184 protein-coding genes, 1 tRNA gene and 1 riboswitch are annotated in these 214,797 nt (G+C 69.3%); of the genes, 61 read left to right on the plus strand and 124 right to left on the minus strand.

Annotation, left to right across the window (positions count from 1 at the left end; genetic code table 11):
• Window positions 1-137: 137 nt before the first annotated feature.
• The 3 genes from ACWDOP_RS14530 to ACWDOP_RS14540 form a co-directional block, all read right to left on the minus strand.
• Window positions 138-209, minus strand: a tRNA-Gln gene (locus ACWDOP_RS14530).
• A 137-nt stretch (window positions 210-346) separates the two neighbouring features.
• Window positions 347-1,819 (minus strand): glutamate--tRNA ligase, encoded by a 1,473-nt coding sequence (gltX, locus tag ACWDOP_RS14535; RefSeq protein ID WP_456345460.1) that lies wholly within the window; start codon window positions 1,817-1,819, stop codon window positions 347-349.
• A gap of 13 nt (window positions 1,820-1,832) precedes the next feature.
• Entirely contained in the window at window positions 1,833-2,606 is a 774-nt protein-coding gene (locus ACWDOP_RS14540; RefSeq protein WP_454206082.1) for a fumarylacetoacetate hydrolase family protein, read from the minus strand.
• Window positions 2,607-2,933: 327 nt separating this feature from the next.
• On the opposite strand from ACWDOP_RS14540, the gene ACWDOP_RS14545 reads away from it, so the two are divergent.
• On the plus strand, window positions 2,934-4,112 hold the full coding sequence (locus tag ACWDOP_RS14545; protein WP_456345461.1) for an MFS transporter: 1,179 nt from the start codon (window positions 2,934-2,936) through the stop codon (window positions 4,110-4,112).
• 388 nt (window positions 4,113-4,500) lie between these two features.
• Here the strand turns inward: ACWDOP_RS14545 and ACWDOP_RS14550 are convergent, their stop codons facing one another.
• Window positions 4,501-5,508, minus strand: a complete 1,008-nt coding sequence (locus ACWDOP_RS14550) for a 3-isopropylmalate dehydrogenase (protein WP_454206085.1) — start codon at window positions 5,506-5,508, stop codon at window positions 4,501-4,503.
• 288 nt (window positions 5,509-5,796) lie between these two features.
• A complete protein-coding gene (serA, locus tag ACWDOP_RS14555) occupies window positions 5,797-7,395 on the minus strand; it encodes a phosphoglycerate dehydrogenase (protein ID WP_454206087.1) in 1,599 nt (532 codons plus the stop codon).
• 197 nt (window positions 7,396-7,592) lie between these two features.
• On the opposite strand from serA, the gene ACWDOP_RS14560 reads away from it, so the two are divergent.
• Entirely contained in the window at window positions 7,593-8,681 is a 1,089-nt protein-coding gene (locus ACWDOP_RS14560; RefSeq protein ID WP_456345462.1) for an alkaline phosphatase family protein, read from the plus strand.
• 116 nt (window positions 8,682-8,797) lie between these two features.
• On the opposite strand, the gene ACWDOP_RS14565 is transcribed toward ACWDOP_RS14560, so the two are convergent.
• The 3 genes from ACWDOP_RS14565 to ACWDOP_RS14575 form a co-directional block, all read right to left on the minus strand.
• A complete protein-coding gene (locus ACWDOP_RS14565) occupies window positions 8,798-9,202 on the minus strand; it encodes a globin domain-containing protein (RefSeq protein WP_456345463.1) in 405 nt (134 codons plus the stop codon).
• Between the two features lie 123 nt (window positions 9,203-9,325).
• Window positions 9,326-10,060, minus strand: a complete 735-nt coding sequence (locus ACWDOP_RS14570) for a DivIVA domain-containing protein (protein WP_456345464.1) — start codon at window positions 10,058-10,060, stop codon at window positions 9,326-9,328.
• Window positions 10,051-11,232, minus strand: a complete 1,182-nt coding sequence (locus ACWDOP_RS14575) for a globin domain-containing protein (RefSeq protein ID WP_454206094.1) — start codon at window positions 11,230-11,232, stop codon at window positions 10,051-10,053. Before ACWDOP_RS14575 ends, ACWDOP_RS14570 begins: the two co-directional genes overlap by 10 nt.
• Window positions 11,233-11,851: 619 nt before the next feature.
• Between ACWDOP_RS14575 and ACWDOP_RS14580 the strand changes: the two genes are divergently transcribed.
• Window positions 11,852-12,655 (plus strand): nucleotidyltransferase domain-containing protein, encoded by an 804-nt coding sequence (locus tag ACWDOP_RS14580; protein ID WP_456345465.1) that lies wholly within the window; start codon window positions 11,852-11,854, stop codon window positions 12,653-12,655.
• On the opposite strand, the gene ACWDOP_RS14585 is transcribed toward ACWDOP_RS14580, so the two are convergent.
• Window positions 12,633-12,851: a cold-shock protein gene (locus tag ACWDOP_RS14585; protein WP_454206098.1), complete on the minus strand. Its 219-nt coding sequence runs from the start codon at window positions 12,849-12,851 to the stop codon at window positions 12,633-12,635. The two genes, ACWDOP_RS14580 and ACWDOP_RS14585, sit on opposite strands and share 23 nt — an antisense overlap.
• 107 nt (window positions 12,852-12,958) lie before the next feature.
• A complete protein-coding gene (locus ACWDOP_RS14590) occupies window positions 12,959-14,995 on the minus strand; it encodes an ATP-binding protein (protein WP_456345466.1) in 2,037 nt (678 codons plus the stop codon).
• A gap of 322 nt (window positions 14,996-15,317) precedes the next feature.
• Here ACWDOP_RS14590 and ACWDOP_RS14595 point away from each other — a divergent pair, with 322 nt between their 5' ends.
• On the plus strand, window positions 15,318-16,385 hold the full coding sequence (locus ACWDOP_RS14595) for an MBL fold metallo-hydrolase (RefSeq protein ID WP_456345467.1): 1,068 nt from the start codon (window positions 15,318-15,320) through the stop codon (window positions 16,383-16,385).
• Window positions 16,386-16,400: 15 nt separating this feature from the next.
• Here ACWDOP_RS14595 and ACWDOP_RS14600 read toward each other — a convergent pair whose 3' ends face one another.
• Together ACWDOP_RS14600 and ACWDOP_RS14605 are read right to left on the minus strand one after the other, a co-directional pair.
• Window positions 16,401-16,904, minus strand: coding sequence for an N-acetyltransferase family protein (locus ACWDOP_RS14600; protein ID WP_456345468.1), 504 nt, complete (start codon window positions 16,902-16,904; stop codon window positions 16,401-16,403).
• Window positions 16,905-17,137: 233 nt separating this feature from the next.
• Window positions 17,138-17,587: a winged helix-turn-helix transcriptional regulator gene (locus tag ACWDOP_RS14605; RefSeq protein ID WP_456345469.1), complete on the minus strand. Its 450-nt coding sequence runs from the start codon at window positions 17,585-17,587 to the stop codon at window positions 17,138-17,140.
• 82 nt (window positions 17,588-17,669) lie between these two features.
• Between ACWDOP_RS14605 and ACWDOP_RS14610 the strand changes: the two genes are divergently transcribed.
• The 3 genes from ACWDOP_RS14610 to ACWDOP_RS14620 all read left to right on the plus strand — a co-directional run bounded on the left by ACWDOP_RS14610 (window position 17,670) and on the right by ACWDOP_RS14620 (window position 20,802).
• Window positions 17,670-18,497 (plus strand): nitroreductase, encoded by an 828-nt coding sequence (locus tag ACWDOP_RS14610; RefSeq protein WP_456345470.1) that lies wholly within the window; start codon window positions 17,670-17,672, stop codon window positions 18,495-18,497.
• 242 nt (window positions 18,498-18,739) lie between these two features.
• Entirely contained in the window at window positions 18,740-19,570 is an 831-nt protein-coding gene (locus ACWDOP_RS14615) for a DUF559 domain-containing protein (protein ID WP_456345471.1), read from the plus strand.
• 194 nt (window positions 19,571-19,764) lie between these two features.
• The gene (locus ACWDOP_RS14620) at window positions 19,765-20,802 is read left to right on the plus strand and encodes a NaeI family type II restriction endonuclease (RefSeq protein ID WP_456345472.1); all 1,038 of its coding nucleotides are present in this window, start codon (window positions 19,765-19,767) and stop codon (window positions 20,800-20,802) included.
• Between the two features lie 3 nt (window positions 20,803-20,805).
• Here ACWDOP_RS14620 and ACWDOP_RS14625 read toward each other — a convergent pair whose 3' ends face one another.
• The 3 genes from ACWDOP_RS14625 to ACWDOP_RS14635 all read right to left on the minus strand — a co-directional run bounded on the left by ACWDOP_RS14625 (window position 20,806) and on the right by ACWDOP_RS14635 (window position 24,814).
• Complete coding sequence (locus ACWDOP_RS14625; RefSeq protein ID WP_456345473.1) at window positions 20,806-22,476, minus strand: DEAD/DEAH box helicase; 1,671 nt, start codon at window positions 22,474-22,476, stop codon at window positions 20,806-20,808.
• A 152-nt stretch (window positions 22,477-22,628) separates the two neighbouring features.
• Entirely contained in the window at window positions 22,629-24,107 is a 1,479-nt protein-coding gene (locus ACWDOP_RS14630; RefSeq protein ID WP_456345474.1) for a transcriptional regulator, read from the minus strand.
• A 38-nt stretch (window positions 24,108-24,145) separates the two neighbouring features.
• The gene (locus ACWDOP_RS14635) at window positions 24,146-24,814 is read right to left on the minus strand and encodes a hypothetical protein (RefSeq protein WP_456345475.1); all 669 of its coding nucleotides are present in this window, start codon (window positions 24,812-24,814) and stop codon (window positions 24,146-24,148) included.
• 864 nt (window positions 24,815-25,678) lie between these two features.
• Between ACWDOP_RS14635 and ACWDOP_RS14640 the strand changes: the two genes are divergently transcribed.
• Both ACWDOP_RS14640 and ACWDOP_RS14645 read left to right on the plus strand, forming a co-directional pair.
• The gene (locus ACWDOP_RS14640; RefSeq protein WP_456345476.1) at window positions 25,679-25,969 is read left to right on the plus strand and encodes a hypothetical protein; all 291 of its coding nucleotides are present in this window, start codon (window positions 25,679-25,681) and stop codon (window positions 25,967-25,969) included.
• A 150-nt stretch (window positions 25,970-26,119) separates the two neighbouring features.
• On the plus strand, window positions 26,120-26,362 hold the full coding sequence (locus tag ACWDOP_RS14645) for a hypothetical protein (protein WP_456345477.1): 243 nt from the start codon (window positions 26,120-26,122) through the stop codon (window positions 26,360-26,362).
• 226 nt (window positions 26,363-26,588) lie between these two features.
• Here the strand turns inward: ACWDOP_RS14645 and ACWDOP_RS14650 are convergent, their stop codons facing one another.
• Window positions 26,589-27,080, minus strand: coding sequence for a very short patch repair endonuclease (locus tag ACWDOP_RS14650; protein ID WP_456345478.1), 492 nt, complete (start codon window positions 27,078-27,080; stop codon window positions 26,589-26,591).
• Between the two features lie 166 nt (window positions 27,081-27,246).
• Here ACWDOP_RS14650 and ACWDOP_RS14655 point away from each other — a divergent pair, with 166 nt between their 5' ends.
• On the plus strand, window positions 27,247-28,464 hold the full coding sequence (locus ACWDOP_RS14655) for a DNA cytosine methyltransferase (protein ID WP_456345479.1): 1,218 nt from the start codon (window positions 27,247-27,249) through the stop codon (window positions 28,462-28,464).
• 112 nt (window positions 28,465-28,576) lie between these two features.
• Here ACWDOP_RS14655 and ACWDOP_RS14660 read toward each other — a convergent pair whose 3' ends face one another.
• Both ACWDOP_RS14660 and ACWDOP_RS14665 read right to left on the minus strand, forming a co-directional pair.
• Complete coding sequence (locus tag ACWDOP_RS14660) at window positions 28,577-29,545, minus strand: lipase family alpha/beta hydrolase (RefSeq protein WP_456345480.1); 969 nt, start codon at window positions 29,543-29,545, stop codon at window positions 28,577-28,579.
• A gap of 75 nt (window positions 29,546-29,620) precedes the next feature.
• Complete coding sequence (locus ACWDOP_RS14665; RefSeq protein WP_456345481.1) at window positions 29,621-30,229, minus strand: TetR/AcrR family transcriptional regulator; 609 nt, start codon at window positions 30,227-30,229, stop codon at window positions 29,621-29,623.
• 129 nt (window positions 30,230-30,358) lie between these two features.
• Here ACWDOP_RS14665 and ACWDOP_RS14670 point away from each other — a divergent pair, with 129 nt between their 5' ends.
• Both ACWDOP_RS14670 and ACWDOP_RS14675 read left to right on the plus strand, forming a co-directional pair.
• A complete protein-coding gene (locus ACWDOP_RS14670; protein WP_456345482.1) occupies window positions 30,359-31,129 on the plus strand; it encodes an SDR family NAD(P)-dependent oxidoreductase in 771 nt (256 codons plus the stop codon).
• Between the two features lie 216 nt (window positions 31,130-31,345).
• Entirely contained in the window at window positions 31,346-31,624 is a 279-nt protein-coding gene (locus ACWDOP_RS14675) for a hypothetical protein (RefSeq protein WP_454203388.1), read from the plus strand.
• Between the two features lie 69 nt (window positions 31,625-31,693).
• Here the strand turns inward: ACWDOP_RS14675 and ACWDOP_RS14680 are convergent, their stop codons facing one another.
• On the minus strand, window positions 31,694-32,464 hold the full coding sequence (locus ACWDOP_RS14680; RefSeq protein ID WP_456345483.1) for a TetR/AcrR family transcriptional regulator: 771 nt from the start codon (window positions 32,462-32,464) through the stop codon (window positions 31,694-31,696).
• A 78-nt stretch (window positions 32,465-32,542) separates the two neighbouring features.
• On the opposite strand from ACWDOP_RS14680, the gene ACWDOP_RS14685 reads away from it, so the two are divergent.
• On the plus strand, window positions 32,543-33,214 hold the full coding sequence (locus ACWDOP_RS14685) for a hypothetical protein (RefSeq protein ID WP_456345484.1): 672 nt from the start codon (window positions 32,543-32,545) through the stop codon (window positions 33,212-33,214).
• Between the two features lie 92 nt (window positions 33,215-33,306).
• Here ACWDOP_RS14685 and ilvC read toward each other — a convergent pair whose 3' ends face one another.
• From ilvC to ACWDOP_RS14700, 3 genes are all read right to left on the minus strand, one after another.
• The gene (ilvC, locus tag ACWDOP_RS14690; RefSeq protein WP_454203415.1) at window positions 33,307-34,308 is read right to left on the minus strand and encodes a ketol-acid reductoisomerase; all 1,002 of its coding nucleotides are present in this window, start codon (window positions 34,306-34,308) and stop codon (window positions 33,307-33,309) included.
• 108 nt (window positions 34,309-34,416) lie between these two features.
• Window positions 34,417-34,920 (minus strand): acetolactate synthase small subunit, encoded by a 504-nt coding sequence (gene ilvN, locus ACWDOP_RS14695; protein ID WP_454203385.1) that lies wholly within the window; start codon window positions 34,918-34,920, stop codon window positions 34,417-34,419.
• The gene (locus ACWDOP_RS14700) at window positions 34,917-36,866 is read right to left on the minus strand and encodes an acetolactate synthase large subunit (protein WP_456345485.1); all 1,950 of its coding nucleotides are present in this window, start codon (window positions 36,864-36,866) and stop codon (window positions 34,917-34,919) included. The genes ilvN and ACWDOP_RS14700 overlap by 4 nt, the downstream gene beginning before the upstream one ends.
• 372 nt (window positions 36,867-37,238) lie before the next feature.
• Here ACWDOP_RS14700 and ACWDOP_RS14705 point away from each other — a divergent pair, with 372 nt between their 5' ends.
• The 3 genes from ACWDOP_RS14705 to ACWDOP_RS14715 all read left to right on the plus strand — a co-directional run bounded on the left by ACWDOP_RS14705 (window position 37,239) and on the right by ACWDOP_RS14715 (window position 40,030).
• Entirely contained in the window at window positions 37,239-37,727 is a 489-nt protein-coding gene (locus ACWDOP_RS14705) for a PH domain-containing protein (RefSeq protein ID WP_456345486.1), read from the plus strand.
• Window positions 37,728-37,877: 150 nt separating this feature from the next.
• Window positions 37,878-39,719, plus strand: a complete 1,842-nt coding sequence (ilvD, locus tag ACWDOP_RS14710; protein ID WP_454203382.1) for a dihydroxy-acid dehydratase — start codon at window positions 37,878-37,880, stop codon at window positions 39,717-39,719.
• A gap of 11 nt (window positions 39,720-39,730) precedes the next feature.
• Window positions 39,731-40,030 carry a hypothetical protein gene (locus ACWDOP_RS14715; protein WP_456345487.1) on the plus strand — a complete coding sequence of 100 codons (300 nt, stop codon included), beginning with the start codon at window positions 39,731-39,733 and terminating at the stop codon, window positions 40,028-40,030.
• Between the two features lie 250 nt (window positions 40,031-40,280).
• Here ACWDOP_RS14715 and ACWDOP_RS14720 read toward each other — a convergent pair whose 3' ends face one another.
• Window positions 40,281-41,207, minus strand: a complete 927-nt coding sequence (locus ACWDOP_RS14720; RefSeq protein WP_454203380.1) for a DoxX family membrane protein — start codon at window positions 41,205-41,207, stop codon at window positions 40,281-40,283.
• Between the two features lie 136 nt (window positions 41,208-41,343).
• Here ACWDOP_RS14720 and ACWDOP_RS14725 point away from each other — a divergent pair, with 136 nt between their 5' ends.
• Window positions 41,344-42,492 carry a PQQ-dependent sugar dehydrogenase gene (locus ACWDOP_RS14725; protein WP_456345488.1) on the plus strand — a complete coding sequence of 383 codons (1,149 nt, stop codon included), beginning with the start codon at window positions 41,344-41,346 and terminating at the stop codon, window positions 42,490-42,492.
• Between the two features lie 303 nt (window positions 42,493-42,795).
• On the opposite strand, the gene gatB is transcribed toward ACWDOP_RS14725, so the two are convergent.
• The 5 genes from gatB to ACWDOP_RS14750 all read right to left on the minus strand — a co-directional run bounded on the left by gatB (window position 42,796) and on the right by ACWDOP_RS14750 (window position 49,712).
• Window positions 42,796-44,307, minus strand: coding sequence for an Asp-tRNA(Asn)/Glu-tRNA(Gln) amidotransferase subunit GatB (gatB, locus tag ACWDOP_RS14730; RefSeq protein ID WP_454203378.1), 1,512 nt, complete (start codon window positions 44,305-44,307; stop codon window positions 42,796-42,798).
• A 173-nt stretch (window positions 44,308-44,480) separates the two neighbouring features.
• Window positions 44,481-45,857 (minus strand): alpha/beta hydrolase family protein, encoded by a 1,377-nt coding sequence (locus tag ACWDOP_RS14735; protein ID WP_456345489.1) that lies wholly within the window; start codon window positions 45,855-45,857, stop codon window positions 44,481-44,483.
• A 247-nt stretch (window positions 45,858-46,104) separates the two neighbouring features.
• The gene (locus ACWDOP_RS14740; protein ID WP_456345490.1) at window positions 46,105-48,600 is read right to left on the minus strand and encodes an FtsX-like permease family protein; all 2,496 of its coding nucleotides are present in this window, start codon (window positions 48,598-48,600) and stop codon (window positions 46,105-46,107) included.
• Complete coding sequence (locus tag ACWDOP_RS14745) at window positions 48,597-49,352, minus strand: ABC transporter ATP-binding protein (protein WP_454203375.1); 756 nt, start codon at window positions 49,350-49,352, stop codon at window positions 48,597-48,599. The genes ACWDOP_RS14740 and ACWDOP_RS14745 overlap by 4 nt, the downstream gene beginning before the upstream one ends.
• Window positions 49,353-49,382: 30 nt before the next feature.
• Window positions 49,383-49,712 (minus strand): hypothetical protein, encoded by a 330-nt coding sequence (locus tag ACWDOP_RS14750; protein ID WP_456345491.1) that lies wholly within the window; start codon window positions 49,710-49,712, stop codon window positions 49,383-49,385.
• A 189-nt stretch (window positions 49,713-49,901) separates the two neighbouring features.
• Between ACWDOP_RS14750 and ACWDOP_RS14755 the strand changes: the two genes are divergently transcribed.
• The 6 genes from ACWDOP_RS14755 (at window position 49,902) to ACWDOP_RS14780 (ending at window position 56,989) form a co-directional block, all read left to right on the plus strand.
• Window positions 49,902-51,374, plus strand: a complete 1,473-nt coding sequence (locus ACWDOP_RS14755; protein WP_456345492.1) for a sensor histidine kinase — start codon at window positions 49,902-49,904, stop codon at window positions 51,372-51,374.
• Window positions 51,371-52,057 (plus strand): response regulator, encoded by a 687-nt coding sequence (locus ACWDOP_RS14760; protein WP_454203372.1) that lies wholly within the window; start codon window positions 51,371-51,373, stop codon window positions 52,055-52,057. Before ACWDOP_RS14755 ends, ACWDOP_RS14760 begins: the two co-directional genes overlap by 4 nt.
• Before the next feature lie 56 nt (window positions 52,058-52,113).
• Complete coding sequence (locus ACWDOP_RS14765) at window positions 52,114-53,862, plus strand: serine/threonine-protein kinase (RefSeq protein WP_456345493.1); 1,749 nt, start codon at window positions 52,114-52,116, stop codon at window positions 53,860-53,862.
• Window positions 53,852-54,802 (plus strand): hypothetical protein, encoded by a 951-nt coding sequence (locus ACWDOP_RS14770; protein WP_454203370.1) that lies wholly within the window; start codon window positions 53,852-53,854, stop codon window positions 54,800-54,802. Before ACWDOP_RS14765 ends, ACWDOP_RS14770 begins: the two co-directional genes overlap by 11 nt.
• 134 nt (window positions 54,803-54,936) lie before the next feature.
• Window positions 54,937-55,857 (plus strand): hypothetical protein, encoded by a 921-nt coding sequence (locus tag ACWDOP_RS14775; RefSeq protein ID WP_456345494.1) that lies wholly within the window; start codon window positions 54,937-54,939, stop codon window positions 55,855-55,857.
• Window positions 55,858-55,957: 100 nt separating this feature from the next.
• The gene (locus ACWDOP_RS14780; protein WP_354985157.1) at window positions 55,958-56,989 is read left to right on the plus strand and encodes an ATP-dependent 6-phosphofructokinase; all 1,032 of its coding nucleotides are present in this window, start codon (window positions 55,958-55,960) and stop codon (window positions 56,987-56,989) included.
• Between the two features lie 85 nt (window positions 56,990-57,074).
• On the opposite strand, the gene ACWDOP_RS14785 is transcribed toward ACWDOP_RS14780, so the two are convergent.
• Together ACWDOP_RS14785 and ACWDOP_RS14790 are read right to left on the minus strand one after the other, a co-directional pair.
• Window positions 57,075-57,287, minus strand: coding sequence for a DUF397 domain-containing protein (locus tag ACWDOP_RS14785; RefSeq protein ID WP_456345495.1), 213 nt, complete (start codon window positions 57,285-57,287; stop codon window positions 57,075-57,077).
• On the minus strand, window positions 57,284-58,165 hold the full coding sequence (locus tag ACWDOP_RS14790) for a helix-turn-helix domain-containing protein (RefSeq protein WP_454203367.1): 882 nt from the start codon (window positions 58,163-58,165) through the stop codon (window positions 57,284-57,286). Before ACWDOP_RS14790 ends, ACWDOP_RS14785 begins: the two co-directional genes overlap by 4 nt.
• A gap of 250 nt (window positions 58,166-58,415) precedes the next feature.
• On the opposite strand from ACWDOP_RS14790, the gene ACWDOP_RS14795 reads away from it, so the two are divergent.
• Complete coding sequence (locus ACWDOP_RS14795; RefSeq protein WP_456345496.1) at window positions 58,416-58,592, plus strand: hypothetical protein; 177 nt, start codon at window positions 58,416-58,418, stop codon at window positions 58,590-58,592.
• A 23-nt stretch (window positions 58,593-58,615) separates the two neighbouring features.
• On the opposite strand, the gene ACWDOP_RS14800 is transcribed toward ACWDOP_RS14795, so the two are convergent.
• The 3 genes from ACWDOP_RS14800 to ACWDOP_RS14810 all read right to left on the minus strand — a co-directional run bounded on the left by ACWDOP_RS14800 (window position 58,616) and on the right by ACWDOP_RS14810 (window position 62,965).
• Window positions 58,616-60,835: a protein kinase domain-containing protein gene (locus tag ACWDOP_RS14800; protein ID WP_456345497.1), complete on the minus strand. Its 2,220-nt coding sequence runs from the start codon at window positions 60,833-60,835 to the stop codon at window positions 58,616-58,618.
• 72 nt (window positions 60,836-60,907) lie between these two features.
• Window positions 60,908-61,567, minus strand: coding sequence for a response regulator transcription factor (locus tag ACWDOP_RS14805; protein WP_354985152.1), 660 nt, complete (start codon window positions 61,565-61,567; stop codon window positions 60,908-60,910).
• A gap of 177 nt (window positions 61,568-61,744) precedes the next feature.
• A complete protein-coding gene (locus tag ACWDOP_RS14810; protein WP_456345498.1) occupies window positions 61,745-62,965 on the minus strand; it encodes a sensor histidine kinase in 1,221 nt (406 codons plus the stop codon).
• A gap of 167 nt (window positions 62,966-63,132) precedes the next feature.
• Between ACWDOP_RS14810 and ACWDOP_RS14815 the strand changes: the two genes are divergently transcribed.
• Both ACWDOP_RS14815 and ACWDOP_RS14820 read left to right on the plus strand, forming a co-directional pair.
• Window positions 63,133-64,029, plus strand: coding sequence for a hypothetical protein (locus tag ACWDOP_RS14815; RefSeq protein ID WP_456345499.1), 897 nt, complete (start codon window positions 63,133-63,135; stop codon window positions 64,027-64,029).
• A gap of 182 nt (window positions 64,030-64,211) precedes the next feature.
• Window positions 64,212-65,492 carry an alpha/beta-hydrolase family protein gene (locus ACWDOP_RS14820; RefSeq protein ID WP_456345500.1) on the plus strand — a complete coding sequence of 427 codons (1,281 nt, stop codon included), beginning with the start codon at window positions 64,212-64,214 and terminating at the stop codon, window positions 65,490-65,492.
• Between the two features lie 147 nt (window positions 65,493-65,639).
• Here ACWDOP_RS14820 and ACWDOP_RS14825 read toward each other — a convergent pair whose 3' ends face one another.
• From ACWDOP_RS14825 to gatC, 3 genes are all read right to left on the minus strand, one after another.
• A complete protein-coding gene (locus ACWDOP_RS14825; protein WP_456345501.1) occupies window positions 65,640-67,604 on the minus strand; it encodes an ADP-ribosylglycohydrolase family protein in 1,965 nt (654 codons plus the stop codon).
• 133 nt (window positions 67,605-67,737) lie between these two features.
• Entirely contained in the window at window positions 67,738-69,207 is a 1,470-nt protein-coding gene (gene gatA, locus ACWDOP_RS14830; protein WP_456345502.1) for an Asp-tRNA(Asn)/Glu-tRNA(Gln) amidotransferase subunit GatA, read from the minus strand.
• Entirely contained in the window at window positions 69,204-69,503 is a 300-nt protein-coding gene (gene gatC / locus ACWDOP_RS14835; protein ID WP_354985145.1) for an Asp-tRNA(Asn)/Glu-tRNA(Gln) amidotransferase subunit GatC, read from the minus strand. Before gatC ends, gatA begins: the two co-directional genes overlap by 4 nt.
• A 243-nt stretch (window positions 69,504-69,746) precedes the next feature.
• On the opposite strand from gatC, the gene ACWDOP_RS14840 reads away from it, so the two are divergent.
• From ACWDOP_RS14840 to ACWDOP_RS14850, 3 genes are all read left to right on the plus strand, one after another.
• Complete coding sequence (locus ACWDOP_RS14840) at window positions 69,747-70,397, plus strand: ACT domain-containing protein (RefSeq protein ID WP_354985144.1); 651 nt, start codon at window positions 69,747-69,749, stop codon at window positions 70,395-70,397.
• A gap of 200 nt (window positions 70,398-70,597) precedes the next feature.
• Window positions 70,598-71,026 (plus strand): hypothetical protein, encoded by a 429-nt coding sequence (locus ACWDOP_RS14845; RefSeq protein WP_456345503.1) that lies wholly within the window; start codon window positions 70,598-70,600, stop codon window positions 71,024-71,026.
• Window positions 70,999-71,544 carry a hypothetical protein gene (locus ACWDOP_RS14850; protein WP_456345504.1) on the plus strand — a complete coding sequence of 182 codons (546 nt, stop codon included), beginning with the start codon at window positions 70,999-71,001 and terminating at the stop codon, window positions 71,542-71,544. The genes ACWDOP_RS14845 and ACWDOP_RS14850 overlap by 28 nt, the downstream gene beginning before the upstream one ends.
• Window positions 71,545-71,633: 89 nt before the next feature.
• On the opposite strand, the gene ACWDOP_RS14855 is transcribed toward ACWDOP_RS14850, so the two are convergent.
• Both ACWDOP_RS14855 and ligA read right to left on the minus strand, forming a co-directional pair.
• Window positions 71,634-72,164, minus strand: a complete 531-nt coding sequence (locus ACWDOP_RS14855; RefSeq protein ID WP_454203357.1) for a GNAT family N-acetyltransferase — start codon at window positions 72,162-72,164, stop codon at window positions 71,634-71,636.
• Between the two features lie 217 nt (window positions 72,165-72,381).
• Window positions 72,382-74,460: an NAD-dependent DNA ligase LigA gene (gene ligA / locus ACWDOP_RS14860; protein ID WP_456345505.1), complete on the minus strand. Its 2,079-nt coding sequence runs from the start codon at window positions 74,458-74,460 to the stop codon at window positions 72,382-72,384.
• A gap of 275 nt (window positions 74,461-74,735) precedes the next feature.
• Between ligA and ACWDOP_RS14865 the strand changes: the two genes are divergently transcribed.
• The 3 genes from ACWDOP_RS14865 (at window position 74,736) to ACWDOP_RS14875 (ending at window position 77,623) form a co-directional block, all read left to right on the plus strand.
• The gene (locus tag ACWDOP_RS14865; RefSeq protein WP_456345506.1) at window positions 74,736-75,698 is read left to right on the plus strand and encodes an endonuclease/exonuclease/phosphatase family protein; all 963 of its coding nucleotides are present in this window, start codon (window positions 74,736-74,738) and stop codon (window positions 75,696-75,698) included.
• A gap of 120 nt (window positions 75,699-75,818) precedes the next feature.
• Window positions 75,819-77,045, plus strand: a complete 1,227-nt coding sequence (locus ACWDOP_RS14870) for an AAA family ATPase (protein ID WP_454203354.1) — start codon at window positions 75,819-75,821, stop codon at window positions 77,043-77,045.
• Window positions 77,046-77,110: 65 nt separating this feature from the next.
• Window positions 77,111-77,623, plus strand: coding sequence for a hypothetical protein (locus ACWDOP_RS14875; RefSeq protein WP_456345507.1), 513 nt, complete (start codon window positions 77,111-77,113; stop codon window positions 77,621-77,623).
• Window positions 77,624-77,746: 123 nt separating this feature from the next.
• Here ACWDOP_RS14875 and ACWDOP_RS14880 read toward each other — a convergent pair whose 3' ends face one another.
• The 3 genes from ACWDOP_RS14880 to ACWDOP_RS14890 all read right to left on the minus strand — a co-directional run bounded on the left by ACWDOP_RS14880 (window position 77,747) and on the right by ACWDOP_RS14890 (window position 81,514).
• The gene (locus tag ACWDOP_RS14880) at window positions 77,747-78,811 is read right to left on the minus strand and encodes a methionine synthase (RefSeq protein WP_456345508.1); all 1,065 of its coding nucleotides are present in this window, start codon (window positions 78,809-78,811) and stop codon (window positions 77,747-77,749) included.
• Window positions 78,812-79,175: 364 nt separating this feature from the next.
• Window positions 79,176-80,294, minus strand: a complete 1,119-nt coding sequence (gene mnmA / locus ACWDOP_RS14885; protein ID WP_456345509.1) for a tRNA 2-thiouridine(34) synthase MnmA — start codon at window positions 80,292-80,294, stop codon at window positions 79,176-79,178.
• Window positions 80,294-81,514 carry a cysteine desulfurase family protein gene (locus ACWDOP_RS14890; protein ID WP_456345510.1) on the minus strand — a complete coding sequence of 407 codons (1,221 nt, stop codon included), beginning with the start codon at window positions 81,512-81,514 and terminating at the stop codon, window positions 80,294-80,296. Before ACWDOP_RS14890 ends, mnmA begins: the two co-directional genes overlap by 1 nt.
• 280 nt (window positions 81,515-81,794) lie before the next feature.
• Between ACWDOP_RS14890 and ACWDOP_RS14895 the strand changes: the two genes are divergently transcribed.
• Entirely contained in the window at window positions 81,795-82,922 is a 1,128-nt protein-coding gene (locus ACWDOP_RS14895; RefSeq protein WP_456345511.1) for a TerD family protein, read from the plus strand.
• A gap of 112 nt (window positions 82,923-83,034) precedes the next feature.
• Here the strand turns inward: ACWDOP_RS14895 and ACWDOP_RS14900 are convergent, their stop codons facing one another.
• The 22 genes from ACWDOP_RS14900 to ACWDOP_RS15005 all read right to left on the minus strand — a co-directional run bounded on the left by ACWDOP_RS14900 (window position 83,035) and on the right by ACWDOP_RS15005 (window position 111,127).
• Window positions 83,035-83,259 carry a hypothetical protein gene (locus ACWDOP_RS14900; RefSeq protein ID WP_456345512.1) on the minus strand — a complete coding sequence of 75 codons (225 nt, stop codon included), beginning with the start codon at window positions 83,257-83,259 and terminating at the stop codon, window positions 83,035-83,037.
• 683 nt (window positions 83,260-83,942) lie between these two features.
• Window positions 83,943-84,317, minus strand: a complete 375-nt coding sequence (locus ACWDOP_RS14905) for a hypothetical protein (RefSeq protein WP_456345513.1) — start codon at window positions 84,315-84,317, stop codon at window positions 83,943-83,945.
• Between the two features lie 239 nt (window positions 84,318-84,556).
• The gene (locus tag ACWDOP_RS14910) at window positions 84,557-85,651 is read right to left on the minus strand and encodes a phage tail tip lysozyme (protein ID WP_456345514.1); all 1,095 of its coding nucleotides are present in this window, start codon (window positions 85,649-85,651) and stop codon (window positions 84,557-84,559) included.
• 181 nt (window positions 85,652-85,832) lie between these two features.
• Window positions 85,833-86,561, minus strand: coding sequence for a MerR family transcriptional regulator (locus tag ACWDOP_RS14915; protein WP_456345515.1), 729 nt, complete (start codon window positions 86,559-86,561; stop codon window positions 85,833-85,835).
• Between the two features lie 132 nt (window positions 86,562-86,693).
• Window positions 86,694-89,033, minus strand: a complete 2,340-nt coding sequence (locus ACWDOP_RS14920) for a tetratricopeptide repeat protein (protein ID WP_456345516.1) — start codon at window positions 89,031-89,033, stop codon at window positions 86,694-86,696.
• A 131-nt stretch (window positions 89,034-89,164) separates the two neighbouring features.
• A complete protein-coding gene (locus tag ACWDOP_RS14925) occupies window positions 89,165-90,751 on the minus strand; it encodes an amino acid permease (protein ID WP_456345517.1) in 1,587 nt (528 codons plus the stop codon).
• A gap of 311 nt (window positions 90,752-91,062) precedes the next feature.
• Window positions 91,063-91,638, minus strand: a complete 576-nt coding sequence (locus ACWDOP_RS14930; protein ID WP_456345518.1) for a hypothetical protein — start codon at window positions 91,636-91,638, stop codon at window positions 91,063-91,065.
• 86 nt (window positions 91,639-91,724) lie between these two features.
• Window positions 91,725-92,759, minus strand: coding sequence for a discoidin domain-containing protein (locus tag ACWDOP_RS14935; protein ID WP_456345519.1), 1,035 nt, complete (start codon window positions 92,757-92,759; stop codon window positions 91,725-91,727).
• 65 nt (window positions 92,760-92,824) lie between these two features.
• On the minus strand, window positions 92,825-93,127 hold the full coding sequence (locus tag ACWDOP_RS14940) for a helix-turn-helix domain-containing protein (protein WP_456345520.1): 303 nt from the start codon (window positions 93,125-93,127) through the stop codon (window positions 92,825-92,827).
• A gap of 100 nt (window positions 93,128-93,227) precedes the next feature.
• Window positions 93,228-94,892, minus strand: coding sequence for a type VII secretion protein EccE (gene eccE / locus ACWDOP_RS14945; protein WP_456345521.1), 1,665 nt, complete (start codon window positions 94,890-94,892; stop codon window positions 93,228-93,230).
• Window positions 94,889-96,247 carry a type VII secretion-associated serine protease mycosin gene (gene mycP / locus ACWDOP_RS14950; protein ID WP_456345522.1) on the minus strand — a complete coding sequence of 453 codons (1,359 nt, stop codon included), beginning with the start codon at window positions 96,245-96,247 and terminating at the stop codon, window positions 94,889-94,891. The genes eccE and mycP overlap by 4 nt, the downstream gene beginning before the upstream one ends.
• Window positions 96,247-97,794 (minus strand): type VII secretion integral membrane protein EccD, encoded by a 1,548-nt coding sequence (gene eccD / locus ACWDOP_RS14955; RefSeq protein WP_456345523.1) that lies wholly within the window; start codon window positions 97,792-97,794, stop codon window positions 96,247-96,249. Before eccD ends, mycP begins: the two co-directional genes overlap by 1 nt.
• Complete coding sequence (locus ACWDOP_RS14960; RefSeq protein ID WP_456345524.1) at window positions 97,785-98,657, minus strand: MinD/ParA family ATP-binding protein; 873 nt, start codon at window positions 98,655-98,657, stop codon at window positions 97,785-97,787. The genes eccD and ACWDOP_RS14960 overlap by 10 nt, the downstream gene beginning before the upstream one ends.
• A gap of 730 nt (window positions 98,658-99,387) precedes the next feature.
• Window positions 99,388-100,215 carry an ESX secretion-associated protein EspG gene (locus ACWDOP_RS14965; RefSeq protein ID WP_456345525.1) on the minus strand — a complete coding sequence of 276 codons (828 nt, stop codon included), beginning with the start codon at window positions 100,213-100,215 and terminating at the stop codon, window positions 99,388-99,390.
• Window positions 100,216-100,296: 81 nt separating this feature from the next.
• Window positions 100,297-100,527 carry a hypothetical protein gene (locus ACWDOP_RS14970; RefSeq protein ID WP_456345526.1) on the minus strand — a complete coding sequence of 77 codons (231 nt, stop codon included), beginning with the start codon at window positions 100,525-100,527 and terminating at the stop codon, window positions 100,297-100,299.
• A gap of 100 nt (window positions 100,528-100,627) precedes the next feature.
• A complete protein-coding gene (locus ACWDOP_RS14975; RefSeq protein WP_456345527.1) occupies window positions 100,628-100,996 on the minus strand; it encodes a hypothetical protein in 369 nt (122 codons plus the stop codon).
• Between the two features lie 71 nt (window positions 100,997-101,067).
• Window positions 101,068-102,426, minus strand: coding sequence for a PPE domain-containing protein (locus ACWDOP_RS14980; RefSeq protein WP_456345528.1), 1,359 nt, complete (start codon window positions 102,424-102,426; stop codon window positions 101,068-101,070).
• Between the two features lie 36 nt (window positions 102,427-102,462).
• Complete coding sequence (locus ACWDOP_RS14985) at window positions 102,463-102,774, minus strand: PE domain-containing protein (protein ID WP_456345529.1); 312 nt, start codon at window positions 102,772-102,774, stop codon at window positions 102,463-102,465.
• 116 nt (window positions 102,775-102,890) lie between these two features.
• A complete protein-coding gene (gene eccCa, locus ACWDOP_RS14990; protein ID WP_456345530.1) occupies window positions 102,891-106,901 on the minus strand; it encodes a type VII secretion protein EccCa in 4,011 nt (1,336 codons plus the stop codon).
• Window positions 106,898-108,448 carry a type VII secretion protein EccB gene (eccB, locus tag ACWDOP_RS14995; RefSeq protein WP_456345531.1) on the minus strand — a complete coding sequence of 517 codons (1,551 nt, stop codon included), beginning with the start codon at window positions 108,446-108,448 and terminating at the stop codon, window positions 106,898-106,900. The genes eccCa and eccB overlap by 4 nt, the downstream gene beginning before the upstream one ends.
• 43 nt (window positions 108,449-108,491) lie before the next feature.
• Window positions 108,492-110,204 (minus strand): type VII secretion AAA-ATPase EccA, encoded by a 1,713-nt coding sequence (gene eccA, locus ACWDOP_RS15000; RefSeq protein WP_456345532.1) that lies wholly within the window; start codon window positions 110,202-110,204, stop codon window positions 108,492-108,494.
• Between the two features lie 389 nt (window positions 110,205-110,593).
• Complete coding sequence (locus tag ACWDOP_RS15005) at window positions 110,594-111,127, minus strand: hypothetical protein (RefSeq protein ID WP_456345533.1); 534 nt, start codon at window positions 111,125-111,127, stop codon at window positions 110,594-110,596.
• 94 nt (window positions 111,128-111,221) lie between these two features.
• Here ACWDOP_RS15005 and ACWDOP_RS15010 point away from each other — a divergent pair, with 94 nt between their 5' ends.
• From ACWDOP_RS15010 to ACWDOP_RS15020, 3 genes are all read left to right on the plus strand, one after another.
• A complete protein-coding gene (locus tag ACWDOP_RS15010) occupies window positions 111,222-112,208 on the plus strand; it encodes a GlxA family transcriptional regulator (protein ID WP_456345534.1) in 987 nt (328 codons plus the stop codon).
• A 158-nt stretch (window positions 112,209-112,366) separates the two neighbouring features.
• On the plus strand, window positions 112,367-112,651 hold the full coding sequence (locus ACWDOP_RS15015) for a hypothetical protein (RefSeq protein ID WP_456345535.1): 285 nt from the start codon (window positions 112,367-112,369) through the stop codon (window positions 112,649-112,651).
• Complete coding sequence (locus ACWDOP_RS15020) at window positions 112,648-113,625, plus strand: hypothetical protein (protein WP_456345536.1); 978 nt, start codon at window positions 112,648-112,650, stop codon at window positions 113,623-113,625. Before ACWDOP_RS15015 ends, ACWDOP_RS15020 begins: the two co-directional genes overlap by 4 nt.
• Before the next feature lie 41 nt (window positions 113,626-113,666).
• Here ACWDOP_RS15020 and ACWDOP_RS15025 read toward each other — a convergent pair whose 3' ends face one another.
• Both ACWDOP_RS15025 and ACWDOP_RS15030 read right to left on the minus strand, forming a co-directional pair.
• Window positions 113,667-115,466, minus strand: coding sequence for a WXG100-like domain-containing protein (locus ACWDOP_RS15025; RefSeq protein WP_456345537.1), 1,800 nt, complete (start codon window positions 115,464-115,466; stop codon window positions 113,667-113,669).
• A gap of 27 nt (window positions 115,467-115,493) precedes the next feature.
• Window positions 115,494-116,435, minus strand: coding sequence for a C40 family peptidase (locus ACWDOP_RS15030; protein WP_456345538.1), 942 nt, complete (start codon window positions 116,433-116,435; stop codon window positions 115,494-115,496).
• 171 nt (window positions 116,436-116,606) lie between these two features.
• Here ACWDOP_RS15030 and ACWDOP_RS15035 point away from each other — a divergent pair, with 171 nt between their 5' ends.
• On the plus strand, window positions 116,607-117,662 hold the full coding sequence (locus ACWDOP_RS15035; RefSeq protein ID WP_456345539.1) for a hypothetical protein: 1,056 nt from the start codon (window positions 116,607-116,609) through the stop codon (window positions 117,660-117,662).
• Window positions 117,663-117,742: 80 nt separating this feature from the next.
• On the opposite strand, the gene ACWDOP_RS15040 is transcribed toward ACWDOP_RS15035, so the two are convergent.
• The 11 genes from ACWDOP_RS15040 to ACWDOP_RS15090 form a co-directional block, all read right to left on the minus strand.
• A complete protein-coding gene (locus tag ACWDOP_RS15040) occupies window positions 117,743-120,076 on the minus strand; it encodes a hypothetical protein (RefSeq protein WP_456345540.1) in 2,334 nt (777 codons plus the stop codon).
• Window positions 120,077-120,146: 70 nt separating this feature from the next.
• A complete protein-coding gene (locus ACWDOP_RS15045) occupies window positions 120,147-122,105 on the minus strand; it encodes a type VII secretion target (protein ID WP_456345541.1) in 1,959 nt (652 codons plus the stop codon).
• A gap of 107 nt (window positions 122,106-122,212) precedes the next feature.
• Window positions 122,213-124,879: a hypothetical protein gene (locus ACWDOP_RS15050; RefSeq protein ID WP_456345542.1), complete on the minus strand. Its 2,667-nt coding sequence runs from the start codon at window positions 124,877-124,879 to the stop codon at window positions 122,213-122,215.
• A gap of 15 nt (window positions 124,880-124,894) precedes the next feature.
• Window positions 124,895-125,239: a hypothetical protein gene (locus ACWDOP_RS15055; protein ID WP_456345543.1), complete on the minus strand. Its 345-nt coding sequence runs from the start codon at window positions 125,237-125,239 to the stop codon at window positions 124,895-124,897.
• A complete protein-coding gene (locus ACWDOP_RS15060) occupies window positions 125,236-125,580 on the minus strand; it encodes a hypothetical protein (protein ID WP_456345544.1) in 345 nt (114 codons plus the stop codon). The genes ACWDOP_RS15055 and ACWDOP_RS15060 overlap by 4 nt, the downstream gene beginning before the upstream one ends.
• On the minus strand, window positions 125,577-126,293 hold the full coding sequence (locus ACWDOP_RS15065) for a hypothetical protein (RefSeq protein WP_456345545.1): 717 nt from the start codon (window positions 126,291-126,293) through the stop codon (window positions 125,577-125,579). The genes ACWDOP_RS15060 and ACWDOP_RS15065 overlap by 4 nt, the downstream gene beginning before the upstream one ends.
• Window positions 126,290-126,631, minus strand: coding sequence for a hypothetical protein (locus tag ACWDOP_RS15070; RefSeq protein ID WP_456345546.1), 342 nt, complete (start codon window positions 126,629-126,631; stop codon window positions 126,290-126,292). The genes ACWDOP_RS15065 and ACWDOP_RS15070 overlap by 4 nt, the downstream gene beginning before the upstream one ends.
• On the minus strand, window positions 126,628-128,172 hold the full coding sequence (locus ACWDOP_RS15075; protein WP_456345547.1) for a PPE domain-containing protein: 1,545 nt from the start codon (window positions 128,170-128,172) through the stop codon (window positions 126,628-126,630). Before ACWDOP_RS15075 ends, ACWDOP_RS15070 begins: the two co-directional genes overlap by 4 nt.
• 26 nt (window positions 128,173-128,198) lie before the next feature.
• Window positions 128,199-129,971, minus strand: coding sequence for a hypothetical protein (locus ACWDOP_RS15080; RefSeq protein WP_456345548.1), 1,773 nt, complete (start codon window positions 129,969-129,971; stop codon window positions 128,199-128,201).
• Complete coding sequence (locus ACWDOP_RS15085) at window positions 129,971-130,486, minus strand: hypothetical protein (protein ID WP_456345549.1); 516 nt, start codon at window positions 130,484-130,486, stop codon at window positions 129,971-129,973. Before ACWDOP_RS15085 ends, ACWDOP_RS15080 begins: the two co-directional genes overlap by 1 nt.
• 137 nt (window positions 130,487-130,623) lie before the next feature.
• Window positions 130,624-131,577: an aKG-HExxH-type peptide beta-hydroxylase gene (locus tag ACWDOP_RS15090; protein WP_456345550.1), complete on the minus strand. Its 954-nt coding sequence runs from the start codon at window positions 131,575-131,577 to the stop codon at window positions 130,624-130,626.
• A 281-nt stretch (window positions 131,578-131,858) separates the two neighbouring features.
• On the opposite strand from ACWDOP_RS15090, the gene ACWDOP_RS15095 reads away from it, so the two are divergent.
• Entirely contained in the window at window positions 131,859-134,132 is a 2,274-nt protein-coding gene (locus ACWDOP_RS15095) for a hypothetical protein (protein ID WP_456345551.1), read from the plus strand.
• Between the two features lie 22 nt (window positions 134,133-134,154).
• On the opposite strand, the gene ACWDOP_RS15100 is transcribed toward ACWDOP_RS15095, so the two are convergent.
• The 9 genes from ACWDOP_RS15100 to ACWDOP_RS15140 form a co-directional block, all read right to left on the minus strand.
• Entirely contained in the window at window positions 134,155-135,441 is a 1,287-nt protein-coding gene (locus ACWDOP_RS15100; protein ID WP_456345552.1) for an NlpC/P60 family protein, read from the minus strand.
• Window positions 135,438-136,313 (minus strand): hypothetical protein, encoded by an 876-nt coding sequence (locus ACWDOP_RS15105; protein WP_456345553.1) that lies wholly within the window; start codon window positions 136,311-136,313, stop codon window positions 135,438-135,440. The genes ACWDOP_RS15100 and ACWDOP_RS15105 overlap by 4 nt, the downstream gene beginning before the upstream one ends.
• A 21-nt stretch (window positions 136,314-136,334) precedes the next feature.
• Complete coding sequence (locus ACWDOP_RS15110) at window positions 136,335-138,848, minus strand: ATP-binding protein (protein ID WP_456345554.1); 2,514 nt, start codon at window positions 138,846-138,848, stop codon at window positions 136,335-136,337.
• On the minus strand, window positions 138,848-139,264 hold the full coding sequence (locus tag ACWDOP_RS15115; RefSeq protein ID WP_456345555.1) for a hypothetical protein: 417 nt from the start codon (window positions 139,262-139,264) through the stop codon (window positions 138,848-138,850). The genes ACWDOP_RS15110 and ACWDOP_RS15115 overlap by 1 nt, the downstream gene beginning before the upstream one ends.
• Complete coding sequence (locus ACWDOP_RS15120) at window positions 139,261-139,524, minus strand: hypothetical protein (protein WP_456345556.1); 264 nt, start codon at window positions 139,522-139,524, stop codon at window positions 139,261-139,263. Before ACWDOP_RS15120 ends, ACWDOP_RS15115 begins: the two co-directional genes overlap by 4 nt.
• A gap of 17 nt (window positions 139,525-139,541) precedes the next feature.
• A complete protein-coding gene (locus tag ACWDOP_RS15125; protein ID WP_456345557.1) occupies window positions 139,542-140,549 on the minus strand; it encodes a conjugal transfer protein in 1,008 nt (335 codons plus the stop codon).
• A 75-nt stretch (window positions 140,550-140,624) separates the two neighbouring features.
• Window positions 140,625-141,764 carry a GAF domain-containing protein gene (locus tag ACWDOP_RS15130; RefSeq protein WP_456345558.1) on the minus strand — a complete coding sequence of 380 codons (1,140 nt, stop codon included), beginning with the start codon at window positions 141,762-141,764 and terminating at the stop codon, window positions 140,625-140,627.
• 178 nt (window positions 141,765-141,942) lie between these two features.
• A complete protein-coding gene (locus ACWDOP_RS15135) occupies window positions 141,943-142,833 on the minus strand; it encodes an ROK family protein (RefSeq protein WP_456345559.1) in 891 nt (296 codons plus the stop codon).
• A gap of 61 nt (window positions 142,834-142,894) precedes the next feature.
• Window positions 142,895-143,323, minus strand: coding sequence for a hypothetical protein (locus tag ACWDOP_RS15140; RefSeq protein WP_456345560.1), 429 nt, complete (start codon window positions 143,321-143,323; stop codon window positions 142,895-142,897).
• Between the two features lie 263 nt (window positions 143,324-143,586).
• Here ACWDOP_RS15140 and ACWDOP_RS15145 point away from each other — a divergent pair, with 263 nt between their 5' ends.
• Complete coding sequence (locus tag ACWDOP_RS15145) at window positions 143,587-144,255, plus strand: MerR family transcriptional regulator (RefSeq protein ID WP_456345561.1); 669 nt, start codon at window positions 143,587-143,589, stop codon at window positions 144,253-144,255.
• Between the two features lie 213 nt (window positions 144,256-144,468).
• Window positions 144,469-144,795 carry a hypothetical protein gene (locus ACWDOP_RS15150; RefSeq protein WP_456345562.1) on the plus strand — a complete coding sequence of 109 codons (327 nt, stop codon included), beginning with the start codon at window positions 144,469-144,471 and terminating at the stop codon, window positions 144,793-144,795.
• A gap of 458 nt (window positions 144,796-145,253) precedes the next feature.
• Here the strand turns inward: ACWDOP_RS15150 and ACWDOP_RS15155 are convergent, their stop codons facing one another.
• Both ACWDOP_RS15155 and ACWDOP_RS15160 read right to left on the minus strand, forming a co-directional pair.
• Complete coding sequence (locus tag ACWDOP_RS15155) at window positions 145,254-145,790, minus strand: hypothetical protein (protein ID WP_456345563.1); 537 nt, start codon at window positions 145,788-145,790, stop codon at window positions 145,254-145,256.
• 128 nt (window positions 145,791-145,918) lie between these two features.
• Window positions 145,919-146,779, minus strand: a complete 861-nt coding sequence (locus tag ACWDOP_RS15160; RefSeq protein ID WP_456345564.1) for a MerR family transcriptional regulator — start codon at window positions 146,777-146,779, stop codon at window positions 145,919-145,921.
• An 88-nt stretch (window positions 146,780-146,867) separates the two neighbouring features.
• Between ACWDOP_RS15160 and ACWDOP_RS15165 the strand changes: the two genes are divergently transcribed.
• Both ACWDOP_RS15165 and ACWDOP_RS15170 read left to right on the plus strand, forming a co-directional pair.
• The gene (locus ACWDOP_RS15165; protein WP_456345565.1) at window positions 146,868-147,251 is read left to right on the plus strand and encodes a DUF1707 SHOCT-like domain-containing protein; all 384 of its coding nucleotides are present in this window, start codon (window positions 146,868-146,870) and stop codon (window positions 147,249-147,251) included.
• A gap of 52 nt (window positions 147,252-147,303) precedes the next feature.
• The gene (locus ACWDOP_RS15170; protein ID WP_456345566.1) at window positions 147,304-148,341 is read left to right on the plus strand and encodes an SPFH domain-containing protein; all 1,038 of its coding nucleotides are present in this window, start codon (window positions 147,304-147,306) and stop codon (window positions 148,339-148,341) included.
• A gap of 23 nt (window positions 148,342-148,364) precedes the next feature.
• Here the strand turns inward: ACWDOP_RS15170 and ACWDOP_RS15175 are convergent, their stop codons facing one another.
• Window positions 148,365-153,212 (minus strand): NAD-glutamate dehydrogenase, encoded by a 4,848-nt coding sequence (locus tag ACWDOP_RS15175; protein WP_456345567.1) that lies wholly within the window; start codon window positions 153,210-153,212, stop codon window positions 148,365-148,367.
• Between the two features lie 379 nt (window positions 153,213-153,591).
• Entirely contained in the window at window positions 153,592-153,747 is a 156-nt protein-coding gene (locus ACWDOP_RS15180; protein WP_456345568.1) for a hypothetical protein, read from the minus strand.
• Between the two features lie 115 nt (window positions 153,748-153,862).
• Here ACWDOP_RS15180 and ACWDOP_RS15185 point away from each other — a divergent pair, with 115 nt between their 5' ends.
• Window positions 153,863-154,540, plus strand: coding sequence for a response regulator transcription factor (locus tag ACWDOP_RS15185; protein WP_454203347.1), 678 nt, complete (start codon window positions 153,863-153,865; stop codon window positions 154,538-154,540).
• Window positions 154,533-156,074 (plus strand): ATP-binding protein, encoded by a 1,542-nt coding sequence (locus ACWDOP_RS15190; RefSeq protein ID WP_456345569.1) that lies wholly within the window; start codon window positions 154,533-154,535, stop codon window positions 156,072-156,074. The genes ACWDOP_RS15185 and ACWDOP_RS15190 overlap by 8 nt, the downstream gene beginning before the upstream one ends.
• Before the next feature lie 253 nt (window positions 156,075-156,327).
• On the opposite strand, the gene ACWDOP_RS15195 is transcribed toward ACWDOP_RS15190, so the two are convergent.
• On the minus strand, window positions 156,328-157,296 hold the full coding sequence (locus tag ACWDOP_RS15195) for an SMP-30/gluconolactonase/LRE family protein (protein WP_456345570.1): 969 nt from the start codon (window positions 157,294-157,296) through the stop codon (window positions 156,328-156,330).
• A 54-nt stretch (window positions 157,297-157,350) separates the two neighbouring features.
• On the opposite strand from ACWDOP_RS15195, the gene ACWDOP_RS15200 reads away from it, so the two are divergent.
• Window positions 157,351-157,947 carry a TetR/AcrR family transcriptional regulator gene (locus ACWDOP_RS15200; RefSeq protein WP_456345571.1) on the plus strand — a complete coding sequence of 199 codons (597 nt, stop codon included), beginning with the start codon at window positions 157,351-157,353 and terminating at the stop codon, window positions 157,945-157,947.
• Here ACWDOP_RS15200 and ACWDOP_RS15205 read toward each other — a convergent pair.
• From ACWDOP_RS15205 to ACWDOP_RS15250, 10 genes are all read right to left on the minus strand, one after another.
• A complete protein-coding gene (locus ACWDOP_RS15205; protein WP_456345572.1) occupies window positions 157,937-160,411 on the minus strand; it encodes an ABC transporter ATP-binding protein/permease in 2,475 nt (824 codons plus the stop codon). The genes ACWDOP_RS15200 and ACWDOP_RS15205 overlap by 11 nt on opposite strands.
• Complete coding sequence (locus ACWDOP_RS15210) at window positions 160,408-161,382, minus strand: ABC transporter permease (protein WP_456345573.1); 975 nt, start codon at window positions 161,380-161,382, stop codon at window positions 160,408-160,410. Before ACWDOP_RS15210 ends, ACWDOP_RS15205 begins: the two co-directional genes overlap by 4 nt.
• A 10-nt stretch (window positions 161,383-161,392) precedes the next feature.
• Complete coding sequence (locus ACWDOP_RS15215; protein ID WP_456345574.1) at window positions 161,393-162,991, minus strand: ABC transporter substrate-binding protein; 1,599 nt, start codon at window positions 162,989-162,991, stop codon at window positions 161,393-161,395.
• Window positions 162,992-163,025: 34 nt separating this feature from the next.
• A riboswitch (cobalamin riboswitch) is annotated at window positions 163,026-163,184 on the minus strand.
• 62 nt (window positions 163,185-163,246) lie between these two features.
• Window positions 163,247-164,503, minus strand: coding sequence for a family 1 glycosylhydrolase (locus tag ACWDOP_RS15220; RefSeq protein WP_456345607.1), 1,257 nt, complete (start codon window positions 164,501-164,503; stop codon window positions 163,247-163,249).
• A gap of 206 nt (window positions 164,504-164,709) precedes the next feature.
• The gene (locus tag ACWDOP_RS15225; RefSeq protein WP_456345575.1) at window positions 164,710-165,669 is read right to left on the minus strand and encodes a lysophospholipid acyltransferase family protein; all 960 of its coding nucleotides are present in this window, start codon (window positions 165,667-165,669) and stop codon (window positions 164,710-164,712) included.
• Between the two features lie 9 nt (window positions 165,670-165,678).
• The gene (locus ACWDOP_RS15230) at window positions 165,679-166,533 is read right to left on the minus strand and encodes a GNAT family N-acetyltransferase (RefSeq protein WP_456345576.1); all 855 of its coding nucleotides are present in this window, start codon (window positions 166,531-166,533) and stop codon (window positions 165,679-165,681) included.
• Between the two features lie 253 nt (window positions 166,534-166,786).
• Complete coding sequence (locus tag ACWDOP_RS15235) at window positions 166,787-167,854, minus strand: S-adenosylmethionine:tRNA ribosyltransferase-isomerase (RefSeq protein WP_456345577.1); 1,068 nt, start codon at window positions 167,852-167,854, stop codon at window positions 166,787-166,789.
• Window positions 167,851-168,537, minus strand: coding sequence for an SDR family NAD(P)-dependent oxidoreductase (locus ACWDOP_RS15240; protein ID WP_456345578.1), 687 nt, complete (start codon window positions 168,535-168,537; stop codon window positions 167,851-167,853). The genes ACWDOP_RS15235 and ACWDOP_RS15240 overlap by 4 nt, the downstream gene beginning before the upstream one ends.
• Before the next feature lie 437 nt (window positions 168,538-168,974).
• Window positions 168,975-170,102, minus strand: a complete 1,128-nt coding sequence (locus ACWDOP_RS15245; RefSeq protein ID WP_456345579.1) for an oxidoreductase — start codon at window positions 170,100-170,102, stop codon at window positions 168,975-168,977.
• Between the two features lie 114 nt (window positions 170,103-170,216).
• The gene (locus ACWDOP_RS15250) at window positions 170,217-171,086 is read right to left on the minus strand and encodes a helix-turn-helix domain-containing protein (RefSeq protein WP_456345580.1); all 870 of its coding nucleotides are present in this window, start codon (window positions 171,084-171,086) and stop codon (window positions 170,217-170,219) included.
• A 138-nt stretch (window positions 171,087-171,224) separates the two neighbouring features.
• Here ACWDOP_RS15250 and ACWDOP_RS15255 point away from each other — a divergent pair, with 138 nt between their 5' ends.
• Window positions 171,225-171,626 carry a RidA family protein gene (locus ACWDOP_RS15255; RefSeq protein WP_456345581.1) on the plus strand — a complete coding sequence of 134 codons (402 nt, stop codon included), beginning with the start codon at window positions 171,225-171,227 and terminating at the stop codon, window positions 171,624-171,626.
• A 99-nt stretch (window positions 171,627-171,725) separates the two neighbouring features.
• Here ACWDOP_RS15255 and ACWDOP_RS15260 read toward each other — a convergent pair whose 3' ends face one another.
• Window positions 171,726-172,415, minus strand: a complete 690-nt coding sequence (locus tag ACWDOP_RS15260) for a TetR/AcrR family transcriptional regulator (protein WP_456345582.1) — start codon at window positions 172,413-172,415, stop codon at window positions 171,726-171,728.
• 112 nt (window positions 172,416-172,527) lie between these two features.
• On the opposite strand from ACWDOP_RS15260, the gene ACWDOP_RS15265 reads away from it, so the two are divergent.
• Window positions 172,528-173,232 carry an SDR family NAD(P)-dependent oxidoreductase gene (locus tag ACWDOP_RS15265; RefSeq protein ID WP_456345583.1) on the plus strand — a complete coding sequence of 235 codons (705 nt, stop codon included), beginning with the start codon at window positions 172,528-172,530 and terminating at the stop codon, window positions 173,230-173,232.
• Between the two features lie 77 nt (window positions 173,233-173,309).
• On the opposite strand, the gene ACWDOP_RS15270 is transcribed toward ACWDOP_RS15265, so the two are convergent.
• Window positions 173,310-174,602 carry an NAD(P)/FAD-dependent oxidoreductase gene (locus ACWDOP_RS15270; protein WP_456345584.1) on the minus strand — a complete coding sequence of 431 codons (1,293 nt, stop codon included), beginning with the start codon at window positions 174,600-174,602 and terminating at the stop codon, window positions 173,310-173,312.
• Between the two features lie 113 nt (window positions 174,603-174,715).
• On the opposite strand from ACWDOP_RS15270, the gene ACWDOP_RS15275 reads away from it, so the two are divergent.
• Both ACWDOP_RS15275 and ACWDOP_RS15280 read left to right on the plus strand, forming a co-directional pair.
• On the plus strand, window positions 174,716-175,573 hold the full coding sequence (locus ACWDOP_RS15275; RefSeq protein ID WP_454203330.1) for a LysR family transcriptional regulator: 858 nt from the start codon (window positions 174,716-174,718) through the stop codon (window positions 175,571-175,573).
• A gap of 68 nt (window positions 175,574-175,641) precedes the next feature.
• Window positions 175,642-176,061 carry a DUF1707 SHOCT-like domain-containing protein gene (locus tag ACWDOP_RS15280; protein ID WP_456345585.1) on the plus strand — a complete coding sequence of 140 codons (420 nt, stop codon included), beginning with the start codon at window positions 175,642-175,644 and terminating at the stop codon, window positions 176,059-176,061.
• Window positions 176,062-176,089: 28 nt separating this feature from the next.
• On the opposite strand, the gene ACWDOP_RS15285 is transcribed toward ACWDOP_RS15280, so the two are convergent.
• Window positions 176,090-177,034, minus strand: a complete 945-nt coding sequence (locus ACWDOP_RS15285) for an aminoglycoside phosphotransferase family protein (protein WP_456345586.1) — start codon at window positions 177,032-177,034, stop codon at window positions 176,090-176,092.
• Window positions 177,035-177,155: 121 nt separating this feature from the next.
• On the opposite strand from ACWDOP_RS15285, the gene ACWDOP_RS15290 reads away from it, so the two are divergent.
• Window positions 177,156-178,199 (plus strand): hypothetical protein, encoded by a 1,044-nt coding sequence (locus ACWDOP_RS15290; RefSeq protein WP_456345587.1) that lies wholly within the window; start codon window positions 177,156-177,158, stop codon window positions 178,197-178,199.
• Here the strand turns inward: ACWDOP_RS15290 and ACWDOP_RS15295 are convergent, their stop codons facing one another.
• From ACWDOP_RS15295 to ACWDOP_RS15310, 4 genes are all read right to left on the minus strand, one after another.
• The gene (locus ACWDOP_RS15295) at window positions 178,200-178,613 is read right to left on the minus strand and encodes a hypothetical protein (protein ID WP_456345588.1); all 414 of its coding nucleotides are present in this window, start codon (window positions 178,611-178,613) and stop codon (window positions 178,200-178,202) included.
• A gap of 223 nt (window positions 178,614-178,836) precedes the next feature.
• The gene (locus ACWDOP_RS15300; RefSeq protein ID WP_454203325.1) at window positions 178,837-179,070 is read right to left on the minus strand and encodes a hypothetical protein; all 234 of its coding nucleotides are present in this window, start codon (window positions 179,068-179,070) and stop codon (window positions 178,837-178,839) included.
• Between the two features lie 210 nt (window positions 179,071-179,280).
• Entirely contained in the window at window positions 179,281-180,240 is a 960-nt protein-coding gene (locus ACWDOP_RS15305; protein WP_456345589.1) for an electron transfer flavoprotein subunit alpha/FixB family protein, read from the minus strand.
• 36 nt (window positions 180,241-180,276) lie between these two features.
• Window positions 180,277-181,062, minus strand: coding sequence for an electron transfer flavoprotein subunit beta/FixA family protein (locus tag ACWDOP_RS15310; RefSeq protein ID WP_454203323.1), 786 nt, complete (start codon window positions 181,060-181,062; stop codon window positions 180,277-180,279).
• A 194-nt stretch (window positions 181,063-181,256) separates the two neighbouring features.
• On the opposite strand from ACWDOP_RS15310, the gene ACWDOP_RS15315 reads away from it, so the two are divergent.
• The 4 genes from ACWDOP_RS15315 to ACWDOP_RS15330 all read left to right on the plus strand — a co-directional run bounded on the left by ACWDOP_RS15315 (window position 181,257) and on the right by ACWDOP_RS15330 (window position 186,114).
• Entirely contained in the window at window positions 181,257-182,039 is a 783-nt protein-coding gene (locus tag ACWDOP_RS15315; RefSeq protein WP_456345590.1) for a class I SAM-dependent methyltransferase, read from the plus strand.
• Window positions 182,040-182,086: 47 nt separating this feature from the next.
• Entirely contained in the window at window positions 182,087-183,634 is a 1,548-nt protein-coding gene (locus ACWDOP_RS15320) for a 1,4-alpha-glucan branching protein domain-containing protein (RefSeq protein ID WP_456345591.1), read from the plus strand.
• Window positions 183,631-184,893 (plus strand): glycosyltransferase family 4 protein, encoded by a 1,263-nt coding sequence (locus tag ACWDOP_RS15325; protein ID WP_454203320.1) that lies wholly within the window; start codon window positions 183,631-183,633, stop codon window positions 184,891-184,893. Before ACWDOP_RS15320 ends, ACWDOP_RS15325 begins: the two co-directional genes overlap by 4 nt.
• Before the next feature lie 69 nt (window positions 184,894-184,962).
• A complete protein-coding gene (locus tag ACWDOP_RS15330; RefSeq protein WP_456345592.1) occupies window positions 184,963-186,114 on the plus strand; it encodes a serine hydrolase domain-containing protein in 1,152 nt (383 codons plus the stop codon).
• Between the two features lie 149 nt (window positions 186,115-186,263).
• Here ACWDOP_RS15330 and ACWDOP_RS15335 read toward each other — a convergent pair whose 3' ends face one another.
• From ACWDOP_RS15335 to ACWDOP_RS15350, 4 genes are all read right to left on the minus strand, one after another.
• Complete coding sequence (locus ACWDOP_RS15335) at window positions 186,264-188,828, minus strand: NACHT domain-containing protein (RefSeq protein ID WP_456345593.1); 2,565 nt, start codon at window positions 188,826-188,828, stop codon at window positions 186,264-186,266.
• A gap of 95 nt (window positions 188,829-188,923) precedes the next feature.
• Window positions 188,924-189,469 carry a DUF1697 domain-containing protein gene (locus ACWDOP_RS15340; protein WP_456345594.1) on the minus strand — a complete coding sequence of 182 codons (546 nt, stop codon included), beginning with the start codon at window positions 189,467-189,469 and terminating at the stop codon, window positions 188,924-188,926.
• 80 nt (window positions 189,470-189,549) lie between these two features.
• Window positions 189,550-190,296 carry an acyltransferase gene (locus ACWDOP_RS15345; protein WP_454203316.1) on the minus strand — a complete coding sequence of 249 codons (747 nt, stop codon included), beginning with the start codon at window positions 190,294-190,296 and terminating at the stop codon, window positions 189,550-189,552.
• Window positions 190,297-190,396: 100 nt separating this feature from the next.
• The gene (locus ACWDOP_RS15350) at window positions 190,397-191,890 is read right to left on the minus strand and encodes a multicopper oxidase family protein (protein WP_456345608.1); all 1,494 of its coding nucleotides are present in this window, start codon (window positions 191,888-191,890) and stop codon (window positions 190,397-190,399) included.
• Window positions 191,891-192,170: 280 nt separating this feature from the next.
• On the opposite strand from ACWDOP_RS15350, the gene ACWDOP_RS15355 reads away from it, so the two are divergent.
• Genes ACWDOP_RS15355 through ACWDOP_RS15365 form a run of 3 tightly spaced genes read left to right on the plus strand, consistent with a single transcriptional unit; the run spans window position 192,171 to window position 195,668 of the window.
• Window positions 192,171-193,529, plus strand: coding sequence for a sensor histidine kinase (locus ACWDOP_RS15355; protein WP_456345609.1), 1,359 nt, complete (start codon window positions 192,171-192,173; stop codon window positions 193,527-193,529).
• Window positions 193,526-194,176 carry a response regulator gene (locus ACWDOP_RS15360; RefSeq protein WP_456345595.1) on the plus strand — a complete coding sequence of 217 codons (651 nt, stop codon included), beginning with the start codon at window positions 193,526-193,528 and terminating at the stop codon, window positions 194,174-194,176. The genes ACWDOP_RS15355 and ACWDOP_RS15360 overlap by 4 nt, the downstream gene beginning before the upstream one ends.
• A 58-nt stretch (window positions 194,177-194,234) precedes the next feature.
• Window positions 194,235-195,668 carry an outer membrane protein assembly factor BamB family protein gene (locus ACWDOP_RS15365; protein WP_456345596.1) on the plus strand — a complete coding sequence of 478 codons (1,434 nt, stop codon included), beginning with the start codon at window positions 194,235-194,237 and terminating at the stop codon, window positions 195,666-195,668.
• 149 nt (window positions 195,669-195,817) lie between these two features.
• Here ACWDOP_RS15365 and ACWDOP_RS15370 read toward each other — a convergent pair whose 3' ends face one another.
• On the minus strand, window positions 195,818-196,270 hold the full coding sequence (locus ACWDOP_RS15370) for a MarR family winged helix-turn-helix transcriptional regulator (RefSeq protein WP_456345597.1): 453 nt from the start codon (window positions 196,268-196,270) through the stop codon (window positions 195,818-195,820).
• Window positions 196,271-196,367: 97 nt separating this feature from the next.
• Between ACWDOP_RS15370 and ACWDOP_RS15375 the strand changes: the two genes are divergently transcribed.
• On the plus strand, window positions 196,368-197,372 hold the full coding sequence (locus tag ACWDOP_RS15375; protein ID WP_456345598.1) for an SMP-30/gluconolactonase/LRE family protein: 1,005 nt from the start codon (window positions 196,368-196,370) through the stop codon (window positions 197,370-197,372).
• 52 nt (window positions 197,373-197,424) lie between these two features.
• Here the strand turns inward: ACWDOP_RS15375 and ACWDOP_RS15380 are convergent, their stop codons facing one another.
• The 10 genes from ACWDOP_RS15380 to ctaD all read right to left on the minus strand — a co-directional run bounded on the left by ACWDOP_RS15380 (window position 197,425) and on the right by ctaD (window position 208,049).
• On the minus strand, window positions 197,425-198,729 hold the full coding sequence (locus ACWDOP_RS15380) for a THUMP-like domain-containing protein (RefSeq protein WP_456345599.1): 1,305 nt from the start codon (window positions 198,727-198,729) through the stop codon (window positions 197,425-197,427).
• A gap of 13 nt (window positions 198,730-198,742) precedes the next feature.
• Window positions 198,743-199,720 carry a class I SAM-dependent methyltransferase gene (locus ACWDOP_RS15385; RefSeq protein WP_454203310.1) on the minus strand — a complete coding sequence of 326 codons (978 nt, stop codon included), beginning with the start codon at window positions 199,718-199,720 and terminating at the stop codon, window positions 198,743-198,745.
• 36 nt (window positions 199,721-199,756) lie between these two features.
• Window positions 199,757-200,524, minus strand: coding sequence for an enoyl-CoA hydratase-related protein (locus tag ACWDOP_RS15390; RefSeq protein ID WP_454203309.1), 768 nt, complete (start codon window positions 200,522-200,524; stop codon window positions 199,757-199,759).
• Window positions 200,525-200,649: 125 nt separating this feature from the next.
• Complete coding sequence (locus tag ACWDOP_RS15395) at window positions 200,650-201,492, minus strand: NUDIX hydrolase (protein ID WP_456345610.1); 843 nt, start codon at window positions 201,490-201,492, stop codon at window positions 200,650-200,652.
• 90 nt (window positions 201,493-201,582) lie between these two features.
• Window positions 201,583-202,014: a MoaF-related domain-containing protein gene (locus ACWDOP_RS15400; protein WP_456345600.1), complete on the minus strand. Its 432-nt coding sequence runs from the start codon at window positions 202,012-202,014 to the stop codon at window positions 201,583-201,585.
• 245 nt (window positions 202,015-202,259) lie between these two features.
• Window positions 202,260-203,093: an ABC transporter ATP-binding protein gene (locus ACWDOP_RS15405; RefSeq protein ID WP_454203307.1), complete on the minus strand. Its 834-nt coding sequence runs from the start codon at window positions 203,091-203,093 to the stop codon at window positions 202,260-202,262.
• A gap of 277 nt (window positions 203,094-203,370) precedes the next feature.
• A complete protein-coding gene (locus ACWDOP_RS15410; protein WP_456345601.1) occupies window positions 203,371-204,123 on the minus strand; it encodes a peptidyl-tRNA hydrolase in 753 nt (250 codons plus the stop codon).
• A 66-nt stretch (window positions 204,124-204,189) separates the two neighbouring features.
• Window positions 204,190-204,708 carry a protease inhibitor I42 family protein gene (locus ACWDOP_RS15415; protein WP_456345602.1) on the minus strand — a complete coding sequence of 173 codons (519 nt, stop codon included), beginning with the start codon at window positions 204,706-204,708 and terminating at the stop codon, window positions 204,190-204,192.
• A 162-nt stretch (window positions 204,709-204,870) separates the two neighbouring features.
• Window positions 204,871-206,097, minus strand: coding sequence for a phosphoserine phosphatase SerB (gene serB / locus ACWDOP_RS15420; protein WP_354985078.1), 1,227 nt, complete (start codon window positions 206,095-206,097; stop codon window positions 204,871-204,873).
• 215 nt (window positions 206,098-206,312) lie between these two features.
• Window positions 206,313-208,049, minus strand: coding sequence for an aa3-type cytochrome oxidase subunit I (ctaD, locus tag ACWDOP_RS15425; RefSeq protein ID WP_454203303.1), 1,737 nt, complete (start codon window positions 208,047-208,049; stop codon window positions 206,313-206,315).
• 187 nt (window positions 208,050-208,236) lie between these two features.
• Here ctaD and ACWDOP_RS15430 point away from each other — a divergent pair, with 187 nt between their 5' ends.
• Complete coding sequence (locus tag ACWDOP_RS15430) at window positions 208,237-209,349, plus strand: ABC transporter substrate-binding protein (protein ID WP_456345603.1); 1,113 nt, start codon at window positions 208,237-208,239, stop codon at window positions 209,347-209,349.
• A gap of 91 nt (window positions 209,350-209,440) precedes the next feature.
• On the opposite strand, the gene nrdF is transcribed toward ACWDOP_RS15430, so the two are convergent.
• Both nrdF and mgtE read right to left on the minus strand, forming a co-directional pair.
• Window positions 209,441-210,403 (minus strand): class 1b ribonucleoside-diphosphate reductase subunit beta, encoded by a 963-nt coding sequence (nrdF, locus tag ACWDOP_RS15435; protein WP_354985075.1) that lies wholly within the window; start codon window positions 210,401-210,403, stop codon window positions 209,441-209,443.
• 235 nt (window positions 210,404-210,638) lie between these two features.
• On the minus strand, window positions 210,639-212,162 hold the full coding sequence (gene mgtE, locus ACWDOP_RS15440) for a magnesium transporter (protein WP_456345604.1): 1,524 nt from the start codon (window positions 212,160-212,162) through the stop codon (window positions 210,639-210,641).
• 478 nt (window positions 212,163-212,640) lie between these two features.
• Here mgtE and ACWDOP_RS15445 point away from each other — a divergent pair, with 478 nt between their 5' ends.
• Both ACWDOP_RS15445 and ACWDOP_RS15450 read left to right on the plus strand, forming a co-directional pair.
• A complete protein-coding gene (locus ACWDOP_RS15445) occupies window positions 212,641-213,297 on the plus strand; it encodes a histidine phosphatase family protein (protein ID WP_456345605.1) in 657 nt (218 codons plus the stop codon).
• Window positions 213,298-213,435: 138 nt separating this feature from the next.
• The gene (locus tag ACWDOP_RS15450) at window positions 213,436-214,710 is read left to right on the plus strand and encodes a PucR family transcriptional regulator (protein WP_456345606.1); all 1,275 of its coding nucleotides are present in this window, start codon (window positions 213,436-213,438) and stop codon (window positions 214,708-214,710) included.
• Window positions 214,711-214,797 lie beyond the last annotated feature (87 nt).

The raw sequence follows: 214,797 nt of genomic DNA on the forward strand, positions 1-214,797 counted from the left end.
GGATTTGAACCCGCGCTACCGCCTTGAGAGGGCGGCGTCCTAGGCCGCTAGACGACGGGACCAGGATTGTTGGCGATTTCCCTGGTGGCTGAACCACCGAATCTCCAACTGTTTCGAGAGCCCGAGGGCTCTCTCAGCTGGGGTACCAGGACTCGAACCTAGAATGGCTGAACCAGAATCAGCTGTGTTGCCAATTACACCATACCCCATTGACCTGGGCATTCGGCCTGTCCCTTGTGGGGACTTCCCAGCCGCTTTCCGAGCCGAGAAGAGATTAGCAGGCCGATGCCGGTGTTATACAAATCGGCTGGTCAGAGGCCGGTTTTGTACGCTTTCGGACGAGGCGTCAGCGCGCGGACGCCGCCGTCAGGGCCGCCCGGAGGCGATCCATGGCGGTGTCGCGGGCGAGCAGTTCGAGGGACTCGTACAGCGGCGGGCTGATGTGCGAACCGGTGACGGCCACGCGCACCGGACCGAACGCCTTGCGCGGCTTGAGACCCAGATCGTCGATGAGCGCGACTTTGAGCGCCTCCTCGATCTCGGCCGCGCTCCAGGCCGCGACTCCGTCGAGCGCGGTAATGGTGGCCTCCAATACCGGAACCGCGTCCGCACCCAGATTCTTTTGCGCCGCCGCCTCGTCCACGGCGAACTCCTCGGCGGGCACGAACAGGAACTTCAATAGATCCCATGCATCACCGAGAACGGCGATGCGCGTCTGCACCAAATCGGCCGCGATGGCGAACAGCTTCTCGTCGATCTCCGCGCCGATATGCCCGTGCAGGGTGAGGTACTCCCGCAGCCGGTGAGCGAAATCACCGGACTCCAGCAACCGAATATGTGCGGCGTTCAGGGCGTCGGCCTTCTTCTGGTCGAAACGCGCCGGATTCGAATTCACGGACGAAATATCGAACGCCGCGACCATCTCCGCCATGGAGAACAGGTCATGATCATCGGCGATGCTCCAGCCGAGCAGCGCCAGATAATTCAGCAAACCCTCGGGAATGAAGCCCCGGTCCCGATGCAGGAAGAGATTGGACTCCGGATCCCGCTTGGACAACTTCTTGTTGCCCTGGCCCATGACGAACGGCAGATGCCCGAACTCCGGGGTGTGCTCCGCTACGCCGATTCGGCGCATGGCCGCGTAAAGGGCGAGCTGGCGCGGAGTGGAGGAGAGCAGATCCTCGCCGCGCAATACGTGGGTGATCTTCATCAGCGCGTCGTCGACGGGATTGACCAGCGTATAGAGCGGATCGCCATTACCGCGGGTGAGCGCGAAGTCCGGTACGACGCCCGCACGGAAGGTGGTCTCCCCGCGCACCAGATCGACCCAGGACAGATCCTCGTCGGGCATCCGGAGGCGGATGACCGCCGGGCGCCCCTCGGCCTTGTAGGCGGCGATCTGCTCGGGCGTCAGGTCGCGATCGAAGTTGTCGTAGCCCAGTTTGGGGTCGCGGCCGGCGGCCTTGTGCCTGGCTTCGACTTCCTCAGGGGTGGAGAAGGATTCATAGGCCTCCCCCGCCGCCAATAGCTTGGCCACCACGTCGAGATGAAGGTCACGGCGCTGGGACTGCCGGTAGGGGCCGTAGGGGCCGCCGACCTCCGGGCCCTCGTCCCAGGTCAACCCGAGCCAGCGCAGCGCGTCCAGAATCGCCCGGTACGACTCCTCGGAATCGCGTGCGGCGTCGGTGTCTTCGATGCGGAAGACGAATTTCCCGCCGTGGTGGCGCGCGTAGGCCCAGTTGAACAGGGCGGTCCGCACCAGCCCGACATGCGGTGTGCCGGTGGGTGAGGGGCAGAATCGGACCCGGACGTCTGTCATGTCTCTCTCTCGATCAGCGCTTGGCGGCAACGGGATTGGTGAGGGTGCCGATGCCCTGGACGGTCACCGACACGTTCTGACCGGCCCGGACCGGGCCGACGCCCTCGGGGGTGCCGGTGAGGATGACGTCGCCGGGCAGCAGCGTCATCACGGTGGTGACCCATTCGATCAGTTTCGGAATATCGTGCAGCAGAAGTGAAGTGCGACTGCGCTGCTTGACCTCGCCGTCGAGCTCGGTGCTGATCTCCAGATCCGAAGGGTCCAGGGCGGTCTCGATCCACGGCCCGAGCGGGCAGAACGTGTCGTACCCCTTGGCACGGGTCCACTGGCCGTCGATCTTCTGCTGGTCCCGGGCGGTGACGTCGTTGGCGACGGTGTAGCCCAGGATGACCTCGTGCGCCCGGGCGGCGGGCACGTCCTTGCAGGGCCGGCCGATGACGATGGCGAGCTCGCCCTCGTAGTCCACCTGAGAGGAGCTGGGCGGCAACACAATCGGCACGTTGGGGCCGATGATGGAGGTGTTGGGCTTCATGAAGATGACCGGCTCGGCGGGGGCCGGGCCGCCCATTTCCGCGGCGTGAGCGGCGTAGTTCTTACCGATGCAGATCACTTTGCTGGCGAGGATCGGCGCGAGCAGCCGCACATCCGCCAGCGGCCAGCTGCGGCCGGTGAACGTCGGCGTGCCGAACGGGTGTTCGGCGATCTCACGGACGACGGCGTCACCGCCGTCTCCTTCCACGCTGACGAAAGCGACACCATCTGGGCTGGCAACTCGACCTAGGCGCATGAACCGCATCCTATCGACCGGTCGCCACCTGCCCGAACGCGCCCGACCACGGGGCGCGGCGGAGCCCGGCGGCCGCGGCGCGCGGGCGGTCCGGACCGGCCGGTGACGCGCGCGGCATCCACCGGATGCCGGGGTCGCCCGAAATGTGGAAATGACTTGCACGCAAGACAACTCACCCCCGGGAGCGGGTCCACATCGGGCCTCCCGAAGGTGTGAGCAAACAGACAGCGTGCCCCGGAAGCACTCGGGTGCATCAGGTGTACCGTGAGGCACAATGTTCAAGGAATAAGATACCAGTTCCACATAGTGAGATTGAAGGTGAGGGTCATGGCCACCGTGACACAGCTGAGTTCGGCCAAACGGTGGAGCATGCTGGCCCTCGGCGTCTTCGCGCAGAGCTCCAGCGCGGTGTTCGTACACGGCACGCCGTTCCTGCTGCCCGCGCTGACCGGGCGCGGGATGTCCCTGGCGACCGCGGGCCTGCTGGTGTCCATGCCGACGGTGGGCCTGGTCTGCACGCTGATTGCCTGGGGCTACGTGGTGGACCGCATCGGCGAGCACAAGGTGCTGGTCGCCGGTCCCGCGCTGATGCTGGTCGCGGGCGTGGCCGCGGCGACCGTGACCAACTATGTGGCACTGGGTATTCTGCTGTTCCTGGGTGGAATGGGCGCGGCCAGCACGAACGGCGCGAGCGGACGGGTCATCGTGGGCTGGTTCCCTCCGGACAAACGCGGCTTGGCCATGGGTATCCGGCAGACAGCGCAGCCCCTGGGCGTGGGCATCGGCGCGCTGAGCATTCCCGCCGTCGCTGCGGCGCACGGGTTCTCGACCGCGATCCTGGTGCCCGCGGTCATGGCCGGGCTGGCGGCGGTGGCCTGCCTGTTCGGCATCATCGACCCGCCGCGCCCCGAATCCACCAGCGAGACAGGCCGTCCCGCCAACCCCTACCGGGGCGACTCCACCCTGTGGCGCATCCACCTGGTCTCGATCCTGCTGGCCATTCCGCAGGGCACGCTGTGGACTTTCGCACTGTTGTGGCTGCATCGTGACGTGGGCTGGTCGCTGGCGGCGGCGGGCGTGCTGGTGACGGTCACCCAGGTGCTGGGCGCGGGCGGGCGCATCGGCGCGGGTATGTGGTCCGACCGGGTCGCCAGCCGGCTGGGGCCGCTGCGCACCATCGCCGTCGCGGCCGCAATCTCCATGGCCGCCTTGGCCTTCGCGGCCTGGCTGCACTGGTGGTGGCTGGCGATTCCGGTGCTGATCGTGGCCTCGGTCATCACCGTGACCGACAACGGCCTGGCCTTCACCGCGGTGGCCGAGATCGCCGGCCCGTACTGGTCGGGTCGCGGGCTGGGCATCCAGAACACCGGGCAGAATCTGGTCATGGCGGCGCTGGCGCCCGCCTTCGGCGCGCTGATCACCGTCGCCGGATTCCCCGTCACCTATGCGCTGACGGCCGTGATCGCCGTGGCCGCAGTCCCATTGGTGCCGCGCGTGGCGCGCTGAGCGAGGGGTTTCCGGACCCCGAACGACAGCTTTCGGGCCGTCTCCGCTCCCCCGGCGGGGCGGCCCGAAGCCGTTGTCGCCGGGGCCGGATCGGCGCGGTTCGTACCGTTCGCGGATTTCCCGCAAATCCGGAATGTCTGCGCCCGTTACGTTTTCGCATCCGAATGCATGAATGCGATATAGCTCACTGGCGCAGAAGGTTTGGAAATTCTGAGCCTTTTGCCGCCTTTGTCACGCTGTGCGGCAGCCGATTCGGCCACTTCCCGAGCGTCCGAATCGATCTCGGCGCGCCCCGCACCCGTCCATCATGCGCCCCGGACGCCTCCGGCGCAGACTTCGGCCCCGCCCCCGCGGCGCGGGAACGGGGCCGAAACGGCGAAAACCGGTGTCAGAGAGCGGCGGCGATGCGATCGCCGACCGCGACGGTCGAGGCGGGCGCGGTGCGCGAGGCCAGATCCTTGGCGACCGCGGTCTCGATGCGCGCGGCGGCCTCGGCGTTGCCGAGGTGGTTCAGCAGCAGCGACACCGACAGGATGGCGGCGGTCGGGTCGGCCTTGGACTGACCCGCGATATCGGGGGCGCTGCCGTGCACGGGCTCGAACATGGACGGGTTGGTGCCCGAGGCATCGATGTTGCCCGAGGCGGCCAGGCCGATGCCGCCGGAGACCGCGGCGGCCAGGTCGGTGATGATGTCGCCGAACAGGTTGTCGGTGACGATCACGTCGAAACGGCCCGGGTCGGTGACCATGTGGATGGTCGCGGCATCGATGTGCTGGTAGGCGGTTTCGATGTCGGGGTACTCGGTCGCGACCTCGGCCACGGTGCGGGTCCACAGCGAACCGGCGAAGGCGAGCACGTTGTTCTTGTGCACCAGGGTCAGGTGCTTGCGCCGCTGACGCGCCTTCTCGAAGGCGTAGCGCACCACGCGCTCGACGCCGAAGCGGGTGTTGGTGGAGACCTCGGTGGCCACCTCGTGCGGGGTGTTCACGCGGATCGCGCCGCCGGTGCCGGTGTACGGGCCCTCGGTGCCCTCGCGCACCACGACGAAGTCGATGTCCGGGTTGCCCGCGAGCGGGCTGGTGACGCCGGAGTACAGCCGCGACGGGCGCAGGTTCACGTGGTGGTCGAGCTCGAAGCGGGTGCGCAGCAGCAGGCCGCGCTCGAGCACGCCGCTCTGCACGGACGGGTCGCCGATGGCGCCGAGCAGGATGGCGTCGTGCTGCTTGAGCTCGGGAATGACGTTGTCCGGCAGGATCTCACCGGTGGCATGGAACCGCTTGGCCCCCAGGTCGTATTCGGTCTTCTCCACACCGGGGACCACGACGTCGAGGACTTTGAGCGCCTCGGCGATGACCTCGGGACCGATTCCGTCGCCCGGGATGACAGCGAGTTTCATGAACAATGCTCCGTTCGGATAAGAGGCCCTGAACACTCTCGGCGCTCACGCGAGGCGTCGGCGGAGAGTCCGCCCGCCACGATAGCGGGTGCCCCGAGCACCCCTGTCACCAGGGCGAACCGCTCCCAACCACTGGGACGGCGGCCGTGCGAGCCCCGGGAATCGGCGTGCGGCCGATCCGCTCGTCGCGCGATACGGTCCGCTCGGCCCCGGCCCGACGCACCGCGCCCCTCGCGTCAAGTGACGCGAGGGGCGCGGTGTCAGAAGGTCCGGCCGGACCGGTACTTCCTAGTCCAGGTTGACCTGGGCGACCTTGGCAGCGCCGACGGCCTCGGCGATGGCGGACTGCACGTCGGCCGGGACATCGGCGTTGACGCGCAGGACGACGGTGGCGCCGTCCTGGTCCAGGTCCTGGGTCAGCTGGGCGGCGAGGATGTCGATGCCCGCGTCGCCGAGCTTGGTGGCCAGGCGGCCGAGCTGGCCCGGCTTGTCCTCGTAGGCGATGACGGCCAGGTTCAGGCCCTCGGCGCGCATGTCGTAGTTGCGGCCGTTGATGTTGACGATCTTCTGCACCTGGGCGGGCTCGGTCAGGGTGCCGGCCACGTTCAGGGTGCGGCCGTCGCCGAACACCGCGCGCAGGTCGACCAGGCTGCGGTGCGAGGGGCTCTCGGTCACGGTGGTGACGGTGGCCTCGATGCCGCGATCCTTGGCCAGCGACGGGGCGTTGACGAAGGTGACCGAATCCTCGATCAGGGCGGAGAACACGCCGCGCAGGGCCGAAAGCTCCAGCACCGCAACATCACTGGCGGCGAGCTCGCCGCGGACCTGCACCTCGAGGCTGACCGGCAGCTCGGAGGCGAGGGCGCCCAGCAGCGCGCCCTGCTTGCGGACGATGTCCAGCCACGGGGCGACGTCCTCGGAGACGGTGCCGCCGGTGACGTTGACCGCACCGGGCACGAACTCACCGGCGAGGGCGAGCTTGACGGACTTGGCGACATCGGTGCCGGCGCGGTCCTGGGCCTCGGAGGTGGAGGCGCCCAGGTGCGGGGTCACCACGACCTGCGGCAGCTCGAAAAGCGGGCTGTCGGTGCAGGGTTCGGTCTCGAACACGTCGAGGCCGGCGGCGCGCACGTGGCCGGACTTGATGGCGTCGGCCAGGGCCTGCTCGTCGATCAGGCCACCGCGGGCGGCGTTGACGATGATCACGCCCGGCTTGGTCTTGGCGATGGAGGCGGCGTTGAGAATGCCCTTGGTCTCCGGGGTCTTGGGCAGGTGCACCGAGATGAAGTCGGCGCGCTCGAGCACCTCGTCCAGGGTCAGCAGTTCGATGCCGAGCTGGGCGGCGCGCGCCGGGGAGGTGTAGGGGTCGTACGCGACGATCTTGGTCTCGAAGGCGGCGAGGCGCTGCGCGAACAGCTGGCCGATGCGGCCGAGGCCGATGACGCCGACGGTCTTGCCGAGGATCTCGACACCGTTGAACTTGCTGCGCTGCCAGGTGTGCTCGCGCAGGGTGGCGTCGGCGGCCGGGATCTGGCGCGCGGCCGAGAGCAGCAGCGTGACAGCGTGCTCGGCGGCGGTGTGGATGTTCGAGGTGGGCGCGTTGACGACCATGACGCCACGCTCGGTCGCGGCGGGCACGTCGACGTTGTCGAGGCCGACGCCGGCGCGGGCGACGATCTTCAGGTTCTTACCGGCCTCGAGGACCTCGGCGTCGACGGTGGTGGCCGAGCGCACGAGCAGCGCGTCGGCATCGACGACGGCCTCGAGTAGTGCGGGGCGGTTCGGGCCGTCGACCCAGCGAACCTCGACACCGTCACCGAGTGCGTCGACGGTCGACTGGGCGAGCTTGTCGGCGATCAGAACTACGGGGCGGCCTGCTTGGCTCACTGTGGGGTACTCCTGCGGGAAAGGGGTCCGGGATTTACGGGCGCAATCTTAATGGTCGAAGATTTGGCTTGCCTTACCGCCCGGTAGGCGGGTGCCGTCAGACCGGTGACATGCCGGTTTTCCCGCTCACCGAAACTATTGTGGTCAATTGTCCAAATACGCTGCGAACTCGCTCGCGCCCGGCTAGGTTGCCCGGCATGTCTCGGACTTCTCGGATTCTCGCGGCCGCCGCCCTGTGCGCCGTCCCCCTCGCCGCCGCGGCCCCCGCGCCCGCCGCGCCCGTGGTGAACAAGGTCGTGGTTATCGGCCTGGACGGCACGCTGTACAGCGAGATCGCCGCCGCCAACGCCCCGAACCTGGACCGGCTGGTCGCCGAGGGCACGCTGGCGCGCACCTCGATCGCGGGCCACACCACCATGTCGTGCGTCTCGTGGGCAACGGCGCTGACCGGGGTCTGGGACACCAAGCACGGCATCGTGGACAACGACGCCTCCTGCAACGCGGCGGCTTTCGCGCCGTATCCGACCGTCTTCACCCGGGTCGAGGCCGCGCAGCCGAGCCTGTCGACCGTCTCGCTCGGCACCTGGGACACGATCGGCATGATCGCCCGCACCGGAAATCCCAAGGCGGACAAGGTCGGCGTGACCCAGATCGACCCGACCGGCGCGGGCATCTGCGAGACGATCGCCGATTCCAATGCCGCCACCCAGGTCGCGGCCGCGATCACCGCGGACGGCCCGGACCTGACCTTCACGCACCTGGACCAGGTCGACATCGTCGGGCACACCCTGCGCGGGTTCTGGCCGCAGTCCTACCGCGACGCCATCGCCCGCGCGGACGCCCTGGTCGGCAAGATCACCCAGGCCGTCGACGCCCGCATGGCCGCGCACTCGAACGAGCGCTGGACCATCCTGGTCACCACCGACCACGGCCACAAGCCCGAAGGCGGCCACGGCGGCCAGAGCGCCTACGAGACAGCGAGTTTCGTGATCGCCCGCGGCCCCGGCTTCGCCCCCGGCGCCGAGAACAACGGCTTCACCCTGGCCGATGTCACCCCCACCGTCCTGGACCTGCTCGGCGTCCCGGAGCCCGCCGACCTCGACGGCGTCTCGATGCTCGCGGGCGGCTCCGGCGACCCCGCGGCTCCCGCCCCCAACACCCCGCCCGTCGATTCCGGCGTGACCGGCTCCTCCTCCGGCTCCGCCCAGGCAGCGATGGTCAACAACCCGCTCTGCGTCCTGGGCAGCGGCTCGGCCGGCGGGTCCTCCGGCAGCGGGCACAAGTAGACAGCCGCACAACCGTTTTCGACTCGCGCCGCCGGGCTGTTCGTCCGGCGGCGTTGTGGTGCGCTGTGACGGGTGCACCGGTTCCCGGCCGGAACCGGTGCACATCGGCCGTCGGATCAGACGGTGACCTCGTCGGCGGAAAGCATGATCTCCACCACCGCGCCGTAGGCGGCGGCCCACGTCCCGGCGAGTTCCTCGGTCCACTGCTCACCGAGGAAGTGTTCGAGGGTCGCCAGCAGGGACGCGCCGGCTACCGGGTAGTGCGCGGCCACGACGCCGAGCGAGGCGTGGTGGCGGCCCAGCTGCTGCACGAAAGACGGTTCCTCCGCCAGTATTTGGACATTGGTGACGATCCGGCCGAGGCCCGACAGGAAGCGCTCGCGCTGCACCGTCATGTCGTCCGCGAACATGCCGCGCACCTCGGGGTGCGCCGCGAACAGATGATCGTAGAAGTACTCCACGGCTTCGGGGCCGACCGCGCCGACCTGCTGCCAACTCGACTGCAATGCTTCGATATTCATGTGGATTTCCCCCACTTCCCTTTCCTGCGTGTCTGATTCCTTACACGCCACGAACTCGGCAGGGCTGCTACCGAATTCGGGACCTCTGTGTCCGCAGGCGATGCCGGGGCGGGAACGCCCCGATCACTCGCGCGGAGGGTGCCCGGTTCCGCCGATCGGCAGGTCGCGCGGATACGCGGACGCCGGAACGATGTCCGGCAGCGCTTCGGACGTGCCCGACAGCGGCAGCAGCGCCAGCTTGTCGACCTCGACCGACAACGTCATGATCATGGCCTGCAACTGGTTTCGCAGCAGTCCGGAATAGGACTGCAGCTGCGCCAGGCGCTGATCCTCCTGCTCGGGATCGGTGTAGGCGCCGCGCTGCGGTCCGGCCTGCATCACCTGCTGCAGCATCTCGCGCTGCTGCGCGCGGGTGACGCGCATCAGCTCGCGCGCGTGCTCCTCGGCCTGGGCGACGATCGAATCCGCGGAAGCCTGTGCGCGCTTGAGGGTTTCGACGGCCTGATTGCTGATGCCCAGGGCATCCTTGGCGGTCTCCTCCTGCAGCCGCGCGATCTCCCAGTTCGCGTTCGCCAGTTGCCGCTGCAGCTCGGCCACCTCACCGGCGGAGGCCATGGTCTGCATCTGCAGCTGCAGCGCCTCGCTCTTGCCCGCCAACTGCATGTTCTCCCGTTGCAGCCGAGCCAGTTCCGGGGAATTGCTGGTGAGGGTGAGCTGGCGGTTCTCCCGGGCGACCCGGGCCACCGCGATGTGCACGCGCTCGAGGAAGCGATCGACCTCCTCGGCGTCGTAGCCGCGCCGTCCCAGTCGCGCGCCCTTGAACGTGGCGGATCGAATCTCGTCGGGTGTCACATCCATTGATCAACCTTGTCGAAGCTGCGCTCGGCGGCCGGGGCGGCGGTACCTGCCGCCGGCGCCTGGCCGAATGTCTCGTATCTGATGGCGTGCCTGGGCATTCCGGCGGCGGACAGCGCCGCGACGGTCGCGGCCACCATGGCCGGCGAGCCGCACACCAGCGCGGTACACCCGGTCAGATCGCGGCCGCGCGCGGCCACCGCGCCGACCATCCCCTGCACACCGTGGAATCCGGGGTCCTCGGACACCACCGGGGTGTAGGTGAACCAGGGATGCTCGGTGAGCGCGGTCAGCGCCTCGTGGTCGTACAGGTCCCAGGTGGTGCGCACGCCGTGGAACAGGTGCACGCGCGGGGTGTATCCGGTGTGCTCGGATTCCTGGTCGATGCGCTCGATGATGGCGCGCATGGGCGCGAGCCCGGAGCCACCGGCGATCAGCAGCAGATTGTCCACCGCCTGCGGCGGGAACACGAAGGCGGTGCCGACCGGTGCGCCGAGCCGCACCTGATCCCCCGGCCGGATCGTGCGGGCGAAGGTCGCGCTGACCTCACCGCCGTCGACGACCTGCACATGCAGGTCGAAGGTGCCGTCCGCGCGCGGGGCGTTGGCGGGGGTGAAGTACCGCCACAACCGCGGCCGCTGCGGAATCTCCACCGCCAGTGACTGACCCGCCTCGTAGGGATACTCGTGCAGCGGCCGCACCGTGATGACGGTGACGTCGATGCTGCGGCGTTCGGTGGCCACGATCTCCGCGTCCCACCACGCGGGCGTCCCCGCGGCGCGCTCGGCAGCGTCGACCATGATCCCCGCGACGGCCTGATAGGCCTCGGTCCAGGTCTGGGCCAGTTCGGCGGTCCAGCGCGGGCCCAGGAAATGCGCGAGGGTGGCCAGCAGCGAGGCGCCCGCCGCCGGGTAGTGCGCGGCGACCGCGCCGAAGCGGCGATGGTCGCGGCCCAGCTGGGCGACGAATTCCGAATCGGCGGCGAGGGTTTCGACGTTGCTGACGATGCGGCCCAGGGCCGCGAAGAACTTGGCGCGCTGCGCGGTCATCCGGGTGGGGAACATCTCCCGGACTTCGGGGTGCGCGAGGAACAGGTGTGCGTAGAAGTACTGGGTGGCCTCGTCGCCGGCACGTTCGACGTACCGCCAACTCGCCTGCAGGGCATCGGTGTTCATCCGCGGCGCGAATCCTCGTTCGACAACACACTCCCTTTCGCCTGGACGACCGTCCGATTTGCAGACAACCTAAGGCATGGGATTGGAGCTGTCGAAGCGAGAATTTTGGCAAATCATTCGCAAATCACAGATATGCGACGAAGGCCACAGTTGAGGCGGAATTTCGCACCATCGGTGAAAATTCCGCCAAAGAAAGAGAAAGGCCGACCTCAGGGCTACGAAACCCGAGGTCGGCCTTTTCTGCTCTGGTCGGCTATTACCCGCCGAAGGAGCCGGTCCACAGGGTGTTCAGAATGCCGTGCAGCGCGGCGGAGCCGGTGCTGAGCAGGCCGTTCAGAGCAGCGGAACCGGTCTCGATGATAACGGGGATCATTTAGTAAAGCCTCTCGAATGGAAAACCAATTGAACTTCCGACGCCCAGCATATCGACGCCGGATTCGCGGCCGTTACGGGGGATTAACGGAGTGTGACATGCGTCCCAGATATTCGACGGCGTGCGCCGGGTCATGTACACGATTCGCCGGCAGCGAATTGCGCGCACATCACGGACAGATAACCCCTGCTCGAGCGGTGAAATCGAATGGACCGCGGCGAGCGCCGCCAACTAGCCTCACCGAGCATGACCCTGCGCAACATCCCCGACTCCATGGACCCGGCGGTGGTCGCGACGATCGACGCCGAACTGGCCCGGATCGCGCGCGAACACCGGGTCGACGTGCTGCTCGCCATCGAGAGTGGCAGCCGGGCCTGGGGTTTCCCCTCCCCGGACTCCGACTACGACTGCCGCTTCGTCTACGTCCGCCCGCTCGCGGACTACCTAACCCCGTGGCCGGGACGCGACGTCATCGAGACGCCGCTGATCGGCCTGCTCGATGTGAACGGCTGGGATCTGGTCAAGGCGCTGCAACTGCTCGTACGCGGCAACGCCGTGCTGATCGAATGGCTGATGTCGCCGATCGTGTATTCGGCCGACATCGCGTTCCGCGACGAATTGCGCGAACTGGCCGACGCGGTGGCCGACCGCGATCAAGTGGCCCGGCACTATCTGCACCTGGGCGCCCGGCAATGGCGGCTGTTCGACACCAACCGCTCGCTGAAGAAGGTGTTCTATTCGCTGCGGCCGGCCATGGCATTGCGCTGGTTGCACGAACACCCGGACCGGACCGTCGCGCCGATGCATCTGCCGACGCTGCTCGCCCAGTGCGAACTGCCGGCCGATCTGGTCGATTCGATCGAGACGCTCACGGAGTTGAAGTCCCGGACCCGCGAGATGGGTGCGGGTGCGGTGCCCGTGCCCATCGCGGATTTCATCACCCGGGAATTCGACCGGGCGGAGGCGGAATTCACCGGCAACGAACCCGCACACCGGGAACGGGCGCGGGCGCTGGCCACCGAGTTCTTCAGGCGCCGCCTCGGCCGATGACCCGGACGACCACGGCCTCGGGGCCGGGCTTGGTGGCGCGCACCTCGAACTCCACCCGCTGTCCCTCGGCCAGCGACCGGAAGCCCCGGCCCTCGACGGCGGTGTACTCGACGAACACGTCGGGTCCACCCTCGTCGGAGGTGAGGAAGCCGAAGCCCTTCTCACTGTCGAACCACTTCACAGTGCCGTGCACCATTACCCCATACCTCTTCGAATGCCCTGGAAAAACCGTGGAATCGGCCACGTCCCCACGCGCGCCTCGACCCCATGGTGTCACGGGCCGGTGTTGTCCCGGAATTCGCCTCAACCCGCCCGGGCCGCCCCCGGCTCGTCCTCCGATCCGCGCATGGCGTACACCCGGTCCAGGAAGTCGCGGTGCGCGCGCAACGTGGAATCCAGCAGCTCCCGCCACGTCCGCCGATCCACGCGATGGTCGCTGCAGAGCGAGGACAGCGAGGCCGGCCCCAGCCGATCGATGTGATCGACGATGAACGTCAAACGGCGGCGCGGGAATTGGGCTCCGATGCGCGGATTCTCCTCCAGGAAGCGATCGAGTTCGTAGAGGTAGTTGACCGCGCGGTTGTACTCGGTGTCGGTGAGGTGGTAGTCCATCCGCTTGATCTCCACGATCCAGAGCTCACCGGAGTCGTGCAGCAGCACGAAATCCGGTTCGCGCTTGGGGCTGCCGACCGCGCTGGTCTGCAGCGAGGCGCCGAATTTGTGTGCGTACCAGCGTTCGAAGCTCGCGCGCACCCGCTGCAGCGATTCGTTCATCCCCAGCGGCGTCCACTCCGGGGCGAGCAGCCACGGCGCGGTCTCGATGAGTTCCTGGAAGGGGCGTTCGAGCGAGCGGCGATCGTCGATGAGCGCGCGCAGCCGGTCCACCACCGCGACCCGCTCACTGGCGATCTGGCCGAGGGAGTAGATCTCGGCGACCCGGGCGCGCTCGAAAAGCGCCACGACCACGTCGAGTTCGGGCTCGGCGTCCTCGGCGATCTCCTTGAGCGTTTCGAGCAGACTGCGCTGCGGGCCGAGCGAGAGCGCCAGGCGCACCATGTTCTCGATGTGCGCAGGATCGTCGAGCGAGGCCCGGTCCTTGTGCGCCACCAGAATTCGCGCCGCCTCCAGCACCGAGTCGCGGAACACGCGGTCGCCCGGGGCGATCCCGTCCAGCATCTCGCGAATCCGGGAGCGTTCGGCGAACTCCTCCCAGACCCGGCGGCGAATGGATTTCTCGCCGAGCCTGCCGATTTCCTTGATGAGTGCCTGTCCCCACTGCGCCAGCGCCTCCCCGCGCGGGGAGTTCCACATGATGTCCTGGCGGTCGGAGCGGACCAGGTCCTCCTCGTCGTCGAGCCAGTCCACGTGGACGGCTCCGACCAGGTAGGAGCGGAGTTTGAACTCGCCGGTGAAGCCGGCGGGTATGCCGAAATCCCGGGTCTGCGCGACGATCTTGCCGCGCGCGTAGATCCGCACGCCCGCCATCGCCTCGTCGCGGTAGGGCTGTTTGGAGTAGGCGATCCAGCCCGAGACCGGCAGGAACTTGTGCCCGAAGCGCACCGGCACCCGGCCGACGTCGACACGGGTGTCCTCCATGACGTCGATCGGCAGATCGCTGAGCGTGAAGGACTCCGTGCCCGCGCTGTTGCGCACCTGCACGCGCCAGTCCGAGCGTTCGATGCCGAAGCGCGAGGCCAGCTGCCTGCTCAGTTCCGTGCCGCTGTTCACCCGCTTGCGGAAGAAGTTGCGCAGGATGACGGTGGTGCCGCGGGTGCCGGTGAAGGTGCCGTCCAGCGGGCCCGGCTTCGGGTAGTAGTCGCGCTCGGTGTCCGAGAGCATGTCGTCCAGATCCAGGATCAGGTGCGCGACCGGCCAGCCCTGCGGCGTGCGGTCGGTCGGGGTCGACCCCGCGCTGATGACCTCGATGGTGCGGCAGATGCCGAACGCGGCGAGCTTGCCGATTCCCTTGCGCCCCATGACCGGTCGCTGCTGCTCGCGCGAGAGGTCGGAGCCGGTGCGCTTGCGCCGGTCCGAGCCGACCATCAGGTAGTGGGCGTTGATCTCCGACGCGGTCATGCCGTGTCCGTTGTCCGACACCACGATCCGGTACGCGGGTTCGTCCGCGGCGCGGATGGTCCCCGCCAGCGTGACGCCCCACGGCAGCGCGACATCCACCTCGGTGGCGTCGGCGTCGTAGGAGTTGGCGATGAGTTCGGCCAGCACCGCCGACACCCGGTCGTAGAGCCGGATGCCGAGTTTGTCGATCGCCAGCCGGCTGATCCGCATGGTGTACCGGTGGTCTTCGCGATCCAGCGCGGCCGCATGCACCTCGTTGTACATGGTGGGCCCCCAATTGCCCTCACGGCAGCCTTCGTTCGGCTACCCCTGGTATCGATGCAACGCTTCGCGATTAACGAAAGGCTGAACGGTTGCGTACCGGTTCGTCACGGTCGGGTTCCGGATTCACCACGGGGTAGCCGGATGCAACGGCTAGGTCTCGGCTACCGGGATCGGGCGGAGCGAGGGCGTCCGTGCGGTCGCGATCGGGGTGTCGGGCGGTCCATCGCACCTCGGGAGATCCGGTGACAGGACTGTCCGAGACGGGAAGAATGCGTGGGGCGCGGCACAGTGCCCGCGAGCGGTCGAGGTGAGAGGTGCACGGGTGAATCCGATTTCGCGGGGTCTGGCGGCATTGTCCGAACGTCTGACCACTCCGGAACCGGCCGCGCCAACCCTGGCCGAGACCATCGCGGCCCGGCGGCGGTTCTTCGGAAACGCGGCGGTGGATCCGGAAACCGGTGCGGTGAGCCCGGATCGGGTGCTGGTGTCCTGGTTCGGCTGCGCGAGTTTCGCCATCTCGCTGGGCGGCACGGTCTTTCTGCTCGACGCCTGGGTGCCGCGCGGCGCGACCTCGGGCTACGTGCCGACGAGCGTCGCCGAGGTGGCGGCCCTGCGCCCGGCCGCGATCTTCATCGGCCACGGGCACTTCGACCACGCCGCCGACGCCGGGCCCATCGCGCAGGCGAGCGGGGCCGTGGTGCACGGGACCGCGGAACACTGCGCGACCGTGCGCGGGCAGGTCGCCGATCCCCGATTCGACTGTGTGGAACTGGGTTCCGCCGATTCCTCGTACGGTGATCGCTACGATTTCGAGCTCGCGCCGGGCATCGCGGTGACCGCGGTCCGGCACGTGCACTCCACGCGGACCGCACGCGACGAGAGCCCCGCGGGCTCGGATCCGGTGCGCCCCAAGCCGTGTCCGTGCGATATCCGCGAGTACCCGCCGGCCCTGGCCGATGCCGCCCACCTGGCGCGCAATATCGCCGCGCCCGAGGGCGGGGTGCTGCTCTACCAGTTCCGGACCGATCGCTTCACCCTGACCTGGCATGATTCGTCGGGGCCGCTGCTGGACAAGGCCCCCGAGGTCCTGGATGTGCTGCGCGCGCTGCCGACTTCGGACGTGCACATCGGCGCGGTCCAGGGGTTCAACCAGTTCACCAATGGGCTGCGAGATCCGCGCAGCTATATCGAGGCGCTGCGGCCGAAGGTGTTCGTGCCCAACCATCATGACAACTGGCTACCGGTGTTCACCGCGCGCGGCGAGGCTTTCCGGGGGCCGCTGGAGACGGAGTTGGCGCGGATCCCCGAGCCGGTGCGGCCGCGGGTGCGGATGCTGCTGGATCGGGACGACTACCTCGCACCGGGCGTGCTGGAGTTCCCGCTGGAGTGAGCGGGCGGCCGCGAATCAGAAGCGGAGCAGCATGGTGACGCTGGTGCTCCCGCCCGGATTCGGATGCGTGAGCCCCGGCAGCTCGACGAAGCCCAGTCGCTCGTAGAGTCGCTTGGCCGGATTCTCTTCCCGCACACTGAGACTCACCTGCTTGAACGCGACCCGCGCGTCGGCCAGCAGCCGCTCCATGAGCAGGGTGCCCACGCCGGTGCCGCGCGCGCCCGGCGCGACTCCGATGGCCAGCTCCGGCGTGTCGTCGTCGATGTATCCGTAGGCGGCGTTGTCCCCGGTGAACAGCCGCAGCCACGCGGCGCCGAGCAGCTCCCCGTCCCGCTCGGCGATGACGCCGAGATCCCCCGGCACACCCCAGTTCTCGACGTAGTGCGCGAGCGCCGGGATGGCGCGCAGCTCGTCCGGCGACGTTCGCCCCTGGTCCGCCGAGTAGGAGGCTTCGAAGAGCATGGACCACAGGTGGTTCTCGTCGGCGGGCAGGGCCGGACGAACGATGACGCTGGACACGGGTGGGAACTATACGGTTCGCGGGGATTTTGGCGCGCGGGCATTTCCCGGGTGCATCCGGTCGCGCCGACGCACCCGGAGATGGGGCGCCCGCTTCCGGCGCGTGCCTTCGGAGCGTTGGGCCGCGGCGAATCAGGCGGGTTCCAGGCGGGTCGACCGGACTCCGGGGGATCGTCAGCGAATCGTCCGAACCCGAGGCGCAGAGTCCGGAGGCAGCGTGAACCGGCAAGACCTCAGGCCAGCAAACCGGGCCCCGGAGCAGGCACGACGTCCCGCGCGGTGAGTTCGGCCCGGCAGTGGTCGCATTCGAGCCGGACGTGCGCCTGCCCCTCGCAGTCCCGGTGCCCGTACCGCACCGGCGGCCCGTCCGGCGCGGCGTGCTCGTCGCCCCAGTCCTTGAACGCCAACAGGATCGGGTACACGTCGAACCCCTTGGCCGTGAGCCGATATTCCTCGTGCGCACCGGTTTCCGCCGGCTGCTTACTCAGGATCCCGTGCTCGACCAGCCGGTCCAGCCGGTCCAGCAACCGCCCCTTGGAGATCCCCAGGTACCCCTGGAACCCGTTGAACCGCCGCACCCCCGCGAACGCCGCCTTGAGGATGAGCAGCGTCCACCGGTCCCCGAACACCACGAGCGTCCGGGTGATCGAACACGGCTCCTCGGCCAGCTCCTCGTACCGCATCTTCCCAATCCTAGCCGAGTGGTCTTAATATGAGACCACATCTCACCGGTCTCGAAATGAGACCACAGCCGGAGGGGGACGCATGCCCAACCACCAAGCCACCGCCGAGGCCGACCTGCTCGCCGAAGAACCGGCGCCCCAGCTACCCGGCACTCCGCCCACCGCACCCGATCGCCCCGAGACCGTTTCCGCCGCCGAGGCGACGAACAATCTCCACACGAGCACCCGCGCGCAGCCGTCTGATCTGTACCTGGTTCTGCGCTCCCTGCTGGACGACCGCCACACCTGCCGGGCCTTCCGCCCCGACCCGGTGCCCCGCGAGACGATCACCCAGATCCTGACCACGGCCCAACGGTCCCCCTCCGGCTGCAACGCCCAGCCCTGGCAGGTGATCGTGACCGAGCCGCCCGCGACGGCCCGCCTCCGCGAGTCCCTGCTCGCCCACATCAACGGCGCGACCCCGGCCACCGACATCCCCTTCCCGACGTATCACGGCGTCTACCGCGACCGCCGCCGCGAGTGCGCCGCCGCCCTCTACGAGTCCGTGGACGTCCCCCGCGGCGACCACGCCGGCACGATGCGCCAGTTGGTCCGCAATTTCGAGTTCTTCGACGCACCCCACGTGGCGTTGATTACGACCGATGCGGCCCAAGGCTCCTACGGCGTCTTAGACTGCGGCCTCTACCTGACCTCCTTCCTCTTGGCGGCCCAAAGCCTGGGCGTATCAACAGCTCCCCAAGCGGCGCTGGCGACCTACTCCCCGTTCCTCCACGAGTACTTCGCGATCCCCGAGGAGCGGCAGATAGTCGCCGGGGTCTCGTTCGGGTACGGCGATCCAGATCATCCGGCGAACGGGTTTCGCACGACCCGTGCGGATTTGGGGGACGTGGTGGAGTGGCACTCGAATTAGCCACCACGCCAACGCCGTACCGCTGAGCAGTGGGCGGGTACGGCATGCTGGGTGGTCGGCGACCGCGTCATATCCCAGTCGCTCTTCGGGTCGGCGCACAAGGCCGCGTTTACGGCCGGCCACGGTGCTTCGCGGAGGCATCCTCCGACCCGAGTGTGCACAGCGACGGTCTGTCCACAGCCGACCCGTTGTCCCAGGTCACGTATCCGCGACACCACCGCCGATCTGTCACCGTCAATCCCGTGATCACGACTCGCGCCGAACTCCGCGCCGAAGGCGTTTCCGCCGACGCGATAGCAACCCGCTGCCGCCGCGGCACGTACACCCGCCTGCTCCCGGGCGTCTACCGCCGCGGCCCCGCCACTCCCCTGGACCGCTGCCGCGCGGTATCCGCGTGGCTCCCACCCGCCGTCCTCAGCCACCGCACCGCCGCCTGGCTCCGAGGAATGCTCCCCGAGCCCCCATACCTCGAAGCGACGGTCCCGAAGTCGGTCTACCGAAAGCCCCCACCCTGGCTGCGCCTCCACCGCCGTGATATCCCCATCGACCAGGTGTCCACGACGTTCGACCTCCCCACGACGTCCCCCGCCCTCACCCTCCTCGACTGCGCGGCAACCCTCCCACCCCTCGAGGCCGCCGCCTTGGTAGACACCCAATTGGGCCGCACGGTCTCCCCCGCCGATGCCCTCGCCCTCAGCCGATCAACTTTGACCGGCACGAGGGCGCTCCGGAAACAGCTCCGCGACGCGGCGATCCACCACGCCTCCGAACCGGAACGCCTCTTCGCCCGGTCCCTGAAGGCCAGGGGCCTCCGCCTCCTGGCGAATCACCCAGTGGGCCCGTACATCTGCGACTTCGTAGACGAACGCTCCCGGACGATCATCGAGATAGACGGCCGCGAGTTCCACAGCGCGCCGCCGGTGTTCCGCCAGGATCGCCGCCGCCAGAACTGGTTGGTGCTCGAGGGGTGGATGGTGTTGCGGTACGCCGCGGTTGACGTGTTCACGGCGTTGGATGAGTGCGCAGATCAAGCGGCGGCGGTCGTTCGCCGACGAAGGCGTGCCCGCCGGTAGCCGAATTTTCGTGCACGATCGTCTCCTATCAGGCAGTTTCCGGCCTTTCGAAGCCTGCTCGTGCACGGTTTTTCGTTTCGCCAACCAGCCCAGCACTCCCTGCTACCGCGCACCAACCACGTGAACTCACCGGAATCCAAAGAATTTGGCACACTTCACTTGTGGCGAACCGACCCGAGGAGCACCTCCGAGAAGTGCTGATCGAGCACCTCGACGGAACAGCGGAGAAGCAAGCAACACTGTTCAAAGTTGGACAACTATCAACAGCAGAGGCGCGCAGCGGCGATCCCGATAGCGAGCTCGAGGAAGTCCGGTTGGAGCTGCATCGCCGCGACCCCGACGGGCTTCGGACAGCGCAGGTTCTTCGGGATACGATCGACCAGCTGCTCAACGGTGAGGTGACCGGTCGATACGACTGGAAGACCCTCATGAAGACTGAGAAAACACATGCCGGAACTGTTGTAGAGATCAACTTGCAGCGCGCATTTCAGTTCGATGACGGCGACGCCATGGACTACAAGATCGCCGGTCACGACGTCGACTGCAAGTTCTCCCAGACGTTCGGCGGATGGATGATTCCCCCGGAGGCGCTCGGACACCTCTGCCTCCTGCTCTGGGCCGACGACTACCTGAGCAAGTGGAGTGCCGGCCTTGTGCGCATCACTCCGGATATTCTCAACGTCGGCACCAACCGTGACCGTAAGCTGACTATCCGGGCAGACTCTCGCAGCAGCATCGTATGGCTCTGGTACGCAAGCGATCTCCCCGAAAACATCCTTCTCCATCTCGACCCTCAGGTGCGGAAGAAGATCATGATCGAGGGCGAGATGAAGGGTCAAGCACGGGTCGTAGAGCTCTTCAGGCAAGTCCTCGGCCGACGCATAGGCCGCGGAGTAGTGCGGACGCTCGGCCAGCAAGTCGACTACATGGCGCGGGTACGCGAAGGAAGCAAGACTCGTGCCCGGCCGAAGCTGAGGGAAGAGGGGATCATCATCCTCGGTGACTACCCCCTCCACCAGGCCATTGCCAAGGATCTAGGTGGCCCTGTTCCGAGGCCCGGCGAATTTGTCTCCCATCGTGTTGCACGTGCGCAGCCGAAGCACGCGGATCGGCCACGAGCAATGATCAGCGGCGAGCAGTGGGTCGTCGTCACACGCGACGAACCCTGTGACAAACCTGCCCCTAAACTCCCGCACCCTCAGAGTCCGAGATCTGCTCCCGACAATCGGTAACAGTCAGACCTCCACATGCCTGAGCAGAGCGCGCATGTCCGCCGCGTCCATCCCCGCGCCGACTGCCGGCTCTTCCTGGAGATCAGCGAGCTGTTGCACACCTGGATCGTCGAGGATTCGCCCCATGAACTCCAGCTTCGTCTTGAGTCTGTCCGCGACGATGACATCGACTGTCTTGCTGGAGGCGAGAATTGTCACCCGCGTCTCCGTATCGGGGGCGAGACCGAGCCGGTGAATTCGATCCAAGCTCTGCAGGAACCGTCCCGCCATGAAGTCTCGATCGACATAGACGGCATCGTGACAAACCTGATGCAAGCTGATGCCTTCACCGAGCGTTGCCGGATTGGACAGCAGGACATGGCAATCGGGATCTTCCCGGAACCGGCGCAGCTGCTCCTCCCGGTCGGTCGTGCCGCCGAAGATCACCGCGGGACCGTACGACTCGAGCAGGCTCTCCAGCGTCGTCAAGCTGCGTACGAAGGTCGCCCAAACCAGGGTCTTCCGTCCAGCGGCGGCGTTTGAGGAAACGATCTTCGCGGTCTCCTGATACTTCGGGGAGAGCTCGTACTGCGGAAGCCTCCGCAGCAACTCGTACAGCGAATCGCCAGGTGCTGGCTGGAGCGGTGGAACCTGATACTCCAGCGGCTCGTATCGGCTCGCACCCTCCAGCAGCAGTGCGGGACTGGTGGCCGCCATCAGCAGCCGCAGCATTGCCTTCCCCAGCGCCTCCAGACTCGCACGCGAACCTTCCGCACGGGCGCTGAAAGTACCTTTCAGCGCCTCGTATATTTCGGCATGAATCGGTGGCATGTCGAGGTAGCGGATCTTGGGCTCGAACGGGGGCAACCCGAGCTCATGCTTTGTGGTCCGGGTGAACAGGGGACGCAGCACCGAACTGGCGTGCGCCAGGTCACCCCCACCGACAGCCTCGGTGACCACCCGCTTACCGTGCCCCGGCCATACGAACGACAGCAGGTTCTCCAGGTCTCTGGCACTGTTCGGTGCAGGGGTACCGGTGAGGATCAGCCGCCTGTCCGCGAGCGGCCCGAGCGCGAGACAGGCAGAGCCATACGTACCGCTCGCGCCGAGCTTCATCCGGTGCGCTTCATCCAGCACGATCATCGATGGTCCCGAACGCAACCAGGTGGCCAGCGCTCCCAGCGACCGATCCAGCCGTTCATAGTTCACCATGCGCACTTCGGCGAGCGGATCATCGGAACGACCGGGCACGGCAATGCGCAACGGTTCCTTGAAACAGTGAGAACTCTCGAACTCCCACGATTCGAACGCCGACTTCGGACCGACAACCAAGAGCCGCTTGGCTTCTCCGCGCTCACGCATCGCGGAGTACAGGGCGAGGGCGACTCGAGTCTTGCCTGCGCCCGGCACACTGAAGTTGGCACCGTGACGCAGGGCCATCAGCCGGGAGATATCGCGTTGCTGGAACGCTGTAAGGTCCGCGGTCCAAGTCGTGCCCAACAGGCCCATGACATCTGCCGGATCGACGGCACCGGAAACACTTTCGGCAGGTCCGGCCTCGAGGTTGCGCTCGACTGTTTCGGAGTCGTCGAGAACACCACCAACGAGGGTCACCAGGTCGTCGTCCCACTCGACTCCCGAATGAGTCCAGGTAGCCAGCTCGCTCAGGTTGACCAGGAAATCATCCAAATCCACTTCGGCGGATAGTGAGTTCCGCTGCCCACCCGTGCTCATCCGGGCGGTCAGTTGGGCAAAGTCACGCTGAAAGGCCGGCGTGGTCCGCAATTCGACTCGTGTGCGTGTCACATCGAAACTTAGCCGGAGCGAGGGCGTATCCGGACCGGCGCTCATGGTTGCCGGGGCTTCGTGTCCGCCGCGGCGATCAACCAGTTCAAGCCGTCTCCAGGCAGCTCGATGCTGCGTTGCGCCTCGACCACCAGTTTGCCCAAGACCTCGCGCAGCTGGCAGAGTGCATCATCGAACGCTCCTTCGTCGAGACTGGAACTTCCACGGGACATCACCAGGTCGGTGATCGATTGTTCGAGATCCTTACAGGCGTCGGTAATCCGGTCCGGGGCAGCCAATCGTTTCTTCCGCAACCGGGAGTCCCGGCCGGCCGTCTCGAGCGCCTCGTTGAAAGCTCCCTGGATAGAGCTGAAAACTCCCGCGGCAGCAACCTGTTCGACAGGTGCGACGGCATCGCCGGCTGCCCGAATAGCTGCCGCTTTCAGCACCACGTCTGTAAGTCCGCGTGCTGCAGCAACACTCGCCGGAGGAGCCTTGACACTGCGGTTCAAACCGGGAATCGCAACGACCGCGGGGGCTGCAACCCCGGGCACTTTGAACTCTTCCGGTATGATCTTGTCCAAGTATCGAGCGTGGAAATCGGCCTCTATGAAGCGCAGGTCGGTCTTGGGCAGCTCGAGGACAATAGCGGCCAAACGTGCCTCCTTCAGCAAATCAGCCCTCTCCCTGCTCTTATCCAGTTCCTTGCCGTAGGCTCGATACAGCTCTTCGAGCCGCCCCTGCGCTCCTTCCAGGTCCATAAGCCGCAAGGCCGGCCCCGCAGTAGTCACACTGCGCTCGGTGAGTTCCCGCAACTGTGCAAGCACCCACAGGTCACGCTCGACCGACTTGGTGGTGGTGCGAAACCCCTTGGCAATTACCGATAGTTCGCGACTGAGCGCATCACGCTGCTCCTCGATCGCAAGCAGCCGATTGATATATGAATAGTCGCGCCGCTTGTCCTGTCGCAGCTGCAGGGAGAGCTCGACATCGTTGATATCTTCCCAGGTGCAGGAAGGTGGCAGCACTCCCACACGGATGTGCGTGACGATATTGAGCTCACGCAGCGCCGCGCATCGCGTGTTGCCGTTCACGAGGATTCCCTCGCACGTGATCAACCCCGGCTCGTTCTGCTTGAACTCCGCCAGACTGGCTTTCAGGTCGTCGAATGCCTTGTCGCGGTGTTCGGGTTCCGCGGGTCTGACGGTCAGCAGGTGATGGAGGTAATCCTGGCTCTCCGGCCGCCACGGATCCTGCTCGAGCAGTACATCCCGTTGAGGGTCGAGACTCCGTTGCGCACGAATACGATGCGTCCCGGGGTTGTAATACAATGCGGTCAGCGGCATGTCGATAACCTCGATATGGACGGGCGAACCGCGCCACTCCACTGTCAGAGTCTCTGCGACCCCGGCTTTTTCGCGCCCCTCCTGCAACCGCTCTCCAACTAGAGCCCTGGTGGTGGCCGCGTTCGGAGGAAGACCGAAGTCCGTGAACATGTCTGGATTCTCCTCGAGGGAAGGATTTGAGGGCAGGATGCGCATGCGGGTGCAGGATGCCCAGGGCGGAGCATGGATCCAAGTTAGCCCAGCGCCGCTCGAACGCGATCCCGGGAGTCGGCCGGCAGCGTCCGATAGGCCGCCCAAAGGTCTTCTGCCTCGCTGAAGCTGCGCGCATCCCGCTCGATCCACTCGGCAAGCATCTTCCGCTCGTATACCGGAAGCCGGTCGATGCGTGCCAGCACCGCACCGAGATCGGCGGTCAGATCGCGGCCACCGATGCGGCAGCGATTGCACTCGATGACCAACTGCACCCTGACATCACCGTCGGCAGAGCGCACCGATCGGCGCGCGATATCGAGCTGAGACGAAATATACGTACCGGGGTATTGCTCGCCTGGGCCGATCCCGCAAGAGCGGCACTTGTGCCCGTCCCGCATCATCAGCGCGTGCCGCTCAGCTGCGGTGACGGTGGCCTGCCGCGACGACCTGCCGGGCTCCCACACCGCGACCCCCTGGCTGACGAACCGGTGCTCATGTGATCCGAGCGCAGGGTCTTCGCGATTGGTGTCGATCCGCCATTCGAAATCGCGCAGATCACGCATCCGCCGATCGATCTGCTGCGTCTCCGGGAAAGCTTCCCGGAGCTGGGTCTTGGTAAACAGCCCGCCGGCCCCGATCTCCTGCACCAGCCAGAGTGCGACGCGCTTCATCGCGCCCAGGTTCGGGTCACCCCAGGAGGGCATGGTCATCCGTTTCCACCTTTCGTATACATCGCGCCCGGCAGCGCGCCGCCGGGGTCACCGAGCCCGGGAGCGCTTCTCGGCAACTACCGATCCCACTGAACACCAGAAAGGGCGCAAAGCATAGAACTTCGTGTCCCATTTTTCGCTAGAGAATTCAGGACAGGTGACACTCGGTGCCAAATATGCACATTCGTTAGCGAGTCTTTCATTTCGAATCTCTCATCGCGTGTCCCATTTTAAATCCGGGACATACAGGATTGCCGTGCTGTAGATTCTCTCGACACCCATGGCGTATAACAGAGTGGTTAAATTGCTAGATCTGAAAAGAGAGGGCGCACATTGCCGACGCGAGGTGAGTTCGGGAACCTGAGCTCCGATCTGTCGCTTGACCAGCGAGAATTCGCCGAAGCGATACGCGGCCTGATCCGGCGGATCGGCCGGTCATATCGCGCCATCGATGATGGATTGCGACGCAGGTCAGGAGGTGAAAAACACCTAACCAGGTCCGTTTTGTCCGATTTGGCAAACGGCAGGCGCGTTCGCCTCCCGAAAGAGGCGCCACTCCGGGCCCTCTATGAGTTCGCGCGGGAATTCGAGACCAAGAGATCGGCATTCCCTATCGTCAGCTGGGAGGAGCTCAACCGGCTTCGGAAGTGCACTACAGCCGCGGCTCGGACGCCGACCACATGCTCCTCATGCGGTGAATCATGCGCGTCGTGCCGCCCCGGCACCGGCACGGAGGTGACCGCGACACCGACAGGGCCGGCGGAGATTCCGGGCGGCCCTGCACCGTCCGTGGTGCCGGTCCCCCACACCGTGGGGGACCGGCACCACGACGCAGACACCGTGACATGGCTACCGGCCAGAGATTTGGCCGATTATCTCGACGTCGGCGACCTCGCACGGGTCAATAGCATCAGTCGTCACATGGGCATGGAAGGAAAGCCGCCCGAACTGGCAGATGCCGTTGCGTCGTGCCGCAGCCTGGAGCTCCACAGTATCGCCGACGCGATCCTCAGCCATGCAGGAAAGCGCGGCGGTGCGGAAGTGCTCGAGATCCTCCACGTCCTCAGCAGCCGGGGGATGCGAAAAGACTCCGATGCCCTGCTGAAACACGCCCTGGCCGGTGGCGGCAGCCCGCTCGCCGCCCCGGCGCCCTGACACACGATTCGCATCACAGCCCCCAACTCCATCCAGGGCCGTCCCGATTCCGGCAGCCCTGCGCGAACGCCGATCGCACACGATCTTCAACCGCACTGGCGCTCCCTCGACCACCGTGGACGCGCCATCCAACAGGATTGGAAGCCCATCATGACCAGCACTCCGGAACCCCTGCCCGCCGCCGCCGCGGGACCCGCGCCCAAACCGATCATCATCAAGGTACTGCTCGTCGTAATCTGCACCCTGGTCAGCATGCTGGCCGCGTTCATCGGCGCGGCATTGGTCAGGCACACCGGAAGTTCTTGGGCGGCCACCTTTTACGCCGGCGGGGGCGTGTTCGCCGGGGCTCTCACCCTGACATTGTTCTTGCTGAACACACTGTGGCATGACTGACCTCACCTCCGTCTCCGTGGCACGGTTCTCCGCGAGCGGTCATCTCCATTGCTCGTATCGCATGATCAACCAAGAGATTTGAGGTATCCCTGAGTCAAACGCGGGCAAACCGGGCGTGATGCCCACAGCCGCACCCAGCCCCAGTAACTGGCACATGACGCGCCTCTGAATTGCCGCCGCACATCGTTCCTAGCGTGTCATGGGAGTCGGGTGATCTTCCGGCGATCTATCCAATATGATCGCTCACATGTTCGGTTCCGCCACCCAAGACTCTGACGACAGCGGTCACAGCGCTGTCCAGGCTCTCGTGTTCCCAGAGGCGAACCACCCGCCAGCCGGCTGCGGTCAGGGCCGCATTCGCCGCACGGTCACGCTCCATCGTGCGGCGAAGCTTTGGGGCCCAATACCATTCGTTCGTCGTCGGCTGTCGCCCATGCACCGGGCAGACATGCCAGAAACAGCCGTCGACGAAAATTGCGACCTTCCGGGCCGTGAAAACGATGTCAGGGCGAACCTTCGCCGCCCCGAGGTCGAGCCGGAGGTCTTTGCGGTAGCGATAGCCCAGCCGGTGCAGTTCGCGACGCAGCGCCATCTCCGGCTTTGTGTCCGATCTGCGATTGGCTCGCATGTTGCGGGAGCGTCCCGGATTGAGGGGCGCCGGGTAGAGCCCGCGTTCGTGGGCTCGCTTTCGGGCGTCTTCGGATCGACCGTCGGTCATGCCTGTCCCAGTTCGGAGCAAATGAATACCATCCGGAAAGATACCCCCGCCTACTACGACATGACCTCGCCCCCGCAGTGAAAGGCATCAGCATGACCGACGTTCGAGTCATCGAAGCCCACGCCGGCACCGGCGCACAGGCACTCGGCATCCCTGGCGGGCAAGAATGACCCGCGACGCGGAACCCGAAGATCCTGCGGCACAGGGCCGGACCAGGTATACCTCGATAGAAATCTGCGCTGGCGCGGGCGGACAGGCCGTCGGCCTGCATCAGGCAGACTTCGGGCACTTGGCCCTGGTCGAGATCGACACGCACGCGGTCGAGACGCTCGACCTCAACATCCGGCGTGACCCGGAGTGGGAGTGGGAGCACGAAAACTGCGACGTGCTGTCGATGGATGTCAACGAGTTCGACCCATTCAAACACTTGCAAAAGGGCGGAAAGGACCTACAGCCGAGGGAACTCGATCTCCTGGCCGGCGGCGTTCCGTGCCCACCCTTCTCGCATGCGGGCAAGCAATTGGGCAAAGAGGACGAACGAGACCTCTTTCCTCGGATGCTCGAGCTGGTCGGGCTCCTCGAGCCGCGGGCAGTGATGATCGAGAACGTCAGGGGCATCAAGGACCCGAAGTTCGCGCTCTACCGAGAGTGGATCACGGTGAAGCTGGAGGGTGGGCAGTACCTCAGCGACGATGGTGAATACGTCGAGGAACCGGGCCTCGGATACAAGGTATGCGAGTGGGAAGTCCTGGAGGCCAGCGACTTCGGGGTACCACAACTGCGCCCGCGGGCCATCCTGGTGGCGTTCCGGAACGATGTGATCGCGGACCTGAAATACGAGTGGCCCACCGCTACCCACGAAGACCCTGTCAGCGTTGCCGACAGCCTCGAAGCAACGATGCGTGAGCGCTTCGCGCCCTACCTCAAGGGCGCGGACAAGAAGCGGGCAGCGGAGTCGTTCAACCGATGGCTGACCACCGCCCGTCATCGCGACAGCGAGCTCAAAGGCAAAGGCGGAGGTATCGCGCCCACACTGGTCGGCGGTTCGAAGAAGCACGGCGGTGCCGATCTCGGACCCAGCCGGGCGAAAGCAGCGTGGAAACTGCTCGGAATCTCGGGCATGGGTGTCGCCAACGACATCGACACCTGCACGGCGAAACAGACCGAGGAGCGGGATCTGTTCGGCCCCGACGGTCCGATGCTGACCGTTCAGCAGGCGGCCATCATTCAAGGGTTTCCGTCGGAATGGAAGTTCTCTGGTGGAAAGACAGCGCAATACCGGCAAGTCGGAAATGCATTCCCGCCGCCGGTCGCGGCGGCAGTCGGGCGCTCCATCATGGAGGTCCTGAAGGCCGCGGATGAGCGCGATTCGGGCCACGCCTAGCGCGGAACCGGCGCAGGCCCGCGGACGACGGCGGTCGATGTCGTTCCGCGGGCATACAGGGTCAGGGAAGCGATGCGGCGGAGCTTCCATCGGCCGTCGCAGCCGAGAAGCACTAGATATACGGACTCGGACTTGGCGCGCACGGGATTTCGGCCACCGACCCCGGGGTGAAGGTGTTCAGCATCAGCGCCGCCACCGTCGGATCCACCGACACGCTGTTGTGGCCCGCGAAGTTCACCGGGCAGACGTCCTGCAACACGATGTTCGTCGCGTTCGGGGCCTCGCGCACGCCGCTGGTGTACGGCACGACCTCGGTGTCGGCGCGGGTCACCAGGTTCGTGTACTGCACGCCGGGGGCGTAAACGCCTGCGGCCTGCAGATTCTTGATGAAGTCCGAGACCGGGAGCATGTCCACGCAGCCCTGGCAGATCGGGCGCAGGGCGTCGAAGACGGCCTGGTCGACGCCCAGGCCGGCCGCCGCGTTCACCACCGGGTCCGCGACGTGGGTGCCCGCCCAGATCGGAACGAGGTTGAAGGACTTGGACACCACCTGATCGCCGCCGTTGAACAGCAGGTAGTGCGCGCCCACCAGGGTGCCCTCGGACCAGGTCAGCAGGTTGACTTTCGAGGCGCCGGTCGAGGCCAGGACGCGGTCGACGAAGTCGCGTAACTCGTTGCTGGACTGCGGGATCGGCTCCATACCGCCCATGCCCGCGATCGCGCCGCCCTGGCTCGGATAGATGCCGTAGGTGACCGAGTAGACGCAGTAGCCGTTGTTGTGCAGCAGCGGGGCCATGGCGGGCCAGCCCGCGCCGTTGCCCAGGACGCCATGCACCAGGACCACCGGTTCGGGGTGGGCGGCGTCGGGGACACAGGACCAGTCGTTGGCCCCCGGCGGGTCGAACGGGGCCTTCGCGGTGTTCGCGTCGATGAACCATTGCGCGACGGAGTAATTGACCGGGAGTTGCTCGGGCTCGGCGGCCGCGGTGCCCGAGGCCAGGAACAGGCCCGTCACCGCCGCCAGGGAAAGGGTTATGCGACTACAGATTCGATGCAACTCGATGCCTCCGCTGGTCGACACGGACAGTGGGTAGCCAGAAGATCGCTCGGCGTACCTTATCGGTCGAAAACCAGCGGAACGGGGACGAAACGCCGATCAGATACCGGCGCCGAGCGCCCGCATGCAGCGCACGACGAGCGCGGCGGGGTCGACCGGATCGGACGGGGAGGCGACCGCCCATTCCTCGAGCGCGATGCGAATCGCGCCCGCGGCCGCGGCGGCGAGCAGGCGCAGGCGGACCGGATCCGCGCCCGGACCGGCCAATTCGGCCAGGACCGTACGCAATTCGCGTTCGCCGTCGAGATTGATGCGATGCCACACGTCCCGTAGCGCGGGGTCGTTCTCCATGGCGCGCAGCAGTCCCCGGGTGAGCTCGAAGTCCTCGCCGTCGGCGATGCTCAGCGCGCGCACCGCGGCGGCCTCGAGTTCGCCGAGGGTCGGCAGCCGGCGCGGGCCGGCGGCGATCGTCTCGAACCAGCGCTGCGCGCCGGTGGTGAGCATCGGCTCGACGGCGTCCTGTTTGGTGCGCGCGTAGCGGTAGAAGGTGCGCAGGCCCACCCCCGACGCCGCGGCGATCTGCTCCGCGGTGACCTCGGCGGTGCCATGTTCGGCGAACAGGCGCGCGGCGGTGCGCGCGATGTCCAGGCGCGTCTCGGCGCGACGACGTTCGGCCAGCGAGGGACGGCCGGGCTCCGAGGCGGGCATGCGGATCCTTTGCTCGGTGAGTGGTCGAGCTCATCCTAGTCTTCGGATGCCAGCATGGCACGACGTGCCACTCAGGCGTAGCGTGTCAATCAGTGGGGCGGGGCGAGACAGACAGAGGAGAAGTTCGCAATGGAGCGTTTCACCGATCGCCGAGTACTGATCACCGGCGCGGGTTCGGGCATCGGCCGGGCCACCGTGCACCGGGTCCTGTCCGAGGGCGGGCAGGTCGTCGCGGCCGACATCAACGAAGCCGGGCTCGCCGAGACCGCGAAGCAGGCCGCCGACCAGGGACACGCCGATCGACTGCGGACCGTCGCGATCGACATCGGCGACGAGGAGTCGGTGCGAGCGGGCGTGGCCACCGCCGTCGAGACGCTCGGCGGCATCGACGCGCTGATCAACGCCGCGGGCATCCTGCGCTCGGCACACACCCACGAGATGTCCCTCGATGACTTCAACAAGATCATCACCGTGAATCTCACCGGCACCTTCCTCATGATTCGCGAGGCGCTGCCCGCGCTGCTCGCCTCGGACAAGGGCGTGATCGTCAACTTCACCTCCACCTCCGCGTTCTTCGCGCACCCGTACATGAGCGCCTACGCCGCGTCCAAGGGCGGCATCATGTCCATGACGCACGCGCTGGCCGCCGAATACAGCAAGCAGGGACTGCGCGTGGTCGCCGTCGCGCCCGGTTCGATCTCCAGCGACATGACCGACGGCCGCGGGCCCGGCCTGCCCGCGGACGCCGACCTGAGCCTGTTCATGAAGCTCGCGCCCGGCATCGGCCAGGGCTTCGCCTCCCCGGACACCGTGGCCGGCGTGGTCGCCATGCTCGCCTCGGACGACGGCGCGTTCATCACCGGCACCGAGATCCGCATCGACGGCGGCACGCACTACTGATCGCTTCGAATGTCCGAATTGTCCAGTGGGGTTGGCGCGCCGTGAAATTCAGGGAAACCCCCGGAGAAGACTCATCCCGAAGGTGTACACCAGCCCTGAACTATCTGTGAATCTCCTTCGGACTGTTCTGCCCGCCGGTTCGATGAGGCACAGTGTGTGTCCATGAGCACTACGAAATTTGTTTCCGCACAAAAGATTATTGCTCGGATAGCCATCGTGGGCGCGGTCGCTGCGGTACCCCTCGCCGCAGCGGCAGCGCCGGCCCTGGCCGATGTTCCGCTCGATACCCAGGTCACCGAGGTGTCCCGGCCGCACGGGCCCGACCGCAACGATCGCAACCCCTGGCCCGGCTGGAACGCCGACAATCCGTGGGCCAACAACGGCAATCACCATCACCACGGCCGCTGGCACGACGACGGCGATCGCAAGCCGGGCTGGCGTGACGACAACAACTGGCGGCAGTTCGTGCCGCGCGGAGCGTTCGGCAGCAGCTGAACCTACGAGGAAGGCCCGGCGCCTGTTGGGGGCGCCGGGCCTTTTCGTTGCCGCTGATCGTGTGGCCGATCAGGCCGTGACGGCCGCGGCGACACCGTCGAGGATCAATTCCAGTCCGAAGTGGAAGTCCTCGCTCATCGAATCCCCGGAATCGGGCGGGCCGGAATCGGCTTCAGCCGGAATCGAATCGAACAGTCCGGATCCGAAAAGCGCCGCGACATCGGGAAACCGATCGGCGTCGATGAGCCCGGTCAGATCCCGGCTGTAGTTCCGCAGCGCCTGCGACTCGTCCACCGCGGCGGCGGTCCAACTGTCCCGGAGTTGGCGGTCCAATTCGGAAGCCTGGCGGACATACCCGCCGAGCACGGTGATCACGCCGATCTTCGCGCCCCAACCCAGGCCGGCCGGGCGCAGCGCGCGCAGACCCGCGTCCATCCAGGCGATGGCGTGCGGGCCGCGCGGCGGGCCGGTGATGGGCCACTGCGCGAGCCACGGGTGGGCGCGGAACACCGCGCACTGCGCCAGCGCCCACGCGCGTGTGTCGGTTCGCCACTCCCCCTGAGCCACGAGCGAATCCGGCACCGGGCCGAAGGCGGCATCACCCATCAGTGCCACGAGTTCGTCCTTGGACCCGACGTGCCGGTACAGCGACATCGGCGTGACGCTCAGCGCCGCCGCTATTTTCGGGAGCGTCGCCCCGGCGGGCCCGTCCCGGTCGGCCAGCGCGACGGCCGTCGCGACGATCCTGTCCGCGTCCAGTTCCGCGCGCCGGCCCAGCCGGGAGCCGGTGTTCAGCCGCCACAGCCGCGCCAGGTCATCGGGTATCCCACGGTCCGCCAACGACGCCTCCGATCACAGACTTTGCGACCGCGCACTTTAGCATAGACCTTATAGTATAAGTCTTATACTATCGCTGACATGGCTACTTCTCCTGATCTCCGCTGCTTGACCGGGGCCGCCGCCCTGCTCGGCGCCGGACTCACCTTCGTCCAGCTCCCCCTCTACTTCGTCTACGCCGGACCCCCGCCCGACTGGAACATCCTGACCCGCGCCCTGTTCGGCCTCGCGGGCATGATGGCCCTGCTGGTGTTCTTCACCGGCCTCGGACAGCTCGTCAAACACGCACGACCCGAACTGGATTGGCTCGGCGCGATCATCACCAACGCCGGATTGCTCTGGCTCGCCATGGTTCTCGTGTCCACCGGCCTCGAGGTCGGCGCGACGATCCAGGCCCCCGACCCCATCGACCCGACCATCACCGTCAGCGGCACCTACATCCTCTACGGCACCATCTCCCGCTTCCTGGAAGCGCTGATGTTCGCCGCCACCGCGTACGCCATCCACCGCACCGCCCTGCTCCCCCGCTGGGCCGCCCGCACCGCCTACCTCCTGGCGGCGGTCAACCTCGCCTTCACGCCGTCGCTGTTCTTCGGGAACACCCCCGCGAACTTCTACGCCGCCAACGGCTGGGGCACCACCGCCACGATGGGCGCGCTGACCATGACATGGCTCGTCGCCACGGGCGTCGCGCTGGTCCGCGGACGGTCCGGGGTCGAACCCGGCACTCCGGAGCGGGCGGTCGCGCACTGAGATGAGCCGCGCGGCAACGCACTCCCCGCCCCGGACACGCGAAAGGCCCGGCACTCACCAGGAGTGCCGGGCCTTTCAGCGATCAGAAAACCTTACGCGGTTTCGGTGATCGGGCGGTCGACCCAGCTCATCAGGCCGCGCAGCTTCGCGCCGGTGACCTCGATCGGGTGCTCGGCGTTGGCCTTGCGCAGGCCCTCGAGCTCGGTGTTGCCGTTCTCGACGTTGGCGACCAGGCGCTTGACGAAGGTGCCGTCCTGGATGTCGGTCAGGATCGCCTTCATGCGCTCCTTGGTGCCGGCGTCGATGACGCGCGGGCCCGACAGGTAGCCGCCGAACTCGGCGGTGTCGGACACCGAGTAGTTCATGCGGGCGATGCCGCCCTCGTACATGAGGTCGACGATCAGCTTGAGCTCGTGCAGGACCTCGAAGTACGCCATCTCGGGCGCGTAGCCGGCCTCGACCATGACCTCGAAGCCGGTCTTGACGAGCTCCTCGGTGCCACCGCAGAGCACGGCCTGCTCACCGAACAGGTCGGTCTCGGTCTCTTCCTTGAAGGTGGTCTTGATGACGCCGGCGCGCGCGCCGCCGATGGCCTTCGCGTAGGACAGCGCCAGGGCCTGGCCCTCGCCCTTCGGGTCCTGATCGACGGCGATCAGGGCCGGAACGCCCTTGCCGTCGACGTACTGACGACGCACCAGGTGGCCGGGGCCCTTCGGGGCGACCATCGCGACGGTGACGTTGGCCGGAGCCTTGATCAGACCAAAGTGGATGTTCAGGCCGTGGCCGAAGAACAGCGCGTCGCCGTCCTTCAGGTTGGGCTCGATGTCGTTGGTGAAGATCGACGCCTGCGCGGTGTCGGGCGCGAGGACCATGATCACGTCGGCCCAGGCGGCAACCTCGGCGGGGGTGCCGACGGTCAGACCGGCCTCTTCGGCCTTCGGACGGGACTTGGAGCCCTCGGTCAGGCCGACGCGGACCTCGACGCCGGAATCGCGCAGGCTCAGCGAGTGCGCGTGGCCCTGGCTGCCGTAGCCGATCACGGCGACCTTGCGGCCCTGGATGATCGACAGGTCGGCGTCGTCGTCGTAGAACATCTCGACTGCCACTTTGGGTTCTCCTTCTTGGATTCTGTGTCTGAGCTATGTGTATCCCGGCACAGCTTGCCGGGATGACGATCGATTGGCCGCCGGGGCGGCCGGTTACTAGCGAGTTGCGGTGATGGACTTGGGTCCGCGACCCACCGCGACGACTCCGGACTGCACGATCTCACGGATGCCGTACGGCTCCATCATGCGCAGCAGTGCGTCGAGCTTGGAACGGGTACCGGTCGCCTCGATGGTGAGCGCGTCGGGCGAGACATCGATCACCTTGGCGCGGAACAGGTTCACGGCCTCGATGACCTGGGTGCGCACACTGGCGTCCGCGCGCACCTTCACCAGGATCAGTTCGCGGGCAACCGAACTCTCGTTGTCCTGCTCGACGATCTTGATGACGTTGACCAGCTTGTTGAGCTGCTTGGTCACCTGCTCGAGCGGCAGATCCTCGACCGTGACGACGATGGTCATGCGCGAGATCTCGGGGATCTCGGTACCGCCCACGGCGAGCGACTCGATATTGAAGCCGCGGCGGGAGAACAGCGACGCGACGCGCGCGAGCACGCCGGGCTTGTCCTCCACCAGCACGGAGAGGGTGTGGGTCGTGCTCATTCCTCGGTCCCCTTCTGGGCGGCCTTCTCGTGGGCGGTGAGCGTGGCCTTCTCGTGCGACATGGCCTCGTGGATCACCGCGGGCTCGTCGATCGCCTCGTCGTCGTCGAACAGCGGGCGGATGCCGCGCGCGGCCATGATCTCGTCGTTGGAGGTGCCGGCGGCGACCATCGGCCACACCTGCGCGTCCTTGCCGACGATGAAATCGATCACCACGGGCCGGTCGTTGATCGACTGCGCCTCGCGGATCGCGGCCTCGACATCCTCTTCCTTCTCCACGCGAATGCCGTGGCAGCCCAGGGCTTCCGCGAGCTTCACGAAGTCCGGGATGCGCAGGGTGTGCGTGCCCAGATCGGTGTTGGAGTACCGCTGCTCGTAGAACAGGGTCTGCCACTGGCGGACCATGCCCAGGTTGCCGTTGTTGATCAGCGCGACCTTGATCGGCACGCCCTCGACGGCACAGGTGGCCAGTTCCTGATTGGTCATCTGGAAGCAGCCGTCGCCGTCGATGGCCCAGACCTCGCGGTCCGGCATGCCCATCTTGGCGCCCATGGCGGCCGGGACCGAGTAGCCCATGGTGCCCAGGCCACCGGAGTTCAGCCAGGTGCGCGGCTTCTCGTACTTGATGAACTGGGCGGCCCACATCTGGTGCTGGCCCACGCCCGCGCAGTAGATCGCGTCGGGACCGGCGAGCCGGCCCAGGGTCTCGATCACGTACTCGGGCGAGAGCGAACCGTCGGACGGGGTCTTCCAGCCCAGCGGGTACTGATCGCGCACGCCGGACAGGTAGGTCCACCACTCGGTGAGGTTCAGCAGCGGCGCGTCACCGGCGGCCGGATCGGACTTGAGGGTCTCGATCAGCTCGGCGATGACCTCGCGGCAGTCGCCCACGATCGGGACGTCCGCGTGCCGGTTCTTGCCGATCTCGGCCGGGTCGATGTCGGCGTGGATGACCTTGGCGTGCGGCGCGAAGGAATTCAGCTGACCGGTGACGCGGTCGTCGAAACGCGCGCCGAGGGTGATCAGCAGGTCCGACTTCTGCAGGGCCGCGACGGCGCCGACGGTGCCGTGCATGCCGGGCATGCCCATGTTCAGGGTGTGCGTGTCGGGGAACGAGCCGCGGGCCATGAGGGTGGTCACGACCGGGATGCCGGTCAGTTCCGCCAGCTCGAGCAGCTCCGCGTGCGCGTCGGCCTTGATGACGCCGCCGCCGACGTAGAGCACGGGCGCCTTGGCTTCCATGATCATGCGGGCGGCCTCGCGCACCTGCTTGCCGTGCGGCTTGGTGACCGGACGGTAGCCGGGCAGGCGCATCTCCGGCGGCCAGCTGAAGGTCGTCTGGGCCTGCAGCACGTCCTTGGGGATGTCGACCAGGACCGCGCCCGGGCGGCCGGAAGCGGCCAGGTAGAACGCCTCGGCGAGCATGCGCGGGATGTCGATCGGGTCGGTCACCAGGAAGTTGTGCTTGGTACACGCCATGGTGATGCCGGAGATGTCGGCTTCCTGGAACGCGTCGGTGCCGATGAGGCTGCGGCCGACCTGACCGGTGATCGCCACCAGCGGGACCGAGTCCATCTGCGCGTCGGCGATCGGGGTCACCAGGTTGGTCGCGCCCGGACCGGACGTGGCCATACACACACCGACCTTGCCGGTGGCCTGGGCGTAGCCGGTGGCCGCGTGGCCGCCGCCCTGCTCGTGGCGAACCAGCACGTGGCGGACCTTGACCGAGTCGAACAGCGGGTCGTAGACCGGAAGAATCGCACCGCCCGGAATACCGAATACCGTGTCGACGCCGAGCTCCTCGAGGGAGCGGACAACAGACTGCGCGCCGGTGACCCGCTCGGGCGGGACCTGGCGACGATTCGGGGTGGCCGGAGCCGGGGCCGCGGGGGCCGCGGGCGCGGGCCGTCGGGCCGAGGGCCCGGGTCGGGCGGTAGGTGCGCTCACCGTCTGTTCCTTACTGCTCTGTCGTTCGGAGTTCATGGGCTTGCCTGAACACAAAAAAGCCCTCGACAGCCATGGCTGTTCGAGGGTGGCGCGTCGCAGCTGCGAGCTGACGTAATAGACCTATAGTCGTCGGCTCAGCGCTGGACGCGCCGGCCGATTACGAGCAACTCGAATCGATTCACGCGCACGACGGTATGTGTGCATGAGCCGCTGAGTCAAACATCTGACCATGTGTGTCTCATTATGTGAGACAGAGCGGTTGTTCGGGTTCGTTCAACACAATGCGAGGATGGGGGTGTGTCATCACCGCATCAGTCCGTGCCACCGGCTCGATCGTCCCACACGCCCGACTCAGGATCGGACACGGGTCGCGTGATCCGGCTCCCGAGACTCGCGCATCTCGGGGTCTTCCTCCTGCTGTTCTCCGTGGCTTTCCCGTTCTTCGGGGCGCCGAAGGTGCTGTGGGTGTTGTTCGCCATACCGATCGCGCTGGCGGTGTGGATCGAACGATCCCGGACGAAGGTCTCCGAATCGGGCATCGACACCCGGAGCATGTTCTCGAGCCGGCACATCGACTGGGCGGACGTGCGCGGGCTGCGCATCCCCAAACGTGGCTGGCTGCAACTGCATCTGGCCGACGACTCGGACGCGAGCCTGCCGGGCGTGAGCTACGACCGGCTCTCGGCGCTGGTCGAGGCGTCCAACGGGCGCATCCCGGATCCGTTCGTGGAACCGCTGGACGCGGACGCGGCGGAGGATGCCGAAGACATCGAGGCGGTGGCGGACGAGGACGCCACGCCGGGCGAGCAGACCCCGAAAGCCGAGGGCGGCAACGGCGTCGAGGGCGACAAGAACGCCTAGCCATCCGCACCCGCCGCGCGCCGGGGGTGCGAGGTTTCGGCCGCTGACGGGGATTACCGGGCGCGGGAGTAACGTTGTGCACCCCGCCGACCTATGCGGCGCAGTCGCCGAACAGCCCCCTGCGACGAGAAATCCGAGGACCCGAAACTCATGCCACCGCTTCGCTCACGAACCACCACCGTCGGACGCAACGCCGCGGGCGCTCGCTCGCTATGGCGCGCGACGGGCCTGACCGACTCCGACTTCGGTAAGCCGATCGTCGCCATCGCGAACTCGTACACCCAGTTCGTCCCCGGCCACGTGCATCTGAAGGACGTCGGCGAGATCGTGGCCGAGGCGGTCCGGGCGGCGGGCGGCGTACCGCGCGAGTTCCACACCATCGCGGTCGACGACGGCATCGCGATGGGTCACGGCGGCATGCTGTACTCGCTGCCCTCGCGCGAGATCATCGCCGACTCGGTCGAGTACATGGCCAACGCGCACACCGCCGACGCCCTGGTCTGCATCTCCAACTGCGACAAGATCACTCCCGGCATGCTGAACGCCGCGATGCGGCTGAACATCCCGGCCGTGTTCGTCTCGGGCGGTCCGATGGAGGCCGGCAAGGCCGTCGTGGTGGACGGTGTGGCGCACGCCCCGACCGACCTCATCACCGCCATCTCCGCCAGCGCCTCGCAGGCCGTGTCCGAGGAGGGCCTGAGCGAGGTCGAGCGCAGCGCGTGCCCGACCTGTGGCTCGTGCTCGGGCATGTTCACCGCCAACTCCATGAACTGCCTCACCGAGGCCCTGGGCCTGGCGCTGCCGGGCAACGGCTCCACCCTCGCCACGCACTCCGCGCGCCGGGCGCTGTTCGAGCGGGCCGGCCGGGTCATCGTGGAGGCGGCCAATCGCTGGTACCGCGACGACGACGCCTCGGTGCTGCCGCGAAACATCGCCAACGTCAAGGCTTTCCGCAACGCGATGGCCCTGGACGTGGCGATGGGCGGCTCCACCAACACGGTGCTGCACACCCTGGCCGCGGCGCAGGAGGGCGAGATCGCCTTCGATCTGTCCGACATCGACGCGATCTCGCGCCGGGTGCCGTGCCTGTCCAAGGTCTCGCCCAACTCCGATTACCACATGGAGGATGTGCACCGCGCCGGCGGAATCCCGGCCCTGCTCGGCGAATTGCGCCGCGGCGGCCTGCTCGAGACCGACGTCAGCACCGTGCACACCGCCTCGTTCGACGAGTGGCTGGACGAGTGGGATATCCGCTCCGGCAAGGCTTCCGACGAGGCCATCGAGCTCTTCCACGCCGCGCCGGGCGGCGTGCGCACCACCGAGCCGTTCTCCACCGACAACCGCTGGTCCTCGCTGGACACCGACGCGGTCGGCGGCTGCATCCGCGATATCGCCAACGCCTACACGGTCGAGGGCGGGCTGTGCGTGCTGCGCGGCAACATCGCGCTCGACGGCGCGATCCTCAAGACCGCGGGCATCGACGAGGAACTGTTCACCTTCGAGGGTCCGGCCGTGGTGGTCGAATCCCAGGAGGAGGCCGTTTCGCTGATCCTGGGCAAGAAGATTCAGCCCGGCGACGTGGTCGTGGTCCGCTACGAGGGCCCCAAGGGCGGTCCGGGTATGCAGGAGATGCTGCACCCCACCTCGTTCCTCAAGGGCATGGGTCTGGGCAAGGTCTGCGCGCTCATCACCGACGGCCGGTTCTCCGGCGGCACCTCGGGTCTGTCGATCGGGCACATGTCGCCCGAGGCGGCGGGCGGCGGCGCGATCGGCCTGATCGAGAACGGCGACCGCATCCGGATCGACGTGCACACCCGCGCGCTGGAACTGCTGGTCGACGACGCCGTGCTGGCCGAGCGCCGCGCGAAGATGGAAGCCTCCGAGCGTCCGTGGCAGCCGGTGAACCGGGAGCGCCCGGTGACCACCGCCCTGCGCGCCTACGCCGCGCTCGCCACCTCCGCCGACAAGGGCGCCGTGCGGCACGTGCCGTAGAAAGAGCTGAGATGACAATCGAATACGTCGGCAAGGCCGACACGATGCTGGCCGAGTACTCGGCCATGTTGGAGCGCTCCGATCTGCGCAACACCCGCGCGCGCGAGTTGCTCGCCGAGGCGGAGGAACTCGCCGCCGAGGCGCGCGAGCTCGACAACGCCGAGCTGTTCGCCGCCCCCGCCGACGCGGCGCGGATCAATCAGCATCGCGCGATGCTGAACGCGGAGATCGACTCGAAGTCGGGTGAGGTGCTGCGGTTGCACCAGGAGACGTTCCAGGAATGGGAGCGGTTCAACGCCACTCAGTGGTGAGGAGGTTTCGCGGGGGCAAGCCCTGACCCCCATGGGATGAGAGAAGGTACGCGGGGGCTTCCCCGCGTACCCCCTCGGGACCTGGCACCCGACGAAGCGGGAGTAGGACGCTCGCGGGATTTTCCCACGAACCCTGTGAACCCTCGCTCGAGCGCGATACCCGCGCCGACAATCAGCCACGCGGAGCCGTCGCAGGACATGAAACGGCCCGGGGATCCGGCAGATCCCCGGGCCGTTTCGATGTTTCGGGTCAGTTGAAGGGGCCGATGCCGGTCAGTGGATTGCCGCCGTGGAGGTAGATGTAGGTCGCGACCGCGGCGGCGATCGCGGCCACCAGGGCCGCCAGGGAACCGAGGAAGGGGCGGGTCGCCCAGCCGCGGTTGCGGTCGAGGGAGAGGCGGCCGGGTCCGGTCAGGATCAGGGCGGCGGCCGCGCCGGCCAGGATCGAGTCGATCTCCACGCCGGACTGGGTGCCCGCGTTGTACTGGAAGCCGGGGATCATGCCCTGTTTCCACATCCAGGCGTCGAGGATCACCGCCAGCACCGCGCCGGCGGCCAGGGGGGTGGCCAGGCCCAGCACGATCAGGATGCCGCCGCCGAGCTCGCCGACCATCAGCAGGCTCGCGGCGATGTCCGGGTGCTTCCAGCCGCCGCTCTCCATCATGTCGCGGGTGCCTTCGAGGCCGGGGCCGTTGAACCAGCCGGTCAGCTTCTGCAGGCCGTGGTAGATGAAGGTGCCGCCGATCATCAAGCGCAGCAGCAGGAGTCCGAGGTCGAGGGTACCGCGCCGATCGTCGCCGCGCCGGCGCAGCCTGCCGTTCGACTCGCCCGGTCCGGGCGGGGCGGGCGGGATGCTGGCGAACGCGTAGGTGGGAGCGGTGGCATCGGGCGTCGCGGTGGCGTCGCCCGCGCCCGACACGCCCGAACCGGCGGTGCTCTCCTCCTTGACCGCGGAGTAGATCGGCACCTCCGGATCCAGGCCCAGATCCTCGTCGGTGCGCGGGAGGTCCTTGGCGGGCTGGTCCTTGGTGAAGGCGGGTAGCGAACCGGAGGTGGTGAACTGCTCGGTCGGCGAATCGTAGGGACTGCTGACCGGTGCACCTACCGGCCGAGGTGCGGCCGCGGGCGTTTCGCCGCCCGGCGCACCGGTGGACGGCTCGTTAGGCTTCTCTGTCACGCGGGTCAGAGTATGCGTCCGAAGCGCTCCGCACACGACAGTCGCGGGCGTGTCCACCGTCCAGTTCGTCGGGCCTGCGAAGAATGGCCCACCCCCGTCCGCGCATCCGCGCCGGGTTTTCCGTAACGTCTGGAGCATGAGTTTGGTTGCTGGCGGCCGTGTCGGGGTGGGCGCGCGGAAAGTCGCGCTCGTCGTGACCCTCGGTGCCGTACTGCTGTCCGGCTGCGCCCGCTTCGACGATAGCGCCTCGAGCCCCTTCACGACCGAGCCCGCCTGGCAGGACGCGGATCTGGGCACCAAGGATCCCAAGGCGCCCTCCTCCTCGGCCAAGCGCCCCGATCTGCCGTGTGTGGATCCCGATCCGGCCGTGGTGGTTTCGTGCCTGGACACCACCGGCGGGCTGGTGTCGCTGCCCGACGGGGTGAGCGCGCTGGTGGGTGAGCGGCTCACCGGCCGCATCCTCAAGGTGGTCGCCACCGACGAGGGTGAGCCGCCCGCGCCGGTCGAGGTCGCCAAGGTGCCGGTGGATCCGGCCGGCGACGGCGGTCTGACCTCCCTGACCCTGTCCCCCAGCTTCGGCGAGGACGGGCTCATCTACGCCTACACCACCACCGGCAGCGACAACCGCGTGGTGCGTGTGTCGCTCGAGGGCGGTGAGGCCAAGCCGATTCTCACCGGAATCCCCAAGGGCGCCACCGGCAATCGCGGCTCGATCGACTTCCATTCCGGCGACAGGATGCTGGTGCTGACCGGTGACACCGGCAATCCCGGCGCCGCCGCCGACAACGGCTCGCTGGCCGGAAAGCTGTTGAGCGTCACCGGCCCCGCGCCCGGCGCGTCGGCGCAGGTCATGCTCGCCGGCATCGGGACCGCCGGTGGCGTGTGCTCCGATCACGCCGATTCGATCTGGGTCACCGACCGCACCGCCACCGAGGACCGGCTGCAGCGCGTGGCCGGGGACGGCACCGCGTCGGTGGCGTGGAGCTGGCCCGATCGGCCCGGCGTGGCCGGGTGCGCGGCGGCCTCGGACGGGGTGGCGATCTCCCTCACCAATCAGAATGCCCTGGCGATCGCGCAGGCCGACAAGGAAACGCACGCGGTGACCGCGGCCCCCTCGCTGTACGCCCAGGACAAGTACGGCCGACTGGACGGCGCGGCCATGGGCGGCGACGGGACGATCTGGGTCTCGACCGTGAACAAGACCGACGGGCAGCCGAACCAGTACGACGATCGCGTCGTGCGGATCCCGCCGCCGTCGTCGGGCAGCGGGAGCGGGCCGGACTAACCGGCACCCGGACATCCTGTGGCGCACAGCGATCGCTGTGCGCCACAGTTCTTTGCGGCCACAGGCCGACCGGACACCGCCCACCCGGTGCACAACTCGCCGGGAACACGACGCACCGCAGACACCGCGCGGCAAGGTACGTCACAGGTCTCGGTACAGCTCGCCGGCGGCGACTCGGGGTTCGCCGAGGTCGACATCGTTCGGGCGGTGACCGATATCCGCAAACGCCTGCGGCGCACGACCGGATGGGTCGTGCGCCGCAGGCGAATTCGTGAGACCGCTCGAGCGGACGCGGGATCCGGGCTACGACACGCCGCAGGCGGCCAGGACCAGTTCGCGCACGCGGGCCGCGTCGGCCTGGCCGCGAGTGGCCTTCATGACGTCGCCCACGACCTTGCCCGCCGCGGCGACCTTGCCGGACTTGATCTTCTCGGCGATGTCGGGGTTGGCGGCCAGGGCCTTCTGGACCTCGGCCTCGAGGGCCGAGTCGTCGCTGACCATGCCCAGGCCCTTGGCCTCGATGATCGCGGCGGGCTCGCCCTCGCCGGCCAGGACGAAGTCGACGACCTGCTTGGCGGTCTTGTTGTTGATGGTCTTGGCCTCGACCAGCGCGGCCACCTCGGCGACCTGCTTCGGGGTGATGGGCAGCTCGTCGAGCGCGACCTCGAGCCCCTTGGCCTTCTCGGTGAGGTAGGCGACCCACCACGAGCGGGCGGCGTCCACCGAGGCCCCGGCGTCCACCGTCGCGATGATCAGATCGAGCGCGTCGGCGTTGACCAGGTCGCGGAACACCTCGTCGGACAGGCCCCAGTCGGCCTGGATCCGCGCGCGGCGCAGCCACGGGTACTCGGGGATCGTGCCGCGCAGCTCCTCGACCCAGGCCGCGTCCGGCGCGACCGGCTCGAGGTCCGGCTCGGGGAAGTAGCGGTAGTCCTCGGCGGATTCCTTGGGCCGCCCGGCCGAGGTGGAGCCGTCGCCCTCGTGGAAGTGCCTGGTCTCCATGGTGATCGTGCCGCCCGCGGCGAGCACGGCGGCCTGGCGGCGCATCTCGTAGCGCACCGCGACCTCGACGCTCTTGAGCGAGTTCACGTTCTTGGTCTCGGTGCGGGTGCCGAATTCCTTGGCGCCCACCGGCATCAGCGAGACGTTGGCGTCGCAGCGCAGCGAGCCCTGCTCCATCTTGACGTCGGAGACGTTCAGCGACTTGAGGACCTCGCGCAGCGCGGTCACGTACGCGCGGGCCACCTCGGGTGCGCGTTCGCCCGCGCCCTCGATGGTCTTGGTGACGATCTCGATGAGCGGCACCCCGGCGCGGTTGTAGTCCAGCAGCGAGTGCGAGGCGCCGTGGATGCGCCCGGTCGCGCCGCCCATGTGGGTGGACTTGCCGGTGTCCTCCTCCATGTGCGCGCGCTCGATCTCGACGCGGAAGATCTCGCCGTCGTCGAGCACCACGTCGAGGTAGCCGTCGGTCGCGATGGGCTCGTCGTACTGGCTGATCTGGTAGTTCTTTGGCTGGTCCGGGTAGAAGTAGTTCTTGCGGGCGAACCGGCCCCACGGGGTGATGGAGCAGTTCAGCGCCAGGCCGATGCGAATCGCGGATTCGACCGCCTTCTCGTTCACCACCGGCAGCGACCCGGGCAGGCCCAGGCAGACCGGGCACACCTGGGTGTTGGGCGCGGCGCCGAACTCGGTCGGGCAGCCGCAGAACATCTTGGTCGCGGTGCCCAGTTCGACGTGGACCTCCATGCCCAGCACCGGCTCGTAGCGGGTGATGACGTCGGCGTAATCCATCAACTCGACCGTGGCTGCACTCATGAGGACCATCCTATGAGTCGCGTGCCGTACGAACCGCCACGGCCCCGACGATGGCCGGGTCAGGAGCGGACCGCAGGGATCCCGGCACGTCACGGGGTATGAGGCGCGACATGAGTTCCGGACGGTCGAAATCCCGACGCGAATCGCTCGGCGACCCGCGAGAGCGGCTGCTCCTACTTCTTCGGCGGGAACCGCTGGGTCAGCCAGGCGGTCACGTCGGTCAGTACCTCGGGCGCGATGGTCGTCTCGATGGTGACGTACTCGGCGACCTGCCCGGTGGGCGCTGGCTGCATGAGGTGGTTGAGCCCCGGGTAGACCTTCACGGTCGAGTCGGTGCCTGCCAGCAGCGCCCGCATGGGCTCGGCGCTCTGCGCGGGCGGGACCTGCACGTCCTTGTCGCCGAAGAACGCGAAGACCGGGATACGCAGCGCCGACAGGTCCGGCGCGGGGTCGTAGCCCAGGAACGATGCCATGTACGTCGTGTTCACCGCGTCCAGGGCGGCCTCGGACTGCCGCTGTTCAGCGGGCACGGACTCGTTGTGCCGCAACTGAACCTGCTTGGCCCCGGCGAGATCGCCGCGCGCGAGCACCTCGGTCCACTCGGTGACGTACCGCACCTGGGCGTCGACCTCCTCGGGCGTCGCCCCGCCCGCGGTGAGGATCACCCTGTTCTGCTCGATCAGCACATCGCGACCGGAGACGCCGGGACCGGCCATGGAGATGACGAACGCGACGCCGCTGTCCGGGCGGGCGGCGGTCTTGGGCGCGAGGTAGCCGCCCTCGCTGTGCCCGAGCAGTCCGACGCGGTCCCGGTCGATGTCGGAGCGAGCGCGCAGGAAGCCCACGCCCGCCGCGACATCGGCGGTGAGGTCGTCGTAGGTCGCGTCGTCGAGCTTGCCGCCGGTGCCGCCGACCCCGCGGTCGTCCGCGCGCAGCACCGCGTATCCCGCGCGGGTGAGGGTGTCCGCGAGCAGCAGGAAGGGCTTGTGCCCCATGAGTTCTTCGTTGCGATCCTGCGGTCCGCTGCCGGTGATCAGCAGCACCGCCGGGAACGGTCCCGTGCCCTCGGGGGTGGTGAGCGTGCCCGCGATGGTCACTTCGCCGTTGCGATAGCTCACATCCTCGGACCGATAGGGGTACGGCGGCTTTGGTTCCTGGGGCCGCGCGATCGGCGCGACCCGACCGCGCTCGAGGGTGAGCGCGAAGCTCTGGCCCGCCTGGGTGAAGTCACCGACGATGGTGTCGCTCGCGGAGTCGAAGCGTCCCTTGAACTTCGGGTCCCCCGGGACGTCCGCGATGGCCCACTGCACATCGTCCGGCTCGGACCGCACATCCTTCAGCGGCGCGGCGGCCAAGCCCTGCACCGGGATGTCGATGGTGGCCCCGTCCGAGGTGAAGGTCACCCCGATGTCGAGTGGCGCACCGGGGGTCTGGATGCCCCCGTGCCACTCGCCCTCGGTCGGTGAACTCGGTTCGGAATCCTGCCCGCAACCCGCCACCATCGCGGCAACCGCGAACAGCGCCATCGTGATCAGTCGCCCACTCCGCATACGCGCCACCCTACCGACGCCGTGTCCGAACCTCGGTCGCCGCAGGTCATGGGCGAACGCGGCCGAGATCGCGCCGCCGCCATCGGCCGTGTGCTCGACGACCAATAGCCAACGGCGCTGCGCCCGGCGGGTCTCGCGCCGCCGCCCGAGCCATGCCGGCGGTGAATCGCCCGGGTTGCCGAATGCCGGCGGGGGCGTATCGCCGACCTGGCCGATACGCCCCCGCATGCACCGAGCGGTACCGCTCTCAGTCCAGCGCGATGGCCTCCACGATGGGCAGGCGCGCCGCCCGCACCGCCGGTGGAATCGACCCCAGTAGCGCCAGCGCCAGCGCGACCACCGCGTAGATCAGCAGCAGCGGGCTGGGCCGGTAGCCGATGTCGATGGAGATGGCGTTGCCGAGCGCGACGGTCGCCAGGTAGTGCACGCCGGAGCCGACGACCAAACCCAGTGCGGCGCCGACGAATCCGATTCCGGCGGCCTCCGCGAGCACGCTGCGCAGCAGGAACCGGCGACTGGTACCCATCGCCCGCAGCACACCCAGTTCGCGACGACGTTCGAGCACCGAGAGCATCAGCGTGTTGAGCAGGGCGACGGTCGCCACCAACACGACGATCCAGAGAATGGCCGCGCTGATGGAGCTGCCCTGGCGGATGCTGCCGGAAATGGCGGCCAGCGCGCTCGCGCCGGTCTCGACCTGGAACTCGGCCGGGACCGCCGCGCGCACCGCGGCCAGCACGACGTCGGGATCCGCGCCGGGCACGAAGTCGACGCCGATGATGGTCTCGCCCGACCGCTGGTACCACTGCCGCAGGATGTCCAGGTCCAGCACCACGATCCCCGCGATGGCCGAGAAGTACGGGACCACCCGCAGCACGGTCACGTCGTGAATGCCGGTGGGCGTGGGCAATTGCAGCGTCGAGCCGACGTTCACGTCCAGCTGCCGCGCGACGTCACGGGAGATGACCACGCCCTCGCCCCGCGCCATGCGCGCCAGGTCGGCCTCGGTGGTGCCCTCCAGCGCCGAGCTGCGGGCGACGCCACCCTCGTAGCCCTGCAACATGACTCGGCCGCGGCCGAGCGTCGCGAAGGCCATCTGCGCCGCGCCCGCGTCCTCGACCCCCGGGATGGCGCGGATCCTGTCCTTGAGATCGGCGGGCAGGATCGGGCCGGTCGGGAACTGCTCCATGGCGGTGGCGCTGACGAAAACGTCGGTGCGGCTGAGTCCTTCGAAGGTCGAGCCCGCCGCGTCCACCATGTCGCGGGAGGCGTTGCCCATGGCCACCACGGCGGTGACGCCGATCATGACGGTCATGGCGGTCGCCCACACCCGGCGCGGGGCGCGTTCGACCGTGGTCGACCCGAGCGCTCCCGGTGCGCCGAAGAGCCGGGACACCGCGCCGATGACGCGCACGATCGGCCCGGTGGCGGCGAAGCACACCAGCACCGCGCCCGCGATGGAGGTCGAGATGGCGGCCAGCGACAGCCTGCCGATGTCGGCGTTGGCGATGAAGACCCCCGCCACGATCGCGGCCAGACCCGCGGCCAGGGCGGCCCAGCGCAGCAGCGGTTTGACCGCGTCGGCGGAGGAGGTGCCGACCGGGGCGAGCGCCTCGATGGGCGCGACCTTGTACACCTGGCGGGCGGCGATGGCGGCCGCCGCCACACTGGCCAGCACGCACGCGGCCAGGGCCACCGGAACGGCGTAGCCGGGCACCATGTACTCGGTCCGCGACTCCACCGACTGCACGATCGCCGCGGGCAGCCTGCCGATGGATACGCGGCCCATGAAGATGCCGACGACCGAGCCGACGAGACCGCCGATCAGGCCCAGCAGCGCGGCCTCCACCAGCAGGCCGAGCACCATGGGCGTGCGCCGGCCGCCGATGGCGCGCAGCAGCGACAGCATCGGGCGGCGTTGCGCCACGGCCATACTCATGGCGTTGTAGATCAGGAACGCGGAGACGATGAGCGCCGCCGCCGAGGACGCGAGGGTGGAGTAGCGCACCAGTTGCACCGAACCGCCCGCCTGCGCGCTGCGCAGATCCGGGTCGGCGACCACGGCGCGACCGGCCACCACGTCGGTCAGCGCCGTGCGCAGCGCGTCCACCTCGGCGCCGGGCGCGGCCAGGATCTGCACCGAGTCCAGCTTGCCGGTGTGATCGGCGATCTTCTGCGCGACCGGCAGAGTCGCGATGACGATGTGCCCGCCGTTGATCTTCGACGAGGTCTCGTCGTCGATCACGCCGACCACGGTCGCGTCCGCCGCGCCGAGCCGCACCTTGTCGCCCTCGTGATGCCCCATGGCCGAGCCGACGAGCACCCCGTTGGGCACGGTGAGCAGCTTGCCCGCCTGCGCTTCGAGTGGTCCGCCCAGATCGTTGCCGAGCTGGGCGATGCTCGCGTCCGCGCCGATCAGCAGCGCGCGGCTCTCGCCCGAACCGATCCCCTGGCGCACCATGGGCACCGCGGTCCCGACCCCGGGGGTGGATCGAATCTGTTGCAGCAGTGCCTGATCGAAGCCCGCGTCGGTGACGCCGGTGATCTCCAGCACGGCGTTGCCGCCCAGGCTGCGGGTGAGTTTGTCCACCGATCCGGTGATGGATCCGGAAATACTGAAGACCGCGACCAGCAGGCCGGCCGAGACGCCCATGACCACCATGGACAGCAGGGTCCGGCCGCGGTGTGCGAGCAGTTCACCGATATTGAACAGCCGCAGGCGATCCCACATCGCTCCGATCATGCGCGCACCACACCCGCGCCGTCGGTCTCGGCGGCGCCGGTCTCGGGCACCGTACGCACCTCGCCGTCGTCGGTGCGCTGCACCCGCTCGGTGGCGCCGATCTTGCCGTCCCGCAGGGTGATCACGCGGTCGCAGTAGCGCACCGCGCCCATGTCGTGGGTCACCATGACCACGGAGTTGCCCTGGCGGGTGATGTCGCCGAGCAGCTGCAGGATGGACTCACCGGTCTTGGAGTCCAGGTTGCCGGTGGGCTCGTCGGCCAGGATCAGCGGCGGATCCATGATCAGCGCCCGGGCCACCGCGACGCGCTGCATCTGGCCGCCGGAGAGTTCGGCCGGGCGGTGTTCGGCGCGCTCGCCCAGTCCGACCAGGTCCAGCAGTTCGAGCGCGCGCGGCTTGGCCTTGCGTAATCCGGTGCCGTCCAGCAGCTTCGGGATGGCGACGTTCTCCCACGCGGTCAGTGTGGGCAGGAGATTGAAGAACTGGAAGATGAAACCGACCTGATGCCGCCGGAATTCGGACTGCCGATCGTCGTCGAGATCACCGATTTCCTTGCCCTGGAACCGAATCGATCCCGAACCCGGCGAATCGAGTGCCCCGAGCAGATGCAGCAGCGTGCTCTTGCCCGAGCCCGACGGACCGATGATCGCGGTGAACTCCCCCGGTTCGATGCGCAGGCTGATGCCGTCCAGCGCGCGCACACTCTGCCCGCCGATCCGGTATTCCTTGGTGACGTCGGTCAATTCCAGCATGGTCGTTCCCCTCGTGTTCCCTCTGGCGGATCAGCCGGCCAGTGCGCGCACGCGCGGCCGGAAGTAGAGCTGATCGGTGTCGTAGGTGTCCAGTACCGCGCGCAGGGCGGGCTGTTCGGCGGCGAGTTCACGGTGGACCTCGATCGCCGACTTGCCTTCGGCCAGTGCGCTTTCCAATTTCACTCCGAGGTGGTTCTCCCATCGGTGCCGCAGCGCGAGCAGTACGCCGTCCGGGCCGCCGAAGAGCCGATCCAGCTCCGGCAGCGCGTGAAACAGGTTCGGGTCGGCGGGATTTCGTGCCGCACGGTCCAGGACGGTGTGCAGGATATCGGTGCGAGCGTGCAGGTCTGCCCAGGTCATGTCCCCCAGCCTTTCGTCTCGCTGCGGATCCGTCCGGATCCGAGCACGGTGGCGATGGTCATGACGCTACGGAGACGTCGTCGCGATGTCGTCGTGCCGCGGACCCGACTTGGCCTCCTACCCCGGTAGGAGACCGGCCCCTGCCCGCGAACGATGTACGCCGTCCAATGCGGCCATTAGCCTTGCAGAATGAACGTGACAGGCGCCACCCCCACCTCGGTCGGGCGCGCACTGGGCGCGGTCGGGCGCAAGGTCGGCTCGGCCGGGCGCGCGTTGGGCGGCACGGGGCTCACGCTGCGCGAGTGCGGGCAGCGCATCCGGCTGTTCGCCCGTCATCCGGTCGAACAGTTCCGAATGAATGTCGAGCGGACCGGGTTCGGCTATCCCAGCCAGGTCGTGTTCCTCATCGACGTCGTGGTGCTCGCGATCGCGCTGATCGCGGTCGGGCAGCGGATCGGGGAGGGCTATCTGCCCAGCGTGCTGCCCTTCGTCGCGGCGTTGCTGACCCTGGCGCACTGGCCGCTGCACGTGCTCTTCGACGTCATGCCCAAACCGCTGCTGCTGACCGCGCTGACCCTCACCGCGGTGGCGTTGTTCCTGGCCCAGCCGGTGCAGAACGACGCGGCGCCGTTCATCCTCATCGCCGTGGCCGGCGAGGTCGCCGCCATCGCCCCGATGATCGTCAGCATCCCGGTCGCGCTGACGATGATCGCGCAACTGATGTTCTTCGAGTCCATCGGGCACGTCGACCTGGGCCTGCCGATCTACGGCTTCGCGGTGCTGTGCGGCTGGATGACCGGGCAGATGATGAACTATCAGCGCCGCTACCTGTACCAGGAACGCGAGTACCAGGAGGTGCGCGCGCTGCAGGCCGCCGACGAGGAACGCAGGCGTATCGCCCGCGAGGTGCACGACGTCATCGCCCATTCGCTGAGCATCACGCTGTTGCACGTCACCGCGGCCCGGCACGCGCTGCAGACCGATCGCGACGTGGACGAGGCGGTGGACGCGCTGGCGGACGCCGAGCGTCTGGGCCGCCAGGCCATGGCCGATATCCGGCGCACGGTGGGCCTGCTCGATCAGCGGCCCGCCTCGCAGACACCCGAACCCGGGCTCGAGGACATCCCCGAACTGGTCGAGGACTTCGTGCGCGCGGGCATGAACGTGGACTACTCGCTGTGCGGCGACACCACGCGGGTGTCCGCGGGAATCGGCCTGGCCCTGTACCGGATAAGCCAGGAGTCGCTGTCCAACATCGCCAAGCACGCGCCCGGTGCACGCGCGACGGTGCGCATCGTGCTCAGCGCCAAGGAGGTCGCGGTCGAGGTGCGCAACACTTTGGCCGCGGGCGCGCTGCCGCGGACCGGTCGCGGCATGGGCATCTCGGGAATGCGCCAGCGCGCGGCGCTGCTCGGGGGCACCCTGACCTCCGGACCGCTGGCGGACGGCTGGCACGTGCACGCTCGCATACCGCTGACCAGCGGCCAGCTCGCGTGCATGGCCGCCGTCGCCGAGGATTCGCTGTGGACGGTGCTGCAGTCCATGACCCGCAAGCGCGCGGACGAGGACACCGGGCCCGAGAGCAACCGCACCGATGCCGAGAAGTCAACGGCCGCAACGGAACAACTGCTGCCGACCACACACGCCGAGGGGGAACGGTGACCGACCGAGCCGACGACGAGCTCATCGCCGTTCTGGTCGTGGACGATCAGGAGCTGGTGCGCGGTGGGCTGCGCCGAATCCTGCGCCGCCGTGACGGTTTCGCGGTCAGCGAATGCTCCGATGGCGACGAGGTGCCCGCCGCGATCGCCACGCACCGGCCCGACGTGGTGCTCATGGATCTGCGGATGAAGCGCATCGGCGGCATCGAGGCCACCCGGACCCTGCGCACCCGGCCGGATCCACCGCCGGTCCTGGTGCTGACCACCTTCGACGACGACCAATTGCTCTCGGGCGCACTGCGGGCGGGCGCCGCGGGCTTCCTGCTCAAGGACTCCCCCGCCGAGGATCTGATCCGCGCGACCCGCACGGTCGCCGGCGGCGGTTCCTGGCTCGATCCCTCGGTCACCCCCCGGGTGCTGAGCGCCTACCGCTCGGTGCGACCGGCGCCGGTCCCGAGCGAGCGGTCCCTGTCCGATCTCACCGTGCGCGAACTCGAGGTGCTCGAGCTGATCGGGCGCGGCCGGCTGAACGGCGAGATCGCGCGCGACCTGGGTATCTCCGAGGTGACGGTGAAAAGCCACGTAGGACACATATTCGGGAAGCTCGGGTTACGAGACCGGGCCGCGGCGATCGTCTTCGCGTTTGACCACGGTGTGGTTTCCCCAGGAGAATCCAGGTCCTGAGGGGTTGGTCGCGGGCGCTTCGCCGTGACCGATCCGGGAGTTGGAGGTTTGACGGGGTGGATGCACCGCCTTCGCGCGCGGGCGGCCGGTTCGGGCCGTACGAGTTGCGCTCGTTGCTCGGCAGGGGCGGCATGGGAGAGGTCTACGAGGCCTACGACACGTCCAAGGATCGGGTCGTCGCCCTCAAGCTGCTACCCGCCGAGCTCGCGAAAGACCCCTCCTACCAGGAACGTTTCCGCCGCGAATCGCAGGCCGCCGCCCGGCTGGCCGAACCGCACATCATCCCCATCCACGACTGGGGCGAGATCGACGGTGTGCTGTACATCGACATGCGGCTCGTGCGCGGACAGGATCTGCGCAGTCTGCTCGACGACAACGGGCCGCTGCCGCCCTGGCGCGCGGTGGGTTTCGTCGAGCAGGTCGCCGCGGCGCTGGACGCCGCGCACTACTCGGGCCTGGTGCACCGTGATGTCAAACCCGCCAATGTGCTGGTGACCGAGGCCGACTTCGCCTACCTGGCGGACTTCGGCATCGCCCGCACCGAGGGCGACACGGCCATCACCGTGGCGGGCACGGCCGTCGGCTCCTACGCGTACATGGCCCCCGAGCGGTTCGACACCGGCCCGGTCACCGGCCGCGCCGACATCTACTCCCTCGGGTGCGTGCTGCACGAATGCCTCACCGGCAACAAGCCTTTCCCCGCGCACAATGTGAGCGCGCTGATCCGGGCGCACCTGTCCGAGCCGCCGCCGCGGCCGAGCGCGCAGCGCGGCGGCATCCCGGACGCGCTGGACACGGTGGTGGCGCGGGCGCTGGCGAAGGATCCCAACGACCGCTTCCTGACCGCGGGCGAGTTCGCGCGCGCGGCCCGGATGGCGCTGGCCGGCGGCGCGGTCGCCCCGCCGCCCCCACCGCCGGTGCAGCCCGGCCGCACGGTGCCGCCGCCGAACCAGCCGCCCCCCGCGCAGCCCACCTCGGTGCTGCCGGTGCCGAGTTCGGATCCCACGGTGGTGCAACGCAATACCGGCACCTTCGGGCCGTACTCGACGGGCGCCTTCCCGCCCTACACCGATCAGGGCGAGCCGCCCGCGACCTCGGATCTGCCGATCATCGTGCCGTCCGATCCGACCGTGGTGCGGGTCAGCGACTTCCACTACCAGCCGCTGCCGCAGAGTGCCCGGCCCGCGCAGCCGCAGGCGCCGGTCTGGGGGCACGCGCACGGACCGCAGCAGGATTTCCCGTACGCCCCGACACCCGATCCGTCGCTGTACCCGACCTCCGATCATCCGCGCTACGACCCCGCCCCGCCACCCGCCTACCGGACGCGCCGCAGGTCGGTGGCGGTGCCGGCCGCGATCGGCGTCCTGGTGGTCGCGGTCGCGGCCATCGCCGGTGCGGTGGGCTGGCAAGTCCTGGACAGCGCCCGCAACGAAGACTCTCCGACGACAGCGGCGCCGGTGGGGCCGGGCTACACCGCGCCGCAGTCGCAACCGAGAACGACCGTCACGACCGCCCCGACGAGCACCGCGGTGCAGTTGCCGGCGGGCGCGACGCCGTGCCCGGTGGTGTACCCGGTGCTCAACGGTTTCACCGGCTCGGCCATCGGATCCACCGTTACCAGTTGCCCTTTCGCGGAAGAGGTACGCCGGGTGTATGCCGACTCGACTGCGGGACGACCGGGTTCGGCAAGTAGTGTTGTGGCCGTGAGCCCGGTGACCAATCGGGCCTACACGATGAACTGCACGGCGACAGGGAAATTGGTCACCTGCATCGGTGGTGAGAACGCGGTGGTGTATGTCTACTGACCCTATTCCGGCCTGTCGCAAGGCCTTTGCGCGGTGCGTTGCCGTCGCGACGCTGCTGGCGGTCTCCGCCTGCGGCGTGCAGGCGGGCACCCCGGGCCCGGCCGAACCCGCGAACCCCGCCGAGGCGCTCCCGGTCGCCGAGGCCGGCGCCTCGAACCTGTCGATGATCGCGCCGAACCTGCCCGATCTGTTCGATCTGCCGAAATCGGTCAGCCTCGCGGTGGATTTCGCGGAGTTGCAGGCCGCGCTGGACGGTCGCATGGGACTGGCCGTGATGCCGGTCGGCGGCGGCGAGATGACCGTGCTCGGCAACTGGTCGTCCGGGATCGCCTGGTCCACCATCAAGGTGCCGCTCGCGCTGGCCGCGCTGCGCAAGGACCGCGATCTGCGCGAGGTCGCCGAGGCCGCCATCACCTACTCCGACAACGATGCGGCGCAGCAGCTTTGGAACTCGCTCGGCACCGATGACGAGGCCGCCGACGCGGTGCAGGCCATTCTGCACGAGGCCGGGGACGACTACACCGATGTGGGCATGCGGCACACCCGGCTCGCCACCGTGGGCTCGGACGAACTGCTCTCCTTCGGCGCCACCGACTGGACGCTGACCGATCAGGTGCGGTTCGCGGCGCGACTGCCCTGCCTGCCGCGGGCGAATTCGGTCATCTCGCTGATGAGCGAGATAACCCCCAGCCAGAGTTGGGGTCTGGGCCATCTGTTCCGCGCGGAGTTCAAGGGCGGCTGGGGTCCCGACGACGACACCGGCATGTACACCGTGCGCCAGTTCGGGCTGATCCCCACCCTCGGCGGTCCGGTCGCGGTGGCGCTCGCCGCCGAACCCGCGTCGGGCACCTTCGAGGACGCCACCGACATGATGGACCGGATGGCATTGCTGCTCGGGGAACACCTTACGGAACTACGCGGCGGACTCTGCGAGCCGTAGGGTTCGAAAAGCGCCCATACGCACCGCATTTGACCCCGCCGCCGCGACCCACCACAATCCTTGCGATTGACGGGTATCGGCGTGTCCGCTGAAAAACGCGGGCGCGCCGATTCCCCGGAACTGGAGGTATCGGGGTGGCCGCACCGTATGCGCGATCCGCTGAACAGGGCGTACGCCGCCGCCGTAGCGCACGCGGCGCCGTGTGCGCGGCGGTGACGCTGCTGGCGGGCGTGCTGGCCGGATGCGGCGGCAGCGACCCGCTCATGGTGCCCGAGCCGACCACCACGGCCACCACGAAGACCGGTGCGGCCGCCACCCCGCTGGTGACGGTGCCCGGCACGCTGGCCTGGGAGTTCATCAACGACCTGCAGCCGACGCTGAAGGGCGAGGTGGCCTTGGCGCTGCTGCCCGTGGGCGGCGATCGCGCACTCACCCTGGGCGATTGGCGCAGCGGTCCGGCCTGGTCGACCATGAAGGTGCCGCTGTCGCTGGCCGCGCTGCGCGCTAACGCCGGGCTGGCGAGTTCGGCGAACGCGGCCATCACCTATTCGGACAACGCCGCGGCAGACACGCTGTGGCAGGCCCTGGGCTCGGGGGCGACGGCTGCGGCCGATGTCGAGGAGGTGTTGCGCGAGGGTGGCGACTCGGTCACCGAGGTGCCCGCCACGCGCACCCGCACGGACTACTCGGCCTTCGGGCAGGCCGATTGGTCGGTCGACGATCAGCTCACCTTCGCCGCGCGACTACCCTGCCTCCCGGAGGCGGACGCGGTGACCTCGCTCATGGGCAAGATCAGCTCGGGGCAGCGCTGGGGACTCGGCACGCTCACCGGGGCGGAGTTCAAGGGCGGCTGGGGTCCCGACACCGGCGGCAGCTACCTGGTCCGCCAGTTCGGGTTGATACCCGTGGACGGCGGCCTGCTGGCGGTGGTGATTGCGGCACAGCCCGATTCGGGCTCCTTCGACGAGGGGACCACGATGCTGACCAAGATCTCCACGCTGGTCGGCAAGCACCTGGACGAATTGCGCGGCGGGCGCTGCGCGGGCGGTTCCTGATCACCCCATCGCACACCGGTCGGTCGGTTGGTAGTGCGTTGACCTGGGGTTCCCGGGGGTGAACCTGACGGTAACCCGAACTACGGGCAAGATAGGGCGCATGCGCATCGGAGTCTTGACCGGAGGCGGAGACTGCCCAGGGCTGAACGCGGTGATCCGTGCTGTCGTTCGTACCGCGAACGGACGCTGGGGTGATGCCATCGTCGGCTTCCAGGACGGGTGGCGCGGGCTACTCGAGGATCGAAAGATCCAGATCCTGAACAACGACCGCACCGATCGCCTGCTCACCAAGGGCGGCACCATCCTCGGCACCGCTCGCACCAATCCGGACATCCTGCGCGCCGGCCTGCCCCGCATCAAGCAGACCCTGGACGACAACGGCATCGACGCCCTCATCCCCATCGGCGGCGAGGGCACCCTCACCGCCGCCAGCTGGCTGGCCGAGGAGGGCGTGCCGGTCGTCGGCGTGCCCAAGACCATCGACAACGACATCGACTGCACCGACACCACCTTCGGGCACGACACCGCCGTGGCCATCGCCACCGAGGCCATCGACCGGCTGCACACCACGGCCGAATCGCATCAGCGGGTCATGCTCGTGGAGGTCATGGGACGGCACGCGGGCTGGATCGCGATGAACTGCGGTATCGCCTCCGGCGCGCACCTGACCCTGGTGCCGGAGGTGCCTTTCGACGTGGACGAGGTCTGCGCGATGGTGAAACGGCGCTTCCAGCGCGGGGATTCGCATTTCATCTGCGTGGTGGCCGAGGGCGCCATGCCCGCGCCGGACTCGATGTCGCTGCGCGACGGCGGCATCGACGAATTCGGGCACGTGAAGTTCACCGGTGTCGCGCAGCAGCTCGCGCCGGAGATCGAGCGGCGCATCGGCAAGGAGGTGCGGGTGACCGTGCTCGGCCATGTGCAGCGCGGCGGTACGCCGACACCGTACGACCGGGTGCTTGCGACCCGCTTCGGGGTGCACGCCGCGGAGGCGGTGCACGCCGGGAACTTCGGGCAGATGGTGGCGCTGCACGGCAACGATGTGGCGCTGGTGCCGCTGTCGGAGGCGACCAAGCAGCTCAAACTCGTTCCGCAGGACCGGTATCGCGAGGCGGCCGCGTTCTTCGGCTGATCGCGAGCGCGCCGGCGCGTGGACCGGAAATATTTGGGCCGCCCCACCTGCGTGGGGCGGCCCTCCTATTTTGACATTATTCGGTCTATACCGCGCCTCGGTGGTCGAATCGACCCCGAGTCAGCGCGGCGGTGAAGCGATCCCATTCGGCCGGGCCGAATACCAGGGCCGGGCCGGTGGGGTTCTTGCTGTCCCGTACTCCCACACCGGTGTCCAGGAACGCGATCTCCACGCATTCCTTGGCTCCGGTGCTGTGGGCGGTCTTGAACCATCTGACGCCGGACGGTTCGACGTTCACGTCGCGTACTCCTTCGCTGCCTTCCGCAAGAGGTCTCTACTGCTCGCCTCGTCCAGCGCCGAACGCTGGAGAGCCTGGTATGCCTGGCGATAACGATCGACCGCGGCCTGCTTTTCCAGGTAGAGGTCGCCGAGGAAATTCTCCAGGTACACCACCGTGGGCTCGACCGGTCGGTTTCCGCCGTCCCGGCCGAAGTCCAGAATCACGAACGGCCCCACGGAATGCCCGATGGGAACGCCCGCGGAGAAGGGTAGTACACGCACAGCGATCATTGGGAGTGTCGACATGTCGGCGACGTGCCGCAGCTGCGCCGCCATCACCTTCGGATTGCCAACGACCCTGCGTAACGCGGTTTCGTGGACGATGACATCGAGGCTCGCGGGGTGACGTTTGCGGGTCAGCAGACTCTGTCTGCGGGTCTTCAACTGCACTCTGCGGTCGATTTGATCGCGTTCAGCATCCGGCCAGTAATCGCCGATGAGCACGCGCGCGTACTCCGCGGTCTGCATGAGGCCGGGGATGAGGTCGGGCTGATAGGAGACCAGGCCGCGGGCCGAGGCCTCCAGGCCCACATACACGTTGAAGCCCTCGGGGACGATGTCGTCGTATTCGTGCCACCAGGACTTGACGCTGGCCTGCTGGGCCAGACTCAGGACGGCGGCGCTGAACTCGCCGTCGAAGTCGTAGACGCGGCACAGTTCCCGGATGTCCAGGACCCGGATCTTCTCCGCGTTACCGGTTTCCAGCCGCTGGAGTTTCGACTCGCTCCATTCCATCAGCGTCGCGGCTTCAGCGATCGTCATGTTGCACTGCATGCGCCCTTCGCGCAGATATCGGCCCAGCTGGCGGCGCGGCAGAGTGGAACCATGATCGGACATCGAGTCCTCCCCCACGAAGGCGGTTTTCGGTCACTGTGAACGATGCTCCCATGCGTTATGAATGCTGACCTGGCGCTTTGGGAAAGTTTCCGCCCCCGCCCGCAGTGTCGTTGCCGATCGGTGCGGGCGGTGCTGAACTGGAGTCGCGCCCGGTGAGAGCCGGAGCCCTGAATTCGGACCCACTCGTCCCCGAGCCGGGCGCACCCACCGCACGACCGGAGCGCGCGCCGCGCACCGACGGAGGGACGTCATGACCGGGCCCGTGATGTTGATCTTCGACTGCACCACCGATCCGGGCGATCTGCCCCCGGATCTGGCGCGCGAAGCGGAACAGATCCACCGGCACTGCGCCGAGCCCGAGTGCCGGGTGCTCCCCCGCGCCCGGTCGGTCCCACGAGGCGATCCCCGCCCCCTGCAAACGATCTGAGCCGGACAGCGGCCGATCGCCGGCTAGCCGAGCACCATCACGGCGAGGATCAGCAGCATCAGGGCGAGCACCAGGACCGCGAGTCCGGACACCACCAGGGCGTTCACCTGTGCGCGGTCGACCTCGGCCCGCCACCCCGCATCGGCCTGCGGCGGAGCGCCGTTGGGCGTGAAATGGCCGGGTTGCGGGGAGCCGTACGCACCGCCTGGCGGGTGAGAGCCGTACTCGGGGGGCGAAGCGCCGGGCGGGGCGTGCTGTGGGTCGGCTGTGCCGAACTCGGCCACCCCCGGGACGAAATCCACAGGGGTCGAAGCGATTTCGCCGTGCGGAGGGTCGGACTCGCGCAGAACCGGGCCAGAATCGGCTTCCGCTGCGTCGGGCTCCACCGTACCCGCGCCCGCATCGGACAGGAGGCCAGCCGAGTCCGGTTCTGCCTCTGAATGATCGGCGACGTGCTCCGAAACGCTTCCGCCCGACGCTGTCTCGGAAGATGTCGGTTCGCCGTCCTCCCGCGCGGAGTCCGCGTCGGAATCCAGGGCTCTGGCGCGTTCACGATCGAAACGTCCGGCCGCCGCACCGACTCCGGCGGAGGGCACGAACGCTCCCGAACTCGGATTTCGCAGTGACACATCGGGATAGAGGGACTGTTCGGGGCGTGCGGTCCGGCCGGAGCCCACTGATTCCGGTCGACCTGCCGAATCAGTGTCCCGGTCCCGCTGCGCATCGGCGGCTTCAGCACCGGTGGACACGTCCGATACGGCGGGAGCCGTGGAACGGACGACCGGGTCGACTGGATCCGGTCGGGAGGCCGCGCCGGGCGGGGACGCGGGATCCGCGGTGTGATCGGAGGACGAGGGCGGGTCCGCGTGGAGGATGGCATCCGTGACCTGCCCGGCAACGGCCGAAGACAGCGAGACAGCGGCCGGAGAGTGTTCTCCCTGGGCTGGATGGCGAGGGGGTGTGTGAGAATCCGGGCGGGCGAGCAGGTCCGTGCGCTGATCGTCGGAATTCGGCTGAGGCACTTGGGGTCCCGCGGGTGCGCCGGGGTGGGGCGCGTGGGCGGCGGGCTGTTCGGCATACCCGGCAGGTTGGGGGCCGGGGCCCGCGGGCTGCGGGGGCTGGCCCGCGGGATACGGGACCTGGCCGGGGGGCTGCGGGGGCTGGCCCACCGGCTGGGAGGACGGCGCGTACGCGGCGGGGCCGGGCGGGAGGGCGGGCTGGGCCGGGGTGGGGGCGGGGACCAGGGCGGGGTAGGCGGGAGGCGGCGGATATGCCTGGGGGGACTGGGGATTGGGGGGCGCGGGGTAGTTGTAGGGCGGGGGGTAGGGGGCGTAGGCGGGAGGTTGGGCGGGGTAGGCGGGGGGCGCGGGCGCGTAGACGGGGCCGAGGTAGGGCGGGACGGGGGTGCCGGGGGCGGCCAGGGCGCGGCGGGCGGCCTTCGCGAAATCGGTGCTGGTGGGGAAGCGGTCGGTGGGGCGTTTGGCCATCGCCCGGGTGAGGACGGCGTCCATGGCGGTGGTGAGGCCGGGGCGGCGCAGGGAGACGGGGGGCGGCAGGAGCTGGAGGTGGCCGCGGATCAGTTCGGTGGGATGGGGAGAGTCGTAGGGGCCCATGCCGATAAGGAGCCAGTACAGGGCACAGGCCAGGGAGTACTGGTCGGTGGCGTGGTCGAGGGGCGCGCCCGTCATCTGCTCGGGCGAGGCGTAGGCCAGGGTGGCGGTGAACATCCCGGCCTGGGTGAGGTGGGTGGAATCCTCACGCAGTCGGGCGATGCCGAAATCGCTGAGGAACACCCGTTCCCCGTGCCCCGCCACCGCGCGGGCGAGAATGATGTTGGCGGGCTTCACATCCCGGTGCAGGACGCCCATGCTGTTGGCGTAATCCAGTGCGGCTGCGACACCTTCGATGATCTGCACCGCCCGCTCGGGCGGCAGCTGGGTGACGTTCACGCTCGCGGCGTCGACCCCGTCGACGTACTGCATGGAGATCCACAGCTGCTCGTTCTCCGAGCCGCGATCGTAGACCTCGACGATATTGGGGTGATCCAGCTGCGCGACCAGATCGGCCTCGCGTTCGAACCGGGCACGAATCTCGCGGTCGGCGAACAGTTCCCGGTTCAGCAGCTTGAGCGCGGTCAGCCGCCCCAGCCGGGGGTGCCGGGCCAGATACACCGACCCCATGCCGCCCTGTCCGAGCAGTCGTTCAATGGTGAAACCGGCGAACACGTCACCGCTGTTCAACACTGTGCCGACCCCCTTCCGGTGACGTACGAGTCCGTGAGCGTACCGCGCGCGGCGCCGCCGCGACCGGCCGTCTCAGCCCGGTGTGACCAGTCCCGATTCATAGGCCAGCACCACCGCCTGCGCCCGATCACGCAGGTTGAGTTTGGCGAAAACCTTCGACACATGGGTCTTCACGGTCTGCTCGGCGACGAACAGGCTCTCCGCTATCTCGACATTGGACATACCCCGTGCCACCAACTCCAGTACTTCGCGTTCGCGAGGCGTCAAGACCGATAGCGCGGGCGCGGGCGTACGGCGATTGCGCCGCTTGGTGACATCGGCGATGAGCCGGCGGGTGACCGTGGGGGCGAGCAGCGCGTCGCCCGCGGCGACCACGCGGACCGCGCGCACCAATTCCTCGGCGGGGGCGTCCTTGAGCAGGAACCCGCTGGCGCCGATGCCCAGCGCCTCGTACACGTAGTCGTCGATGTCGAAGGTGGTGAGCATGAGCACCCGCACCGGCGGATCGAACCCGGCCGCCAGGATCGCGCGCGCGGCGTCCAGGCCGTTCATCTCCGGCATGCGCACGTCCATGAGCACCACGTCGGGGCGCAACCGTTTCGCTTCCGCCACAGCGGTTTTGCCGTCGGGCGCGTCACCCACCACGCTGATATCGGGCTGCGCGCCCAGCAGCGCCCCGAATCCCGCTCGCACCATCGCCTGATCGTCGGCGATCAACACCGTTATGGCCACTGCCGCACCTCACGCACGCCAACGAGTCTGCCACGCCGGGCGTGCGTGAGTGCCCGGCACCGCAGCTTCGCACCCCCTGGCTCCCGGAGTGTCCGGGAACTCCCGGTTCACGGGAGGAGGGAGAGCGGCCCGCTCGGGACAGGTAGCCACCGGGCTCCGGAGCGGCGACCGGGACCGTCACACGCCCAGGGCCGTCACCGGGTCGGTGGCGAGGGCCGTGGCGGGCAGGGGGAGCTGGGCTCGGACCTCGAAGCCGCCGTCCGGGCGGGGTGCGGCGACCAGGTCTCCGCCCACGGCCGTGGCGCGGGCCTGCATACCGGTGATGCCGCTGCCCGGGGTGCCGGTGAGGTCGGTGACGCGAGCGCCGACGGCGGGGCCGTTGGTGACCGCCAGGGTCAGGTCGGACGAGGTGGTGATGCGCACCCAGACCGGAGCGCCGGGCGCGTGGCGGGAGGCGTTGGCCAGTGACTCCTGCAGGATGCGGTAGAGGGCGAGACCGGTGGTCTCCGGGACCGTATCGAGGCCGCCCTCCACGCTCCAGGTGAGCGGCACCCCGGCGCGCTGGGCGCCCTCGAGCAGGGTCGCGACATCGGCGGCGGCGGGTTGCGGCGCGTGTTCGGGGAGCTGGCCGTCGCTGCGCAGCACGCCGAGCAGGCCGCGAATCTCGTTCAGCGCGGCGCGGGCCCCGGTGCCGATCGACTCGAACTCCTCGCGGGCGGCGGGCGAGAGACCGTCGATGCGGTAGGGCGCGGTCTGGGCCTGCACCACGACCATGGACATGTGGTGCGCGACCACGTCGTGCAGGTCGCGCGCGATGCGGGCCTTCTCCTCGAGGATGGCGCGCCGGGCCCGTTCGAGCTCGGTCTCCTCCTCCTGCCGGACCAGGGCCTGGCGCGAGACCACGACCCAGCGGATGAGCAGGCCGAAGACCACCAGGCCGGAGATGGCGATGGGCCAGCCGAACCCCGCTTCGGCGAAGCTGTCCCCGGCCTGGGCCATGGTGGTGGCGAACAGCAGCGAGGTGGATATCCACGCGACGCCGACGATCTGCAGCGGCGACCGCACCGCGACCGCGAACACCAGAGCGAACAGCGTCAGGATGTGCACGACCTGGAACGGGATGTCGCTGCCCGGCTGATGCGGCACCGCCAGCGCGATCAGCAGGGCCGAACCGGCCGAAACCGCCCATCCCAGGGCCGGATTGACGCGCACCAGCAGGATGGGGAACGCGGCGAACCCGGCGATGAACGGCATGGCCGCGATGGGTACGCGATGCGTGACGTGCAGGGTCGGCCACGCTATCGACAGCAGGATGAGCGCGACCGCCACGACCGACGCATCGAACCAGTAGCGCGACATCAGCGAGCGGCGATTCTTTTTCGCCAAAGTACCGACCATGACGTCGACGGTAGAGAACCGATCCGGCCGGCGCCTCATACCGAGGGTCCAATCACCACCCCCTACCCCGGTACCGGGCCGGGCCCTCGCTACCCCGCACCGCCCACACCGGAACCGCCCTCTGGCGTGAAGCCCCGCTCAGACCGTGATTCCTAGCGTCGTTCCCCATGAGAGCGTTCCCGAACACCCCGGGCTCCGCACCCCGCCGGGACTCCGAGCACACCCGGTCCGCGCCCGAATCGACCGCCCGCACCGCACCGGGCGAGGCCGCCGTGATGACGGCTGCGGTCGGCACCACGACGCCCGCGCACGATCCGATGCCCCGCGAGGCGCCAGCGCCCGGCAGGCGCGCCCCGGCGCACCCCGACGACAGCCGCGCGCACGGTCCGCTGCGCCGGGCCGCGCTGCTCGCCGGCGCGAGCGCCCTGCTGTTCTCCGTCGCGGTGGTCTTCGCCCCGAGCACCTCCGCCGCGTCCGCCACGCCCCCGCGCACCGAGAACGCCGGCGCCCGGACCGCCGTCCTGGCCGCCAACGCCGTCACCCCCGACGCCCTGGCCGTGCCCGCCGACTTCGCCGCGGCGGCGGGGTACCGGCCCGCCATCGAATCGGGCCTGCTGGTCAACCCCGAGGGCGGCTGCTCCTCCCCCGTCCCGCTGCCCGCCGAGTTCGAGTTGGCCTGTAGGGCACACGATCTCGGCTACGACCTGCTCCGCTACGCGGGCGACCACGGCCAGCCCCTCGGCCCCTGGGCCCGCCAGGCACTGGACACCGCCCTCGACGAGCGCATGCACGACTCCTGCGCCGCCCGCCCGGACACCCTGTCCCGCACCCGCTGCGAGTTCATGGCCGACGTGGCCGCCACGTTCGTGGACCTGAACTCGATCCGCCAGGACTACGGCGTCCCGGTCCACGAGGCGTCCCCCTTCGACCGCGCGTCCGGCCCGCTCTCCCCCGCCGCCGGCATCGCCCTGTTCGTCACCGGCCTCGGCACGGCCGCGGCGATCGCCACCCGGATCACCCGCCGGAACCGCACCCGCTCCACCACCCCGGAGGACTCCGAATGACGATCCAGCGCCCCCGCCCCGCAACCGAATTCGGCTCCCCAACCACACCCCGCTCCCCCTCGACCGATGCCCCACCGCCCGAACGCCCATCCCACTCGCACCCGCCGGTCCGCACGACGTCGAGGGTGTGGCGGCGGATCGTCGCGCCGCGGTTGAGTGTCACGGCGGGAGTCGGGGCGGGGGTGCTGGGGTCGTTGGCCCCGGGGCTGTTGCCGCGGACGGCGTCGGCGCAGGCGATCGTCACCTCGATGCTGGTCGTGCTCGGGTTGGCGGGGGCCGGGGTGGTGCGGATCGGGCTGCGGCGCTTCGGGTTCGACGCGGCGCGGTGGCGGCGATGGCGATCGCCGGTCCTGGCGGTGACCGTGCTCGCGGTCGCGGCCGCCGTCGCGCGGGCCGAGCACTGGCAGAACCGGTTGCGCGGGGTCATGGGCGTGGCGGCGATCGGGCCCGGCTACTGGGGGCTGTGGTTGCTGGAGTCCGTGATCATCGTCGGGGTCGTCGTCGGGCTGTGGGCCGGATTGCGCCGGCTGGTGCGGCGATTGGGGCGGCTGCGCAGCCTCGCGGGTGCCGGAGCGCTGACGCTGCTGACCCAGTTCATGATGGTGCCCGCGATCGTGGAGTGGCGGCAGGCGAGCTACGCCGCCGCCAATGCCGCCGTGGATCCCGGTGTGGTGCAGCCCGATTCGCCGACCCGGTCGGGGAGTCCGGTGTCGGCGGCCTCGTGGCCCTCACTGGGAGCGCAGGGACGCCGGTTCGTGGCGGGAACGCCCGCGCGAGCGGTCCGGGTGTACGTCGGGCTCGAGTCGGCGGGCAGCGTGAACGAGCGTGTGGCACTGGCCGTTCGGGAGTTGGAGCGGTCCGGCGGTTTTCAGCGGGGACACGTGGTGGTGACCGTGCCCACCGGTTCCGGATGGATCGACGGCGACGCGGCGAAGGGGCTGGACGAACGCTTCGGCGGGGACGTGGCCCTGGTGGGCGTGCAGTACTCGAACGCGCCGAGTTGGGCCACGTTCCTGTTCGGGCGGGCGGCGGCCGAGGACTCGGCGCGCACACTGTTCGACGCTGTCGAGGAACGGATCTCGCGACTGGCACACCCGCCGAAGCTCTACGTCTACGGCCAGAGCCTGGGCGCGGTCGGCGGCAGCGCGATCTTCGGCAGCGACGCCGAGCAGGACGATCGCACCTGCGCCGCATTGTGGGCGGGTCCGCCCGCCAACGCCGCCCACCGCGCGGGCGCCACGGTCCTGGCGAACGCCTCGGACCCGGTCGTGCACTTCTCCCCCGCCCTGCTCTGGCGCGCACCGGATCTCACCGGCACCCGGCCGGATGCCCCTGTCCCGCCCTGGATCCCGGTGCTGAGCTTCCTGCAGACCAGCGCGGACCTGCTCGCCGCGCTCGACGCCCCGCCCGGCCACGGCCACCGCTACGGCCTCGATCAGGGCACCGCACTCGGGTCCTGCTGACAGCACACGGAACCGGCGGGAGCGCACACACCCGCCATACCGCACGGTTCAGCCCACCGCCGATCACGGTGACCGCGACCCCGCCGCCGCGGTCACGGTGTAGCCGGTGCCGTTCTGATCTCGGTCCCGAGCGCGGCGGCGCGGGCGTCAGTTCGGCTGGTCCGGCTGCGGCCCGAGTTCCCGGCACAAATCCGTCGAGAGGCGCTCGATCACCGCCGCCGCGTCCAGGCGGCGCCGCCAGTGCTCGGGCACGGCGCGCGCGCCCAGACGCGCGCCGAGCAGCGCGCCGCAGATGGCGCCGATCGAGTCGCTGTCCCCGGAGTGGTTGACCGACAGCAGAACTCCGTTGCGGAAGATCTGTTCACCGGTCCCGCCGATGATCTCCGCGCACAGGGCCGCGCACACGGCGATGGCCAGCGCGTCGGGCCCGATGACGCCGTAGCCGAGCGATTCGAGCATGTCGGGGTCCGGCATGGGCCCGCCCCGGCGGGTGCTCGCCTCGGCCACGCGCAGGGCCGTGGCGAGGCCGTCGGCGGTTTCCTCGTGTCCTTCGTAGCGGGTCAGCTCGCTCGCGGCCAGCTCCACCGACATGCGCAGGTCCAGTCCGCAGGACAGGCCGAAGATGATCCCCGCGAAGGCCCCGGCGGGCAGCCAGCCGCTCGGATTGCCGTGCGTCAACGCCGCGGCGTCGCAGGCCGATTCGAAGGCGTAGCTCAGCGAGTGGGTGAAGCCGAACGGCGCGGAGCGCACCACGGCCGCGCACCCCTTGGAGTCGTTGATCGGCCGCGCCCGGGTGCCCAGCGGTGAGCGCGGTTCCAGCCGCTGCGCCGCGGACTGCATGGCCGAGGTGGTGGCGTGGGTCGGCCCCCGGTAGGTCATCAGTTCCGGATACCTGGTCAGCGCGCTGCCGAGCGGATCGGGCTGTTCGGGCACCGGCACGCCCTGCCCGCGCAGCCAGGACAGCAGTCCCATCTGCACCAGCCCGGACATCGTGACCCCGCTGCTGCCCGCGCGCTCGCGAATCGCGCCGCGAATCAGCGCCTCGACCGTGAACAGCGTCAGCTGCGTCTCGTCCGAGATGCGGCCCTTGTAGGAGTCCTTCTCCCCCGTCACCCCGCGAGACCCGTAGCGCCGCAGGATATCCGGCAGCGGCATCGATTCGACCGGCGCGCCGAGCGCGTCCCCGACCGCACCGCCGAGCAGACAGCCGTGCACCACCTCGAAGGACGGCCGTTTGGCTCCCGCGGCCGCCGCCACCCGCGGCTCCTGCGGCGCGCTCAGCGCGCGCCCCACCGCTTCGGCGAACTCCACGCACGAGCGGTACCGATCCTGCGGATCCTTGGCCAGGGCCCGGCGCAGCACCGCGTCCACGGCCTGCGGCAGCTCCGGCCGGAAGGAACTCGCCGCGGGCGGCGGCTGCTGGATGTGCCCGATGACCACGGTCCCGATGTGTGCCGAGTCGAACGGCCCGCGTCCGGTCAGCATGCGAAACAGCGTGCAGGCCAGCGAGTACTGGTCCGAGCGCGGTCCCAGCTTGGCGTTGGTGAGCTGCTCGGGCGAGGCGAATGCCAGTGTGGCGTTGAGCATTCCGGTCTGGGTCAGCACCACCGGATCGTCCAGCACCCGGGCGATCCCGAAGTCGCTCAGCACCACGCGCTCGCCGAATCCGGTGCCCGCGCCCGCCGAGGCCGACAGCAGGATGTTGGCGGGCTTCACATCCCGGTGCAGCACGCCGCGCAGATGCGCGTAGTCCAGCGCCGCGCCGGTCTGGGTGATGATGTCGAGCGCGCGCTCCGGGGCCAGGGTGCGCGCGTCCAGGGCCATGCAGTCGGTGCCGTCGACGTACTGCATGGCGATCCACAGCTGCTCGTCCTCGACGCCGCGGTCGTAGACGTTGACGATGTTGGGATGGTCGAGCAGCGCCACCACATCGGCTTCGCGTTCGAAGCGCGCGCGAGTGTCGGGGTTGCCGAACAGATTCCGGTGCAGCAGCTTCAGCGCGATGAGCTTGGGCAGGCGCGGATGCCGGGCCGAGTACACCGAACCCATTCCGCCGCGACCGACTTCGCGTTCGATCGAATAGCCCGCGAAGATCTCACCCGGCCGCAACATCCCCAATTTCCTCCACCGCTAGAACATGGTGGAGCCTACCGGGTCGGCAACGGACCGCACCCCTTTCGTGACACGCCCAGGACGCGAAACGAAAGAGGTGCGGTTACAGCGGTTGTGGCTCGGGCTCCCTGCCTCAGGCGATGGGGCCGCGCGCCAGCTCGTACGCCGCGCCGACCCGGTACAGCCGATCGTCGGCCAGCGCCGGGGCCATGATCTGCAGACCCACCGGCAGCCCGTCGTCGGCGCTGAGGCCCGACGGCACCGACATGCCGCAGTGCCCGGCCAGGTTGGTGGGCAGGGTGCACAGGTCCGAGAGGTACATGGCGAGCGGGTCGTTGACCTTCTCGCCCAGCTTCCACGGGGTGAACGGGCTGGTCGGGGACACGAGCACGTCGACGGTCTCGTACGCGCGGTCGAAGTCGCGCGCGATGAGGGTGCGGACCTTGAGCGCCTGACCGTAGTAGGCGTCGTAGTAGCCCGCCGACAGCGCGTAGGTGCCGATCATGATGCGGCGCTTGACCTCCGGGCCGAACCCGGCCTCGCGGCTGAGCGACATGACCTGGTCGGCGCTGTGCGTGCCGTCGTCCCCGGCGCGCAGGCCGTACCGCATGGCGTCGAAGCGCGCCAGGTTGGACGACACCTCCGACGGCATGACCAGGTAGTAGGCCGCGAGCGCGTGCTCGAAGTTCGGGCAGGACACCTCGATGACCTCGGCCCCGAGATCCTTCAGCTGGGCCACGGCCGCGTCGAAGGACGCGATGACGCCGGGCTGGTAGCTGTCGGAGTGCAGTTCCTTGACGACGCCGACCTTCACGCCGGTCAGATCGCCCGTCATGCCCTGGCGAGCGGCGGCGACCACGGGCGCGACCGGCACGTTGCGCGAGGTGGAGTCGCGCGGGTCGTACCCGGCGATGACCTCGTGCAGCAGCGCGGTGTCCAGCACGGTGCGACCGCAGGGCCCGCCCTGATCGAGCGAGGACGCGCACGCGACCAGGCCGTACCGCGAGACCGTGCCGTAGGTGGGCTTGGTGCCGACGGTCGCGGTGACCGCGGCGGGCTGGCGGATCGAGCCGCCGGTGTCGGTGCCGATGGCCAGCGGGGCCTGGTACGAGGCCAGGGCCGCGGCCGAGCCGCCGCCGGAGCCGCCCGGAATACGGGTGGTGTCCCACGGGTTTCGGGTCGGGCCGTACGCGGAGTTCTCGGTGGAGGAGCCCATCGCGAACTCGTCCATGTTGGTCTTGCCGAGGATCGGGATGCCCGCCGCGCGCAGCTTGGTGGTCAGGGTGGCGTCGTACGGGGAGACCCAGCCCTCGAGGATCTTCGATCCACAGGTGGTGGGCATGTCCGTGGTCGTGAAAACGTCCTTGAGCGCCAAGGGAACACCCGCCAGCGCGGAGGCCACCTCGCCGCCGGCGATCGCGCGGTCCACCTCGGCGGCGGCCAGCAGCGCCTGCTCACCGGCCACGTGCAGGAAGGCGTTGATCTCGCCGTCGACCTCGGCGATCCGGGCGATGTGCGCCTCGGTCACCTCGACCGAGGAGACCTCGCGCGCGTGGATCTTCTCGGCCAGCGCGGACGCGTCCAGCTTGGTCAGGTCGGTCATTCGCCCTCTCCCAGAATCTGCGGAACCAGGAAGCGCTGCTCCTCGACGGCCGGTGCGGCCGCCAGGGCCTGCTCCGGAGTCAGACTGGGCTGCACCACATCCGGGCGCGTCACATTGGTCGCCGGATTCGGGGACGCGGTGGCGGGGACATCAGCAGCGGCGACCTCGGAGATGGACGCCACGTGGGTCAGGATGACATCCAGCTGACCGGCGTACAGATCGAGTTCGTCATCGGTCAAGGCAAGCCTGGACAACCGGGCGAGGTGTGCGACCTCGTCCCTGGAGATGGCGGGCACCGCGGGACCCCTTTCGGCAGGTTCGGGCGAGAGATTCGGCCGAGGACAGCCTAGCGACTCGTGACTGGCCGTCGGCCACAGGCTGTCGGCATACTGGGATACGGTCGATAGGTAACCGATCCGAAAGTGACCCACATCACTCACCTCGCTTCGATTCGATAACCAGCGATGGAGGGTGTAAATATTGCGGGACTCGGGTACCCGTCCGAAAGTTTCGGTCGCACAGGAAAGAAAGGAAGGCACGTGTCCTATTTGCTTCGCGTGCAACTTCCGGATCGTCCAGGCAGTCTCGGCTCACTCGCCCTCGCACTGGGTTCCGTAGGCGCCGATATCCTCTCCCTGGATGTCGTCGAACGCGGTGACGGTTTCGCGATCGACGACATAGTGGTCGAGGTTCCGACGGGCGCCCTCCCGGACACACTGATCACCGCGGCCGAGTCGCTGCACGACGTTCAGGTGGATTCGCTACGCCCGTACTCGGGCATGCTCGACACCCACCGCGAGCTCGAGCTCATCGACCAGGTCGCCAATGCCCGGGACGACCGGCTGCAGGTGCTGGTCGACGGTGTGCCCCGGGTGCTGCGCGTGGGCTGGAGCACGATCATCGACATGGGCCCTTCGGGTGCGTTCCGGGTGGTGGGCAGCCAGAGCGCGCCGTCCACGCAGGCCGCCAACGTGCCCTGGATGCCGCTGGAGAAGCCCGCCGCGCTCGACGGTGAAGCGGACTGGGTGCCGCAGCTGTGGAGCGACATGGATACCAAGCTGGCGGCCGCGCCGCTGGGCAACACGGGCAAGGTGCTGCTGCTGGGCCGCCCGGGCGGGCCGGATTTCCGGCCCTCGGAGGTCGCGCGCCTGGGCTATCTCGCCGGGATAGTGGCTACCGTTCTGGGCTGAGTCGCCGCTTCCCCCTTCTCTTTCGCGCGCCGGTGTGAGGTCATTCATACCGGCGCGTTTTGCTGTGCGCGACAGGTCTTTTCGCGCGGGTGCCGGAAACGCCCAGCCGATTCTCAGACTCTTCCTACTATCGGGCTACGTAGATTATCTACTATCTAGCTACGTAGAAGAGTCGACGATCGAGAGAGGCAACGACGCCCATGCAACAGTACCGATCACCCTCGACACCCCGCGCCCGGCGATTCTCGCTGACCGTGGCGCACCTGATCGGCGCGGCCGCCGCCGCGACCATCACCGCGGGCGCGGCTGGCGCCGAATCCCTGTCCCGGGGCGATGTTTCCCCGGGCAACTCCGGCGCCGCGGCCAATCGCCAGGCGCCCGCCGGGTCCGGTCCCGGCGGGCGGGACACCACCGGCGCGCACGCCATCGACCCGTTCGGCTACGGGCACACCGACCCGGGCTCCCTGGCGCAGGGGCAGCATCAGGACGCGCTGCGCGACTATCACGCGCGGCAGCGGCCCGCCCCGCGCACGCCCGCCGACGGCACCGGCGCGGCCACCTGGACGCCCACCGGTAACGCGGACGGCACCGGCTGGGCCGTGTGCCGCCCGCAGGCGAGCTGGTGCTGATCGTGCGACGACTACTCGGACCCCTCGTCATCGGCGCATTGGCCACCGCCGCACTGCCTTTCACCGGCGCGACCGCGCAGGCCCGCGGCATCGCCCCCGAACCCGACCGGACCTGCCTGTGGGACGGCGCGGCCTACCGCTCCGGCGCGACGGTCGTCGCGGGTGGCGACGCCTACCGCTGCGGCAGCCAGGCCGGCGCGCCGTACTGGTTCCGCACGGCCGCTCCCGGAGCGTCGAGCACGGTCGCCAATCCCGGCGCGTCCGGCGCGCCGCAGGGCCGATTCAGCGCGGGCGCACGGCAACCCGGCACGAGCTACAACGACTACTGCGTGGGCTACCAGCTGATCCCCGGCACCGACGACGTCTACCAGGTGGTGCGCCTGCCCGACGGGCGGATGCTCTGGAAGGCGGCCGCGCCGATCTCGCAGTGGGCGTTCGCCGCGAGCGGGCCGGATTCGGTGCGGCCCGCAGAGACCTGGCGCAGCACCAGTTCGTGCAACGACGGCAACATGGCCTGAGGCAGCACGGTCTCGCGCCGGGAGAGCGGTCGGCCGGATCGCCCGGTCAGCTGCCCGGCCCGATCGATCCGAGGCAGGGCCGGGTCGTGCTACGCGGGCGACGCGGCCTGATCGGGCCCGATCGCGAACCGCATCACGGTCAGTGGGAGGCCCGCCATGGTGAACCAATCCCGTTCCGGCACATGGGCGAACCCGATGCGGTCGTACATGCGCCGGGCATCGACCATGGCGGGCATGGTGGTCAGCACCACCGCATCGAAACCCTCGGCGCGGGCGATCTCGAAGACCGCGTCCACCAGCGCGGTCCCGACCCCGAGCCCGCGCGCGGCCTTGGCGACGGCGAGCATGCGGAACTCCAGCTCGCCGGGCCGGGCGATGTCGGCGAACGCGGTGCCGGGGCGGGCCACGGTCAGCGAGCCGACGATCTCGCCCTCGTGCACCGCGACCAGGATCTGCGCGGCCCGGGCACGCGCGGGCGTGTCGGCGAGCTCGGCGACGTACGCGCTGGCCGGGTTGATGAAGCCCTCACCCACGTAGGTGTCGACCGTGACCCGGCCGACCGCGTCGTACTCCCCGGCCCGCGCGTCGCGGATCTCGACGACGCCGTTCCGTGCACCCATGCTCACCACTCCGTCCACCTCACCGATTCCGAACGCCGACCCCCCACCGACGAGCGCCGCACCCGATTCGACCACGAACGCCACCGGCGACAACGCGGCGGTGTCGGGAATCGATTCCCGCACGGTGGAGGCACCGAGCGGGAATCGCGAGATGGGCTGGTGCCACGCGACCGGCGGGTGCCAACCGGCGCTACGGGACCGGTGGGCTACCGAGCGATCACGCGACCGCTTCGGGGCCGCCGTCGAGCAGGCGCTTGAAGCCTTCCTCGTCGAGGATGGGCACGCCCAGTTCCTCGGCCTTGGCGGCCTTGGAGCCGGGGGCGTCGCCGATCACCACGAAGGCGGTCTTCTTCGACACCGAGCCCGCGGCCTTGCCGCCGCGGACCAGGATCGCCTCCTTCGCGCCGTCGCGGGTGAAGTCCACGAGCGAACCCGTCACCACGATCGACAGGCCCTCGAGGTTCCGGGTGATCGACTCGTCGCGCTCGTCCGCCATCCGCACGCCGGCGGCGCGCCACTTGTCGACGATGTCGAGGTGCCACGGGACCGTCAGCCACTCCTCGAGCGCGGTGGCGATCGTGGGGCCGACACCGTCCACGGCGGCGAGTTCCTCGGCCGTGGCCTCCTGGATGCGCTCCATGCTGCCGAACGCCGACGCCAATGCCCGTGCGGCCGTTGGCCCTACGTGCCGGATCGACAGCGCCACCAGCACCCGCCACAGCGGGCGGTCCTTGGCCGACTCCAGGTTCTGCAGCAGCCGTTTGCCGTTCTGCGACAGCGTGCCGCTGTTGTTGGTGAACAGCGAGGTGGTCAGCAGTTTGGCTTCGTCCAGATCGAACAGGTCGCCCTCGTCGCCGATCGCGCCGGACTTCAGCAGATCGACCGCGGCCTCGTAGCCGAGCGCCTCGATGTCGAACGCGCCGCGCCCGGCCACGTGGTAGACGCGCTCGCGCAACTGGGCGGGGCAGAACCTCTGGTTCGGGCAGCGGATGTCGGCGTCGCCCTCCTTGGCCGGGGCCAGTTCGGTACCGCACTCCGGGCACAGGGTCGGCATGACGAACTCGCGTTCGTCCCCGGTGCGGGCGTCGACCACCGGGCCGAGCACCTCGGGAATCACGTCGCCGGCCTTGCGAATGGTGACGGTGTCGCCGATCAGCACGCCCTTGCGCTTGACCTCGGAGGCATTGTGCAGGGTGGCCATCGAGACGGTGGAGCCCGCGACGGTGACCGGGGCCATGACCGCGAACGGCGTCACCCGCCCGGTGCGCCCGACGTTCACCTGGATGTCCAGGAGCTTGGTCGTCACCTCCTCGGGCGGGTACTTGTAGGCGATGGCCCAGCGCGGCGCGCGCGAGGTCGCGCCGAGCCGGCGCTGCAGCGCGAAATCGTCGACTTTGACGACCTGACCGTCGATTTCGTGCTCGATGTCGTGCCGGTGCACACCCCAGTAGGCGACGCGGTCCAGCACCGCCTGCACGCCCTGGACCCGTACCGTGTGCGCGGACACCGGCAGGCCCCAGGCCGCCAGCGCCCGGTACGCCTCGTGCTGGGAGGCCGCGGTGAAGCCCACCAGCCTGCCGAAGCCGTGGCAGATCATGCGCAGCCGGCGGCGCGCGGTGACCGCCGGATCCTTCTGCCGCAGCGACCCGGCGGCGGTGTTGCGCGGATTGGCGTACGGCGCTTTGCCTTCCGCGACGATCGAGGCGTTCAGGTTCGCGAAGTCCTCGAGCGTCATGTACGCCTCGCCGCGCACCTCGAGCAGTTCGGGGACGGGGAACTCGGCGGTGCCGGTCAGCGTGTGCGGGATGTCGTCGATGGTGCGGGCGTTGAGGGTGACGTCCTCACCGGTCGTGCCGTCGCCGCGGGTCGCGCCGCGCACCAGCCTGCCGTTCTCGTAGACGAGGTTGAGGGCGACGCCGTCGATCTTGACCTCGCACACGAAGTGCGTGTCCGCGCCGGTCTCGGTCTCCACGCGCGCCACCCAGGCGCGCATCTCCTCTTCGTTGAAGACGTTGTCGAGCGAGTACATGCGCTCGAGGTGATCGACCGGCGCGAACTCGGTGGTGAAACCGCCGCCGACGACCTGGGTCGGGGAATCCGGGGTGCGCAGATCCGGATGAGCCTCCTCGAGCGCGCTCAGGCGCTGGAAGAGCTCGTCGAACTGGCCGTCGGAGATGGTGGGTGCGTCCCGGACGTAGTACCGGAACTGGTGATCGCGCACCTGCTCGGCCAGTTGCTGCCACTGCACGCGCTCGTCGCCACTCGCCGGGGTGATCTCGATTTCCGATTCGCTCACAACCCCTACGATAGTCCAGGCCACCGACAGGTTCGTGCGACATTCCCGCACGTCGGGGCGCATTTTTCGAAGAATTTCGGAGCCTGTTCGCGGCCGGCGGCGGGTCGCCCAGCCCCGGTGCCCGGGTCCGTATTCGGCTCTCGCGGGCGCGATTTCGCGGTCGCGCGACGGCGGTGTTCCGACCGCGGGCGCGAAGACAGCGGAACTCGCGGCTGGCCGGGCGGCCCGGTGTCGTGTTGGCTGTCGGCGTGGAGTCCGTGGGGTCGAAGACATCGGTGAAGTTCGCGAAATCCAAGGGTGTGCGCATCGCCGCCGAGGTGCTCGGGTGGGGCGCGGTGGCGGCCGGGGCGCTCGGAATCGGTGTGCACTTCAGTCGATCCGACGCCCAGCCGCTGGTGCTCGCGGCCTCGCTCGCGCCGTATCTGATGGGTTGCGCGCTGGTGGGCGCGGCGGTGTTCGGGATCGCGCGGCGCTGGGCCGGAGCCGGAATCGCGGTCGCGGTGCTGGGTGTCGCCGTGGCGACACAGGTTCCGCTGTTCGCCGGCGATCCGGCGGGTGAGGGGCCCGAGATCACGGTCATGCAGGCGAATCTGCTGTTCGACGGGGCGGATCCGGGGGTGCTGGTCGAACAGGTCCGGAAGCGGAACGTCACGCTGCTGACCGTCAACGAACTCACCGCGCCCGCGATCGCGGACCTCGAACGGGCGGGGCTGGATCGGCTGCTGCCGCACAGGTACGTCTCCCCCGCGAAAACCGCTGCCGGAACCGGGATCTGGAGCGCGTATCCGCTCACCGACACCGTCGAGTACGACGGCTACATCCTCAATCAGCTCTCGGCGACCGCGACCCTGCCCGGGATCGGCCCGGTGACCGTGTTCGCCCTGCACCCCGTCCCGCCGGTCTACGGCACCGAGGTCTGGGCCGACGAGCTGACCCGGCTGCGCGTCATCCTCGACGCGGCGCCGGCCAGCCGGCCCGTCATCGCGGGCGGCGATCTGAACGCCACTTACAACCACGCGCAGTATCGCGCAATGGTTTCCGGCCGCTACGCCGACGCCGCCGAACAGACCGGAGCCGGCTACCTGCGCACCTATCCGACCGACAAGCCCTGGCCGCCGCTGGTAGGCATCGACCACATCCTGCTCTCCGGGGCGCGTGCGGCGGCGGTGGAAACCGTCGAGTTGCCGGGCGCGGATCACCGCGCGCTCGTGGCTCGAATCCATCTGGAGCCCCGTTAATCCGGTGTGTCGCGGACTCGCGCCGGTGTGTCGTGTTCACCGGGACGGTTGTCCGAAAGGTGAGAGTCGCATTTCGGGCCCGCTACCGGCAGGATGACCAGGGTGTTGCGCAGTTTTCAGGTGACGAACCACCGATCCCTCGCCGAGCCGCAGGAGCTGCGACTCACCCGCGGCAATGGCCCGGTTGCCGCCCCGGTCACCGCCGTATACGGTGCGGCCGCCACCGGCAAGACCGGGCTGGTCGACGCCCTGGACCGCATGCGTGACGCGGTGCTGAACTCGGTCACCGGGTGGGACCCGTTCTCCGGGCCCGTCCGGACCCCGCATCTCGGATTCGCGGACCGCCCTTCGGAATTCGTGGCGCACTTCGTCGCCGAGGGATGCCCCTATACCTACGGGTTCAAACTCGACAACGCCGATGTGAGCGCGGAATGGCTGCACTCGCATCCGCACAACCGCAAGCGCGTGGTCTTCGACCGGCACGGCGACGACATCCGCATCGGGCCCATGTTCGAGGCCGCCCGCTACGGGCTGGGCGCGGTGGTGCCGCTGGTGCGGCCGAATGCCCTGCTGCTCAGCCTGTCCGGGCAGCTGTACGCCGAACCGCTGGTCCCGGCCTACCGATGGTTCCAGTCGCTGCTGGAAGTGCAGGTGGGGCAACCGGATCCGAGCGACATCGCGCATCGGGTCGGCGCGCACATCTCGCGCTCCACCGAGCACGCCATGCGGTTGCTGACGCTGTTGCGCGGGGCCGATCTCGGCATCACCGATCTGCTGCTGCCCGAGGACGATCCCATGTACGCGGATTACCTGCGGGATCTGGACACCGATATCGCCGCCACCACCAAGGAGGTCGAGAACTGCACCATCTCGGCCAATTACGCCGAGGAGATGTTCCTCGAGCACGGCATCACGGTGACGCTGCTGCGGCGCGAGCTGGCCAACCTGTACGCCGCGCGCGACGCGCTGTACTCGCGCATGGTCGCGCGGCGCGGGGTGGGCCTCGGGCTGTCCCACGAGGGGATCGAGACGGCGTTCGACATCACCGACGAGTCCAGCGCGACGCTGTCGATGCTGCGGCTGCTGCCGCCGATGCTCGACGCCCTGGACGCGGGCGGTGTCCTCGCGGTCGACGACATCGACGCGCACCTGACCCCCGAGGTGGCGGATCGCCTGATCCAGCTGTTCCAGAATCCGGAGACGAACACCCAGGGCGCGCAACTGGTGTTCACGACCGCGAACCGCAGCCTGATCGATCGAGGGAACGGGCGGTCGCAGAGCAAGCGGACGACGGTGTGGCAGTTGCGGCGCGGGGAGTTCGGGATCACGGACCTCACTCCGCAGTGAGGTAGACGCCCGCGCCTGCGGGGCGGGGTCCGGAAACGGACATCGAGGGGCCTAGCATGGGGTTCATGCTGGAGCTTGCGTTCGTCGTGTTGCTCGTTGGTGTGCTCGTCGCGTCGCTCATGTACTACCGGCGGGCGCGGGACGGCGCGCCGCTGGGGGCGAACGCCGAAGAGGGGACGTTGTACGTCCACGGGGTCAGTCCGCATCCGCAGGTGACCGGGGAGCAGTACGTCACGCTCACCGGGACCATTTCGGGACCGTCGGTGGTCGCGCACGAGGTGTACGGGCGATTCGCCTGGGATACCGCGCAGTGGCCCTCGATCGGCGATCAGATCGCGGTCGTGTACCCGGCGGGGAAGCCGGACAGCTGGTCCATCGCGCATCCGGGGGCGCGGCCGTACTTCGGGTCCAAGCAGTCGCGGGAGCAGCAGGGGCCGGGTCAGCAGGGCTTCCCGCAGCACGAGCAGCTGAACCAGGGCCCGGTCGGCGGGCCCGGTCAGGACCCGCTCGGCAAACCCGATCAGCCGGGCCAGGACCCGTTCCGCAAGCCCGACCAGCCGGGCGACCAGCGGTACTGAGGCCCGACCGGCGGGGTGCGGCTCGCCGGCGCTGCCGAACCGGTGTCCAGCCGACGTCGGCGCGCGCCGACGATTCGTCCGTCGGCGACTACGTTCAGGGTGCCGGTGATCCTGTGCGGTCGATCAGCGAGTCGGTACCGGGTCGGTGAAGTCGAGGGACTCGGGCTCGTCGGCGTAGACCGCCGCCGTCTCGGTCGCCAGGGTCAGGGCCTTGCGGGCCCAGTCCAGCGACGCACCGGCGAGACCGCAGGCGGGTGAGACCAGGATCTGGTCGGCGAGCAGGCGGCGGGAGAAGCCGAGGCGATCCATCAGGCGCACACCGGGTTCGGCGACATCGCGCCAGGTGATCGGGACCTCGGGCGGCGTGGTCGGGACCAGGCCGAGCACCAGATGCCTGCCGTCGTCGAGCAATTCGCCGATGCGGTCGAGGTCGGAAACGCCGATCGCGGCCATGTCGAAGGCGACGCCGGCGGCCGCGGTCTTGCGCAGGAAGCCGAGCGCCGGGGTCGACGAACAGCTGTGCAGCAGAACCGGTCCGGGCTGGGCGGTGATGACCGTGTCGAGAATGTGCAGCGCCTCCGGTTCGGGGACGGCGCGCACGGTGTTCAGGACGCTGACCCCGCGCAGGGTGCCGTCCAGCACCCGGCTCAGCAGCGGTTCGTCCAGCTGGAGCAGAACTTTCGCGCCGAGCCGCTTCTCGACCTCGGCGACGTGGCGCGCGAGGCCCTCGGTGAGCGACTCCGAAAGATCGCGCACCGCACCGGAATCGGTGAGCACCCGGTGCCCGTGCGGCAGCTCCACCTCCGCCGCCAATGTGAGCGGACCGGTGACCTGGAGTTTGACCGTTCGCCCGGCGCCCGCGAGACCCGCTGTCTCCCAGGCTTCTTCGAGCCGGTCCAGATCCTCACGCAGGAGATCGTGCGCGCGCCGCGCCACCGCGCCCGGCCGGACCGCGAGCTTGTACCCGCGCGTGGTGCCGTCGAAGCGCATGTCCACCAGCAGCGGCGACACCCGGCCGATCATGTCGGCCCCGACGCCCCGGGCGGGCAGCTCCACCAGATGCGGCAGGCCGCCGAGTTCCCCGACCACGGTCGCGGCGGACTCGCGCGCGTCGACGCCGGGCCAGGAGCCCATGCCGGTCGCGATGCCGCCGCGCAGCACCGAAACCCCGTCGTCGACGTCACTCATCCGCGCCACCACCGTTCACTCGGTCGTACCCGATATTTCGCAGCCGCCCGGTGACGACTACGCGAACCTTCGCACAGGCCCGCATCCGTGCGACGGACCGGGCACGCTATTTCGGAGAACAGCCGCCGGACCCGTACTCACAGCGCTCCCGTTCCGCCTGTTCGCGCCGCGCGGCCGCGGTCCATTGTGCTCAGGACATGAATCCCGGCCAAATGCGCGGCCGGAGAGACCCCGGGTGGACGAATTTCGTGCCGGTCGAGCGCGGGCACGGGACCGGGCGGCGAACATGTCCGTTCACACGCGGTACGGCGCGGTCACGACGCCGCCCAACTCGCGGCGGCCCCGCGGTCGACCCGACTCCCGGCTACGCCTTGTCGGCGACCAATTCCCCCGCGTACGAATGCCGTTCGCGATCGGTGCCGGAGATCGTGCCGCTGCCGAGGACCTCGTCACCGTCAGTGTCCGGGCGGTAGAGGACCACGGCCTGGCCGCGGGCCACGCCGGTGAGGGGCTCGCGCAGGCGGACCACCAGGCCGTCGCCGTCGGGTTCGGCCACCGCGGGGGCGGTGCCGCCGTGGGCGCGGACCTGGGCCACGCACTCGACCGGGCCGTCCGGGGTCTCCCCGGAGGTCCAGATCGCGCGGTCGGCCAGCACGGTCCAGACCTCGAGGTCCTGCGCCGAGCCGACGGTCACGACGCCGGAGTCGGGATCGATGCCGGTGACGTAGCGCGGCTTGCCGTCGGCGGCGGGACCGGGCAGACCCAGGCCCTTGCGCTGGCCGATGGTGAACTCGTGCACGCCCTTGTGCTCGCCGAGCTTGGTGCCGTCCGCGTCGAGCACGGCGCCGGGGCGGATGCCGATCTTCGCGCCCAGGAACGCCTGGGTGTCGCCCGAGGGAATGAAGCAGATGTCGTGACTGTCCGGCTTGTTCGCGACCGCGAGCCCGCGCTCGGCGGCCTCCTCGCGAATCGCCGGCTTCGGGGTGTCGCCGACCGGGAACATCGCGCGCGAAAGCTGATCCGCGGTGAGCACCGCGAGCACGTACGACTGATCCTTGTCCGCGTCCACCGCGCGGCGCAGCACGCCGTCCTCGAGCCGCGCGTAGTGCCCGGTCACCACGGCGTCGAAGCCGAGGGCGACCGCGCGATCGGCCAGCGCCGAGAACTTGATCTTCTCGTTGCAGCGCAGGCACGGGTTCGGGGTCTCCCCCGCGGCGTACGCGGCGACGAAGTCGTCGATGACGTCTTCCTTGAAGCGGTCGGCGAAATCCCAGACGTAGAACGGGATTCCGAGCACGTCGGCGGCCCGGCGGGCGTCACCGGCGTCCTCCTTGGAGCAGCAACCGCGCGATCCGGTGCGCAGCGTGCCCGGCGAGGCGGACAGCGCCAGGTGCACGCCCACCACCTCGTGTCCGGCGTCCACGGCGCGGGCGGCCGCGACCGCGGAATCCACACCACCACTCATCGCGGCAAGTACTCGCATCAGAAGCCTCCTTTCGCCCCGGCCATGCCGGCCGCCTTCGCCCTTTCGACGACCTGCGGCAGCGCGGCCAGCGCGGCGTCGATATCGGCGTCGGTCGAGTTGTGTCCCAAGGTGAATCGCAGCGACCCGCGCGCCAGCCGCGGTTCCACACCCATGGCGAGCAGCACATGGCTGGGTCCGGCGACACCGGCGTTGCAGGCCGATCCGGTCGAGCATTCGATCCCGGCGGCGTCCAGCAGCATGAGCAGCGAATCGCCCTCGCAGCCGGGGAACGTGAAGTGGGCGTTGCCCGGCAGGCGTCGCTCGCCGGTCGCGCCGTTGAGGATGGCGTCGGGCACCAGGGCCCGGACGCCGTCGATGAGCCGATCCCGCAGCCGCTCCAATTCGACCGTGCGAACGGTCATTCCGGCGACGGTCTCGCTGACAGCCGCCGCGAGCCCCACCGCCGCGGGCACGTCGGAGGTGCCCGAACGCACGTCGCGTTCGTGCCCGCCGCCGTGCAGCAGCGGCACCGCGGTGACCTGACGGCCCAGCAGCAGCACGCCGACCCCGTGCGGCCCGCCGACCTTGTGGCCGGCGAAACTCGCGGCGGCCAAACCACTGCGGCCGAAATCGATGGGGAGCTGCGCCGCCGCCTGGACCGCGTCGCTGTGCATGGGCACGTCGAATTCCTGTGCCACGGCGGCCAAGTCGAGGATCGGCTGAATCGTGCCGACCTCGTTGTTGGCCCACATGATGCTCACCAGCGCCACCTCGTCGGCGTGCGCGGCGAGCGCTTCGCGCAGCACGCGCGGGGTGATGATGCCGTCGGCGTCGGCCTCGAGCCAGGTGACGCTCGCGCCCTCGTGCGCCTCGAGCCATTCCACGGTGTCGATCACCGCGTGATGCTCGACCGAACTCGCCAGGATCCGGGTGCGCCGGGGATCGGCGTCCCGCCGGGCCCAGTAGATCCCCTTGACCGCGAGGTTGTCGCTCTCGGTCCCGCCGGATGTGAAGATCACTTCCGAGGGCCGGGCGCCGAGTCCCGCCGCGATGGATTCGCGCGCTTCCTCGAGCAGCCGCCGCGCCGCGCGCCCCGACCCGTGCAGCGACGAGGCGTTACCGCCCGACCCGAGCACAGCGGTCATCGCCTCGACGGCGACCGGGAACATGGGAGTAGTGGCCGCGTGATCGAGGTAGACCGTCTGGGCACCGATGGACCCCGGGAAAGCCGACTTCATGACTGATAAAGGATAGCCGCCGCCGTCTCGCCGATATTCCCGCCGTACCCGCCGGCACCACAACCCCACCCCGATACCTCCGCCACGTCGACCCGCACAGCAGCAAGACAACCACAATCGGGGCTTGCGCCGCCCCTCCGGCCGGGTCCGCGCGGGCGGTCGGCGCCTCCCGTCGCGTCCGGGCGGAATGCGCTCGCGACGGGGGCGGGAGCGGTGATCTGTCGTTACGGTGGGCTGCGTACCGACTACCGACCCGGGCAGGTTCCCGGGCTCCGAAAGGGTGACCGAGTTGATCGAGGATCGGCGGCCTGTCCCGGCCGGAACCACCCGTGTGCTGCTCGCGGCGCGCACGCACGCGCCCGCGCATCTGGGTGCGTTCCTGCTCGCGCCCTCCGGCACACGGCACGACGACACCGACTTCGTCTTCGGCGCGAAACGCGAGGCCCCGGGCGTGCGCTCGCTGGACCCGGAACCGGGCGTGTTCTCCGCGCTCGCGCTGGATCTCGAGCGGATTCCCGCCGATGTCTCCACGGTGCGGGTGGTGCTGGGCCTGGACAATCCCCACGGGACGTTCGACGCCGAGACCGCGATCATCGAGGTCGGTGACGATCGCGGCACGATCGGCCACAGCTACAAGCTCTCCGACCTCGGCGACGTCAGCGCACTGATCGCGGTCGACATCGAACGCGTGGACCACCGCTGGCAGGTCGTCGATCGCGGTCGCGGCCACGCCGGCGGCTTCATCGGGCTGATGGCGCAGCACCACGTGTTCCTCGAAGGCGCGTCGGTGCGCGTGCAGCCGCCGAGCGAGGCCGTCATCGACATCACGCATCCGCTCGCGCTCGACCCCGGTCAGACCATTCGGCTGCGCACGGGCACCGGCGAGAGTCTCGATCACGTCCAGATGAGCGTCGGATGGGATCCGTCGGCGCCGCTCGAGGTCACCACCCCGGCATCCGAGCACATCGATCTCGATTCCGCGGCACTGCTTTTCGACCACAGCCACCATCTGCTCGATGTCGTGTACTTCGCCCAGCTCATGTCCAAGGACGGCTCGGTCCGGCATCTGGGCGACGATCTGACCGGGCACGGCACCGGCGAGGGCGAGATCATCACCGCCGACCTCGCGCGCATCCACGGTCAGGTCGCGACGGTCGTGCTGATCGTAACCTCGTACGGCGGGCACACTTTCGACACGATCGGCAACGCGCACTGCCGCCTCTCGGACAGCGTTCGCGGTGTAGAACTCGCGCATTTCGATCTCGCGGGCGGCGGCCCGCACACCGGGCTCGTGCTGGGAAAGCTCTACCGCACCCGGTCCGGCTGGAAACTGCAGGCCATCGGCGACCCGATCGTGGCCACCCACCCCGGCGAAGCGCTCCCCCAGCTCACGAAGTACCTGGCCTGAGCCCTGCGGTGCGGCCGGGCACAGCGCGCTGAGCGGTACTGCCCGCCCGCGCGCGGCAGGTGCGATGGTTCCGCACCCGCCGTCGCGCCCGGGCATCGGTGCAGCGGCGAGATCAATCCTCGCTGGTCGTGGTCAGGCCGGTGGTGCCGTGCAGGCTCAGGGCGGTAACGGTGAGCACGGTCCCGCCTATCACCAGGAAACCGACTATCGCGGCGAGGACGCGCGGGGAACGCAGGCGAGCGATGGTGCGGCGGACGATCGATGTCATGACGGCCCACTCGCCGTGCTTGGAAAGGACCGGATCGATGTGGATCTCGACCCGATCCCCGGAGCGCAAGGCCCCCGACTCTGGGCTCACCGAACTGACTGCCGTTGAACGACGCTCGGTCACCACAACCACCGGTTCAACACAGGCTCTGCAGCAACATCTTTCGACCATGGCCCGCGGCAGGTTTATCGCCTGGAAGCGCGCAATCGTTCGGCATCAAGAACATGGCGGCGGGTTCGAGTGCCCGAGTTCGCCGAACGTCCCAGGCATACGCGCTCAACGAGTTCAGTCTGGCGGTCTTGTGGGCTGTCACCAATCTCGATGAGGCTCTGCTCGATGACGACAGGGTCCTCGCCGCGACTACGGACCGGATGACCGGACTCGGACGCCGGCTGGACTCACCCCCAAGTCCGGAGCTCGGTGCCGAGTTATCTGCCGTCCTGGCTGTTTTTCGACCACAAGTATCGATACCTTCGGCAGACAGCCGCCGTGTTCACAACAGCCGCAGCCGCGCCAACTCGCGCATTGGGCGCAGCACCACAGCATCCTCATCGGCGCCGGCCAACTCGCCCGATCCGGGAGCCGGGTGCGGGCGTGCTCGCCGCGCGGGTTCGACAACCGGGCCGACTTCGACGTGTGGACGCGGAGGCCGGCCCCACTCCCCCGGGCTTTCCCGGTCGACGAGGCGTCGCGCGGCGGTCGCGGTGCGCACCGCGACCGACCCGAACCCTTCCCTAGAACCCAACCCGACGTCATCCACAGGTGCGCGACAAACGCGGACAGACAACCCAGCCCGAGCCGTCGCCGCGCGCCGTGCGATTCCAGGTCGCGGAGTTCGAGCCACCGCGTCGCTCGACGCCGACGCCCGCCCCGGGTTTTCCGTACGCCTCGTTGTAGTAGTCACGACGGGCATCGTCATGCTCGTCCTGCATACCCGGATTCGAGTCCCGATGGTGAATCCCCTGACGATCGACGTGATGCTGTCCCGTGGTGTCGCGATGCCCCCTGCCACCGGGCTCGGCATGCGCCGGTCCCGCGCCGGCCAAGGCGATCCCCGCCAACGCGACGGTGAACGCCATAGCGGCCAACAGGCCGTGTGCCCGACCGAAGTGTGCGTCAGTAGCCATGTGTTCGCTCCATTCCAGAAAGCCGTACGTGTGGTAGCGGCGGCAACATCTTCTTCCTTGTCTATCGTGCCGTTGAATAGCGGCACGTTGAATAGTGTTGCACTATCTAGGTGAGAGATGCCCCCACCAGAGGGAACAGACGCGCAGGAGCATGAAGCGACGACAGCCGCTACGAAAACAGCCGGCCCGCGGTCACCACGGCGGAATGCCGTGGTGGCGCGGGCCGGCGCGGGGCGTTCTCAGGCCGAAACTGCTCCCATCGACGACGCGATGCTGACGGCATTGGCCATCCGTTGACCACGAGCGGCGCCGGAGCTGCGCTCGTAGTACCGATCGAAGACCGCGGCAGCGGCGGCCGGGCTTTGCGCCGATTTGATGTGCGCGTAGGCATTCGACTCGCTGCCTTGCAGCTCACGCATCATGAAGTCGACCTGAACCTGCCAGTCGGTCACCGGTCTGCCCTGGGCCGCGGCGAACTGCTCGAGAAGCGCGCGACGTCCGCCCAACCACTGACAGAGACCGATCGCGCCCTCGTTCGGGTTGAAGGCACCCGTGTCGAAGCCGGATTCGACCTGCATATTGCCCAGGATGCCCGCCGCCTGCGCGGGCGTGAAACCATATCGGGTGGTCAGATACCGGTAGATCTCCGCGGCCTGAACCTGTTTGCCCTCCGGGATCGAGCGGGCACCGGCGGCACTCACCTCACGCACGTCCACACCCGGGACGCGTCTGCCCGGCGCTGGGCTACCACCGGACACGGAGGGGATACCACCGTTCGCACCGCCCCCGAGGCCGGCGTAGGCGGGAGGAGAGTAGGCGGGAGCGGAGCCGCCACCGCCGGGAGCCGAAGCCGGGGCCACCATCGCACCGGCATGCGCCATGAGGTCCTGTTGTGCCCGGGCGACGGTGCGCTCGGCGACGCCGATAGCGGCGTCGATCCTCGCGATAGCCTCCAATTGCCATGCCACACTTGGCTTTGCGGGTACGCTTTCCAGCAACTCACGAATCGTGTGCTCCAAGCCCAGCACTTCGGCACGAGCGGCTCCCGCCACCTGAGCCGACTTGGCGGCTATGTCAGCGGTCCGCACGTCCAGCGAGTTCAGAACCGTCCGGTAGCGGTCCGCCTGCGACTGATCGGCCTGATACTTCGCTTCCATCTCCCCCGCGGCCATCGGCCGCGGGCCCAACGCGCGCAGTGTCTCGACGCCGAGCGCCGCCGCCGACCCGTCACCGAGAGCTTCCAGCAACTTCCGGAGCACCGCTTCGGCACGCACCACATAGGACTCGAGAATCGGCGCGTCGTCAACTCGCGGCAATGTGAACGAAGCCGCCATGATTCACCTTCCACCGTGCCCGCCGCCGGCCGGCGGTGGCTCTCCCGCAGGATGTTTCGGAGGATAGCCAAGACGTGCGGGCATGCCGGGCACACCACTCCCCACTGCTGGGAACAGCGCTTACGCGCCCGTCGACCGGCGCGAGCGCCGTTGCGGGACGCCATCGGCGCGGCCGGGACACTCAGCCCTCGCCCAGCACCTCCGACAGGTCGCCGTCCTCCTGTATCCGGCGGTCGACGAGCCGTCCGGTCAGCTCGCCGATCACGGGGCCGCACATCGTTCGCAGCGTGGTCACGCGGTCCGCCAGAAGCGCCGCGTCCGCGGGTGTGCGATCGGACTCGGCGTACGGCTCCCACGCGTACTGCTGCGTCAGATCGACGAATCTGCGCGCGATCCGATCGCAGGTCACGTGCAGCCAGTCGAGCTCACGCAGTATGTCGGTGTTGGGGACACCGGCGGTCGCGAGCCGATCGACCACCGCGAGCAGTTCCGGATCAGCGATCCGGTAGGTGACCGCGTCGACGGGCTGATAGATGCCCAGGGCCACCACCCGCGCCAAACCGTCCGGCACATCGGCGTAGCGGGCCTGCAATTCGGTGGCCGGGATAGCGGCGTCCACCGCCCCCAGCTCGTCTCGGGTCCGCGTGGCCACGCCGAGCACCGCGCCGAGGTCGTCCCCACGATCCCACGCGGCCAGCAATTCCTTGATGCCGTTCAACTTGATTCCGCGCTCGAGCAGTCTGCCGATGGTACGCACGCGATTCAGATGCTCGGCGCCGTAGTACCCCGTGCGTCCGCGAACCTGCGGCGGCGGTAGAACTCCGCGCTCGTGGTACACCCGGACACTACGCACAGTAGTGCCCGCGGCCTGCGCGAGCTCGTCGATGGTGTACTCGGCCCCTCCAACCATGCGTACAGGAAACCACACCGAAACACCGACTGCCCACACCCGAGTGACCCATCCGGTGTCGGCATGCCCGGCAACAGGTTGCCGTGTCAGGTATTTGGTCCGATCGACCGACACGAGGTAGGAAAGCGCTGGTCACCAGAATGTCCGGGGCCGAACGTGGTTCGCGAGATCGACCAGGCGGTACCGGTGCAGTCGGCTGGAGGTCATCCGAGCCAGATCCCGAAGACATGACTCGAGCCCGAGCCTGAGCCCCTCTTCGGTGACGGGGAAACCCAGCAGCCGTGCATCGGGCTGTTCGGGGTGCGCGCCGGTGCGCAGGCACTCCAGTGCCGCGCCCACCACGACCACGCGCAGCTGGAACGCGCGAGGCTCGTGCTCGGCGGCCGCAAGCCAGGCCGCGGCGGTCGCCAGGTCGGTCCCGCTGATCTCGATGACCGGCCTCGACACCAGCAGCAGCGAACCCGTCAAACGTGTCACCGGGAAATGCCGGGACGCCGCGGGCACCTGCTCGAGTACGGCCACCGCCGCGAGCGGCTCACCTGCCGCCACATGCCGTCGAGCCAGTCCCACCGCCGCGCTGACCACGCCGTGATTGACTTGCCAGACGGCGCGATAGCACTCGGCCGACAGTCGCTGCCAGGTCTGTCCGTACTCGATGTCGTGGGTATCGCGCAGCCGAATTTCCAGGGTGGCCGCCAGTGCGAGCAGTGGCGCCGCTTCACCGGGCAGCATCGAGAGCACGGTGCCGAAACGGGCGTGCGCGTCGGCGAACGAGCTGTCCAGCAGCGCGGCGATACCCAGGTACCACTCGATGCGCCAGTCCGCCGGGTAGCTCGGCCGCAGTTCTTCCAGCAGGCGCGCCGCGGGCGGGACACAGCCCAGATCCAGATACGCCCGGACCGCGGTCAGGGCGCCTTCGAGCTCATAGGAGGCGGGAGCCGACACCACCCCGGTGCGAATCTGGTCGTGCGTGCGCGCCAAGGCGTCGAGCGCGGTGCGCGGCTCGCCGTGCAGCAGTGTCGACAACAGCTCCGCGGAAGGATCCTGGGGGTCCATCAACGGCACCGGCAGCGCGGCGACGATCTCGCTCGCGTCGAGCCCGCCGTCCCGGCCCACGCCGCTGACCATCCCATCGGTCTGCGCGATGAGCGAGTCGATGCCGAAATCACCCCGCATGGAGCCGAATTCGAGCGAAGCCTGCGGTTGCTCGAGCCCCGTCTCCTCGGCCAGCACCATGCGCAGCACGCCGGCCAGCTGGCAGTACATCGAGTACGCGGACGGAAAGCGGGACTCCGGGTCCGGATGAGTGGCACGGCAGAGCAATCGGTACAGCGCTGGATGGCGGCGCAGCACCGCGTGGCCCGCCGGATCCGGAATACCCGGCAGGTGGTGGCCGGTGTCGGCGCGCGGCAGCACGAGCACCATCGCGGCCAAGGTGCGTCCGACGGTGTGAATGTCCGAGGCGACCGTAGGGCCGGTGCGGGTGATCTCCGGCGCCTGATAGCTGGGCGTGCCGTAGATGCTGCCGAAGGAGTCCATGGCCGCCACCGCACCCAAGTCGATGAGTTTGACCTCGTCCTCGGTGACCATGATGTTGTCGGGCTTGAGATCGTTGTAGGCGAGTCCGAAGGAGTGCAGGTAGTCCAGCGCCGGAAGCACTTCCATGATGTAGGCGATCGCCTCGGTAACCGGCAGCCGACCGGGATCGCACTGATCGAGGACCGCTTTGAGCGAGCGGCCCCCCACGTACTCCATGACTATGTATCCGCCATCGGGCTCTCCGGGCGGTGTGTGCCGCACGAAGTTGTAGATCTTGACTATGCCGGGATGCGCTACCTCGGACAGAAACTGGCGTTCGGCGACGGCAACCACGTGCGCCTCGAAGTCCATCGGATTCTGCAGTCCCTTCAGCACTACCCAGCGATCGGACACATTGCGGTCCACCGCCAGATAGATCCAGCCCTGGCCGCCGTGCGCGAGGCAGCCGCGCACGTCGTACTGCCCGGCGACCAGATCCCCGGGGCGCAGCGGCGGCCGGAAGTTGAAGGGCGAGCCACATTCGGCGCAGATGCCGGACACCGCACCGGGACCGGAAACGTCGCGGCGCCCCACCGGCTGGGAACACTTCCAGCAGAACCGCTTCGGCTCCGGCACCTCGGGGTCGGCCAGCGCGGCCAGCGCGGGATCCACGGGGCTCACGCGGGGCAGCTCCACCAGTCCGCCGCCGAGACGGCGGACGCTCGGGCGGGAACGGGCACTGCGACCCGAGTCCTCGGCCGCGGTGGCCACCGAAAGCAGCCGGGACAGCTCGGCTTCCGGCCTGCCGGGCCGGGCGACCGCACGCGCCGGGTTCTCGATGCCGGGACGGCGGGTGGCCCAAGGATGCGCCGGCCACCCGGGTGTGTCCGCACGCCGCATCCGGCCGTTCGCCCAGGGATGCGGGCGACCGGACGTGCTGGGTTGCTCCGACATCGAAACCTCTCGAGCCCGCCGTGCGATCGAGGTCTCATTGTCGGTTCCCTTCGAAATGTATTGCGGTTGTACTGTTCCCACCCCAGGGAACGCCCCGCCCCGGGCTCGGCAGACCGGGACGGGGCGGCACGCTAGTCGCGGTCGCTTTCGCCGGATCCCGAAACGGTGTCCTGCGGTCGTGGACCGTCAGCGTCCTCGAGTGGGTATCGCAGCGGCGCATCCGCGGATTCGCCGGCGCGTCCGGGCTGCCTGCGCTCGGCGACCACGGGAAACTGCCCCGTGTAGCCCTGCCGCTCCGCGGCCACCCGCTGCACGCGCTTACGAGCGAGGAACCAGCCGCCCACGAGCGCGGGGACCGCGATCAGCAGCATCGTCAGCACCGCGCCGCGCTGCACCGCGTCGTCACTGCAGGCCATGAGGACGACCACCGCGGCCAGGAACACGAGCGTCGCGTAGCTGGTGTAGGGCGCACCGATCAGCCGGAACGCCGGTCGCTCCGCCCGGCCCTGGCGCCACCACCGGTACAGCTGCAACTGGCACAGGACGATGACCGCCCATGAGGCGATGGTGCCCAGCGCGGACATGTTCAGCACGATCTCGAACGCCTGCTCGGGGACCAGGGCGTTGAGCCCGACGCCCACCAGGGCGACGGCGCCGGTCGCCAGAATCCCCACGTACGGCACGCCCGTCTGCGACATTCGGGCCGCCGCTGTGGGCGCACTACCGTTCATCGACATCGAGCGCAGGATTCGGCCCGTCGAGTACAGACCTGCGTTGAGACTGGAGAACGCCGCGGTCAGCACAACCAGATTCATGACCGAACCGGCCGCCGGCACACCGAGCTTCGAGAAGAAGGTCACGAACGGGCTGACCCCGGCCTCGAACGCGGTGTACGGCAGCAGCAGCGCGAGCAGCACCAGGGACCCGACGTAGAACAACGCGATGCGCGCGATCACCGAATTGATGGCCCGCGGCATGATCTTCTCCGGGTTCTCCGTCTCACCGGCCGCCGTGCCCACCAATTCGACCGCGGCGTAAGCGAAGACGACACCGGTGGTGACCAGAACCAGGGGCAGCAGCCCCGACGGGAACAGCCCGCCGTTATCGGAGATGACCGAGAAGCCGGTGTTCTGACCCTCGATCGTGAACCGGCCCGTCAGGAAGACGGTGCCGATGATCAAGAAGCCGATCAGCGCGACGACCTTGATCAGCGCCGCCCAGAATTCGAGCTCACCGAACCAGCGCACCGAGATCAGGTTGATGCTCACCACCAGGGCCAGCGCGACCAGCGCGATCAGCCATTGGGGCACCGCCTGGAAGCTGCCCCAGTAGTGGACGTACGCGGCGACCGCGGTGATGTCCACGATGCCGGTCATGCACCAGTGGAAGAAGTACAGCCATCCGACCGTGAAAGCCATCTTCTCGCCGTAGAACTCGCGGGCGTAGGAGACGAACGAGCCCGAGGAGGGGCGGTGCAGTACGAGTTCGCCGAGTGCACGCAGGATGAAGAAGACGAACACGCCGCACACGGCGTAGACCAGGAACAGGCCCGGTCCGGCGCTGGCCAGCCGGCCGCCCGCACCCAGGAACAGGCCGGTGCCGATGGCGCCGCCGATGGCGATCATCTGTAGTTGCCGCGGACGCAGCGACTTGTGGTACCCCGCGTCCTCGGCAGCCAGGGCATCGGTGGATGCCTCGGGGGGTTTGACGGTTGTCATGCTGGGTGACCTTTCACGTGATGCGGGCCATATCGCTCACGAATGTACCGTTAAACAACGGGACGATCAATAGGTGGATACTTCTGCAATCCAGTGGAAACACAACGGCCAGAAGGCAAATCAGCGAACTCGCCCCCAGCGCCACTCAGCTATCGAGCCGCTAAACATCGGCGAGAAGGGATCGCGGCAGGGTTGGCGTGCGTGCGGACCGACGCCCTGGGTGTGCGGGGGCGATCATGAGCTCGCCCAGCACAACCACGCCCTGGCGCCGGGCCGGACGGGTACCGGCGGTCAGCGACCGCGCGGCATCCTCAGGCCAGTAATCCCGAGCGCGACAGAAAGATTCGAGCAGCGGACGGTCCGGCAAAGGCCGCGGTATCGATTCGCACCCCGGACCTGGTGTCGGCGTACCACACGGTCGACCCGGCCCCGATCGCCGCGAACACCGCCCCGTCGGCCACCACAACGGCCCCTCCCGAGCGCCAGCGCCGCAGATCCGCGGCCAACCGATCCGGTGACACGGTGCGCAGCGTGAATATCAGCTCCCGGCCGCCGGCGATGTCCCCGGCGAGCAGTGGATCATTCGCCGCGATGGCGCAGTGCACCGCTTCGGGTTCCGACCGGCGGCAATTCGCCGAGTGCAGTGCGAACGGCATCGCCGCGTACGGAGTCGCCGGGGCCTGCGGCGATCCGAGCCGCGGCACGCTCCACAGCACGAGCACAGTGGAGAGCACCCCGAGCAGCGCGATCGCGCTCAGCGCGGCTCGCCACTGCCACACCGCCGACCCCACCACCCGTTCGACGCCCTCGGTCAGCGCTCCAGCTGTCCGCTCCGCTTCCGCGATCGACTCTTCCGCGCGGCCCGCGGCGGCTACCGCTCGTCTCATGCCGGCGACGACCCGCAAGGGTGCGCCGCACTGCGCGCACAGCGTTCCCGGACCGTTATGACCGCAGTAGTCGCACAGAGAGTGCATCACTGCCCGGTGATCACGATGGAGGACAGGGCGACCGAGTTGACGTTCGGCTCGCCCTTGGACTCCAGGACCGTCAAGACGATTTTGGTGGCGGTCACCGCGGGTTCTATCCGGGTAACCACCAGCGTGCGCTGATCCAGAGTCTGCTGTGTGAACGTCGTAGCGTTGGGATCGTCGAATCTGTACGAAATTCGGCTGACCGTACGATATTTGGCCCACAGATCGGCACCGTCCGGTCCGGCGGCGTCCCATCCCGGAACGACGCCGATGGAGTCGACCCGGTAGGTGCCGCCCAGGTCGATCGTGAGCACCTGACCGTCCACCCGGTAAGCGCGCGCACAAGACCATGCCTTACCGGTCCCCGCGAAGGCGTCGGCGGCGGGCGCTCCGCCCGGCGGGCAATGCGCCTGTGCCGACTTGGCGGCGATCGTCGCTGCCGCGGCGGCGGTCGCGGTGGTGGAATTGTTCACAGCCAAGGTGTTTGGTGAGACTGTCGCGAAATCCGTTGTTCCCGAGGGGGACTCACCGGTACCGGTCGTGATCAGCACAAGGATCAGAACGAGCAGCAGCCCTGCGGCGATCGCGACCCAGGCCTTGCGCGTGCGCAACCCCGACACCAACTCGCGCACGCGCTCGGCCGGGTCCGGCCGTGACCGCTCCGGTCCCTCGGACGATGTTCGTTCTTCGAAGGCCCGGGGTTCTTCGAGGGGAGGTACGGTGCGGTCCGGTAGAGACGTCGAGAAGTCGTGCGCCGGACTGTCGTTCGGGATCTGCCCGTTCAACAGCGCCAGAATCCGTTCACTCGCCTTGGGGACGGCGGCGTTCCGGATCGGCGAGCCGGGCAGGTCATCGGAATCCGGATCCGATCCTGGCGTGAGCGGCACGCCGGGTTCCGTCGCCGTTCCAGGTGACGAGTCAGCGACCGGCGCAACGGCTTCGGGTCCGGACGAACCGAGGGCCGGATCCGACAACAACGCGTCCAGCAGCGCCGCTCGGTGCCGGAGGAATAGGTCCTCCGCGTGCTCGTCGGGCATGGCCGGGATCGTATCCGGGTCGGCGCGACCACCGACACGCCACTATTCCCGCCGGCGAGAAGCCGTCAAGAGTCTCGTCCCCGATCGTCTCGGGTCACGAAATACTCCGGTGGAACATCGAACACCCGGGCCAGGGCGATGATCAGATCGAGCCTGGGGATGGCGTCGCCGTGCATGAGCCGGTACAACCCCGACTGCGAGACCGGTACGTCCGGGTACGCCAGTTCCAGATGCTGTGCGAGCGAATAGAGCGTCAGCGATCTGGTCGCGCCGCCTTCGGTCGACACTATGGACTCGGAGATGAGCGCGGAAAGCCGACTGGAGAACACCGCCGCCGCGGCATGCCGTGGACTCGGTTCAGCCGCCACGTCCGGCTCGTCTTCTCCGTCTGCCGCTCCCATATCCGTTGTCACATCGACAGACACGCGGTCTCACTTCCTTCCCTCATCTGCAACCGCCCGGTCCGCACTAGACCGCCGGCACGAGCTCGTCGGCGGACTCGGAATCCGCGGCGGGCTCGAAGAAGCGAGTCTCCCCGTGCGGCTCGATGAGATCCACTCGGACCGTGCGCATGGGTATGCCCACCTCGAGCGTCGTCGCGTCCACCTGATCGATCGTCAGATCCGCGGATCGGCGCCCGCGCGTCCCGGGATCGCCGACGACGATGCCGGCCTGCGCGGCCGGTTCGCGCGGTGACAGCTGGTCCAGCACCTCGACCGTGACCGCGCCGGGCGACCCCGCCGCGTCGGAGTCCGGCGCGTCCGCGGCCAGTCGCAGTGCGAGCGGGTCACCCACGGCCGCCACCAGCGGCCGCCACTGGTGCGGACGGGACGTGTGCACGATGACACTCGCCCCCATCACCATCGTGCGCAGCACGATCTGCTGTGCGATCGGGAGGCTCGCCCGCACGTCGATGGTGCGGCGGCGCGGGTGATAGCGGATCTGGTCGAACAGCGGGAGCGCGAGAACGTGCCGGGGCCTGCCGGTCAGCGAACCCACCACCTGACCGTTCGGTCCCAGCGGCACATCCACTGTCGCCGGTGCGTCCGACAGGTGCTCGGCGTCGGTGTGCGGCAGCGCCCATACCGAGACGGCGGTGGGCAGGGTGGCCAGCAGCGCGGTCGACTGCCGACCCGACAGCGGGCGCAGCCCCGGTGGCAACGCGTCGGAGATGTCCGGACCGACGAAGCGCACCAGGGCACGCGGACCGGCCGCCGCGTCGGACAGCGCGATCACCACGGTGGTGCGCCCCCGATTGCGAGCCCAGCAGTCGGCCAGGCCCGTGTCACCGAGCCGGGACCAATCGACGACGAAGCTGCTCACCCGGCGGCCCGGAGCCGCGGTGGCCAGGTCGCCCCAGTTCTCCCGGAGGTCGCTCAATTCCATTCCCGCGCACAGTGTCAGGGTCGCCTCCTCCATGGCGGCGGCGGGTAGGACCCGTGCGTCGATGCCGCGTTCACGCAGCCGTCCCGCGATCCGGTGCGCGGCGCCGGCCAGCGCTCGCGGCCCGGAGATCGCACAGGGGCCGCGGCGCGCCAGTGCGGTCAGATTGCGCCGCTGGTCCAGCCGCACCACCAGCCAGGTGAGCCGATCGCCGACCACCGGGTGCGCGCCGATCACCTGTTCGTACACCGGGCCGTAGTCGCCTTCGGCGCGAGCGCGCCGACCGGTGGAGACGATGTCGATGTCCACGCCGACGCCGTACTGGTCCAGCAGCGGCGTCAGCATCTGTGTGGTGACGATGTCCTCGGTATACACCGTGTCTTCCGCGATCACCGTGGGCAGATCGAGATTCGGGGCCAACTGGATCATCGCGACCAGCGTGGACTCTCCCGACCGGATGCCGCACGCCCCCGCGGCGACCTCGACATCGCGCGCCGGCGGCAGGTCGGCGCGTCCGCCCGCGCGGGCCGTGCGGCCGAAACGATAAGCGCCCCAATCCCGCAACCATCGTGTCGCCGTGCGCTCGCGCACCCGGATCGTCAGCACCGCCAGCGCCGCGCAGCCGATCAGGAGGACCGCCCACCAGCGCGTCCAGACGGTCAGCCCGGCGAGCAGGGGCGCACCCCCGATCACCAGAACGGCGAGCGGTCCCCGCTCCGGAAGGCCGATCCGAATCCGTACCCGTCTCATTCTCGCCTCCGCGACCTGGTGTGCCGGGCGTTCACCGCGGCGCCGATCAACACCGATGTCCCGACCACACCCAAGGCGATGAAGCCGGGCCGCCGATCCGGCGCGCGCGGCGGGTCCGGCAACTCGAAGGCCAGACCGCGATCGCGGCCGATCGGCGGGCGCGGCGGAGCGCGAAAGCTCAGGGACGCGGCGGGATCGATCATCCCAGCGCCGACGGCGTTGTCGATTCCACGTGCCGGCGCGTGCGCGCCCGCCTGCAGCCGAGCCGTGATCTCCGCGGGCGTCTCGGTGGGAAACCTCGACCGCAGCAGCGCCGCCACACCGCTCACGTACGCCGCGGCGAACGAGGCGCCGCCGACCGGAACCAGCTTGTCGGGCGAGCCGACCCCGTTGATCAACCCGCCCCCGCCCGGGCCGAGCGATTCGATTCCGGTGCCCGGCGCGGCGACCGACACCCAAGGGCCGGTGAGGGATTCGGCCACCGGATCACCGGTTGCGGTGGTGAAACCGACCGTGAGCACGTCGCTGTCGAACCAGCCGGGACTGGAGATCGTGGTGACACCGTTCCAGTTTCGAGGATCCAGCGGCCGGGCCGGATCGACTGCGGCGTTCTGGGCGCAGCCGCTGCCGCCGGTGCCGCCCGCGCCGGCGACGATGAGCGCCCCGCGCACACGCACCGCGTAACCGATCGCCGAGGCCAGCATGGACTGATCCACCCGGGCGTCCGCCGGCACACACACCGGCAGCGCGACGGTGATCACCTGTGCGCCGAGGTTCGCGGCGCGGGTGATGGCGCGCGCCAAGGTCCGGATCTCCAGCGCGAGCTGTTGTGCGGCATCGAGATTCACCGCGCCGCGGGCACGGAACGCCCCGGATCGGTAGCGAATGGACAGGATTCGGGCATCTGGGGCCACCCCGGTGAAGCCGTCGCCGGGATCCGGTGCGCCCGCGATGATCCCGGCGATCAGGGTACCGTGCGCATCGCAGTCCGATAGTCCGTCGCCCCCGGATTGGACGTAGTCACCGCCGCCGCCGAGTGCGGGCAGGCGCGGATGCGGACTCACGCCGGTGTCGAGTACCGCCACCGTGACCCCGGCTCCCCGGCTCAGCGCGCGGGCACGTGCCAGATCCAGCGCACGCTCGGGCGGCGGGATCTGCGACAGGTCGCTGTTGGGCAGCACGCCCGCTGCCAGGCAGCCCTTGTCCTGCTCGGTCGCGAGTTCGGGTGCGGGCGGATCATCCGCAGGCGGTGGGCCGACGGTCACCTGCGGCGGCTGTACGGCCGCGGCCGGTACCGCCGCCACCGCCAGCGACAGCGCGGCGGCCAACAGTACGGCCTGGACAGGAGAACGCATCAGCGCTCCCGCATGGCGGTGTAGATGCCCATGATCCAGCACGCGAGGACCGGGACGGTCACGATCAGGGCGTACTCGACCAGATCGATGACGCGGCGCACCACCGGGGACAGGCGCACCTGTGGCAGTCGGGTACCCGCGACGCAACCCGCCGCGGCCACGGCCACCACCGCGGCGACCGCCACGAGTCGCGCGGGTGCGGTCGCGTACGCGCCGACCAGGACCGACACCGTCCCGAGAACGGTCAGCGTGGCCGCGGCGATCAGCGTGAGCGCTTGGACTCGATCGGGAAACCAGCGCGTCCGCATGACGAGAATTCCGGCCACGGCCACCGCCATGACGATCTCGCGAATACCGCCCGGCGCGTTCGCGACCGTCAGCACGGTCGCGAACGCCAGCAGCGCCGATACCGCGCCGACCAATCCGCGCAGACTCGTCACCGCTCGGCGCGCCCGGTCCTCGATACCGGCTCCCCTCGATTCACGCTGAACGGCTGTATCCGCTTCGTCCGCATCCGTGTCCTCGGTGCGGGCCGACTCCGCGTCGAAGATGTCGGTGAGCGTGCCCGCGGCGACCTCACGCCCCGGATCGGGCAGGTCCGGCGGCCGAATACGTGCGAGCAGCACGGCGGTGCGCGGGGCGGCGGTGAGCAGTATCAGACCGGCGAGGACGAGTGCGGCCATGACCTGGCGAACGGCCGGATCGAGGAAGGCGGCTACACCCGCCGCGACGGCAACCGGAATTCCCAGCGCCGCGACCGCGACCAGGGCGGCGGCTCCGATCCCGGTGGCTCGCAACAGGGCGATGGCCACGATCGCGACAACCGCCGCCCCCGCCGCGAAGTTGGCCGCCGCGAACGGTCCCGGCTCACCATGAGCGGGCGGCACCGTCATGGCTGCGCCGGCGAACAGCAACGGCAGCGCGGACAGCGCCAGCCCCAGTCGTATTCCGGTCTGCTGCCCGGACCGGTGCGCGCGCAGGGCCGCCAGCCAACAGGCCAGGCCGAGCACCACCGCGGGCAGCGCACACCACAGCACGGAACCGGTACGCGTCCATGACCACGACAGCAGCGCCGCGGCCGCGGCCGCGCCCACTGCCAACGCCACGGCGCCAACCGAAGACGCCGTGCCCGAATCGAATTCGGCGAACTCCCGCTCGTTGATCAGTGCCAGCCCATCGGTGATGTCCTCGACCACCGGCGTGAACGCCTCCGATGACTCCACCGTGGCCAGCAACAGCAGCGCACCGTCGGTGACATCGTGGTCGGCGAGTGCGACCCAGCGCGGCATGGGCGTGGCCCCGGGCCGCGCGAGCGTCCACTGCCCGCGCTCCGGGGTGAAAACGACTGTTTCGTCGTCGATGGCCGAGGCCAGCACGGTGATGAGGTCGTCGATGTAGGTCTCGATGCCGAACTTCGCGGGCAGCACCACATCGACCTGGTAACCCGCGACCATGATCGCCGCCCGGACCCGGGCGACTTCCGCCGGGGTCTGGGCGGGAGCCGTCGGGGTCTGGGCCGGAACCGTCGGCGCCGCGTTCACCGCCATCCCCCGCCCTCGCCGATCACCTGGCCCGGGAAACCGTCGGCCAGTTCGGCCGCCAGTTCCTCGAACGCGAGCACGGTGCCTCGATCCAGCATTCGGATGTCGATCTCTCCGCCCTCGGCCAGGTGTTCGTCGAACGGCAGCACCCGGGTCACGTGGTTCGCGCCCGCGAACAGCTCCTCGATCCGCTCCACTTCTACGACGGGTTTTCCCTCCTGCTGATGCACGATCGCGATGACCGCTTCGGCGGCCAGCCGGTACAGCCCGTGCGAGTTCAGCCACTGCAGGGTCGCCACCGCCCCGGTGACACCGCGAACCGTCGCCGGGGTGACCACCAGCGCCGCATCGCTGGTCCGCAGCACCGCGTCGGTCGCCGAGTCGAGAACCCCGGTCCCGCAATCGATCATCATGAGGCTGTAGTGGCGGCGCAGCACCTCGACCGCGTCCAGATACTCGCGCCCGGACAGCGCTTCGACGGCGGTGGGCACCCATGGGGACGCGAGCACCGCAAGATCTGCGGGGTTGATCGTGGCGAAGGACTGCACGGCCGAGAAGGCATCGATGTCACGCGCTTTCGCCAGATCGCGCAGGGTCAATCCGTAAGGGTGCGGCCCGGTGCGCGCGGTGAGATCGCCGAAGTCCGGGTTCGCGTCGATGGCGACCACCCGATCCGGGCGCAGTGCGGCGAATACCGATCCCAAGGTCGCGACCGTCGTGGTCCGGCCTACACCGCCCTTCACATTCAGCACCGCGATCTGGTGGGTGGTGGCGAGTGGACGGCGGATGCGCCCGCGCCGATCCTCGGTGCGCTGCTCGGCCGGCGACAGCCCGATATTGAACCCGACCCGGTTGAGCGCGCCACGCATGCCGGAGGTCGAACGCAACCTGGCCCGGCGATTCGCCGCGATATCGGCGAGCAATTCAGCGGAGGTCAGTGCCAGCGGAAATGATTGAGCCCGAGCGTATTCCGTAGCTTCCGCTGGTTCGGGCCGACCGGACTCAGCAGGTAGCCGATCCGGTGGCGCGGCGCCGGCCGGCAGTCCCGGCCTGCCGTGCGCAGGGGCCGGGGCACCGGCCGGCGGCCGGACCTCCGGCGCCCGCGAGGTAGCGGGTGCCGCGGCAGCGGCGACCTGAGCCTGAGCAAGAGTTTCAGCGGTGGATTCACCGTAGGCCGGAACCGCGGGCGCCTGGATCGGTCCCCGATGTTGCCCGACGGGTTCGGTATCGGCCCTCGGGGCCGTCGTGCGCACGTCCCCAGGCGCGGACGCCGAGGCGGGCTGGGGATCGCGTGAAACCATCTGTCCCGGTGCACTTTCGACGGTCGAGGGAGTCGATTCCGGTACGTCTCCCACCGCCCGGCGTCCGGGCAGGTGTGCCACGCCGGGCTCGGTGGCCGGCCCGGAGGTCCGCCCATGATCTCCGCCGCGGCCGGCGACGGTGTCGTGCCAGGTGCGGGCGGTGGCTTCGCTCGGCTCGGCGAGCTGGGTGAAGTAGGCGTCGTAGCCGGCCTCGGTGTGACTCGGCCCGACGAGCCGGCCATTGCTGCCCGGTGTTCGGCTCACTTCCCTCATCCTCTCGAAAATCGCATCGGAACAGTCAGTTTCGACTGAACTCGAACCAGCTGTGCCCGGGCAGCAGGTCGGCCAGCGCGCGCAGGCCCGCGTGCACGGCCACGTCGTCGCCGGGCAGGTAGGTCGACCGGATCTGCCCGTCGAGTGCGGTCGCGGGTATGACCACGATCCGGCCGGCGGCGGTGTCCAGCACGCTCAGGCACAGCTCGGCGGCAGCGGGGGCGCCGTCGCGGTGGGCCATCATCACGATCTCCGCGCGCCGCGCTGTCTCGGTGATCGCCCGGGTGAGCAGGGCGGCGGTGTGCGGTTCGGCCCCCAGCTCGACCAGCGCCCGCCGTCGCTCCGCGGGATCGGCGGGAACGGCGGCGAACTCTTCGAGCGACGCGGTCACGGGCCGGAAATCCTGGGCCGAGGACGAGCCGAGGACGGCGAGCAGCGCGGCCGCCACCGCCTCGAGCCGATCACCGTCGACATACACCGGCTGAATGACCACGTGATCGTCGCACCGCAGGGCGAGCACATGAGCCGCACCGCTGCGGACCAGGCAGAAACGCAGCATGCTGGGTGCTTCCGCCACCGGCGCTCCATCGACGATCCGGGCGGCGAGCTCTACATCCGGACGATGCAGACAGCGCACCCACCGCACCACCTCCGGGTGCGGGACGCCGTTGTCGAGTACGCCGATCTCGGTGAGCCGAGCCCGCACCTCGGCTCGGACCCGCGCATGGTCCGCCGGGTCGAAGACGGTGGGCAGCAGGGCCAGCACCGGCGGGTAGGAGTCGACGCCCGCCAGCTCGAGCAGAGCCAGGGCCGCGTCGGCGTTCAGGTCGATCGCGATCGGATCATCGTTCACTTGTGCCACCGAGTAGCCGGGTGAGAAGTGCAGCCCCTGCCGCGCCGAACCGGCGACACTCGGACCAGGGCTGCACGTTCACTAGATCGAATAGAATCGGTTGCCGCTGTTGACATCGGTGGCACGCACCGTACCGTCGGTTCCGGCGACCGTTGCGATCACGTTCTTCAGGCTCTGCACGGTGGCGTTGTACTCGTTGAGCTGGCGCCCGAGGGTGTCGGAAACGGCCTGGTAGCCGGTCGCGCCGGCACCGGCGAACTCCTGCAGTAGCTGAACCTTCAGGGACTGGATGTGCTGCAGGTTCTCCTCCATCCGAGTGATGATCGACTGGAGGGTCAAACCCTGCGTATCGACGGCGGCGAAATCGAATTTCATTGGCTATCAGTCTTTCTCGCGGTGTTGAGGGATGGATTCACCAGGAGGCGGTGTCGACCTTGGTGGTGCCGGTCCACTGCCCGGCATCGACGGCGCCGTCCGCGCCGCGCACGGCGTTGACCCGTGCCGCGCCCTCGAGATCCTCGAAATCGATCTTCACGCCGGTGGCGCCGAGTTCGTTGATGATCTGCTGCAGCGTGCCGCCCAGGGTCTTGCCCTTGTTCCATGCGTTGCTCAGCGTGTTGTTGATCGCCATCCCGGTGTTCGGGCTGACCACGGATGCTTGCAATTCGGTGTTGACCGCCGCCAATCCCTGCAGGGCGCTTTCCAATTCGCCGAGGCATACGGCGGTCTGGTTCGCGGAGCTCTGCAACCGTGAGGGATCACCGGTATAGGTGATGGCCATCTCGCGTTCCTTTCGAAATTCGACTCAATGTCGGCCCCGGCGCTGTGCCGGGGACGTTCGGGGCCGGCCGCTCACGAGGCCGGGCGGTCGCCGGGCCGTTCGGGCAGCCCGGCCGCCAGCAATTGCTCCGAGGCCGATTCCGGCTGCCCGTCGACCTCGGTGTACTCGATGACACCGATGGCGGGGGGTTGTTCCAACACCGGCACTTCCTGCTGCTCGCCGGACGCGAAAGCCTTGCCGGGCTTGCGGTCCTGCTCTTCGCGGCGGCGGCGCAGCTGCGCCCGGGGCGCGCTGACACCGGCGGGCGCGGGCCGCTGGGGCGCCGCGGGCAGCATGGGGCTTCCGAGTCCCGCGCCGAACGCCCGGACGCCCATCGGGTTCCACGATGCCGGGAGCCGAAAGCCGGTGCCCGCGCCCGGCATCGCACCGAGGCCGCCTCGGGTCAGCGCGAGCGCCACCGCGCTGCCCGCGCCGCCGTTGAGACCGGCCAGGGTCGGCGATTCGGGCGAGGTGCCCCAGAAGCCCGGCTGCTCGGGGGTGCTGCCGGGAAGCGATTCCGGGCCTCCCAGTCCGTCCACACCGGGCGGTAGCGACTGCGGCACATCGGAAATCGGCTGGACCGGGTCCGGTGTCACCGGCCCCGGATCCGCGCCGGGCAGGTCGGGTTCTGCCGGGCCGGGACGACCCGGCAGCGATTCGCCCGGGGGCGGACCCGGATCCGTGCCCCTGCCCGGCCCTGGATCCGCACCGGGTGTGCGGTCACCCACCGGGCGCGTATCCCGATCCGAACCGGGGTGGCCGCCGCCGAGGTCCGGCCGCGACGAGTCGTCGCCCGGCCCGCTCCCGGGAGTGAGATCGCGCCTGGGCGATGGGATCGACGGCCCATTCCCCGCGCCACCGCTGGTGATCTCCGGCGGAATCGCCGGTGCGGGCAGGGCGGCAAGCGCCCCGGTCGCGGCGGCGTGGTACGTGCTCATCGTGTTCGCGGCGAGCATCCACATGGCGTAGTAGACGGCTTCGTTCATGGCGATGAGCGGCGTGTTCTGCCCCATGCCATTGCCGGCCACCAGGACCGCGGTGGCGGCCCGGTTAGCCAGAATCGTCGCTGTCGAGGGCATCACGCTGCGCGCGAGGGCGTTCGCGTCGGCGATGACGGTGGCCTGCGCCGAGGCTTGCGCGGCTACCTGCGCCTGCGCCCGCAACCAGTTGGCATGATTGCGGAACGCCCGCTCCGCCCGCTCCGCGGCCGGTCCGCCCCAGGTCGCGGTCATCTGACTCATGGAACCGTCCGAGGCCGCGGCCGCACCGGTCAGCGCGGCGGCCACCTTCGCGTAGTCGGCCGCCGCGGCCCAGAGCGGAAACGGCCCGGGGCCGTTGTTCAGCAGCGCCGAATTCACTTCCGGTGGCAGCGCGAAATAGAAAGGGATCATGAATCCACTCCGCCCCTCTTTGACCGGTAGTCGCGCTCAGATCAGGGTGAGGCCGCGCGCCGAGACATCGCCGCCGCCTGCGATATCAGCGGCGCGATAGTCGATTCCCACCGGCACGAGCGTCTGCGAGCCCGAAGCCAGATACGACATCCCGAGGCCTGTGACCTCGGAGAAGTCTTCGTGATACACCGCCATGGCGGTGGCGACCATCGCACTCGCGGCGTCAGCGCCCGCGGGCACCGGCTTACCCCCCGGCATGGTGGCGACAGCCGAGGTGAGAGTCGCCAGCACGGCTCCCAGCTGACCGCTGATCACCGGAAGATCCTCGGGAAGAACTCTGACCGTCATGGTGGCTCCTTAGGACTACGCCGACTCGTTCCGGCGATATGCGAACCACGCTATTTCATTCCCACCATTGGGAATGGCGGGCGGATAACGCGCCCGCGCGCATTTGCGCCGGTGCGTCAGACCGGTTCCGAAGCGGATGCCGCCTGTACCAGATCGCGCCGAGAATGGAGCGGTTCCACGAAGATTCCGCGGCCCACCGGTTGTTTGGCGGGTTTCACATCGCCGATGAGAATTCCGTCCAGCCGCGAACCGTCCATCACGAGCCCGGAGGAATTCAAATTTTTGATCTGCCCGAGCACGTTGTCGTACATCGCGGTGTCGGCTTGCGCGATGCTGCGGGCCACGACGACGTGCAGGCCGGTGTCCCGGCCGTCGACGATGATGTCCTTCAACGGCTCGAGCGGATTCGGCTGTCCGCGCTGAGCGACCATGTGATAGTCGTCCACCACGACGAAGATCTCCGGGCCGCTCCACCACGACCGTTCCTTCAACTGCTGCGAGGTGACACCGTCCGGTGGCCGCCGGCCGCGCATCTTGGCCGCGAACGGTGGGAGACCCTCGATCAGGTCGCGCTCACTGGTCAGATATCCGATGAGCTGCTCATCCGGTAGCGCGTCCATGTGCTGACGCCGGTAGTCCACCAGCAGTACCCGCGCCTGATCCGGGGTGAATTGTCGCCGAATGGATTCCAGCAGTGCCGCGAGCACCGTCGATTTCCCGCACCCGGACGAGCCGAGCACCACCATATGGGTGGATACGCCGAAGTCGATGGCGGCCGGACCGAGATCGGATTCGCGCACGCCGAACGGCACCACCAGTCGCTGGGCGGCGTTCGCCGGGGCGGGACGGCTCGCGAGGATCTCGTCCAGCGTGATGTGCGACGGCAGCAGCCGGACCTCGGGCGCGCGCCGGCCCGGATAGTCCTGAACCAGTGTCTCGATCGCCGAAGCCAATCCCGCCGCTACGGATTCCGCGTCCCCGACGCCGTCGATGCGCGGGAGCGCGGTGAGCATGTGCAGTCCGTCGCCGGAGATGCAGCGCCCCGGCCGATTCGCGGGGATGGCGGCCACGGTGTGCCGGTGTGACATGAACACGGTGTCGGTGAGATCGCCGAGCCGCATCTCCAGGCGGGTCTGTAGCAGATCCTTGATGGCGGGCCGGATGGCGGCCCAGCGCGAGCTGCTGAGCACCAGATGGACGCCGTAGTTGAGGCCCTGCAGCGCGATCGACTCCACGACGGACAGGTACTCGTCGAAATACGGTCCGCTGGGCGCGAATCCGATGTCCCAGCCGTCGATGACGAGGAACACGTCCCCGTGCACGTCGCCGTGCGCGGAGAGCACGGCCGACTCCGACGGGACGGTGCGCCGGCGGCGGAACTCCCGCATGGCGTCGATGCCGAGTTCGGCGAAAAGCGACTGCCTACCGGCGATCAGGTTGGTGATGAGCGCGAAGGTGCGCCGGACCCGATCGCCGTCCCGGGCGGAGGCGATCGAGCCGACGTGCGGCAGCGCGCGTAGGCCGGACAGGCCGCCGGAGAAGTCCAGGCAGTAGAACTGCGCCTGTTCCGGGGTATGGCTGAGGGCGGCGGCCAGGATGAGGGTCTGCAGCGCCGTCGATTTGCCGGACTGCGGACCACCGACGACGGCCACGTGCCCACCAGCTCCGGACAGGTCCACCGTCCATACGTCCTGGCGCTGCTGGCGCGGCTTGTCCACGAGTGCCCAGGGCAGCACCAAAGCGCCCGGGTCGACCAGGGCCGCGAACCGGTCCAAGGTCGGGGGAACACCCAACGGCGGCAGCCACATTCGGTGTGCGGCCGGCCCGTTCCCGGCCAGCTGTTGCAGCACGGTCTCCATGACCGTCACCGGCTCGACATCGGAGGATTCGGGTTCGACCGGAACGGGTTCCGGCTCCTCGGTCCGGTGACGCGGCTCGGCGATCGGCGCCGCGGTGAACAATTGCGGCGGCCGATAGTCGCCGGCGGCGCGGCGGGCGCGCTGGGCGCCCGGGGCGGCGGCCTGCGGGGGCGGTGCGTAGGCGGCCCCGACATAGGCGGCCTGGAACCGCTGCAGATCACCCGAGCCCACGCGCAGATAGCCCGCGCCGGGCTTCTTCGGCAGGTGGTAGGCATCGGCGGTACCGATGGCGTCGCGCGAGTCGCTGGTTTGGTTGGTGCGCAACGCGATTCGGTACGACAGGTGTGCCTCCAGCTCGCCCATGCGATTGGCGGGGACCTTCTGCGAAGCCAACAGCAGGTGGATGCGCAACGATCGGCCGAGCCGGCCGATCGCCACGAACAGCTTGGCGAAGTTCGGGTGCTGCTCCAGCAGTTCGGCGAACTCGTCGAGCACGATCAGCAGGGTCGGCAGCGGCTCGAGCTGTGCGCCCTGTTCCCGCGCCCGCTCGTAGTCGGCCACACTGGCGAAATTGCCCGCGTCGCGCAGAATGCGCTGCCGCCGGGCCATTTCACCGTTGATCACGTCTTCCATGCGGGTGACCAGATCCGCTTCCTCCTCCATGTTGGTCACCACCGCGGTCACATGGGACAAACGATCGAACCCGAGGAAGGTCGCGCCACCCTTGAAGTCGACCAGCAACAGGTTCAGCGCCTCGGGTGCGTGCGTGGCCACCGACGAGAGGACAAGGGTGCGCAGGAATTCCGACTTTCCCGATCCGGTCGCCCCGATGCACATGCCGTGCGGGCCCATACCCTCCTCGGCGGGTTCCTTGATGTCGAGATGCACGACCCCGCCGGCGGGGTCGTAGCCGAAGGGGATGTTGAGCCGAGACCGGTCCGCATCGCGCCGGGCTACCCAATAGCGCTCGACACGAATCTCGCCCGGATCCGCGATCCCGACCATCTCCTCCCACGACGTACCGCCACCGGCCTGTTCCGCCGCGACGGCTTCGACCACGGTGGAGAGCCGGAAGGGCGACAGCGCGCGGGCGAGCGCGGTGACGGCCGGAACCGACATGTCGTCCGCGACTCCGACCCGCCGCGAGCCGCGCGCGGTCACCTCGTTCAGTACCCGATCAGCGGCCACCGTGAAACGCAACGCCCGGGGCAGCGACTGTTCCACCGTGCCCAGGCGCAGCCAGGTGCACCCGTCGATACCCGAGATATCCCGTTCGACGATGGCGCCGCCCGCCAGGACGAGGAGAACGAAGTGGGTGCGCTCCGCCGAAGGCTGGCTGTTGGCGGAGAAGGGACCGCGGTTGAGCCCGCTCAGCACCTTCGCGCGCAACTCCGCCACGCTGCGGTACACCATGCGGCTCGGGCCGATGCCGTCGGTCTCGCTCGGATGCTGGGTGTGCGGAAGCCATTTCAGCCAAGCCCACTCCGGGGCATCGGGATCGGGCAGTACGGCCGCCACCGACACTTGATCCGGGCCGTGCAGCACCGCCGCCTCCGCGAGCAGCGCCCGCACCACCCCCGCTACGGCGGCGGCGTCGCCGTCGAAGCCGACCTCGGGCGCGGAGAGCAGATTGATCGCGACCGGCATGCCGCCGACCGTGGAGTACGCCTTGGCGAACCGTGTCACCTCGACCACGCCGACCGGATCCAGATCGGCCAACGGCGCGGCTTCGGGCACGATCACCCGAACCTGGTTGGCGATTCGGCCCCGGCCCACCCGCGCCCGCAGGAACTGCGGTCCCGATGCCTGCACCTCCCACATGCGCGGACCGCCGACCAGCCTGCCGATCTCGGCCGGACCCGGGTGAATGTAGTGGAGGTACGCGTGCAGCTCCGCTTCGGATCCGAGCACGGTCCTGCGGTTGTCCGCCACGCTGCGCAGGTAGTCCTTGCGCTCTTCGTTGACCGAGGCCGCGCTGCCGTTGTTGTTGCCGCTGAGCGCGCCGCCCATCATGCCGAACATCGAGACCAGCATCATCATCGGGAAGAACAGCGCGGTCGGGTTGAGGCCGCCCCCGCCACGGAACATCATGACCATCATTCCGGCCATGCCCGCCACCATCACCACCGGCAGAATCATCCGAAGACGCGAGGGCGGAACGGGTTTGGGCAGTTCGGTCGGCGGCTGCAGGCGCAGCTCGGTGACCGCCGGCGCCTTCGGGCCGCGGACCGTGCGGGCGGGACGAACGAAGCGGCGCGTACTGGTCACGGTTGTCCTCCGGGCAGTGCGGCCGCGGCCTTGTCGGCCGCGATGCCGTCGTGCTGGACGCGGGCATCACGCTGGGACAGCACCGGGCCGACCGCGTACAGCGACACGATGCTCCACGGAGCGGGCAGGGGATCACGCAGTGCGAGCGCGGTCAGCGTCGGGTCGGAACCGTTCGCAGGCTCGGCCTCGATGCCGTAGCGCACCCCGCTGTCGGAGATCCAGAACAGGGCCTCGCGCAACGGCGAGGCCGGATTCGAACCGGTCACCCGGATGAATCGGCCGGTGTCGCGGGGCAGGTAGGCGGCGTCCGCGGTGGCGCCGTGCGAACCGGCGGCGGTGACCAGCGGGACGGTTTGCCGCTGTGCCGCGTCGGTGAGCGGCAATTGTCTGCCGACGAGTAGGCCGGTGACCGCGGTCGGGTCGTCACCGGCACGGGACCATCGAAAGCAGGTGACGCCGTGCCTGTCCGGCGGAACGACGCGCACCGGAGCCGGGGGGTAGCTCGCGGTTCCCGGCCAATCTCCGGGGTGCAGGTTGGCGGCGATGACGTCCGGGCCGACGGGGGTGGTCGACAGCGCTCCGTGCGAATCCGCGTTGCGCAGCATGGCCGCGAGCAACGCGCTGATCCGCACGAGGCCGGCCTGCGAAACGAGGTAGTGGGCGGACTCACGGTCCACCGTGAGCACCGAGCCGACCGGTACGGTCAGTCCGGAGGACAGCGTGACGGTCCGTCCGGCATCCGGCACCTCGGGAACACGGATCGGCGGAACTTCGGGTATCGCGGCCAGCAGACCTTTGGAGGCGGGTAGCACCGGCGCGGCCGGATCGACGCCCAGCGCCAGCGTTACCGGCGCGGCCCCGAGATCGATACTCGCCCGGACGATTCCGCTGTTCTGATCGCTGTACACCAGCCATGTGCGATCACCTTCGCGCAGCAGGCGTGCCTCGTCGGACCCGAGCGCGCGCACGGCGTCATCGTCGACGGTCAGCGCGCCGCCGATCACGGTGGTGTACACCGGGGAACTGCTGGTGGTCGGCAAACCGGTGCGCTGATCCACCGGGGCCCCAGTGCCGATCCGCACCGTGTCGCATACCGCCCACGACGAATCTCGACCGCCCGGGTTGACGATGCTGCCGGGCGCGCCCGCGATGCCCACCAGCGGTCCCCGCGGGTATTTGGCCAGTTCGTCCCGGGATACCTGCACGGGATTCGCCGCGGAACCGACGATGAGCCGCGCCGAGGTGAGGTTCAACGCCGGATGCAGGCGCTCACCGACCCGGACGAACAGTGCGCCGCTCTCCCGATCGGCGATGATGCGCGAATCGTTGACGCGCTTGGCGGGTTTGAGGAACGACATCACCGCCGCGCCGGCGAGGATCACGCAGGCGAGCGTGACACCGATGGCCAGCGCGGTGGCCCGACCGCGCTGCGGGTCGTCGATCATCGACGCGTCCCGCCGCACCAGCGCGTGCTCGATGCGCCGGAACAGGAATCGCCATCCGGATATCTGGTGCTTGGTCACCACGCGGAAGCGCGCCACCGTCATCGTTCCTTACTGCTCGTGCGCCGTCAGAACCGCTCGTGCGCCGTCAGTGCGCTCCGGCCGGCGCCAATCCCTCCAGCGCGGCGGTGATGTCGGCCTCCGAGATGGTCATGAGTTCTTCATCGGTCATGGCGGCGACGTCGACGTTCTCGCGGGTGAAGCGGTAGTCGCGTTCGGCTTCGGCGGCCTCGACCACATTGCGCACGAAGCGCCCGTTGCCGGCCAGGTCGATGCGGCGGCGGCCGTTGTGCGTCTGGCCCGACAACTGCTCACACCGATCGAGCAGAGCCTCGCGCGCGTGATGCGACAGGATCGAATCCTTCTTGTGCGCGATGTGTTCGGCGATCTGCACGAGTTCGGCGGCGGCGTAACTGGCGAACCGGATGCGTTTGGTGAACCGTGAGGCGAGACCGTCGTTGGAGGCGAGGAAGCGGTCGATCTGGTCCTCGTAGCCGGCGATGATCACCACCAGCTTGTCGCGATCGTTCTCCATACGCGCCAGCAGGGTATCGACGGCCTCCTTGCCGAAGGCGTCCCCGCCGGAGAGTCCCTCCTGGATGAGGGTGTACGCCTCGTCGATGAAAAGCACTCCGCCCAGGGCGGAATCGATGAGCGCGTTGGTCTTGGGTGCGGTGTGCCCGAGGTGCGTGCCGACCATGTCGTTGCGCGAGACCTCCACGACGTCGGCGTTCTCCACCACGCCGAGTCCCGCGAAGATCTTCGCGATGACCCGCGCGATGGTGGTCTTCCCCGTGCCCGGCGGCCCGGAGAAGATCAGATGATGGGATCGTGAATCCACCGACAGGCCGCGGCGGGCGCGCACCTGATCCATGAGTACGCCGGACTTGAGCCGGTCCACCTGTTCCTTCACCGAATCCATGCCGATCTGCGCGAGCAGCAGCTCCGACGCCTCGGCGAGCAGTGCCTCGCGTTCGGACCGTGCGGCCGTGGCCGCCGCCTCGGCCGGATCGTCCCCGGTGCTCGGGTCCCAGCGATCGGTACGGGTCGCGACGACCTCGGCGGTGGTGAGTTCGAGACGGAAGTTCCGGTCGGCCACCGCCCGCTGCCAGCGCGGGCGCTGCTGCCACAGCGCCGAGCCCTGCAGCCCTTTGAGCACTCGATCGGCAGCCTCGTTGTCGCCGTTGTGCCGCAGCACCATTCCCAGCAGGAAATGCGCGTCCGCCCAGATATAGGAAAGATTGCCCGCGGAGCTGTCCTCCACGATCCGCTGTGCGCGCGGCAGCGCCTCGCCGAACCGGCCCAGGTGCGCCAGCGCCTCGGCGGCCATGAGCTCGCACGCGATGTCCAGCAGCCCGTCATCGAGAACCGGTTCGGCGGTGCGGGATTCGATCACCTCCGGCCAGCGGGCGGTGCGGAAGTACAGCGACATCCGCACGAACGCGGCCACGTCGTCGGCGGGTACCTGATCGAGGATGGCCGCTGCCTCCTCCCATTCGCCGCCCTCGGCGTACTGGCAGGCCTGCGCCAGGGCGATCTGGTCCCGGTCCGCCATCGCCGCCCGCAGGCCGTACATGCCGATGTCGACCTGACACCACAGGGAGCGATCGGTCAGACCCGCGCGCTGCTGATCCCGGTAGAGGTTGTGCACCGATCGATAGGCCCCGTAGATCACCTCCGGGGTGATGTCACCGGCCATCGCCCGGCCCAACCAGGCATCGCACATATCCGGATCGAGGTCGGTGGCCGCCCGGAACGCCGCCAGCGCATGCTGCTCGTTGCGTACTCCCCCGGCAACCAAACCGAGACTCTGAACCCCTGTGTAGAACGCGTCCTCGGCCGCTGACAACTCGGATTTCCTTCCGCCGATCTCGGTCTGGTCGAAGGGTAGACGCGCGCGGTGCGGGCCTACTTCCCATGCCTGGGAAGGGTTCCCGCGCACCGATTCCCACTGGTGGGAATTGCGCCGACGCCGCCCGGACGGGCGAATATGCCACTATTCATTGCGTCGTTAACCAACGGCACATTGATCGGGAGGTGGTCCCCTCATCCCACCTCTACGATCAGCGGACGATCACCGCGATCCGGTGAACGGCCGCGGCCGGAACCGGGCCGCCGCCCCTCACGTGCGGCCTCTTCCCGGGGCAGCCGGTGGTACCGGACACCACCGGCTGCGCCCGTCGAACCCGATCACGGCACTGTCAACCGGTTTCCGGCCACCGTCGGCGCCGGCGGACGCCGCACGGCCAGAAAACCGGCCAGCCACAAGAAACTCGGCGGGCCCGCCGCGATACCGATACATCGCCGGTCTCGATCCCGGACCTCTACGCGGATTTCGGTGTGCCAACCGAAGGGCATGAGGTGCACCCGCCTACCGGCCTTCGTCAACCGCTGAGCGATGGCGGTCACCGAGTCCAGGGCATCGGCCAATTCGGCAAGTACGTCACGGCACGGCCAGTCGCTCTCCGTACGCGGCGGCGGCCGGAAATCCCCGTTGATCACGATCTGCGCCGCGTCGGCGCGTGCCGCCAGATCAAGGATGGTGCGCGTTGCCGCCCCGACGATCGCAGGATCCGCCCCCCGCTGGAGCGCGATCGACACCGTAATGCAGTCGGTGAACGAATTCGCCACGCCGATCAGCGCGGCATCGATATCGACTGCGCACGCGGCCGGCGCCGTCACCGTGTATTCGAATGCGCGGCAACGACTGCTGGTGATCTCCATACTGCTGATCCTCCTTTGAGCGTGTGAGGAGCCTAAGACAGACCGGTCGCCCGATCCGAGTGTCTGAAACGACATTTTCGGTACTGTTTGCGACATGGACGTCGTCGTGTTGGCCACCGAGGAGGTGGGAGATCTCGGACTCTCCGCAGTGCTCGAGGTCTTCAAAACCGCTAATTGCTTTCTGGACGAAGTGAATTCGAGTCTAGCTCCATGGCGAGTGCGGATCGTGTCACTCGGCGACGAGATACGCACCGGTAACGGGAATCGAATGTCCACCATCCCGCTTTCCGAACTTGCCGAACGTCCGGATCTGGTGATCGTGGCCGCCGTGGGGGCGCTACAACCGAACGATGTACTGGCTCGCGTTACCGCCCCGCCCAATAGGTATGCACTCGAATACATCTCGAAGGCACACGCGGACGGTATTCCGCTCGCGGCGGCCTGCACCGGCACCTATTTTCTGGCCGAAGCCGGTGTCCTGGACGGACTGCGAGCCACCACCAGCTGGTGGCTGGCCGCGGACTTCCGGCGCCGCTACCCGAGAGTGGATCTCGCCGTATCGGAAACCCTGTGCGACGACGGGCACGTGACAACGGTCGGCGCGGTCGTGGCGCACTTGGATATGGCGCTGGCGCTCGTGACCAGACGCAGTCCGGAAGTAGCGCAACTAACCGGGCGCTACCTGCTGGCCGGCGACAGGCGGACCCAGAATCGGGCCGCCATCCCCGAGGTGCTCGCCCGGGGCGACTCCTTGACCGCCGCGTTCGAGCGCTGGGTCCGCGAACACCTGGCCGACCAGTTCCGGATCACCGACGCCGCCCGCGAACTCGGCCTCACCGCCCGCGGTCTGCAACGCGCCGCGCAAGCCGAATTGGGGATGTCACCAAGGGATTTCGTCGACGAGATCCGTCTGGAGGAAGCAACCCACCTGCTGCACAGCACGACGCTCACCGTGGACGCGATCGCCGGCCGGGTCGGCTACCTCAACGCCGGCACCCTGCGCACCCTGTTCCGCCGGAAGCGCGGGCAAACGATCGCCGAGGTCCGAGCCTCCTCCCTGTATTGGGGCTGCGCCGTGTGATGAGGCACCGGACCGGCGACCCGTTCGGGGGCGGGTCAGCGCACGTATTCCCCGCAGTGGGAAGCGCACACCGTCGCCCGGCGCGGCCGTAGGGTCGAATAGCGGCGAGCGTGGGCGGGGCCCCGGACCTGTCGGGGCTCACTGACGAGAGGCGGCAGATGGATGGCTTTCCGACCGTGGTCGCGATCTACGATGTCGGCCGGGAGACACCGTGCAAGGTGGCCGAATTTCGGTTGACGCCCGCAGGCAACGCGGAACTCGTCATGACCGGCTCCATCGGTTGCCGCGTCGCGGAACAATGGTACGAGCGCGGAATCATAGGCCACGACAGGTCCGGCAGAATCAGACCGAACGAGGGATCGCGTTTCCTGCACGCCGTGCTGGGACTGCCCGGGATGAGCTACTACCGTCTGGTGGACGAGAGCCCGCGCGACAAGCGATGAGCGGCAGTCTGACCCCGGCACTGCGTCAGATCACCGAGAGCATCTCCCGCACCTTGCGTTTGGGAACACGAGCGGTGGCCGAAGCGTACACGGAGCGGGGCAAGAGCATTCAGGCCTCGGCGCGAGCAGTCGCGCATGCCGAGCAACGTGGCGCGGCTGCGATCGGCGATGAGGCCCGCACGGTACGCCAGGCTCACCCTCTGCGCGCGTCCGCGCGGGATTGGGGCTATCGCAGCAGCGCCGCCGAGTCGGCCATGGCCGCGCGAAGGCTCACCACCCCGGTCGAGTTCAGCGACGACATGTTCGAAATCGTCCTCGACAGTGTGACGGACGTTCGCAAGATCCGATCGGACGATGGCGAGCTCAACATCTACAAGCCGATTCGCGGCGAGGCCTATCATCCGATTCTTCCCTTCCCGCACACCCCAGGTTCCTTGACCAACAGGGAGATCGCCGCTTATCGAGTGGATGAGATCTTGGGGTTCGGCCGAGTGCCGCCTACTGCACGCACCCCGGGTCTCATTGGTCCGGACGGCCGACCGGAAGGACCGGGAATGATTCAACAGTTCGTCGAGTCAACCGACGCGAGAGAGGTTTCGGATTACCCGCTCGTCCAGCAACAGCAGGTAGCCGTCCTCGACTACGTGATCGGCGCGATGGACCGGCATCCCGGAAACTACCGCACCGTAGAACATGGCGATCGAATCGATGTCGTCGCCATCGACCACGGGTGGTCGTTCCCGATCAACGCGCGCCCGCTCGAAGCCCGCATGAAATCCGATTTCATCGCCGCGCAGCGGGGAACGACACTGGAACCTCAGGTTCTGGAGGCGGTGCGCGACGCGGACCTCGGCCGGTTGCGCCCCGCGCTCGGGGACGCCGGACTGCCTCCCAACGCCATCGACGGCGCGCTGGCCAGACTCGGCGCGGTGCGGACGCAGGAACGGATACCCGCCGACGTCCGGTTCTACTGACGATCGAGCGCCGCACGAGGCGATGGTGCGGCGCTCGATCGTCATGCTCGACCAACCGGCGCAGGGCTCGCCGAGTCCCCCGGGCCACGATGGATGGCACGGTCGTCGCCGAGAACGGGCGCAGGCGGTCCCGCGTCGGGAGCGAACACCGTCGGCGGTCTGCCGTGCTGGGGAACAGGTTTGGACCACGGTGTCCCCGGGTTCGACCGGATGTCCACCGGGGCGGCGGTCATCGCGGGTGGGTCTCCGGAGTCGCCGAGCGCTGTCCGGGAGTTCGCCCGACCGCCGGCTCTGGCGTGCCACGGGCTCTTCCGGGTACCGGTGCCGGAGCGCGTGGACGGACCCGAACCGTGCTGTCGTGCGGGATGTTCCGGCGCACCACGCAATGACTGGGCGCCGGGGCCGGCTCGCTCCCGCGGCGTCGGCGAGCCGGCGCCATCAGGTGGCGGTGCGACCATGGGTACCGCTCCGAGTTCAGCGGCTGACAGTGTGGGTCCGGTCGTCCCGGGAAGAGGCGGCGCGAAAGACGCTCCAGACGAAGGTCTTTCGGGGACAGCGGACGAGACTGCCCCATCGCCGTGCGCAGCAGTCGCGAGCACGGCGTTGGCCGGCGCGGTCGCGGGCGAACTCGCTACGGCCGGGTCACCCCACGCCGATGGGACCGCCGGCCCGGGCGACGCGGACGGCGCGCCCGCGCGCGGCACAGCTCCGAGCTCACCGTCTACGACAGGCTCGCGGGTCGCGCTCGGCCCGGCCGCCGACATGACCGGCAGATCGGCAGGGGGATCCGAGCTGGGAACGGCCGGCGGGAGCGCGCGCGAAACGAGCGCCTCCGGCGTCGAGGGCAATGGTCGCGCACCGGCCCCTCGGTCCGGCGGATCCCCCTGCCGTGGAACATCTTCCGCCGCTCCAAGGGGCACGCTACTTCCGGTACCGGTGCGGACGAGCACGCGATCGTTCGCGGCCGGGTCGCTGAGCGCCGGCGAGGGCGCGGCGCGCTGCACCGCCACCGACGGCGGGAAATCGGCGGAGACGTAAGGAGTTCGACTCGGCGACGCCGCGGGCACGACCGGCGGATACGAGCCGGAAGCCTCCCCCGGATATCGAGCGCCACCGGTGGTGAAGTCCAGCTCGCCCACCTTGTTCGCGAAATCGGACGCGTGCGCCAGGATGTCGTCCGCGAATCCGTTCAGCATATCCGCGTACCGCGAGACCTCGTCGGGCTCGATACTCAGCGGCTGTACCGACGCGCCGTCCTCCGGCACATCGAGCAGGTCGGTCACGGCACGATAGGTCACTCGGTTGATCATGTCCGCCACGACCTGCTCCAGCGGCTCGATCGCCTTGCCCAGTACCTCGGCTGCCAGATAGGCGAGCAGCACCTGCTCCATGACCCCCACCAGCTTGCGCGCGGCCACCGTAACCGCCTGGGTCAGCGCCGCCGCCAGACCCGAGGTCGCGATCGTCGCCGCCAGAGAACTCCCGTACACCGCTGCCAGCGCGGCCAATTCGGCGAGAACCGCCGCCTTGACCACGGTGATGAGCGTCGCTGCGGCGTGCAGCGCCCGCGCGACCACCTCGCAGGTCCGGTCGAGTTCGGCCATATGGGTGTTGCTCATCCGGCCCCAGGCCGCGACCAACTGCCGGTACGAGTAGCCGGAGTAGACCGATCCCATGTCGTTGATCGCACCGGTCGCCGACTCGTGCGTCTGCCGCACACGGCCCGCGAACTCCCGCATCTGCTGAGCCAATTCGCGGACCTGGTCCTCGTCGACGTCGGGATACGGCACCCCGGCGAAATTGAGAAACAGGACGACTTCGCTCGGTATCTCGATGGCCATGGACGTTCTCCCCCATCGTCTTCCGGCTCAGAGCACCCGCACGACCACGGCGTTGCTCGGCATCCGGGACCATTTCACGGAGGAGCCCGGCAGCGGAGCCTCGATCACCATGCCGTTGCCCGCCGCCAACTGCACGTGCTCGGGACCGCGCCCGCTGAACGAGCCCGCCGGAAACACCAGGTCCCCGGGGCGCACGTCCTGCACCGGCACGCGCACCCCGCTGTACATCTGCTCGTAAGTGGTGCGCGGCAACACCACCGCGCCGCCCGAGGCCTGCGCGATCGCGTACTGCGTCAGGCCGGAGCAATCGAAGCCGCCCCTGCTCGGTCCCCCCGAGCCGCCGCCGCCCCAGACATAGGGTGCGCCGACCCAGCCGCTGGCAGCGCGCACGGCGTTGCCCCCGGCGGTGCCGTCCGAGTACACGCGGTTGCGGCGGCGGACGCGCCGGGTCCGCCGCCGCCGCGTCGACACCGTGCGGCGGGAAGTGGTCGACAGCGGCGGGGCGGGGGGCGCGATACGAGCCGCGAGCCCGCGGGCGGCGGCCGTGTCCGCGTCGATCTGTTTGGTGGCCTGTGAGATAGCGCTCTGCGCCGCGTTCAGCAGCGCGGGACCGCTGAACCGCGTGTCGGACACCGCGACGATCGCCCGGACCCGTGCGTGCAGATCGGCGATCTGATCGTTCAGCCGGTTCCTGCCGACGGCGGTATTGCCGCCCGAGTCCGCCACAGCCTGAACGACCACGCCGTCTCTGCGCGCGTGTGCCTCCGCGACCGCCAATTGCATCCCGCGCGCGCTGCCGTAGTGGTTCGCCATCGGCGTGCTCATTCCCGCGGGCTGCTCGGTGACCGAGCGCGCGGCCGTGATGGGCGCGGCGTCCGGCAGTCCGGCTCCGTACAGCCCCAGCAGCGAATCCATGACTCCCCGCAGATCCTCGTTCAGGATCGTCCCCATCGGCAGCACCGCCCTCACGTCACCACGATCTCGGCCCGGACCGCGCCTGCTCTGCCGCCCAGCCGATTCCGGGTATCGCACCGGCCGCGCGCTCTTCGACTATGCCCGACCGGCGACGGCGTGCGTGTTCCCAGAACGGGGAAGACCCGACAATGGATCCGAATTCAGCAGGGAGGCGGTACCGACACCATGACCACCGAAGTGGCCTCGGCCCGGATCGTTCCGCCGCGACCGCCCGACGCATCGAAGCCGCCGCCTTGTCCGCCCGAGCCACCGAAGCCGCCCGAGCCACCGAAACCACCGAAGCCACCCACGCCGCCGGGCGTCGGCAAGCACTACTGGACCGTGCCGCCGCTGCACTGCCCGCCCGGCGCGTCGGCGGCGCTGCGGATATTCATCGCCATGGTCGACACCGCGATACAGACCGCGGTCGACCTGCTCGGCCGCGGCTCGACGGTGCCGCCACCCCGGATGGACGATCTGCTGACCGACACCGTCTACCGCGCCCTCGGCAGCGGACATGCCAGCGATGCGTACGAGCGCGCGGTAACGGCCGTGCGCGCCCGGCAGAGCGCGCTGCTGAGCATGGACGGCCAGGTGATACGGGTCTCCACGGTGATGGCGGCGGAGAAGGACCAGACACTTATCGCCATCAAACGTGTGGTCGCGGAGCTCAATACGACACTGCGCGCGGTCGGGCCGCGAAAGCTGAAGTCCAGCGACGAGATCCAGCTCATGCACAAGATCGCCGACGCGCTCGAGTCGGTGTACGCCATGGTCGGCAGGGTCGCCATGGACAACGCCCGCATGGCGGGGGGATCCGGACCCGGTGGGTCGGACAAACCCGGCCCGGGCAACGGCGGCACCGGTCCCGGTCCAGGTGGTCCGGGGACTCGGCCGGGCGGCCCCGGGACCGGCGGCGGATCCGGATCGGGCGGTGGTTCCGGCGGCGGATCCGGATCGGGCGACATCATGAGCATCCTGGGGCCCTTGCTGGGCATACTGCCGGCGGTCGGGATACCGCTGTTGTTCAAGCTGCCGGAGTTGCTGCCGCAGAACGAGGACGGCAAGAAAGACGACCGCGAACAGCAGGATCGATCCGTACAGGCGGCACCTGCCGCGGGTGAACCGGAGCAGCCCGTGGCGGTCCAGCCACCGCCGAACGCCGACGCGCCGCCACCCCCGGTGGCGAGTGCGGAGTACAAGCCCGAACCCGCGCCGGCTGTCCGCCCTGTGGACGCCTGAACCTCTGCTCCGACCGGAGCATCGCTGCGAGCGCCCGTCACACCGGACCGCGATAGCGATCGGCGCGGCTCGATCCGCTGTCAGACCGTGGACAGCGGATCGCGGGAAGCGGGCTCGCCCCCCACATCCGCCCCGGTCGGGTGGAAGTAGCCCCGGAAGTCGCCTTCGGAGCTGAGCGGTATCAGCTTGCCGTTCACGATCATTCGCGGGCCGTCGTTCAGCACGACGACCAGCGCCGAGCGATCGGCCCAGCGGATGACGTCACCGGTGCGCAACTGGGCGTCCCCGACCGGAGCCCATCTGCTGTTCGCGGATTCCTCGCCGGGTGTCCCCTGATAGGCGGCGAGGGCATCGCTTCCATTGGGGTTGTTCAGTTCTCGCTGCACCGCCTGCGCGACCACCGAGGAGACGCGCTGGTTGGTGCCATCCAACGGCAGGTCGACCATCGTCTTGCCGTTCACCGGCGGCGGCGAACCGGCATCGGTCACGGGTGCGGTGACCGGCGGCGGGTCGGTCGTCGGCACCTGTTCCGGACCACCCGGCGACGCGGGCACCGGCTGATTCGGATCACCCTCGGACACTTCACGATCCTCGGCGTCATCATCACGTTCGGAGTCGGTCTCACGCTGCTTCAGCGATTCCATCAACGTCGGCAACATGGTGGCCAACATCATCACCGGCCCGAGCAAGCCCGAGAGCATGTTGCCGCCGCCACCGACTCCGCCGCCGTTCGCCGCACCCGCGGTGCTCCCTCCGCCACCGGTCCGGGGCCCGCCGAGTCCGACCTGCTCGTTACGCGCCTCGGGCTGAGCCCGGGGCCGGTCGGCCGTGTTGATGCCCGGCGCCGGGGCGGTCGAATACGCCGAGCTCTCGATCCGCGCGATAGCCGCGTCGATCGCTTTGACGACGTCGGAGTCGGTCTTGACCGGGACGTCGGAGCCGGCCTTCCCGCCGTCGGAGGGGCCGCCCAACAGGTCCTTGTACAGGTCGCGGTAGTCGGTAGGGCCCGGGGCGCTGCGCGGCGGCTGATCCGGGTTCACGGGCGCGGGGGTCCGGGGGTCCGATGGAGCGGGACCCGGGGTGCTCGGTGGCGGCCCGGGTGGGCGCTGCCGCGTCGGCCCGTCGGCGTCGCCGCGCTCGCGCGGTGCGGGCGGATCGATCTGCTTGCGCGCCCGTTCGGCATCGGCGATCACCCGCCGGAAAACCTTGCTCACCCCATCCACACACTCGAACAGCGCACCCATGACGTATTCGACGGCAGGCCTGCTCATTTCGGCCTTGACCAACCCGCCCTGACCATCCCGCTCACCGCTGTACTCGAAATCACCGGGATCGGCGCGAACAGCCGCGGGCGCGTCCTTTCCGAGTTGCGGTAGACGCAGGATGTCCTTCAGATCCTCGATCAGGTTCTTGATCTCGCCGAGGGCCCGCGCGGTCTGTTCGGCCACCTGCCCGGCGGTGACGTTCACATCGACATCGTTCCCGCGCAATGCCTTCTTGACCGTCCCGAAGGCATCGAGCTTGGAGCTGTAGGCATCGACCATTTCTCCCGTGTTGCGGGTGTCGGCGAGTCCGGCGTTGCTCAGCAGTTTCCGGAAGTCGGGTATCTCGGCTGCCTTGCCCACTCCCATGAGATCCACGACGTCCTGGAGCCAGAGCTGTGCGCTCTCGAGGGCGGTGCGCAACACCGGCGGCGAGCCCAAGGGCGGGTTCAACTGGACGAGATAGAGATGTTTGACGGTATCCGCCGGCGCGAGGGTCGCCAGGATCGTCTTGCCGTCCTTGCCGATCACGACGAGACTGCCGTCGTCGTTGAGCCGCAGACTGCCGGCGTTCTTCAGACCGGCCTGCGTCGACCACTTGGTCAGCGCCTGATAGTGGGCGTCGGCCTGCACATCGAGCGAGCCGTCCGCTCCCATGGTCGCCCACAGCACTTTTCCGTTGGCGTCGCTGGTGCCGGACTCCCACAGCGTCCTGCCGTCGGGGCCGCTCAGTACCAGATTGCCGTTGGTCAACCCGAGCGAGTACAGGTCGTTGTCCGAGGTCAACCGGAAGCCCGTGCCCAGGGTATCGCCGACCGCCAGCGAATTGCCCAGGTCGGTGTCCACCGGAACGGCGGCGGCCGGCGGGGCAGCCGGAACGGGAGCACCGGTGGTGGGGCCGGGAGCCGAAGTCGGTGCGGAAGTGGCGGGTTCGGCCGTCCGCGGCGCGGTCGGCGCGGGGGCCGTCGTGGGCGGCGCGGTCGGAGCGGGTGGTCCGTGCTTGGTATCGGATGTCGCGGTCGGTGCGGGCGCGGTGGCCGGCACCCGCCAGCCCGGCGGATACTCCGGCAGCAGCCCGTTGGAACGCGGCGGCCAGACGGTCGGGGGCGGGGACGTGGTCGGGCCGGACGCCGGAGCGCCGTCGGAGGTCATGCGATCGACCGACCTCGACTCGCCCGCACGATGACACGGATTCGCACGCTGTCTCCAGTTCTACTGCCGGTCACGAGCGTTCGGGCGTGGCCGTGGGAACGGCGCCGGACGGTGCGACCGTCACGCCCGGGGGCGGCCCGGACACCACCGGCGGCGACACCGCGCCCTGGGGCGTGTTCGCGGGGGCCATCTGTTCGAGAGTGGTCCCGGACACGGCCGCCGGGAGCACCGCGAACCGAGGGTGCCCGGCGATCTGTTCGTGTGCGTACACGCTGTCCCGCAGGCTCTGCCGGGTGGGCTCCTCGGCGAGCAGCAACGCCAACTCGTTGCAGCGCCGTTCGAACACCATGGCGCGCAACACTTCTGGTCCGTCGTCGACTCGCAACCCACCGAGATCGACGCGACCGACATCGACTCGGCGTGACAGCATGGACGCCGCGAGGAGATCGTCGGCATCACGCAGGTCGGACCACAGTCGCCGGGGCACCGGCTGCCCGGACCGGACGGCCTGCAGTATTCGGTCGCGCAGCACGCGCGCCGCTGCAGCCTCCGGCGGGGCGACGCCCGCGCGCGCGACCTGCGCGTGGGCCTGCACGGCGAGTTCCACACGATGTCCTCGGATCGAGGAATCCGGCACCGCCGCGGCCCTTTCCAAGGCCGGGATCGAAGCCGCGACGCCGAGCCGGTCGGCGGTGTCGGGTGTATGCACGCGCAGATCCACGTCATATGCCGGTCCCACGAGATCGGCCATCGCGACATCGGGCAGCGCGGCCCGCAGACTCGCGTCGATCGACCCGGACGATGCCAGCGCGGACAGGGCGGCATCGGCCCTGGGGCCCCAGGCCAGGCCGAACTCGGCCAGGATGCGCGCCGGATCGGATACGCCCTCCCACGGTGACGCGCCGTCGCCGCCGAGCAATTCGTCCCACAGCCACGGGGTCGAGACCTCGCGTGGCAGGTACAGCCCCGGAGCCAGCCAGCCACGGCCCTCGTTCGAGGTGATGAACACCCCGATGCCGCCGGGGCCACGCATGACCGATACCGCCCATGCGAGACCGACCGCCGGGGTGTCCACCGCCGCCAGCACCGCGGCCAACAGGGTCCGTGCCAGCAGCAGATCCTCGTCGACGACGGCGTTGACCACATGGGCGGTCCCCGCGTCCCGGTCCCGGGCGGCGGCAACCGCGGCGGCGAACGGCGACAGCATCGGCATCACGGGCACGGCGCCCGTGTTCGTCGCCGGCTCGCCCGGCATCGCGGACGCGGCTGCCGCGCCGGGCAATGGGGTTCCTATCGCAGGCGGAGCATCGTGGACACTCGGCGCCGCAACGGACGCGGGCAGGCCTCCCTCGACCCCGAGCGGCGCGGTTCGCGGCGCACCACCACCGGGCATATCGACGCCCGGCGCGGCGGGCCCGCCCGCCACCAGCGGCATACCCGGCGTCACCGGCATGCCCGGCGCTCCGGGGCTCACCGGCATGCCCGGTTCCACCGGGACGCCCGGAACCGGCGCGGCGGGCGGCGCACCCGGCACAGCCGGAGATTCGGGCGTACCGCCCGGGCCGGTGATCACCGGCGGAGCTTCCGCCGGCCCGCCGCCGCCGATCGGCACCGGGACGCGCTCGTCGCCGCCGGTGATCGGTTCGGGCGCACCGGGATTCGCCGGCAGGGGCGCCGGAGCGACCGGCCGGTCCCCCGTTCCGGAGCCCGGGCCGAAGGGGTCCGCCGATCGTTCGAGGGCGATCCGGCCATCCAGATCGGTGTTCTCGAGATCGAGCGCGGCCTGCCGCAACGCGTTCGCGGTGTTGGTGTGCTGGTCGGCCAGCGCGTATCCGGTGCGCTCGCGTGCCCCGTAGTAGTTGTACAGCGCCTTCTCCACCGGGTGGGCGACCTTGCCGTAGGTATGCGGGAAGGCGCGCAGCCAGTCGTGCGGCGGTTCGGCCCACGCCCTGATGTCCGCCGCGACCTGATCGTGCTGGTTCGCGAGCCGACGCAGCTCCGCGGGTTCGATGTCCACACCGTCCGGCATAGTGAACCGATCTCCTTCCACCCTCCGTTGCGCCAATTGTCGAGCCTTCCCATCCCCGGGAAGGCGCGAGCGCTGTGTCCCCCACCCCCGAGCGGCGGCGGAGCCTGTCACGTCGAGTCGGAACTCACTGTCGTGGTGGGGGATTCGCTGATCGCGGGGTGGTCGGCGACCAGGCCGTGCACGTAGACGGCCTCACGCAGCACGCGGTGGTCGCCGGGCACGGCGAGCAGCAGGAGCAGCTCGTCGCAGCGGCGCTGAAAGTAGCCGGCGCGCAGCGCCCGCAACTGCCCCCCGCGCCCGGAGCGCAGCTCGCCCAGCGGTACGCGGGAGACGTCCGGCCGCAGCGCCACCGCGCTCGCCGCGAGCAGATCATCGGCATCGCGCAGCTCGTCCCACCACTGCGGCGGTACCGGACGCTCACGAACCAGCGCGGTGAGGATGCGGTCCCGGATCTCGGGCGCGCCCATCAGGTCCGGTGCCGGGGGGCACACGCGCGCCACCCGCGCGTGCGCGTCCCGCGCGAGGGCGATACAGCGGGCGGTCACCTGCCGCTCCGGAACCGCGGCCACCCGTTCCAGCAGGCGTGGTGCGGCGGTGAGACCGAGCCGGTCCACCAGTCCCGGAGCCGGCTCCGACAGCGTCATCGCGGGGACGTTCGGCTCGGAATCCGATCGCACCGCGCCCGCGCACGCGATATTGCCGAGGGCCGCGCGCAGCGTCGGATCGATCGGCTGCGAGGAGGCCAGCGCCACCGGCACCGCGCCCGCTGAGCCGCTCCACGCACGCCCGAATTCGGCCAGGATGCGAGCCGGGTCGGAGATGCCGTCCCAGGCGGCGTCCCGAGCGACCTCCCAGACCCACGGGGTCGACACCGTACGGGGCAGATACAACCCGGCCGGCAACCAGCCGCAGCCCTCGTTCGAGGTGACGAACGCGCTGAGACCGCCCGAATGGCGGAGAACCGAGACCGCCCACGCGGGGGCGATCGGCGAGTCATCCACCGCGGCGAGTATGCCGCGCAACAACGTTCGCGCGAGCACCAACTCGGCGTCGAGGGTCGCACCGACCACGAACGAGGGCGCCGCGGCGGCGGCCATGGCGGCGCCCACGGCGTGACGAAACGCCTCACCGGCCGCCGCGGAAGGCGCCCGGTCCGCCCCGGCTCCCGCGTCGTCACCGCTCCCCCGATCACCGTGCGCGCGGGGGGCGCCACCGCGGTCGGAGACGGCGGCGGGCGGGCCCCCGGCTGACCGGCGGACGCCGTGCTTCTCACCCTCGGACGGGACGGTGGGGGCGACGGCGCCGGGACCGCCCCCCGGCGGGGCGCCGACGGCGGGCGGGCGGCCCGAGTTCGGAGCCCGTAGGTCGGCGTCACCGAGCGAACGCACCGGCGACAAGCCGGCATGGACGGATCGCGTTGGCGAAACGGATTGTGCCGCAGCGCCTTGCGATCCCTGAGCCAGGCTCGGTGTGCCCGTCGCGACGAAGGACTGCGCGGCCGCGGGGGCGATGACCGGCGGCGGCCCGGGCGTCGTGAGCGAATCGTCCGGCGCGGAACGCTCCTCGGATGCCGGGACGGATCGAGGGCTCGCCGACGATCCCGCCGGCCCCGAGCCGATGGCCGGGTCCGAAGACTCGGCGACAACCGCATGCTCCCCGACCGCCGCGGCCGCCGAGTCGAACGGTGCGGTGCGTGTCGGCCCCACCTGATCGGAGCCCATCGCCGAGTCCCGAGCCGCCCCGCCGGCCGGCGGGGCGACATCAGCCGGATAAGAGTTCCGTGACCGGTCGGCAAGGGCTGCCGCGTCGCCGCCGGAAACCATCGGCCATGCCGGCGACGGGGCGTTGCGCGTGTCCTGCTGTCGGTGCGGATCGATCTGCGCCGCACCGAAACTCCGATCGGCGGCTTCGCCACCGCCGGCGCGGCGACCGTCGGGCGCCGCGACCTGATCGGGCGGTACCGAATCCAGCCCGGGCGCCGGACCACGGGCCTTCGGTTGATCATCGTCGGCGGCGCGGCCCGACGGCCCCGCCGCATCGGGTTCACCGCGCGGCGCGCCGAGGCCGGGTGCTTCCGGCGGCCGACCCCGCGACGGGTCGCCGCCGGGCGTGCCCGGTGACACTTCGGGTTTCGTACCACCGCGGTGGCCCGGGGAGTCCGGCCCACCGGTCGCGTCGCGCTCGCCGCGGGGATCCCGGCCACCGCCCCGACGCCCGGGCGCGTGTCCCGGGCCCGTCGACCACGGACCGGGTCGGCCGAGCAGTTCCTCGATGCGCGCGAGTTGCCGGAACTCGTTCGGCCCCAGTAGTTCCGCCGCCCGCGCGACAATCTGCGCGACCTCGGCGCGCGCGCCGGCGACAATGCCGTCGATCTGCGCGGTTCGCTCGGACTCGGGCCGATCGTCCGATTCGGCGGTCCGAACGGCGTGTACACGTGTCCCCGCCTCGTCGACGATATCCAGGATCCGGTGGCATGTGCGGCGCAGCAGCACGGCGAACTCGCCGAACAGCTCCGCGGCAAGCCGCAGCGCCTCCTGCACGGCGGTGAGCCGGGCCTGCTCGGCCCGCATGGCCGCTCGCACCGGACCGAGCCCGGCGCTCGAACGGACGCGGTCCTCGAAACCGCGCCGGGCCCGCGCGAATTCGAGAACATCCAGGTTCGTGGCGCCGGCTTCGGCCAGCGTTTGCAGCGCACTCCAGGTGGACGGGCCCAAGCCGGGCCAGTTCTCACCCACGATGGCGTCCCACAGGGGGTGGTCGAGATTCGGATCCATACGTTCCGGTGGAATTCAGCTCGGGTCGGCGCGCCGGCGCACCGCGCGACCGCCGTCCTCGTCCACGGCGACGATATCCCGCAGCGCGCGCATCGCGTGGAGGCCCCCGGCCGTCGCGAGCCGATCGTCGGAGGCGGCCGCGGCGAGTACCGCGGTTCGGAACCAGCGCAGCAGCTCGACCAGACGATCGTCCAACGGCGAGCCCGCTTCCGCGGTGAGTGTGAGCGCGCCGGCGAGCGTGCGCACGTGCGCCGCCGCCGCTCCGGCGACGCCGGTGGCGTACACCGCGGCGGCCAGCACCTCGTCCGGTTCATCGATGTCGAGCAGATTCACCTCGGGTCGCACACCGTCGCCGGTCATGACTTCGCCGAACCGAATTCGGCCGCCTCCATGGCCCGATAGGACGCTTCGGTGGGCAGGTCGAACGAGTCGATGGTGTGGGGCCGCGCGCCGTTGTACTCCATCTCGGCGCGGATTCCGACCCTGGATTTCGCGTGCGCCAGCCGCGCCAGCCGCAGGATCTCGGCGGCCAGCCAGGTGTCGCCGTTGTCGCGGGCCTCATCGGTGAGATGCAGCCCCACGATCTCGCCGTCCCGGTCACATGCGACGCCGGCGCTGTGATCGGGGTTGAAGACCTCGTAGGTCATACTTCGCCAATCGGGTGTGACCTCGGCAGAATCCGCGGCATCGGCATCGGTCATGGTTGTTCCTCCGGTTGTGCGCCCGCGCCCGGGGACGCGGGCGCCACCGGTTCGGGATCGGGCGTTTCTAGCTGGTCCACGAGCGTGGCCCAGGTCAGGTCGTCGATGGCCAGCGCGCGCCGCAACTGCCAGAAGCGTTCTCCCAGATACAGTTCCGCGGATCGGTCCGGTGCCACGTCGAAGCGGTCCGAGCCGCCGACCGCCGGATTGAGGCTGACGATCGTCACCGGCGGCTGCTTGTCGTCCACGGTGAGCAGCGTGCCGCCGCCGGGGATGAAAGTGTGCCGGCAGCGCGCGTCGGTGGCGATCGCCAGATCGGCGCTGTTGGTCGTGACGGTGATGCCGGGTTCCAGCAGCAGCTGGACCACCCAGGCGCGCGCGGCCAGTTCCGGCCGATCGGCATGGATACCCAGCGCCCGGACGACCGCCAGGTCCAGCACCAGGACCGCGTCGGTCGCGGTGACCCCGACGACCAGCAGCCGCCGTGCGGTTCCCGCCGGGTGCGGCAGATCGTCCGCGGGCAGGGTGAGCACATCGGTGCCGGGGCCGGTCACCGCGGCGGGGAAGGCGGTCACGATGCCGGTCTCCACGTCGACGGTGTACGCGATGACCGGGCTGGGTGCGCGTGCTCCGATCTCGGCCAGCCGCGTCAACCCCTCGTCGTGCAGCCAGCGAACGGTATCCGCGACGGTGACCTCGATCGTGTCGCTCACGCGGGCCTGTCGGTCGCGTCCGTGACGGGCTCGGCCGCCGGCCACGGATCCGAGTCCATCAGCACCTGATACTGCCGGGCGGCATCGGCGGTACTCTCCCGAATGGCGGCCATGATCTCGGCGACCAACTCGGCGTTGCCGAACCGTTCGGTGGTTCCCGGCGCCAGGTACAGATCGGTCAATCTGCTCATGGCATCGACCTCGGGCAGCACCGCGCCGCTCGGTGAGGGCCTGCGCGCCCGGATGCCGTCGATCCGCTCGCGCAGATCGGCGATGCGATGCCGCAGGTCGCGCGCGGCGTCCAGCGCGCTCTGTACGTCGGGATGGATATCACTCACACGGAACCTCCGGGATTGGTCGGCGCGGGGTTGGGCAGGGGTGGGGTCGGCGGCGTCACCGCCGGTGCGATGCTGGGCTTCTCACCGATGACCGCCTCGGTGAACGGGGTGTCGTCGACGTACATGAGACGATCCGGATGCCAGGCCACCACCCGCGAGCGATCGTTGCCCGCGCCCGCGCCCGCGCCCGGCATCCCCGGAGCCATCGGCATGTAGGGCATGTGCGGCATCATGGCGGCGCGATTCGCTCCGGCCCCGGCGCCGGAATTCTGCAGGGGATCGATGACCGGGGTCCGCGGCAGGCCACTCGCCACCGTGCCCGGCGCGCCAACGGTCGGCAGCTGACCGACGGGATAGACGGGGTTGCCGCCACCGGGGACACCGGGATCGAAGCCGGGGCCGCCGCCACCCCCGCCACCGTCGAATGACGGAATCATCGGCAGATCCTCGAGGAACTCGTCACCGTAGCCGCCGTCGTCCAGCGGTGACTCGTCCGGCGAGAGCTGCCCGTTCGCATTCGTCAGCGCGCTCATCAGGGTCGGCAGCAGCTGCGACAGCATGGCGGCTTCGGAACCCGTGCCGCCGCCACCCGAGCCTCCCGAGCCGTTGTCCTTGTCGCCGTTGTCCTTGTCGCCGGTCTCGCCGTCGCCCTTCTCGCCGTCGCCCTTCTCACCGACCGGCTTCCCGTCGGGCCGATCTCCGGGATCGGTGGCGCCGGTGGCTCCCACCCGGGCCGTGTAGTCGGTGATGGTTTGCGCGGAACGCGCGTTCTGCTCGGTGAATTCGGCCAGCGCGGCCTCGATCGCGAGCGCGTTCTTCGATCGCATGGCCGTCAGCAAGCGCCGGCGGGCGGCGATGATCTCCTGCGGGGTGGGGTGCTTGGCCCTGGCCGACTCGAACGCGTCCGCGTAGCCGTCCACCGCCGCAGCGAGCGCGCCCAGGCTGCCGCCGAGACGCTCGAGTCTGCCGCGCTGCACCGTGAGCCGCTCCGCGACCCCGGTCCCGACCGGAGTCCAATTCCGCAGAGCGGGCACGGTGCTGTCGATGCCGCGGAGCGCGGCGGCGTGCGCACCGGTGAGGAACCCTCGCACCGAGTCCGCGTAGGCGCGCGCCGGCCCCGGCCCCGGCCCCGCCTGCAACTGCCGGGCGAAGGTGAGGGAGTCGACCGCTCCGCCGGGAGCCGCGGGAGCCGGCGGAGCGCCTCGTGCCGCGAACCGGGCCGGCGCGGCGATCGGGTTGGTGAGGATCGGCGCACCCGCCGCGCCCAGCGCGCGGCCGCCCTCCTCGTCGGCCAGGGTGTAGTCGGCGGCCGACGCCCCGATGTTGTAGGCCTGCGGCGCAACCTCGTTCAGCAGGCCGATGACCCCGTTCAGCGTCCGCTGCGCCAGACCGTTGTAGTGGGCGGCCGCGATGACCGAGTTCGAATCCGCCCCCGCCGGTCGGACCCAGCCGCCGGGCAGCGCACCGTGCAGCGCGCGGGCCAGCGCATCGAGCCGGGTGGCCAGACCGGCGAGTTCCCACGGATCGACGTGCAACGCCACTTGTCTCCTCCTGTCCCGACCGGTCTTCAGATGGACGCGACCACGGCGTCGCCGGGGACCGGAGCCGAGCCCGCCTCGGCCCCGGTCTTCCCACCCGGTACCGCCGGGGCGACGCCGCGCGGACGCACGAAACCGGAGAACTCTCCGAAACTTCCGGCGCCACCGGTCATTTCGTTCTCGATCGGGACCAGGCGACCGTCGACGATGATCTCCAGGACGCCCTCGTCGCCGGAGCCGTGTGCTCGCACGATGGCCGAATGATCCGGGTTGGTCCAGGTGCAGACGTCGCCGGTCGTCAGCAGGCTCGGGGCGATTTCCGGGAGCTTGTCCCCGGTGTCCCACTTCGCCGCGGTCTTGGCGTACGCCTGACGCGCGTCGGTAGCGTTGCTGTCGTTGAAGGCCGCGTCCAGCGCCTGCGCCACCAGTGCCGTGACCAGTTGATTCTTCCCGTCCGGGAAGGGGTACATCACGTTGCCGTCCGCGTCGGGCGTATGCGCGGGGCCCTGGGCCACCACGGGTTGTTTGGGTCCCTCCCCCGGGTTCGGCCCCGGTTGTTGCGCGCCCGGCGGGGCGCCGGCGGGTGGCGCGGCAACGCCCCCGGGTGCCTGCGGCGCGGTCGTCACGGGCGTGGTCGGCGGCGCGGTGACCGGTTGCGGTGTGCGTCCGTACCGGTTCTCGTCTATGTCGCGCGGGCGGCCGACGCGATCGTTCTCCGCCAGGCCACGCTGGTTCGCCTGGTTGGCCATCATCGACAGCATCGGCCACATGCTGCTCATATCCATCCCACCCCCGCCGCCGGCGGGTGTCATCGCGCCCCCCAACGGCGCCAGGGACGATGGCGGCGTCACGTCCCGCGGTGGCACCGAGGGATCCACGGTCTTCGGCAGTTCGCGAGTGGGATCGGTGGGAGTGCGGACCGGATCGGTTCGGACCGGATCGGTTCGGACCGGATCGGTTCGCACGGGATCAGTTCGCACGGGATCAGTCGGGTTCCGCCTGGGATCGGTGCGGTCGTCTACCGTGCCGGGACCGTTCAAGCCGGGGAGACCGCCCAGGTTCAACGGCGGATAGATCGGATTCTGGATCCCGCCCGGCCCGCCCGGCCCGTTGCCGTTCACCGAGTTGGGTGGGAGCAACTGGGGGTTGTAGGGGTTGCCCGGGGAGCCCGGGTTCCCGGTCTTCGGCGTTCCGACGTCGGAGTTTCGCTTTTCGACTTCGGTCCTCTTCTTTTCCAGATCCGATGTCAATTTGTCGGTGTCGCCACCGGTGACCTGGTACTCCATTCGCGCGCGTTCGAGCGCGTCGGCGGCGCCGTTGGTGGCTTCGGTCAGGAATTTCATCACCCATTCGTCCTCGCGCATCCCAGACGGGGGGACGGCGCCCGCCTTGAAGTTGATGATCCCGACCGCTTCGTTGATGGTCAGTTGTGCCTGTTCGGAGATCGCGGCGGTCTTTCGCGCCAGGGGCGCGACGTTCGCGTCGATTCGGACCAGATCCCTGATGGACTCGTTCAGGCCGGACAGGACCGCCTGATAGTTCTTGAAGCTCTCACCCCAGTCCGTCACCTGCTGGGGGGCGACATGCAGCCGGTGTGAATCACCGAGCGCCGGCGGATCGGTTTTCGTGTCCTTTCCGAAGCTGTCGAAGATCGTCTCGAGGTTCTTCGGCAGCTGGTCCGCGTAGAACTTCTCGATGTCAGGGGCGAGATACAGTTCCTTCGGGTAGGACTGATCCCGTTTCATAACGGCGGTATTGGGCATGAGGATGCCCTCCGGAGCGAATTGCGGCGCGGTGGCCATCACGCGCTCCGACGCGGCCGATAGACGAGCTTCGTCGGGATTTGCGGGACGTTCCAGGGCTGTTTGGCGGCGTTCGGATCAGGCTGGGCGGCCGGAGCGCGAAAGAATGGTCGCCCGGACAAGTGGTGATTGCCGAACAGGGTGGACACCCCGGCCGTGGTAGCCCCCAGTTTCAGATGCCGGAATTCGGCGAGGTAGTTCTTCCGTTGCCCCACGAATTTCTTCGAGAACAGAACGGGGGCATTCTTGAAGCTTCCTGCCGTCGCTTGCAGCCCTTTCCTCAAGAGCTTTCCCTTCACCGCGCCACCGACCATCCCGCCGGGAATCGCGCCCAATGCGCCCTCGACAGCGGCCGCCTGCAAGATGTCGCCGAAGCCCTTGCCGTCGACAACGGCCGATACACTGCCGGCCAGCGCTCCCGCGACCGCTCCGCCGACCGGCCCGCCGACCATGAACCCCACGGTGGTCACCGCTCCGACGGCGGCGTCTCCCCAATTGAGATTGAGAAAGCCCATTCGACCACCTAACCGATGCGGAGAAAAGCCCGCGGATCCGATAACGCGTTCGCGAGACGCGCGGCGGCCCAGCGTGTCTCGGACGTGTTTGCCGTCCTATTGTCATGGATTCCCAGTGCTGGGAACCCGAGGCAGGGTCATCCGGGAGTTCGCGACAACCAGCGCACCAGCTCCAGGATCTCGATATCGGGTCCGGCCACGGAGTAGAGCGCCGCGAGGATCTCGGGTCGTTCGGTCAGCACGTCGAAGTGGTTGCGACCGAACATTTTCGAAGCAGCCAGCGCGTAGCCGGCCCAAGCCTGCGGCCGCAGTGGATCGGCGCGCAGCTCACGCTGGTACAGCGCCATCGACTCGGTGAGATAGCCCGCCAGGTAGGCACGGTCCCCCGCGAGCTGCACCGGCCCCCCAGCCCCGACCGGGTCGAGAGTGAGCAACCGGGCGACCAGCGACAGCGACCGGTACCGAGCCGGGATCCCCGGCTGTGCGGCGAAGGTGACAGCGTGACCCGGGTCGCGCGGCATCCGCCCCGCGTCGAAATCCGACATCAAGGCGTCGATCGCCCGTGGCTCGACTACGAGATTGCGCACCCGCCAATGGATCCGGTGCGCGAGCAGCGCTTCGGCCGCCGCCCGGCGCGCCGCCCCGGGCAGATCCTGCTCACCCCAGGCCCGCACACTCTTGGCCAAGCCCGCGAGCAGGCGCTGCCCGGCCTCGGTGAGCAGTCCCGAATTGGCGGCTGTCACCATCGCCTCGGTCACCTGCACTCGACCGCGCGCGAAGTCCGCGTGTGCCCGCAACGACCCGTGGCAGGTCGAGTGCCGGTGCGCCCGCCAGAACGCGGTGATCCCCGCGTGCACATAGATGCCACCGGTGAGGTCGGCGATCGAGGTCGGGTCATCGCTCCACGGCGCGTAGAAGCGAGGGCTTCGGTCGGCGGAGAACAGTTCGTCGCGACCGGTCAGCACGGCGAACCGCGCCCGCCGTGTCTCCCTGATGCGGATCAACGCGAGTCGCGCGGCGGCGCATTCCGCCGATCCCGGCTCGGGTCTTATATCCGTTGTGCTGTGGTCGAACTCGTGCTCGGCGGTCATGGTCGGCTCCTGCGGTCGGCTGCTGCGGGCAGGGCCGGTCCGCGACGGCGGTGACCGGGATGGACCGCCCCGGCCACGGCTCGGCGTGATTCGCCGAGCCTGCGCAGCACTACGGCACCGGTCGCGGGTCCGCTGCCGGTGCGGGACAAGGGAAATCGAACGGCCGCGAGGAATCGGCGTTCGGGAACCGTGACGTTACCGATTCACCGGCCGCGCGAACCTCCCAGCGTTGAGAAGATCGGCGGGGCGGTCGCCACACCGTCTTCGGCTAGCCTCCCCGCATGGCTGGCCAATCGCCGATAGTCCGGCTCCGCCGGCCGCGCCGAAAGCCCGCAGCGGCAACGCATTCCGCGATCAGGCGCCTGCCTCGGCGGGCGCTGTGGCTGTTCGCGGCGTTCTTCGTCCTGTTCGTCTTCCCCGGGCTGGTGGGCGCGGTGGCCGGCGCGAGCTCCGGCGAATCCCAGATCGACGGCATCGGCTGGATGGATGTCCGCGATTCCCAGGGAGTCCCGTTGGCGAACTACCGCATCGTCACCGACCACGGGAGTGTGCTCGCGCCCTACAACACCGTGCTGTGGACCATCATCGGCCTGGAGGCCACCGGCTATCTGATCTTCGTCGGCACGGGGATCTGGCTCCTGGGCTATGTACTCAGCTTCCGCTGGCTCGACGTGATCGCCACGCCGCTGCGCATGGTCGCGGACACGCTGTCCGGCCAGATCGCTACTCCGATCATGCTCGTCACCGCCGCTACGATCGGCGCGTTCTGCGTGGCCTGGTTCATTCTGCGCGGCTATCCGGGCAAGGCCGCGACCCAGGTGGTCACCATGTTCGCGGTGGCGATACTCGGTCCGGTCTTCCTCGCCGATCCGCTCGCGGAGGTCCTCTCCGCCCACGGCTGGCTCGCCCAGGGGCGCGATGTCGGCATCTCGGTCGCGGCCGGACTCACCGGCGACGCGAACCCCGACCCGAGCGCCATGATCCCCGCGCTGCAAACCACGATGGTCGACAACTTCGCGCGAAATCCCATGCAGGTATGGAACTTCGGGCACGTGATCGACGACCGGCCCGCATGCCGGGCCGCGTGGTCCGCCGGCATCGCGGCCGGCGACGACGATCAGGTGCGCGAAGGGTTGCGGAACTGCGACGCGGCAGCCCACGCCAGGGCCGAGGAGCCGAGTATGGGACAGGTCGGCACCGGCCTGATTCTGCTGATCTGCGCGGTGCTGCTGCTCTCGTTCGCGATCGTGCTGTCGGTACGGATCATGAAGGCGGCCATGGACTCCATCTTTCATGCTTTCGGCGCCATATTCGGTTTCGCCGCGGGCGGTTTCGTGTACGGCGCCACCCAAACCCATCTGATTCGCAGCCTGGTGCACAGCGCCGTCTCCGCCGCCCGCATGGCGCTCTACGTCATCTTCCTCAGCCTCTACATGATGGTCATCAGCCGAATCTTCGCGCAGGCGGGCGGGCAGGTGCTGTCGGTGTTCGTCATCGTCGCGATCGTAGAGGTCATCGCGATCTCCCAGCTGAAGACCTTGAGCAACAGCCTGAATCAGGGCAACGACTGGATCGCCAATCGTTTCGCACTGGCCATCCAGAGCGGAATGAGCCGCACCGCCGCGAGCGGGAGCACCGGCACTGCGCTCGGTATGGGCACCATGCACGCCGCGGGGACCGCGGCCACGGGCCTCGGCCTCGTCACGGGCCTCACCGCGCTCAACACGTTCAACACCTCACCGGTGACGGCGTGGCTCGCCGGCCGGACCGTGAATCCCCTCAACCCGCTCGCCCGTGCGCGCAAGACACTGGAACTCGAGAACATGGGGATGGCGCCGCTGAGCCACGAGTTCCAGCGCTGGAACGAGCTCGAACGGCAGAACTGGGTGGGCAAGGCGCTGAGTCGTTCCAAGGGCGAGGTAACCGGCCTCGCCGCGGCCAATGTGCTGGACGGCCTGTACGACAGCAAGGCCCCCGAGAACATGCACGCCGCGGTCATGCTGCGAGCAGGCTTCAGTCATGAGCAGATCATGGGCGCCCAGCACGCGCTGGCGGTGCAGGGCGCCTCCAGAATGACCGATCCGGAGGGTGTGGGAGCCGCACAGAAAGCCGTGGCCGCAGCGTATGCCGCCCGCAACTATGGCGATGATGGCAGCCGCGACAAGTGGGAGCCGATCGCCGCGCAGGCGGTGGTCGCGGCGGACAACTTCGCCAGGCACGCGGTGGCTCCGGTGAATCCCGCTGCCGTGGACCGCGTCTTCTTGACGCGTGTCCTCAATGCGTCAGCGGCACCGAACGCGGCGACCGCGCTCGCTGCGATAGCTCCGGACGAGTGGCGGGCCGCGGGAAAGGACACGCTCTGGGCCATCGGCGACAGGCTCGCCACACAGCATCGAAAACTGGCACAGCGGTACCACGACACACTCGTCGGCAAGGCCCCGGCCGGCGGTCCCTCCGCACAGCTGCTCAGGGACCAGCTTTTCAGTTCGGCGAACCGAATCTCGAACCTGCACGACCATACGCTGGGCACCGGGTTCATGCCGTGGCGCCACTGACTCCGGGTGCGCGCACCCGGAGTCAGTTCATCCACCTGGTAGCCGCGTAACTGCTGGGCAGCTTGGTGACTCGAACATTCAACCCGGTGCGCGGCGCTTCCACGCACTGCCCGTTGCCGATGTACATCAGTACGTGCGTGGGATTCCCGCCATTGAACCGCTCGCCCGGGAAGATGAGGTCGCCGGGTCTGATATCGGCCGGGTTCACCTTGGGCAGTTGCCGGTACTGTTCCTGCGAGGTGCGCGGAATGCTCGCACCTGCCGAGCGCGCCGCGTACTGCGTGAGACCGGAGCAGTCGAACGCGTTCGGCCCCTGCGCACCCCACACATACGGTTTGCCGAGTTGCGCCATCGCTACCGATAGCGCGCGTTGCCCGGCGGCGCTCGTCCCCGCCGCCGAGACCGGCCCGGCTCCGCTCACCGGCGCGAACAGCGCCGCCGGGTAGTCGCGGCCGTTGATGTTGTACAGGTACTGCAGGGTGAGCTGGTCGATCGCGGCCGCGGTCTCGGCGGCGGTCGCTTGCGAACCGGAAGTCAGCTGCTGGCCCCGACGCAGTGCCGCGGTCAGGATGGCATGCACACGCTCGCGCCCCGCCGCCGTGTAGGCCGTCGGCCCGACCTCCGCCAGGGCGACGTCGAGATCGCGCAGCAGCCGATGCAACGCCGCCCGATCGATACTGTTCTTGCCCGACAGTCCGATCAGATAGTTCGCCAGCTGATTGTCCAGATTGTGGAATGCGGTGGCGAGCGTGCGCTGATAGAGCTGTGTGGCGGCCAACCCGGCGGCGGTGGCGCCCTGTCCGCCGCCGCTCGCCGCTCCCCCGCCCGGCCCCACCGCGCCCGGGGTTCCGCCCGCGCCGCGGCCGTACGCGTCCCGCAGCATCTTCAGCGCGTCCACGGCGGCTCGGGCCTGCGGGGTCAGCTCGCCGACCGGCGCCGCGCTCGCCGGGGCCGTCGCCACACCGGCGCTACCCGCCCCCGCGGTGACACCATTGGAAAGTCCTGACCCCGAGCCATTTCCGCCACGCAGACCGCCGAGCGGTCCACCGGCGGGGAACACCGTCCTCGCGCCCAGGGCCGGCACGACCTGGCCGCTCGATCCCGGCTCCTGTGGTGGCGGCGCGACGCTCGCGATACCGACCTCCTCGGAGCCCGCGTCCTCGGCGGGGGGAGCCTCCGCGACGACCCCGCCGTACTCGGCGGGCTCCGCTGCACCCGCGTGCCGCGGCGGCGCGGCGGCGGAACCCGCTCCGCTCCACGGTGATCGGGAACCGGCTTCCGCTTCCGGCACGTCCGCCGCTCCCGTCACCGGCCACCTCCGAGAACTCGTTTGACACGGACATCGGCCCGGCCGGGCAGGTCCGACAACACCACGTATCCGGTCGACGGGTCGCAGGTCACCAGCTGCCCCGCCCCGACCGCGACCCCCGCACGAGCGGGCGAGTAGCCCCGATAGTCCCAGAACACGAGATCACCCGGCGATACCGCCGCCGGGTCGACGCGTTGCCCGCAAATACTCTGCGCGGCAGCGGTATTCGGCAGACGCAGCGGTCCCGTAGAGGTCGCTGACCCGCAGCCGGGCGTGGCCCGGCCGGCCGAGTCGAGGTTCTCGTCCAGCAGGGCGGCAATGTCGCCTGAGTCCGCACCGGGCAGCGGCGTACAGCCGGCGCCGAGCGCGGCCGCCGACGCCCGCGGAATCACGACCGCTGCCAGCGCCCCCTGGTCGATCGGCCGCGAACCGGTGATCGTGGCCGACTGGGCGGCCAGGTTCACCGCGATCTTTCGAGCGCAATCCGCGGCCACACCGGTGTTCGGCGTCGAGAGCGGCGGCAACTGGTAGGGGGCCGAGGCCATCGCGGCCACGCACGCCCGCTCCCACCCGGAAAGTTCGCTCGCGATCGAGGGGGTGGTCAGTCGCGCATAGGGATTCACGCTCGGCGGTGCGGTAACCACGGCGGTCCGAGCCGAAGCTGTCGCACGGTGAGCGGTGACCGGCGACCCGGACGGGTCGGGACCCACCGCGCTGTCGCATTGATACCGCAGGTCGGCGGATACCTCGGAGTTCATGCCGCCGAATGCGAGCACCACCACGACGAACAGAAATCCGACCGGTGCCGCCACCACCGCCACCGCCACCACCCAACGCGGGACCGTGGCCAGGACGACCAGACGCCGAATCATTCTCCGCCACCGGTCATCTCGTCAGCCGATCCGCCGGTCGACCGCACCCGCACGGGTCGCGCCCGGCGTGCTGGTGATCGCCGCCGCCCGGTCCGGCCGGGCCGGCCCCAGGATCTTGCCGCGCCCGATGCGGTTCAGCGCGTCCCGCATGAACATCTCGCCCCGCCGTTCCTCGGGAACCTGTCTGCCGGGCCCGATCGGCGGCGAGGTCTCCTCCCGCAGAATCTGCAACAGGAACGGCGCCTCCTCGAGATCGACCCCGAGCCAGGCCAGGCTGTTTCGCGCCAGGGTCTCGTCGCGCTGACGGAAGACGAATCGATTCGGTATGAGATTGTGGGCCGCCCCTTGAAAATCGGCGGCCGGATCGTGCGAGGCCAGGCCGATCGCGGCCAGATGCTTGCGACCGTCCCGACTGAAGTCCGAGGTGACCGCGGCCCCCACCTGCGTCTGCGTGAAGTGGTGCGCCTCATCGCCGATCAGCAGACCGAATCGGCCGTTGTCACGCAGGAACGCTTCGCGCGCGGCGGTGCCGACCAGCTCGTACAGCGCGGTCCCCAGTCGCTTGGTCAGTGGCAGCCGGTTGTACAGGTGCGGGGTGGTCAACTCCTCGGCGGTGGGCAATGCCACCTGGTGACTGCGCACGACGGTGGCGGCTGCGTCGAGCCGAAGCGGTGCGAGCGCCGGATCGAACAGTACCGGAACCCGATCGGCGACGGTTCCCAGCCGGGCCGCCAGATCGGCGTATTCCTCGCTCAGGCCGGGTGTGTCCCGCAGCCGCGAGACGACCTGGTACAGGCGCAGCAACGATCCGATGTCGTGCTCGGCTATCCCGCGCGGGGTGAGCAACGTACTGGCCACGGCGCCCGCACCCGAGGTCGGGGACAGATCCAGCAGCGGCAGAATCGAATCCAGGGCGCGCTCGCCGGCGATCCGCGGATCGAACAGTCGTAGCGGATCCAGCGACACCGTCGGATTCGCCAGGTCGATGACCACCGCGTCGTCGATCGCCCCGGCGAAGTGCTCCCACTCGCCGACCTGACTGCGATCGATGGCCAGGAATTGCCCGCCCATGTCGTGCACCAGTGCCGCGATGAGTTTGAGCAGGTAGGACTTGCCCGACCCGAGTTCGCCGGTGACCGCGAACGAGGCGGACAGGTCGTGTAGCGCGGCCTCCATGATTCCGAAATGAATCGGTTCGAAGTGCCCCGACATCAGGTTCACCCCGATCACCGGTCCGCTGTCGTCCCCGATCTGGCTGGTGGTGAAGGGCACGAAACCCGCCCACATGTCGGAGGGCACGATATGGGCGAAATCGTCGAAGGCGCGGCGCGGCGGGCTGCCCGGTACGAGCATCGACCACAGGTCGACCTGCGCGCCGAGCGGGACCGCGAGATCGATCTGAAAGCGCTTGTAGCGGCGCTTCAACTGATTGACCGCGTCCATGGTGATCTCGCGCGTGGGCCCGCCGACCGCGATCACCGTCGTGAAGGACACCTCCGATTCACCGCCGTTGACCTCGAAGTGCTGGTTGTACTCACCGAGCATCTGGGCCTTGGACAGCAGGGTGTTCTGAGCGAAGGAGACGTCCTGATCGCGCTGGTCCATCTGCTCGCCGAGCCGGCGCAGATTGGTCTCGTTGTTGCGCAGCACCTGATCGGCCGGGCGGGTGGCGACGCGAATGCCCCAATCGACGGTGACCTCGCCCAGGCCCTCGAGAACGTTGAGGAATTCGCTGCCGCCGGGAAACGCCATGCCCGCGTACGGGAACGAGTGCGGAGTGAGCAGCGACTGGTACGAGGGCCGATGCTCGTGATCGGGCTGCACCACCTTGATGATCGGCACGAACGAGCGGCGCATCCGCCGGCCGCTGTCGGCCTGCGCGCCTTCGTCGAGCGCGGCCGACCGGAAGACCGCGGCCGTGGCGTCGTCCAGGGCGCCCACCCGGGTGGGCGCGACCGGGTCACCGGCAGCGCCCCGGGACAGATAATGCTCCCACAGCCATTGGAAGAGCGCGGCCGGGACCGGCGCGGGCGAGAACTCGCCGCCGATCCGGGACAGAATGGTGGCGGCCCTGTCCTCGTAGGCCCGCATATCCGCCCGGGATATCGCGCCGGCGTCGGCGCCGTTGCCACCACGCCAGATTCGCGCCAGGCCCGACATGCCCGCGGTGATCGACCCGACCGGAATCGAAAGCAGGAAAATTCGGGTCTGCGGTCCGATCGTCCGCACCCGTTCGAAGGCGGCGACGACCTCTAGCGCGTAGTCCTCGCATTCGTCCAGGTCGACTCCCTCGACCATTTTGCTCAAGACGTCGAGTGTGTTGAAACGCGCGTGAATGCCCAGGAGCAGCGAACCGTCCGGCAGATTGGTGATCAACGCGTGATGTGCCGCCTTCACGTCGAATTTGTCACCGGCGCTTCGCAATCCGTATCCGAGTGGATCGACGAAATAGGTTGCCGTGACCAAGCCCGCGTGCGTGAACTGGAGATTCCCGCGAATCGCGGCGGTGGGCTGGAGATCACGATCGAAGGCCATCAGCGCCCGTCCCGGGAACCCGGATCGGGCAGCAGCACGACGATCGACTCCGCTACGAACAGGGTGTTGCGCACCGACTCGGTGTCGACCGGCATCCCGGACGCGGATACCGGCTTGCGCGTCAGCACGAGCCGGCATATCCACAACGCCCGCGAGGTCAGGCGCACACCGGTGTAGGGCACCAGGCCCAGCGCGAAAACAGCGAGCGCGGTGACCAGGACCCCGCCGACGAAGCTGACGGCGGGGTTGAGCGGACTGTTCAACGCACAGACCGAGGTGATCAGCAGGAGCGTTGTGGCCGTCGCGACCTGCGGCAGCGTATAGGGGCCGAAGGGCAGGCGCTGACCGTTCTGCGCCTTTCCGATCACGGTGGGCACCCGCTTCACCGGGGTGAACACCTTGATCACCTGGCTCATCGATAGCCGCCGACCGGGTGGTCCGGAACAATGGTTCCCGAATCCACACGTGCGTAGTTGACCATGGTGGGCAGGATCCAGAACACCACTGCCGCGACGACCCCCGACGCCGCAACCGCGAGCACCTTGCCCAAGGACAGTCTGCTCTTGGCCGACTCGGAGATCAGGATCGCCATTGCGGCGATGGTCAGGACGATGAGTCCGAGCCAGCGGAAGACGAGCAGCCAGCCGTAGAGAATGGTGCCCAGTTGAGTGCCCATCGGAATGTCCCTTCAGATCAATTCTGGGTTGCCGGCGGAATCGCCACCGTGGTGGTCGCGGAACGGGGCGGGGAATTGGGCGAACCTTGCGTGTCCGCGCCGCCGGTGCGATCATCACCCACCGCGACAGTCAGCGGAATCCGCAGCGCTGGAACGGGATCCACCGATCTGACCTGCCACTGCCCGGCTACCCGGACCATACTCAGCGGGTAGGAGAGCGTCGGGGTGGTCGCGCCGTCCGCCTTGGGTTCGATGTTCGCCAGGACCCTGGCGTCGGCCGAATTCGCGCCGCACTCGGGGTCCTCGGCGCTCACCGTGGTGACCTCCGCCGCGCTGAACGGGGTGGGATGCAGTGCGGCGATTCCCGAATCCGGCGTGGTGTACCGGCCGATCTCCCCCGAGCCGGTCAGCATCGCGCGGAGAAACCCGGCCGCCACCTGTGCCAGCGGGGTATCGGCGGCGCACGGCGTGCCATAGGCGAGAGCGAGATCGGCGCCCCGGCCTGGAGGTTCGACCGCCGCCGGCAACGACAGTGCCCGCAATCGGCCGTCGATCACCGATACCGCGACCCGGTAATACTGCCGCGGATTCTCCGCGATTCCGGTGCGCTTGGCGACCCGGACCGACACCGTTACCGCCCAGACATCGGCGCTTCCACTGGACAGCGTGCGCGTGGTGTACACGACGCTCGGATCCGACACCGCCCGCCCCGCGCTCGGCAATCCTGCCTGCTGCGCCCCGCCGACGAATTCCGAGATCCGATCCTGTTGGCCGGCAGCCGCGCTCAGGTAGAGCACGACGAATTCACGGGCGAACGATTCCGCCAATCGCGCTCGGCCGGTCAGGGTCAGCGTCGAATTCTCCGACGGCCCGGGCGGCGGAGTGGAGAAGGCGTCGACAACGGCATGGCCACCGCCGAGCACCGCGAGCAACGCGAAAACCACGACGACAATCTTGTCGCGGCGGCGGCGGGCGGCCATGCGCCGGAGCAATTGCTCGCCCGAATCCGGCTCTGGTCCGCCCATTGTTCTCACTCTCGAAATGGTAGGGATCACAGCATGGCCTTCGACTCGAAGCTATTCTCACCCTTGGGAATTCGACTAGCGCGTCGCTCCGCGCCGGGACCGGGCGGAGAGCAGCCGGTGGCGCAACTGCTGGTCGTAACCGATGGGCGCGCCCCCGTTGCTTTCTTCGGCGTCGGGGGCAATCGGCGCGAACTGCGGGAAGTTCTCCACGGCACGGATGAACTGTCCGATCGCCAGCGATCGGCTGGAATAACCCGGATACGGATACAGCAGCAATGATGTCGGCTCGTGCCCACCGGAATAACCCAGGGTCCGCACCGTAGCCCCCGCCGTCTCGCCCGCCCGGACGCGCTCCCGCAGTTCTCGTAGTTTGCCGCGGTCCTGCGGATGGAAGACATCCCCGGGGCGAAAGAGGTAGTCCCACCGAACCCACGGCGCGGGATCGGTGAGCCAGTGCACTATGCCGCCGTGCTCGAGTTCGACGACGGCCAGGCAGTTCCCGGCCCGGCGATGCGCCTCCCGCAAACCGATACATTCGAGCGGCGGACCGTGTGCGGCGTCCTGCTCGGTGGTGACGTCCTCGATGAGCCACCACGCTCCCGGCCCGCGTTCGTCGTCCCGAGCGCGGATGGTGATACGCCAGCGCCCACGATGCCCGGCCCCGTCGGTGACGGTCGCGTCGAATTGCAGCTTCGCGCCCGGTGTGGGATCGAAGAGCAGATCCAGCACTTCGACATGCCGGTGGAAGTCCGGCAGTCGCTGGAACAGCTGCGCGATGGACATCCTGGGCACGAATTCTTCGGCGGAGACTCCGGCCAGCTCGATGATGCCGCTCGGGACGGCCAGCGTCTGGGTGGCCAGATCCCAGATGGCACCGACCGCCGGGCCGGGAACCGCGCACGGCGACGCAGCGGGCCCGAGCCAGAGCCGGACCGCGTGGATGTCGCCGGCCGGACCGAGCACCGGCCGGATCCGCAGCCGATGTGGCCCGGATCTGGTCGGGACGGTCAGTTCCATGTCCTCACCCCGCCGCTGGGCGAAGCCGACGGCCTCGACGATCACGGCGGTGGTCACACCGTCGTAGAGCGCGGGCGTCTTCGCGAGTTGGCGTTGCACCACTCGCTGCAATGCCGCGAAGTCCCGCGGCGCACCCCCCACCGATGCCACCGTGATGGCATCGGCGGCCAGTGTTTCCGCCGTGATCCAAGAAGTCATCGAGCCGCTCCGCTTGTCACTGCCAGTACCCGCCGCCGTCGAGCCGAATGGCCCGAGCCGAAACCCTACTGAGTTAACGTACCGTTCAACAGCGGTACATTCAATAGGTACTTAACCTACCCTGACGCGAAACCCATTCGGTAACGGGAGAATTGCGACCGGCCGACAACAGGCCGGATCAGCCGACTGCGGTCAACGCCAAGACCCCGGCGCCCGCCAGGACGCCGATGTCGCCCAAAGGCGAGGGTATTACTCGCAATCCGGGCAGATAGCTGAGCCGGGCATGCGCGGCCATCGCCTCGCCGAGCGGCTTCCACAGTTCCGGCCCCGCGGCCGCCAAGTCACCGCCGAGCACCACGAGGTCCACGTCCAGCAACGCCGCCACCGACGCGATCGCCCGGCCCATCGCGGTACCGGCGCGAGTGAGCGCGGCGGCCGCGACACTGTCGCCCGTCGCGGCGTCCCGCACCAGATCCGCGACCGAGCGGCCGGACCACCCTCGCCCGACTGCCCAGCGGCACAGCGCGATTCCACCTGCTACCGCTTCCAGACAGCCGTGCCCGCCGCAGTCGCAGGGTTCATCGAAGCCCGGCACCAGTACATGGCCGATGCTGCCGGCATTGCCGGTCCGCCCCACCACCGCCAGCCCGCCGACGCCGATCCCGCCGCACACGCGATCCGAGACCGAGACGACGAGCGAGTCGGCATCCGCGGTAGCGGCGCCGAAGGCCCGCTCCGCCATGACCGAGCAGACCCCGTCGAGCGCCAGCCGGACCTCCGCGGCGGGAAACGCGGCTCGCGCCGCCGCCACGATCTCGAATCCCGCACGCCACTCCGGGATGTCGACCGGAGCCACGACACCCGCCGCCATGTCGATCGGCCCGGCGCAGGCGATGCCGAGCGCGGTCACCTCCGCACCGGCGGCGGCCTCGAGCAACAGCTCATGGCACCGTTGCCACACCGACGCGGATGGCACGGGCATCCGGACCACGTCATCGACGCCGACGTCGTCGGCGACCCGGCAGGCGCGCAGGTACCGCGCATCGATCGAGAATGCCAGCGCGGTCATGAACGCCCCTCTTGTGCAAATGGTTTCACGGCGAAAACCGCGGCGTTGATCGGCACCGGGTTCATACGGTTCCGGTCGCGGACAGCGGGCGGCCCAGCGTGAGGTGGCGTCGCGGCGTGGCGGGCGCGGGCTCCGCGCGCAGCGGGCTGGCACCGCTGCGGATGATGCGCATCGGACGCTTGTGATCCACCGAGGCCGCGCGGTGCCGCTCGAGGTTCTCCACGACCCGGCCCGATCCGTCATAGGCCACACCCGCCCAGATCATGGCCCGGGGGGCGTCACCACGTTCGATGAAATTCTGCGCCAATTGCTTACAGTGCGCGAGCAGGTGACAACCGTGACACGTCTGCACCGCCGCACGCCAGGACTCCGGCGTGCCCACGTCCAGGTCCCAGTCGTTGGGTCCGTCGGCGCACGGGGGGCGATGCGAACGAAGCCGCAGGACGGGGGCTCCCGCCGCACCGGATGCGGTGATGGGGATGATGCTCATAGCCGACTCCAGAAATCCAGGGACGCAACGACTCCGCGATGTCGTCCCGCTGATCGAGCGGTCGTCAGGGCTGCTCGACAGACCCCGGAACCCGGCGGCGAACGCCGGTCCAGGCACGTTAACCGACCCGTGGCCACCTCGCAATAGGTATCCCGTTATGTAACGGCACGTTGACTTAGGTTCAACGGTGTTGCATCGTTGTACAGCGGCACATTAGATTCCGAGCCGTATTCGAGTGCAGGATTCAACCGAGGACATCAGCCGTGGAGTACACAATCGATGAGCTGGCACGCGTGGCCGACACGACCGTGCGCAGCGTGCGCGTGTACCACGAGCGCGGGCTGCTGCCGTCTCCCGACGTGCGAGGCCGCATCGGCTACTACGGTTCCGATCACCTCAACCGGTTGCAGACCATCAGCCGGTTGCTCAGCCGGGGAATGAAACTCAACGGGATCCGCGAGCTGCTCGAGGCTTGGGATCGCGGCGACGGTCTCGCCGATATCCTCGGCGTCCCCGATCAGCCCGTCACCGACGCACAGCAGCGGCCCGATGCGGAGAAGGCGCTGCCCGAGCACATCCGGCACGCCTTGGCCGCCGGTGACGATCCCCTGGAGAATTACCGACTCGCCAACCCCCGCTGCTGCGATCTGGCCACGCGGTTGGTGGACACCGGGATGCCGATACAGGCCACGGTGGAACTGGTCGAGCGCTTGCGCTCGGACTGCGACCAGGTGGTGCAGCGGCACGCCGCCGCGATCTTCCACAACCTGGCGGGCCGCGCCTATGAGCAATCCGGGCGAACGCCCAAGGACCGCATAGCGTTCGAGACGAACCTGGCGATCGCCCATCTCATGACGACAAGGGCCGCGTCCGAGCTGATCGATCTGGCTCTGACCAGACACGCCGAAGCCCTTCCGGGCCAACGAGACTGACCACGCGCGGGCCTACCACCGCCCTTGCCACGCGGCCGGCCCGGTCCGCCGCACAGCTCGGCGATGTCTGTCCACCGGGCCGCACCGGAGATCGGCAAGGCGTTCGGCAACTTCCCACCCGTGGTAACAGCACATCTGCCCACCTCGCCCCGGCGGAAATAGAATTTCTAACGAGATATCTTGTGTAACAACGCATTCCATTGGAGACCAAGCATGAAGTTCCGAACTCCGTCCGGCGCCTTCCGGAAACTGGTACAGCTGACCGCCGCCGTCGCCGTGCTGACCGCGCCCATGGTGGTTTCCGGCGCACACGCCGGCGCCGACACCGGCGAATCGAACCAGGGTCTCTCGTTCCAGCAGTCACACCGGCATCCACACCGCCCGGGAGGCATCGACCGGCCGCCGCACGGACGGCATCCGGGCGCGCCGACCGCACCGGGCTTCGGGCACGCCCCGTGGTTCGGGTTCGACATGCCGCCCGAGTACGGCTGGCATCCGCCGCGCCGGAACTACTGCACGGGCTCGTTCGGCAGCTGCTGAGGCGACCGCAGGGCGTCAAGGGCCGGCCGGCACGACAGCGCGGAGGGGGCTGCCCGTTCGGGAAGCCCCCTCCGCGCTGTCGTTCTACGCACGGCTCGACCGCACCCGATCGCCGCAAACGAACTGCTCGCCGAAACCCTTCCCCGCCATGGGAACAGCCGCACATCGATACCGGCCGTGGCCCCGTAGAGTGCGGTGCGCCCGGATGGTTCTCCCCACATACCACCCGGGCTGCCGCACCGAGACACCGCGCACGACCCTGACACCGCGGGATACTGCCCCATTTCCCACCGGTGTCCGCTCGATGTCTCGGGTGCCCGCCGATGGCGGTGGCACCATAAGGTTTCCCGGGCTTCGGGACCTCAGACACCCCGAAGCCCGGAAAACCGAACCCCGCCACCGCAGCGCGGGGGCGGGGAAGATACCGAGGCTCTCATGCCGATCCGGTTCGACAGCCGCTATTGATTGTCGTAACACCGGCTGGCGGATTGCGTGGACGGGCCATGCCGCGTGGACATATCGTCGAAACTCCACCAGGAAATGGGCCCGGCGGCGCGCCAATACAGATAACCACCCGCCGGCACCACCTCGTAGATCGCCTCGGAGCCATCGAGCAGTTGACTGCCGACGCAGTAGTCGTTGTATTCGGTACCCGGCTGTCGCGCCCCCGGGCTGTATACGCCCGCCGGATTGTGCAGCGCCCCCGGACTCGGAACCGTGCTGCGTTCCGCGGTCTGTGCGCCGCGCGCCCAGCGGGGCGTGCCGAAAGGCTCGCGCTCGCAGGTGAACGCCCATCCCCCGGCATACACGGTGCTGCCCTGCGAATACGAGACACCCGCCCACAGGCACGGCGGGCCCGATGCCTCGGCGACCGCCGGCGTGAACGCCGGCGCCAGAAATACGGCCGCCAGCGCGGCCAGCAGGGCGGCAGCCGAACGGCCTCCGATTCCCCGTCGCGTGCGGCGGGCGCCGCCGCGAGTCGATGCGGTGATCATCGATGTCTCCCTATCCACCAGGTGGGTGGGCGCGGGTACGGTCACCGCGCCTTTATATCGCCATTTAATGTACCGCCAAGTAACGGCGCATTAATGCGAAGTGCAACCACCGGTGGGAAACCCGCGAATCAGCCGCCCGAGGTCCCCGTGACCGCCGCGATGTCGACATCCTGGTCCAAACGCTGGGCTACGAGCCTGCCTACCAGGGCGGCCGCGGCATGGCCCGGCATCGCCCCCAGTGCGGCCATCCGCTGGGCGAACAGTGCGTGATCGTCGGGGCCCCGGCCGGATTCGACATAGGGCTCGAAGGCGTACTCCCGCACCAGATCCACCGCCCGCCGCGCGACGCGATCGCAATCCGACCGCAACCGCTCGACTTCACGCAGCACCGCCGCCACGGGTATCCCGGCCGCGGTCAACTGCTCGATGAGCGCGGCGAGCTCGGGATCGGATATCCGATAGTGCGTGGCATCCACCGGTTGGAACACCCCCGCCGCGACCACCCGGGCCAGACCATCGGGAACGTCGGACAGCCGATCCTGAAGTTCGGTCGCCGCGATCAAGTCCGGTCCGCCGGAGATTTCGGACTCCGGCCGCGCGGCTGCCGGAGGATCGGATACACCGAGTACGTGCCCGAGGTCATCGCCTCGATCGAGCGCCGCCAGGAGTTCCTTGATGCCGTTCAGTTTGATGCCGCGGTCGAGCAGACGGCCGATCGTGTGGATGCGATCGAGGTGGCCGGACCCGTAGTAGCCGGTCCGCCCCCGCACCTCGGGCGGCGGCAGCACACCACGTTCGTGATACACGCGCACGCTGCGCACCGTGGTTCCGGCGGCCCGCGCGAGCTCGTCGATCGTGTACTCGGCCGCTCCTGACATGGCTAAATAGAACCACATCGCAAGCGATGCGATCCGAACCCGGGTGCTCGCGCTGTACGCCGTGCTGCCATATCCGCCGGAGCCGGCCGCGCTGCCCGAGTTCGACAACATGCCGCGCACCCCCTCCCTACGCGTAAAGCCTTCCCACCCTTGGCTATTGGTCACAGCGCAGCGAAATGGACCCGCCTATTCTTTCTCGATGAGCGAATCGCCGCATACCCGGGTCGGCGTGGCCGACCGCGAGCGCGCCATGGCGGAGCTTGCCGCGCATTTCGGCAACGGCACGCTGACCATCGCCGAATTCGACGAGCGCTGCGCCCGCGCGGCAAGGGCGAGCACCCGACCGCAACTGGCCGAGCTGTTCACCGATCTTCCCGCTGCGCCCCCGCGACCGCCGGAGCTCATCGCCGTCACCGGCGCCCGATCGGCGGTGCGGATCGGGGCCGTCGCCGTGGCGGCCGTGACGCCGGCGCTCGTGCTCGACAGTCCGCCCCGGTCGCTGCTGCTCGGTACGGCGTTGTTGCTCGCAATGGCCCTTCTACTCGCGGTCGCGGCTCGGCGTCGCCTCGGCCGACAGCCGTGAACTCGCGGATCGCGATTCATCCAACAGACAGCGGATGCACGGAGGTCTGCGCGTGGCATGGTTCGACAGGGAGTTCATCGCGGTTCCGGAGGACCGCAAGAACCGGCTGGTCTACAAATGGCCGGACAGCAACATCCGCCGCTTCTCGAGGGCGATCGTCGCAGCCGACGAAACCGCGCTGTTCGTGCGCTCCGGCCGGGTGATCGCGGTACTGGGCCCGGGACGGCATCGCATCGATGCGGAAGAACTGCCCGGCATCGGCGCGTTGATCGATACGCTTACCGGAGGCAACTTCTACCGCGCCGAACTCTATTTCGTCTCCGCCAAGGAGATTCCCGGCATGAAATTCGGCGGCAGACTCACCGATATCGTCGATCCGGCCAGCGGTCAGATACTGACGCTGCGCGCTTTCGGCGAGTACGCGCTGGCGGTGCGTGATCCGGCCGTTCTGGTGACCACGCTGAGCGGCACCGCCGACCCCGTCGACGCGGAGAGGACCCCGCGCTGGTGCGGCGACCTGCTGCTCAAGTCCATGAAGATCGCGGTCGCACAGGGTGTTTCCCGGGGCGAGTGGCCGGTGCTCGGTCTCGCCGCACATCTGCCGGAGGTAGAGGCGGCGGTACTGCGCGCGACCAACATCAGCCTGTACGAGCACGGGCTGCGCGTTTCCCGATTGGGAGACTTCGACGTGTCGCCCTCGCCCGAAGACGCCGCGCGGCTGAAGCAGCTCGCCAAGGACACCACCTATACACGGATGACCGGCGACTTTCAGCGGTACGCCCTGGGCGAGTTGGCGCTGGGAGCCGGGCGTGGCCTGGCCCGCGGCGGCGCGGATGGCGGCGTCTGGGGAACCGCAGTGGGTATCGATGCCTTGCAGCAGTATTCGAGAACCGCGTCTCCGTCGCCATGGACTCGAGCCAGGGGTTCGCACTGCCCCGGGTGCGGCGCCATCCATGCCGACGCCGCGCTGTTCTGTGTCGATTGCGGGGCAGCCCTCGGTGCGGCACCCACCCGCGACTGTTCGGCCTGCGGTGCGAGTCTGCCCGGCAGAGCGCGGTTCTGCGGCGAGTGCGGCGCCCGCGCGATCTGAGCGGGGTGCGCCGCCGCCACGCGCTAGATCCGGCTCGGCCCGGTCGCCGGCGACCCGAGTTCACCGCCGTTCACCATGCCGCGCACCTGGCGCGCGGCGACCGACAGCGTGGCGATATCCAGCGCTTCCTCGCGAAACACCGCGCTCAGCGCGGAGCGTGCCCGAGCGACACGAGCTCGATTGATCGACTCCCAGTAGCTGATCTTGGAGACCGGATCGTCCTCGACCCCGGTGGTGTTGAGCACGTCCAGCGTCAGCACACGCAACGAGTCGTAGAGGTCGTCGCGAACGGCCAAGCGCGCCAGGGTGCGCCACCGATCGCCGCGGTCGAGTCCGCCCACGGCATCGAGCAGGCGCTGGATTCCGAAGTGCTGATCGAGCGCGAAATACAGCGCGACCACCTCGCTCTGCGCGCGCTGGGCGAGGTCGGCGACATCGATGACATCGAGGAGGGAGAACCGGTGGATCAGCAGGCATACCTCCTCGGCCAGGTCGGCGGGCGCGCCCGCGGCGATGGCCCGCTGCGAGCGAGCGACGAGGTCATCCGCGATATCCCCGGGCTGCCATGCGGGCACCAGTGCCCGCAACGCGCGCATCCGATCCCGGTACCGGGCGATCTCGGCGCCGACGGCGATGGGCTGGGGCCGATTGACCAGGAACCAGCGCGAAGCGCGGTCGAGGGTGCGTTTGGTCTCCAGTTCCAGTTCATCGCGGACCCGAGTCGGCATCGGGGTCGCGCGAATGCGGTCCCACAGCTCGAACAGACCGAAGGTCTTGGTGACGACGGTGAACGCGCGCACCGCGTCCTCGACGGTGACACCCATTTCCTCCACGAGCCGGAACACGTAACTGGTCCCGCCGTAGTCCACCATTCGATTCACCACCGTGGTGGCGATGATCTGCCGGCGCAGCGGATGCCGTTGCAGCGCGGGACCGAAACGATCGCGCAGCGGCGCAGGGAAGTAGTCCGGCAGCAGGGCGGTGAAGGCGGGCCCGTCCAACACGTCACCGGCGAGCAGATCGTGCTTCAGCGACAGCTTCACATGGGCGAGCAGGGTCGCCAACTCCGGCGAGGTCAAGCCGGAGCCCGCCGCGATCCGCCGCTTCATCTCCGCATCGGACGGCAGCGCTTCGAGCACGCGGTCGAGCCCGTGACGATCCTCCAGATCGGACAGCATCCGCCGATGAACCGCCGCCATGGAGGCGGCGTGTGCGCGGGAGATACCGAGCCTGGCATTCTGTGAAACGTTGTTCCGCAGGACGAGTTCCCCGACTTCACCGGTCATCGAGGCCAGCAGTCGGTCGCGCCCGCCTGCGGACAACTCGCCATCGGCCACCACGCCGTCGAGCAAGATCTTGATGTTGACCTCGTGGTCGGAGCAGTCCACACCCGCGGAATTGTCCAGGGCGTCGGTGTTCATCTTGCCGCCCGCGAGACAGAACTCGATGCGGCCCAGCGGCGTAACCCCCAGATTGCCGCCCTCACCGATCACATTGACGCGCAATTCGGTCGCGCTGACGCGAACAGCGTCGTTGGACTTGTCGCCGACGTCGGCATGGGTCTCGGATTCCGCCTTGACGTAGGTGCCGATGCCGCCGTTCCACAACAGCTGCGCGGGCGCCTTCAGGATCGAACGCATGAGTTCGGGTGGCGACATCGCCCGGACTCCGGGCGCCAGCCCGAGCGCCGATCCGATCTCGGCGCTGATCGGTACCGACTTGACGGTCCGGTCGAAGACACCACCGCCCGCGCTGATCAGCGACCGGTCGTAGTCGGCCCAGGACGAACGGGGCAGGGCGAACAGTCGCTCACGCTCGACGTAGGAGGTCGCCGCGTCCGGATTCGGGTCCAGAAAAATATGCCGGTGATCGAAGGCCGCGACCAATCGAATGTGCCGCGACAGCAGCATCCCGTTGCCGAAGACATCGCCGCTCATGTCGCCGACGCCCACGACCGTGAAATCGGTTGTCTGCGTGTCGATATCCATCTCGGCGAAATGCCGCTTCACACTCTCCCACGCCCCACGAGCGGTGATGCCCATCACCTTGTGGTCGTAGCCGACCGAACCACCCGAGGCGAAGGCGTTACCCAGCCAGAAACCATATTGCGCGGCAACATCATTGGCGACGTCTGAGAACGTAGCGGTACCTTTGTCCGCGGCCACCACGAGGTACGTGTCGTCACCGTCGCGCCGACGCACACGCTGGGGCGGAATCACTTCACCGGTACTGCGATCGACATTGTCGGTGATATCGAGCAATCCCGCGATGAACGTCCGGTAGCAGGCCACTCCCTCGTTCTGCAACGCTTGTCGATCGGCAGCCGGATCCGCGGTCGAGACCGGCGGCCGCTTCACGACGAAACCGCCCTTGGCCCCCACGGGAACGATCACCGCGTTCTTCACCGCCTGCGCTTTGACCAATCCCAATATCTCGGTGCGGAAATCCTCCAACCGATCCGACCACCGCAATCCGCCCCGCGCCACCGGACCGAAGCGCAGGTGCACACCCTCCACCCGCGGCGAATACACGAAGATCTCGAACTGTGGCCGCGGCTTGGGCAATTCGGCGATTCGATGGGGATCGAGCTTGAAGGACAGGTGGTCTCGTGGGCGCCCCTGCTCGTCCAGCACGTAGTAGTTGGTGCGGAGTGTCGCGGTGATCAGCCCCAAGAACGCCCGCAGGATTCGGTCGGCGTCCAGGCTCATCTCCGCGTCGATGGTGGCTTGCAACCGATCCTCGATCACACTCGGATCGACCGCTCGCCCCGGAGCGTCGTAGAAGAACGCCTCGAACAAATCGATGTAGGCGCGTGCGGTACCGGGGTGACCGAGCAGCACCCGGGTGATGGTGTCGAAGGTGTACCCGAATCCGGTCTGCCGCAGATATTTCGCGTAGGCGCGAAGCACCGAGATCTGCCGCCAGTGCAATCCGGCCCGCACCACCAGTTCGTTGAGACCGTCGATCTCCGCGCGGCCGGACCACATGGCCAGCACCGCACCCGCGAAACGCAGGCGAATGCTGTTGTCGGAAGCCCGCCCCGGGACGACCGGAGCCGCGGCGCCGGCCATCCGCAGCCCGAAATCGTATATCCAGCGGGTCGAACCATCGGGAAGTTCCAGCCGATAGGGTCGCTCGTCGACCACCTCCACGCCGAGACTGTGCAGAATGGGCAACATTCGGCTCAGCGACACTCCTTCGCCGCGGCTGTAGAGCATGAAGCGCCATTCCCGTTCGGGCGCGGTCGGGTTCCGATACAGGTTCGCTTCGACCGCTCCCTCGCCGAGGCGCTCCAGCCGCACCAGGTCCGCCAGCGCCTGAGCCGGGGTGTGCTCCTGCTGGTATCCGGCCGGATACACCGCGGCGTACTCGCGTGCGGTCTCGGCGGACACTTCCGATTGCGTGGCCGCTTCGGCCACGAGCAGGTCGCCCCAGGTGCGGGTGACCGTGAACAACGATTCCTGCACACGCTCCCGCAGCGAATCGGTCACCGCGACGGCCGGTGCGTCCGGACCGCGGTGAACCGTGAAGTGCAGCACCGCGATATCGGATTCGGTGACCCGGGCAGAATAGGAGATCTGCTCACCGTGAAACTCGCTACGCAGGATTTCCTGCATCCGCCGACGCGCCTCGGTGGTGTATCGGTCACGCGGCAAGCACACCAGGCAGTACAGCGCCCCGTTGTGAGTGTCGGGACGCAGGAACAACCGCACCTGGCGTTTGAGACCCAGGTCCATGACAGCGGACACCGTGTCGAACAGGCGGCGGGCATCGGTGGCGAACAGCTCCGCGCGCGGAAAGGTCTGCAGCATCTCGAGCAACGCCCGGGCGGAGTACGAATCCGGGGCGAATCCGGCCCAGTCGATCACCTGACGTACTCGGTGTGCGATGACGGGAATGTCGAGAATGCTCTCGTGCTGCCCGGTCACGGTCAGCGTGCCCAGAAAGACGTGGTCCCCGCGGGGCTGCCCCACCGCACCTTCGAGTGTGGTCGTAGCACCGCCGAAATCGGTGACACTCACGAAATAGGCCCCGGGTGCGCCCGGCAGCACCGAATCCAGCGACCCATTGAGAACCCGCACCACCTGTCGTTCCCGCGTCGGGTGGGGCACATCGAGATCCGCGCCGAGCTGACCGTGCAACAGGCCGAGCCCGTCCCGCGGCTCCGGCGTCGAGATCTGGTCGTCTCCTGGCAGATAGCAGTAGCCGAGTGGGGTGAAGCCGCCGTTCACCAGCCAGCGCAGCAGGTGGGCGAAGTCCGCCGTATCCCCGCCGGCGCCGGCGGATTCGGTCTCCAGGTCGCTCGCGGCGGTTCTCATGATCGACGTCATGATCGTGGCGTCGACGGAGATCCGCCGGATCGCTGCAAGCAGCGGCGGCAGTGATCGCTCGATGACCTCCAGAATGTCGTCACCGACTTCATCGGCCAACTGCACATGGATCCACGATTCGGCAATCGTGTGGCTCTCGACGGTGGGCGGCTCGGGATTCGCGGCGGCGATCGCGCGCAATCGCCCGTGATTGTCGCGCAGCACATCGAATACGGGGTGCACGATCTCGGAGACCGGCGCGCCGAGACGCCGCAGCATCGATGACACGGAGTCGACCAGCAGGGGCATGTCATCGTTGACTATCTGGATCGCGGGACCGAGTCCGCTGTGATGACCATGCGGGTACACCAGCGCCGTCGCCGAACCCGGTCGCCGTTCGGCCGCCAGTTCGCGATGTAGCCGCAGGGTGCGCCGCGCCCGGTCCGCGGCAAACGAGGTCGCGGATCCCACACCCATCCAGTGAAAGTAGACCGCCTCCAGGTCCGCTGGGTCGACTCCGCGCTTGCGCAGCGAGACGTTCTGCTGGGTGATTACCACCATCGACCGCACCTTCCCGAGACCTGAGTCGCACTTCACGAGACCCAGTTACATATATAACGTGCCGTTATTTAACGGTACATTATGCACTGTATCAAATGCCGGTTGCCGTCGCGACCGAAACGTGCCGAGTGACCGGACACGGGTACCGGCAGCGCACCGCCCGTTTCTTGGGTTCTTGGGCTGAGTGCCTCGAGGGTGATGTCGTCGGAGAACAGTGATGAGGGGCCGAGCGCCGCTCGCGACCGATCGACGGTATCAAGGCCGGCGCCAGCGGCCGGCAGCCGACTTCCCACGGCTGAGAAGCGATTCCGCCGATCTCCCGCCGGGAGCGCGGTCCGACCACGAATGTCGGCACGCCCGGCGGCGGGAGACTCGGGCGTCAGTCCTCGCTCGAGGTGGTCAGGCCGGTCGTGCCGTGCAGGCTCAGCGCGGCAACGGTGAGCACCGTGCCACCGATCACCAGGAACCCGATGATGGCGGCGAGGACGAGCGGGGAACGCAGGCGAGCGATGGTGCGGCGGACGATCGATGTCATGACGGCCTCCTCGGGACGTGGACTCGTTCGCCGCCCACCTTGACAGCCCGGGGCCGACACGAGGGGCGATGACACCTGAAGGGTTCTTCAGGAAGGATCTGCCAGGCTTGAGGCCATGCGCCTGCTGATCGTGGAGGACGAGAAGCGGTTGGCCGACGTGCTGGCCAAAGGACTGACCGCGGAGGGGCTGGCGGCGGAGGTCGCCTACGACGGCATCGACGGACTACACAGAGCGCGCGCCGGGGACTACGACCTGATCATCCTGGACATCATGCTGCCGGGCATGAACGGCTACCGCGTGTGCTCGGCACTGCGCACCGCGGGCATCCCCACCCCGGTGCTGATGCTGACAGCCAAGGACGGCGAGTACGACGAGGCCGAGGGCCTGGACACCGGCGCGGACGACTATCTGCGCAAGCCGTTCTCGTACGTGGTGCTGCTGGCCCGGGTCCGGGCGCTGCTGCGCCGGGGCGGGCGCGAACGCGCCACCGTGCTGCAGGTCGGGGATCTGGTCGTCGATCCGAACACGCACGGTTGCCGGCGCGGCATCCAGGAACTGCCGTTGACGGTGAAGGAGTTCGCGGTCCTGGAGTACCTGGCGGCGCGGGCGGGGCAGGTGGTGTCCAAAAACGAGATCCTGGACCATGTTTGGCACAACGAGTACGACGGCGACGCCAATATCGTCGAGGTCTACATCAGCGCGCTGCGGCGCAAGATCGACGCGCCGTTCCAGTGCCGGTCGATCACCACCGTGCGCGGGGCAGGCTATCGGCTGACGTCGGGTCATGACTGAACCGCGCTGGTTCGGCTCGGTTCGCGCGCGCACCACCTCGGTGGCGACCATGGTGGTCGCGGCCGCCATGATCGTGGCCGGGGCGGCGGTGCTGCTGGTGTTGCGGCACAACCTGGTCGACAGCGCGAGCCTGCACGCGGAGATGACCGCGCGGGAGGTCGCCGCCCAGATCACCACGGGGGCAGCGCTGTCCGAGCTGAAACTGCCCGACCCGAATGATCAACCGGTGCAGGTGGTCTCGGCCGACGGTACGGTGCTCGCGGCCGACGAGGAACTGCTGGGGCTGCCGCCCTTCGCGAGTTTCGCCCCCGCGATTGCGGTCGAGGACGCGAACGCGGACGCGGACGATCTGTGGGAGGACGGCGAACTCGAACCCGGCGCGATGACGGGTGCGAGCTTCCGGGACATGAAACTGCCCGTGGCCGAAGAGGATACGGGCAGCTACGACTTCCGGGTGGCGGCCATCGCGGTCACCGGACCGGACGGGCGAGCGGTGACGATCTACTCGGCCGCGTCCCTCGCCACCGCGGACGAGGCCGTGCTCGAGGTCCGCGACGCCATGCTCATCGGGCTGCTGCCGTTGCTCGCCCTGGTGGCCACGGTGACCTGGTCGGTGACGCGCCGCGCGCTGCGGCCGGTGGAGTCGATCCGGGCCGAGCTCGCCGAGATCATGGGCGGGGACCTGTCGCGGCGCGTGCCGGAACCCTCGTCCCGTGACGAGATCGCCCGGCTGGCGGTCACCACCAACGCGACCCTGGCGGCGCTGGAGGAATCCGCGCGGCAGCAGCGGCAGTTCATCGCCGACGCGGCGCACGAGTTGCGCAGTCCCATAGCCAGTTTGCGCACGCACCTCGAGATCTCCCAGGCGCATCCGAACCTGCTGGATCTGGACGGTCTGCTCGCCGACACCGTGCGGCTCGGGCAACTCGCCACCGATCTGCTGCTGCTGGCCCGGCTCGACGCCGGTGAGCAGCCCCGGCCCGACCGGGTGGACGTGATCGCGCTGGCGCACGAGACGCTGCTGCGCCGCATCGCCGATCCCTACCCGATCTGCGTCGACCTGCCGAACGCGCCGGCGATCGTGCTGGGCAGCCGGATCCAGCTCGGGCGCGTGCTGGACAACCTGCTCGACAACGCGCAGCGGCATGCCGCGAGCGCCGTCCACGTCACGGTCCGCACCGGGCACACCGTGGAGGTGGTCGTGGCCGACGACGGGCCGGGCGTGCCCGAGGGCGACCGCAGGCGCATCTTCGAACGGTTCGTGCGCCTGGACAACGCCCGTAGCCGCGATCACGGCGGGACCGGGCTCGGGCTGGCGATCGCGGGGGACGTCATCGCCCGGCACGGCGGGTCGATCGAGGTGAGCGAATCCGAGTGCGGGGGTGCGCGATTCGTCGCCCGGTTCCCGGCGGCCGATGCGGCTGACGCGCCGCGCCAGCGGACGTCGCGACCGGGCAGGTCGGGAGCGGAGCAGCCCGGGGTGCCGCGACAACATGGGAAATCCGGTGCGGGGCTACGCGCGGCTAACACCTAGGCGGGCGGCCACCTGGTCCGCATGCATGAGGTTGCGGGCCTGAGTTCGGCGGGCACGCAATCGGCTGCTGCACGATCGACGGGCGGCGGGCCTTGGTGGATACCGCCGACCGCGACGCCGTCATCACCGGGCGCACGGGAGCTGACGGGGCGCTTTGCGGGCTGACGCGTATCGAGCCGGAACGCGGCTGTCCCGGGGATCGGTATGCCCGCCGCCGACCGGGACACGGGAGCTGACGGGTTCGCGTCGTGGGCTACCGCGTGTCGAGGCGGAGCAGGTCCCCGGACTCGGTGGCCAGGACCAGCCGGTGCGGGTCGGCCGGGTCGGACGCGAGCGCGGTCGCGGGCCGGCCGGATACGACCGTGCAGGTCGCGCCGGTGCGGGGATCGAGGCGGACGACCTGGCCGACCGTCGTCGCCACGTAGAGGGAATCGTCCACGGCGAGTAGATCATCGGGGAGGGCGGTGCCGGCGAACAGGAGATCGGCGGCGACCTCGGGGCGGTCCGGGGCGTGCAGGGGGATGCGCAGGACACGGGCGGTCGGGCTGGAGGTGACGGTGACGTACAGGTCCGAGCCCCGGATCGCGGCGCCGTTGAGGGTCATGCCGTTGACGTTCTTGGCGAGGTCGAAGTTCTTGGGGGCGAGCGCGTTCCAGGCGGCGTCGAACCCGCCGCCCGGGAGCAGGCGCAGCACGCCGAGCCTGCTGTCCGCGACGTACAGGTTGCCGTCGGCGTCGAAATCGAGGCCGTTCGGCATCCCGAGTCCGGTCGCGTACGGCTGTGCCACGGGCGATTCCGCGCCGGGGTCGAAGCGCACGACGGTCCCGTTCAGGGTGGAGGTGAGCAGGTTCCACGGCAGTACGCCCGAGGCCACGTACATCCAGCCGTCCGGTCCGAGCCGCACCGCGCCGGGCGCGGGCACCGCGACGGTCGCGGTCAGCCGACCGGCGGCGTCGTACCGCTGCACCTCCCCGCGCAGAATCCGTGCGACCCAGAGGTTCCCGGCCGCGTCGTAGCCGAGGTTCTCCGCCCAGTCCAGCACCGGGACGCTCGCGCGCTGCACGCCGATCTCCACGGCCGGGGCGCAGCGCGGCGCGTCGGTCACCTCCGCAGCGCCGGGAACGGCGGACGCCGTGCCGGTCGTGATCGCGGCCAGCGCCAGCACCGCCGCGATCGGCAGTCCACCCCTGGTTCGGTTGCCGCGCATAGTCGATCGGCGCACGCGCCCACCCCTTCTCATTTACGATACGGTCCGTAAATTAAGTAGCATGACGGGGTGCCAGGTCAAGACCCCCTCGATCCGCCCGCGCGCGGCCGCCCCCGCCGGCCCGATATCGATCACGACATCGTGCGGGCGACCCTGAACATCCTGGCCGCCCAGGGGTACTCCGCCCTCTCGCTGGAGGCCGTCGCGAAAGCCGCGGGCGTCACCCGCCCGACGATCTACCGGCGCTGGCCCGGCAAAGCCGCCCTCGTGGCCCACGCCCTCGCCGCGGGCCTCCCGCCACTGCCGGCCCCCGACACCGGTGACCCCCTCGCCGACCTGAAGTCGGTGGCCACCGACTTCATCACCGCGTTCACCGAAAGCGCCTACGCCCCCATCGCTTTCGTCCTGCACGCCGAGGCCCGCCACGATCCCGACCTGGCATCACAACTGTTCGCCTCCTATCTGGAGCCCCGCGCCCTGGCCGTCCACACCCTGATAGAACGCGCCCAGCGCGCCGGCGCCCTCCGCCCCGACCTCTCCCCCGATCTGGTCCGCGACCTGCTCTTCGGCCCCCTGGTCTACCGCTGGCTGGTCGCCGGCCAACCCATGGATCGCCCCGCCGCCCACGAGCTCGTGGAACTCGCCTGCCGCGCCCTCACTCCGTAACTCGTCCCAGTACGAGCACCTGGTCGGCGAGGCGGTCGACCACTTCGGTTTGATGGCTGATCAGGATGAGTGCCGTTCCGGCGCGGCGCAATTCGTCCAGGAGGTCCACGACGCGCGCACGCGTGCGGGGGTCCAGGGACGCGGTGATCTCGTCGCAGATGAGCACCCGGGGCTCGGCCGCGAGAGCCCGCGCGATCGCCGCGCGCTGCTGTTGACCGCCGGAGAGGTGGGCGGGACGGCGATCCACCAGCGGCGGGGCGAGGTCGACCTCGGCGAGGTAGCCGAGGGTGCGGGTGCGGGCGGCGTGGGCGGTGCTCCCGTGCAGCAGGCGGGACGGGCGATCGATCTGGGCGCCTATGCGATAGGAGGGGTTGAGCGAGGTGGCCGGGTTCTGGAAGACCAGCTGGATAGCGCGCCGCTGCTCGCGGGTGCGCTGATCGACGCCGGCCGGCAGGATCGCACCGCCCACCTCGATCTCGCCCCGCACCGGCACGTGCAGACCCGCCAACGCCCGTGCCAGCGTGGTCTTTCCGGCCCCCGACCTCCCGGTGACGGCGAGACACTCCCCCGCCCCCACCACGAACGACACCCCCTCGACGACCGGGGCGCCCCGCCCCCGGTGCGCGACGGTCAGGTCCCGCACGCTCAACACCGGCATGCCCGCCGACTCCGAGGCCCGCCGTTGTGTCGACTTCACCAGCCGCCCGGCATCCACCGGTGATCCTCTCCCGGAGGACGGTTCGACGACCGACTCCCGCCCGGGTCTCGGCGAAAAGTGCTGACCGACTGCGACATTCGGTCCCACCGGCGTGGGTCCCGCAATACCCTGCGCCGGTTCATCCAGCCCGTCCAGCGACGCAGTCACTACTCGCTCCGCGTCCGGCTCCCGCGCGTTCGAGCACGTAGGCAGAATCGACTCGGCGGGCAGGTTCGGTTCGTCGGGCACGAGGTTGCCGGGGGCTGTCGGCGCGGACCCCGGAACCCGGGCCGGGGTCAGGGAAGCGACCCGGCCGGCGTCGAGTTCCAGCACCTGATCCACCAGCGGCGCAACGGATTCCAGGTCGTGGGTGATCACCAGCAGGGTGATCGCGGTGGTGCGCCGGACCCGGGTCAGGGTCTCCAGCAGCAGGCCGCGGGCGTGGGCGTCCAGGCCGGTGGTCGGTTCGTCCAGGACCAGTAGCGCCGGACTGCCGAGCAGGGCCTGGGCGAGCAGGACACGTTGCTGCTGACCGCCGGAGAGCTGGTGCGGGTAGCGGCGGGCGAAGGCGCGATCGCCGGGCAGGCCGACGCCGCGCAGCGCCTCGGCGATCGCGGCGTGGTCCGCGGAAGCACCGTGCAGTCCTGCCATTTCGCGCAGGGCCGCGCCGATCCGCAGGGCCGGATCGAGACCGGTGGCCGGATCCTGGGGCACGTAGCCGACCGAGCGGCGGCCCGGCCGGCGATCCAGGCCGACCGTGCCCGAGGCCGTCATCCCGGCGGGTAGCGCGCCGAGCGCTGCCAGGGCGAAGGTCGTCTTGCCCGCACCGGAGGGACCGATCACCGCCAGGCCAGCTCCCGCGGGCACCTCCAGCGAGATGTCTTCCAGCACAGGCGTTCCACTCGCGTCGCGAACGGTGAGCCCGGCCACCGACAGGCCCGTGCCGGTGGGCGCGTCGACCGGCCGGGGCGGCACGCTCGGCGGCGCGACGGCGTCGTTGGCCCGGTCGGTCACCATGTTGACCGAAACCACCAGCACCATGATCGCGAGCGCCGGGGCGAGCACCGACCACGGCTGCACCGAGAACCCCGGCCGATTCTCGGTGATCATCAGCGCCCAGTCCGAGGACGGCGGGCGCATGCCCAAACCGAGGAAGCCGCTCACCGCGACCAGCGAAATGGTCGCCGACATCCGCACGCCCGCGTCGGCGAACAACACCGCGCGGAGATTGGGCAGCACCTCGACCACGGCGAGCCGCCACAGCGGTTCGCCCCGGGCGCGCGCGGACTCCACGTATCCCGACGACGCGAGTTCCAGCACCCGCGTGCGCACGATCCGGATGATCCACGGCACCGACGCCAGCGCCGCGGTCAGCGCGATCGCGATCGGCCCCGCGCCCACGGCCGTGGCGATCACGGCGATCAGCAGGAACCACGGGAGCACGATGATCGCGTCGGTGGGCCGGGTGATCCAGCGATCCCAGCCCCGGCGCAATCCCGCGAGCAGCCCGAGCCCGACACCGAGCGCGTAGGCCACCGCGAGCGCGGGCAGCGCGATCGCGAGCAACGGCAGCCCACCGTGCAGGACGCGCGAGAACACGTCGCGACCGACCACGTCGGTCCCGAAAAGATGCTCCGCCGAAGGCGATTGGAACGGCCGCCCGGCCGACACGGTCGGGGAGTGCGGCGCGAGCACGGGCCCCAGCACGACGAGCAGCAGCAGCGCCGCCAATACCGGCAGCCACAGCGAACGAGATCGACCCCTCATACCCGCTCCCCCAGCACCGCGTGCCGCGCCCGCGGGCTCACCAGCAGCGTGCACAGATCCGCCAGCAGATACACCCCGATCCCCACCGCCGCCAGCAGCACGGCCGCCGACTGTACGAACGGGAAGTCGCGAGCCTCGATGGCGCGCAACAACTCCTGCGAGAGCCCGGGAAACGCGAAGAGCGTCTCAACCACCGCGACACCGCCGATCAACCCGACCACCGACCCCGCCAGCGGATGCAGGGAGGCCGACAGCGCGTTGGGCGCCACGTGCCGCAGCATGAGCCGCGCCCCGCCGATTCCGTTGAGCCGCAACGTCCGTACGTACGGGCTCGCCATGACCTCGGTGGTCTGCGCGCGCACCATCCGCACCGGATGCGGCAGCAGCCCCAGCAGCAGGCAGGTCACCGGCAGCACCAGAATCTCCGGCCGGCTCCACACGCTCGCCCCGGTCGGCACCAGCGACACCGCGGGCAACAGCCGCAGCGAGAGCGACACCGTGGCCACCAGCAGCACGCCGAACACGAAGGAGGGCATGGATTCCACCGCCAGCGACCCGACACTGATCACCCGATCGGTACGGGTACCCGGGCGCGCACCCGCCAGCAGGCCGAGCCCGAGCGCGATCGGAATCAGCAGGGCCGCGGTGAGCGCCGCGAGCGCCACGCTGTTGCCGACCCGGCCCAGCAGCACCTCGGCCACCGGTCGGCCGGAGATCAGCGAGTCGCCGAAATCGCCGCGCACGAACCCGGCGACCCACTCGGCGAACCGCACCGGCGCGGGCCGGTCCAGCCCCATGTGCGCACGCAGGGCGGCCAAGCGCTCCGGGGTGGGATCACCGCCGCCGGTGCGCGAGGCGACGACCGTCGCCGCGTCCGAGTCCAGTGTCTCGAACAACCCGAAGACCAGCAGCGCCACGACGAACAGCACGACGATCCCGCCGCCGGCCCGCCGGGCGGCATAGCCGATCACGACCGGCGAATCATTGCTCGGCCAGCCAGGTGGTCGCGTAGTTCGCCCAGTCGTCGGTGCCCGGCACACCGTCGCGCACCCCGCCCACGTGCACGCGGGCCGCGTCGGGCCGCTTGGCGAAACTGTGCAGGATGTACCCGCCCTCGTCCCAGAGTTCGCGCTGCAGTTCGCGATACAGCGTGGCCCGGCGCGCCGGATCCATGGCCGCGCGCGCCTGCGCGAACTTGGCATCCCAGCCGGGCCGCTTCCAGCCGGTGCCGTTGCTCGGCGAATCACTGGTCATGGTCTGGCCGTAGAAGTAGTCGAGACTGTAGTTCCACCAGCCGATGTGCGACAGCGCGGCCTTGCCGCTGACCTGGGAGAAGTAGGTGTCCGCCGGCACCGATTCGAGCTTTATCGTGATGCCCGCGGCCTTGGCCTGCTCGGCGAACAGCGTCGCGGATTCCAGCATGCCGGGGAAGCCGTCGGCGGTGGGCAGGGTGACGGTGAGATTCTCCTTGCCCGCCGCCCGCAGCAGCTCGCGCGCCTTCCGCGGATCGTAGGCGCGCTGGGGCAGATCGGCGTCGTAGAAGGGCGCGCCCCTACCGTAGATGTCGTTGCCGAGTTCGGCGTAGCCGTAGTACACCGAATCCACCATGGCCTGCCGGTCCACCGCCAGCCGCATGGCCTGGCGCACCCGCACGTCGTCGAACGGCGCGGTGTCCACGCGCATCTGGAACGCGCCCATGAGACCGGCCGGCGGGGTGACCACCGTGATGTCGCTGTCCCCGGACAGGTTTCGCGCCTGCAGATACGAGATCTCGTGCACCACATCGGCTTCCCCGGACAGGAAGGCGTTCACCCGGGCCTCGGTCTCGGCGATCTGGATGATCTCCACCTCGTCCAGGAAAACCTGCCCGTCCCAGTACTTCTCGTTGCGCCGCAACAGGGTCCGGTCGCCCGGAGACCACTTGACCAGCGCGAACGGCCCGGTGCCCACCGGCAGCACCGACCCGTCGATGACGCCGGTGCCGTCCTTGACGATGTAGCAGTACCAGCCCGCGAGCACCGAACCGAAGTCCGCCAGCGGCGTTTTCATCTGCACCGTCACCACGAGATCGCTCTCGGCGCGGGTGCGCGACATGTCGACCGCGGAGAGATCGCCCGAGGAGTTCCGGGCCGGGTCGAGCATGCGCTGGAAGCTCCACAGCACATCGCGCGCGGTCAGCGGGGAGCCGTCGCTGAACAGCACGCCCGGCCGCAGCGTGATGCGCCATTGGCTGCCATCGGCATTCGGCACGACCGACTCCGCCAGCCGGTAGCGCAGCGTCAGGTCGTTGTTGTAGGCGACGAGCTTGTCCCAGACGTTCTTGGACACCGCGCCGCCGGCCGAACTCCCGGCCTGATGCGGATCGAGCACGTCCGCGCTCGCCGAGCGCCCGGCGATCACCGTCCGCAGGCGGCCGCCCGGCCGGGGCGGGCCCGAGGCCGCGGTGCGTGCACCGGTGTCCGAGCCGCAGCCCGCGAGAACGCCCGACGTGCCGAGCAGGACGGCCCCGAGCGCGCCCGCGCTGCCGAGCAGGAATGTGCGGCGGCCGACATCCGGCCGTCGCGGTGTGTAGTTGTTCATCAATCCTCGTTGGTGTGATCCCGATACCGCGGGCGCAGGTATCCTGGCTCCCGGATCGACACACCCCGCCGGCCTTCCAACCTGGGCAGGTCGTGACCATATTTCGGCGGATTGCTCCCCGGTGACAGTTGCGGGACAGCCCCGGATTCACACCGGTGTTCCCTACGCCGGGTACCGACCCTACGGGACGGACCGGGCGCGCGGGGGACGCCCGCCGGACGGGCGGCAGCGGCTCGGTCGCGCCGCCGGGCGCGGCTATTCGACCACGGCGGGCGCCGCGCAGCTGTCCGGAACCGCGACGAGCGAGCAGGTCACCGGGTACCGCGTGGGCTTGTAATCGCTCGGGACTCCGCCGCGCGCGGTGATGTCGCGGTAGGCGGCGACACCGTCGGTGGGATGGCGGGTCAGGCTCGGATCGTGCTGGGCGTCAACGGTGTACAGGCCGAAGCGGGCGGAATAGTCGCCCCATTCGTAGTTGTCGGTGAGGCTCCAGTAGTTGTAGGAGACCACGTCGACGCCGTCCGCTTTGGCGCGCTGCAGCCAGTAGACGGTGTCGCGCAGATGATCGCCGCGGGTGTAGCCGTCGTCGCGACCGCCGTCCGGGCCGGTGGCCAGACCGTTCTCGATCACGCGAATGGGCTTGCCGGGGAACCGCGCCGCGATGTGGCGGAGCACGTAGTAGATGCTCTCCGGGGCCTGGGTGCTCTTCCAGAACTCCCCGGTCGCGCCGTACGCGGCGGACAGGTCGGTGACCGAGGTGGAGTAGTAGTGATCCACGCCGATGAAGTCCAGGCTCTCGCGCATCTGTTCCGGGAACAGCTGCTCCAGCCACGACTGCACGCCCGGGATCGGGATGTACGCCAGGTTGGAGGAGACCTGCGCGTCCGGCTGTACGGAGTGGATGTGGCGGTAGATGTCCCGGTGCGCGGCGACGATGCCGGACACCATCGCGCCCGCGTTCTCCGGGCGCAGACCGCCGTACATGAGCTCGCGCCGGACGTATTCGGTCGGCTCGTTGAAGGTGATCCACAGCGGGCGCGCCCACGCGTAGCGATCGACCACCCGCCGCGCGAAATCGACCAGTTCCGAGGACATCTCGGGTCGATTCCAGCCGCCGCGATCCACCTCCCATCCGGGATGGACCCAGTGGTTCAGGGTGATCATCGGCCGCATGCCGGAGCCCACGATCCGCGCGATGACCGCGTCGTAGAACGCCCACCCCGCCGGATCATCGCTCCCCGGAACGGTTTCCACGCGCGACCACTCGACCGAGGTGCGATAGATCCCCACCCCCAGACTCCGCGCCCGCTCGATGTCGGCCGCGTAGTTGTGGAAGAAGTCGACCGAGTTGCCGATGGGCTCGCGCACCCGGCCCTGATCCCCGTACCGCAGCCAGTTGCTGTCGGGGCTGTAGCCCTCGGACTGGAATCCGGACTGCGCGACACCGAACTCGAAGTCGTCGCCGAGCCCCGGCACATCCGCACCCGCCGGCCCGGCGCCCACCACGGTCATCGTCGCGATCGAGAAGGCCGCGGCCACCCCCGCCGTACACAGTTTCGACCACCGCTGCCGCACTTCGATCCTCCGGTCCACCGAGCTCTACCGATACACCGATGCATCCGGATGCATCGGTGTACGCGGAAGTATGCTGCGCGCCCGCGATGTGCGCCAGGGATCGCGAACAAGATTCCGGTACAGGCGAATCCCGGTGCGCGCGCTCAGCCCCGATCGGCCGGGGTCGCCGACGGCTGCAGCAGGCGTTCCTCGAGTGCCGCCACCTGGGCCGCGACGCGTTCGTGCTCGGCGAGGTGCACCAGATCCGCGAACGCGCGATCGACACCGGAGTCGGCGATGGCGCGTTCACAGCGACGGGCCAGCTCGTGCCGATCGGTACCGGGCGGCACCGTGGGCTGCAGGGTGAGCTCGGCGATAACGCCCCGCGAGCGCAGGACACGGCGGATCGAGTCCGCCATCGTGTCGATGCCGACGAACGCGGGGACCGTGGAGACCGCGCCGTCGGCGTCGAGGTAGCGCAGCTGGATCGGCTGCACCGGCGTGCCGGTGTCCACCGCGGCCTGGAACAGCGCGGGCCGCAGGTGACCGTGGGCGCGACCGCACCAGGTGGTGCCCTCGGGGAAGATGCCGACGCGCTCGCCCGCGCGCAGGCGGGACGCGATCTCACCGATCACGCCGGGCAGGGCGCGCAGGCGTTCGCGTTCGATCGGGATGACGCGGACCTTGCGGGCGACCGCGCCGAGCACCGGCCAGTCGATGAGGTCGGCGCGGGCGACGAAGGAGGTCGGCTCCACCGCGGACAGCGCCATGACATCGGTCCAGCCGATGTGCGGGGCAACCACGAGGACCCCGCTCGGGGTGTCGCCGGGTGCCCGATTGTCGATCACGCGGACGCGAATTCCACAGCAGTGCAGCAGTGTCCGCGCGTAGCGGCTCTGCAGGGCCGGACGGCGGCGGCGCGGGGTGAGCACGTGCGCCAGCGGGAACGAGGCCAGCACCGCACCGAAACCGACGATGCGGGCGGCCATCAGCAGCACGCTCGCCTCGGGTGCGGTGCGCACGCACTCGGGACCGCAGGGGCTGTGCGGCATCCACGCGTGGGCGCCGGATTCAGCGGGCGGACAAGACAATCCGGCCGTTCCGGTGGAAAGCAGGGCAGGCATCATGATTCATCACCGGGCATCCATACTGGCGACCGCGGACTGCAGGCGCTCCAGGTAACGGGTATTGACGGTCGAAAGCCCCAGCAGCGCCACGAAATCCGCGACCGCGAAGTCGGGGTCGTGCGCCGGTTCGCCGCAGATCTGCGCGTTGAGGCGCAGGTAGCCGTTCATCAGCGCGGGCAGCTTGGGGCGCGCCGGCGGCTCGATCTCGTCGAGGGTGCGGCCCTCGACGACGACCGGGTTGTACGGGCGCACACGGCGTTCCGGCTCCAGGCCGTGCTTGCGCAGGATCAGGTCGCGCACCCCGCGCACGTTCGCGCCGGGCCGATCGCCGGGCTCGGGAACCATCGGGACCGAGACGCAGCCCATGATCCACTCGTAGCCGGTGAGCTGGATGTAGTGCAGGATGCCCGCCCACATCAGGGTCAGCACCGAGCCGTTGCGGTGATCGGGCACCACGCAGGCGCGGCCCATCTCGACCATCCGGTTGCCGACCGGATCCAGTGCGCCCAGGTCGAATTCGGTGGCGGTGTAGTAGCCGCCGGCGGCGGTCACCTTGTCCGGGGGCAGCATACGGTAGCAGCCGACGAACTGATCGGTGAGTTCGTCGCGAACCAGCAGGTGGTCGCAGTGATCGTCGAAGCGATCGGCGTCCAGGCCGGCCGGGTTGGCGGGGATGGCGAAACCCGGCTCGTTGGCGAACACCTGGTAGCGCAGCCGCTGGGCGGCCTCGCGATGCTCCGCATCGGAGGAAACGACCAGGGAGTATTGCGAACGGCTCTGGGTGCGGGGCGGTTCCGGGCGCGAGAGGGGGGCAGACGCTGCGGGGAGCAGGCTGGACTTCGACACTGCCGTGCTGGTCATGCTGTTGATCAAGCCAGGCTCAGACTGCGCCGGAGCGACCGCCAGATGGCGGGTCGATGCCAGTCCGATGAACGCGTCGGGGCCCGCACCCGGAGTTCATCGGATCGCTTCCGAACGTTCCCTACCAGGACAAACGCTCGTATTCCGGGTGGGTACGGCGTGTGTTCCGGACACCCGCGACGCCGGTCGGCGGGCGTCCGGCGCACCGGCCGGGCGCGTCCGCGACTCCGGTCGGCGGGCCGAGATCGCGAGCCTACGCCACCGCGCCGGACGCCTCCGCACCGGGTCGGCGGCGGAACAGCAGTGCGGTGTCACCGAATTCGTGCCAGAGGTATCCGGTGTCGACGGCCGCGCGGTAGGCCGCGCGCACCACCTCGGCCCCGGCGACCGCTTCCAGCAGGTGCAGATGCGAGGCTCCCGGCGCGTGCCAGCCGGTGATCAGGCCGTCCACCACCCGGGCCGGGCGCGATCCGTCGAGCACGAGCGAGGTCCAGCCCGCGGTGGCGCGCACCAGCCCCCGGTCGTCGGCGGCCGACTCCAGGGCTCGGGTCACCGTCGTGCCGACCGCGATCACCCGCCCGCCCGCCGCGCGGGTCAGGTTCACCAGGCGGGCGGTCAGATCGGGAACGGTGAGACGCTCCGGATTGGGCGGCTCCCCGGTCTCGGGCGAGGAGACGCCGGTGTGCAGGGTGATCGGGGCCAGCGCGACGCCGCGGGCCACGAGCTCGGTGACCAGCGCGTCGGTGAAGGGCCGGCCCGCACTGGGCATTTCGGCGCTGCCGGGCTCGCGGCCGAAGACCGTGCGGTAGTAGTCCGCCGACCAGCGCTCGGGGACATAGGAGTAGGTGATGGGGCGGCCGTGCCGGGCGAGCAGGTCCCGGACCGAGGTCTCGACCTCGGCCACCCACAGGCGGGTCGCGCCCGGCAGCCAGGGCTCGGCCAGCACGGCCGCCGAGCCGTCCGGAAGCCGCAGCCGGGCACCGGTTTTCAGCGGCGGGCCCGCCCACGGGATGCCCGCCGGATCACGCGGCTCCACCGCCCAGCGCCGGCCGGTCAGCCAGGTGGAGAAGTGCAGCACCGCGGGCACGCCGTCGAGCTCGGCATCCACCGCGGCGGCGAGCATGGCCGAATTGTTCACCACCACCAGGTCTCCCGGGCGCAGGAACGCGGGTAGCTCGCGGAAGCGGGCGTGGGTCAGCGCGCCGCCGTCGCTGACCAGCAGGCGAACCTCGTCACGGGCGACACCGCGCGCCTCGGGCGGGGTGGTGGCCGAGAGTTCGGCGGGCAGGGTGAAGTCGAGACCGGTCAGCTCCGTGGTCATGACGCCACCACCGGATCCGATACCGCGTACCGGCCACTGGGCAGCTGTGCGTCGAGCAGGCGGAGCAGGGCGGGGACGACCGACTCGGCTTCCGGACGGTCGGAGATGTCCTCGCCCGGGAACGCCGCCTGATGCATGTCCGTGCGCATGTCGCCCGGGTCGAAGGCGTAGATCCGCAGGCCCGGATGCTCCACCGCGAGTACCGCGGTGAGGTGGTCCAGCGCCGCCTTGCTCGCCCCGTACCCGCCCCAGCCCGGGTACGCGGCGACGGCGGCGTCCGAGCTGATGTTGACCACGACGCCCTCGGCGGCGCGTACCGCGGGCAGCACCAGCTGGGTGAGCGCCAGGGGCGCAACGACATTGGTGTCGAACAGCGCCGTCAGATCGGCGAGGGGGTAGTGCTCGAGCGCGGGCAGCGGACTGGTTCCGAGCGCACCGGCGTTGTTGAGCACCAGGTCGACCGGCCCCCCGCCGAGCGCCCGGACCAGTTCGCGCCGATGCGCCGGGTCCGCGATGTCCCCCGCCACGGCCGTCGCCCCGGTCGCGGCCCGCACGCGCGCCAGGCGCTCGGCTCCGCGCGCGGAAATGACGAGCTGCCAGCCCCGGGCCGCCAGCTCCAGCGCGACGGCCCGCCCGAGTCCCGCCGACGCCCCCGTGATCAGTGCCTTCTTGTTTCGCTCCATGCAGCCATCGTTCAACCTCAACCTAACTCGAGGTCAATGGCGCGGGCCCGCCTTCCGCCCACGGCAGAACCGGGGAACGATTTTGTGGTCGGCGCGGTCCCGGCTCGGGTCTCTACCCCACACGGGTCCAAGAGGATCTTGCAGCGGCATTCCGTGTTCGATAAAGGGGGCGCTGACGGCGGGGTCCGAGGTCGGGCCGAAGTCACCGACACGCTCCCGGCCGAGGACATCGGCATGACGCCGGGTGGAGCGGCCTGCCCGAGACCGGCAAGCTCACCGTCGCGGAGATCGCGCGGGCCGAGCCACCGATAGTCCACCCCGGCAACACGATTGGACCCGCACAAGGCGACCGGCGCGATGCTCAGCGCAATTCGCCGCCGAACGCGCACCGCGCGAGACCCAGCAGCTGGTCTCGGTCGGCAACAGCGCGCACCGGATCAGCGCCCGGAGCGTGCACGCCAGGCCGCGGCGGATTCCAGATTCGCCAGCGGGTGCAGCATCTCGAAGTCGAAGTCCGCCAGCGCGGCACCCGCGCGAACACGCTGCGGCAGATCGGGATTCGCGAGCGCGCCGCGGCCGAGGCTGAGCACGTCGGCGTGTCCGCCGGTCAGCACCGCCGCGGCCTGCTCGAGCACGTGCATCCCGCCGTTGGCGATCACCGGGCGGCCGGACACCTCGCGGGCCACCTGGGTGATGGTGCGGCCACTCGGGAAGCGCGCGGTCTCGATGAAATCCTTTCCCTCACTGGCGATGTGCAGGTAGTCCGCGGCGCGCACGGCCTCGAAGACCACGCGGGCGTCGGCCTCGCCGCCGGGCCAGCGGTAGGTGAAGTCGTTGACCTTGGTCTGCGACAGGCGCACCCCGACCACGAGGTCACCCGCCGCGGCGCGCACCGCGGCCAGGACCCGTGCGGTCAGCCGGATGCGATCGGCCACCGATCCGCCGTACTCGTCGGTGCGGCGATTGGTGTAGTCGGTCAGGAACTGGTCGAGCAGATAGCCGTTGGCCCCGTGGATCTCGACGCCGTCGAAACCCGCCGCGCGGGCGTTCGCGGCGGCGGCGGCGAATCCGGCCACCACCTCGTCGATGTCGCGGGCGGTCATCTCCCGGGGCGCGGCCCAGGCGCCGCCGGCGCCGCCGTAGTCGACCATCATCTGCCCGCGCGGCGGCACCGCGGACGGGCCGATGGTCTCGAAGCCGTTGGCATTGCCCTGCGAGATCGCGCCCGCGTGCATCAGCTGCGCGATGATCACCGCGCCGGCCTCGTGCGCGGCGGCCACCACCGGGCGCCAGCCGTCCAGGTGCGCGGCGGTCACCAGTCCGGGCTGGTGAAAATAGCCCTGGCTGTGGGTGGCATCGGTGTAGACGCCCTCGGTGATGATCAATCCGAAACCGCCCGTGGCGTAGTCGCGGTAGTACTCGGCCATGGCCGCGGTCGGGGTGCCGTCGGCGGTGGCGGACACCCGGGTCATGGGCGCGACCGCGAGCCGGTTGCGCAGGCGCAGCCCGCCGAGATCGGCGGGGTCGAGCGCGGGGTGGGTGGACTGCCGTTCGGCGGTGGTCATGCGGAAGCTCTCCTCGAAATGCGTGCGACATCGTTCGGGGAAACCTTCATCGACCGCGTGCGCGGGTACCAGCGCCTGGTTCACCGCTGACCCGCCAACCTGGGTCCGCCGGACCTACCCTTCGGGTTCGAGGTCGGCGGTTTCGCCCGGGGCGGTGGACAGGAAAACCCGCAGCGCGCGCAGGGCCGGGGTGCCCGGCGCCGCAGTGTAGGCCACGAGGGCACGGGCGCCGGGATCGCCCGTCAGCGGCAGGAATTCGTAGTTCAGCTCGATCGGGCCGAGCGCGCGGTGCCGGAAGTGGTAGCTGCCGAACGCGACGCCGGTGACGTCGTGGCTGCTCCAGAGTTCGTCGAATTGCTTACTGCTCGAACGCATTCGCTCGATGAAGGCGGTGAACTCCGGATCGCCCGGGCGATGCCCCGCGCGCAGGCGCAGGTCGCTCGCGATCTGCCGGGCCAGACCGGGCTGCTGCTCGGCGAGCAGATCGTGAATGTGCGGATCGAGGAACACCAGATACGCCCAGCTGCGTTGCGCGGCGGGCACACTCGCGAAATCGACGCCGAAGAACAGCTCCGCGGCCCGGTTCCAGCCCAGGATGTTGGTGTGGTGGCCCACGATGTAGGCCGGGATGTGCTCCATCGCGGCGAGCAGCGCGTGCAGCGCCGGGCGCAGCGTGGGCGTCGCCTCCGCGTCGTCGGCGGCCAGCGGGGGCCGGGCCAGGTTGTAGAGGTGGGTGCGCTCGTCGGCGCTCAGGCGCAGGGCGCTCGCCACCGCGTCGAGCACCGCGGGCGACACGTTCTCCAGGCGGCCCTGTTCGAGCCGGGCGTAGTAGTCGACGCTGACGCCCGCCACCTGGGCGAGTTCCTCGCGCCGCAACCCCGGCACGCGACGCCGGGTGCCGAAGAAGGGCAGGCCGACGTCTTCCGGGCGCAGGCGCGCACGGCGGGAGGCGAGAAATCCTCCGATGTGCTCAGCGCTGTCCACGAGTTCCGAATTCTAGGGTGGGTCCGCCAGACCTCGGTTCGGCGGCCATCGGTTACGACGGGACTGGTTCACCCGCCCGGCGGCCGACAGGCTGGACCGGCACCGCCCGGTGCCCACCCGACCGTGAGGAATCGCCCGATGAGCGACCGCAATCCGCGCATTCAGAAGATCGCCACCAGCCCCGACTGGTACCACCCGTACCGGATCTCCCAGGCCATCACCGCGGGCGGCCTGATCCACGTCTCCGGCCAGGCCGGCTTCGCCGAGGACGGCAGCACCGTGCCCGGCGGGTTCCTGAATCAGGGCCGCCAGGCCTTCCGCAACGTCGAACGGGTGCTGGCCGAGGCCGGCGCGAACCTCACCGACGTGATCAAGGTCGGGATCTTCGTCCGCGATATGCCCGCGAACCTCGCGCACGTGATCACCCTGCGCAAAGAGTTCCTCGCCGAGCCCTATCCCGCGGACACCCTCCTGGAGGTCACCGCCCTGGCCCAGCCCGACTGGCTCATCGAGGTGGAGGTGGTGGCCCTGGCCCCCTGACCCCGGTTCCTCAGTGCCCCATACCGATTCTGCCGTCCACGTTGATGACGGTGCCGGTGTGCCCCCGAGCTCCGGCCAACGTCCGCGTCCCGGGCTGGACTACCCGCCGGCGCCGCCGGACCGGTTGCGCTGCGGCGCAGGGGTTTCCGGGGTCATGGCGGCCCGGACGGTGTGGGGATCGAGGGGCTCGCCGGGGAGGGGGTGGGCGGCGGCGGCGCGCAGGCCGTCGAGCAGGATCGCCACGTGGCGGCGCCAGGCGTCGGGGGCCAGGGGGCGCACCGACTCGGTCGCGCGGACCACCGACCAGAGCAGGAGGCCGACGTCGGCCGGATCCACGTCGGGGCGGAGCTGGCCGCTGTCCCACGCCCGCTGCAGCAGTCGCTGAAAGAGGTGGTGGCCTTCGACTTTGGCCAGCTCGATGGGGGTGTCGGCGGGGAGGGAGCGGACGCAGATGTCGGTGAAACCGCGATCGGCGGCCTGCCACTGCGCCAGAGCCGTCAGGTGATCCACCAGGCCGGTCCAGGGGTCGGGGGCCGCGAGCGAGCGTTCGGCGTGGCGCACCGAATCGAGGACCAGATCCCGCAGGGCGGCGTCGATCAGCAGATCACGGGTGGGGAAATGGTTGTAGAGCGTGCCGATGCTGACCCCGGCCGCGCGTGCGATGGCGGAGAGCGAGGCGTCCAGGCCCTCGGCCGCGAAGTGCCGCCGGGCCGCGGTGAGCACGCGATCGCGATTGTCGCGGGCGTCGCGCCGCCGCTGCCGGTCCGCCACCGCCCGCACCTCGCTCATACGGCCGATCCTAACAACTCGAGCACCCCCTCGATTTATGCGCTAAGTTGAGAGGGCACTCAAATTTGAGTGCCCTCTCAACTTAGCGTCAATCGATTCCAAGGAGTCAGCAATGCCGCATCTGGCCCTCTTCGGCGCGGGTCCCGCGCTCGGACTCTCCACGGCGCAGCGCTTCGGCCGCGCCGGATACTCGGTCACCCTCATCGCGCGCAACACCGAGGTACTCGGGGAACTGGGGAAACAACTCACCGCGGACGGCGTCGCCGCCGATCACCTGGTCGCGGACCTCACCGACATCGATGCCGTCACCACCGCCCTCGACCACCTCCGCGCCCGGCACGGCGTCCCCGACGCGGTCGTCTACAGCCCCGGCGACGTCACCCGCCTGCCCGTCGCCGCGTCCGACCTGGACCTGCCGACGCTGCGCACCTGGCTCCCCCTGCACCTGCTGACCCCCGTCCACCTGCTGCACACCCTGCTCCCCGCGATGACCGAACGCGGCTCCGGCGCCGCGCTGATCGCCCTGGGTTCCGGTGCGCGCCAACCCCAGTCGGCCCTCGCGAGCGTGAACGTCCCCCAGTCGGGCCTGCTCACCTACCTGCACACGGTCAACGAGGAGGTCCGTCCCCGCGGCGTCCGCGTGGGCGGCCTTCTGATCGGCCGCCTGATCGAGCGCAGCGCCGCCGCCCGCCTGGTCGAGTCCGGTCACTTCGACGAGATCACCCGCGAACAGTTCCCCCGCGTGCACCCCGACGAACTGGCCGAGGAACTGTTTCTGATGGCCACCACCGACACGGAGGTGGAACGAGCCGCCTGACCTCGCCCGACCCGTGCACGACAGAGCCGCCCGGGGTAAACCCCGGGCGGCTCGTCCGATCTCTCACGCCGCGCGCGTCACGCGGCCCGCGGCGGTTCCAAACCCTTGGCGGCGGAGGCCTTCTCGACCTCGGCGAACCCGGGCCGCCCGGTACCGATGAACGCCACGAGCCACGAGAACACCGCGGCGAACCGGTTCCGGAAGCCGACCAGGTAGAACAGGTGCACGGCCAGCCAGGTGAACCAGGCGATCGTGCCGGTGAACTTGATCGAGTCGTTCAGCTTGGTGACCGCGCTGAAGCGGCTGATCACCGCCATGCTGCCCTTGTCCCAGTAGGTGAACTCGGTGGCCGTCTGCTTCTTGCCGCGAATGATGTCCGCGACGTGGCGGCCCTCCTGCATCGCGACCGGCGACTGGCCCGGGTAGCCCTTGAGCGAGGTCATGTCGCCGATGGCGTAGATGTCGGCGTGCCCGCCCACCGTGCAGTCCGGGTTGATCAGCAGTCGCCCGGCGCGGTCGGTCTCGCAGCCCGTGGCCTCGGCCAGGATCTCGGCGAACCCGCCCGCCTGCACGCCCGCCGACCACACCACGGTCTCCGCGGCGATCCGGCGCTCGACCCCGTCCTTGCTCTTGACGGTGACCTTGCCCTCGTCGATATCGGTCACGAAGGTGTCGGTCAGCACCTCGATACCGCTTTTGACCAGCGAATCCTTCGCGTATTCGGAGAGCCCGCCGCCGAACGGCGGCAGCACTACGCCCGCGCCCTCGACCAGGGTCACCGAGTCCTCGGTGTTGTAGTACCGCTTGGCCAGTTCCTTGAGCTGGCCGGCCACCTCGACGCCGGTCGCGCCCGCACCCACCACCACGAAGCTGAGCAGCCGGCGGCGGGTCTCGGGGTCGGCGTCCTTGGCCTCGGTGAACACGCGATCGATCTGCGCGCGCAGCGCCTTGGCGTCGTCGATCGTCTTGAGCGAGTAGGTCTTGTGCGCGAAATCGTCACGGCCGAAATAGGACTGGCTCGCGCCGGTGGCGGCGATCAGCGATCCGTAGCGAATCTTGCGCGGACCCTCGGGGGTCTCGTAGGTCAGGATCGCGTTCGGGGCGTCCAGGGCGACGACCCTGCCGACCCGCGTCTCGCCGTTGCGGTGGTGCCGCAGGATGTTCTTGATGGGCGGGGCGATCTCATCGGAGGCCAGCACACCCGTCGCAACTTGATAGAGCAGGGGCTGGAAGAGGTGCTCGGGTGTGCTCGAGATCAGCACGTAGGGCACTCCCGACTTATTGAGCTGCTTGGCGGCACTGAGCCCGCCGAAGCCCGAACCAACGATGACAACCTCTACGGACTCGACACCCGCACCCGCGATCTGCATGACAGCCTCCTTCTCTCATGACTAACCGTGATTCGAAGTGCGAATGTTCCAGGGGTCAGGGCGCATAATCAATATGACTCTTATCTAGATTGATCATGAATTGGAGAAGTGCCGTGGAACTGCGACAGCTGGCCTACTTTGTCGCCGTTTGCGAAGAACTCAGCTTCAGCCGGGCGGCGACCCGGTGCTTCATTTCGCAATCGGCCATCAGCCACCAGATCGCACGGCTCGAACGGGACCTCGGGGTGCCGCTGTTCGAACGCTCGACAAGATCGGTCGTACCCACCGACGCGACCACTCGGCTACTTCCTCTTGCGAAGCAAATGCTGAGCCTGGAATCCGCCATTCGTGCAGCTGTAAGGGCATCCGGTCCGCGCATTCGCCTCGCGGCGAATATGAGCTTCGCAACAAGATCGCTCTCGGCCATTGCCGGAGCACGCGAAGCGCATCCCGGCGCCGAGATCGAATTCGTCATCAAACCGTTCCGCCAGCGCATCCAGGCGGTGGCGGACGGGGACTGCGATCTGGCCCTGATCCGGGGCAGCGTCGATCAGCCCGGACTGACCGTCGAGAAGCTCTGGGTCGAGGATCTGGTCATCGCCACCTCCACCGCGCACCCCCTGGCGGGCCGCCGCGACGTGACCCTCACCGAACTCGGGGCCTACCCGTTACTGCTGCCGCCGGAACTCGATCAGGTGCTGTTACACAACGTGGTGCGCGCGGCCTTCGCCGATCTGCCCACCGGTCCGGCCTACGGCCCGCCCATTCCGCCGGACCACACCGCCACCATGGAGCTCATCAATCGGCCCGACGCCTGGACGATCCTCTACGCGGACTCGCAGACCGAGGGCATCGCGACCCTGCGGCTCAACGGCCATCCGCTGCGGGTGCCGGTATCGGCGGTGGTGCGCAGCGATATTCGCCAATCGCCCATCCTGACCACACTGCTCGCCGCCCTGCACTGCGCGTGACTCCCGCCCCGCTCGGCGGGTGCGTCGATTCGTAGCGCGGGAGACCGCGACCGACCTAGTCTGTGGTCGTGACCCAGGAGAACATGCGGGCCTCCGACGCCGACCGCGAACAGATCGTCGACCGGCTCCAGGCTGCGATGGACGAAGGCCGGCTCACCATCTACGAATACGACGCCCGGCTCAAGGACGTGTACGCGGCCAAGACCTACGGTGAGCTGGAACCGATCCTGGCCGACCTGCCCGCCCAACGGAATTCGCGCGCGGGCAAGCTCGGCGGGGACGCGGTGCCGCAGTGGGTGGTGATCATGTGGATCCCGTGGGTCGCGGTCGGACTGCTGGTGATCGGGATCTGGCTGGCGACCGGACTCGGGTACTTCTGGCCGGGGTGGGTGATCGGGCCGTGGGGCGCGGCGCTGTTGATTCCGACCTTCATCGGGATCGTCACCAACCGCGACAGCGGGCAGGGTAGGGGACCGCACAAGCGCTGAGCGCCCGCACATCCCGTGCCCGCGGGCGCTAGCGGTGCAGCGCGGTCGCCACCGCCAGATGCAGGCGCAGATCCTCGGGTTCCTCGTCCTCGTTCGCCCAGACGATCTCCTCCAGCGCCCGCATGAACGCCCACCCCCGCGCCCGCTCCGCGTCGATCTCCAGCGCCGCCGCGGTCCGATCCACCACCGCGCGTGCGTGTTCCGGGGTCGGCGCGCTCTGCACCTGGATCATGACCAGGAATCCGGCATCGAACGCCGCCTCGCCGATATAGGGCTTGGGGTCGATCATGAGCCACGGTTCCCGCTGCGCGGCAACGATATTGCCCAGATGGGTATCGCGATTGACGATGAGCGGCGGGCCGTCCGGTACCGAGAGTTTCTCGCACCATCGCGCGGCGTGCTCGAGCAGCGGGGCCGGAATCAATTGCGCGATATCGGGCTCGGGGTCCAGGAACAGTTCTTTCCACTCCGCCACCATGTCGGCCGCCGCCGGAATGGCCGGGTAATCGTCCGGAATCGCCACGGCGGGGCGGCGCAAACGCCGATACAGGCCACACGCCAGCTCCACCCTGCCGATGTTCTCCGGCAGACCCTCGTTACTCGGAAATCCGGGCTGGAACACCAATTCCGTTCCGGGCCGGGCCCATTCGAGCAGCATGGCTCCCGTGACGGGATCGAATTCGTACAGCCGCACCGCACCGTCGCCCGCGTACGCGAACAATCCCGCCGGCTCGCCCACATTCTCCTCGTCCACCACCGGGATCTTCAGCACCGCCGCGGAACCGTCCGCCCGTTTCACCGGGGCCACGAAGGAATGCGTGCCGCCGCCGAAGGCCGCGCCCGTGATCTCCAGATCCCACGCCGCGCACCGCGCCGCGACCGCGTCCGGCAACTCCGCCAGCCACCGCCGCCCGCGCTCGTCGAAGACCTCGGCGATGTTCTCGGCGACATCGGGCGGCAGCGTGATCGGCATGGCGCCAGCCTCTCAGATCCCACCGTGCGCGGCCATCGGTTAACCGCCCGGCCCGGCCCGCCGCGCGGGCGGGTGTGCCCGGGCCGGGAAACGGGACCGGTAGCGTCGCGGTGTGCAAGGGATGACTGAGGAACAGTTTCGCGCCGCGCTCACCGCGCTGGCCGGGGATTTCGGCAGCTGGAGCCGGGCGGAGGTGACCGCGGCGTGCGCCGGCGCGGGCTGGGTCGTGACGGCCGACGGCATCGACATCCCGGGGCTCGACCACCCCGGCTGGATCGCGGAGAACTCGATTCCGGGGCGCTCGGGCGCGCCCGAGATGGAGGCGATCGGGGTGCAGGTCACCAAGGCCGATCCCGAGGAGTTCCACGAATTCCTCGATACCGCGATCGACGTATGGGGTGAGCCGTCCTGGTTCGGCGGCTGCCGGAACGTGTTCGCGCGCTGGCGCGATGCGCGGACCTTCCGCGAGCTGTCGCTGGACCGCGCCGGCAAGCTCGGCGTACGCGCGGGCTCCACGCTCGCCTTCGAGCGGTGGTACGAGCGCGCCTGGGAGCTCGAGGACGACCTGAACGAAGTGCCGTTCACCTGGATGGCCGACATGGACGGCCCGGGCATGGACGATTTCACCTACGGCGAGAAGGTGCTCTCGCAGTGGGACGACGTCACCGACGCGCTGGCGGACACCCTGCAGGACGTGCACCTGGCCATGCTGGCCCTGGGTACCGAGGACGACGATTCGGTCGCCGGGCCAGATCGGCTCGTCATCACCCTGCAGGGCAACCCGGACGCGTACCGGGGACCGGACGATCAGGACGATCCCGACGACGAGGACTGGACCACGGTCGATCCGGAGCTGAAGGTGCAGATCGCGCTGTACCCGGACTCGGTGACCCTCGCCGTCAGCGAACGCCCGGAATGGCGAGCCGAGCTCAAGGCCAAGGCGTTCAATCCGGGTCAGGACGGCGTCCAGGTGCGCCAGCTGCCCGACGACCGGGCCTCCCTGATCGAGGTCGCGGAGCTGACCGTGCACTTCCTGCGCCGCTTCGGCTTCACCTCGCCCGAGCACGTCGCGCACGACTCCTGGCGATTCCCCAGCCCGTTCGACTTCTTCACCCTGACCTGCGTGGGTTTCTTCGAGGCCGAATCCGCCGAGGAGCAGGACTAGTCACTCGGTGACGGGCGTACTCGTCTCGTGGACCGACCTCCACAGATGCGTGCGCCCGTCGGTCACCAGAACCGCGGTCGCCACCCGCCGCGTTTGTACCCCGCCGATCCGGTTCGCCGCCGCGAACCGCACGATCACGAGATTGCCGCTGCGCGCGATCTCCCGCACGTCGGAAACCTCGATCGCCATGCCAGGCTGCGTGTTTCGCGCGGACCACACCCCCGCCAGCAGGGTTTCGCGGTCCACGGTCTGGCCGGTGGTCACCACGGAGGTGAACTGCTCGTCGAGCGCCGCCGCGATGCGGTCGAAAACCTTGGGTGCGCAATCGGTTCCGAGCACCTCGGCCAGATCCCAGTGCAGCGCGGCCACGACCCGCGTGAGTTCGTCCCCGTCGCCGTCGACATGCTCTGGCACACCGGATGGCTCGGGCTCCCTCGATCGTCTCCCCATATCCTGATCCCCCCGCCCGACTCGAAGACCTCCGATCCTCACACGGTGCCGCCCCGCGCACCATACGGGCTGCGACACATCACGATCGCACCCGCCTCGAAAGCCGATGGTTCCCGGCCGTTTCCGGCCGGGAACCATCGAATCCGCCCGCGCGCCGGCTCCTGCCCGCACCCGCGCGCGCGGCGGGTCAGTTGGTCCCGGGAATACCGCAGCCGCTGATCACGGCGCACGCGGTGACGGCGGACGAGCCCAGCAGGAACAGCACCGCGTAGGCGGTGCTCGCCGAGCCGGACAGCTCCGGCTGGTCCTGGGCGACCTGCGTCGTCGACGGCTCGGTCAGGGTCAGGGGCTCGGCCGCGGCCTGCCCCACCCCGGCGACGAGGAGACCGGACACACCGACGGCGGCAATGAGAGAACGCATGGCAGAACACCTTTCGAGCACGGAAACAACAGGGCCGCGAACCCGCGACAACTTACAAATGCAGCCATTTCACTATGCTGTAGCATTCTCGACGCATCGCGCCCCCAATTCCTGGGGCACTCCCCTTCAACGACGATGACCCCCGGCCGTTTCCGGCCGGGGGTCATCGAATCAGCTTGTGCCCGAAGGGCATCAGCTACCGCGTCAGCGTCAGCCCTTGTGAGCCTTCACAGCCTCGGTGAGCTGCGGCGCCACGTTGAACAGGTCGCCGACGATGCCGTAGTCGCTGATCTCGAAGATCGGAGCTTCCTCGTCCTTGTTGACAGCGACGATGGTCTTCGAGGTCTGCATGCCCGCGCGGTGCTGGATCGCGCCGGAGATACCCAGGGCGATGTACAGCTGCGGGGAGACCGTCTTACCGGTCTGACCGACCTGGAACTGGCCCGGGTAGTAGCCGGAGTCGACCGCGGCGCGGGAAGCGCCGACGGCGGCACCGAGGGAGTCGGCCAGCGGCTCGACGACCTTGCCGAAGTTGTCGGCCGAGCCGACGCCACGGCCACCGGAGACCACGATCGCGGCCTCGGTCAGCTCGGGACGATCGCCACCGGCGACCGGCTCCCGCGCGACGACCTTGGTGACGCCCTCTTCCTGGGCGGGGATCTCGACGGCGACCTTCTCGCCGGCGCCGGCCTGCGGAGCGGCCTCGACGGCGCCCGGGCGGATCGAGATGACCGGGACGTCACCGGTGGCCTTGGCGGTCACGGTGAACGCGCCACCGAAGATCGAGTGCACCGCGGTGCCGTCGGCGTCGACCGAGATGACGTCCACGAGCAGGCCGGAGCCGATGCGCGCGGCCAGACGGCCCGAGATCTCCTTGCCGTCCGCGGTGGCGGCGACCAGGATCGCGGCCGGAGCGGCCGACTCGGACAGACCGGCGAGCACGTCGACCTTCGGGGTCACCAGGAAGCCCTCGGCGTCCTCGGACTCGGCGACGTAGATCTTCTCGGCGCCCGCGGCGGTCAGGGCGTCGGCCAGCTTGTCGGCGGTGCCGGGGGCGGCGACGACGACGGCGGCCGGGGTGCCCAGGGTGCGGGCGGCGGTGATCAGCTCGGAGGTGACCTTCTTGGGCGCACCCTCGGCGTGCTCCACGAGCACGAGTACTTCTGCCATTGTTCTTTCTCCTGAAGTTGGTTCGGCTCGGGGGCTTTAGATGATCTTCTGACCAACGAGGTAGGTGGCGATCTGCTGGCCGCCCTCGCCCTCGTCGACGATCTTCTCGCCCGCCGTGCGCGCCGGCTTCGGGGTCACGCCGGTCACCTGGGTGCCGGCGTTCGCAACGCCCACGGTCTCCGGGTCAACGCCCAGATCGGCCAGGGTGAAGGTCTGAACTTCCTTCTTCTTCGCGGCCATGATGCCCTTGAAGGAGGGGAAGCGGGGCTCGTTGATCTTCTCGGTGACCGAGACGATGGCCGGGAGACCGGCCTCGAGCTTGAACACGCCCTCGTCGGTCTCGCGCTCGCCGGAGATGCGGTCGCCGTCGACGGTGAGCTTGCGCAGGTGGGTCAGCTGCGGCAGGCCGAGGTACTCGGCGATGATCGCGGGGACCGCACCGGCGCGGCCGTCGGTCGCCTCGTTGCCGGCGATGACCAGCTCGACGCCCTCGATCTGGCCGAGAGCGGCGGCCAGGACGTAGGAGGTCTGCACGGCGTCCGAGCCGTGGATGGCGTCATCCTGGATGTGGATGGCCTTGTCGGCGCCCATGGACAGCGCCTTGCGGATGGCATCGGTGGCACGGGCCGGGCCCATGGCCAGCACGGTGACCTCGCCGCCCTGGGCCTCCTTGATCAGCAGCGCCTCTTCGACGGCGCGCTCGTTGATCTCATCGAGGATGGCGTCGGCGGCTTCGCGATCGAGGGTGTAGTCACCGTCGGTCAGCTTGCGCTCGGACCAGGTGTCAGGAACCTGCTTGATCAGTACGACGATGTTTGGCATGGGTCTTCGTCGACCTCCTGTTCTGGGTGGCACGGGTGTGGCGGTCGCACGATCTGGTTGTCCGTACGTCCACAGGTAGCTCGGCCAGGAGATTACCCTACGTTAAGTTACTCGCGGGTAACTTAGGCTGTGATGTTTCTCCACCACCGGATCCGGGTGCCGCTGTGATATGGACAACCGCTAACGTCGGACCCATGAGCGAGGCCGTGATACCCACCGAAAACCACACCGATCCCCTGCCTTTGACCGGTGAGCGGACGGTGCCCGGCATCGCCGAGGAAAACTACTGGTTCCGCCGCCACGAGATCGCCTACGCGCGTTTGCTCGAGCGTTGCGCGGGCAAGACCGTGCTCGAGGCGGGCTCGGGAGAAGGCTACGGCGCCAATATGATCGCCGGGGTTGCCGAGCGTGTGATCGGCCTCGACTACGACGACCAGGCGGTCGCGCACGTGCGCGCCAAGTATCCGGCGGTGGAGATGATCCAGGGCAACCTGGCCGACCTGCCGCTCGAGGACGAGTCGGTCGACATCGTGGTGAATTTTCAAGTCATCGAACATCTTTGGGATCAGTCACAATTCGTTCGCGAATGCCTGCGGGTGCTCAAGCCCGGCGGCAAGCTGCTGATCAGCACGCCCAACCGGATCACCTTCTCCCCCGGCCGCGACACCCCGCTCAACCCCTTCCACACCCGCGAACTCAACGCCGCCGAACTCACCGAACTCTGCGTCGAGGCCGGTTTCCGGCTCGAGCTGATGGCGGGCGTCTTCCACGGCGCGCCGCTGGTCGCCCTCGACGAGAAGTGGGGCGGGTCGATCATCGACGCGCAGATCGAGCGCGCCCTCGCCGGCGAGCCCTGGCCCGCCGACCTGACCGCGGATGTCGCGGCCGTGCGCACCGACGACTTCGACCTGCTCGCCGATACCGAAAGTGATATCGATGCCAGCCTCGACCTGGTCGCCATCGCGGTGAAGCCGTGAGTTCAACGGAAGGCCGGGCCGTGTCGAACGGGCACTCCGCAAGCTCCGTGCCAGGCCAGTTCACCCTGGTCCTGCACTCGCATCTGCCGTGGCTGGCGCACCACGGGCGCTGGCCCGTCGGCGAGGAGTGGCTGTACCAGTCCTGGGCCGCGTCCTACCTGCCCGTGGCCGAGGTGCTGGGAAAGCTTGCGGCCGAGGGCCGTTCGCATCTGCTGAGCCTGGGTATCACCCCGGTGCTCGCCGCGCAGCTCGACGACCCGCATTCGCTGCTGGGCATGCATCACTGGCTGGGCAACTGGCGGCTGCGCGCCGACGAGGCGTCCATGTCGGGCAACGTCGCGCTCGGCGCGCACGAACATCGCCTGGCCACCGCCGCGCTGGCCGACTTCGAAACCCGCTGGCGGCACGGCGCGTCGCCGGTGTGGCGCGAGCTGATCGACGCCGAGGCCATCGAGTTGCTGGGCGGGCCGCTGGCCCACCCGTTCCAGCCGCTGCTGGACGAGCGGCTGCGGGCCTACCAGCTCTCCGAAGGGCTCGCCGACGCGCGACAGCGCTGGGGTCACACGCCCGCGGGCATCTGGGCGCCCGAGTGCGGATTCACCCCCGGCATGGAACGCGGATACGACCGCGCCGGTGTGACGCACTTCATGGTGGACGGGCCCGCGCTGCGCGGCGACACCACCCTCGGCCGCCCGGTGTGGGACTCGGACGTCGTCGCCTTCGGGCGCGATCTGCACGTCAGCTATCGCGTCTGGTCGCCGAAATCCGGCTACCCGGGCCACGCCGCCTACCGTGATTTCCATCACTACGATCACGCCACCGGTCTCAAACCGTCCCGCGTCACCGGCAAGACGGTCGCGGGTGCGGACAAGGCTCCCTACGATCCCGAACTCGCCGCCGCGGCGGTCCGCGAACACGTCGCGGACTTCGTGGAAACGGTGCGTGAACGATTGATCTCCGAGTCCGCGCGCATCGGCCGCCCGGCGCTCGTGGTGGCCGCCTTCGACACCGAACTCTTCGGCCACTGGTGGCACGAGGGACCGCAGTGGCTCGAGCAGGTCCTGCGCGCGCTGCCCGAGGCGGGCATCGAGGTCGGCACCCTCGCCGACGCCCGTGCCAAGGGTTTCGTCGGAGAATCGGTGCAGCTCAGCGACTCCTCGTGGGGGTCGGGCAAGGACTGGCGGGTGTGGGCCGGGGATCAGGTCCAGGATCTGGTCGACCTCAACGCGGAGGTGGTGCAGCTGGCGCTGGACACCCTCGACAAGATGCGGGTGGAAACCGGCGCGGGCGCCTCGGAAACGGGCGAAACCGGCCTGCAGGGACTGCGGAACCCGGTCGCCGATCAACTCCTGCGGGAGGCGATCCTGGCGGTCTCGAGCGACTGGGCGTTCATGGTGTCCAAGGACTCCGCCGCGGGGTACGCGCGTGACCGAGCCCATGAACACGCACACGCGGTGCGCGAGATCGCGGCCGCAGTTTCCGGCGGGCAACTCGCCAAAGCGGAGCAATTGGCGGCAGGATGGTACGCGGCCGACGGATTCTTCCCAGCGCTGGACGCGCGCCGGCTCGGCCCCTCCTCAGAAGGACCCCAATGAAGATTTTGATGGTGTCGTGGGAGTACCCACCCGTCGTTGTCGGCGGGCTGGGCCGTCACGTCCATCACCTGGCCACCGAGCTGGCCGCCGCCGGGCACGAGGTCGTGGTGCTGGCTCGTCGCCCGATGGGCACCGACGCCTCCACCCACCCCACCCACACGTTCATCGAGGACGGCGTGCTGGTGGTGGCCGTGGCCGAGGACCCGCCCTGCTTCGACTTCGGCGACGACATGCTGGCCTGGACCCTGGCCATGGGACACGCCATGGTGCGGGCGGGGATCGCGCTCAACAAGCCCGGCATCGGCGAGGGCTGGACCCCCGATGTGGTGCACGCGCACGACTGGCTCGTCGCGCACCCGGGCATCACGCTGGCCGAACACTACGACGTGCCACTGGTTTCCACGATTCACGCCACCGAGGCGGGCCGGCACAGCGGCTGGGTCTCGGGCCGGGTCAACAAGCAGGTGCACTCGGTCGAGTGGTGGCTCGCGCACGACTCCGACGCGCTCATCACCTGTTCGGAATCGATGAAGGACGAGGTCGAGCGGCTGTACCGGCCCGAGCGCGCACCGGTCACGGTGATCCGCAACGGCATCGACGTGAGCTCCTGGACCTTCCGCGAACGCGCGCCGCGGTCGGGACCGCCGCGCCTGCTGTACGTGGGCCGGCTCGAATACGAGAAGGGCGTGCAGGACGCGATCGCGGCGCTGCCGCGCATCCGCAAGCAGTACCCGGGCACCACCCTGACCATCGCCGGCATCGGCACCCAGTTCGACTGGTTGCGTGAGCGCGCCCGCGCCGCGCGGGTCGCGCGCGCGGTGAACTTCGTCGGCCGCCTCGATCACGCGGATCTGCTGGGCTGGCTGCACGGGGCCGACGCCATCGTGCTGCCCAGCCGCTACGAGCCGTTCGGCATCGTGGCGCTCGAGGCCGCCGCCGCGGGCACCCCGCTGGTGACCTCGACCGCCGGTGGACTCGGCGATCTGGTGACCGACGGCGTCACCGGCGCGTCCTTCGAACCGGCCGATGTCAACGGCGTCGTGGACGCGGTGTGCTCGGTGCTGGACGACCCTGCCGCCGCGCAGGATCGGGCCTGGGCCGCGCGCGAACGCCTCACCGCCGATTTCGCGTGGGACGTGGTCGCGCAGGAGACCGCGCTGGTGTACCAGTCGGCCAAGCGCGGCGTCCGCAACCCGCTCGGGCGGCCGGAGATCTCCGAACGGCCACTGCCGGAACGGGATCCGAACCAGCCGTACTGAGCGCGGCTCGCCCGTGCGGGTTCGCGGGAGACCCTTCTGCCGTGAACTAGAACGTGTTCTAATTCACTCATGGGTGGAAACGTCGGCGGCTTCGCGGATCCGAGATTCCGGACCGTGCGCGAGATCTTCGAGGAGAGTTTCGCGGACGGGCAGAACCTGGGCGCGGGCCTCACGGTGTACGCGGACGCGCGGCTGGTGGTCGACCTCTGGGGCGGCGTCGCCGATTCGCGCACGGGACGCGCGTGGGAGCAGCACACCCCGTGCCCGACCTTCTCGTGCACGAAGGCCGTGACCGCGACCGCCGCACTGCAGGTCGCGGCGCAGCACGGGGTCGACCTGTACGCGCCGGTGGCGAGCTGGTGGCCCGAATACGGCTGTGCCGGAAAGGAAGCCACCACCACCGCGGATCTGCTCTCGCACCGGGCGGGGCTGCCCGCGTTCGACCGCCCGATTTCCGCGGCGGAGGCGGCCGACCCCGCCCACATGGCGGCGTTGCTCGCCGCGCAGACCCCGGAGTGGGAGCCGGGCACCCGGCACGGTTACCACGCACTGACATTCGGCTGGCTCGCGGGCGAACTGGTTCGGCGGCATACGGGTTCGACGGTCGGCGACTACGTTCTGCGCCGTCTGAAGGCCGGGCTGTACATCGGTGCGGACGAAGCCGTCCGCACCGCCGCGGCCCGCACCGAGTTCCCGCCCGCCGACGAGATGGCCTGGAACGACCCCTATCCCATCGACGCGGGCACCGCGGCCCGCATGGCCGCCGCCTTCCGCGATCCGGCCTCGCTGACCGTGCGCGCCACCACCAATCCCCTCGGCCGCTTCAACGATCCCGAGGTCCTGGCGGGCGGCTGGCCCGGTGCGGGCCTGGTGACCACCTCCGACACCCTGGCCAGGTTCTATCGAACCCTGGTGCAGGGCAGATATCTGAGCCCGTCCTACCGCCGCGAGGTGACCGCCGAGCAGGTGCGCGGCCCGGACGCGGTGCTGCTGTCGGAGAGCGCTTTCGCCCTGGGCTACATGCTCCCCTGCGAGAACCTCATCCTCCCGAACTCGGTGCCCGAGGGCATATTCGGCCATCCCGGCGCGGGTGGTGGGCTGGCCTTCGCCGATCCCGGCAACCGGCTGAGCTTCACCTTCATCCCCAATCTCCGCCGCGACTGGATGGCGGGCGACCGCCGCGCGTACAACCTCGTCGAGGCGGTGTACGCGGCGCTGTGACGGGCACACGCGGCCACCCGGGCGAGCTGTGCGCCGCCTTCCGAAGCTGTTGATACGCATGGCATCCCACCAGCTCCGGGATGCGGTCGGCGGGTTACGGCGCGCGGCGGGGCCGGAGATTCGACCGGCCTGCCGAATGGTGCCGGGCGTCATCCACGATCGGACGGCGGTGGGACATCCAGGAGCCAACGGCGAAAGGAGTCCTGGCGAAACGTGAAGGTAGTGCCGGTGACTCGGAGCAGGCCCGTTCGGCGGCACCAAGCCAGGAACGCGGCGGGATGGGCGGTGAACTCGGAGCCGCGGGCGAATATCAGCCGCGCGCAGCCATAACGCAGCAGCGCCGCGGTCCAGGGACCGCCGCCGGTGACGACCCACGCGACGAGCAGGAACCAGCCCACCTCGAGGACGGCCAGGGCGCCGGGGTCGGTATGCGTCGGAACGGTTGCGACGAGCCACAATCCGACCGCGAGGAACGGGGTCCAGTACCGGATTCCCGAACGGCGCAGGCGCAGTTCGTCGGGCCGGTGACCGGGCGCCCACTTCCCCAGCGCGACCACCAGCAGGGACAGGGCCGCGCACAGGAACGCTGTGGGACACCAGATTCGAGCACCTTGCAACGGGGCCCAGAGCAGAGCGCGGAGTTCGTTGACATCGACGACCCGCAGTATCGACAGCAGCCGTTCGCAGAGCACGAACGCGCCGAACACCAGCCCCGCCGCCGCCACCTGCGCCGATATCGACTGTGCGGCGGAAGATCCCGGTGCACGGCGCGCGACAGCCTGCCGGCAGGCGAGAACACTGCCGAGCACCAGCGTGAGCACGAACGGCAGCTCGAAACCCGACGACCCCTCGGTGTTCGCCGACGGGATCACGGCCAGCAGCCCGAGGGACACCGTCGCGCCCACCAGACCCGCCGCCAGCCCGATCTCGGCCCAGCGGGCCGGTAGCACGGTGCGGTAGCGCGGCACGGCCGACCACGGCCGCACGGCCGCGATCACGCCGCCCACCGCGGCGAAACCCCACCACGCTCCGATGGACCACGGTTCCTGCGCCCGCAGGAACATCGTGGTGGCAGCGTAGCCCTCCCCACCCAGGATCACCCGCAGCAGCGGGCCGGTGAGCAGCGAATAGCCCTGGAGCACAAGCACACCCAGCATCGCGAACACGATCGCGTGCAGCACCCGGCACCGTGCGCCCGCCATCCGCCAGATCTCCCCCAGCGCGATGGTCCCGGCGGCGTGCCCCGGTGCCCCGTGCCGCGCGAGAGTGCGCAGCCAGGCGTGCACCTGCGCTGAGGAATACCTGGGCTTGCCCGCCCTGCGGGTAGGCGGCTCCCCCGCCACCGCCGTGTCGATGAGCGACGCGAACAACAGCGCGTCCACCGCGTCCGCGTCCACGCACCCGGCCAGCTGCTCGGCCGCGGCGCGCCCACCCACGCGCAGCAGGTGCACCGCCGGCGTGAGCCGCCCGGGTGCACCCAGCGCCCCGGCGAGCACGCCGCGCGGCCACTCCGCCAGCTGCTCGAAGACCGGATCCCACTGTGCCGGATCACCGTTGGTCAGCACGCAGCACCGCCGCAGCTGCGCCTCGATCTCGACGACTCGCAGTTCCCGCAGCTCCGCCACCGGCATGGCGAACACCGATCCGCCGCAGGCTCGATACTCCGCGCGCCGGCACAACACCACCAGTGGCCTTCCCCGCCAGTGCGGTTCGTTGATCCGCTCCAGCGCCCGCGCCGGCCCGCCTCGGTCCCGCATCGGATAGTCCAAGCGCCCCGCACCGCTCGCGGTGTCGAGGGCACCCGCACCGCCCTCTGCGTCCGCGCCATCTGCGCGGTCCACGCGGGCCGCGCCTTTCACGCCATCCGCGCCTCCCACGGCATCTGCGCCTTCCGCGCCATCCGCGCCGTCGACAGCATCTGCGGCGTCCATGCCGTCTGCGGCAGCCCCGCCCTGGGTGCCCTCGGCATCCGACGCGCCTACACCGGCAGCGGCGTTCACGGCGCTCGGGCCCTCGGCGGTACGCGCTTCGCGAGTTGTGCGGGCGGCCCCTGACGACTCGGCCGCTGCCGGTCCGAGTCCTGGGGCATCGGTATCGGTGGCGAAGAATCCGGCGGATTTCGGCGCGGCGGAAGGTGTTGGCGCGGCCGGGATCTCGTCCAAACCGTCGAGGACGGGCAGGATCAGGTCGGCGGCCAGCAGCTCGGCGGCGACCCGGCCGTGCAGGCGGTGATCGGCTACCAGGCGGCGGACCAGGAACCAGGTGAGCGACTCGTGCTCGGGATCCCAGCTCGAGGCGTCCACCCGCACCGGCACGGGGGCGGGCCGGTCGGCGTCGTCGGGCCGCCGGGCCAGGAGCTGCAGGACCAGGTGGGCCGCGGCGACCGTCTTTCCCGAACCGGGATCACCCAGGATCAGCAGCCGCCGCGCCGACGACTCCGCGAGATGTCCGCCCAGGTCGGTGATCCGGTCCGCGCCGGAGAGGTCGCCGTGCGGGGCGGTGATTCGCAGGGTGCGGGGAATCTCCTCGCCCGCGGTCACACCCAGGTGGTCGAGGCGGGAACGCTCCCGGCGGCGCACCCCTTCGGCGAGTTCTTCCGCGTGCGCCCGCAACGCCGGTAGCGAGACGTCGGGACGGATACGGCGGTACACCCCGCGGACGCCCGCGCCCACAGCCGGTGCGGCGGCGCGGGCCAACGCTGTCTCGACTGTCACCGAACGAACCCCCTCGTGTCGGAACCGATCTCCCTACACGCATCGTCCTAGGTGAGTGCCGTGCAACGGGTCGCGGCGAACCCGGCGCGGCGCGCTCAGGATTCGAGTTTCTTCAGGGTGCGCTCGACAGTCAGGAAGGTGCGGGTGGTGATGTCCTTGCCGTAGGTCTTCTCGAGCCAGGCCATGAAGGTGGTGGTGCGGGGGTCGCTGTTGTCGACGATCGTGAGGATCGCGGCGGCGGGCCTGTCGTAGCGGACCACGGTCACGGCCTCGGCCAGGGTGTCCGACGGCTGCGCGGGCGGGCCCGCCTCGGGGTCCTTGACGAAGGTGACCGTCAGATACGTTTCGCGGCAGTGGGTCAGGCCGGGGAAGGGGTCGGTGTCCACCAGCTCGCGGAGTTGTTCACGACTGCGGATCAGCGTGCCGCCGCCGATCCCGAGCTGCGCCTGCAGCGCGTGCTGGATGCGGTCCTCGAGGGCCGGAACATCGGTCTCGGGGCTGTCGAAGTACACGTTGCCGCTGGTCAACAGCGAGCCCACCCGCTCGAAGCCCAGGCCCTCGAATACGCCGCGCAGCTTCTCGTTCTTCATGTTCGGGTTGGTGGGCATGATCCCGCGCAGGAACGCGGCGTAGCGATTCATGGCCCGAACCTACCCACTGGATACGACAGTGGCCGGGCCACCGGGCCCGGCCACCGCCGCGTGTTCGTCGCGAGTCGCGGTCAGGACGCCGTGACGCCGTTCTTCTTGCGCTCGATGTCGGCCAGCGCGGCCATGTGCGCCGCGCGCGCCTCGGCGGCCGCGTCCCAGGCGTCCTTGCGGTTCTTCACGACCCGGGCGGGTGCGCCGACGGCGATGCCGAAGTCCGGGATGTCGCCCTTGACCACCGCGTGCGCGCCGAGCACACAGCCGCGGCCGACGCGCGTGCTGCGCAGCACGGTCACCTTGGCGGCGATCCAGGTGTCGGGGCCGATGCGCACCGGGGACTTCACGATGCCCTGATCCTTGATCGGCATGTTGATGTCGTCGACGACATGGTCGAAGTCGCAGATGTAGCACCAGTCCGCGACGAGGGTGGATTCGCCGATCTCGATATCGAGGTAGGTGTTGACGACATTGTCCTTGCCGAACACCACCTTGTCGCCGATGCGCAGCGAACCCTCGTGGCAGCGAATGGCGTTGCCGTCACCGATGTGCACCCATTTGCCGATTTCCAGGCGGGCGAGTTCGGGGGTGGCGTGCACCTCGATATTGCGGCCCAGGAACACCATGCCGCGCAGGATGATGTGCGGGTTGGCGGCCTTGAACTTGAAGAGCCGGTAGTACCGCACCAGGTACCAGGGGGTGTAGGCGCGATTGGCGAGCATCCACTTGAACGAGGCGACCGTCAGGAATCGGGCCTGCTCGGGATCGCGCCGCCGCGACCCGGCCCAACGCGTGCGCAACGGTGCGCCCCACATGCTCGTCACGAACTGCTCCCTGTGTCTCTGGGCGGGCCCACGGCTTGGCCGGGCATTCTGACCTCACACCTTACAAGCCGCCGGACGGCTGTCTCGCGGGTCGTCCGGATCAGCCGTGACCGCCGTGGCCCGCGCCCGGCGCGCCCATGCCGGGCATATCCGCCATTCCAGGCATGTCGTCCATCGCCAGGGGTGCGGGTCGCTGCCCCGGGGCCAGGACCAGGAATTGGCCCATCATGCCTTTGTCCTCGTGCATGAGCAGGTGGCAATGGAACATGTACGGATAGACGGGGTCGCTGTGGCCGGTGAAGCGCATGGCCAGGGTGTAGGTGACGCCGGGGGTGGTGTAGACGGTGTCCTTCCAGCCGGACAGTTCCGGCGGCGGGGTGCGGCCGTCGATATCGGTGATCTGGAATTGCACGTCGTGGACGTGGAAATTGTGCGGCCAATTGTCATTGTTGACCACGGTCCAGACTTCGGTGGAGTCCACCGGGATGGTCATATCGATGCGGTTCATGTCCATCCGCTGGTTGTTGATCATGAACCATTTCAGTTCGAAATGGCGGGTGGCCGCGCTGCCCGCGGGAACGAGCGGCGCGATCACGGCCAGCGAATCGGGCAGCGCCGGTACGGGCTTCGGCACCCCGATCGGGCGCAGGCGCAGGATGTCGAAGGTGTCGTCGAAGCCGAAGGCGGCGGGGCGGTCCACCCCGGCGCGCTGCTCGATCGGGAGCGAGCGCAGGGTGACCGGATCGCCGCCGGTGAACTCGACGAGCAGTTCCACGCGTTCGCCCGGACTGATCTGCACCGAGCGCAGCGGCACCGGCGCGGCGAGCAGGCCGCCGTCGGTGGCGACGAGCCGGAACTCACGATCATCGGACAGGGCGAGACGATAGATCCGCCCCGACGAGCCGTTCAGCACGCGCAGGCGCAGGCGCCGAGTGGTCACGTCCAGGTGCGCTCCCGCGATGCCGTTGGTGACGATGACGTTCCCGAGCAGACCCGCGTCACCGGAATCGGATTCGTCCAGCTCGCCGTCGGCGGTGAAGCGACGATCCTGGATGACCAGCGGAATATCGTCCACCCCATAGTCTTTCGGCAGTCCGGGAATCTCGGCCGCGTCGTCGAGGAGAAAGAACCCGGACAACCCGCGATAGACGTGCTTCTCGGTGGAACCGTGCGGATGCGGGTGGTACCAGAGCGTGGCGGCCGGCTGATCCACGGTCCAGCTCGGCTGCCAGGTACCGCCCGCGGCGATCGTCTGGTGCGGCCCGCCGTCGCAGCTCGCCGGGACGTGCATGCCGTGCCAGTGCACGGTGGTCGGCTCCGGCAGCTCGTTGCGGATATCGAAGGCGACGGTCTCCCCGCGGCGCGCACGCAGCGTCGGCCCCAGCACCGAGCCGTTGTATCCCCAGGTGGGCGTGGACTTTCCGGGCAGCATCTCGGTCGTGCCCGGCGCGGCGCGCAGGGTGAAGCGGCGGATTCCGTCCGGGCCGACGGCCGAATCCGCCAGCGGCGGGACGGGCAGCGGGCGGGTCGAACCCGCCGGGCCCGCCGCACCGGACGATCCATCGCGACCGGCGCACCCGGTAGTCAGGGCCATCGAGGCCACGGCGAATCCGGTGAGAAAGCCTCGTCTCGAGACCACGACCAACTCCTACTCGTCCACCGGCGATCGACTGCCGCCGAGTTGCCTCCAGCATCGATTGCCCGGGGGTAACCGCGACTCCTGCGCGAGGCCGAATCCCTCCCGCGCACGCCTCCTCCCCACGACCCTTGTGGCGGTCGCGCAAACGTGCTAACCAGCGCTTTCGACGGCGTTTCCCCCGAGCCTCGGCCGCACGCCACGGCACCCGGTCCCCTACGGTGGGGGCGTGAGCGAGATGTGGTCCCGATGGCACCCGGAGACGGCCGTGCGCTGGCTGCCGGTGGTGCTGGTCCCACTGCTGCTGGCGGCGAGCACGTTCCCCGGGCAGTACCGGGTGCCGTGGGTTTACTGGGTGTTGTCCATGGCCGCGAGCGTGCTGTTCGCGCTCGGCGCGCGGTGGCCGTTGGCGGTGTCGCTGCTGCTGGCGGCGCTGGCCGTGCCGATGTTCCGGATTCCGGCGTGGGGCCTGTCGGGACTGGTGCCGTTCCTGGGCGCGGTCGCGCTGGTCGACGTGATTCGCCGGACCCCGCGCAACGGCCCGGTGCTGCTCGCGATCGCGGGCTGGACGACGGCGGTGGTGATCGGGCGCGGCGCCACCCATGATCCGGGCGTCTCGCGCGCCACCCTGCTGCTCGAGGTCGGCACCTACGTCGGGCTGCCGGTGCTGCTCGGGCTTTATCTGCGCGGGCAACGAGAGTTGGCCGCCACACTGCGATTACGCGCCGCCGAGGCCGAGATGCGCCGCGCCGACGCCGAGCAGCGCACGCGCTCGGCCGAACGCGAGGCCCTCGCCCGCGAACTGCACGACCTCGTCGCCCATCACATGGCCTCGATCGTGCTGCGCATCGGAGTCGCGCGGCATGTGCTCGCCGACGCGGGGGCGAACACGCCGGATTCGCGGACGCACCCGGACGGCTCTACGGAAGCCCATGGCGCGGCCGAGCTCGTGATGCCCGAATCCGAAGCGGTCGAACCGCATTCGAGCGCGGGGCCGAGCGCCTCCGACCGGAATCGCCCGGGGTCCGGATTGCCCGCCGTGCTCGACGATGTGCACGGCACCGCCGCCGCCGCGCTCGCCGACATCCGCCGGCTGCTGACCGCCCTGCGCGATCCGGCGCTGGGCGAGGTCGCGCTGGTGGATGCCGAGGCGGTGCGGACCGAGATCGGGGCCGCGGCCGAGCGGGTGCGAGCCGCCGGATTCGACGTGCGCGCCGAGATCCGCGCGAACGTGGCGGGACTGGACGCCATCGGGCGTCTCACCCTGCTGCGGCTGGTGCAGGAATCGCTCACCAATGTCATGAAGCACGCCGATCCCGCCCGGCCGGTGTCGCTCACCGTCGACGACGCCGACGGGGGTATCGCACTCACCGTCCGCAGCGGGCGCACCGGGCGGGAGGTGAATACCGCCGCCGGGCACGGCATCATCGGGATGCGCGAGCGGGTGGAACTCGCGGGCGGCCGGCTGACCGTCGGTGGCGGAGAGTCCGCCGACGCCGGCGACGGCCGTGCACGCGAACACCGACTGCCCGCCGATGCCGCATGGACCGTCCGGGCATGGTTGCCGAACATTCCGACGCAGGAGGCCGGCCGATGATCACCGTGCTGCTGGTGGACGACCAGCGTCTGGTGCGCGCCGGGCTGCGCATGCTCATCGAATCCACCGCGGATCTGCGCGTGGTCGGCGAGGCGGCCAACGGCGTGGAGGCGATTCGGCTCACGGCCGAGCTCGCCCCCGATCTCGTCCTCATGGATCTGCGCATGCCCGGACTCGACGGCGTGGCCGCCACCGAACGCATCACCGCGAGTGGTGCGCGGGCGAAGATCCTGGTGCTCACCACCTTCGACGACGACGAGCACCTGTACCCGGCGCTCGCCGCCGGGGCCGCCGGATACCTGGTGAAGGACACCGAACCCGGCGATCTGCTGGCCGCCATCCGCCGCACCGCCGAGGGCGACATGCTGTTCTCCCCGCCGCTGCTGCGCCGCCTGGTCGAGCGGGTGGTCACCGCCCGCGAACCCGCCGAACCCGTTCCCGCGCAGGCTGATCTGACCCCGCGCGAACGCGAGGTGCTGACCCTGGTCGGGGAGGGGCACAGCAATCAGGAGATAGCGGACGCGCTGCATCTGGGTGTGACCACCGTCAAGACCCATGTCGCCAATCTGATGGACAAGACCGGCTGCGACAATCGCGTGCGACTGGCGGTGTACGCCTTCCGAACCGCCCGCACACCACCGCGCTAGGCCCTCCGCATGGGGTATCGATCCCGGCGGTCGGTACCGAAAGTAGGCTGTGCTCCGGTTGCATCAGCCCCACGAGAAACCAGAGACCCCGTACTGGCAGAAGGGACACCAGCAGGTGCGAAACGGCAGGCGGCAGACCGGGCGTGACGAGCGGCGATCGTATTCCGGACTTCGCGTCCCCAACCGCGGCTCGCTGACCTGGCGCCGGACGGGTCCGCTCGCGCTGGCGGCGGTGAGCGTGCTGACGCTCGGCGCCTGCGGCAGTACGACGGTCGACGATATCCGGGTCGGCCCGGGTGACGGCTGGCCGCTGGCGTTCCACGACGCGCGCAACAGCGCGGCGAGTCCGGTCACCGGTTCGCGGGCACTGACACTGAGCTGGGCGCGGCCCGTGGGCGGGCCGATCGGGGCGCCGGTGACGATCGGGCCGGAGGGGCAGATCTTCGTCACCACCCGCACCTCGTCCTGCAACATCTTCTCCTTCCTCATGCCGACCGGGCGCAAGCGGTTCTGCAATCCCATGGGCCCCAGCGCTATCTACGGCGGCACCGCCGTGGACGGCACCACCAACATCTACGTCGGCGACGACGGCGGGACCTACTCGTTCAACGCGCTGGGCCAGCCGCGCTGGCGCACACCGCAGGCCGGGGTGCCGATCTCGGTGCAGTTCACCGGGGACGGAAATGTGCTGTCGGTGACCCAGTCCGGGCAGATCGACGTGCTCAGCCGGCAGACCGGCGAGCGCCGGGTGTCCACCACGCAGTTGCTCGGCGAGCCCGATTTCATGAAGTATCCCAACCTGAATCGGCCGCCGGACGGCGAAGGTCTCGAGGATTGCGCGACCGGCGGCCCGGCCTGCCCGGTCGCCAATGTGTCCGCGGTGGACGAGGAGTCGGGCCGGTTCTTCGTCACGGTGTGGCGGCCCGGCGCGGGTACCGCCGATCTGGTCGCGATGACCTACGACGGCAAGCAGATTCGCCAGGACTGGAGCGCGCAGATGCTGGCCGGCGGCAGCGCCACCAGCCCGACCCTGTCCGCCGACGGTTCCACGGTGTACGTGGGCGACAACAACAATCGCCTGCTCGCGGTGGACACCGCCGACGGTCGCACCAAATGGGCGCAGGATCTCGGCTTCCCGGCCCGCGGCGCCATTTCGGCCGCGGACGGCCTGCTCATCCCCGCCGGTGACGAAGGCCATCTGCTGGCCATTCGCGACAAGGGCGACAGCGCCGAGATCGCCTGGGAGCGCAAGGATCTCGCCCTACGCGGCCGGCCCGTCCAGACCGACGGCGGCACCGGCTACACCGTGGCCCCCATCGGCGACGGGCTCACCCTGGTGACCTTCGACAGCCGCACCGGCGAGACCGTCGACTCCGACGATCTGCCCGGCGCGCAGGGCGGCACGTCCGGTACGTCGATCGGCGCGGAGGGTGAGGTCGTGGTGGCCACCCGGATCGGCGAGCTGTTCGTCTACAAGCCGGAAGAGAAGTAGCGGCTTCGCGGCGGGCCCTGCGACGGCACGGATCCGGCGCACCGGGCCCCCGCGACAACCGCTGTCGATGAATCGATTCGGCCGCCCCGAGACACTCGGGGTGGCCGAATTCGTTCCGGGTGGCGCGGGCGAAGCCCTTGCGGTGGTGACTATTCCGGGCGAATCGAATCCAGGCGAGCGGAGGCTCGGTCCAGCAGCGCCATCAGGGTTTCCCGTTCCTCGGCGGTGAATTCCGTTGCGAGGGTGCGTTCGACGTGGATGGCGCGGGCGTCGGCGTCCGCGAGAACTGCCACACCGGCGGGGGTCAGGCTGGTTTCGAGGATGTTCCGGTGCCAGGCGTGCGGGGTGCGTTCGATCAGGCCGCGCTCGCGCAGGTTGGCCAGGACGGTGTTCATGGTCGGCGGGGTGACACCGCACTCGCGGGCCAGGGCCGCCGCGGAGATCCCCGGGTTGCCGTTCAGCACGAGCAGGGCCGCGTACTGGGGCACGGTCACGCCGGCGGGTTTCACGGCCGGGTTCTTCGCGCCCTGCAGGGCTTGTTCGGCGCGCTTGATGTACGAACCCAGGCGCTCCCCGGCAGGCATCGACGTCACGGGAGCCATCCTAGTAGACCCTTCCGAGCATTCGTGTCTTGACGATCATTAGAACTCTAATCTAAGTTCGTCCACGAACAAACGCGGCTCCACCGGAAGGTCTCCCATGTCCCGCTCGCATCGTCTACGCTTTGCTCTTCCCGCCGCAGCGCTGTTGCTGACCCTGGCGGCCTGTTCGAATACCGCGGACTCCGCTTCGGACTCCGGGCCGAACCCGGCGCCGGTGATCAACACCGCCTACGAACTGCCCGGCGAACGTGTGTACCCCGAAGGCATCGCGGTCGACGCCCGCACCGGGGACGTCTACGTCGGCTCCTTCACCACCGGCGCGGTCTACCGGGGAACGCCGGGCACTCCGCGCGCCGAGGTATTCCTGCCCGCCGGCGCCGACGGGCGGCAGACCGCCAACGGCCTGCGCGTGGATGCCGCCGGTCGACTCTGGGTCACCGATCACACGACGGGCGTCACGGTCTACGACCTCGAAACCCGCGCGCCGATAGCACGTTTCGACGCCGCCACGGACGAGCCGTTCATCAACGATCTGACCGTCACGCCCGACGGTGCGGTCTACCTGACCGACAGCGTGCGGCCGGTGATCTACCGGGTGACCCCCGCCGAGCTCGAGGCCGCGGTCGCCGCGGGCGGGCGCGCCGCCCTCACGGTCTTCACCGACCTGAGCGCCGCCGCGGGTCCCGCCACCACCCCGCTGCTCAACGGCATCGTCTCCGACCCGGCGGGCCGGTACCTGCTCACGGTCTGCATGGCCACCGGCGACCTGTACCGGGTCGCGCTGCAGGGCGAGCCCCGGGTCGGCAAGGTCGCGCTGCACGGGGGCGCCATGCTGAACGGCGACGGCCTCGAACTGCGCGGCGACACCCTGTGGGCCGTGCACAACAAGGACAATGCGGTGAGCCGCTGGCAGTTGTCGGCCGACGGCACGAGCGCCGACCTGCGGAATCGGTTCACCGACGCATCACTGAGCATTCCCACCACGATCGCGCACGCCGGCGACCGCGCGCTGGTGGTCGTCTCCCAATTCGATCGCGGTGGACCGATGGGCGAAGGCACCCCCGCCGGACCGTTCCGCGTCGTCGCCGTCGACGGGCTCTGATCACCCGCCGGAGGGCCATCGTGCCGTTCGAAAGGTGCTTGCGCGGTGCCGTTTACGGCGTGGCGCAGAGGAATACCGTGGCGGTCTTGCCGATACGGGTGACGACCAGCGTATGCGGCTGGGAGCCTTTGGGTTTGATGCGGGCACGCAGCTGATCCGGATCGATGTCCACACCGCGGGTGAGGATCTCGAGGGGACCGCAGTCCCGCCGGTGCAGTTCGGCGCGCAGCGGCTTCTCCCGGAAGTCCATGCGGTCCAGGATCCGGAACCCGCGCACCCCCTCGGGCACCTTGTCGCCGGTGAGATACGCGATGCGCGGATCCAGTTGCCACAGGCCGTGTTTGGCCGCGTAGTGCCGCACCAGCCCGGCGCGCACGATCGCCCCGTCGGGGTCGACGATCCACTCCCCCGGCGCCCGCTCGGGAATCTCGTCCGGGTCGGCGTCGGTGAGCACCTCGGGGTCCCGGGACGAGGACAGCACGGTCGCGCGGCGAGTCACCCCGGGCGCGGCCAGCCCCGGCGACCACAGGCACGCTTCGCGCACCGAGCCGTCCAGCGAGGCCACCTCGATCTCGCCCGCCCAGTCGAGTGCGTCGAAATCCAGTCCCGGAGCGCATTTCACGGCCAGATCGCGCCCGGCGTAGGCCGTGAGCAGATCCGGGAGCGGGGGTTGCAGTTTGGCGGGGTCGTGGGTGCGGCGGCCGTCGGCCCGGCGGGCGGGATCGGCGATCACCACCTCGGCGGTGCTACACGGCACGAGCGCGTCGGCCTTGGCCAGCAACACATTCGTACGCGCGGCCCCCGGCGCCCGGCCGTCCGCTCCGGTGCGCGCCGGACCGGAAGGTGTTCGCTCACCGCGGATCTCGGCGGCCGTGCCGGAATGACGGCGGGCGAGGTCCGGGTGTGAACCGGCGACCATGCCCGGCACACCGAGGTTGTGCGCGGCGATGGCCAGCCGGACCTCGTCCAGATCGCTGCCGATGACAGCGGGGCAGACACGGGCGAGTTCGGCCAATTCCGCACCGATGGAACAGGTTACGTCGTGCACCGTGCGCCCCGCGAGCCGCTGCGCGCGATGGCGGGCCACCGCGGTCGGCGTGGCCTGCTGCAGGGCGTCGTCGGTGAAGAGCCAGTCCCGCGCCCCGTCGAGTTTGGCGACGGCCCGGCGGCGCAGCCGGACCGTTTCCACCAGGGCCGCGGTGTGCTCGCCGTGCTCGCGCCGCAGTCGCTCGATGTCCCGCAGCAGCGTGGCGGGGGTGAGCGCGAAGGTCGCCGCCTCGCTCAGCGCGGCCGTGGCGGCCGCGCTCGCGAGGTAGGCGACGTCGTCGCGCGTGAAAGCGAACCCGCTGGAGCCCACCGGTTCTCGGTGACTACTTGGCGGAGGCGCCGGGCTTCACGCCGGTGATCATGGCGTTGTAGAAGAACTGGCGCGGGACCACGTGCCGCAGCACCTTGTCGTCCAGCCAGCTGAAACCGAGCCACGCCCGGTACTGGGCCATGCGGTAGCCGACGGTCAGCTTCTCCTCGGGCACGGCGGCTTCGAAGGTGCGCACCGGCCAGCCCCACAGGGCGGCGGCGAACTCTTCGGTCTCGGCCTTGACCTCGACCGCGCCGGCGCTGCGCGCCATGGCCTCGAGATCGGAGGGATCGAAGGTGTGCAGGTCCACGACGGCCTCGAGCGCGGCGGCGCGCGAGGACTCGTCCAGCTCGGACTGCGGGCGACGCCAGCCGGACAGGAACGGCAGCTTGGTGATCTCGGTGGTCACCTTCCAGGTCACCTGGCCCAGGCGGCGCGCGTAGATGTTGCCGATGGTGGTCGGCTCACCCGCGAACACGAAGCGCCCGCCGGGCTTGAGCACGCGCAGGCACTCCTTGAGCGCCAGCTCCACGTCCGGGATGTGGTGCAGCACCGCGTGGCCGACGACCAGGTCGAAGGTGTCGTCGTCGTACGGGATGGTCTCGGCGTCGGCGACGCGGCCGTCCACGTCCAGGCCCAGGTTCTGGCCGTTGCGGGTGGCGACCTTGACCATGCCGGGGGAAAGGTCGGTGACCGATCCCCGCTTGGCCACGCCGCCCTGCATCAGGTTCAGCAGGAAGAAGCCGGTGCCGCAGCCCAGTTCGAGGGCGTGGTCGTAGGGCAGGGGCGCATTCGGGACCACCGCGTCGAAACGCCCGCGCGCGTACTCGATACAACGCTCGTCGTAGGAGATGGACCACTTCTCGTCGTAGGTCTCGGCCTCCCAGTCGTGGTAGAGGACCTGCGCGAGCTTGTTGTCGGAATACGCGGCCTGGACCTCCGCCTCGGTGGCGTGCGGGTTCGGCGCGGGGTCTTCAGGACGAACGGTCATAACAGGGCAGCCTAATGAACGCCCCGGTGGGGGTGCCTATCGGCCCACGAATCCGGCCGCTCCCGGGCCGGATTCCGCATAAGAACGTGTTCCAACCTGCTGATCTTCGGTGCCGAACAGCGCGACCCACTCGGTGCGGGCGCGATCGTGGCCGTGCGTTCCGGCTTCGAAGACGCGCTTGGCCGCGGCGACGGCCAGGGCCGGGCCGCCGGTGTAGCGATCGGCCCAGCGCAGCGCGGCGGCGAAGACGTCGTCGGGTGCGACGACCTCGTCGACCAGTCCCAGCGCGGCGGCTTCCTTCGCGTCGACGAACCGGCCGCTGTAGACCAGGTCCTTGGCGTGCGACGGCCCGATGAGCAGGCTCAGGCGGCGGATGCCCGCGAGCGGGATCAGGCCGGCCTTGATCTGCGGCAGGCCCAGCTTCACGTTGTCACCGATGATGCGGTGATCCGCGCCCAGCGCGAGTTCGAGACCGGCGCCCAGCGCGTAGCCGCTGATGGCCGCCACGGTCGGCTGCGGCAGCCGGGCGAGGCTGTTCAGCCCCGCCTGGAAATCCTTGACCACGGCCTCGGCCTGCGCGGGCGTGAAGGCGGCCAGTTCGGCCATCTCGTCCCCGGCGGAGAACACCCGTTCGTCGCCGTAGACGACCACGGCCGAGATGCTTGCGTCGGCCGCGATCTCCTCGACCGCGCCCGCGACCTCCAGGGCCACCTGCAGATCGATCAGATTCATCGGCGGGCGGGCGATCCGGAGGACGGCAACGCCCTGCGCGACACCCCGGTCCACGGTCACAAATTCGGCCACAGCGCCTCACCCTACTGCCGCCGGGCCACGCACCCCGACACCGCCCGTGGCCCTTCTCGTACGGGACGCCACGGGCCGCTGGTCCGGACTTCGCAACCCCGTCCATCGGGGGCGCCGCCGAGCGCCTAGTCGGGGCGCTGCGAGCCGCGGATGCGAGCCGACTTCGGCATGGCCGCGAAGTACTGCTCGGCGCGCGGGAAGGCCAGCGCGGGGCTGGCATCGGGGTCGTAGACCGGCATGATCGCCTCGATGGTGCGGGCGGCGGCGAGAATGTCGGCGGTGGTGGCGAATTCGGCCAGATCCACCAGCTGGGTCCAGGTCGGCGGGAGCAGGACGTCCAGGCCCTGCTGCCAGCGTTCGATGGCCTCGGCCGGGGTGCACCAGGTGACCACGTCCGCCTCGGTGGTGGCGCCGTCGGCCAGCTGTCCCTCGGGCAGCACCGCGACGAAGAAGCGGGTGTCGTACCGGCGGGGCTCCACGACGGGGGTGATCCAGTTGTCCCAGGGGCGCAGCAGATCCGCGCGCAGCACCAGGTTCTCACCGGTGAGGAATTCGGCGAAGGACAGCTCGCGGCGTTCGAGTTTGCCGCGCGCCTCGGCGTAGATCGAGGTGTCGGAGACGACGGTGTCGGCGGTCGGTCCGGCCAGCAGCACGCCGCACTCTTCGAAGGTCTCGCGGACCGCGGCGCAGATCAGGGTCTGGGCGCGGGCGACGTCGGTGCCGAAACGATCGGCCCACCACTGCGCGTCGGGCCCGGCCCAGTCCAGGGACAGCGCGGCGTCGGAGGGGTCGACACCACCGCCCGGGAAGACCGTCATACCGGCGGCGAAGGCCATCGCGGCCACTCGGCGCTGCAGGAACACCTCGGGCCCGCGCGCACCGTCGCGCACCAGCACCACCGTGGACGCGTCCTTCACGGGCGCGGTGGCGGGCTGGGATTCGGGCTGGGCAACTGTCTCACTCACAATTCGCACCCTAACCCGTGCCGGGTGACCGCGACAGAACCTGGTTCGGTCACGCCCGCGGCCGCGGGTTGCCGATCGGTGAGGTGCGCCGCGTCAATCGGTGAGATGTACCGCCCCGCTGCGGATTTCGAAGGTGAAGGGGGCCGCCGGATCCGGGCGTCGCGCCCAGGTGGCCTGTACCTTGCCGGTGCGGTAGTCCTGCACCTGGCTGATCACGGCGCCGGTGCCGTCCTCGGCCCAGGTCACCAGGAAGATCCCGGATTCGATGGGTGCGATGGCGACCGGCGCGGTGGTTCTGCGCCCGGTGTCGGCGGCGACGTAGGTGAGGGTGTCGCCCTCGTCGGAATAGGTGGCGGTGCCGCCCGAGCCGCTGTCGTACGTGAGCTGCACGGTCTTGCCGCGCAGATTCGCGGGCAGATCGGCCGACGGTACGCCCTGGGCGGCTTCGGAGGCCGAAACCTTGTGCGGCGGCGCCGGATCGGCGGCACACCCCACGGCGGCGCATGCGATGGCTCCGAGCGCCACCGCACCGAGTCTGCGACCCAACCCCAGCTCCCTCCGTCAGCGGCGGCGGAATACGTCACCGCTCCATGCCGAATATTTGCCAGTAGTGACAAATCATCCACGAGTGCCTAGGTGTAACAGCTCAATTCACCGAACAACGCGTCGGCATATTGTTGCCGACAGTTTGCCCGTCGGCGACGGGAGATGCAATGGCAGCGCGCCGGAGTCGCGGGACCGGACCGCGGGACGCCCGCGGCCCGCCGCTCTCACCGAGTTCTGTGCCGCCCGAAGCGCTGCGCGCGGCGCGCGAAATAGCGGCCGTCGATACGATCCAGCGCGATCGACTGACGGAAGGCCGCACTGAGATTCTCGGCGGTCAGCACGTCTTCGAGCAGACCCTGCGACACCACGCTGCCCTCGTTGAGCAGCATCGCGTGGGTGAAGCCCGGCGGGATCTCCTCCACATGATGGGTGACGAGCACGGTGGCCGGGGCGTCCGGATCCGCGGCGAGGTCCCCCAGCCGCTCCACCAGTTCCTCGCGCCCGCCCAGATCCAGGCCGGCGGCGGGCTCGTCCAGCAGTAGCAGCTCCGGATCGGTCATGAGCGCGCGGGCGATGAGCACCCGCTTGCGCTCGCCCTCGGACAGCGTCCCGTAGGCGCGGTCGGAAAGATGTTCCGCCCCCAGACTTTCCAGAATGTCCACGGCCCGGTCGTTGTCGACCTCGTCGTAGCGTTCGCGCCAGCGGCCCATGACCGCGTAGCCGGCCGAGACCACGAGATCGCCGACCTTCTCATCGCGCGGCACCCGGCTGGCGACCGCGGCCGAGGACAGGCCGATACGGGGACGCAGCTCGTTGAGGTCCACCTTGCCGAGCGTCTCGCCGAGCAACACGGCGCTGCCGGAGGTCGGATACATCTCCGCGGCGGCCATACGCAGGAGCGATGTCTTGCCGGCGCCGTTGGGGCCGAGCACTACCCAGCGTTCATCGAGCTCCACCTGCCAGGTGACTGGCCCGACCAGCGTATGGCCCGAGCGTCGGACGGTGACATCGTTGAAATCGATGAGCAGATCGAGATCCGGTTGCGGCACGGGGTCCATCTTGGCTCACCCGTGCCGGCGATGCTCAACGCGGTGGGAAAACTCGATGCGTGTCACCTTCTTCCACGGCGATTCCGGATGCGAATTCCCCGGCGGCGCGCTCGAATTCCCGGTGCCGCGATAGCTCGGCTCCGGAATCGTCGCGACGGCGCGCGTCATCGCGCGTGGAACGGAACATTCGTGCCAGGAGCAGTGCCGCCGGAATCGAGAGCACACCCCATACGGCGAGTATCACCAGCAGTGTCGTCATATCCGTGCTTCCTCCTGCGGAAACTCCTCATCGCCCGCCCGGCACCGCGATGACGGTCATCGAGCCCGGAGCCACCTCGGTGAAGCCGGCGTCGCGGACAGACACCGCGGTCCCCTCGGTCACCCGTTGCCGCAGCTGCCTCCAGCGGACGGGATCGGCTTCGGCCACGCCGCAGCGGAATCCGCTGTCGGCCCAGTCCTTGGCCGCCCGCACCGGCAGTGCGCCCGCGAGCAGCATGCTCGCGTGCCCGACCTGCGCGGCGGCTTTACCCACTGACATACCCAATTCTGAATCCACCCATAGCCCTGGATACTCGGGAACGATCAATCCGGGTTCATCCGAAGGTAATTCGGTGCCGCCGATCTGCAGGCGCCGGATCCGCGGATCGATGTTCCCGACCGGGCCCGGGACCAGGGCCCGCGCCTGCGCGCCGTCGAATTCGACGGTCACCCCGTCGACCTCCTGTGCGGCGAGCCACTGCGCGCCGCGCGCCCGCCGCGCCACCTTGCGAATACGCGACCGCTTCCAGGTGAGGTAGCGCTCCTCCCACTCCCCGCCGGGGCCCACCCGCTCGTCCAGGCACAGCGCCACCACCGCGGCGGCGGCCGCGGCCAGTAGCGCGTTGCGCGCGGGCGGCACGTCCTTGGGGATGTGCAGCACCATTTGCATGGCCTGCACCAGCGCCGGGTCCTGCGGGTCGCCACCGCCGCCGTAGCCGCGCGCGAGCTCCGCGTGCCTGGCCGCGAATCCGGCATCGATCGTGGATCCGACGCTCGACACCGGCATCACTCCTGTCCTGGACAACGACTTTCGGCCAGCTTAGCCACGCCGGGCGAACGGGCCCGCTCACGCGACGGACAGGTCCAGGGTGAAGGTTTCCGCGGGCGGGACGCCCTGTTCCCAGGCGCGGCGGTACTGCAGTTGCAGCCGGGTCGCGCCGGGTGCGACGGCGGTGAATGTCCACAGCGCCTTGCCGCCGACCCCGACCATGCCGTCGGGGCTCGGGTCCTGTTCGTATTCCGCGCCGCCGTCCTGCTTCACGATGTTCTGGTCCAGCATGGCCAGGTCCCAGGCGTAGCCGGTGCTCGGATTGCTCGCGAGCCACACCGTGAGCGACTGCCCGATCGCCAGGCGGACCACCTGGCCGTTGGCGTCCGGGCCCAGCTCGAGTGTCTCCGGTACCGGCGCGGGGCCGGTGGTGACCGCCGCGGAGGTCGTCACCTCGGCCTCGGAAGTGCTTGCGGCCGAAGTGGTTACCCCACCGCCCGTGGTCGAGGGGATCACCTCGTTCGGATTGCGATTGTCGGCGCAGCCCGCCACGGCCACCCCGATCAGCAACACCGCCGCCGTCGTCCGTACCCGCACAACCGTCTCCCATCGCCGAGGGAGCTGACGGGGGCGGCCATCCGAACGCGGCCGCGGCCAGGTCCCGGTGAACCGTGAGCACTCCGGACCGTTGGTACGAGGCCACGCTACCCAGGGGATTCACTGCCGCGCGGCAGGTGAAACGGCCGCGTCGCGGAACCGTCAGCGGGTCAGCGGAACCCGGCGCACGCCGCCGTCTCTCGCGTCCGCGGCTTCGACTTCCTCGCGGGTGACGCCGAGGATGAACAGCACGGCGTCCAGGAACGGATGCGACAGCGCCGCGTCGGCCACCTCGCGCAGCGCGGGCTTGGCGTTGAAGGCGATGCCGAGGCCGGCGGCGTTGAGCATGTCGATGTCGTTCGCGCCGTCGCCGACCGCCACGGTCTGCTCCATGGACACCCCGGTCTCGGCGGCGAAGCGGCGCAGCGCCACGGCCTTGGCGGCCCGGTCGACGATCTCGCCGACCACGTGGCCGGTGAGCTTGCCGTCGATGACCTCGAGGGTGTTGGCCTGGACGAAGTCCAACTCCAGTTCGTGCGCCAGGGGCTCGATGACCTGGCGGAAGCCGCCGGAGACCACGCCGCAGCGGAAGCCGAGCCGGCGCAGCGTGCGAATGGTGGTGCGCGCGCCCGGGGTCAGCTCGATCTGATCGGCCACCTCGTCGATGACCTTGGAGTCGAGGCCGGCCAGGGTGGCCACGCGCTGGCGCAGCGACTCGGCGAAGTCGATCTCACCGCGCATGGCGGCCTCGGTGACCGCGCGGACCTCGTCCTCGACGCCCGCGTGCGCGGCCAGCATCTCGATGACCTCGCCCTGGATCAGGGTGGAGTCCACGTCGAACACGACGAGGCGCTTGGCCCGGCGCGCCAGGCCCGCGCGCTCGACCGCGATGTCGACCGACTGCTTGGCGGCGACCACGGCCAGCGCCGTGCGCAGCGCGGTCTCGGTCTCGGCGGTGTGGTTCGCGACGGTCACCATGAGTTCGAGGCCGGTCACCGGGTACTGGGCGATGCCGCGAATCGAGTCGATGTTCACGCCCTGCTCGGCGAGCTTGCGCGAGATGTTGGAGAAGGCCCGGGCGGTGACCGGGCTGCCGAGCACGACGACCGCGTGCGTGGACAGCCGCGCGCCCGCCGCGTTCTCGCCGATGGAGACGTCGACCTGCATGCCGACGGTGGCCATGGCATCCTCGAGCTGATCCTGCAGCGCTTCGGGATCGGTGGGACACGACACCAGCACGCCCAGGGTCAGCCGCCCGCGAATCACGACCTGCTCCACGTCCAGCAGGCTGACCGCGTTGTTGGCCAGGGCCGCGAGTAGCACCGATGTCACGCCCGGCTTGTCGGGTCCGGTAACCGTGACCAGAACCGTCGTATCAGACGTGCTCAATCGAAACTCCGTTCTCGCGCCATCCCCCGCGTGACGTGCGAGGCGCTGCTCATTCTGTCAGGTCGGCCCCGGCCCGCCCGCGCCGCCCGATCCCCCGGTGGCGGGGATCACCCCGGTGCGGTGAAAGACCAACGCCGCGGCGGTCTTACAACGGCAGCGGCGCCCGTCCTCTCGGGACGGGCGCCGCTGTCGAATCAGTGCGTGGAGAACTCCGATTACTTGGAGACCTTCTCAAGTTCCTTCACGGTGTGGGACTTCGAGCCCCAGCCGACATGGGCTTCAGCGCGCATGCGCTCGACCATGTGCGGGTAGTGCAGCTCGAACGCGGGGCGCTCGGAGCGGATGCGCGGCAACTCGTAGAAGTTGTGGCGCGGCGGCGGGCACGAGGTGGCCCACTCGAGGGAGTTGCCGTAGCCCCACGGATCGTCCACGGTCACGACCTCGCCGTAGCGGTAGGACTTGAAGACGTTCCAGATGAACGGGAGCATCGACGAGCCCAGGATGAAGGCGCCGATCGTGGAGATGGTGTTCAGCGCGGTGAAGCCGTCGGTGGGCAGGTAGTCCGCGTAGCGGCGCGGCATACCCTCGTTGCCCAGCCAGTGCTGCACCAGGAACGTGGTGTGGAAACCGACGAAGGTGGCCCAGAAGTGCCACTTGCCCAGGCGCTCGTCCATCATGCGACCGGTCATCTTCGGGAACCAGAAGTAGATGCCGGCGAAGGTCGCGAACACGATGGTGCCGAAGAGCACGTAGTGGAAGTGCGCGACGACGAAGTAGGTGTCCGAGACGTGGAAGTCGATCGGCGGCGAGGCCAGGATGACGCCCGACAGACCACCGAAGAGGAAGGTCACCAGGAAGCCGATGGACCACAGCATCGGTGTCTCGAAGGTCAATTGACCTCGCCACATCGTGCCGATCCAGTTGAAGAACTTCACGCCCGTCGGAACGGCGATGAGGAACGTCATGAACGAGAAGTACGGCAGCAGCACGGCGCCGGTGGCGTACATGTGGTGCGCCCACACCGCGATGGACAGCGCGGCGATACCCAGCGTGGCGTACACGAGCGTGGTGTACCCGAAGATCGGCTTACGCGAGAAGACCGGGTAGATCTCCGAGACGATGCCGAAGAACGGCAGCGCGATGATGTACACCTCGGGATGGCCGAAGTACCAGAACAAGTGCTGGTAGAGCAGTGCACCACCGTTGGCCGGGTCGTAGATGTGACCACCCAGATGACGGTCGTAGGCCAGGCCGAACAGCGCGGCGGTCAGCAGCGGGAACGCGAGCAGCACGAGCACCGAGGTCACCAGGATGTTCCAGGTGAAGATCGGCATGCGGAACAGCGTCATACCCGGGCAGCGCAGGCAGACCACGGTGGTGATCATGTTGACGCCGCCGAGGATGGTGCCCAGACCGGAGACGGCCAGGCCCAGGATCCACAGGTCCGCGCCGACGCCGGGCGAGTGCACGATGTCGGACAGCGGGGTGTACGCGGTCCAGCCGAAGTCGGCCGCGCCGCCGGGGGTGATGAAACCCGCGGTCGCCATGGTGCCGCCGAACAGGTACAGCCAGTAGCTGAACGCGTTCAGACGCGGGAACGCCACGTCGGGCGCGCCGATCTGCAGCGGCAGGATGATGTTGGCGAAGCCGAACACGATCGCCGTCGCGTAGAACAGCAGCATGATCGTGCCGTGCATGGTGAACAGCTGGTTGAACTGCTCGGGCGAGAGGAACTGCATGCCCGGGCGGGCCAGCTCGGCGCGCATGAGCAGCGCCATCAGGCCGCCGATCATGAAGAAGGACAGCGCCGTCACCAGGTACATGACGCCGAGAACCTTCGGGTCCGTCGTGGTGACCATCTTGTAGATAAACGAACCCTTCGGACCCACACGTTGCGGGTATGGCCGAGCCGCTTCCACTTGACGGACTGGCTGTGGCTCTACGGCAGTCACTCTTCCTCCTGAACGTGTGCCTTCTGGTCGTTCGCACGCGGTGCTACCGGCATCCGGTTCGAGCATGACGAACGGCGGCGGGCGTAGCGCTCCAAGGATCGTAAACCGTGCTCCCACAGGGGTCGCGGGCTGGTCCTACTCTGTGTCGTAATTGGGCGTCGCGGTGCACGGCTGTACGCTGCCAGCCATGCCGGTGCGCGAGTCCGCTTCCACCCGAATCACGTTCGCCTCCACCCCCGCCCCCGCGCGACGTTTGCGCACCTGGGGCGCGGTGACGACCGCCGCGGCGCTGCTATCCGCGGGATTGCTGTCGGGCTGCTCCAAGGGGTCCGACGACGACGCCATGAGCTCGATCGTGCGCACCACCACCAATATCGCGGGGGCGGGTGTGGTCGGGGTCGAGCGCGACACCCGGACCGCGTGCGCGCTACCGAGTCCGGCCGACGCGGCCGCCGGCGCGACGCGCTCGATCACCCACACCGCGGGCGAGTCCGAGGTGCCCGCCGATCCCCAGCGGATCGTGGTGCTGTCCACCGCGGCCCTGGACGCGGCCTGCGCGCTCGGGCTGTGGGAGCGGGTGGTCGGCGCGGCAACGATTTCCGGCCCCACCCCGCAACCCGCCTACCTGGGCACGGGCATCTCCGAGATCCCGGCCGTCGGCATGGTCGCCGATCCGGATCCGGCGAAAGTGGCTGGGCTGAAGCCGGATCTGATCCTGGGGGCGGCGAGCGACAAGCCCGAGTACGACGCCCTGCGCGCCGTCGCGCCGACCGTGCTGGTCGGGACCGACCGGGGCTGGCAGGCCGAGTTCAGCGCACTCGCCGAGGCGATGGGCCGCGCGGGCGCGGCCGACAAGGCGCTCGAGGACTATCGCGTCGTGGCCCGCGAGAGCGGCGCCGCGGTGAACGCGACCCTGAGCCAGGCGTCGATACTGCGCTTCGACGCCAAGGGCATTCGCGTCCAGGGCAACGACAGTTTCGCCGGTCAGGTCCTCGGCGACGCCGGGGTGCAGCGGCCGGCGTCCCAGCGCGGCGCGTCCTTCGACCTGCCGGGCCTCGACACCGAGCAGGACCGCAACCGGGCCGAGGGCGACATCATCTACCTGATGTTCGACGGCGAGGACGGCCAGGAGTACGGCGAGTCGGTGATGCGCGGGGACGACTGGAAGTCGCTGAGCGCGGTGAGCGACAAGCGCGACTTCGCGGTGGCCGACACGATCTGGCACGGGTCCGGGGTGACCGCGGCCAAGGCGCTGCTCGAGGACATGCGCAACTCGCTCAACGGCTACGTGATCGACTGACCCGCCCGCGACGAGCTCGCCCGCGAAAAAGCCCGGCCTCGTGAATTCGAGGGCCGGGCTTGTGTTTTCCGCCGTGCGCGTCAGCGCGGACTCAGAACTCCCAATCCTCGTCCTCGGTGTTGACGGCCTTGCCGATCACGTAGCTCGAGCCCGAGCCGGAGAAGAAGTCGTGGTTCTCGTCGGCGTTGGGCGAGAGCGCCGAGAGGATGGCCGGGTTGACCTCGCACTCGTCCTTGGGGAACAGGCCCTCGTAGCCCAGGTTCATCAGCGCCTTGTTGGCGTTGTAGCGCAGGAACTTCTTGACGTCCTCGGTCAGGCCGACCTCGTCGTACAGGTCCTGGGTGTACTCGACCTCGTTCTCGTACAGCTCGAACAGCAGCTCGAAGGTGTAGGCCTTGAGCTCCTCGCGCTCGGCCTCGGAGACCAACTCCAGACCCTTCTGGTACTTGTAGCCGATGTAGTAGCCGTGCACGGCCTCGTCGCGGATGATCAGGCGGATCATGTCGGCGGTGTTGGTGAGCTTGGCCCGCGAGGACCAGTGCATCGGCAGGTAGAAGCCGGAGTAGAACAGGAAGGACTCGAGCAGGGTGGAGGCCACCTTGCGCTTGAGCGGGTCCTCGCCGTTGTAGTAGCTCAGGACGATCTCGGCCTTGCGCTGCAGGTTCCGGTTCTCCTCGGACCAGCGGAAGGCTTCGTCGATCTCCTTGGTGGAGCACAGGGTCGAGAAGATCTGGCTGTAGCTCTTGGCGTGCACCGACTCCATGAAGGCGATGTTGGTGTACACCGCTTCCTCGTGCGGGGTCAGCGAGTCCGGGATGAGGCTGACGGCGCCGACCGTGCCCTGGATGGTGTCCAGCAGGGTGAGCCCGGTGAAGACCCGCATCGTGAGTTGCTTCTCGCTCGCGGTGAGCGTGGCCCACGAGGGAATGTCATTGGAGACCGGCACCTTTTCCGGCAGCCAGAAGTTGCCCGTGAGCCGATCCCAGACCTCCGCGTCCTTCTCGTCGATTACGCGGTTCCAGTTGATCGCGGATGCTCGATCGATCGTTTTCACGCTGGTTACTCACCCTTCCCTGCCCACCGGCCCGTTGCGGACGTTCTTAACCTGAACACTACTACTGGTGGGTGACATCAACACCCAACACAACCCCTTGTGTTGCGGACTATCCAGCATGACTGCAAGAGAGGGTGTGGAAACACACGCCAGCGATCGGAAATCTACAGCGGTGCAATCGGTCACAGCGGAGCGGGGCGGTCTGCGCGACCGCCCCGGGGCACCGGTTTGCGGGTCAGATGCCGAGCACCAGTTTCGCGGTCGTGAAGTAGATGATCAGACCGGTCGCGTCGACCAGCGTGGTCACCATGGGCGCCGAGATCACCGCCGGGTCGATCCGCAGCTTCTTGGCCAGCAGCGGCATGGTGCCGCCGATGGTGGCCGCCCAGCCGCAGATGAGCACCAGCGTAATGCCCACCACCGCACCGATTTTCGCACCGACGAAAAGTCCGCCGATCACGAGCCCGGCCGCAGCGAGCATAGCGCCGAGCACCAGCCCGACCCGGCATTCACGCCACACGACTTTCAGCAGGTCCGATACCCGGACCTCGCCGACGGCCAGCGCGCGCACGCAGGACGTGGCCGCCTGCGCTCCCGCGTTGCCGCCGGCGCCGATGATCAGGGGGATGAACAGGGCCAGGTGCGCGGCCTGTTCCAATGTCGCGGCGAACATGTCCGTGACGCTGACCGTGAAGATCGCCGCCAGCAGCAGGAGCATGAGCCACAGCGCGCGATAGCGGGCGAGCTGGAAGACCGTGGCGGCCATGTAGTGGCCTTCCCACGGCGCGGTGCCGGCCTGGCGGGCCATGTCCTCGCTGTCCGCGGCCTCGATGACCTCGATCGCGTCGTCGATGGTGAGCAGGCCGACGAGGCGGTCCTCACTGTCGACCACGGGCAGGTTGATGAGGTTGGCGCCCTGCATGAGCCGGGCCGCCTTCTCCGCGGAATCCGTCGCGCGCACGAACGCGGGCTCGGACTCCACCAGATCGGCGATCATGGCGTCCGGCGAGCTGAGCACGAGCTCGCGCAGTTCCACGATGCCGATGAGCCGGCGGCCGGCGTCGACCACCGGCAGGGTGTAGACGGTCTCGGCGTTGCCGCCCTCGGTCCGCACCATCTGCAGCGCCTGCGCGACGGGCAGATTGCGCGGCAGCGCAACGACTTCCGGCGTCATGTAGAAACCGACCGAGCCCTCCGGGTAGCCCAGCAGGATCGCGGTCATGCGGCGCTCGTGCGGGCTGAGTCCGGCGAGGACCTTCTTGGCGACCTTGGCCGGGGCCTCGCGCAGCATGCGGGCGCGATCGTCGGGGTCCATCTCCTCGACGAGTTCGCGGAAGCTCTGATCGCGCAGTCCGGTGAGGATCTGCTGCTGATCGACCGGCTCGAGCTCCTCGAAGACGTCGAGGGCGCGATCCTTGTCGAGCAGGCGGAACGCCATACCGGCCGAGAGCGCGTCCATGCGCGCGAGCTCGTCGGCGATGACGTGCGGCTGGTGGTTGTCCAGCCATTCCAGGGTGGCGCCCAGGTGATGGCGGTCAACGATGTCGCGGAGCGAATCGCCTTCCGCGCACAGGGTTTCACGCCCGGAGGCGAGCGAATCCCGGGCGCCGGGGAGCGTGTCACGGGCGCCGGGGAGCGCATCGGCGGCGCGGGTGCGCGCGTGCGGCTCCCGGGGGCCGGTGAGTACGGCGGTGCCGGTCGCGGGCAGCGGACGGGCAGCGGGCAGCGTCGAAACGACGGGCAGATCGGTCTGCGTCATGGCGGAACCTCAGCCGAGTGGCGAGTCAGGGGTGAACGGTTGGCAGCACCGGGTCACACCGCGGGGCACCGAACCCGCCCGAACGCACGCCGCAGAGAACTACGGGCGAGAAGAAGAGGGGGTGGTGCCGCGCGGCCTTCGACTGGGGGGCTCGCTACGCATGCGACCCACCTCCTCGAAGCCGTCGTGCACCGATATCGTCAATCCCGAAGCTCACTCGGGGGAGGTCGTGCGGGGCGATCGATTGTCAACCCTCGTACGACACACAGAGCATCCTCGTGCAGGATACCGGCCGGCGCCAAATCGCGCCCGCGTGGTGTGCGACACCCCGGGCGTTATTCGACGACACTCCGAGCAGTCTTCGAGGACACTCCAGAGCGGGGCCGCGCGGTCCCGAGCCGACTCGGGGCGGCGATCATCCGGCGCGGGCGGGTGATTCGGTAGCGCGGGGCGGCTCGGGTGTGCTGGGCTACGACGCGTGGCTTTGCAATCGTTGACGATGATCCGGCACGGGGAGAGCACCGCGAACGCGGAGGCGGCGGCCGCGAGCGGCGCGGGCGCCGAGGAATACGACAAGGGACCGCGCGATCCCGACATCGCACTCACCGAACTCGGGCGCAAACAGGCGGCGGCGGTGGGTGATTGGCTGGCCGAGCAGGATCGGCCGCCCACCTCGGTGCTCTGCTCGCCGTACCTGCGGGCGCGGGAAACCGCCGATATCGCGCTGCGGTCCATCCGGACGCCGCCGGTGCGGTACGACGAGCGGCTGCGCGATCGCGATGTCGGGATCATGTGGGGGCTCACCGCGCTCGGCATCCGCAAGCGGTATCCGCTCGAGCACCGCGAGCGAGAACGCATGGGCCGCTTCTACTATCGCCCGCCGGGCGGCGAGTCCTGGACGGACGTGGCGCTGCGGCTGCGCTCGATACTGCGCGAATTGGACGGGGACGTGCTGGTTTTCGCGCACGACAACGTGGTGGTACTGACCCGGTACATCCTCGAGCGCCTGGACGAGCCGACCGTGCTGCGGATCGAGAGCACCCAGCTACCCAACGCCTCGATAACCCGTTGGGAGCGTGGCGATTCCGGACTGGAGCCGGTGCTCTACGGCGCGATCGGTCACCTGCCCGGCTGAACGCGCCGGCGTTGTGCTGGGTCACAACGATCGGACCGTCGCCATTGGGCTCCGTCACAGGGGTTACTGGAAGGTAATGTACGCCCACCCCGGGTGCGTTACCTTTTCGTAATCACAAGGGGGTGGAAGGAGTCGCCCGTGTCCACCGACAGCACGATCAGCGCGGAAATCACCGTGTCCGGAACACCCATGTCCTCTCCGCTGCGGGATGTCCGGAACCTGGCCCGCCAGATGGTCGGCCACTTCGTCGAGACGGTCGCGCCCTGCGGGACGCTGCCCGGGGACGCCATCAACGGCGACATCACCACGATCACGCGCATCTGCCTGGAACTCGCGGTCGCCATGCTGGACGGCCTGGACATTCCGGAGAAGACGCAGCGACTCCAGGACGCGGCGGCGCAGTGGGCGCGCGAGGGCATTCCCATCGACACCATCCACCACGCCATCCACGAGGGCTTCAAGATCGGCTTCGACCTGGTGACCTCGCACACCGTGGCCGATCAGCGGCGCGCGGCGGGTCAGGACGAGGACGCCATGCTGGTCATCAGCGTGCGCGACTACGACAGCATCACCGACGGCGCGCGCCGGGTGGTGGACATCCTGGACCGGATGACGGCCGCGGTCTCGATGGCCTACGTGCGCGAGTTGCGCGCGGTGGTCAGCGAGCACCACACCGCGGTGCACACGCTCACCTCGGCGCTGCTGGGCGGGCACTCGACCTCGACCATGGCGCGCGAGTGCGGCATCGAGATCGCGGGCTCGTATCACGTACTGGCACTGGCGTTTCCGGCACACTCCGACGAGCACGCGCCGGCGCTGAACTCGCAGGTGGTCGCGCGCCGCAAACTGCGGCGGGTACAGGCCGAACTCGCCACCCGCACCGCGAACAAGCCGCTCGCGCTGCTCAGTGTGGACGGCGGGACAGTGCTGGTGCCCACCACCGACATCCCCGAGCAGGAGCTCGGCGCCCTGATCGAACAGCTCTCGCAGGCCGCCCGCGTGCCGATCACCGCCACCGTGGTGTCGGCCGAGCCGCAACAGATTCCGCACGCCGCCGACCGCGCGCACGACCTGCTCGACATCGTGCAGAGGCTCACCCTCGAGGCCGGGCTGTACCGCTTCGACGAGCTCGCGCTGGAGTACCAGCTGACCCGCCCCGGCCCCGGCCGCGACCATCTCGGCTCGCTGCTCGACCCGCTGGACGGGCATCCCGAACTGCTGGAGACCCTGCGCACGCACATCAGCAACAACATGAACCGCCAGCGCACCGCCCGATTCCTGCACGTGCACACCAACACCATCGACTACCGGCTCAAACGCGTCGGCCAGCTGACGGGCTTCGACCCGACCCAGGCCGCGGGTCTGTGGCAGCTGCGGTCGGCGCTGGTGGCCCGGACCTATCCGGCGCGCTGACCCCCGGGGCGGCGCCTGCCGGGTGGCACGCTGGTCGCGGTGACGGTGTCGATGCTGGTGACCGCGTGCGGCGGCGGATCGGATATC

Source organism: Nocardia sp. NPDC003693, assembly GCF_053981095.1.

Coding starts and splice junctions, on each gene's coding strand:
- ACWDOP_RS15340 (WP_456345594.1), bottom strand. CDS start 189,469: ATGAATCGCTACGCCGCGTTCCTGCGCGGGATCATGCCCACCAACCCG.
- eccD (WP_456345523.1), bottom strand. CDS start 97,794: ATGGCGGTGAACGCGGCGCCGACGGTTCCGGCCCAGACCCCGACGGCT.
- ACWDOP_RS14930 (WP_456345518.1), bottom strand. CDS start 91,638: ATGAGACGAGCGGTAGCCGCCGCGGGCCGCGCGGAAGAGTCGATCGCG.
- ACWDOP_RS14810 (WP_456345498.1), bottom strand. CDS start 62,965: ATGGTCGGTACTTTGGCGAAAAAGAATCGCCGCTCGCTGATGTCGCGC.
- ACWDOP_RS15055 (WP_456345543.1), bottom strand. CDS start 125,239: ATGACCGGCGACGGTGTGCGACCCGAGGTGAATCTGCTCGACATCGAT.
- ACWDOP_RS14725 (WP_456345488.1), top strand. CDS start 41,344: ATGAGTTTGGTTGCTGGCGGCCGTGTCGGGGTGGGCGCGCGGAAAGTC.
- ACWDOP_RS14790 (WP_454203367.1), bottom strand. CDS start 58,165: ATGTCCGATCATGGTTCCACTCTGCCGCGCCGCCAGCTGGGCCGATAT.
- ACWDOP_RS14845 (WP_456345503.1), top strand. CDS start 70,598: ATGCAACAGTACCGATCACCCTCGACACCCCGCGCCCGGCGATTCTCG.
- ACWDOP_RS14905 (WP_456345513.1), bottom strand. CDS start 84,317: ATGGCTACTGACGCACACTTCGGTCGGGCACACGGCCTGTTGGCCGCT.
- ACWDOP_RS15285 (WP_456345586.1), bottom strand. CDS start 177,034: ATGCCGATCACGCTGCCGCCCGATGTCGCCGAGAACATCGCCGAGGTC.
- ACWDOP_RS15165 (WP_456345565.1), top strand. CDS start 146,868: ATGAGCGAATCGCCGCATACCCGGGTCGGCGTGGCCGACCGCGAGCGC.
- ACWDOP_RS15095 (WP_456345551.1), top strand. CDS start 131,859: ATGGCTGGCCAATCGCCGATAGTCCGGCTCCGCCGGCCGCGCCGAAAG.
- ACWDOP_RS14670 (WP_456345482.1), top strand. CDS start 30,359: ATGGAGCGTTTCACCGATCGCCGAGTACTGATCACCGGCGCGGGTTCG.
- ACWDOP_RS15240 (WP_456345578.1), bottom strand. CDS start 168,537: ATGGAGCGAAACAAGAAGGCACTGATCACGGGGGCGTCGGCGGGACTC.
- ACWDOP_RS14975 (WP_456345527.1), bottom strand. CDS start 100,996: ATGGCCATCACCTATACCGGTGATCCCTCACGGTTGCAGAGCTCCGCG.
- ACWDOP_RS15430 (WP_456345603.1), top strand. CDS start 208,237: ATGCCGGTGCGCGAGTCCGCTTCCACCCGAATCACGTTCGCCTCCACC.
- ACWDOP_RS15230 (WP_456345576.1), bottom strand. CDS start 166,533: ATGACCAGCACGGCAGTGTCGAAGTCCAGCCTGCTCCCCGCAGCGTCT.
- ACWDOP_RS15350 (WP_456345608.1), bottom strand. CDS start 191,890: ATGGCCCTGACTACCGGGTGCGCCGGTCGCGATGGATCGTCCGGTGCG.
- ACWDOP_RS14910 (WP_456345514.1), bottom strand. CDS start 85,651: ATGGCGGCTTCGTTCACATTGCCGCGAGTTGACGACGCGCCGATTCTC.
- ACWDOP_RS14970 (WP_456345526.1), bottom strand. CDS start 100,527: ATGGAGGAGAACCTGCAGCACATCCAGTCCCTGAAGGTTCAGCTACTG.
- gatB (WP_454203378.1), bottom strand. CDS start 44,307: ATGAGTGCAGCCACGGTCGAGTTGATGGATTACGCCGACGTCATCACC.
- ACWDOP_RS15360 (WP_456345595.1), top strand. CDS start 193,526: ATGATCACCGTGCTGCTGGTGGACGACCAGCGTCTGGTGCGCGCCGGG.
- ACWDOP_RS14890 (WP_456345510.1), bottom strand. CDS start 81,514: ATGAAGTCGGCTTTCCCGGGGTCCATCGGTGCCCAGACGGTCTACCTC.
- ACWDOP_RS15220 (WP_456345607.1), bottom strand. CDS start 164,503: ATGACCGTGGTGGGCGCCGGGCCGGCGGGTGCGGATGTGCCGGGGCTC.
- ACWDOP_RS15125 (WP_456345557.1), bottom strand. CDS start 140,549: ATGGGCGGACCAGAGCCGGATTCGGGCGAGCAATTGCTCCGGCGCATG.
- ACWDOP_RS14540 (WP_454206082.1), bottom strand. CDS start 2,606: ATGCGCCTAGGTCGAGTTGCCAGCCCAGATGGTGTCGCTTTCGTCAGC.
- ACWDOP_RS15105 (WP_456345553.1), bottom strand. CDS start 136,313: ATGATTCGGCGTCTGGTCGTCCTGGCCACGGTCCCGCGTTGGGTGGTG.
- ACWDOP_RS15290 (WP_456345587.1), top strand. CDS start 177,156: ATGACTGAGGAACAGTTTCGCGCCGCGCTCACCGCGCTGGCCGGGGAT.
- ACWDOP_RS15140 (WP_456345560.1), bottom strand. CDS start 143,323: ATGAGCATCATCCCCATCACCGCATCCGGTGCGGCGGGAGCCCCCGTC.
- ACWDOP_RS15150 (WP_456345562.1), top strand. CDS start 144,469: ATGAAGTTCCGAACTCCGTCCGGCGCCTTCCGGAAACTGGTACAGCTG.
- ACWDOP_RS15160 (WP_456345564.1), bottom strand. CDS start 146,779: ATGTTGTCGAACTCGGGCAGCGCGGCCGGCTCCGGCGGATATGGCAGC.
- ACWDOP_RS15180 (WP_456345568.1), bottom strand. CDS start 153,747: ATGACATCGATCGTCCGCCGCACCATCGCTCGCCTGCGTTCCCCGCTC.
- ACWDOP_RS14935 (WP_456345519.1), bottom strand. CDS start 92,759: ATGCCCGACGAGCACGCGGAGGACCTATTCCTCCGGCACCGAGCGGCG.
- ACWDOP_RS15020 (WP_456345536.1), top strand. CDS start 112,648: ATGAGCGGCAGTCTGACCCCGGCACTGCGTCAGATCACCGAGAGCATC.
- gatA (WP_456345502.1), bottom strand. CDS start 69,207: ATGACCGACCTGACCAAGCTGGACGCGTCCGCGCTGGCCGAGAAGATC.
- ACWDOP_RS15085 (WP_456345549.1), bottom strand. CDS start 130,486: ATGGGCTTTCTCAATCTCAATTGGGGAGACGCCGCCGTCGGAGCGGTG.
- ACWDOP_RS14740 (WP_456345490.1), bottom strand. CDS start 48,600: ATGATCGGAGCGATGTGGGATCGCCTGCGGCTGTTCAATATCGGTGAA.
- ACWDOP_RS15155 (WP_456345563.1), bottom strand. CDS start 145,790: ATGATCACCGCATCGACTCGCGGCGGCGCCCGCCGCACGCGACGGGGA.
- ACWDOP_RS15235 (WP_456345577.1), bottom strand. CDS start 167,854: ATGACCACGGAGCTGACCGGTCTCGACTTCACCCTGCCCGCCGAACTC.
- ACWDOP_RS15135 (WP_456345559.1), bottom strand. CDS start 142,833: ATGACCGCGCTGGCATTCTCGATCGATGCGCGGTACCTGCGCGCCTGC.
- ACWDOP_RS15300 (WP_454203325.1), bottom strand. CDS start 179,070: ATGCGTTCTCTCATTGCCGCCGTCGGTGTGTCCGGTCTCCTCGTCGCC.
- ACWDOP_RS15405 (WP_454203307.1), bottom strand. CDS start 203,093: ATGGACCCCGTGCCGCAACCGGATCTCGATCTGCTCATCGATTTCAAC.
- ACWDOP_RS14920 (WP_456345516.1), bottom strand. CDS start 89,033: ATGTCGGAGCAACCCAGCACGTCCGGTCGCCCGCATCCCTGGGCGAAC.
- ACWDOP_RS15255 (WP_456345581.1), top strand. CDS start 171,225: ATGAGCGACCGCAATCCGCGCATTCAGAAGATCGCCACCAGCCCCGAC.
- ACWDOP_RS14545 (WP_456345461.1), top strand. CDS start 2,934: ATGGCCACCGTGACACAGCTGAGTTCGGCCAAACGGTGGAGCATGCTG.
- ACWDOP_RS15185 (WP_454203347.1), top strand. CDS start 153,863: ATGCGCCTGCTGATCGTGGAGGACGAGAAGCGGTTGGCCGACGTGCTG.
- ACWDOP_RS15115 (WP_456345555.1), bottom strand. CDS start 139,264: ATGAGCCAGGTGATCAAGGTGTTCACCCCGGTGAAGCGGGTGCCCACC.
- ACWDOP_RS14605 (WP_456345469.1), bottom strand. CDS start 17,587: ATGCGGTACGAGGAGCTGGCCGAGGAGCCGTGTTCGATCACCCGGACG.
- mnmA (WP_456345509.1), bottom strand. CDS start 80,294: ATGCGAGTACTTGCCGCGATGAGTGGTGGTGTGGATTCCGCGGTCGCG.
- ACWDOP_RS14585 (WP_454206098.1), bottom strand. CDS start 12,851: ATGGTGCACGGCACTGTGAAGTGGTTCGACAGTGAGAAGGGCTTCGGC.
- ACWDOP_RS14985 (WP_456345529.1), bottom strand. CDS start 102,774: ATGACGGTCAGAGTTCTTCCCGAGGATCTTCCGGTGATCAGCGGTCAG.
- ACWDOP_RS15205 (WP_456345572.1), bottom strand. CDS start 160,411: ATGAGGGGTCGATCTCGTTCGCTGTGGCTGCCGGTATTGGCGGCGCTG.
- ACWDOP_RS15355 (WP_456345609.1), top strand. CDS start 192,171: ATGTGGTCCCGATGGCACCCGGAGACGGCCGTGCGCTGGCTGCCGGTG.
- ACWDOP_RS15330 (WP_456345592.1), top strand. CDS start 184,963: ATGGGTGGAAACGTCGGCGGCTTCGCGGATCCGAGATTCCGGACCGTG.
- ACWDOP_RS15305 (WP_456345589.1), bottom strand. CDS start 180,240: ATGGCAGAAGTACTCGTGCTCGTGGAGCACGCCGAGGGTGCGCCCAAG.
- ACWDOP_RS14610 (WP_456345470.1), top strand. CDS start 17,670: ATGCCCAACCACCAAGCCACCGCCGAGGCCGACCTGCTCGCCGAAGAA.
- mycP (WP_456345522.1), bottom strand. CDS start 96,247: ATGCGTTCTCCTGTCCAGGCCGTACTGTTGGCCGCCGCGCTGTCGCTG.
- ACWDOP_RS14815 (WP_456345499.1), top strand. CDS start 63,133: ATGAGAGCGTTCCCGAACACCCCGGGCTCCGCACCCCGCCGGGACTCC.
- ACWDOP_RS14635 (WP_456345475.1), bottom strand. CDS start 24,814: ATGACCATGCCCTCCTGGGGTGACCCGAACCTGGGCGCGATGAAGCGC.
- ACWDOP_RS14550 (WP_454206085.1), bottom strand. CDS start 5,508: ATGAAACTCGCTGTCATCCCGGGCGACGGAATCGGTCCCGAGGTCATC.
- ACWDOP_RS14580 (WP_456345465.1), top strand. CDS start 11,852: ATGACCCTGCGCAACATCCCCGACTCCATGGACCCGGCGGTGGTCGCG.
- ACWDOP_RS14655 (WP_456345479.1), top strand. CDS start 27,247: ATGACCCGCGACGCGGAACCCGAAGATCCTGCGGCACAGGGCCGGACC.
- ACWDOP_RS15130 (WP_456345558.1), bottom strand. CDS start 141,764: ATGACTTCTTGGATCACGGCGGAAACACTGGCCGCCGATGCCATCACG.
- ACWDOP_RS15325 (WP_454203320.1), top strand. CDS start 183,631: ATGAAGATTTTGATGGTGTCGTGGGAGTACCCACCCGTCGTTGTCGGC.
- ACWDOP_RS15370 (WP_456345597.1), bottom strand. CDS start 196,270: ATGGCTCCCGTGACGTCGATGCCTGCCGGGGAGCGCCTGGGTTCGTAC.
- ACWDOP_RS15245 (WP_456345579.1), bottom strand. CDS start 170,102: ATGACCACCGCCGAACGGCAGTCCACCCACCCCGCGCTCGACCCCGCC.
- ACWDOP_RS14960 (WP_456345524.1), bottom strand. CDS start 98,657: ATGCGTGGCGCGCTCAACCGGGTCGGGTTCAATATCGGGCTGTCGCCG.
- ACWDOP_RS15010 (WP_456345534.1), top strand. CDS start 111,222: ATGGACGTCGTCGTGTTGGCCACCGAGGAGGTGGGAGATCTCGGACTC.
- ACWDOP_RS14560 (WP_456345462.1), top strand. CDS start 7,593: ATGTCTCGGACTTCTCGGATTCTCGCGGCCGCCGCCCTGTGCGCCGTC.
- ACWDOP_RS15215 (WP_456345574.1), bottom strand. CDS start 162,991: ATGAACAACTACACACCGCGACGGCCGGATGTCGGCCGCCGCACATTC.
- ACWDOP_RS14575 (WP_454206094.1), bottom strand. CDS start 11,232: ATGAACACCGATGCCCTGCAGGCGAGTTGGCGGTACGTCGAACGTGCC.
- ACWDOP_RS14780 (WP_354985157.1), top strand. CDS start 55,958: ATGCGCATCGGAGTCTTGACCGGAGGCGGAGACTGCCCAGGGCTGAAC.
- ACWDOP_RS14925 (WP_456345517.1), bottom strand. CDS start 90,751: ATGACAACCGTCAAACCCCCCGAGGCATCCACCGATGCCCTGGCTGCC.
- ACWDOP_RS15005 (WP_456345533.1), bottom strand. CDS start 111,127: ATGGAGATCACCAGCAGTCGTTGCCGCGCATTCGAATACACGGTGACG.
- ACWDOP_RS14880 (WP_456345508.1), bottom strand. CDS start 78,811: ATGAGTGACGTCGACGACGGGGTTTCGGTGCTGCGCGGCGGCATCGCG.
- ACWDOP_RS15265 (WP_456345583.1), top strand. CDS start 172,528: ATGCCGCATCTGGCCCTCTTCGGCGCGGGTCCCGCGCTCGGACTCTCC.
- ACWDOP_RS14565 (WP_456345463.1), bottom strand. CDS start 9,202: ATGAATATCGAAGCATTGCAGTCGAGTTGGCAGCAGGTCGGCGCGGTC.
- ilvC (WP_454203415.1), bottom strand. CDS start 34,308: ATGTTCTACGACGACGACGCCGACCTGTCGATCATCCAGGGCCGCAAG.
- ACWDOP_RS14590 (WP_456345466.1), bottom strand. CDS start 14,995: ATGTACAACGAGGTGCATGCGGCCGCGCTGGATCGCGAAGACCACCGG.
- ACWDOP_RS14980 (WP_456345528.1), bottom strand. CDS start 102,426: ATGATCCCTTTCTATTTCGCGCTGCCACCGGAAGTGAATTCGGCGCTG.
- ilvD (WP_454203382.1), top strand. CDS start 37,878: ATGCCACCGCTTCGCTCACGAACCACCACCGTCGGACGCAACGCCGCG.
- ACWDOP_RS15060 (WP_456345544.1), bottom strand. CDS start 125,580: ATGACCGATGCCGATGCCGCGGATTCTGCCGAGGTCACACCCGATTGG.
- ACWDOP_RS15260 (WP_456345582.1), bottom strand. CDS start 172,415: ATGAGCGAGGTGCGGGCGGTGGCGGACCGGCAGCGGCGGCGCGACGCC.
- ACWDOP_RS14570 (WP_456345464.1), bottom strand. CDS start 10,060: ATGGATGTGACACCCGACGAGATTCGATCCGCCACGTTCAAGGGCGCG.
- ACWDOP_RS15315 (WP_456345590.1), top strand. CDS start 181,257: ATGAGCGAGGCCGTGATACCCACCGAAAACCACACCGATCCCCTGCCT.
- ACWDOP_RS14735 (WP_456345489.1), bottom strand. CDS start 45,857: ATGCGGAGTGGGCGACTGATCACGATGGCGCTGTTCGCGGTTGCCGCG.
- ACWDOP_RS14855 (WP_454203357.1), bottom strand. CDS start 72,164: ATGGGTGCACGGAACGGCGTCGTCGAGATCCGCGACGCGCGGGCCGGG.
- ACWDOP_RS15270 (WP_456345584.1), bottom strand. CDS start 174,602: ATGCAGATCGCGGGTGCGGGTGTCGAGTCCGTAGAGGTTGTCATCGTT.
- ACWDOP_RS15015 (WP_456345535.1), top strand. CDS start 112,367: ATGGATGGCTTTCCGACCGTGGTCGCGATCTACGATGTCGGCCGGGAG.
- ACWDOP_RS15035 (WP_456345539.1), top strand. CDS start 116,607: ATGACCACCGAAGTGGCCTCGGCCCGGATCGTTCCGCCGCGACCGCCC.
- ACWDOP_RS14795 (WP_456345496.1), top strand. CDS start 58,416: ATGACCGGGCCCGTGATGTTGATCTTCGACTGCACCACCGATCCGGGC.
- ACWDOP_RS15190 (WP_456345569.1), top strand. CDS start 154,533: ATGACTGAACCGCGCTGGTTCGGCTCGGTTCGCGCGCGCACCACCTCG.
- ACWDOP_RS14715 (WP_456345487.1), top strand. CDS start 39,731: ATGACAATCGAATACGTCGGCAAGGCCGACACGATGCTGGCCGAGTAC.
- gltX (WP_456345460.1), bottom strand. CDS start 1,819: ATGACAGACGTCCGGGTCCGATTCTGCCCCTCACCCACCGGCACACCG.
- ACWDOP_RS14875 (WP_456345507.1), top strand. CDS start 77,111: ATGCTGGAGCTTGCGTTCGTCGTGTTGCTCGTTGGTGTGCTCGTCGCG.
- ACWDOP_RS14645 (WP_456345477.1), top strand. CDS start 26,120: ATGACCAGCACTCCGGAACCCCTGCCCGCCGCCGCCGCGGGACCCGCG.
- eccE (WP_456345521.1), bottom strand. CDS start 94,892: ATGAGACGGGTACGGATTCGGATCGGCCTTCCGGAGCGGGGACCGCTC.
- ACWDOP_RS15225 (WP_456345575.1), bottom strand. CDS start 165,669: ATGCCTGCCCTGCTTTCCACCGGAACGGCCGGATTGTCTTGTCCGCCC.
- ACWDOP_RS15175 (WP_456345567.1), bottom strand. CDS start 153,212: ATGGTGGTAATCACCCAGCAGAACGTCTCGCTGCGCAAGCGCGGAGTC.
- ACWDOP_RS14630 (WP_456345474.1), bottom strand. CDS start 24,107: ATGCGCATCCTGCCCTCAAATCCTTCCCTCGAGGAGAATCCAGACATG.
- ACWDOP_RS15385 (WP_454203310.1), bottom strand. CDS start 199,720: ATGACCGTTCGTCCTGAAGACCCCGCGCCGAACCCGCACGCCACCGAG.
- ACWDOP_RS14750 (WP_456345491.1), bottom strand. CDS start 49,712: ATGACCTGGGCAGACCTGCACGCTCGCACCGATATCCTGCACACCGTC.
- ilvN (WP_454203385.1), bottom strand. CDS start 34,920: ATGAGCACGACCCACACCCTCTCCGTGCTGGTGGAGGACAAGCCCGGC.
- ACWDOP_RS15120 (WP_456345556.1), bottom strand. CDS start 139,524: ATGGGCACTCAACTGGGCACCATTCTCTACGGCTGGCTGCTCGTCTTC.
- ACWDOP_RS15310 (WP_454203323.1), bottom strand. CDS start 181,062: ATGCCAAACATCGTCGTACTGATCAAGCAGGTTCCTGACACCTGGTCC.
- ACWDOP_RS14915 (WP_456345515.1), bottom strand. CDS start 86,561: ATGGTTGGAGGGGCCGAGTACACCATCGACGAGCTCGCGCAGGCCGCG.
- ACWDOP_RS14770 (WP_454203370.1), top strand. CDS start 53,852: ATGTCTACTGACCCTATTCCGGCCTGTCGCAAGGCCTTTGCGCGGTGC.
- ACWDOP_RS15375 (WP_456345598.1), top strand. CDS start 196,368: ATGTCCCGCTCGCATCGTCTACGCTTTGCTCTTCCCGCCGCAGCGCTG.
- ACWDOP_RS14665 (WP_456345481.1), bottom strand. CDS start 30,229: ATGCCCGCCTCGGAGCCCGGCCGTCCCTCGCTGGCCGAACGTCGTCGC.
- ACWDOP_RS15110 (WP_456345554.1), bottom strand. CDS start 138,848: ATGGCCTTCGATCGTGATCTCCAGCCCACCGCCGCGATTCGCGGGAAT.
- ACWDOP_RS14650 (WP_456345478.1), bottom strand. CDS start 27,080: ATGACCGACGGTCGATCCGAAGACGCCCGAAAGCGAGCCCACGAACGC.
- ACWDOP_RS14825 (WP_456345501.1), bottom strand. CDS start 67,604: ATGTTGCGGCCGGGTGAGATCTTCGCGGGCTATTCGATCGAACGCGAA.
- eccB (WP_456345531.1), bottom strand. CDS start 108,448: ATGACGGTGGCGCGCTTCCGCGTGGTGACCAAGCACCAGATATCCGGA.
- ACWDOP_RS14755 (WP_456345492.1), top strand. CDS start 49,902: ATGAACGTGACAGGCGCCACCCCCACCTCGGTCGGGCGCGCACTGGGC.
- ACWDOP_RS15090 (WP_456345550.1), bottom strand. CDS start 131,577: ATGACCGCCGAGCACGAGTTCGACCACAGCACAACGGATATAAGACCC.
- ACWDOP_RS15045 (WP_456345541.1), bottom strand. CDS start 122,105: ATGCCGGACGGTGTGGACATCGAACCCGCGGAGCTGCGTCGGCTCGCG.
- ACWDOP_RS14685 (WP_456345484.1), top strand. CDS start 32,543: ATGGCTACTTCTCCTGATCTCCGCTGCTTGACCGGGGCCGCCGCCCTG.
- ACWDOP_RS15080 (WP_456345548.1), bottom strand. CDS start 129,971: ATGGCCACCGCGCCGCAATTCGCTCCGGAGGGCATCCTCATGCCCAAT.
- ACWDOP_RS14745 (WP_454203375.1), bottom strand. CDS start 49,352: ATGCTGGAATTGACCGACGTCACCAAGGAATACCGGATCGGCGGGCAG.
- ACWDOP_RS15040 (WP_456345540.1), bottom strand. CDS start 120,076: ATGACCTCCGACGGCGCTCCGGCGTCCGGCCCGACCACGTCCCCGCCC.
- ACWDOP_RS15025 (WP_456345537.1), bottom strand. CDS start 115,466: ATGGCCATCGAGATACCGAGCGAAGTCGTCCTGTTTCTCAATTTCGCC.
- mgtE (WP_456345604.1), bottom strand. CDS start 212,162: ATGACGCAGACCGATCTGCCCGTCGTTTCGACGCTGCCCGCTGCCCGT.
- ACWDOP_RS15050 (WP_456345542.1), bottom strand. CDS start 124,879: ATGGATCCGAATCTCGACCACCCCCTGTGGGACGCCATCGTGGGTGAG.